A 230,686-nucleotide genomic window follows, 5' to 3' on the forward strand; every position below is an offset into this window, starting at 1 on the left:
AGCACTGGCGATTGCTGAGATCGGCAGCCTGTCTGAACGTCGTATGGCATTGCTTATCGATAGCGCATTATCAAAATTACCACCGTTCTTAGTTGATAATGGCGGTGTGAACTCTGGTTTCATGATTGCCCAAGTCACCTCCGCTGCGCTAGCAAGCGAAAACAAAACGCTCGCTCACCCAGCGTCAGTAGACAGCTTGCCAACATCAGCAAACCAAGAAGATCACGTGTCAATGGCAACCTTCGCGGCTCGCAGATTGAAAGAAATGGGAGAAAACACTCGCGGCATTCTGGCGGTCGAATACCTCTCAGCAGCACAAGGCCTAGACTTTAGAGCACCAAACAAGTCTTCTGAGCGTATCGAGATTGCCAAACAAATGTTGCGTGAAAAAGTATCGTTCTACGATAAAGATCGCTACTTTGCGCCGGACATTGAACAGGCCAATACTCTACTTAAGCTGGCTATCCACAACACGCTCATGCCAGAGAGCCTGTTACCAAGTGTTCAGTAATCCAGCATTACTAGCACTTAACCTAAAAACCGGATGATAACTTGAAGGCTCCACGTTTAGCGTGGAGCTTTTTTATCTCCTCATTAAACGTATTCCCAGCGATCTTTATGAACACTTGCATATTGTTATTGCTATACTTTTAAAAATAGCCGACGTAATAAAGTCGCTGTTTATTGCTTTCACAAATAAAAGCGTTGCTAAAGTATGCGTTTTTAACGATTTATCCGCCGAAATAGTGTCTTATTGTTAGGATACGGTGAAGTTTTCACTGGATGGACCATTGCTACGCAGATATTCGCATATAATCCCACACAGTTTTGGTTACTACGTAAAAATTATGTTTCTAACACCTTATTTTTCAAACACTAATCACCAGTTTCAGTTCACTCGCGAACAAGCAAGCCACTTTGCAAAACGTGTCGCAGGTGACTACAACCCAATCCACGATGAAGACAACAAACGCTTTTGTGTCCCTGGGGATTTACTTTTCGCTGTGCTTCTTAGTAAAGAAGGCGTCAGCCAAAAGATGCGTTTTAACTTCTCTGGCATGGTAAACGATGGTGTAGCACTTCATATTGAAAATAAGTGTGAAAAAGAAAGCGCCGTTGTTGACGAGGCAGGTAAAGAATACTTACACATGTCCCGTGAAGGTGAGACTAATCACGATCCCGCATTTATTGAGCATGTCGTAACAAATTACGTGCAATTCTCTGGCATGAACTTCCCTCACATCATGGTTCCTCTTATGGAAGAGAAGCAAATGATGATCAACTGCCAACGTCCATTAGTTATTTATGAAAGCATGGAAGTTGAATTTTCACGCTTAGACCTTACGCATCCTGAAGTGGATTTCACTGGCGCAACGTTCGACGTGGAAGGCAAACGTGGGGTAGTCACCTTAAACTTTGCGTTCAAAGAAGACGGTGAAGTCGTTGGCAAAGGCATCAAACGCATGGTTGCAAGCGGCTTGAAGCCATATGACCAAGAAGCGGTTGACGATCTTGTACGCCGTTTCAATGAACGTAAGGATGCATTCCTAGCAAAGTTCGTTAAGGCAGCCTAATCGACTGCCCTATCAGAAGCGCTCAAAAAACGTGTTTACTAAAAGAAAGCCCAACGTCGATCGTTGGGCTTTCTTTTTATGTCTCATCCAAATAAAACTAAACGCAATGCTTAGATCCAGCGGCGGACGTGGTTTTTATAATCCACATACTCTTCACCAAACAATCGCTCTAGAACACGTTCCTCTGGCTTGATTTGAAATCGATTCATATAACTGACAAATACGACGCCACAAAGCACCACACTCAAATGCTGCCACCACAAACCAATTGCAATGATTAGAAGCAGTAGCGCCATATACATCGGGTTGCGAGAAAAAGCAAATACGCCAGTTCTCACCACGGAAGAGGCCGTGTCAGGCTTTACAGGGTTAACCGTCGTTTTTACTTTATGGAATTCATACACACCAGCAATGCCCATATAACCAGAGAGCAAAGTTAGTCCGCCAACCACAACCTCGACAAAGGGCACGCTAATATTCAGGCTCGGCACCAGAACTGTCAGTCCATACATGAGTAGTATGACCAACAAAAACACCGCAACAGGTGGGACTTTGAGTTCAAGTTTTCTCAAGATTCATATCCTTTGAAATTGTTGTATGTGACTTCTAAAAAAGCCCAGTAAAACTGGGCTTAATTTGATGTGATTATATCAAAGTTAACAGCGCCTGAACGGGATGTTTGGGCTTTGTTCCTTCAAAGCGTTTCACTTGGCTGCGGCAAGAGTAGCCAGTAATCAAACATCTCTCGTTATTTAACTTATCTAGGTTTGGCTTCCAGCTTAAATTGTAAATGTCTTTCGACATCGACAACTTATCGACCTCGTGACCAAACGTACCCGCCATACCACAACAACCAACCGGTACCGTATTTAAAACCGCACCAAAGTGAGCAAAAATAGCGCCCCACTCTTTTTCCGCATTCGGCATTTTGGTTTTTTCAGTACAGTGCGCAAACAGATACCAAGGTTCCTGCGCCTTATGCTCTCCGCTTTCAAACGCTTCTAGTCTTGGGTAAAGCCATTCGTGGGCCGTTAGTACATCGAAATCACCTCGCTTACTGCCAAGTACTTCAGCGTATTCATCTCGATAACACAGCACCAATGCAGGGTCGACACCAACTAATGGAATATCCAAATCCGCTACCATCGCCAAGAACTTCGCGGTATCAGCTGCTGTATCCTTAAACTGACGTAGAAAGCCTTTAATGTGTTGTGCTTTACCATTCGGCTTAAATGGCAGAAGCACCGGATGCATGCCCAGCTTTTTCAATAATTTAACGAAGTCTTCTACAACATCGGCGTCGTAGTAGCTAGTGAATGGGTCTTGAACAATTAAAACATGCTTGCTCTTTTCAGATGAAGACAAACCGCTGAGCGCTTGCAGATCATAAGGCGTTGTCAGCGACTCTACTCGTTGTTTCAATGTAGGTACTGATAACAACGGCGCATCGACATACCCAACTGTTGAAGCCGTTAAGCTCTTGACCCACGACTGCTTCAAAACACCGTTTACGACACCTGGCGCTTTCGCCATCATCGGCAGCATAGTCTCTATGTTCGCAACCAGATAATCTTTTGCTGGACGTTGGTAACGAGAGTGATAAATGTTTAAAAAGCGTGAGCGGAAGCTCGGAACGTCGACTTTAATCGGACACTGGCTCGCACACGCTTTACACGCTAAACAACCATTCATCGCTTCATACACTTCGTGGGAGAAATCGTATTCGTGACGACGATTGATAGAATGACGTACACGGTCAATCATGGTTTTGATTGATGTTCTGTTTTCTAGCGTTTGCTTTTCTAAGTCAAGAATATCAATGCCTTGTTCAGTGAGCTGACGCAACCACTCGCGAACCAAACCCGCACGACCTTTCGGTGAATGACGACGATCGGCTGTTACTTTCATCGATGGACACATTGGCGAGCTGGTATCGTAGTTAAAACACAAACCGTTACCGTTACACTCCATCGCTTGCTTAAAGCTGTCACGTACTTGAACGTCAATCTGACGATCGAAGTAACCACGTTTGGTATCGGTAACTTTTACTAACTCTGCATCACTATCAAGCGGCGTACAGATTTTGCCCGGGTTCATTTTGTTGTGTGGATCGAATGCCGCCTTCACACGTCTCAGCTCAGTAAACAACTCGTCACCGAAAAACTCAGGGCCATATTCTGAACGGAAACCTTTGCCGTGTTCACCCCACATCAAACCGCCGTATTTCGCCACCAGCTTAACCACTTCATCAGAAACTTCGTGCATCAATGCTTCTTGGTGCGGGTCACACAAATCCAACGCAGGACGTACGTGAAGCACCCCGGCATCGACGTGACCAAACATGCCGTAATTCAGAGACTTGCTGTCTAACAGCTCTCGAAACTCTACAATGAAGTCCGCCAGATTTTCTGGTGGCACACAGGTATCTTCAGCAAATGCGACCGGTTTAGCGCGACCTTTTGCTGCACCTAACAAACCCACCGCTTTTTTACGCATGTTGTAAATACGCCCGATACTCGCTACATCGTTACAGACTTGGTAACCGATGATGCCCGCTTCTTCTGTTTCCAGCATTGTATCAAGCTTGGCGGTCAGCGCTGCAACCTGCGCAGCAACTTCTTCTTCGTCCTGACCTGCATATTCCACCATATTGATGCCAAGCATCTCTTTATTTGGAACATCGGTAAGCAAATCACTCACGGTGTGCCAGACGATATCTTGCTTCGCGAGATTAAGCACTTTCGAGTCAACGGTTTCTACAGATAGCGCTTTCGCTTCGACCATCAACGGTGCATTACGCAGCGCAGAGTCAAAGCTGTTGTATTTAACGTTAACCAAAGTACGTGCTTTCGGAATTGGCGTCAGATTTAGCTTCGCTTCGGTAATAAATGCCAATGAACCTTCCGCGCCACACAGTACTCGTGTGATATCGAAACGATCATCGTCTTCATCTAGCGCGTTCTTTAAGTCATAGCCCGTTAGGAAGCGGTTGAGAGGAGGAAATTTATCCACGATCTGCTGGCGTTTTTCACGACATACGGATTCCGTTACTCGTAGCGCCTTGGCAGCAAACTCGCCCTCTTTTGGGTAACCATGAGACAAGTCCGACTCTAAAACTGAACCATCAGCAAACACCGCTTGTAGCGACAATACATGATCGGATGTTTTTCCGTATTTCAGAGATCCTTGACCAGAAGCATCGGTGTTGACCATTCCGCCAATCGTGGCACGGTTACTGGTAGATAAGTCTGGAGAGAAGAAGTAACCGTAAGGGCGAACCGCATCATTTAACTGGTCTTTCACTACACCAGTTTGTACACGAACCCAGCCTTCTTTCTCATTAATCTCAAGCACTTTGTTCATGTGGCGAGACATATCCACCACAATACCTTTGGTTAGCGACTGACCATTGGTCCCTGTGCCGCCACCACGAGGTGAAAAGGTAATTCGTTCGTACTTTTCTTTATTGCTCAGTTTCCCGAGGAGAGAAACATCTTCTGTCGTTTTGGGATGAACGACAGACTGAGGAAGTTGCTGGTAAACACTGTTGTCAGTGGCAACCGCTAGTCGGCTTGAATATTGGCTTTCGATATCACCAGTGAATCCGGCGTGCTCAAGCTCTTTCAGAAAACTAAGAACAAGAGGATCGACATCAGTTTGCGAGTGTAATCTTGGTAACATTTGCTTCCTGCCCCTACGACGCTGAATCCGATCAGCTGCGGGTTATGTAATTATTTGCTCACTTCTCATACAAGTTGGCGTTCAGCGAAACAAAACACCACAAAAGAGTAAGTGAAGTAATATTCTTTGAATTTCGTCACTTTACAACATTTAAAAAGACGAGCAAATCAGAATCTCGATACAATAATTAAACTTATGCTTTATTTTTTCACGCTTGATGCCTTACATTGGGGAACGAATCGCGTTTCTAGATGAGTTTTCAGAATGAAAAAAAATAAAATTGTGACCACTGAAGATATCCTTCTCAAACTTTGCCAGTCTGTTTCTGGCGTCCTAACTTCGGCGACATCTTCTCAAGTAAATTACTCTGCAATGGTGCAAAAAATCCACAAGACTAGCCTCAAGCCAGATTTTGGCTGTTTTGTTCTGTTTGATGGCGGGTTTACCGGGCTAGTCGTAATTAATTTTACGGCAAAAGCCGCATTAGAGATCTACACCAACTACATGCGTAATATGGGTATGCCAGAAGAAGAACTGGCAATATCTCATACTTCTGACGAGGTGGGAGATGTTCTGGGTGAACTAATGAACCAACTGGTTGGAGATTTCACCAATAAAATTCGTAAAGAGCTGCAAACGAACATCACACAAAACCAGCCAAAAATGATGGCGCTGAATAAGCAAGTCATCTTACAAGTGGATACCAACCTTGACCGCCCTCAAGCTCGCCGAGTGACGTTCTCCACCGAAAATAACAACATTTTCTACCTAGAGTTGGCAATGGACAAAACTGAGTTCATCCAACTAGAAGAGTTTGAAATCGCAGAAGACGAAAATCCAGACGATATTTTAGAAGCAACACGTAAAAATATGGCTGAGAAAGAATCTAAATCGTCGAGTTCGAACGATGACGCCGATGATTTACTCAACCAGCTCGGGTTGTAATTCCAACTAATCTTAATGAAGAATGGCTTCTTAGACACAAGTACGACTTCATACTGATTATGACGAACTAAAACGCCTAGCCTCGCCTTCCGCGGGGCTTCTTTTTATGTCCATAAACCACCTTCACTCCCACCTTGTATTTCGTTTTTATGTCAAAAAAGGTAATATGTCTGACTTCATAAATTTTCTGCTTTCGTTACTGGTTGTCGATGGATAAACAAAAAGCTCTGAAAAAAATCGCCAAGTGCTTAGAACTGGGCAATTCCGCTAATGTTAATGAGGCTGCCAATGCTATCAAAATGGCACATCGCCTCATGCTCAAATATGGTCTGGATAAAGACGATATTGAGTTTATCAGAATGGGGAAAACACAATCTTCCCACCTACTACCAGCGAATATCAGTTCTACCATATTGCGAGTGATTCGCGGCATTAACACTAAATTCGGTGTTGAAGCGGTGTTGTTGAATCACAAAGGGCTCAAACGTGTCGAGTTTATCGGTGAAGCAGATCGCGCGATTTTTGCTGCATTTGCTTTCGATATTATTTATCGCGAGATGAACGAAAGTACCGGACAATTCCGAAACAGCTTCGCAGGTACGGGCACCTCTTCTCAAGAGGTGACTCGCCGCGTGAACTCATTTGTATCTGGTTGGGTAGAGGGCGCGATAGAGAAACTTCCAGTCATTTCCCCAGACGAAGAGTCGGCCAACAAAATCAATGATTATATTGATAAAGAATTCCAAAACATTGACCGCGAAACCTTCAAGAAGCAACTGAAAGAAGCGATGAAAAACCTAACCGAAGACTACGAAGTGGGCTTGAAAAAAGGTAGAAGAGTCTCCGTTAACCGTGGTGTTGGCGGCGAGCAAGCGCGTAAAATGTTGGGCAATCCATCGAAATAACCAGAGCAGCAATTGATTGACGTAGGTTCCAATATTCCAATGTTATTGGGACCTACTTTTTGAAGTTGTGATAGTAACGATAAGAATTTTCTTACAGAAACTCTTATCAATCTTACTTTCTCATAACAAATATCAATGCTTACTTATTCATAATTCGCATCCCATTATGAGGCATGGTTTCGCCTCAGTTTTATACGGAGATTTTCCCTTGAAAAAGATGCCTATTGCACTAGCTCTAGTGCTAGCTCTTACTGGCTGTCAAGCCACTCAACGCCAAAATGCAACAACGGGTGAATACGAAACTAACTCAACCACGCAAGGCGCGCTTATTGGTGCTATCGCTGGTGCAGCAATCGGTCTAGCAACGGGCGATGACGCTAAAGAACGTCGTCAGCATGCGCTCATTGGTGCGGCCGCAGGCGGTGCGACTGGCGCTGGCGTTGGTTACTACTTTGACCAACAAGAAGCAGAATTGCGTCGCGCTTTGCTAAACTCTGGTGTACAGGTTCAGCGTGTTGGTGAGAACCAGCTTTTACTGCGTATGGAAAATGGTATCGGCTTCTCTTCAAGCTCTTACCAGCTTGATGCTAGCATTCATAATACTCTACGCGGTGTTGCTCGCATCTTGGTTGAATACCCAGATACCAGCCTTGTTATCGACGGTTACACTGATAGCACAGGCAGTGAGTCATACAACCAAACGTTGTCTGAGCGTCGTGCAGAGTCCGTACGTCAATTCCTAGTATCTCAAAACGTTGCACCTGGTCGTGCAATTGCACGTGGCTACGGCGAACGTAACCCAATTTGCTCAAACCAAACTTCTGAAGGTCGTGCGTGCAACCGTCGTGTTGAAATCCAGATCTTGCCACTGAAGTAATTTGGTTGCACCATAGCGGTAATAATAAAAAATTACCGGAGCAGGCCTAACCATAATCGTTAGGCCTGACATATCAATGTCTGTCAAAACGTCTACCCTACTCTGCTTATTTAGCCTCAGCTTTTCTGGTTACTCGCTTGCCTCTCAAGCTCCAAATGACCCCATAGAACAATATGAGTATGCACAGCAATTATTGGCATCAAACAAAGCGGAAGCCTCAACAGAAACACGCTACTGGCTAGAGCAATCCGCCAACAAAGGTTACCTCCCTGCGCAAAAACAGCTCGCGAACGACTTTGCTGAGGGGATATATGGCGAAAAAAATGAAACACAAGCGTTATATTGGCTAACCTCTATCGCACTCAATGACCCAACCGATCGTGGCTTTCTTCTCGCTAACTTTATTCAGCACAATCAAGACAAGGTCACAGCTTCTCAATTGACTGAAGCTTTGTATCAAATGGCTTCTCAGCATAATCCAGCAGCAGAACAGGCTTATAATCAACTGTTAGAGCAGCGCTTCAATCAACTACGAGCTAAACAAGTCTCACAAATAAAATCGCTCGATAAAAAGGCGGAGCAAACACAAGAAGAGAAAAGCACAACAATTGCAAAACCCAACGTAGAATACTCGCAGTTTTTATGGCTGATCTGGCTAGCGGCGATACTCATCATCAGCGGCTTAAGTTTTCTCGTAATCAAGAAACTTAAGCAGAATAGAAAAGCGCTTGAAGCCAAAGAGGAAAGCCAAAATCAGAGAATGGCGGAAAAAATAAAAGAGCTAGAGTTTACGAACAAGCAACTGAAACGCCAGCTAGAGAAAGTATTCAAAGAATTTAAGAAATCCAAAACCCAAGCAGAGAACCATAAGCTAAGCGTCGCATGCGCCATGTTTGGCTACACACCACAACACATCCCTGATTTACAAGCAATAAAGCTACGCTATAGACAGCTATCAAAGCTTTATCATCCGGACACAAGAGGCAGTGAAGAAGAAATGAAGCGACTCAATCATGCCTTTAAGCTTGTCTCACAAAATGTTACAAAACAGTAAAAACAGGTCAGGAAACTTTGGCTAGCATGCTTTTAGAGCCATATAATCAAGCGCCGCAATCGATCTCCCTCTCAAACAAATTAACAGACATTTAACTTAAGTCTCGCTTTTATGCCATAATGCTCAGCGCAAAATAACACCTAACGACTCAAATTAATCTAGGTGGGGAGAAAATCAATGTTCACTGAAGAAGGCACCTGTGATTGGTGTAAAAAACCTAGTCTTGTAACTCGTCACGATTATTTAGATGGCAAGCACCATTACTCATGTAAAGCTTGTTACGACATGGCAAAAATCGACGTGCGCCTATTTAACCAAGGCGAATTGCAAATGCGCGAACGATTGCAACGAGCAAGCTAAGCAAGACGGAATCAACGGAACTGATTTTCAAGGGCGCCTTTTAAGGCGCTTTTTTGATCGGCCAAGCCCTATTTCCAATCTCTATCTCGCATTCCCTCCTATCCTACATAGCATGTCGCATCGGCTATCAGCCACTCTCCTACTGGATACAAACCACTGTCCGTGAAAAAACACCTGTATATACAGTAGTGACCCCCTGTATGTATCTCGTCCAACTTTCTACTCACCTCACATTTTTAAATTGATGTTAGACATATCAAAAATGAAAAACAACCAAATAAATTCAACCACTTAGGATAAAATTATTTTATTTCCTTCTCAAAAAACCGCAAATAACTTTTGAGAAACGGGTTGATCAGGTCGTTAAAACAAACTACTGTATACACATACAGCATGTATAAAGGAACAGTAAGATGCAGTTACAAAGTCAATCTCATACATACTCTCGTTACAACGTATTGGCACAAGCAACTCAGCCCATGGCCGTTTCGGATCAGCTTCTATCTAAGCTGGCTGTTTTATCGCAGCAGAAACAATGGATTTTGTTTACAGCAGACTGCCCTCGCCCAGACTTTGAACAACTCACTGCTTCTAATATTTGCTGTAGAAACGTGATTCAAATGAAGCCTTCTCAACAGCTTTCAGAAGTCGAGATCGTGATCAAAGCCATCCGATCAGGTAATGCCAGTGCTGTTGTCGCATCAAATAAAATTGCACTTATGAATCAATCGATGTTGCACGACATGGCGCAGCGCTATCAGTGTGAAGTCTTTTTCGTCGAAGGCAGAGTTAATAAGTACCACTAATAAGTTCGACGTTATCCATCCTGCATCTCGCCTCCTTTTTAAGGGGGCTTTTTTTTGTATTAAAGAAAACAGGCAAACGTTTGCTTTTTCTCTGGCGAGTTAAAATAGTTCTGGTATGATGCCCACATTCGATTTATTCAGCGCCCACATTTTGCTGAATATCTTCTCTTTCTGACGTTTGATTAAGATGATAGGAATGTCGCAATGAGCCTTGCTAATCAAGTACTTGCCGTCAATGACGACCTGCCAATTCGCACCCATAAACCCGTTCATAGCGGAAAAGTTCGTTCAGTTTACTGGTTAACTGAAGAAGACAGCGCCCGACTGATCAAAGAAAAAGGATACGATGTCGCTCCAGATGCGCCTTTGGCTATCATGGTGATTAGCGACCGAATCTCTGCATTCGACTGTATTTGGCATGCTGAAGGTGGTCTTAATGGTGTCCCAGGTAAAGGGGCTGCGCTTAATGCGATTTCTAATCACTGGTTCAAACTATTCAAAGAAAATGGCTTAGCAGATAGCCATATTCTAGACATTCCTCACCCTTTTGTTTGGATTGTACAAAAAGCCAAACCGGTAAAAATCGAAGCCATCTGCCGCAAATACATCACGGGTTCGATGTGGCGCGCTTACGCAAATGGCGAGCGCGAGTTTTGTGGAATCCAACTTCCTGAAGGGTTAGGAAAAGACAAAGCACTGCCAGAGTTGCTAATGACCCCATCCACAAAAGGCATTCTAAAAGGTATTCCCAGTGTGCCAGAAGCGGATGACGTGAATATTACTCGTCAAAACATCGTAGACAACTACGAAGCATTTAACTTCTCAAGTGCCGACGATATCGCACTCTACGAAAAACTGCTGAAAGAAGGCTTTAACGTTATCAGCCAAGCGTTAGAAGAAATCGACCAAATCTTTGTCGATACCAAATTCGAATTTGGTTATGTTCATGATGCTGCTGGCAATGAAAAGCTGATTTACATGGATGAAGTGGGTACACCAGACTCGTCTCGTATATGGGATGCTAAAGAGTACCAAGCAGGTCACATCGTAGAGAACTCAAAAGAAGGTTTCCGCCAGTTCCTACTTAACCACTTCCCTGACCCAGATATCTTGCTAAACAAAGAACGTATGCCAGAGCGCGAAGCACTCGCTCGTGATAATGCTTTACCCGTCGAATCTTTGATGGCGATTTCGAGCACCTACATTGGTATTGCCGAGAAGATTACAGGCAAGCCGATTCATTTGAGTGAGAATCCGAAAGCGGAAATCATCGAAGTACTGAGCAAAGAATACGGATTGATTGACTAGAACTGTCGCTAGATTAGCTAAACGCTTTCCAATAAAAAGTCCGCAATAGCCTGCGGACTTTTTTCGTATTAGGCTCAGTTTAGCCGATATTTAACGTAGTGCCATCTGTTGTGGAGGCTGACTTGGTCGTCACGTGATATGTTTTGTCTTTAATCGTTGATACGAAATACCAGGTCGACTCTGCCTTGTCGGGTGTAAAAGTAACGCGCATAAAGCCACGCTGTTTGATATCTGCCCACTGTAATTCTGACACTAAGTGCGGCAACGTGTATTCCATTTGAGCGATCGCAACAGGATCTAACGCTAGGTAGGCCTCTAGCCTAGGGGAACTCACCGAGCTAGTTGCAAACTCTATCCCGATAGGATGCTTAGATACGTCTTTAAGCTCACTTGCCCATGCGTTGTGCGTATCTCCTGCCAAGCAGACAAAGTTACCACTGTTGGCTTTGGCCAGTTGATAAACTTTCTCTCGCTCAACGTAGTAACCATCCCATGCATCTAGGTTATATGGCAAAGCAATGGTATCTGAACTTGGGTCAGAGAGGTAACCCGTAATCGCAGAGTTTACTGCTAATAACGCCTCTGTTTTTTGTTCTTCAGTGGCAGTAAACAATTGAAACATCGCGGCCATAACCGAACTTGGCAACTCCATACGAGACATTAACACTTGTTGCCCTAGCACATTCCAAGTTGCGTCGTGCGTACTGAACGCATCCATCAGCCAAGCGAGTTGGTCAGCGCCTAACAGCTCTCGGTCTTCGCTGCGCGACTGAGCAACTAAACCGCCAATCGCTTCCATCGTTGGAGAGCTGAGCGAGAAGTAATCCAACGGTTTATCACGCCCCACAAGTCGCGTATCGAGCATCATCAAATTGACTAAGCTTCCAAACGAAAACTGACGGTAAATCAGCATGTTTGAGAAAGTGTTTTCACGAACGGGCAACCATTCTGTCCACGCGGCAGCCGCAGCTGCACGACGATCATTAAAACTGCCTTCCTCTTCTTGATGGTTTTCCGCACCATTTTTCCAAGTATCATTTGCAAGCTCATGGTCATCCCAGACAGCAATCATTGGTAGGCTCGCATGTAACGCTTGCAGATCAGCATCTTGGCGATATTGCGCATACCGTTTTCGGTAATCATCTAAGGTAATACATTCAGTGCCTTTGCTTGGCTCTCGCCCTAGTGCCTCAGCATCTTCACTAGCGTAGCCACCAGCACCATACTCATAAATGTAATCACCGAGATGAAGCACCACATCAAACGGGTCTTGTTCATGTTGATTTAAGATCTCTCGATACACATGGAAATAGCCTGCAGGATAGTTTGCACAAGAAACAACCGCCATGGATGCCTTTTCTACACCATCCTTTGGTAATGTTTGAGTTTGCCCGACTTCGCTAGTGACATCTCCAACCATGAATCGATAGTAGTAGCGAGAATTTGCGTTGAGATTTTGAACATCGACTTTTACCGTGAAATCTCGGCTCGTGTCTGTGGCAAAAGTGCCACTTTGCACGATATCAGTAAAATTTTCGTTAGATGAAACTTGCCAGCTTACATCTGCGTAGCTCGCTGAGGTTGTAACACGAGTCCAAATGATTACTTGTGTTTGAGTAGGATCTCCACTCGCCACTCCGTGCTCAAAGGTAACCGCAACAGACTCACTAGCATCGCTACCACAGCCCACCAGCCCGGTAACAATAGCCGTTGAAGAGGCAGCTTTCATAAAGTCTCGACGAGACAAAGACATATTGACTTCCTTTCTTATTGTGTTTGTTTTTATGCCCAAATGACGTGGTGACTCAATCATCCTTGTGTGCCAATAAGGGACGTTAATTCGAACTTACAGTACCAACCACTTAGTCGGTAATTTGTCCTAAAAACACAAAGTTAGAAGCTAGTTATGACAATTGCATTTCCAAACGTTACATTTTTGTTAATTTAAGTGCAAATACTCTATATTCATCACACTTCCAAGACCTGTGACAAAAACCTCAAAATAAAAAAGCGACCTACTTTGAGGTCGCTTTTCATTGCACTATTGTTAAGTAGTACATCGATGAAGTGGAAATACTCTGCCTAAAACTTGATGTTAAGAATATCTTGTTCTGACGTGTCCACTTTCAACTGACTGCGAGATTCTATGTACTCGATTTGCTGAACATCGAGCGAATATGGCATAACGACTCGCAATTCATTGATCCCTTCATGTTTAGCTAACTGGGTTAAGCGGACCAAATTGGATTCATCACTTTTACGAGAAGACATCGATTTTAATGCGGCATCCCACAACCGATCTTCAGGCTTGCTCAATTCCGCAATGTTCTGTTTCCACATCAAACCGAAAATAGGCGCGATGGTGGCAAATGCCTCTAAAAAGGTCCATTTTTTACTACCTGTCGCCCCTAAAAAGCTAGTGTAGTCGAATTCAATGCACGTCTTTCCTTGTTGATCCATTCTATGCCCCCGACACTCGAAAATGAGATATACCAAATATCGTTCAACTGTTTTGATATAGCAATGGGATATAAAACATTCGTCTTTTATGCACTAATTTACATGCAAAAGGAAATATTAAAACCAGCTTTGTAACAACTGATGTACAGCTTCGCCATATATAAACATTCAATTGATTAATATTTCAATTAAGAAACTAAAAACAACACGTAAGTAACGCTATCAATATGAAATCATTATAGATTCACCAAAAAAATATCAATTCTTGTCACAACGTCATCCGCCTACCTACTTCACATCAATCACTCGACTGGCCTTTTTATACTGTATCTTCCAACCAGCCCAGCGTGGCAGCTCCCAACGCTTTGGATCCCCCTTACGGTTTCCCTCTCGATAAATGACCTGTACCAGCTTGCGAGACGCGTAATACTCAACATCCAGTTGGAGTTCTGGCAGCGAAAGTTCTAAAGGGTACTGCTCCGTGAAATCGTCGTATTCCCATTCTGGAACACCGTTAAATGTTAAGTCTTCCGGTTCAAACAACGCCATATCATCGACATTTTCAACGCCTAATGTTTCCAACTGATCCTTTAACCAGCTAGAAAATGTCAAGGAGGCCAAGTCGTTAACCTCTTCTCCTTCGACATTAAGGCCCAATGCGTTGTAGAGTTTCCAGTGTTGGATTTGTTGTTTTCTTTGAGAAGCAAAACCTGGTAACAGTGTCTCGTCTTCTATCATTTCGACAATAGACTGAACAGCAACATCACCTTGTAACGCTTGGTGTTCAGTACAGATTATTCGTCCGGCGTAGATCAAATGCATCGTTGCTCTTGGCGTCTCTTCTTCATAATTAGTCTCACCTTGTTGCCACTCCCCAAATTCAAGTTCGCGTAACAAAGTCAGCGGGATAGGCATCATGACCGATGCGAGGTTCAGTGTTTGCTTAACGCCTCGTCCTGGCACGCTATGGCTATCTAGCACAATGGCCGCTTCTTCTTTATCAGGAAAGCGGCTGTTACGCCCAACCAGCATCTCGACTACTCCATTTCCTAGAGCATCTCTTCGACGAGCTCGTCGGACAAACACAAGCTCAGGGTGTAATGAGGCGAGGGAGAAAAAGAGCGCTTCACGGTTATATCGAGAGGCAACGTCAAGTTCCGGTAATTCAAATACTTCTCGCATTTGTTTCGCTAAACCTTGTGCCTCTTCGAGTGCGCTGGCATCAATGACAATGCCCGGAAGTCGCTCCCCCCGAACCAAACGGATAAGCAAAGAGGCATCACATCCGTATGGCTCCTCTTGAGATAGAAGCTCAGCGACTTCGCCACTTTGTCGCTGATAGAGCTGCGCAGGCACAGATAAGGCGGCAGCCAAATCAATCATTGCTTCCTTCTCTGGCTTCGCTTGAATTCTGGTAACAAGATCGGCAAACAGTGCATCAATGGGTAGTGGATATACTTTTCTCCCGTGCTGCGTGACATTGCCGCCTTCATCAATCGCTTCCATAGATAACAACGTCGAATGAGATGCCTCTAGCGACTTTGGAGGAATTGAGTCGAGAAAATCGAGTGTTGAAAGACGGTATCCACAACAAGCCGCTGCCAGCATGGGCTCGACGAGCTCTTCTCTGTGCAATTCTGGAGGCGTCACTAATTCTAAAGGCGCGTGTTCACCATATAGACGAATACAAGCTCCTTCAGCAACACGGCCCGCCCGCCCCATTCGCTGCGCGGCGCTGGCCTTAGAAATGTGGGTCAGCGTTAACGCTGTGCGACCGTTACGTTGAATGGTTCGACGCTCTAAGCCGCTATCAATGACAACTCGGATGTTAGGTATCGTTATGGAGGTTTCCGCAACATTGGTTGCCAATACGACTTTTCGTTGTTTTTGCGTAGTTAACGCGCGGTGCCGTTCTTCATCACTAACCGAGGCATGAAGTTTGACCACCATGACATCGCCGCAACTTTGTAACATCTGAGCACATTGGGTGATCTCTTTGCGTCCAGGCAGGAAAACAAGAATATCGCCATCTTCATCTTCCAATGCTTCTTTTACCGCTCTGACAACCTCTTGTTCACATCCCTTCTTATTCGGTAAATAACGGCTGTCTAAAGAACGATGTGTCACCGTGACTGGAAAGCAACGCCCTTCAGATCGCAGACGCTTCGCATTCAGGTAACGCGCTAGTTTTTCGCCCTCCAGCGTAGCGGAAGTGACGATCAACCGATGTTGATTTTCTTGCTTCAAAATTGCGGTTAATAGATCAATATCCCAGCGTCGCTCGTGAAATTCGTCCACTATCACGATATCGAAGCCTGCTAGCTTGTTTTCCGCAAACCAACGCAGTGCGACTCCCGGAGTCACAAATACAACTTCGGTTTTTTCATCAAAGTAGGCATGAAGCTTGATCGCGTAACCAACTTTGCGACCTATTGGCTCACCAGATTGCTCCGCAAGATATTCAGCCAACGAGGTACAAGCAATTCGACGTGGTTCAATAACCAGCACGCGTCCGTGTTTTGCCGCCCACATAGGCAAACGGGTAGATTTACCTGACCCGGTTTCGGCTTCCACCACGAGATGGTTTTGGTTCACATGTTGGTCAAACTCAGCTTGCAGGCTGTCGATAGGTAGTTGAAACATAGAAATTGGATTTGATTTGATGATGCAGAACATTATACCCAAGTAAAAAAATCCTGCTTTAGGTATCTCTAAACAACCAATATTGCCGATATTTTCGGCGGTATCTGAGTTTTTTTGCGACATTACATTGATGTGCATCAACGCATGTTTACAACTAAATGGTGAACCCGTTAAAATTTGGTGCGCATCCTTCAACCCTACATAAGGCACCCAATGAACAACGATAAACGCCCACTATATATTCCATATGCGGGTCCGGCTCTTTTAGCAACCCCTCTTTTGAACAAAGGCAGTGCATTCTCTGCTGAAGAACGTAGTTCATTCAACTTAGAAGGCTTGCTTCCAGAGTCTACCGAAACAATCCAAGAGCAGGTGGAACGTGCCTACCAGCAATACAAGAGTTTCGAAAGCGATATGGATAAGCACATTTATCTGCGTAATATCCAAGACACCAACGAAACACTGTATTACCGCCTAGTGCAAAACCACATTTCAGAGATGATGCCTATCATCTACACGCCAACTGTCGGCGCAGCATGTGAAAACTTCTCTAACATTTACCGCCGTGGTCGTGGTCTATTCATTTCATATCCGAACCGTGACCGTATTGACGACTTGCTGAATAATGCAGCAAACCACAACGTTAAAGTGATTGTTGTGACAGATGGTGAACGTATCCTTGGCTTGGGTGACCAAGGTATCGGCGGCATGGGCATTCCTATTGGTAAACTGTCACTTTATACCGCGTGTGGTGGTATCAGCCCTGCTTACACGCTACCAATCGTGCTTGATGTGGGTACGAATAACCCACAACGTTTAGCTGATCCGATGTACATGGGTTGGCGTCACCCTCGTATTACGGGTGCAGAATACGATGCATTTGTAGAAGAGTTTATCCAAGCAGTACAGCGCCGTTGGCCTGATGCCTTGATCCAGTTCGAAGACTTTGCTCAGAAAAATGCGATGCCTCTTCTTGAGCGTTACAAAGATCGCGTGTGCTGCTTCAATGATGATATTCAAGGCACGGCGGCCGTTACTGTTGGCTCTCTACTTGCCGCCTGTAAAGCAGCAGGCACTCAGCTGTCTAAACAGCGTATCACCTTCTTGGGCGCTGGCTCTGCTGGTTGCGGTATCGCAGAAGCGATCATCGCACAAATGGTATCGGAAGGGATTTCTGACGAGCAAGCTCGCTCACAAGTTTACATGGTTGACCGTTGGGGTCTGTTACAAGAAGGCATGCCTAACCTTCTTGATTTCCAACAACGCCTGGTGCAGAAACATACCAATACGAAAGAGTGGGAAAATGAAGGAAATGGCTTCTCACTACTCGATGTTATGCGTAACGCCAAGCCAACGGTACTAATTGGTGTTTCTGGTGCTCCTGGCCTATTTAGCCAAGAAGTCATCGAAGAAATGCATAAACACTGTAAGCGTCCGATTGTCTTCCCACTGTCGAACCCAACAAGCCGCGTAGAAGCAACACCGAACGACATCATTCGTTGGACAAATGGTGAAGCACTGGTTGCAACAGGTAGCCCATTTGAGCCTGTGGTTCATGAAGGTCGCACTTACCCTATTGCACAATGTAACAACAGCTACATCTTCCCTGGCATTGGCCTTGGTGTACTTGCTGTAAACGCAAAACGTGTCACCGACGAAATGCTAATGGAATCGAGCCGTGCGCTCGCAACATGCTCTCCTCTAGCAATCAACGGTCGTGGTGCACTACTTCCACCGTTGGAAGAGATTCACTCGGTATCGAAAAAGATCGCGTTTGCTGTTGGTAAGAAGGCAATCGAACAAGGTGTCGCATTAGAAATCACTGATGAAGCATTAAACGTGGCGATTGAACAATCGTTCTGGCAACCGGTTTACCGTCGCTACAAACGCACTGCGTTTTAAGCTTGAGACATTTCGTTTAATAATTAGCCCCTACCATGTAGGGGCTTTTATTTTTTTATCATCCTAACCAGATTTTGGCATAAATGGGCTTCTCTCTTTTTGTTTCTATCAGATATGATGAGAACTACATTTTTAGTTAAGGATATAAAACGTTTTGTTGTTTTCTCGCATAAGATCAAAGTGGAAGCTGAAATTTTTCTGGAAGCGACTTGCTTTGATTTTGTCGATCTCTGTACTTAGTCTGCTTGTTTCTGTTATTGCCATCGACCGGTGGGTGGTTTTACAAGCCAAAGAAAGCATTTTCACTGAATACGAACAAATACCTCAACATGAGGTTGCTGTAGTTCTCGGTACCAGTAAATACATCGGTAAGATCCTCAACACTTACTACACTCATCGTATTAATGCGGCGATTGAGCTTTACAACCAAGGCAAAGTAAAACAGTTTTTATTGAGTGGCGATAACGCCCATCGCTCCTACAACGAACCGTGGACGATGAAACGCGACTTACTTAAAGCCGGCGTGCCTGAGGAAGTGATTCACCTTGATTATGCTGGCTTTCGTACTCTAGATTCGATTGTGAGGGCGAAAAAGATTTTTGCTTCGGAGCGCTTTCTGATTGTGACTCAGCGCTTTCATTGTGAGCGAGCGCTGTTTATTGCCGATGCTTACAACATTGATGCGCAGTGTCTTGCGGTAGCAGGACCTACGACAAACAAACAAAAAACATCAATGCGTATTCGAGAGTTGCTCGCCCGTGTGAAAGCCTTTTTAGACCTCTACATTATTAATACGCAGCCCAAGTTTCTTGGTCCTCAAGAGCCTATCGTTGCAGTAAAAGAGCCTGAAAAAATCTCTAATGAGCCTCTGCAAGTTCCCGTCGAATAGAGGAATCACGCAGCTCACAAGGCTAATAACATTTCTATAAAACAAATGGGTAGTTTTCTACCCATTTCCAATTCTCAACATCACATTTTCTAATTTGCTCTACGATTCAGGCAAAACTCTTTTTTGCATTCCAAGTAACATTTAATCAATAAATAACTACAAGTCAGTTACTTTGCCATAAAAAAACCGACAAAAGGCAATGCAAAAGGAGCACTACCCATGACCGCACTCGCTGTGACATTGAAGAACTGGTTCTTCACTCGCAACAGCATGATTTTGAACGCGAATATCGTATTGTTCATTATCTTGTTTAATACCCTACCCTTTGAGCCACAAGTAGTAATCGGCCTGAGCATCTTAGTTTTTGTTGCTATTCTTTGGCTAACCGAAGCGATTCACGTCAGCATAACCGCGCTACTCATACCATTACTTGCGGTATTTTTAGGCGTGTTTAACACTCAGACCGCACTGAACAACTTCTCCAACTCCATCATCTTTCTATTCTTAGGTGGTTTTGCACTTGCTGCAGCTTTGCATAAACAGAAGTTAGACCAAGCTATTGCTGATAAAGTGCTGTTACTCGCACGAGGCAAAATGTCTGTCGCTGTATTCATGCTATTTGGTGTGAGTGCTGGCCTGTCAATGTGGATTTCAAACACCGCCACTGCCGCTATGATGCTGCCCCTTGTACTGGGTGTGATGACAAAGCTAGACGCGAAGAAAAATCACAATACCTTTTTGTTTGTTCTGCTCGGCATCGCTTACAGTGCTTCGATTGGTGGTATTGCAACGCTGGTTGGTAGCCCACCAAACGCCATTGCAGCAGCTGAAGTCAGCCTAAGTTTTACTGAGTGGATGAAGCTCGGTGTGCCTATCTCATTAGTACTAATGCCAATCGCTATTCTCGTTTTGTACACCATGACTAAGCCTGACCTTAGCCACAAGTTTGACCTTGACCATCAACCAGTCGAGTGGACAAACGGCAAAATGATTACGCTGGCGATTTTCTTACTGACCGTGACTTTGTGGATATTCAGTAAGCCAATTAACGCTATGCTAGGTGGCTTCGCTAAGTTCGATACCCTTGTCGCAATAGGTGCGATCCTTCTGCTTGGGGCTTCTCGCGCCGTCGAGTGGAAAGATATTGAGAAAACAACCGACTGGGGTGTGTTAATCCTATTTGGTGGTGGTATCTGTTTGAGCAACGTTCTAAAAGCAACCGGAACAAGCGTATTTTTGGCTCATAGCTTGTCAGGCTTCCTTGAGCAAGCCGGTATTCTCCTAACGATTCTTGCAGTGGTTGCTTTTGTTGTCTTCTTGACTGAGTTTGCAAGTAACACCGCTAGTGCTGCACTACTGGTCCCTGTATTTGCAACCATCGCAGAGGCCTTAGGCATGTCTCCGGTCATTCTCTCTGCATTGATTGCCGTCGCCGCTTCTTGTGCATTTATGTTACCAGTTGCGACGCCTCCAAATGCGATTGTGTTCGGTACGGGTCATATCAAGCAAAAAGAAATGATGCGAATTGGCTTCGTCTTAAACATTGCCTGTATTGCTGCACTAACGCTTTTCGCTTGGTTGTTCTGGTAAAAAATAGCAAGTTCGATTAGCACTACACTGCTGCTCACGGTAATCATATCGATGACCTAAACTTCCCCCTAAGTGGTGTTCAGCAGTTTCCCTCTTGGTGGCCAGTTGGCCACCTTTTTTAATTCCTTTGAGTGACGAATCGTTAGGCTTGCTTCTTTTCGCAGGCAAGCAAACCATAATGAACCTCGACCCGGTTACGACCATTGCGCTTCGCTTGGTAAAGAACTTCGTCTGCTCTCGCCATGGTTTCTGAGACGCGTTCATTTTGCATTTGGGCAACGCCAATGCTGCATGTTAATGATTCACCGTGTACCCACAAATGACTCTCCACATTTTTGCGAATCATTTCAGACTTCTTCACAGCTTGCTCAATATTGGTGTCAGGGCAAAATACAACAAATTCTTCTCCCCCCCAACGAACAAGTCGGTCATCTGGGTAGATGGAACTTGCCACCACCATGACAAATTCGCGCAATATGTCATCCCCCATTTGGTGCCCAAATTTGTCATTCACCTTCTTAAATTTATCCAAATCCATATAAAGGATACTGAATGTACTATGCCCCCAGCGAACTTGCCGTGATTGCTGCTCAAGCCAGTGCTGCACTGCGTGACGGTTCATCGCTCCCGTCAACGCATCGCGATGCGCCAACTCTGCAAACTCATAGTTTTGAGCTCGCAACGTACCATTCACCTTCTCTAAATGACGATGACGTTTTTTCGCTTTTTCATAAGCGACTCGATTTTTTCGTAATTCGTGCAGCGAAAATGCCAGTCCAAGCGCCATCCAAGAGAGTAAGAGCGCATACAGTAACGTTTCTTGTGCAAGGTAAGCGCCTTCAAACTCAATTTTATCAATCACAATTTTGTGCTCGCCAAGTGCCGCACCAGATCCGGTCGCGATATCAATACGTGTAATGTTTGAAAATTCAGGTGCAGAATGTTCAATCGCGACTTTGTTGTCTACTAACCACCACGTCATCACCTGTAAATTTTTAATCGGAATTTCGATGATGTCGTTTGAACCGGACGGAGAAAACTGCATGCCATTGTATTTAATAGTGTACTCGTCGTCTGGTTTGGAATACTCAGGGTTATAGTTGCGCAGATATAAACGCAAATCATGGCTCGGATTGGGCCCCACCCCCGCCTCTTCATATCTCACTTTCAATCGAATCGTATGGTAATTGGAAAGGTCAATCCCCTGTGTTGGCGTTGTGGAATCGGTATAAACAGAGATTCCGCAATAAGGCCAAGCATACGAGCTTTGCTTTAAGTCACAGCTGAGAACTAGGCTTTGCTTATCGTAAATAATATCAGCCTCACTCAAGCCACCTTCGCTGGCGTCTTTAGTCGCATAGATATTGAAATGTTCTGGTGTAATGGTCAGCTTTCGTGTATCGCCAAGAACACTATAAAGCGCAACCAAACTAATAGTGCAAATAGAGAGGGCAAAGATAAATTTATGGATCCACTTCATGGGCGAGTGACCTGCTCAGCTTATATACAACACAATGTACTCAATGATTTTTCGAACTTCAAACAAAGTCATTTATCAAGAAACAAAATTACTTTTAGTCTTCGTTCTTACTTTCGATACATGGTAACGTGTTTTGAACCGTTATCACGTTTTTAAATCTCTCAAAAATGCGGTTCACTTGTTATTTGCGAAGCATTTCACAGCCGTATTTCCTAACCCATGAAGGCCAGTGCATAACATTTCAGAACGATACATTTCGCTTTAATGTGTCTGTCAACCCTGCATCTCATCACCACTTCGGATATACTGTGCAAAAACACAATAATGAGTAATGTCATGTCATTAATTGCAACTGGTACGCTAAATAAAATGCGTGCATCTCTGGACGGTGCTGTTAGTTACCGTCTACCTGTTGGTGAGGAAGAGATTGATCTATCGCCGTTTCTGGGTAAAACGCTCACACTGACTCACACGGGCAATATTTTTTGTTGCTCATGTGATAAGAAAACGAAAAAGAGTTATTCGCAAGGCCATTGTTTTGTCTGTATGAAAAAGCTAGCAAGCTGCGATATGTGCATCATGAAACCAGAGACTTGTCACTACGACCAAGGGACTTGTCGCGAGCCACAATGGGGCGAAGAGAACTGCATGGTGGATCACTTTGTCTACCTATCCAATACATCCAGCTTAAAAGTTGGTATCACTCGTCATACGCAAATCCCAACTCGTTGGATTGATCAAGGTGCGACTCAGGGTTTGCCAATTTTTAAGGTAAAAACTCGCCATATCTCCGGTTTAATTGAAGTTGAACTGGCGAAACACATCGCAGATAAAACCAATTGGCGCACACTGCTGAAAGGCGATGGTGAACCAATGGCACTGCAAGATCGTTTTGCTGAGCTATTGCCTTTAGTCAAAGACAAGATTGCTGAGATAAAAGAGCAATTCGGTGAAGATGCAATTGAAGTATTAAGCGAAAGCATTACCGACCTTAGCTATCCGGTGCAACAGCACCCAACTAAGATCACCTCGCATAATTTCGATAAAAACCCGGTTGTTACTGGTACTTTGCAAGGCATCAAAGGTCAATACCTCATTTTTGACACTGGCGTGATCAACGTAAGAAAATTCACTTCCTATGAAGTGGAAGTAAGCGCCTAGTTTTATATGTAGCTGGTTTATTGAAATAAAAACGAAAAAGCTCGAGTTTGACTCGAGCTTTTGTTTTTCTATCAGGAAGATATGATCAGTTACGCATCAAGGATGTTTTCTAGTACATCGAACAACATATCGACTTCTTCTATTGTGTTGTAATGCATGCAACCAATTCGTACTACACCACCCGACTCTTCTAGACCAAGTTGACGAACTAAGCCCAGCGCATAAAAGTGGCCGTTCCAAACACAGATGTTGTGTTCACCCAGCGTTTTCGCGATAAATTCTGGAGAATATCGGTCGAATGTTAGCGCAAAAGTGGGCGTGCGGAGTTGGCTATCTTCTTTCGCAATGCCAAATAGATTGACACCATCTAGTGCATTCAGACGCTGTAAGAAACGCTCACTCAAGCGTTGCTCATGTTGTTCATACAATTGGTAACTTTGCTCCAATCGTTGACGAAGAGGTAGACCGGCTTCACCAAATTGAGCCAGATACTCAACCGCAGCAACGACACCAGCAAGACCTTCAAAACTTTGCGTTCCCGTTTCAAATCGGCCTGGGCCAATATTGGTAGCAGGCTCGACTTTGTACGGACGAATACTGTGCAGCCACTGATCGGCAATGTAAGCAACACCAACGTGCGGGCCGAAAAACTTGTAAGCAGAGCACGCTAAAAAGTCACAACCCAACGCTTGAACATCAACCAAGTGATGCGGCGCGTAATGAACGGCATCCACATAAACTTGTGCCCCGACGTTGTGCGCCATGCTTACTACTCGCTGCACATCCACGATAGAACCAGTCGTATTCGATGCATAGGTCACCGCTACAAGGCGCGTTTTATCAGAAAGAAGACTGCTTAAATGCTCCAAGTCCAACGTACAATCATCTTCGTTGATACGAACCTGATGAACCGTAACGCCTTGATCTTCTGCCGCTTGTTGCCAGCTGGACACATTCGAATAGTGGTCCAAAGCAGAAACAATGATCTCATCTCCCTCTTGCCAATCTCGGCTAATCGCACGACTAAGCTGAAAGGTTAACGATGTCATGTTCGCGCCGAAGACGATATTGCCAGATGACGGCGCGTTTAGCAGAGCTTGCGCTGACTCGCGTGCATTTTGCATCACGTCAACCGTCTTTTGGCTAGAAAAATAATGCCCACCTAAGTTGGCGTTGAAACGACCTAAATACCCCACCATGCTGTCTAGCACTGATTGAGGCACTTGCGATCCGCCTGGACCATCAAAAAACGTCACAGGTTTGTCGTTATGGTATTGAGCGAGTGCCGGAAACTGCTCTCTGATCAGATTAAGATTGAAGTTCATTGCGCTTATCCGTAGCCGTGAGTACAAACACATCCATATGACCCGCTTCATCATCAATGACAGAACGGATTGGGCACGCGTTGTGCCACAGTTTACTGTCTGCCAATATTGCAACCTCACCCGTTTCTAACACCTTACGGAAAAATGGGGCTTGGTTATGACTGCTGTACAGCATGATGTCGCCACCAATGATGTTATGACGTCCCACGCCAACCATTGCAATGTGATCAAAACCGTCTTGGTGTACACCTTCAGGTGCCACTTGAGTTTCTTCTTCTAGCGCTGTGATTCGGATTTGGTGAATTTCTATTTCCTGGCCGTTAGGCAGATGATTCGCATTGACAAACAATTCGCACATTTCTCGGAAACCATCACTGGTGAGAATATCCTTCTCAATCGGCTCAAATTGTCTTACAACATCACCTTGGAATCGGTTGATATCAGACGATTGAACAAAGCTGTTTTTGTTTAAGTCAATGACTTTGCCATTATCAAAACCAACCACAGAATAACGTCTTAGTCGATACTGACCATCTGCATGCTCGGTACGAGGCAGTTCTTCAAACGATGGGGAAAGCTGCTCAATTGCTGCCATGCTGAGCTGTGTTAAATGCAGAGTATTCTCACGTGAATGTAACATCATTGTCTCCTTTAATGAGGCACATTAATTAACATTTAATTTACACACTAGGTTACGCAAATATTCTGCAATTGCCAGCTTTTAACGTTGATAGCTTCAACAAAATAACAAAAACAACATAACAAACCAACCCAAAGCAAAAACACAGAGTCATGTTTCAGTTTTGCGCTTTGGCGATATTTGAAACTAGACTTCTCTACTACGAATAGAATTTTATGCTAGAAGTCAACGTTCTTTATCAATCTTTAGTGGGTTCTAATCTATAACCAATTATTCGATCACAATCGTTGTTTATGCTTTTAAAGCACTAAGAATTTCCATACAATCGAGGGAAATGTTCAGCCCTTTTTGGAGCCATAATGAGCGACGTAAAACATTGTAAACTATTAATTCTTGGTTCTGGTCCAGCAGGATACACAGCTGCCGTCTACGCAGCGCGTGCCAACCTAAACCCTGTGCTTGTGACGGGAATGCAACAAGGTGGTCAGCTAACCACCACTACTGAAGTTGAAAACTGGCCCGGCGACGCTGAAGGTCTGACAGGTCCTGCATTGATGGATCGCATGAAAGAGCACGCCGAGCGTTTCGAAACTGAGATCGTGTTTGATCACATCAACGAAGTAGAACTATCACAACGCCCATTTCGTTTAAAAGGCGATTCTGCCGAGTACACATGTGACGCATTGATTATTTCTACAGGTGCATCAGCAAAATACCTTGGCCTTGAGTCTGAAGAAGCATTTAAAGGTCGCGGCGTTTCTGCTTGTGCAACCTGTGACGGTTTCTTCTACCGTAATCAGAAAGTTGCAGTTGTGGGCGGTGGTAACACTGCTGTTGAGGAAGCACTTTACCTATCTAACATTGCGTCAGAAGTTCACCTGATCCACCGCCGCGATTCATTCCGTGCAGAGAAGATCCTTGTGAAACGTCTGATGGATAAAGTTGAAAGCGGTAATATCGTTCTTCATACCGATCGAACTCTCGATGAAGTACTTGGCGACGACATGGGCGTAACTGGCGTTCGTATTAAAGACGTCAACACAGGTGCGACTGAAGACCTTGAAGTGATGGGCGCGTTTATTGCGATCGGCCACCAGCCAAACACACAAATCTTTGAAGGCCAAGTAGACATGAAAGATGGCTACATCATCGTTAAGTCTGGCCTAGAAGGCAACGCGACACAAACTAGCATTGAAGGTGTATTTGCAGCAGGCGACGTTATGGACCATAACTACCGTCAAGCTATCACATCAGCAGGTACAGGTTGTATGGCGGCATTAGATGCTGAGCGTTTCTTAGACTCACTTGGTGACAAATAACTTTTCACATTTGTGTCATATCCTTAAAGCCCAGCGGTATTCCCGCTGGGTTTTCTTTTGTATACTACCGCCTCATTAAAACAATTATCATTAAGCCTTCACGATGGATAAGAAAAAGCAAAGCAGCTTGAATAAGTGGCTTAAGCAACAAAGTAAGTTAGCCAAGCGCTGGCTTATGATTGCGATAGGCCTAGGCGTACTTTCAAGCGTGTTTTTATTGGCTCAAGCAGCCCTGCTCGCCTCCATTCTGCACCAGTTAATCATTGACCAAGTCGACAAAGCCGACCTCATTTGGCATTTTGTTGGGCTTGGTGGCACGGTTATCGGTCGAGCTGCTTGTACCTGGGGTCGAGAGCTTGCCGGTTACCGTTGCGGTGAGCAAATTCGAGTTTATATTCGCCAACTCATTTTAGATAAAGTTCATAAACTTGGGCCAGCTTACATCAAAGGCAAACCTGCCGGCAGCTGGGCGACGCTCATCTTAGAGCAGGTAGAAGATATGCAAGATTTCTTCTCTCGCTACTTGCCTCAGATGTCATTATCGGTACTAGTGCCTTTCATTATTTTGGTTGTCGTATTCCCAGTAAACTGGGCGGCAGGCTTGATCTTCCTCGTCACCGCACCACTAGTGCCTATTTTCATGGCACTGGTTGGGATGAAAGCCGCAGAAGCAAACCGTAAAAACTTTAAAGCGATGCAGCGTTTGTCCGGTCACTTTTATGACCGCTTGCAAGCAATGACGACCATTCGCTTATTCGATAGAACAAAATCTGAAACTGAAACTCTTAAGGGTGCTTCGGAAGTCTTTCGTACTCGTACCATGGACGTTCTGAAAATCGCGTTTCTATCTTCTGCGGTTTTAGAGTTTTTCACTTCCATTTCTATCGCAATTACCGCCGTCTACTTTGGCTTTAGTTATATCGGAGAGCTCGATTTCGGCTACTATGGCACAGGTGTTACGCTGTTTGCTGGTTTGTTCATTCTGATTCTTGCGCCAGAGTTTTATCAGCCATTACGTGATTTGGGCACGTTCTACCATGCGAAACAGCAAGCGGTTGGCGCAGCAGAAAGTATTGTCGAGTTTCTGGATTTGGAAGTCGATCAAATCAAAGATGGTACCCAAGCGTTAGATAAAAACAGCCCTATCCATATTGAAGCGGACGAGTTAACCATTTTTAGTCCGGAAGGTAAGCAGCTCGCAGGTCCCCTATCCTTCTCTCTTGAAGCCAACAAAAGTACGGCTTTAGTTGGACCAAGTGGCGCAGGTAAAACAAGCTTGGTCAACACCATCCTCGGTTTCATGCCTTATCAAGGTAGCTTGAAGATTAATGGTTGTGAATTGTCACAACTGGATCTAGCCACATGGCGAGAGGCCGTAAGCTGGATTGGTCAAAACCCGATGCTATTACATGGCAGCATTCGAGATAACGTCACGTTAGGCAAACACAACATTCAAGATGCCGACGTTCATTCTGTTTTGAATGACTCTCATGCTGCTGAATTTGTTGAAATGCATGGGTTGGATTACCCGATATCTGACCGCTCTGGTGGTTTATCTGTCGGCCAAGCCCAGCGTTTAGCGTTGGCTCGCGCTATGCTACAAAATGGTCGTTTTTGGTTATTAGATGAACCGACCGCAAGCTTAGATGCTCGTAGTGAAAAACTCGTCATGGAAGGCATTAACAAGTACGCACATGCCACAACGAATTTGATGATTACTCACCAGTTGGCACCTTTACAAAGCGTATCGCAAATTCTTGTTATGCAGGACGGCCAGATTGTTCAACGTGGTGATTACGACACACTGTCGACAGAAGATGGCTTATTTAAAGACATGTTGGAAGCGAACCTCGCACAACGTGAAACAGACAAGGGGAACTTAGATGCGTGATTTACTCCCTTATCTAAAACTCTATAAGAAACATTGGTTTGGTCTTTCGCTAGGTATGCTATTGGCATTTCTGACCTTAGCTGCATCTATTGGCTTATTAACGCTATCGGGTTGGTTTATTTCAGCCGCAGCGGTGGCAGGCTTGACGGTTGCTCGTGAGACCTTCAACTACATGTTACCAGGTGCCGGGGTACGCGGCGCTGCAATGGCTCGAACCGCAGGTCGATGGGGAGAACGTGTCGTTAGCCACAATGCAACGTTCAAGCTGCTTACCGATTTACGTATCTTCTTCTTTAAGAAACTTGCACCACTGATTCCAGGTCGTGTTTCTACGATGCGTGATGCCGATCTGCTCAACCGCCTAGTGGCGGACGTAGATGCGATGGATCACGTTTACCTTCGACTTATCAGCCCTGTCGTGATTGGTATTTTTGGCATATTGAGTTTAACGGCTGTCCTGGCGTTCTTTGATTGGCATCTCGCCCTACTGCTTGGCTCGATTCTTACCGTCATGTTGTTTGTATGGCCGGTACTGTTCTATAAACTGGGTAAAAACAATGGCGAGAATCTCACTCATCATAAAGCGCAATTACGAGTGGCGACACTGGACTGGCTTCAAGGCTACAGCGAACTGAGTATCTTTGGAGCAGAAGAGCGTTATCGCAATCTCATTCTAGAGAAGCAAAAGCAGCTGTTGTCTAATCAGTTTGTGAACGCGAATTTAACGGGCATGGCTTCAGGCCTGCTTATGCTTGTGAACGGTCTTACACTGGTTGTGATGCTTTGGTTTGCTGCAGACGGCGTAGGAGGTCGTACTCCTGATCCTTGGATTGCGTTGTTTGCATTTGCAACGATGGCAAGTTTTGAAATTTTGATGCCTATTGCGGGCGCGTTCCAGTACCTGGGTCAAACGTTGACTTCTGCTCGTCGTTTAAATGAAGTAATTTTGGCTGAACCTGACGTTGTCTTCCCTGAGCAATCGAAACATAAAGGCACAACGTTAGACATTGAATTCGACAACATTGACTTCACTTACCCTGACGGTCAGCAAAAGGTGCTGAAAGACTTGTCACTCTCACTACCGTTGGGCACTAAAACAGCGATTGTAGGTCAAACAGGTTCAGGTAAATCAACACTGATTCAGCTTCTTTGTCGCTACTGGGATGTAAACCAAGGTGAAGTTCGAATCGGTGGTACAAAACTGCAAGATTGGAGCGAGTCTGACCTGCGAGAAGCAATGACAGTGGTCAGTCAACGCGTTGATGTACTGAATGGAACACTGCGTGACAACTTACTTATGGCCGCTCCAGAAGCAAGTGATGAGCGACTGTCTGAGATTCTTCAAAAAGTCGAACTTGGTGGCCTTCTTGAGGCTCCAGGGTTAGATGCTTGGTTAGGCGACGGTGGTCGTCAGTTATCTGGTGGTGAGAAACGCCGAATCGGTATTGCTCGAGCATTGCTACGTGATGCCCCAATCCTACTCTTAGATGAACCGACTGAAGGCCTCGATAAGCGTACGGAACAAAAAGTGATGGCGCTTTTCAATGAACACTTTGCTAATAAGACAGTAGTATTCATTACACACCGACTGATAGAGCTAGAAAGTATGGATAGCATCTGTTTGATGGAACAAGGTGAGATCATCGAGCAAGGCGATCATCCAACGCTACTCGCTCAGAAAGGTCGTTACTACCAGCTATTACAGTCTCTATAATTCGATATTCAGTGACGAGAAGGGCTCATCAAACGATGAGCCCTTTTGTTATTCCTGTATTGTTAATTGCCTAGTTAAGTACGTATACAGAGCTGATTTACCTACCTGATTTTTTGAGATAAGCCGCCATTTCATCTTCCGGAACCATGCCTCCACCTGTTGCCCAAACAAGATGCGTGGCGTTTCTGAGTTTTTCTTCGTCAAATTGCATTCGAGACTGATAAGCATGATTATTCGAGACGTGCACTACCCCAACCATACCGACTAATGCAGAAGGCTCTAGATTAATGCCTTCTAGTTCACTTAACTCACCCAAGTGGTGATACATACGAGCATCATCAATGGTGTAAAAGCCATCAATTAGCCTTTCCATCGCTCTACCGACAAATCCCGACGCACGCCCTACTGCCAAACCATCAGCGGCAGTTATGTTGTCGATACCCAAATCTTGTACCGCAATCTCGTCATGCAAGCCGGTATGCACGCCCAACAACATGCACGGAGAGTGTGTTGGCTCTGCGAAAATACAATGAACATGATCACCAAACGCGACTTTCAAACCAAATGCCACGCCACCAGGCCCACCGCCAACACCACAGGGTAGATAAACAAACAGCGGATGATGCTCATCAACCACGATTCCCAAGTCATCAAACTGCTGCTTAAGACGCTCACCCGCAACAGAGTAACCTAGAAATAACGTCTGCGAGTTTTCATCATCAATAAAGAAGCAGCTAGGATCTTGCTCAGCTTCTTTACGACCTTGCTCAACGGCAACACCATAGTCTTGCTGGTACTCCACCACTTTGACGCCATGTGATCGGAGCTTATTTTTCTTCCACTCCCGCGCATCAGAAGACATGTGAACCGAGACTGAAAAACCAAACTTTGCACTCATGATGCCAATGGACATACCGAGGTTACCCGTTGAACCAACAGCAATACTGTACTGCTTAAAAAACTGCCGAAACTCATTGCTGAACAATTTGCTGTAATCATCGGTTTCGCAGAGTAAGCCAGCTTCAAACGCCAACTTTTCTGCATGGGTGAGCACTTCATAAATGCCACCTCTCGCTTTGATAGAACCAGAAATTGGCAGATGGCTGTCCTTTTTAAGCATTAAACGACCCAATATTGGCGTGTCGTATTGCTGCTCCAAACGCACTTTCATCTTGGGAACATCCACCACAGAAGACTCAATGATGCCATACGAAGCTTCCGTTTCGGGAAACGCTTTCATCAAATAAGGCGCAAATCGTGCTAGCCGTTCACTCGCAGCTTGAATATCTTTCTCATCTAGCCTCACATAGGGCAAACCTTCTGCTAAAGAGGTTATGTTTGGGTTAAACCAGCAAACCTCCTTAAGATCGATAAGTGGCGCCAAGAGTGGGAACTGCTTGATCAGCGCTTCAATATTCGCCTTGGTCATATTACCTTCCTGGAGTGATGTGAGTTGAGATAAACAAAAGCGCCGCAATTGCGACGCTTTCATGAATAACAGTGAATTTGATTTTATGCGTAGTTTTTCTCAAACTCTTGCATAAAATCGACTAACGCTTGTACACCTTCTAGCGGCATGGCGTTATAAATGGAAGCTCGCATACCACCAACGGCTCGGTGTCCTTTTAGTGATTTCAGCCCTTTGGCATCGGCTAGTTCAAGGAACGTCGCATCCAGTTCAGGTTTCGCAAGTTGGAATGGCACATTCATCAAAGAACGGTTTGCTGAGTGCACGCCATTACGGTAGAAATCAGACTGATCGATGTAATCATACAGTAGTGCGGCTTTAGCGCGGTTCACTTGCTCGATCGCTTTTACCCCACCCTGCGCCTTCAACCATTTGAAAACAAGACCAGACAGGTACCATGCAAAGGTTGGTGGCGTGTTGAACATTGATTCTTTCTCAGCCAGAACAGTATAATCCAAGATACTTGGCAGTACCTGCTTCGCCATACCTAACAAGTCGTCGCGCACGATAGCGATAGCAATGCCTGAAGGACCAATGTTTTTCTGAGCGCCCGCATAAATCACACCGTATTTCGATACATCAATCTCACGAGAAAGAATCGTCGAAGACATGTCAGCAACGATTGGTTTGTCGGTGACTGGAAGATCGTTAATCTCGATACCGTCAATGGTTTCATTTGGACAGAAATGCACGTAAGCCGCTTCTGGAGCAATTTTCCATTCGTTTGCAGGTAGAACGGCTACTTTTCCGTCGATTTCTGTTTTTGCATCAAATACGTCTGGCTCGCAGTATTTCTTCGCTTCAGCTACCGCACTTTCAGCCCAATAACCGCCGTCGATGTAAGTTGCCGTCTCGGCATCACCAAGTAAGTTTAGAGGAACAGCAGCAAACTGAGCACGAGCACCACCTTGGCAGAACAGCACTTTATAGTTGTCCGGAATATTCAGAAGATCACGTAAATCCTGCTCGGCTTCTTCTGCAACTTTGATGAACTCTTTGCTTCGATGGCTGATTTCCATGACCGAAGTACCAAGGCCTTGCCAATCGATTAGTTCCTGTTGTGCTTGCTGCATAACTGCTTTAGGCAGACCTGCTGGCCCTGCACTGAAGTTAAATACGTTGTCCGTATTTTGTTCCATGATGCTCATTGCTCCTGCTATGTAAATATTACGAAATTAATATCACGTTTTCGCAGCGATAAAAACAAGAAAAGAGGTCTTACGACCTCTTTTTAAAGACTAAGCGTTAAATTGGATTAATTCCGCAACAATACTTGGCTACTGTTGTTGCATCAAGGCGGGCATAAGTAGCGCCACTAATGGGAACTCATGTCCATTTTCGAACTTCAATTTACCTTCACCGATTTCTGCTTTGAGTTGATAACCGCCCTCGACTTTCTCGATCAACTCCATGATGAGCAGCTCATCGATTCCTTCTTGAATAAATGGGTAGTGCGTCACTAATTCGTCAGAGAAGTAAGTACTGAGCTCACCAGTAGTCGCCGTCATCAACTTCATTGGGTCTTGAGTAATGTGGTCAGTACCTTCAGGAATGGATAATTGCCACTCGTTATGGAACTTACCGTCACCAAACGCAAGTGAAAGCTCATTCACGGATAAATCAAAACCTTTGCTAAACAGCGTGTCAACATGCGGCAATAAGCTCGCAATTTCCTGCTCGTCTAACATTGGAGAGCTTTGATAGATAGACATAATTTGGTCAAATGACTGGCTATCCACATCTGCAATTGAGAAATCCAACTTAAAGTTATCGACATCCGTACCATCAGTTAAACGCAGTTTCTTAGCATCTAGGTTCAGCTGACTGTTCAGCTTATCACCAGACTCATTCATCGTAGTGTTGCCGCGGTAACTCGCATTCTCAATCAAAAAGACAGGTGTTAAGTTCGAATCAACCACATCCAGCTTCTCTAGAGAAAAAGATTGCTCACCCAGCCAATAGCCTTTTGCTTGCTTACCTTTACCCTGACCTGTCAATGCATTCAGATGAAGCTCTTCACCGTTTTCAAAATCCACTTGAACAGAAGGAACAGAAACTTGGTAATTGAGATCACCCAATACCGTCACATCCCCTGTCACTTTTGCAGGGCTTGTAGAAACAGAAACACCTTGCGCTTCGTTACGATAATGCCAACTGTCTAGGTCAAGGGTGAATGCCGTATTGCCATTTAGTTGGGTCTGACTATGCATCGTGAGAGGCAAAAAGTCATTGTCCACCAATTTTGAATCTGCTGTTAGGCTTGTTAGACCATGGCTAACATCACTGGTTACATCAAACGTCGTTGGCATGCCATCACGCTCTAGCTGCGTTTTAAGCTCAGGGTCAACAACTGAATAACGAGTCAGCACGACTGAAGACAAATAGCCACGCTGATACTCGACCACCTCGCCTTTAATCATTTCATCATTCATATTGGTAATACCATCTTCAATGATGGACTGACCAATTTGTCCGACAGCCAATGGCCAACACAGCGCTAATGAGATAGCACCACCAATGGCGCCGATTTTTTTAAGATTTTGCATAACGTCACTTATTAGGTATTTTCGGTCAGTCTACCCCAAACCTTCTGCGGAGAAAACATTGAGACAAATCAGACTATTGATGCTTATTCTAGTCCATTAATCAGGAATCATACTTGGCTCCCACTCATCATGTCCTTTTATTGTTAAAGTTTGCGTGGCGAAGTTTTAACCGGAGCTAAAACATCTGTGAATCGTTATGCTGTGTTGTGTCTCGACAACAACCCAATCAGTGCTGAACAGTTTCGATTGGAGCTGTCTGCCTTCTCAAGTAAGTTTGATATTTTTTCTGTCGAATCGATAGAAGAGGCTCAAAGCGCTTTAGAGTATCTAGAAGAAAGAGAACAGACTGTTGCTTTAGTCATAGCGAGCCATCACGCTCATTTTAATGGCGTGGATTTTCTTATTGGTTTAGACCGGATGCCGCATACCGAGCAAGCAAGAAAAATTCTTATTAGCTGCTCGTCTGATATAGAGGCAATTCTCACTGCCGTTAATGAGGGCAGGCTCGACCACTGCCTCACTAAACCTTTGCCAGATCACGTCTTATTTAACACAGTGCAAAAAGAGCTGACCCAATTTATATTGCGAAATGGCAAAGAAGACCTGCTAAGTTACAGCCAGATATTGGATCATCACAGGTTGTTGCAAGCGCACATCAATAATCAGATGAGCCATTATCAAGCCGGATTCTTACACGACTACCACTCGATGTCTGATGCCGAGTTAGCCGAGCAAGTGATCTCCGCTCTCCAGCAGTTTTTCAAAGACAATGACGAAACAAGAGCCTGCCGCACCTATTCAACTGAACACTTATTAACCATAGAAGGCGAGCCAAATAGCTTCTTATGGTTTATCACCGATGGTGAAGTGGCTCTGTACAAGCGCGATGAGCAAGGCATGCAGCGAGAGGTTGTACGCCATAACAAAGGTAATATTGTCGGAGGCATGTCGTTTGTTACTGGAGAATGTTCTTTCTCGACAGCCCTAACGCTGACAAAGACAGAGGTCATCAAACTCGATCGCAACGTATTCAATAAAGTGATGCAAAGCGACTCAAACTTGCTGCCTCTTTTTACAAACTTGCTCTTACGCCACTTCAACCGTCGATTACAAAGAAGCATCAACACCAAGTTGCAACTTCAAAAAACGCTCGAATCGCTGGAGTCTGCCCACCAGCAACTCATTGAAAGAGAAAAAATGGCGATGCTCGGCCAGTTGGTTGCGGGCGTGGCGCATGAACTAAATAATCCGATAGCAGCGATATTGAGGGGCGTAGAAAATTTAACGCATACGCTGGAACGATTACTTAACGAAATACCCAGTTCCGATATACAAACCAAAGGCATTGAGTTGTTGAGCAAAGCTCAAACCGCAAAACCCGCTTCAACCGCTGAGCTCAGATCACGCGTTAAAGCACTTAATCATGCCCTTCCAGACCGAACATTGGCAAAGAAAGTGGTGAACCTTGGTCTAGAGTCAGATCACGAGTTACTCACTCAACTAACGAAAAAACAGCAAGTATCTTCTCATGTTCTCGATACTCTTGAGCAATACCACAAAGCAGGTTCTACTCTTCGCTCAATTAACGTCTGTGCTGCGCGAATTGCAGATATGGTGAAAAGCCTTAAAGGTTACGCACGCTCAGATGATGAGACCCTGCAATATGCTGATATTCATGAAGGTATTGAAGACACCTTGGTGATCTTCGAAAACAAACTAAAAATGCATCAGGTTTCCACTAATTACGCGGATTTACCTCCTATCCTTTGTCAACCAATCGCACTCCAACAGGTATGGACGAATTTGGTCTCTAACGCCATTGATGCATTTCCGGAAAAAGGCGTTTTAAAAATACAAACACGTCTTGCAGAAAAAGATCATACACATTACGCCGTTATCTCGTTTGAAGATAATGGGTGTGGCATTCCTGAATCGCAAAGAGATGCCATTTTCGAGCTCAACTTCACGACGAAAAAAGAAGGCAACTTTGGTTTAGGCATTGGGCTGTCCATCTGCCAGCAAATCGTGACAGCACATAAGGGATGGATTGACGTCGAATCAGAACTCGACAAGTTCACACGAATGACAGTCTGGTTACCAGTCATCGAAAAAGGAGATGAAATATGACCAAGTATTTAATTTTATGTGTCGATGACGAACGAGAAGTCTTGGATAGCGTGCTCCAGGATCTCGCTCCCTTTGAGGAACATTTTATTGTCGAAGGAGCGGAATCAGTCACTGAAGCAAGGCAAGTGATCGAGGAGATGGCGGAAGAGGAAGTTCAGCTTGCGCTCATTTTATGCGACCACATTATGCCGGAGCAAACTGGGATTAGCTTCTTAATCGAACTCAGTCAAAATGGTGACACAAAAGCGGCCCGCAAAGTCTTACTTACAGGACAAGCCGGCTTAGAAGACACCGTTGAGGCCGTCAATAACGCAAGTCTGGACTATTACATAGCCAAACCATGGAGAGGTGAAGAGTTGAGAAAAGCAATCGTGTCTCAGCTTACTGCTTTTATGATTGCAAATGATGATAACTTATTATCTTGGACTCAAGTCCTTGATTCTGAGGCGATCCTCAATGCCATGGCTGAACGCAGAGCAAGCTTCGGCGAGTAATATGCGTGGCTCTAGCTTGAATATCACCAAAGCCAGCTGATCCACGTTATTTCGCGCAATAGCGCGAGTATGGAAAAGCATCACTATTTATCCGATTGATGCTCTTAGACGTTATGTATATGGCGTAGTTTTTGCTTAAACCAACTAACTATTAAGTTAATTGACAAAACATCGACACATTTTTGTTGGTCGTGGACCTTCCTTTTTATTATGATGTCGGACAAATCAGATTACGGTTCAAGTGGTTGCTTGAATCCATGGAAATAATGAACAAGGTTTATCGTTAGTTATGCGTAAAACACTATTAGCCGCTGCCTTACTAGTGGCATCAAGCCATGCCCTAGCCGCAAACGACCGCAATGCGCCAGCAACTATGAGCAACTTTAGCTACGACTATTTCGAAGCACGTATTGGCGCAAGTCCTGTGACATTTGGTGCTGGATTCAGCAAATCAATTCACCCTAACGCACATGTTATTGCTCGTATCGACTCTGAGTTTGAAAGTGATTTTGACTCAGCCGCTGGTTTTGGCTTTCATTCGCCACTAAACAACTGGGCTGACCTTACAGGTGAAATGCTAATGCGCGTTGTACAACCTTCAAGCGATAGCAGCACTGACGTAGGTATGGAACTGAACTTAGGTGTTCGTCAATGGTTAGGTCCTCAATTAGAAGTAGGCGGCAAAGTCGGCTACGTTTCTATTGATAACGATGACGACTGGACCGGTGCAGCATACGCTCGTTTCCACTCAACTGAGCTTTTCTCTCTAGGCGCTGAAGCGCGTATCAACGACTTTTATGGTGATCAGGTAATGTTCACCACGCGTTTTAAGTTTTAAGATTTGTGCTTTAAGAAAATTGCAAATTAAAAAACAAAAGCCGAGGCCCATGCCTCGGCTTTTTGTCTAATCTAATGACTAACTCAATGAAGTGGTCAAAAACTTCAATGTCCTTTTTCCGCTTTCAACACTTGCCTTTACGACCCGCTAACTCCATCAAAACGAGTCAATCATCGTGCGTTCAGCTTGCTTACTCACACAGCGCCAGTAACTGCTTTTTACGCGGCTCTTGAATCAGTTTCCAATGAACACCGTCAGTTGCACCAGCGAATTTCCAAAGCAACTTAACATCAACGTTATTGCCATAAGCCACTTTAACTTTGTTGAAGACTTTTACAGGTCCAAGTTCTAAAAAGGTTTCTACGTCATCAACACCTGCTTTCTTGACCATTCGCTCAAGAGTTAACTGCATATTTGGCAGATCTCTCAAACGTCTACTGGCAGAAGACTTTTGATATTTTCGTTCCTTAATTGAGTATTCAATTGATTTTTGTACCAGTTCATCGAGTCCTGCATATCCGGATTCAAACAAATCTGTTACGTCATAATAATTTACGGTTGCCGTCGTCTGTTTTTTGACGTGCTTATATTTTTCGCAATTCAGTTGAGTAAATACTTCGTCCAATCCATTACCACCACGTAAGTAGCAGCAATCATTGCTAACAAGCGCAAACATAGCGTCATCGGTGAATAAACCGATACCACCGAACATAGAACGTTTTTGATACTCACTAAAGTTGCGTACATATTTAAAAAAAGCTTGGTCTGTCATGTCCATTGACCTCTTTAATCTGAATAAATTACCCCGATTAGCGATGTCACCAGATAAACAGCAGCTTATAGCGAATTATAAATGTCGATTTGTTGGCGATATTTTTGTGAGTTGTGCTCACCAACTTGCTTAATCATACTTAACGTTGAAAAATAAGTTAGGACATAGGTCACATATAAAAAAGTATATATTCTGCATACGTGATTAGTTTCACACTTATTATTCATGTGGTGATATTTTTTTGACGCACGGCATGCCCAAAACACGCCATCATTATGATCTCGCTGGCAATTACGAGCACGTGATACGCATTTAATTGATAAAGAATACGCTGTAAGGGTACACTGTACGAAAGATCTCAAGTACAGCGTCACAATGGAACATTTATCATTTTTTTGGCTGCCAAATAATAAAGATAAGCTTATAAACGCACTGGAATCCGAGTTTGCTCAGCTGGTAGAACAGTCCATCTCAACGGGTAAGATTTCATTACCCCCTATTCCTGATGTCGTGCTTAAAATTCAGCAGTTATGTGTCGAAGAACACACCACTATTTCAGATGTTGCTAACTGTTTGTTAGAAGATCCCGGCTTGGCGGCGGTCGTTCTGCGAGTAGCAAACTCTGTAATTTTCAATCGTAGAAACATTACCTGCAACGACTTAACTACCGCGGTATCTCGCCTTGGTATACTGCGCGTGCGTGATATTGTTACCGCACAAGCGATTGAACAACTTAAACATTCAGTAAATTTAACCAAAGAATGTAATGCCATCTTGGTGAAAAGTGCAGCGGTATCCCGAGAACTCGGTGCCGTCATGGTGATATTGGTTCAATCGTTTCGTAAACACGAGCCAGGTACTTATGGGCACTTGGAGCAAGAAAAAGCATTGCTGGTTGGTCTGCTAGCCGATATCGGTTTGTTTTGTCTAATTAACGAGTACCACCTGTACTTAGATAGAGGCAATTACCTAGATCCTGAAATTGCGTTGCAAATCTTCCAAACTCGTTGTTCAGCAACAAGCAAACTGGTGCTCGAGCGCTGGGGATTTGACAATGACTTTAGAGAGGTCTCCTCAAACGAGAAGTACGAGCAAACGCGACCGGAAGTAAGTTATTTAGACATTGCAAGAATCGCGCATCACCTATTGATGTTCCGCAATCATGATGAACGCATTGATGAACACGAAGTTGAATTCAACTTAACAGGTGCAGAGGTCTTGTATGAACTCAGCAATATGAGTGATACTGACTTTAATGACCAAATACGTGCAGTGCTAAGTGCTAGCGGCTTGTAATTTATCGTTTTCTCACACCTAATTCGCGATAAACGATTCGCTCAAGGCTGAGCAGCGTTTGGTATTTGGTGAAATATCTCTCTAATTTCAACCGATAAATAATTTGATTTATGTGTGTTGGTATTATCTCAAAAAAGGAATCATAGAGCTTTATGTTCTCAGGGATGCTATTTATTTTCGCTCCACTTGTTGTGGGGTATCTAATTCCTATATCTCGAGCCTCGTTACTGGAGAAGATCAATCAATCAACGTCCTACCTTATTTACGTCATTTTGTCGTTGATGGGACTTAGCCTAGCAGCGCTCGATAACTTAAGTAGCAACTTACAGAGTATTCTTCTCTATGCGAGTACTTTCTTTTTATGTTTAAGTACCTGTAATCTGTTGGCGCTGCCTATTATCGATAGGATTATTCCTCTCCAGACCAATCAGAATCAAAAGAAGCTGCCACTATCCTCGATGGCTTTAGAATCAGTAAAGCTGATTGTTGTCGTTGGTGGCGGGCTAGTAGTTGGTCTGCTGTTACCCATCGATTTAAGTTGGGTGGATACAGCGAGCGAATGGATACTCTTCCTGCTCTTATTTTTTATTGGTATTCAGCTTCGCAATAGTGGGCTTACTCTTCGCCAAATTCTATTAAATAAACAGGGTATGGCCATTGCGGCAGTTGTGATCGCAACATGTATGCTTGGTGGCGTTATTGCAGCGATACTTTTGGACCTTCCTCTCTATCAAGCCCTCGCGATGGCTTCAGGCTTTGGCTGGTATTCACTCGCAGGAATTTTGATGGGAGACGCTTTTGGCCCCGTGTTTGGGGGAGCATCTTTCCTGATCGAATTGATGAGAGAGCTGGTCGCGCTGGTAGCCATTCCTCTCTTTATTCGCAGCTATCCGTGCACAGCAATTGGTTATGCAGGGGCAACAGCAATGGACTTTACCCTACCTGTTATTCAGACTACAGGCGGTGTGCGTTGTGTCCCAGTCGCCATCGTTAGTGGGTTTATTTTGAGTTTACTGGTACCAGTTATGATGCTTTTCTTTGTATCACTTGCTAGCTAGATCTCAGGTTTTCGCTTTAACATCCATTACAATACGGCAAAAATTCAAATACCCAGTTAACGTCAAAGTGATCAAGATTTTGGCAATAATCCGCTTTCTTTTTGTCAATTAGCCCAATGATTTATCACGACTAAAGAGAAAGAAGGGTGAAACATCAACTTATGTGCCTTGCGTTAATAAAGGGATAACAACCAGAAGGAAGAAGAATGAAACGCTTTGTCGTTGCAGCGCTCCTCGCTACAAGCTCAACTTTTACGTTTGCCGCAGATCAACAATGTCTTGCAAGCAAATACGACGGCTATGTTGATGCCTCACTACAGTGGTATCAAGATCTTGTCGATTTGACGGTTACCCAGTATCCAGATCTAAAAGAAGTTAGCCAGTGGTTCTTGGACGGCCGTAAACATCACTTTGAATTAAACCGTGAAGCAGTGCACTATTTTCTAGAGAACGATCCTAGCCGTGTTGCAACAGAACAGCCAATCGAAGCATGGCTAAAATTAGAACAACACGACGTTAAGCAGCTAGCAAGCCGAAGTGATAAGTTAGGTGAAGTCGCAAAACAAACGTTTAGTGACCGTCAATCGACTAACCATCCAAAAAACTACGAACTCCGTTCAGCATTCGCCGACCTGCTTAGCCATCCACAACAAATTGATACCGCGCTTAATAAGTACAATCAGTCAATAGAGAAGATTGAAAAGCAGAAGTGTGATTAATTAATCGTTGAGGATGCTCGAAAACGCCGAGTGTTTTAACACATTAAAATCAACGATTTTTTAATGTGAAGATTGTAGCCCTCACCTAAAATTTTCATTTCAGCAACATGGGTTTCAACAATTAAAACGGGACTTTGCGCCCGTTTTAGTTTAGATTGTGCCGCTCGCATTACCAAAATAACTACAAAGATTCTTTGCTATGGTTAAGGAACAAAAAACCGCTGACGTTAGCTTTGAGAGCTTGCTAAAGATCTTCACTGTCCCAGAAGGTCCTGACTCAACGTTAACCAAAATTGACGAGAGCCTCTCGCGAAATCTAAATCAATTTCTTCGTGAACACATCGTGGCAGAAGAAAAGCCTTTACGCGAAATCGAAAAAGACTTTTCTTCTGCTCAGATTCCTGAGCAGCCAGAGTTCGTGTCAGATCATACAGAACACTTACTCGACACTTTGGTGTCGCACTCCGTTCACACTTCTTCACCAAGCTTCATTGGTCATATGACATCAGCACTGCCTTATTTCTTGATGCCACTGTCAAAGATCATGATCGCCTTAAACCAAAACCTGGTAAAGATAGAGACTTCTAAAGCCTTTACCCCGCTTGAACGTCAAGTTTTGGGCATGCTACATCGCTTGATCTATGGTCAGAGCGATACGTTTTACGATCAGTGGATGCATAGCGCAAACCACTCATTGGGCGCATTTTGCTCCGGCGGTACCATTGCCAATATCACTGCACTTTGGGTAGCGCGTAACAAAGCGTTAAGAGCCAATGGTTCATTTAAAGGCGTTGAGAAAGAAGGCCTATTTAAAGCCATGAAGCATTATGGCTACGATGGCTTAGCGGTATTGGTGTCTGAGCGTGGTCACTACTCCCTTAAGAAAGCAGCCGATGTACTAGGTTTAGGTCAAGAAGGCTTGGTTGCGGTTAAAACGGATGCCAACAACCGTATTATTGTCGACGACCTTAAAGCGAAAATTGTTGAACTAGAGACACAAAACATCAAGCCTATTGCTGTTATTGGTGTAGCTGGTACAACAGAGACAGGTAATGTCGACCCGCTACCTGAAATCGCAGAAGTCTGCCAAGCTCACGGTTGTTATTTCCATGTGGATGCCGCATGGGGTGGCGCAACACTTATGTCTAATCACCATCGTCACCTTCTTAGCGGTGTGGAAATGGCAGACTCAGTAACCATTGATGCGCACAAACAACTCTACATCCCGATGGGCGCTGGTATGGTTCTGTTCAAAGACCCTGACGCAATGAAATCCATAGAGCATCACGCTCAATATATCTTGCGTAAAGGCTCAAAAGACCTAGGCAGCCATACATTAGAAGGCTCTCGTTCGGGCATGGCAATGTTAGTCTATGCCGCAATGCACATCATCAGCCGCCCTGGCTATGAGCTGCTGATAGACCAAAGCATTGAAAAAGCTCGCTACTTTGCAGATTTAATCAAGCAGCAAGATGATTTCGAATTGGTTTCTGAACCAGAGCTTTGTCTGCTCACATACCGCTACTTGCCGCCATTCATCCGTGAGGCATTAGCAAAAGCGGAAGGTTCACAAAAAGAACAACTGAATGAACTGATTAATGAATTAACACAGTTTATTCAAAAGCGTCAGCGTGAAACGGGCAAATCGTTTGTTTCACGTACAAGGCTGAACCCAGACCAATGGCAGCGCATGAACACGATTGTGTTCCGAGTGGTTTTGGCAAATCCGCTGACGACCAAAGAAATTTTGAGTTCGGTGCTTGATGAACAGCGTGAAATCGCCAAGCAAGCACCAAATTTGATGGAAAGAATTCAGCAGGTGGTCACTAATATCCAATCGTCTTAATGGCCCGAAAGAGTTACATCAATTTGAAATTTTTTTTCGTTTTGATGTAACTCAAACATCATTCTCGTGCGACTGGCGCAACAAAACATCGATTACACATCCAATTCTGTAGTTTTTACAACATTTTGTTTGAGGCCTGTCAAATTCTCACTAAATAGTATCCGTTATTGGTTTAGACTGATTGAAGATCAGGTTTATACTGATTCTATGGCGCTGGTTGTTTTCGTTAACGCCCCACTCTACTCTGGAATCTTCGTGTTTCCTTTCGTTAACAGAGCCAGCGAGTTGTTCTCTATACCCTCGTGAACACTATGAATACATTAGAAAAAATTCAAAAAAACCTGGAGAATTTCAGTAAGTCAGAGCGCAAAGTTGCAGAAGTAATTATGGCGTCTCCACAAACTGCAATTCATTCAAGCATTGCAACGTTGGCTAAAATGGCTGATGTTAGTGAGCCCACTGTAAACCGCTTCTGTCGTCGTCTGGACACCAAGGGCTTTCCAGATTTTAAGCTTCACTTGGCACAGAGCCTAGCCAACGGTACCCCTTACGTTAACCGTAACGTGGAAGAAGACGACGGCCCAGACGCGTACACCCATAAGATTTTCGAATCGACCATGGCGTGTTTAGATGTCGCGAAAAACAGCCTAGATCCAATGCAAGTGAACCGTGCGGTCGATTTGCTAACGCAAGCGAAGCGCATTTCATTCTTTGGCCTTGGTGCATCATCTTCTGTAGCCCGAGACGCACAAAACAAGTTTATTCGCTTTAACATTCCAATTACTTGTTTTGAAGACATTGTCATGCAGCGCATGAGTTGTATTAACTGCAGTGATAATGATGTTGTGGTTCTTATTTCTCACACAGGTCGAACGAAGAGTCAGGTCGAAATAGCAAACCTTGCTCGTGAAAACGGCGCGACGGTCATTGCGATTACAGCAAAGGACTCACCGCTAGAAAAGGCAAGTTCACTCGCTATTACGCTTGATATTCCTGAAGATACCGACGTTTATATGCCAATGGCGAGTCGAGTTGTACAGATGACGGTGATTGATGTACTGGCAACTGGCTTCACACTCCGCCGTGGTACAGGTTTCCGTGAGAACCTAAAACGCGTAAAAGATGCGTTGAAAGACAGTCGCTATGACAAACTAAGTCAGTACTAACTACTGGTGTTTAGTGAAAGATTTAATAAAGGGGAGCTCAACGCTCCCTTTTTTTCAATGTGCTTTAGAGCAATACATCAACCCAAGTCATTCACACTCGATAAGTCTGTCCTTGATTCAAGTACTTCTACAGAGCTCACGTGTTGTGTGCTCTCTGCCACACACTCTCCACTGCAATCACAGACTTGCTGCAATATGTATATCAAACGTTCCTGATTAAGGGGTAACGGGTTGCCTTTGATCGCCATCGACTTAAGCGCATCGTTCGCCACTTGTTCAAAAGAAGTTTGGCATACTCCGAATTGGCCAAGTAACGGCAACGCTAACTTATCTAACACCATATTTACCCAAAGAACCCCATCGTGCTCATTCGCGTTCGCACGATCGGTAACCAGTTGGGCAAGTTTACGATAACGATGAATCACATCATTCCTGCCAGCGAGCTTCGCGGCGTTAATATTTTCCTGCATCACGTGCGGTGCAAGACGCGCCGTGATCACGCTGTGGGGAGCATCTAACTTACCTCCTAACGCCGACGCAAGCCCATGCGCAGCACCTAATTTGGCATTAGTAATGGCCATGCCACCGAGCAACGCAGCGAATGATAAATCCGAGCGAGCCTTATGATTATCTTGCTTACAAGCAGCAATCACTGAACGGCTTAAACGACGAAGTCCCTCTTCGCACACCATATCTGTAAGAGGGTTTGGCTCACCACACACATACGCTTCCATCAAATGAGTGAACGCATCCATCGCGCCACGCCCGGATGTGTATTGATCGGTTCCATAAGTGAGCGTCGGATCCACAATGGCAACGTCTGCCAGCATATCAGGGCTTCGAAGACTCACTTTCACTTTATCTTGTCCAGACTTCAACACCGCATTTCGAGTCACCTCTGAGCCCGTGCTTGCTGTCGTAGGAATTGCAATAAAATGAAGAGGTTTTGCCTTTAATGGTACGTTTCTTCCTACCACTTCGACGTAATCGTAAACATTGCCTTGATTAGGAATAATAGCGGCTAGGGCTTTACCCATATCGATGACACTGCCACCGCCAATAGCAATCACCATATCAGGCTGGAATTTTCTACCGAGTACCGCGGTCTCTTCTACCATTGTGATATAAGGTTCGCCATTGATTGCTACGTGTTGGTAACGCATATTTTGAGCTTTAAGGTAGTTAATGATGGGCGTGGCTCGTTGGGTGTCCTTCCCAGTTACCAGCAAAACACTGTAGCCAAATTGGTTGATAACGGATAATGAAGACTGAAGTGCACCTTCACCAAATATAATCCTTGTTGCAGTCATAAACTGAAACATACACATCCTCCCAAAATAATATACCCAAATAACCTCTTGCCCTCTGATTTAACACTTATGTAAGAGTTGAAGTCATTTGCGTATAGCCAGATTAGATTGCTATGTTTTTGAATAAAAAAAATTGACCAATTCCACCTTGCCATCATTAACCCCTTAAAATGTATGTTTTTTATGCGTCACTTCACATACTTTAGAGCCATAGAATAAGGGAGCGCGTTTAGTTTTTATTCGATAGATTTCACCTATAGAACCAAGAGGTAATTGCCGCTTTATTTCCGTATCTGGATCGGGCATAGTTACTGCAACAAAAGAGAGCGCACTCAGCCGCTATGTTTTGTACGCTTTCAAAAAAGAATAGATTTAGGAGAAATAAGATTATGTTCGTTGTTATCTTTGGTCGCCCTGCATGTCCTTTCTGTGTTCGTGCAAAAGAACACGCAGAAACGCTAAAAGCGAAGCGTGACGACTTCAACTACCGTTACGTTGATATCCATGCTGAAGGCATTTCTAAAGCAGATCTTGAGAAAACAGTTGGTAAACCAGTTGAAACTGTTCCTCAAATCTTTATCGACCAAGAGCACATCGGTGGCTGCGACGAGTTCGAAGCATACGCGAAAGAGCACCTAGGTCTATTTGACGAGTAATCAAGACAGTTTTTAAGAAAGCCGCTTCATGCGGCTTTTTTATTATTTTTCAGTTGGTTATTACCTTACGTCAACTAATGGTAAAACCTAAAAAAATTCACTTATCTTTTTGCTATATTTAGTTACAATTCGCAATTCTTAATCTTTTTGGCACACACTTTACCGAGCCACACAGTGAACATAGACGTCGTATACCTTCTTGAGCAAAACCCTATCCTTCTAATCTTCGTCGTATTAGCCATTGGCCTTGCCATCGGAAAAATCCGATTTGGCAAATTACAACTAGGCAACTCCATAGGCGTTCTAATTACCTCGTTGGTAATGGGTCACCTTGGCTTCTCATTCAATGCAGAAGCATTAACCATTGGCTTTATGCTGTTTATTTATTGCGTTGGCATTGAAGCTGGACCAAACTTTTTTGGCATATTCTTCAGAGATGGTAAGCATTACTTTATCTTAAGTATGACCGTTCTCGTGTCCGCAGTCAGCTTAACGTATGGCTTGAGCCACTATTTCGGCCTCGATTTTGGCTTGTCAGCCGGTATGATGGCTGGCGCGTTGACAGCAACACCTGTACTGGTTGGTGCACAAGACGCTCTTAACTCTGGCCTTGCGACTATACCGCGCAATATGGATTTTTCTTTGGTATTAGAAAATCTATCCGTGGGTTACGCGATGGCTTATCTGGTCGGCTTAATTAGCATGATCATGTTCGCGAAGCTATTGCCAAAACTACAGAAGCAGAACCTGTCTGATTCTGCGCAGCAAATTGCTCAAGAACGTGGCCTTGGAAATTCAAGCCAAAGAAAAGTGTACTTACCGATTATTCGTGCTTACCGAGTCGGTCCAGAATTGATTGACTGGACTGACGGCAAGAACTTGCGTGAACTAGGCATTTATCGTCAAACTGGCTGTTACATTGAGCGAATCCGCCGTAACGGTATTCTCGCCCATCCAGATGGTGATGCTATTTTGCAAGAAGGTGATGAAATTGCACTGGTTGGCTTCCCTGATAGCCATGCTCGCTTGGATCCTAGCTTCCGCAACGGTAAAGAAGTATTTGATCGTAACTTGCTTGATTTGCGCATCGTTGAAGAAGAAATTGTCGTAAAAAGTGACGCTATCGCAGGCAAGCGTTTATCTGATTTAAACTTATCTGAGTTTGGCTGTTTCTTAAACCGCGTGGTACGTGCGCAAATAGAAATGCCGATGGATTTAGACATTGTTCTCGCTAAAGGTGACGTCCTTCAGGTAAGCGGCGAGAAAAGCCGAGTACATGGACTCGCGGAAAAAATCGGTTTCATCTCGATCCACAGTCAAATGGCCGATTTACTCGCTTTTTGCAGCTTCTTTATTTTGGGTATTCTGTTTGGCCTCATCACGATGACATTCGGCCAGGTTTCGTTCAGCTTGGGTAACGCGGTAGGTCTTTTGTTATCTGGTATTACACTTGGTTTCTTACGAGCAAATCACCCTACTTTCGGCTATGTCCCGCAGGGGGCGCTGAATATGGTCAAAGATTTGGGTTTGATGTTCTTTATGGTGGGAATAGGTCTAAGTGCAGGCGGAAAGATGTTCGAGCACTTGACCCAAGTTGGTCCAAAGGTGATTGGTTTAGCATTCATTGTTAGTGTTGTGCCTGTAGTACTGGCCTATTTAGTGGGCGCACACATACTCAAGATGAACCGTGCCCTGCTCTTCGGTGCCATTATTGGTGCCCGAACTTGTGCCCCAGCTATGGATGTCGTCAACGACTACGCTAAATCCACCATCCCTGCTCTTGGCTATGCGGGTACCTATGCGATTGCTAATATTCTGATGACGTTAGCCGGTACGATCCTGATAATATTAAGTTAATAACTTTGACTGATGAAAGCAAAAAAGGCGCTCAATGAGCGCCTTTTGTATATCGGTTGTCTAATCAGTCATTCGATTAGATTTGGATAAAATCAGCTTCAACCGCTGGATTTACATCCGCTTCGTAATCTACGCCTTCAACACCGAAACCAAATAGTTTCAAGAACTCTTCTTTGTACTCTACGTAGTCAGTCAGTTCTTTTAGGTTCTCAGTCGTAATTTGAGGCCATAGCTCACGACAGTGCTGCTGAATGTCGTCACGAAGTTCCCAGTCATCCAGGCGTAGACGATTCATCTCATCCACTTCTGCTGCGCTACCATCTTCTTTGTACAGACGTTGGCTGAACATACGGTAGATTTGTTCCATACAGCCTTCGTGTACGCCTTCTTCGCGCATTTTCTTGAATACCATTGCAATGTACAGTGGCATAACAGGAATTGCGGAACTTGCCTGAGTTACAACAGATTTAAGTACAGCAACATTTGCACTGCCGCCTGTCGCTGTTAACTTGTCGTTTAGCGCTTTCGCCGCACGATCTAGGTCCATTTTCGCTTTACCTAGTGCGCCATCCCAGTAGATTGGCCAAGTTAGCTCAGTACCAATGTAGCTGTACGCGACTGTCTTACAGCCTTCAGCAAGAACACCAGCATCAGACAGTGCATTGATCCAAAGTTCCCAGTCTTCACCGCCCATAACGGTTACTGTGTCTTTGATTTCTTCTTCTGTTGCAGGCTCAACACTTGCTTCGATGATCACATCTTTGTTGGTATCAACGGCAGTTGATGTGTAAGTTTCACCGATAGGCTTAAGCGCTGAACGAACTAACTCGCCAGTTTCTGGCATTTTACGTACTGGGGAAGCCAGTGAGTAAACCACCATATCGATCTGACCTAAATCTTCTTTGATCAGTTCGATAGTTTTCTGTTTCGCTTCATTTGAGAAAGCGTCGCCGTTTAGGCTTTTTGCGTACAGGCCTTCTTCACGCGCTAGCTTTTCAAAAGCAGCTGCATTGTAGAAACCTGCCGTACCTGGTTTCTTCTCAGTGCCTTCTTTTTCGAAGAAAACACCGATAGTTGATGCACCGCCACCAAATGCCGCAGCGATACGAGAAGATAGACCGTAGCCACTTGATGCACCGACAACAAGAACGCGCTTAGGTGCGTTTTTGATTGGGCCTTGCGCTTTAGTGTACGCAATTTGTTCTTTTACGTTAGCTTCACAACCAACAGGGTGCGTTGTAGTACAGATAAATCCACGAATTCTAGGTTTGATGATCATATTCAACTTCCTTTAAAAAACCTTGTTAGGATAAAAGTTTCGTCGGGATTTCGCATCTAATTTCTGTAAAAATGCTCTGAAAAGGCAAGTGGTTGGAGCACTATCCCAACATCCACTCTGCAAGAACACAAAAAAGCACCTCATTGAGGTGCTTTTCTTAGTATTAACGGTTTACTATGCCGCCGGGTTCAAATGCGACTTTTTTGGGCAATCAGTTCGCACTTCAGAAAAGTCATGACTAAAGTGGTCAACTTGAATCGCCTTGTAACGCAATTTGTCTGCCGCCATGATTTGGTCAATTTCTTGCTCAGTTAACACGCCAGCTTCAAATGCTTGCTGCAAACGGTCGTGTAAAAGACCTTTACGAGCCACTTTCCCATCCTTCGCCGCCTTCATAAGCTTACGCTCTAAAGGTTTGATTTCGTACATTGCGAGGAAGGCTTTCTCCATTAAGCCTACGCTGTCGTCGTCGGATTTTCCGATGTAGCAAAGATGCGTGAGTCGATCGCGTTGTGTTCCTGGCGTCATCATCGCTTCCGCCAGATTCACACACAGTTCATCGCTTGGCTTATTAAAATGATTACCAAGTGGGAACAATAACCCTTTCAGCACACCGCCAACGTATTTCACAGGGAAGTTGGTATAAGCCTCATTTAATGACTTAGATGCGTTATACAAGCAGTGTTGAACGGCGTAGTGGACAAAATCTAGATCGCCTTGTTGACGTCCTTCATCTTCATACTTTTTCAGTGCGGCAGACGCCATATATAGATAGCTTAAGCCATCACCCAGACGTGCGGAAATCATTTCTTTACGCTTCAAATCACCGCCTAGTGTTAACATCGCGAAGTCAGCACTAACGGCAAGCGCTCGGCTTAATCTTGTGATTTCTTTATAGTACTGCTGTGTTGGGCCACTCATGTGCGCTTTTACAAACCGAGAACCAGTTAGCGCCGCGCCAAATGCACCAAATGTATTGCCTACCGCATGTTTGATGTGTTTAAAGAGCAAGTTGTCAAATTCTTTCGCCCCTTGTTCAGAATCTGGATTCGCAGCAGCTTCCATTTCTTTTAGTACATATGGGTGACAACGAGTCGCACCTTGACCAAAAATCATCAGGTTACGAGTCAGAATATTCGCGCCTTCAACAGTGATAGCAACTGGAATACCGAGATAGTGTTTAGCAAGATAGTTCATTGGGCCATCTTGAATCGCACGACCTGCATGAATATCAAACGAATCATTTAGAATAGTACGCGCAATTTCCGTCATGTGGTACTTGGCAATCGCGGTTACGATCCCAGGTTTTTCTTTCATATCGAGAGAAGTCGTCGTCAGCGTACGTGTCGCTTCTAGTAGGTAAGTAAGACCACCAATGCGCCCCATTGCTTCTGCGACACCTTCAAACTTACCGATCGACATACCAAACTGTTTACGCACGTAAGCATAAGCACCAGTTGTACGTGTAGTAAGATGACCAATCGCTGTGCCAAGCGCTGGGAGAGAGATACCACGACCAGCAGAAAGACACTCAACCAGCATACGCCAACCTTTACCTGCGTAATCAGCGCCACCGATCAACCAGTCCATAGGGATGAAGACATCTTCACCACGAGTCGGACCATTCATAAATGCAGACCCCAGAGGATCATGGCGCTCGCCTATCTCGACACCTTCATGGTCAGCGGGGATCAGCGCACATGTGATTCCAACCTCTTTCTTATCACCAAGTAGCCCTTCTGGATCCTGTAGCTTAAATGCTAATCCGAGCACTGTCGCCACTGGCGCAAGTGTGATGTAGCGTTTATTCCAGCTAACTCGCACGCCAAGCACTTCTTTGCCTTCGTGAGTGCCATAACAAACTACGCCTTGATCTGGTATACCACCGGCGTCAGATCCCGCTTCGGGCCCTGTTAATGCAAAACAAGGAATGTCGGTACCATCAGCTAAACGAGGCAACCAGTAATCTTTTTGCTCTTGCGTGCCATAGTGCGATAAAAGCTCACCTGGACCAAGAGAGTTCGGTACCATTACCGATACCGCGGTACTGATACTTCGAGTCGCAATACGAGAAACAATGGTTGAGTTCGCTAAAGCGGAAAATTCACGACCACCATACGCTTTTGAAATGATCAGTGAGAAAAATCGCTCTTTACGTAAGTACTCCCATACTTCAGGCGGTAAATCCCTGTCTTCTTTGACAATCTTCTGGTCATCAAGCATTTCTAGCAGGGTTTCAAGCTCATTATCCATAAATGACTGCTCTTCTGCTGTCAGTGTCGGCGTTGGATAATGGTGCAATGTAGTGAAGTTAGGCTTGCCTGAAAATAGTTCGGCATCCCACCACACACTACCCGCTTCCATCGCCTCTTTCTCGGTGCTAGAGAGAGGTGGCAATACTTTTTTGAACACTTTAAAAGCTGGGTCACTAATCCATTTTCTTCGTAGAGAGCTCATAGTTCAGATCCTTTTGTTCACGTAACCGCTCTGGGCATAATTTTATTATTGGTTTAACTTTCTTATTTGTCTTGTGCCAACTGCTTCGCTGACATTCCTGCTGACAAATAAGGAATCAGTAAATCGACGACAGATTTCACATCGACTTCCTTTTCAAATTTACTTTCAGCAAGCTCCGAAAGAGCCTGGCTTGAAGCCATCGTAAATACGCAGGTACCTAGCGTGAAGTGCAGTCGCCAAAACAGCTGCTCCTCACATAGTTCCGGGTTTGCCTTCATTATCGAGAAGGTGAAGAGGTTAAGTACCTCTTCATATCGAGTGGTGATGAACCAACGCAGATGACCTTGTACGTCTGTGTAACCACGGCCAATTAACAACATGAATAATGCAGTACCATTGGGGCGCACATCATTTAATGTACGCAAAGGTAAACGCAATGACTCAAAGACGTCGTCCATGTCGTAGCTATCACGCGTATTTAACTCAATTAGTGAGGTTTTAATGCTCGGCATGAGCGCTTCTAGGTATCTATCTAAAACCGCTCTAACTAGCGTTTTTTTATCGCCAAAGTGATAGTTTACCGATGCTAAGTTGACGTTCGCTTTACCTGTTATCGTTCTTAGCGAAGTATCATTAAAACCATGTTCAGCAAAGAGTCCTTCTGCGACATCGAGTATTTTTTCTTTTGTTGATGTTCTCGGGGCCATTTTAATCACTCGTATTAAACAACTGTTTGAAAATATACTCCTGAAACTTTAGATTAACAAATGATTAACATCACACTTTCACCAATTGGTCTGACCAGAACTTAGAAGGTGTGATCTAATCTTTTGAATTTAAGTCTAATAAGCAAATGATGCTCGCCTGAAGAAAATGACCAAGTTTCGCAAACCATCGTATTTGAAACGCTAGCAATGTCGTTGGGCGGTCGGAGCAGGAGGTGCGGGTTTGAAATGCAATTTAAGTTTATAGCTACTATAGAAAAGAGGGCTATCGAGTTTCAAACCGCCATTAAGTTGGTTACGCTGTTCGCCTCTTCTCTTACTTCTTTACGATACAAGCAGGCAGAAAGAATTAAATCGAATTTTTTTTGAAAAAAAATGGAACTGTTTGGAAAAGGCTCGGTCTGAATAAATGTAACAACTAGGGCATTTTAAGTTTCACTGGCCGTCAAACTTGTTTCCATCTAATTGTTACGTTGCTGCTTTTTTCTTATTAACTCCTATGTTTGTATCCGCCCAGTCAAATTTTCGGCTGGGCTTTTTTTCGCCCGCAGATCTACCACCTACTTTTCGATGATTCCGTTCATCTCCATGGTCTAGACATCCGCTCAATACGAAAGTGTCGCTATTAAGTCGCTGATGTACTGAACTATGGGTATAAAAAAGCCTCCCGATTGGGAGGCTTTACAAAATAGCGCATTTTTATCTTACGCTTGCGCTTTCTTAGGCAAAGAAAAGTGCAGTAAGGCATAGCCAAGTAATGCTGCTGTCGTCGAACCCATTAAGATGCCTAGTCGAGCATAGGTATCAAATTCAGGACTTACATTTCCGAACGCTAAAGAGGAAATGAAGATAGACATTGTAAAGCCAATACCACACAACACAGATACCGCAAAGATATGCTTGAAGTTAACCCCTTCAGGTAACTTAGCAACGCCCATTTTTACCGCTGCCCAGCTAAAGGTAAAGATACCTAGAGGCTTACCAACCAGTAGACCCAAAGCAATACCGAGTGGCAGCATTGAAGTCAGACCTGACATCGATACACCTTCTAACGAAATCCCCGCATTGGCAAATGCGAATAGAGGCAGAATACCAAATGCCACGTATGGGTGAAGCGCGTGCTCCATATGTTTAAGTGGAGAATGTTCGCCCTGCTTTCCCTTTAGTGGGATAGCAAAGCCAATCACTACACCTGCCAATGTTGCGTGAACACCGGATTTAAGCACCGCGAACCATAAGATCGCACCGACGATCATGTATGGCGTAAGTTTTGTTACTTCCTTCGCATTCAACATGAATAGGACACCAGTCATGATGAAGCCAACAAGCAACGCCATGGTCGACAGGTCACCGGTGTAAAATAGCGCGATAATAACAACCACTCCTAAATCATCGATGATAGCAAGCGCCAGCAAGAACACTTTTAGGCTTACTGGTACACGCTTACCTAATAACGCCATGATACCTAAAGCAAAAGCGATATCTGTCGCCGCTGGAATTGCCCAACCAGAAATCGCCTCAGGATCGTTGGCATTAAAGGCTACGTAAATAAGAGCAGGAGCTAACATACCGCCAACCGCTGCAATCGCAGGGAAAATTGCGGTTTCTTTTGATTTTAACGCACCTTCAAGTAGCTCTCGCTTAACTTCAAGGCCAATGAGTAAGAAGAAAACAGCCATTAGGCCGTCATTAATCCAGTGAGAAACTGACATACCAAATACATAAGTATGCAGTACAGATTGATAAGTTTCGCCCAGCGGTGAGTTAGCAATGGTCATCGCAATTGCCGCGGCAATCACGAGAAGAATACCACCAGCTGATTCCATTTTGAAAAAGTCACGAATGACATCGTTCATGGTTTCGTCCTTATATTTATTATCTTAATAAACGATTAACAAAGAATGATAAGAGTGTATAGCGGTCGAAAACTTTAGAATAATCGCTTCTTCAGAGTATAAACTTCGATTTTTCCGATATGAAGTTTACTATACATCGTATTTTCCAACATAACACTCAATTTTGATCACAGCGCGTACTTGTTGTTATCGCGCCAAATGTTTATCAAGATTATGAGAAAATCAGCATAACATGGCATGTACTGTCATGATAACCCCATACTTTTGAGAAAAATTCAGGAAGTTTCATCCACTAAAAAACCACCCATTGGGGTGGTTTTTATCAGAATTTAATAACCGGTGAGCTGCATAAAGCCCCAAGCCTCGTTGGAGCCTGAAGCTAAGGTAGGACCTTCCCAATACGGTATAACAAAAGGAAGCCACATATCTGATTTGATAATACGAGTGGTCAAGTTAATTTGATGCTTTGGAATATTAATAATCCACTGCAAAGGCAGCCTTCTTCCATTTGATAAACTGGTCACTTGCATTGGTTTAATACTGATATCATCTGAGAGATTGATGACTTTACCTGAGCGTGTGGACAAGGTGCCAAACACGTGCGGTGTTTGTCCATGGTGGCGATAGCGGCTGACTGTCAGTGCTCGACCATCATCTAAATTGAATACAAACCAATCCCAACCCTGTTGCCCTTCACCAATTAAGCCACTGCCCCACTCTTTCTGAGCCCAAGCAGAGCCAGCAACAGAGAAGCGTTTACCATTAATGTTCAAACTCCCTTTCACCTTTAAAAATGGCGCACTAAAACTGAAAGAGGCAACAGATTGCAACGCGTGTTTAACCTGAAAACCTTTGTCTCCATTCACAACAAAGGGGCCATTTGTCATAGTATTGAGATCTAAACCAAACGTATCGGTAGTCACATTCAAGTTTCCGGGGAAAGGCGTTGCACCAAGTGAACGCCACGTCCAATTATCAATCCATAACCTGAAAGGACGATTAGTCATGCCTGCTTGGCCTATCCCGCCTCTCGCTACACGTTGCTCTTTCCAGACGTGCGAACCATGGCTAACGACAACATGTGAAATGTACAGTTGAGGGTTTTGCCATCCGCTGGTTTCTCGCTCGTCCGTCGCGACCCTGAAGTAACTCCATTGAACATTGTATATTTTCCCTTGTTCATCTTTCAGTTTCGCAAAGTAGTTCCACCATTCATGTTGGTACTCGGGATGAAAGCGAAAATCTGACGGTAAAGAGACATGTTCGTCAGGTAATACAGGTTCGAAAATCGTTTGATTTTCACGCGTTAGAATAGAATTAAGCTCGCTTTCTTGTGTTGCTGTCGCTTCCAACCAAAAAGTTGAGTAAAAAGCAGCCCCGGTCAAAAAGGCAAACGTAATAACAATGATCGTTGAAACTAACAAGCGTTTTTTAGAGCCCACTTTTTTCATTACAACGCATCCCTTAATGACTTCATTGGCGTACTCTTAATCATTCTAATAACTGGCAATGCGCCAGCAATCATGATGGCAAGCATCGCCCAAGCAATAGTTTGAGCGTATTCCCAAGGGATCGTTTGAAGCTCCAGAGACCAGCCGAATGATTGCTTAATGATAATATCAACGATCAAGTGTGCAAGTGCCAGACCAAGTGGCACCGCAATAATCGCGGAAATGGCCCCGAAGACAAACAACTGCAAACCACCCAATGCGACAAGTTCCTTTCCGGATACACCCATACATCTCAGCAAAGAGAAGTGCCGCTGCCGCGACAACTCGCCCGCCAATGTCGCGAAGAATAAACCAAACACAGCAATAATCAGTGTGATGTTGCCCAAGGTTCCTGCAATAGCGAAGGTATGATCAAATACCCTCATTGCCTGACTATAAATATTACCATTATCAAACACACGGTCTTGCGGGAGGCGGAATACATTTTCTAAGCGATTTTTCAGACCCTCCCCATTAACGCTATCTTTTAACACTACACCAAGGCCAACATTGCCCGTCCCTGCAAATGCATACAGCCAATTCCGGTGCGACATCATCACCTGGCTATACGGGTTTCCATAATCGTAATAAACACCAACGACTTGCCAGTCTCCACCTAGTGGTTCCTGCAAGTTAATGAAGTCCCCTGGGCGAATATCCAGTTTTAAGGCCATCGATTCACTCACCATCAAGCTCTTGGTCGCGTGCAGTTGATACCAGTAATTCGGGACACCTAGTTTTACCGTCAGTGCATCTAGCTCACCTTCAGAAGAGCCTGTACTCACCACTTGCAAAGCACCATGTTCGGTTGGCATATCTTTTTCCCAACGCCACCAAACCGAGTTGACTTCTGGTTGGTTTTGCAGCCACGCACTCATCCGAGCTGCTGAGTTATTTGTCGGATAGATATAAATATCCGCTGCTAATCGCTGGTTGAGCCATTTATCGGTTGTATCCCTAAAACTGCCTACCATCGTTTCTACGCCGATATTTGCCGCCAGTGCCAACATAAACGCCATTGTTGCCACACCGCGATAACTCATGCTTGCAGCCGCATCGGCAAAAAACCAACGTACACGTACCCAACGCATGGTGTAAGAAAAGCTCTGGAACATATGCCACATAATAAATGGCATGAACAAGGCCACACTAACCAACATCAGCGCAATAATGGCAAAGCCAGTTTCTTGTGTTTTCGGTGCTTGATACACTGCGATTGCCGCGACACAAAACGCACACGCAGCAAGAGCCTGCCAAGAGAACTCACGCCCTGCAAATCGCATTAATGACAGTCGAGAAGATAGACGAATTGGCTGTGACTTCAACAAACGAATCAATGGCCACAAACACGATATTAATGCGCCCATCGCTGCCATGATCAGACTATATAAACTGGACTGCCAAGACCATCCTATTGTTAAGCCTACGTTGGCATCATACAAATCGCTCAGGCTCGATGAGACTGCAGGGATTAGCTCATTTGCCAAGGTCAAACCAAAAAAGTTACCACACGCCCACGCAATAAAGACGAGCAACGATAACTCTAACAACAATGCTTGAGCCAACTGCGTTCCGTTGACCCCCGTCTGTCTCAAAATACCCACCAAACGTTGTCGCTGAATAAATGACAAAGACATCGCTTGATAAAAAATAAACAACCCGACCAAAAATGACAGCATCCCCATCGCAGTGAGATTCATGTGGAATGCGTTAGTTAACGACTCAAGCTCCGTACGCGTATTCCTAACGAGCGTCATGCCATTGGGAAGCATGTTTTTCAGTGCTATTAGTTTTTCCTCTGGCATTTCACCACAAGAAATCGCAGACAAACCTGAGCTCCGCTTGAGCATACGCAGTAATGAGATGTCGGTAACCAGCCGAGTCCCAGAGAGCATTTTGTTTTTATCGACTTGAATTGGTCCGAGACGACTTCCGTCATTCATCTCAATAAAGTCCCCATCCTGCCAACTCATGTAAGCGGCCAAATCTTGACTAACTAGAATGGGATAAGGAGGTTTCATTAATGATAGAACGGGCATCTCACCCAAAGATTTGCCTTGCTGCAATGGAATCATCGCGACAGGATCAATCCCCACCAGCATCAAGCTCATGTCGGTTTTAGCATCTAGATGCAGCACGTCAAACGGCGCACATTGGTTAAACCCAGCTCGGCGCAACTGGATATAGAAACCTTGAGGAATTTTATTGGCAGAGTGTTTAGTTCGGATTCGGTATGGCAAAGGATTGGAGAAAAGCTTTTCTCCTGTCGCATAACTTTGTTTTGCATGCTGATTGATAGAAGTAACACCAACAAGAAGGGACACGCCTAAGGTTAACCCTAGCCAGACAAGAATAATTTGTAGTGGGTAACGACGGTAATGACCGAGTAGTGCCTTAACTACGGGCCATAACATGCAGTTGCCCTCCTTGAAGTCGAATCTTACCTTCCATATGGGCCGCCACTTTTTCACTGTGCGTCACTAACAGCAAAGTACACTCCAGTTGGCGAGCGAGACTCGTCAATAAGCGCATTACCGCTTCTGCGTTTCGCTCGTCTAGGCTACCAGTTGGCTCATCAGCGAGTAGGATTTTAGGTTCCATATAGAGTGCGCGAGCAATAGCAGCACGTTGTTGCTGACCACCAGATGCTTCTTCCGGGTAACGGCCTAGCAGAGGCATTAAATCCAGAGCAGAAAGAATTTGACGCCACAACTCTTTATCTTCTGGCAAACCTTTTAACTGACGACAAAAACGAATATTGTCGGCAATATTGAGCGTAGGAAGCAGGTTGAACTGTTGGAAGATATTACCAATATTGTTGCGGCGATAAAGGGTTCTCAAATGCTCTGGCGCATCATGCATGGCAAAATTTGGAAACTGAACTTCACCAGAGTCTGCAGTATCCAGTCCGGCAATTAAGTTCAGCAAAGTACTTTTACCCGAACCACTTTCTCCCATCAGAGCGACTTGGTCACCTTGCTGTAATGTTAATTCTGCCCCTTGTAATACAGGGTGAAATTCTCCCCCGTCTACATAGCCTTTACATAGGTCTGACAGTTTTAACATTGATTATGCCGCTCGGATGGTATTTAAAAATTGGGATCAGAATCTACACTAAAATCCTGTTAGTAGAAAGTATTTTGAATGCTTGATCACACTATGAGAGTACAAATGCAACTCGATTCACTTTCTGTTCCTAATTTTGTTGACGTATTGAGCAGATTTTTGCAGCTGCAGAAAGCTCTGTTTACCTCTATTGACCGATAAGGTTTTTCATCCATTTTCGGCTCACCATTCTTGGCAGACAAATCGTCCACTTCACAACTTCCTCGGTCAAAAAGAGTAAGTAAACCCATTGCGGCTCCCAACCGAGCTGAATCGCTGCAAATGCCGCGAGTGGAATCCCAATCACCCACTGCGCAAGAATGTCTTGATACAAACAAAACTTAACGTCGCCACCCGCACGTAATACCCCAACAATGACCATCATCGGCACCGAGCGTAATACGACACCTAAAGCAAGAATCACCATAAACTGTTCAGCTAACTGGCGAGTATCCGCTGTCAGTGCACTAAACGCATTAAGGATCCATTGATTGGACACTATCAATACAACTGCGACCACAAATGCGATAAACACATTCAAAATGACCGTAGCCCAAGCTTGGTAATACACAGGTTCAAAGTTTTTCGCGCCGAGTTGGTTACCCACTAAAACCGCAGCTGCATTCGATAGGCCAATCATCATAGCGAGAGCGATTGACTCAACAGGCGTCATCACCGACAACGCTGCCAAACCTTGCACACCCGCTTGTCCCATGATGGCATGGTAAGCGAACAATCCACCAGCCCATGCCAAAAAGTTAAATGTGGTCGGTAAGGAAAGGCTCAAGAAACGCGTTATTTTGTCTAAAACCAAACCTGCGCGTATATCATCCCAACCAAATGCAATTATGTGTTTCTTCAGCCATAAATAGCCAAATAGACAACCGACTTCGATAGCGCCACTGATAACCGTTGCAATGGCTGCCCCTGTAATCCCTAAAGCAGGAAAACCTAAGTGACCAAAAATTAACACCCAGTTGAGGAAAACATTAGACAGAATGCCTATACCACTAAAAAATGTGCTCAGCCCCGGTTGGTGCATCGCTCTCAAGCCCACCGACATACTAGCGACACACGCAACAGCAAACATGCTAACGGATGAAATAATTAGATAGCTGGCCCCTAACTCAATCACTTCTTGTGAGTCTGTAGTCAGTTTCATAACTGGCTGTGGGAAAATAACAAACAAAGCAACGGCAATGGCGGCAAACACCATGGCTATCATCCATGTTAAAGCGGTACTGCGACGTACCCCGACTTTATCGCCTGCCCCCCAATATTGTGCGGTCAGTAATGCACCACCCGTCGTCACCCCAACTAACATGATGGTAGTAACAAACGTCGCGCGCGCCGCTACCCCAACAGCGGCTATTTCAGCTTCACCAAGTTGGCCGAGCATAAGCACATCGACGAGGCTTCGGCTAGAAAACATCATGCTTTGCAGTGTAATTGGTAGCGCGATCGCGAATAAGCGACGTAAGAATGCTTTATCTGCATGTATTGAGAGTTGAGAGAGAAAAGTCACAAGCGCTCCAACGACAACTTATTGATAGAATGGGGAAAGTGTCTCATGATTATACTCTGTGGTGTTTATTCCACCAACGATTAAAAGGATAGATAATGAAAAAGGTGTTGGTGCTAGGCGCCTCGGGTTACATTGGTTCTCAACTTCTTCCGTTACTCTTAGACAAAGGTTACGCCGTCACGGCTGCGGCGCGACATATCGATTATTTGGAGTCAAGGACTCGGCCCCATCCTAATTTAAGGTTGCGGTATCTAGACCTAGCCGACGCAGAAGCCACGCTCGCTGTGGTGAACGATTTTGACTTGGTATTTTTCCTAGTGCACGGAATGGCACAAGGCGATGACTTTGTTGAATACGAACTAAACCTTGCTTTGAACTTTAAATACGCATTGGAGCAAAGCCGTGTCAAACATGTCATTTATTTAAGTGCCATCCAACCGCAAACCGGAAACTCGCGCCATTTAGCCGCTCGCAAAGCAACGGGCAAAATTATCCGACAGTCTGGCGTTCCAGTAACTGAATTGCGTGCTGGCGTCATCATTGGCCCCGGCTCCGCGGCTTTCGAGATCATGCGAGATTTTGTCTACAACTTACCTATTTTGATCGCGCCTAAATGGGTCGACTCAAAAGCCAACCCTATTGCCCTACCCAACCTCAATCACTATTTATTGCAGTTGGCCGAAGCATCACCCCCAGAAGAAAGCCAAATTTATGAAGTTGGTGGGCCAGATACACTCAGCTACCGCGAGCAGTTTAAAGTCATTTGCCGAATCACCAACAAGCCTTATCGGCTGTGGTCGACACCGTTGCTTACCCCCAAAATGGCATCGTACTGGCTCGGCTTGGTCACCTCTGTACCAGCAAACATCGGCAAAGCATTACTCGCGGGGTTAGAGCATGACTACATTGCCGATTCCAAAGCGATTGAAGCACGATTTCCGCAAACGCTGATCAGCTACGAGCAAGCGGTATCCGATACCATCCAAGATGAAGGCACGTTTGTGCGCAGTAATGTTTGGGGCTTTGAGCCAGCGGCACTTCGTCGATGGCAACCGGGGTATGGCTACTACCCTAAACAAGCCGGTGCGAGCATAAAAACTCAAGCCTCCGCTGCGGCATTATGGAAAGTGGCTCAAAAAATCGGGAGTCGTGAAAAAGGCTATTACTTTGCCAACATTTTGTGGCGCACACGCGAATGGCTCGACATCTTTTTTGGTGGCGGGAAACCGATTCGCGTTTCTCCTCTGGGGCCGGAACTCAAAGTCGGCGATTATATTGACTCTTGGAAAGTGATTCGCTGCGAGGAAGATCAGTTCCTCTCACTGTTTTTTGGGATGAAAGGCCCAGGGCTTGGACGTTTAGAGATTACCATCAAAGACCATGGTGATGAACGAGAACTGGATATCACCGCTTGGTGGCACCCACAGGGATTTCTCGGGCTACTTTACTGGTTTGCCATGATGCCAGCCCATCTATTCATATTCAAAGGCATGGTCAAAGCCATCGCGAAAGAAGCCGAAAGTATCAGTATTACTCCTCAGGAGGAACAGTCTCTGGAGAATATAGAGAAATAGGCAGGTGATGAGCAATCCCCGCATGGCAATCAATGCACGATTGCTCTCGACTTTCCATCATCTGATGTCGACGCGCAACGGTTCGTCCTTGCGCTTCGAAATCCATCTTGTCAACAGAATGGCAATATCGACACTGTTTTGATTTATTCTCGATAAACTGCTGTGTGACTTCAGCAGCCAACCTCGGACGATGCTCCGCCTCGAAGTTCTCTAACGTAATTTCTCCAGTCAGTTTGTGATAGATGTCGGCTGTAGCGCCGATTTTCAATGCGATTTTAGCAAAAAACTCCCTAGGGACATGGCAATCACTGCACGTAGCGGCAACCACACCCTGAGCATTTTTGAAGTGTGGAGATGCTTGGTACTCCTCAACTATCGTATCCATCCCAATATGGCAACTGTAACAAAACTCGTTGCGATTGGTGTAATCCATACCAACGTGAAAAACACTGAGGGCCGCCCCACCAAGGATAAACGCCAATAAGCCACCAATTGGTATGCCGAGCATCCATTTTCTGTTTGGTTTACGCCATAAACTCATTGGTGTTCATCCCAAAGCAGCGCTAGCGATAACTCGCATAGTATTCTACGAGCGCGTTTAAATCATCGGCACTAAGCCCTTTGAACGCCTCATCCATTTTTTTATCAACGGAGCGTTTGCCTTGCTTAAACTGTTGCAACGTAGTGGCGAGATAGCCCTTCTGCTGACCAGCTAAAATCGAAGCTTCATCCAGAGCGTTACTGCCACCATCCGAATGACAGTTCTCGCAACTTTTCGCGTGGATAGCCTTACCTTTCATCGCTAACGCTTGATCAAAAGACTGCTTAGCTGGCACAAACTCGAGCCCAGCATAATGTTTTGCTAACTCTTCAATCTGCGCCTCAGATAAAGATTTAACTATCGACACCATGTCGCCTTTTTTGCTCGTGTCTCCGTAAGCGTGACTAACAGAATTTGCAGGCCTACCTTCTAGGTAACGTAGCATCTGGTCAAAAAAATTGAATTCGGGAATCCCTGCGATGGTAGGAATATTCGTGTCGGAACTAACACCGTCTGGCCCATGACAGGCTTCACATTCGTATTGTGAAATTAGCTCACTTGGTGATGCTAAACTGTGGGAAACCAAAGCAGAACTGATGGCTAACACTGAGGAAATTTTTAGTGAGAGTTTAATTATCTGGTGCATATTAGACTGACTCCGTAGTAATTATCTTTATTAATCAAAACCAGACAGCGAATAAACGATAAGAAAATCAATTTATAAACGCGACTTAAAACCAACGATATCCAAGATAAAAATATTAAGCCGCAACTATTTAAAGTAGCGTAGTTCAATACCCTTACTTTTTCTGCGCCGACCTCTTAAATCGCAGAAAATCCAACCCAAACAATTGATTTAAAATGATAATAAATTCAACCCCCAAATTCACACACAAAAATAGCGGTTTATTTTAATAATATTTCATATTGCGTCTATACTCTTACAAGCCATGTATTTCGATTTATTCAAGCGATGTAAATATGGATATTTTTCTTTTGTCTTGAATATAAAATTAATATTTCAATCAATCGTTTATTGGAATATTCAACCATTCCCATGCATTCCCACTTACTTTAGGACGAATCGAGAGGGACTATGAACGGTTTAAAGTCGATCGCTACATTAATATTGTTTATTTTACTGCTCACCGGATGTGGTCCAGACAGCAAAAACGATCAGAATACACCACCACCTGCACTTGGTGATTTCGAGATCAGTGTTTCCAAGCCATCATTGGTCACTCAAGAAACCGGAGAAACCAAACTGGTGGTCAATTTTACCGTCAAAGACGCCAGTGGCAGACCTCATGAGCTAGACGAAACGAGAGATTTTCGCATCGCACTTCTTAAAGCAATGCCCTCTCGTGTCGATACACAAAACTCGAGCGATCCAGCCTTTGCCTTCAATGGGCGTCATGGAAACACTTATTGGAAGAGTTTCCATCACTCAAGCAACACCGTAAATAACCGTGCAAGCATGGAGAGTGTTTGGGATGGAACATTAGTAAAAACAGACGAGGGATATCGCTACACGTTTGCCATTCCTGACGTTTTGAAAGTGTCCGATCCTTATACTGCCGACTCTTCTAGCAACAATGGTTTTATCGCTTGGGATGCGAATAAACTCCACCGAATCGTCATGGCGTATGGCGAGCAAGGCAACGGTTTCACCCACGTGTTTGAATGGGTGCCGCAAGAAAGTTCAGATGCAGTAGTCTCCCGCAACGTGATTGAAACAGGCACCTGTGAAAACTGTCATATGGGCGAACCGCTTCATCATGGACCGGGCTATCGCTCAATTAATAACAACATTGCCGTTTGTACCGCTTGCCACAATGACAGTAACCCAGGCGCCGCGCCAGCCAGACGCCCTCTCGCAGCCGTTGTTCATCAATACCACGGTAATGTTTTCAAATTAGGTAGCGACAGAAATAACACCGACACCTACAAACAGCCTGTCGACGAGAATGACGCGCTCGTTACCGACATCAATGGTTTAGTCATTGAAGGCAACCCTTTCCCGCAAGATGCCCGCAACTGTACAACCTGCCATTCAACCGATGTTGCGAAAGCATCAGACGCCAACAATTGGTTTGAAAACCCAAGTCAAGTTGCCTGTGAGACCTGTCACTTGTACCGAGACAGAGGCGCGCATGATAACCAAATCGGTACGGCTTGGGTAAGAAACGGCGAACCACAAAACTCCTGCTCTGGCTGTCACCGACCTTATGACCGAGACGACAATGGCGCTCCAATCATCGGCCAAGACGCGAGCCGAAGTGCTAAAACGGTTCACGTAATGCGTTTAGAGAATCTTGCAAAAGCGCGTGATTCGCTTGAAATCAACGTTGAAAGCGCGCGATTTATTGATGACCAGTTTGAGGTTGAACTAAGAGTGTCGCAAGCAGGCACAGGTATTGGATCCATCAAAGAACTGACCCCTTTCATTAATGAACATGGGCACCTCAATTTGTTGCTGAACTGGGATAACGGCCAAGGCCCGATGGTTGCAAACAACAGTCTCTACGTCGCCGATGATGGCGCACTTGGTGACGGCTGTGAGGCTCAAGGAGAAGGCCTATTCTTGTGTCATAAAGACTTCACTGACGCTGCGATTAAGCCAATCGCCAACTCTACGTTGACGGTTAACATCGCCGACATGCCACTTTGCGCTAACCGTAGAGATGGCGAGCTCGCCGAATGCGTCACGTTTGAAGGCATCGATCTTATCAAATCGCCTTTCGTCATTGCCGCCAATAACGCATCCGGCTCGTTTGATGTGTCTGGTATCAACAAGCAACACAAACTGCCAGTGGGCGCGGACATTTCATCGTGTAACGATTGTCACAAAGAGCTGACTATCCATAAGCTTGGTGAGCATCCACATGCCGCCACCGACTTCCAACAATGTAAAAATTGCCATAACTCTGAACGTTCTGCGTTTTATCCTGGGATGGCAGCTGATCTAAAGTACCACGTGCACTCATTCCACGCCTTTGGCTCCGCTCATAGCGGTGAAGCGCCTTTCCCTGGCGCAGTCAACAACTGTGAGGCCTGCCATACCAATGCTCAATACAACTTACCTAGCCAACAAAATACGCGCCCTTCTCTTGCGAGTGGTAAGTACTTTAGTCCTGCATTAGTCGCCTGTGGCGCGTGTCACTTAGAGTCATCTTTAGCTAATGCTGACCCGGATAGTGTGGCAGGAGATGCGACTCTAAACCATATGCTGAATCACGGCGCGGTATTTGGAGCAGACACAGCAGCACAAGCCATGGGCTCCGAGCAATGTGCAACTTGCCATGCCATTGGTCAGTCACAAGGGGTAGATAAGGTTCACAAGGTATACGACTACCGTTGAATTCGTCATTGAACACAATGCTTTGACAACTAAGGATAAGAAAAGGAAGAGCTATGAAAGCAATGTTTCTGCGGTGGTTGGTAGCTGGGATACTTGGGTTAGGCGTCATCTTCACCGTCAGTTCGGAAGATGTCGCCAAGCCAGAACCCGAAGCGGCGACGTTAACTCAAGAAGAAATTGAAACCATATTAGACACCAAGTTTTCCGAGGGGAAATATTCACGCCGCGGGCCAGATGGCTGCCTTCGTTGCCATGACGATACATCAGATAAACCTGCAACGGGTATTTTCGACAACATTCATGGCAAGTCCGCAAACCTGCATGGGCCAATGAATGATAAACAGTGTGAAGCATGCCATGGCCCAGCGAACAATCACGAGCGCAATCCGCGAAAAGGACAAGTTCGCGAGCCAATGATCACTTTTGGACCAAACTCCCCTGTTCCAGCCGAAAAGCAAAACAGCGTGTGTTTATCTTGTCACCAAGATGCGAAACGCTCGACTTGGCATAGTAGCGAGCACGCTTTTGAAGGGCTTTCTTGTGCAAGCTGTCACCAACTGCATCAAAAAGACGATCCGATGATGGTTGCCGAAATGCAAGCAGACAAATGCACCGATTGTCACTCCCGCACCAAATCGGATATCCACAAACGCAGTCGTCATCCTATTATCGACGGCGTCATGACTTGTTCTAGCTGCCACAATCCACATCAGACATTAAATGAAGCAAGCCTGAACTGGTCAACCGTCAATAACGCTTGTTACGAGTGTCATGCGGAAAAACGCGGCCCATTTTTATGGGAGCATGAGCCAGTAACTGAAGATTGCACATCCTGCCACACACCTCATGGTTCAGTGAACAAAGCCCTGCTCAATAAACGGCTGCCAATGCTTTGTCAGGAATGTCACCGTGTGCCACATGCAAACGTAGCCATTCCTGAAAACGACTTGAGAGTGCGCGGCGGAAGTTGTTTGAACTGCCACAATCAAGTGCATGGCTCTAACCACCCACGTGGTCAAACATTAAGTTATTAGGAGGGAGGCATGAAACTATCTCAACTGTGCATCGCTATTTCCCTTGCTTTTGCTGTGCAAGCGCACGCCAACGATTATTCGTTACAACGTTCTCAACCAGCCGACACTAGCCGCTGGCAGTGCAGTGAATGCAGCAGCGACGGCACATGGAGTGGAGAAGTCAGCGCGGGCGTAGGTTACCTTAACAACGACGGTTCCTCTCGATTCTATAATTGGAATCCGCCCGTTTACGGTACAAACTCTGACAACAAACACTTTAACGCGAGCCTAAAAGCCGATATCGAACAATATGAAGACGACGGGTTCTACAATCGAATCGTCGTCGAAGATCTTGGTTTGCAACGCTTCTTACTGCAGTGGGAAATGGGCCAGTACGACGGATTACGTATCCTCGGCAGTTACAGTGAAACTCCGTATTTCTGGAATCAGTCCTCACTCAGTGCGTATCATCCAAGAGAAGATGCACTCGTTAGTGGTGACCTATCGAAATATGAAAACTCAGTGACGCGAGAGACGTTTAAGTTAGAACTCAAGTACACACCACATACGCCATGGAAGCCATATGCATCCATGAAGCACGAACGTAAAGAAGACACAACTTCGCTCTATTCATCGACCATTCCGGGTTACGCCAACGCGCCGGGATTCATACCCAAAGCCGTCGATCATGAAACCTTAAATACTCAAGTAGGAGTGAGCTACATTGAAGATTTGTGGCTGGTGGATATTGCGTATCGCGGCTCATTTTTCCGCAATGAAAAGTCCGCACTCTATTACGGCGGTGTTACTAACCCTTACGCCAACCACCTTGCGTATGAGCCTGACAACGACTTTCACCAATTTGCTGTCACGGGGAATTATCGGTTGAATCAACAAACGTTCAGTGGCCGCTTACTTTGGTCACAGACGTCTTCTGAAGGCGGGTTAAATCCATTCCCGCAGTCCCCCGTTAACTCCAATACATTCCATGGCGAAACTAACACTTGGCAAATGAGCGCGGATTACCACAACAAACTTTCGCGAGACACTGCTTTCGCCATTTCTGCGGACTATTCAGATAAAGACGATAACTCCGATAGAAACACCATCATCGGATCGACGAGAGAAAAATACGACCACACCAAAACCAAACTGGAAGCAACACTCAAGCATCGTGTTACTTCTGATGTAAAAGTGAATACGGGTTACCATTTTAGACAAGATGAGCGAAGCTATGCCGACCGAAAACGTACCGATGAACAACGCGTTTTTGTTGGGGCCCAGTACCGACCAAATAGACCGTGGCAATTAGGCGGTAAAGTCTCCTACTCTTTTCGCGATGGCTCTGATTGGCAGGACGACAGCAGCGACTCGCCTAATTTGCGCCAATACTATTTAGCCGATAAAGAGAGGATTGAGCTCCGTGGCGACGGCGGCTATGACGTAACAAACGATGTCCAGTTACTTGCTGAGCTTTGGTACGGAAACGACGACTATGTTAAACCCGATATAGGTTTAAGCGAAGGAGAAGATTACGGCTACGATATCAGCGTCAACTTCAATTTACTCGACGGACTAAACGGGCATGTTTTTTACAATCAACAGGTCATCCGCTCCGAGCAACAACAAGCAAACTCTGACGTTGTCGGTTGGAATCGCTACACCACCAAACTCAAAGATGACATCACAACCATTGGCTTTGGTGTGAGTAAGGAGCAGCTACTAGACGACAAACTTTCTATCTCGTTTGATTACAGCTACAGCCAAGCTGATGGAAAATCTTCAACCACATCTGGTGGCTACCAATATCCCGATAACGAGGCGAACTCGTACCGATTTGAGGTCATCGCTGACTATGAAGTATCTGAAAATCAAAACGTGCAGCTTAACCTCCGTTATGAAGACTACTCAGAAGAGGATTACTTGTTTAACAACGAAACCGGAACGATGGGCGACGTTTTGCAAAGCTATGAAGGTCTGTATGGCGGCGTCTATTGGAAATATCGCTTTTAAGCACAGTGTGACGTAACAAAAAAGCATCAGACGTTTAAGCGCCTGATGCTTTCGTATTTCAATTCTACTGCTGTGAGAAGTTGATTAAGCTTGGAAGCTCAAAGGAATCTCAGCCAATTGGTTACCTTCGTTTGCAGGGAAGATAAGGTACTCGCCGTGGTATTTCACCATCGATTTGTAGTCCGTCACTTTATGCACCATAAAGCCCGCTTGCGCTGCTTTCTCAACAAACTCAGCATGGTTGCCACGCACAAACCAGCTCATTGGTTTAACGAGCAACTCGCCGTCGAAGCAGCTTTCGCATTGGTCTGCACATAGTGCCAAAGAATTTTGACCTTCCGTGAAGATTTGGATTTTGCCACAACCAACAAGTTGCTCAGACGTTGATACTTCCCAGCCAGCTTGCTCCATCAAATCAAGAAATGATTCAATATCGGAGTCTTTTATCACTTTGGACTCTTCACCTTCAGGAAAAAACTGAGCGTAAAAAGCGGAAATACGCTTGAAGATAAACAACAAACCAGCGTCATTACCCTTTGAACGACCCGCTTTTTGCCAACGTGTTAAGTCATCGCCTACGGCTCGACCGAAACGCTGAGATTTAAGTGCTTTGGTAACCCAGCGCACTAAATAATGGTTATTCGCAACAGGGGCATTGGCTAACTTACCTGAGCGATGCTCTTGATCTAACTCTTCAAGTGCTGAGTTAACTAAGTTTTGAATTTCTTTGGTGTAATTCGACATTACGCCTTTCTTCCTAAAGTCCAATAAAACAGTGCTGAAAGCACAGAACAAGCAAACATCACAATGATCATCGGCCACGCCACATTACCTGGTAGTGATGCCACCAGCGCGCCAACCAATGAGCCGATACCGAATCTTAACGTCCCCGCCAGAGACGAAGCTGTACCCGCCATTGATGGGTAGCCACTTAAAAGCAGCGCCATCGCGTTACTACCTATCGTCGACAATGTACCGATAAACAGCACAACAAAAGGTACGATACCCCATAATCCGAAGTCCATTAACCAACTTACGAATAAACCAATCCCCGCCAAAAGTTGCACGAACAACCCAAAACGAAGCATGGCATGAGAGCCAACTTTCTTCACCAAGCGACCATTAATACTGGTCATGATGATCATCGCAACAATGTTCAAACCAAATAAATAACCAAAGTGGTCTGGTCGAACACCATATAAATCAATATAAACAAACGAACCCGCGGTCAGAAATGCAAACATTCCGGAAAATGAAAACGCTCCAGAAAGCATCAAACCTATCGCTTCAGGGTTGGAGCATAATCTGGCGTAGTTTCTCATCGTAGTGCGAAAACGAAGCGGCTGACGATTTTCTGGTTTCAACGTCTCTGGGATTTTCCAAAGTACCAGTAGAATTACCACCACAGCGAAAATGGCTAACACCCAAAAGATCGAACGCCAACCAAACCAGATAGCTAGGTGACCACCTATCATAGGCGCGACCAAGGGTGCCATGGTGATAACTAAAGTGACGAAGGACATTGCACGGGCAAAGTCTTCACGGTCAAACATGTCACGCACGACGGCTTGGATAATGACCGCCGCTGCCGCGCCAGCAAAACCTTGTGCTGTTCGCACATAAGTCAATGCATCGATGCCGTTTGTGGTCGCACTCACTACCGCCGCTAATCCAAAGAAAAGCACACCCAAAATCAGTACAGGTCTACGGCCAAAACTATCGGCAAGCGGCCCATGAATTAACTGGCCAATCGCAAAACCTGCCGTATAAGCCGTCAACGTAATCTGAACCGCGCCAGGCGCGACCCCCAAATCTTTCGCAATTGTCGGCATTGCAGGCAGATACATGTCGATCGCCAAAGGCGTCAAAGCACCAATCGCTCCTAATACAAGAAACAATAGAAAACTGATTTGGGATTGCGGAGCGCTTTGAGCTTTTTCTGTCATTCTTTTACCTCTTGTTGGAGCCCTTTCGTCAATACTTGCAGAACAAAGTGAAAATAACGGACGGTTCTCATATCGCTGATACCTAGAAGCCAAAGGCCTGTTCTATCAACGTTCGAGAATCATAAGGGCAAATATGTACCAAGGTGTGACCTTGACGAACTCGACATAGAAAAGCGTGTGAAAGCGAAGTGTGTTTATGGGAAATAAACACAATGCAGTAAAAATGATGGAATTGATTCCACCATTTATTCACCACAGCCGAATGCTTTGCAATAAGAGTATGCATGGCTCAGCTAAATGCAAAGGCATATCACTCAGATGAGTAAGCACACCGGAATTGTCTAGGCACTAATTTTGGTAGGAAAATTAATTTTGAGCCAATTCCTACCAAAAAACTAGTTCCAATTGGGAACTAAAGAATTTCCCATGCCGATAATTAATTCCAAATAGAATCAATTTCTTCCTGCGTGAGGTAGCGATAATCACCAGGTTCTAGTGCCTCATCGAGTTCAATCGAACCAATACGCTCACGATGTAAGTACTCAACTTTATTTCCTAACGCCGCAAACATGCGTTTCACTTGGTGATACTTACCTTCCACAATAGTTAACAATACTTCATTCTCTGCCTCGTTCACGATCTCCAAACGAGCAGGTAATGTTGCTTCTGATTCATTGCGCAAAATGATGCCTTGTTCGAGCTTTTCCGCGTAATCAGGCTGAATCGCATCGACAAGCCAAACACGGTACGTTTTCTCACACTTATGCTTCGGTGAGGTAATGCGGTGAGACCACTTACCATCATCCGTAATCAACACCAAACCGGTTGTGTCGACGTCTAATCGGCCCGCAAAGTGAAGGTTTTCAATTTTAGGCTCATCGAGCAATGCGAATGCAGTTTGGTTGTAGCCATCTTCATGTGAACAAACAAAGTCAGCAGGCTTGTACAACATAATGTAACGAGGGCCAGGAGCACCAATAACACGGTCTTCCCACATTACTTCCGCACCTTCAGGTACTTTAAATGCACCACTTTTTTGAACCTCACCGTCAACGGTGATGTCACCACTTTTGATGATCTTTGTTGCCTGTTTGCGTGTTGCACCCAGAGCGTCACACAAATATTTATCTAAACGCATGAATACCTCATTGAATTATACCCAAGTAACCTCCAAATCTCGGTTTAAAGGTCACTTGGGTATAAAAGTCAGGTATTATAGCGTTCCTCGTTCGAATAGTTGAGCAATTTCACATATTTTCATGTACACACTTCGCCCTTATCAAGCTGACTCGGTTAAAGCAGTCATTCATTATTTTCGTAAACACTCGACACCAGCAGTGATCGTACTGCCTACTGGTGCCGGAAAAAGCTTGGTGATCGCAGAGCTTGCTCGCCTTGCGAAAGGGAGAGTGTTAGTCCTCGCTCACGTTAAAGAGCTAGTCGAGCAAAACCACGCGAAGTATGAAGGTTATGGTTTAAAAGGTTCCATCTTCTCAGCAGGATTGGGGCGAAAAGAAACTGACCAGCAAGTCGTGTTTGCTTCGGTTCAATCGGTGGTGCGTAACTTAGATTCGTTCAAAAATCAGTTTTCTCTGCTCGTTATTGATGAGTGCCATCGTGTGCCGGATGACAAAAACAGCAGCTACCAAAAAGTTATTACTCACTTACGAGAACTGAACCCAGGCATTAAGGTGCTGGGACTAACTGCAACGCCCTATCGTTTAGGAATGGGCTGGATTTATCAGTATCACACCCGAGGTCAAGTACGCACCGAAGAGCCTCGATTCTTCCGCGATTGTATTTTCGAACTGCCGATCCGTTACTTGCTCGACGAAAACTTCCTCACTCCGGCACGAATGATGGACGCGCCTGTTTTGTCTTACGACTTCTCGCAACTGAAACCCGCAAACACCGGACGCTACAAAGAAGCAGAAATGGACATGGTGATCGATAAAGCCAAACGTGCGACTCCGCAAATTGTTGAGCAAATCATGCAATATGCGAGAGAACGTCAAGGTGTCATGATCTTCGCCGCGACTGTCCGACACGCACAAGAGATCCACAGTTTACTGCCTGAAGGCGAAACTGAAATCGTCATTGGTGATACACCTACGCCGGAGCGCGATGCGATCATCCAAGCGTTCAAGAATCGTCAAATAAAATATTTGGTCAATGTTTCGGTACTGACTACCGGGTTTGATGCGCCGCATGTCGATTTAATCGCGATTTTGCGACCAACAGAGTCAGTCAGTCTATACCAGCAGATTGTAGGGCGAGGATTACGCTTATCAGACGGAAAATCAGAATGTTTAGTGCTTGATTACGCAGGCAACAGCTACGATTTATACCAACCTGAAGTCGGTGATCCCAAACCAAACTCTGACAGTGAAATTATCACGATTCCCTGCCCGGCTTGCGGATTCAATAACAACTTCTGGGGTAAGTTGGATAATAACGGTTTCTTGGTTGAACACTTTGGCAGACGTTGCCAAGGTTACTTTGAAGATGAAGACACAGGCGAGCGTGAACACTGTGGATACCGTTTTCGTGCCAAATACTGTGGTGAGTGTGGTGCCGACAACGATATCGCTGCGCGCATTTGTCATGAGTGTGACGCAACGCTTGTTGATCCAGATAAAAAATTAAAAGAAGCCCTTAATCTGAAAGATGCATTGATATTTGAATGCACAGAAATGGACCTGTCAGTATTCAAGTCCAGTGATGGTAAATCTCAACTCAAGGTGACGTATTCTGGTGAACCATACCAAGGAGAAGGCAATGCGTTAGTTCATGAGTTTTGGTCATTGAGTACCAAAAAACAAAAACAAACGTTTAAAGACCAATTTGTGCGCCCTCACTTGGCAGACAAGCATCGCCCTTTTGAAGAGGCTTCACCGACACGTGTTGTTGCCAATCAACATCGTTTCCGTTTGCCTCAGTTTGTTATTGCAAGGAAATCCGGTCGCTTTTGGAAATTGCGAGACAAAATTTTTGAAGACGAGTTGAAATAACGTCTGCAACATTTAGTAAAACTGAACTCGATGATTCACTCTCTGTTCATCTATATCCGATATACTGCGGCTAACGTTCTAGAAAAGGTTTGACTATGTATAAAGCAACGACTTCTCAACATTCTGCGTTACTTTTCGGCCTTATCACGACATTGATGTGTGCACCAAGTTTCGCCAAGCATGACGACTACTATGCATCACAAAATGGTCACGCCATCGTGCAAGATGTCGAAAAGCCTGGAACACGTATTGAATTCGATGAAGATCAAGATGAGGTCTATCGCGCGGTTCAACAAGGATATATACGACCATTTTCGGACCTTTACGCCGCAGTAGAAAACGACCTATACGGCCGCATCATCAAGGTCGAACTTGAAGAAGATGATGATGCTTGGGTTTATGAATTGAAAATCCTGTACAACAATAGCGTCTTGAAAGTTGAGTATGACGCCGCCACGCTGGAAATGCTTGAGATCAAAGGTCGCAGCTTTAACAAAGCGTTAAAGCCACAAAACAACTAAACTGGTCTAATGCGTAATCCCGACACAATGCGTAGCTTACTTCGATAACACTCCAAACATAATAAGAATCACCAATATGAAAATACTTGTCGTTGAAGATGACCCTCGTTTAGGCGAGCAAATCATCGAAACATTAGAAAGTACCGGCTGGGTACCAGAATTATCTCAAGATGGCATAGACGCTCTGTATCGCGCGACATCGGAAGAATGGGACGCTATTGTTCTTGATCTAGGACTGCCGAAATTGGATGGCCTTACCGTGCTAAAAGGCATTCGAGATGAAAACATCAATACCCCTGTCGTTATCCTGAGTGCTCGCGATACCCTAACGCAGCGAGTTGAAGGTCTAAACGCAGGTGCAGACGATTACCTAACTAAGCCGTTTGAAATGGTTGAGCTTATCGCTCGTATTCGCGCGCAACTGCGAAGAGCATCAGGTAACGCCTCTCCTGTGATGCAAATTGGCGACTTGAGCTTGGATACGCGCACTTCTAAAGTAATGTGGCAAGGGCAAGCAGTAAGCTTAACGGCGCTGGAGTATAAAGTGGTCGCTTACTTTATGCATAACCCAGAAAAAGTAATTTCTCGCACCGAACTCGTCGAGCACATTTACAAACAAGACTTTGATCGTGACTCCAACACAATCGAAGTTTTTATCGGCCGAATTCGCAAAAAAATCGCGCCAAAGATCATCAAAACTGTCCGAGGGTTGGGATACCAATTAAATGCCGAATAAGAACAGGCTACCGTTGAACGCAATAAAACGACTGAGTATCAAAAGTCGCCTCGTTTTAGCGGCGATCGTTTGGTTGACGGCAATGATCCTCGCAGCTGGTGTGACGATACCGACCCAAGTGTACAACTATATGGTTGACGACACTCGCTCACAGCTGAGCATTTTTATGGATGAAATCGCCGCTCAGTTAGAAGTCGATGAGACTGGGCACCTCTCACTCGCTGCTCTGCTCTCAGATCCTCGATTTAACCGACCTTACAGTGGTTTATATTGGAGTGCCTCTACTGAGACGAGTCTCGAGCGTTCTCGTTCTTTGTGGGACAAAAAAATCGAATACAAAGGTCTGGATAACGATGCTTACGGCGCGAGAGGCGAAAAGCTGATTACCATAGAAAAAGCTCTGTACTTACCAGATTACGATGGGCCTATCCATATCATTATTGGTATTGACGAAGAGCCTATCAAAAGCACCCTGCAAACGCTAATCGGGCAACTCTGGCTTATTTTAGGCTTATTATTCGCAGGGGTTCTTGCCGTCATTTTGCTGCAAATTGCATGGTCATTGAGTCCGCTTACGAAGTTACAAAAAGAGTTGGCCGAGCTGAAGTCTGGTAACAAAAAGAGTCTAGAAGAAACCTATCCGAAAGAGATTTCTCCTCTTATCTTCGACCTCAACGCTCTGCTTTTCCATTACCAGGAGTTGTTAGAACGAGCTAGGAATCATGCAGGCAATCTCTCACATGCGCTAAAAACCCCACTTTCTGTCCTAAAAAATGAAGTACAGACGTTAGAACCTGATACGCAATCCCGTCTGCGTACTCCGATCAATCAAATACAAGATCATATCGATTACCATCTGGGCCGTGCTCGCATGGCGGGGTCTATGAATATTTTATCAGTGAAATCGAACCCAGCAGAGCGTGTAGATGCTATATCAATGGCGTTTGATAAAGTGTATGCGAGCCGAGATATCTCCTTAATTAATGAACTTGATTCAGAGCTGAATGTAGCGGTAGAGCAGACCGATCTCGACGAAATGCTGGGTAACTTGCTTGAAAATGCCTATAAGTGGGCCAACAACATGATTCGTGTGCACTCCTCTCAGGATAAAGACAATATACACATCATCATTGAAGATGACGGACCAGGTATCCCTAAAGAGAAACTGAGTCAAGTAATCAAGAGAGGCGTTAGATTGGATGAAGCGACCCCTGGGTCAGGTCTTGGTCTAAATATAGTCAGTGAAATGGCACACAGTTACCGAGGTCAATTAACACTGGAAGCGAGCGCTTTAGGTGGCTTAAAAGCATCTTTAGTCTTGCATCTCAGCCGAACATAAAGCATATAACGCATAAACTTTGTTCTTCGGACCATGATTAGTAAACCGATGAAAATGAAGCCGATGTGAACAAAATCCAAGCAAAGCGTTAAAAGGGATAGCCTTACACCCAGATAAATCATACCTTTTTGTTGATTTGGGGACGATTTGGGTTGCCCATTTATAAGTGGAATGATAGTATCCGCGCTCGCTTGAACAGTTCCTGTTTCAAGCTTTACCACGAACAACAAGGTCGCATTGTTGATTGTGAACATTTGATTTTTACTAATTTGAGAGTAAATACTATGAAATTCGAAGCAGTAGTACGTACTGAACTAGGTAAAGGTGCGAGCCGCCGCCTACGTCACGCTGGCAAATTCCCTGCAGTTGTATACGGCGGTGAAGAAGCAGCAGTAGCTATCGTTCTTAACCACGACGAGATCGTAAACCAAATGGACAAGCCTGAATTCTACGAAGGCCTAGTTCTAGTTATCGATGGCAAAGAAGTTAAAGTTAAGCCACAAGACGTTCAACGTCACGCGTTCAAGCCAAAAGTTGAACACATGGACTTCATCCGTATCTAATTCCCTACCAAGGAATTAATCGGATTAAATCCAAACCTTTTGCATTAAAGATAATCGGACTTACCAACCGAGACATCTAAAAAATTTCAAAACCCCGGAGTCTTACCACCTCCGGGGTTTTACTATATGTGGCATATAACAATTGATTTATGAACGGGCAACGTACTTCACTAAAGTGAGATCCGTCAGCGTCATACAGTCTATGATTTCCGTCTCTTCCTCTCCAGTACGTACAAAACCACACTTCTTGTAAAAGTTAAGCCCCTGTTTATTGGTATCCAGTGCTTTCAGGCTTATCTGCATAACGGGCGTAGAGAGTAGACGCGTTTCTAGTTCATCTAACAATGCACTCCCTGCCCCTTGCCCATAATGCAAAGGAGAGACATAGCAACATGTTACCCACGCCGTTTTATCTTCACAGGTGTGGTTAGGTAGTTCGTAACTTAAAAAGCCGACGATTTCCCCTTGTCTCTCAACGACGATCAATTGGGCCAGTTGCTCAGTCATGACTCGCGTCCACATCCTTTCTCGGCGCTCAATCGTAAACTGATCGATGTAGCTCTGTGGCATTAACCCTTTGTATGCTACCTGCCACGAATCAACATGTATCTTGGCGATTTGAGTTGCTTCCTCTCTGACTGCGTTCCTTACTGTGTATCTCATTACTATCCTTTCTTAAAATTCACCACTTACAAATTCTTTCAACCCTACTCTTTAAATCGAAGCTCAAAGCGAGCAGCCACAGATGCAACGCTTTACATTACTCCATTTCATTTTCATTAATTCAATGATAGTGCACATCGTAATATCCGAAGAAAACGCCTCGTTATTTACGTTTCACTTTCGCTCATTAGATTGAATCTATTTGTTTTAACATCCGGGTATCGAAAGCGGGATAAACACGGTAAGGTATCGAATAAGAATAAATAAACGATATCTAAGGCATAAGATTTCTAAACGGTCGCAATTATAGTACAGAGAGAAATACCCTTTCTGGTTGTATTAAACAGAGTAAGCCAAGATCAAACGAGTTTGGGTTTTACAGTGATCATTTTATATACAAAACATTTCCCTCATCATCAGAGCGAAAATTTATAACGATTTGTGTCATAGCTGCTAAGAAAAACATGAACTTGGCAAAATAATCACCAAAATCAGCGCTATACTTCGCAAAAATGCGCATTGATTCACACAAACCACATTCATTCAATTGGCCACTTCACAAAATAGCCCCCTCCCTCTAATTTCAATATACTAAAAACTATTTCTGTTTAATTGGAGACGTAGTTTGCAGGCTTATTAATTCATGTCTCCGATAGAAGTATAAATAAGAGATAGATCACTAAAGTTTCACATTAATTCCGTATATTTCACGCCGTAACAATAACAAAATCACAAAGAAAGGATCCCTTATGAAGTTTTCCAAATCTCTTTTGGTAATGGCAGTGGGCGCTGCGCTAGCAGGATGCGGCTCAGACAGCGATAATTCTCCAGTAACCTGCGAGACTGAAGATTCTTGTACTAAGTTCACCGTTCTCCACACTAACGATAACCACGGTCGCTTTTGGCATAACAGCGACGGCGAATATGGCATGGCTGCGCGTCACACTTTAATCGAATCTATTCGCGCAGAAGTCGAAGCAAAAGGCGGTGAAACCATTCTGCTATCTGGCGGTGATATTAATACCGGCGTACCAGAATCAGACATGCAAGATGCGGTTCCAGACTTCGTAGGGATGAACCTACTTGGTTACGATGCAATGGCTGTCGGTAACCACGAGTTTGATAACTCACTAGATATTCTCGATATGCAAGCTGAGCTAGCTGACTTCCCTATGCTGGCTGCGAATATCTATAAGAAAGATACCAATGAGCGTTACTTCGACCCTTACAAAGTATTTACTATCAACGGCCTTAAGATCGCTGTTATTGGTCTAACCACCCAGGACACGGCGAAGCTAGTTAATCCAGACAACGTATCAAACATCCACTTCGAAGACCCTCAAGTTGAAATCAAAAAAGTACTTAAGGAAATCGAAGAAAACGAAAAAGTAGACCTAGTATTTGCAACGACGCACATGGGTCACTACCAAGATGGTAATAATGGTAGTGAAGCACCAGGGGACGTGAAGCTCGCTCGCTCTCTCGAAGAGGGACAACTAGACGCTATCATCGGTGGTCACTCACAAAACCCAGTGTGTATGGAGCCAGGTACCAATGAGTATGCTGATTTCAAACCTGGTGATGATTGCGCGCCAGACCAACAAAAAGGCACTTGGATTATGCAAGCGCATGAGTGGGGTAAATATGTGGGTCGTGCGGACTTCGAATATTACGACGGCAAGCTTCACTTAGCGAACTACGCACTGATTCCTGTAAACCTTCTGGACGACAACGATGAAGTGATCGGTGAACGCATTCAACAAGATGCGACGGTAAAAGCGTTACTACTGCCATACCAACAGCAAGGTCAAGAGTTATTAGATGAGAAGATTTCTAATACAACGGGTAAGTTAGAAGGTGATCGTAACGTAGTTCGCTCTCAACAAACTAACCTAGGTCATCTACTGGGCGAGGCATACCGTACTTACAAAACGGTAGGTGCTGACTTTGGTGTGATGAACTCTGGCGGTGTGCGTGATTCAATCCAAGATGGTGACATCACTTACCGTGATGTACTTACAGTCCAGCCGTTCGGTAACTTCGTGACTAAAGCGACAATGACAGGTCAAGAAGTAAAAGAGTACCTTGATGTCGTAGCAACGAAATCTGCAGGCTCTGGTGCTTACGCTCAACTGGATAACATCACTTTAGATGTAGATTGTGATGCTGGCTCAGTAACCATTACCGACATTAACGATAAAGGCTTCGATCTAGACGCAACGTACACATTCTCTGTAATCAGCTTCAGTGCTGCTGGTGGCGATAACTATCCAATCATCGATGTTCAATCCACCCAGCTAACCGATGCATACGTTTTACGTGAGTTCTTCGTAAATAACCCACAGATCTCTGCGGATAGCTACAACAAGAACTTAGAAAACATCAAGTACTTCAGTAACGGTCAAGCTGTGAAAGGTTGCCCAGCAACTAATAGCTAAAACACCTTACACTCTGACGCGAAGAGCTTTTAGAAGTTGTTCCGTCAGAGCCTCCCTAAAAACCGAAGCGTGACGCTTCGGTTTTTTTATTTTCGTTAAAGTGCTGAAAATTATCGCCCTTCATAAAGTGTTCAAAAATTATTCATTTGTGTTGTTGACGCCCATGTGCTGGGCTTCTATGTTTGATAAGGTCTTTCGAAAATACAGATTCATCAACTAACTTTTCGCTATGAAGTTTCGTAGCTTAGTGGATGATTCTAGGAAAGATGTGAATGGCGTTACAAACACTGCTCTCAAACAATTTGTCTTTTTGACCTAAAACGAAGGTGATTCGCCGCCAAGCGTTCACCAATGAGCAGCGATCTGGACGTCAATATGTTCAAACTGCTGCCATCGAGTTCAGGAGGTCAAAAATGAAACGAGCCAGCAATAGCTACAGACTTCAAATGATCAAAGAAGTGGTTACCCGTAGAGAGCGCGAAGCTTGCACGGATCCTATGGCGAGATACATTCATCAGCTGATGGATGAACGCCCGACAAGTAAATTAGATGTTGAATTCAATCATCGATTTTCAGGAAGCCACTTTGACGAACATGCTGGGGGATGGGTCAGTGACCGTTGGTCAATGAAGTAGCGCGAATTTAGCGAACTTGCCTTACACGCACCGCATAGTAAGAGCTAATACGGTCCCGGCTCATCATTGATTATTGCCGAGCCGGGATAATTCGAAATTTAAAAGAGATCTTGCTGTGGTGATAATTCTTCTTGAGACTCTTCTGCCTTTCCCTTCCCTGCCAATACCTTTCTTCTATAGCGCTGACGGCATAGCTTAATTACATGCAACTGTTGAGCAGGGGTATAAGTGAGCCAGTTAAATCGCTCTTCTCTTTTACGCATACATCCTTTGCAATACCCTTTCTCGTCAACACTACAAATACCAACGCAAGGGTTTGGGACGGTAAAAAACTCTAGTTGCTCCATGCTCTAACCGTTTTTTGCTCGCTGTGCTGTAATGATATTATAACGACTTCAATATACGCTCCCAACCGTGCTATACATCTTGCACCTCGAAGCCGTGTGAGTATATAAACTGGACTCTGTCACAGTAATACGAAACTATTACCTTATGCTGACAAAAACAGTGTTTTATTACCTATACTTACCACGTTTTCTAAAAACGGAGTCTATAAAATGAAGCTTAGCCTAAAAACGTTAGTTACAGCAATCTCTCTTCCTGTTCTTATGACTGCATGTGCTAGCAACGGTGACAATGTGAAAGAAATTACGGCTCAAGATTTACAGCACCATAATTGGGAGCTGGTTCAGATTGATGGTAAAAACATCGAATTAAAAGAACGTCAGCAAGCGCCTCGCTTAGAAATCGGAGAAAATCTGACTGCAAATGGTAACGCGGGGTGTAACAACTTCTTTGGTCAAGCTGAACTAAAAAACAATCAACTACGCATCGAAAAAATGGGAATGACCATGAAGATGTGTATGGATGACCAAATGAAAATTGAGCAAGCGATGTCTGAAACTCTTACTGAATGGAGTGATATAACGCTAACCAAAGAAGGGCTAATGCTTAAAAATGACGATCACGAACTAACGTTTCAGTTGCGTGATTGGGTAAACTAAGTCCCATTTCATATTCTAAGAGCAGCCATAAAATGGCTGCTTTTTTTATGCCTCCTAATCCATATCAAAGCAGGCAGGATGTCTGTTTCGCACGTTTCGGTTAGCAAAATCGTTTAAAACGACAAACTCTTTCCCTCTTTACGCCCTCAACGCCACGTCTACGACGCGGGTTCAGTCTTCCAAATCAACATATCGAAGTTGCTTGAGGACAATAATTTTCAATTACTTGAAAGAATATCGTCAAACAAGCGGTCCGCTCTTGTATACCTAAAACGACATCAGAATTGTCCTTTCTTCGTTTTGCTTCACATTGAGAATAATTCTTTGAATCAATGAGTGATTCCGTTTGGGATTGGCATTGATAATAGAGAGAGATGGATTACTATCCTTGTAACAAAGCGGAGCGACTTGTTTAGACGTCAATAACGTCGGAAACGAGAATAAAAAGACATAACACGGAATAGATATGAAAAAGCTACTCAGTACCGTTGGCATTTTAGCCACCACTTTCGCGACATCTTCTTTTGCCAACTCACCGGTTGCTAGTGAATGGCAAAAAATCGAACAACAAGCCGACGGACAATCCGTCTACTTTCATGCTTGGGGCGGAAGCCAAGAAATTAATCGCTACATCCAGTGGGCGAGTAGAGAGCTAAAATCGCGTTATAACGTGACGCTAAACCACGTTAAAGTCACCGATATTTCTGAGACCACCACTCGACTTATCGCAGAAAAAGCCGCAGGTAAAAACAGCGGTGGCAGTGTTGATATGGTTTGGATCAATGGCGAAAACTTCAAATCAATGAAGGATAACCAATTGCTGTTTGGTCCTTTTGTTGAAGGTTTGCCAAGCTGGCAATACGTCGATAAATCATTGCCAATTGATGTGGATTTTTCAGAGCCGACTGAAGGTTTGGAAGCACCTTGGGGTGTGGGGCAATTAGTGTTTATCCATGATGAGCAAACCCTGCATAACCCTCCTCGATCATTTGCTGAAATGCTGAGTTACGCAAAGGCGTTTCCAAATCGCCTAACTTACCCTCGCCCACCAGAGTTTCATGGCACAAGCTTTATTAAAGCATTACTCATTGAACTGTCTAACAACGCCCCTGCTCTGCAACAACCAGTTACCGATGACACGTTTGAACAAGTTACTCAACCGCTATGGGCTTACCTAGATGAGTTCCATAAAGTCGCTTGGCGCGGTGGTAAACAGTTTCCAGGCGGTACAGCAGAAACCCTTCAACTACTGGATGATGGTCAGACTGACCTGGCAATTACCTTTAACCCGAACGCGGTTTTCTCTGCGCAGTCGAGCGGTAACCTTGCAGAAACCACCAAAGCGTATGCGATGGACGCTGGTGCACTCTCAAACATCCACTTTTTAGCGATTCCTTGGAACGCAAATGCCAGTGCTGGTGCGCAAGTTGCGATAAACTTTTTATTGAGCCCTGAAGCACAATCTCGCAAAGGTAACCTTAACATCTGGGGCGATCCTTCAGTGCTAAGCAGCCAATACCTAACTGGTTCGGCCAAAAACACGCAACAATTCAAATCTATCGCTGAGCCACATCCAAGCTGGCAATCTGCCTTAGAAAAAGAATGGTTGAAACGCTACGGAAATTAATAAGAGCCCATGTTAAGAGCGCTATATTTAGTCATTATCGCAGTTTGTATTTTGCCTACCATTCCGGGACTACTCGGAGTGGTGGTCTCTGCGCTCGGTTATGTGCCTCCTATCGGCTTGCACCACTTTTCTTTAGATGGCTTTAACGCTGTTTTTGATTGGGAGGGTGTTTGGACATCCATCGGGCTGACTTTCTACTCTGCCATTTTCAGTAGCTACTTGGCTTGCTTGATCACATTTGCGATTTTGCAAGCATCGTGGGGCAGCAAGTTTTGGCGAAAAATTGAAGTAAGCCTCTCACCACTTCTTGCCATGCCGCACGTAGCGTTTGCGATTGGCTTTGCGTTCTTGTTTGCCCCAACTGGTATGGGCGTTAGGGTTCTCAACCAACTGTTTGGTTACGATCCCAATGCGCAAACGGTGAATGACTTAGCATTGCTGATTAAAGATCCGCATGCACTCGGTTTGATCATCATGCTTGCGATTAAAGAAGTGCCGTTTTTATTGTTGATGAGTATTCCAATTCTTCAGCAATTGAAAGTCGATAAGATTGAAAAAGTCAGTCACTCAATGGGCTACAGTTCGGCGCAAGCGTGGTTGAAATGCGTGTTCCCACAGTGGATAGCAAAACTGCGCTTTCCAATGCTGGCGGTATTGGCTTACAGCTTGTCGGTTGTCGATGTTGCATTGATTATTGGCCCTACCAACCCACCAACATTTGCGGTTTTAGTGTGGCAGTGGTTTAACGACCCTGATTTATCGCTACTACCAAGAGCTGCCGCAGGCGCGGTAGTGTTGTTTGCGATCGCTAGCCTTTTGATTGGATTTGCACGCTTGATAGAATGGTGTATTACCAAAGGCTTCAAACGCTGGCAGTACTCTGGTCGAAACGGGTTTCGTTTACCCGGTAAGACCCTGTTTTCACTGATTGCGCTACTCGCTCTTCTAATGATTCCACTCATGGTGGTATGGAGCTTTGCTCAACGCTGGCGCTTTCCAGATTTACTACCGAGCCGCTATAGCCTGCGATTTTGGGAATATGAGTGGCACAGCATTCTTGGCACACTGGAGCAGAGCATGCTGATTGCCGTTATCAGCGCGACCGTCGCTCTAGCCCTTGCCTTGATCGCACATGAGTATCGACTTCGTTATCGCTGGCAGGTGCCCGGTTACATCATCGCCATCCCAATGCTGATTCCTCAGCTATCGGTGCTATTCGGTATGCAAATAGTGACGCTGTATTTAAACAGTAACGCGTATTTCTTTTGGGTATGCTGGGCGCATGTGTTCTTCGCATTCCCATTTATTTACCTCTCGCTAGACGGACCGTGGCGCAGCTTCGATAACGGCTTAACTCACGTCGCACTCAGCTTGGGTAAAACACCGATGCAAGCTTGGTTAAAAGTGAAACTGCCAATCCTCCTACCTGCGATTGCATTCGCATGGGCGGTCGGTATTAGCGTAAGTCTGGCGCAATACCTACCGACATTGGTGCTAGGAGCTGGGCGCATTAGCACCATCACAACCGAAGCCGTTGCTCTATCCAGTGGTTTTGACCGACGTGTTACCGCGATTTACGCCATTTGGCAAGCTCTGCTGCCATTCTTGTTCTTCTCTTTTGCGATACTACTAAGCCGCTTACACGTGAAGTATCGCCGCTTGTCTATAAAAGGTTTACTACTGAATGAGTCTTTGTCTCGAAAACCTCGCCATCCGTAAAACCAATGGCGACACGCTTTTCTCAGCGTTCAACATGACCGTAGAGAAAGGTGAAATTGTTACTCTGATGGGACCAAGCGGTTGTGGTAAATCCACTTTGTTGGATGCCATTGCTGGACACCTCTCCGCCGAGTTCAACTACTCTGGCTCCATTACGCTTGATAACGAAAAGTTGGATGCCCTCCCTGCACATAAGCGGCAGGTTGGTATTCTGTTCCAAGAAGATTTGCTCTTCCCTCACTTAACGGTGTGGGAGAACCTTGCATTCGCGCTACCAAACTCAATCAAAGGTGAGGAGCGTAAAGCACACGCCATGCAAGCACTGAAGAACATTGCATTGACCAAACTTGCCGAATCCTTCCCAGATCAAATCTCCGGAGGACAACGCGCCCGTATCTCATTGACTCGTATGCTGCTGGCAAAGCCGAAAGTTGCGCTACTTGATGAACCCTATAGCAAGTTGGATAAAGACCTGCGTGTACAATTTCGCAATTGGGTGGTCGAACAATTACAGCAAGCGAACATCCCTACTTTGATGGTAACGCACGATGAGGATGATATTCCTAATGGCAGCCGCTGCCTAAATTGGCCGTGGGAGACAAACCATGCTTGATAGCCTGAGTATAAAGCTCATCCGCAAACCGCTGGCCATCAGTGCGACATACCTCGATAAATGTGGCATCACCGCAAATCAGACGACAGTATTTGGTTTTGTGCTTGGCTGTTTTGCCCTACCAGCTTTGATCGCCGAACAGTACTTGTTGGCGTTGCTGTTTATTTTGCTGAACAGAATTTGTGATGGATTAGACGGCGCACTGGCGAGAATTCAAGGCATTACCGATGCGGGTGGTTTTCTCGATATCAGCTTGGATTTTCTGTTCTATTCCCTGATTCCTTTTGGTTTTGTGTTGGCAAACCCAGAACAAAATGCCATTGCAGGGGCATTTTTGATTTTTTCCTTTGTCGGGACGGGAAGCAGCTTTTTGGCTTTTGCCATCATGGCAGGCAAACAAGGCATCGATAATCCAGTGTATAAACACAAATCTCTCTACTACATGAGCGGTTTAACCGAAGGTACTGAAACCATTGGTTGTTTGGTGCTATTTTGTTTGTTACCGCAACACTTTGCCGTCATTGCTTATATCTTTGGTGCAGCATGTTGGTTTACCACATTCACACGTATTTACTCTGGGTTTCATACGCTTAAAGGCCATTAAACCACTTAGAAGTTCACGTTTTCTTGAGAGAACAGCCGCTAAGTACCTGTTTTATATAACACTAAAGCATATATTAAATTGGGGTATATACTCTTTGGATGGAGAGAAATCATTCGGAGGCTATATGAAAAAATACGTCAAGCTAGGTATGCTGCTCATCATGTCTTGTATTGTTATGCTTAGCGGCTGTACCTCACCTAACCCGTACGGAGATGCATACGGCTCTTCAGACACACGCAAAGTTCAGCAGGTTTACTACGGAACGATTGAAAAAGTTGAACCAGTAACCATTGATGCCTCTACCCAATCCAACGCCATAGGTACAATCGCTGGTGCCGCCGTGGGTGGTATATTAGGCTCAAAAGTCGGGGGCGGCTCTGGCTCGGATATCGCAGCTATTGGTGGTGGTCTGTTGGGTGGTTATGCCGGCAGTAAAGCCGCTGAAGCAACCGCGAAACGAAATGGTGTGAATCTGACCATTCGCTTAGAGGATGGAAAAATAATCTCTGTCGTTCAAGAAGCAAACCCAAACATGATTTTTCAGCCAGGCCAAGCGGTTCAAATCAACATGTCTGGTAATGACGCAAGGGTTGTACCTCGCTAATTTGAACACGATGACTCCGTTCCATTGGTCTGCTGTTTTGTTTCAAAGAGCTTAATCCGCGCAAGCGTACGTTGCTTACTCATCGGCTTGCGCGATTCTATTTGTATCAAGTTTGATCGTCGTCAATGGAACATCAATCTCCCACACCTTTCGATGTTCAAATGACATCAAGTTGCTAGCATGAGCCCATTCCAGATAACTTTGGGCTTGTTATGACTCCGACTGTTGACCATGTACTCCTTAATATCGCGCTAAACCTCAGCTCTAATCGCTCTCACGAACAGCAATATCAAAACCTCATTGATGGGGTCGCGCAAGTATTCCCATGTGATGCTAGTTGCCTGTTTATCTTCGATGAGGATGGGTTTCTGACTCCTGTCGCGGTAAAAGGCTTATCCAGCTCGGTCTTAGGTCGTCGCTATTTCCCCAAAGCACATCCACGCTTAGATGCCATTATTCATAGCCGCGCACCTGTGCGTTTCGATGCCGATTGTTCACTGCCGGATCCTTTTGACGGCACACTATTAACCGAAGACCAGTGCATTGATGTTCACGATTGCATGGGCTTTAGCTTGCATGTGGAAGGCCAACTTGTTGGCGCACTAACTATGGATGCCCTAACGGTGGGCGCGTTTGATGACATTGACCCTGTCGCTATCGAAACCTTTGCGGCTTTGACCGCTGCAACATTGCGTAACATTGCGCAATTAAAAGCGCTCAAAGCACAAAACCAAAAGCAGAAAAGCGTCACTCAAACCCTTATCCAGCAAGCCCGTTCCCAACATGGCGAAATGGTGGGCTTGAGCCCGCAGATCAATCAGTTACGAAACAACATTGCGACCGTTGCTCAATCGGATTACGCGGTACTTATCACAGGAGAGACCGGTACTGGTAAAGAACTGGTCGCGCACTCGGTACACGCGCAATCTCATCGTAGCGATAAGCCGATGATTTACGTCAACTGTGCGGCTTTACCAGAAGGTCTGGCAGAGAGTGAACTGTTTGGCCATGTCAAAGGCGCATTCACTGGAGCCAATAGCCACCGCGCCGGTAAGTTTGAGCTGGCAGACGGTGGAACGATTTTCCTTGATGAAGTGGGCGAACTGCCTTTGATTTTACAGGCAAAATTGCTACGTGTGATCCAACAAGGCGAGCTACAACGTGTAGGTAGCGATCAGCATTTGATGGTCAATGTGCGCATCATCGCCGCGACCAATCGACAATTAGAAAAAGAGGTCGAAGCTGGCACGTTTCGAGCAGACCTTTTCCACCGTTTGAACGTGTTCCCAATCCAAGTCCCCTCACTGCGTGCCCGTGACGGTGATATTCCCGTTTTAGCAGGATACCTGTTAGAAAAAGTACGCCAACAATTTAATGCGCCCAATCTGCACGTTCATCCTAAAGTGTTGACTCAGTTGGAGTCTTTACCTTGGTACGGAAACGTACGCGAGCTCGAACACACTTTAACTCGCGCGGCTTTACACGCCATTCAACAAGGCGCAAGTACGATCATGCTTAACCATTTCGACACCTCACTGGCTCTCGATGATGTAAAAAACACATCGCATTATCTGCCTAAAGAAAGCCAGCCAATGCGAGAGCTAATAGAAAGCTATCAGCGTGATTTAATTGAACATGCTTTGAGCCAAACTGGTGGCGTTTGGGCAAAAGCAGCGGAGTTTTTGCAAATGGATCGCGGGAACTTATATCGGATGGGTAAAAAGCTCGGGATCAATAAATAACCAACCACAAGAAGCCGATGTAATTAAGACATCATATGCGTTGTCTTAATTACATCAACCACTCATCTAAAAACGATAAAATTAAATATAAATCAATAAGATAAAAATTGGCACGCTTTCTGCTCTCTAGTGGTCAACATCACGACTATTAAAACCATCACTGGAGAACCCAATATGTTCTGTATTCAATGTGAACAGACAATTCAAACCCCTGCTGTTAAAGGTTGTTCTTTTGCACAAGGCATGTGTGGCAAAACTTCTGAAGTATCAGACCTACAAGACGTGTTGGTTTACACACTGCAAGGGGTTTCTTTTTGGGCATCAAAAGCACTTGAATTCAACATCATTAACGATGAAATCAACCAATGGGCACCCAAGGCATTTTTCTCTACATTGACGAACGTTAACTTCGACCCTGAACGCATCCTAGAGTTAACTTCTCAAGCCGAAACGTACAAAGCATTGTTAAAAGAGCAAGTGATGTCTGCAACAACGCTTGCCGATACCGAAGTCGCTGACATTCCTGCGGTTGCTCACTTCGAGCTACCAAACAGCGCAGAAGCGATCTTAGCTTTTGCTCCTCAAGTCGCGGTTAACCGTGGTAAGGACCAAGTACATGAAGATGTTATTGGCCTACGCCTACTTTGCCTATACGGACTTAAAGGTGCAGCCGCGTACATGGAGCACGCACGTGTTCTTGAGCAAACCAACAACGATATCTATGCCGAATACCATGAAATCATGGCGTGGTTGGGCACAGATCCTGAAGATCTTGGCGAACTACTTGATTGCTCAATGCGCATTGGCCTGATGAACTACAAAGTGATGGAAATGCTCGACCAAGGCGAAACAACGACCTTCGGCCATCCAGAACCAACCACGGTGAACGTCAAACCAGTAAAAGGCAAATGTATTCTTGTCTCTGGCCATGATTTGCATGACCTAGAAAAAATCCTGCAACAGACCGAAGGCAAAGGCATTAACGTGTACACCAATGGTGAAATGCTGCCTGCACACGGCTACCCTGAGCTGAAGAAATACTCTCATCTTGTCGGTAACTACGGCAGCGCATGGCAAAACCAGCAGAAAGAATTCGCCAACTTCCCAGGCGCAATCGTAATGACGTCAAACTGTTTGTTGAATCCAAATGTGGGTCAATACGCAGACCGTCTATTCACCCGTAGTATTGTTGGCTGGCCTGGAGTGGCTCACATCGAAGGCGATGATTTTAGCCAAGTGATTGAATGTGCTCTAGCGCAAGACGGTTTCCAACACGATGAAATCGAACACCACATCACGGTTGGTTTTGGTCGCAATGCACTGATGAACGCCGCCCCTGCGGTTATCGATCAAGTGAAGCAAGGCAACATCAAACACTTCTTCCTAGTCGGCGGTTGTGATGGTGATAAAGCGGAACGCAGCTACTACACCGATTTTACGGCTGAAGCGCCAGAAGATACGCTAATCCTGACCTTGGCGTGTGGTAAGTTCCGTTTCAACAAGAATACGTTTGGCGATATCAACGGCATTCCTCGCCTATTGGATGTGGGCCAATGTAACGATGCTTACTCTGCAATCCAGCTTGCACTTGCACTAGCGAAAGAGTTTGACTGTGACATCAATGAACTGCCACTCACGCTTGTGCTTTCTTGGTTCGAGCAAAAAGCGATCGTTATCTTGCTAACGCTATTTGCATTGGGCGTGAAAGGCATTTACACAGGCCCTACTGCACCAGCATTCCTAACGCCAAACCTAATCGCCATCATCCAAGAGAAGTTCGATATGCGCAGTATTGGCAATGTTCAGGATGATCTAAAAGCCATCCTAGCAGCCTAATAAACTTGCTTGTTACGCGCCTCCTTACGCGGAGGCGCTATCTATTTCGAACCAAAAATAGCCACAACCAAAGAGATTGTTATGTTTTTTGAATGGCAAGGTAACCAACCCGTCACACTCCGTTGCATCGACAAATACTTCGAAACACACGACACCGTCAGCATAAAATTGGCCGAACTAACCGAATCACTTCTGTTTCAGTTTAAGCCTGGCCAGTTTATTAACTTGGGCGTCGAAATTGATGGAAAAATGGAGTTTCGTGCCTATTCAATCAGCTCTATCAATGAAGACGATCACCTTCAACTCACCATCAAACGAGTATCTGGCGGTAAAGTATCGAACTACATCGTTGACTCGCTGCTGCTCGGTGATACCGTTCAAGCATTACCACCAGCGGGCGAATTTAACTGCATTGACCACCCACCCGTGTTACGTGATGGCGAAACAAAAGCCTTGCTTATCAGTGCAGGTTGCGGCGTCACGCCCGTATTTTCGATGGCAAAACACTGGCTGAGTAATCACTATGAAAACGACAACGATGTGGACATCGCATTTCTTCATATCGCACGCAGCCCAGAAGAGACGATTTACTACGATCAACTAGAAACGTTCGACGCTGTGTATCCCAACTTCCATTTAAAGCTGTTGCTAAAAAACCGCGAAGGAACGTCACATCCACAAGGTCGTTTGAATGCCGACTGGCTTAAAGAGCTTGTTCCTGATTTCAAGCAACGCACCGTTTACCTGTGTGGTCCAAGCCAGTTTATGCAAGATGTTCACGGTTATTTGAATGACCTTGGTTTTGACATGACGAACTTCTACCAAGAGAGTTTTACGCCAGCGACTGGCGCAGAAACATCGATCTCCGATGAAGTTGTTCGTGTTTCTGTTCCTGACTTTGCTCAAACCATCGATGCGCAAAAAGGTCAGGTACTGGCCGATGTGCTTGAAGGCGCAGGCTTACCATTAATCGTCGCTTGTCGTAGCGGCATTTGTGGCTCATGCAAATGCAAGGTTCGTCAAGGCAACGTCTCTTCCACCAGCCTAGAAACATTAACGCCAGAAGAAATTGAACAAGGCTATGTGCTCGCCTGCTCATCAACCATCGAAGCGGATCTTGAAGTGCAGATCGGTTAGTTTTCCAAATACAAAAAAGCGCCGCGATACGTCTGTCTAGTTGTTTCGCGGCGCTTTTTTTGATGTTACTTCTGTTGCAACAAAAGTCTTTTAACTAAATAACAACACTTTCAATGCTGCTTCGCTGTCTACGTCCATAAACTCTGGTGGGTTATCCAGACGCTCACGGAATGTCAACTCTGGCGCTTCTTCTTTCATGCTTTCAATCAAGAAGTCGCTTGTCACAGATGGCGAGTTCACACATGCCATCACTTGACCGCCTTCTGCCAACAAATCCGGCAATCGACGTAGAATCTTTTTGTAATCTTTCGTCAGCGCAAAGCTGCCTTTCTGGAATGAAGGCGGATCGATGATAATCAAGTCATACTGACCAGATTTTTTAATCTTACCCCACGATTTAAAGATATCGTGCCCCATAAAGCTTACCTGGTTGATGTTATGACCATTTAGCTTGTGGTTCTCACGACCTTTAGACAGCGACGCTTTTGCCATGTCGACGTTAACCACTTTATCTGCGCCACCCGCAATGGCAGCGACAGAAAAGCCACACGTGTAAGCAAACAAGTTAAGCACGTTTTTATGCTTCGCATTTTCCCGTACCCAATCACGACCGTAGCGCATGTCCAAAAACAGACCGAAGTTTTGATTGCGGCCAATATCCAATTGGTATTTCAAACCGCTTTCTTCAACGACAGGGCGAGCGTCTAATTCACCGACAAGCACTTCTGAAGGCGCACCATCGGCATAACGGTGCTGAAGAACCATAGTGCGACCTTGCTTATCTGCCCACAGTTGTGATTGTGCCAACGCATTGAGGCCGTCTTTCAGCTCAGCGAGAAACGCGTCGTCGACTTCTTTAAACAAGTTGATGATCAACTGACCTTGTAACCAGTCACAGGTAATTTGCTCTAGGCCCTCAAAACGACGGCCACGACCATGAAACAGTCGACGAATTTCATTCGGAGCTTGCGCGAGCTCGGTTTCTAGATGCTGAAAAAACAGCTGAAGTTGTGATGCTTGCATCGAGTTCTCTTATTAGTTTTCTTTGTGACGGTTATTTGATCGTAGGCCAGTTCAGTTCCCAAGGGGAAAGCCAAGTATCCAAACCCTGAGAGACGATTTCACTGTGCCATTTGTTACCAAGTATTTTGTGTTCTCGTGGGTCGCAAACAAAGCGATATTGCTCATCTCGGTATTGGAAGCAAAGTGAAAATGCATGCAGATAACCGCGATCAGCCTCATTGCCTGCATTGTAAATCGGGTCACCAACAATACCTGAGCCAACCGATTTTAATGCCACGCGGATTTGATGCGTTTTACCAGTGTGTGGCTTACATAAAAATAGGCGCTCTCCGGGCTCTGCCGCAAGAGAGAAAAACTGGGTAACGGCTGGGTTATTTTTGCTGTTGACCAGCTTCCATGATGAACGGCGCGAACGCTCCATATCACCAACGACCAAACCTTGTTTCTTTTTCGGCTTTTTAGAGCCAATCGCCAGATAGAACTTTTCCACTTGGCGGTCAGCGAAGGCTTGCGATAACGCACTGGCCGCTTTGGCGTTGCGTCCGAGGAGCAGAATACCCGATGTCATTTTATCCAAGCGATGGATAAGATAAAGCTGCTCATCACCACTCTGCTTAGCCACTTCTTGCAGCAGCATTGTGTCGCCATCGTCTTTATGAACAGAGACGTTGGGATGCTTATTGATGATCAGAAAATCGGGATGGGTATGTAGAATATCGAACATAAAAAACTGGCTCCACGTTTGGAGCCAGCAGTATACATAAGTTATAGGACAAAGCTATCGAGGCTTGCCCCAAGGCCTGAGCTAGAGCTTTCTAGAGAAAATACCAGCAAGACCAATGATCGCGATACCCAGCAGCATGATTTCACCTTTGCCACTGTCAAAGCCCGACTTAATCCCCATGAAGGCAACAATAGCAATCGCAACAGGAATCAGGTATTTAACTAGGTTGTACCACAATCCAAATAGCGGGAAGGATACTTCGCCGTCATTAGTGATCTCTTTTTCTAGCTCAGCACGGCTTAGGCGCCATCCAGCAAAGATACAAACCAACATACCACCAACCGCTAGGAAGATTTTGTCCGTTAGCAAGTCGAAGATATCAAAGGCACCTGTACCAAACAGCGTTGGCCCCATTCCACCTAACGATAGTGACGCAAAAATACATAATGCCGCCATAACTGCACTTGCAGACAGAACTGCGTTAGAGCGCTTCATGCCTTTCTCGTCGATTAGGTAAGACACGACAACTTCCAATAGTGATACTGAAGAAGTTAATGCCGCCACCGTCAAACCGATGAAAAATAGCAACGCGAATAGCAACCCAATCACACCACCCATTTCAGCAAATAGCTGAGGAACGACAACGAATACAAGACCAGGGCCTGCCGCAGGCTCCATGCCAAAGGCAAACATAGCAGGGAACATAGCAACACCAGCAAGAATCGCTACACCTGTATCCATCGCAGTAACCATACCGGTTGTTTGAACTAGGTTCTCTTTCTTCTTCAGGTAAGAACCGTACGTCATCATACAACCCATACCTAAGCTAAGTGAGAAGAACGCCTGCCCTAGTGCAGCAAGAACCACATTGCTGTCGACTTTAGAAAAGTCCGGCATGAATAAGAACTCAAGGCCAGCCATTGCACCTGGCAGCATCAAGCCTTTAACAGAAACAACGATTAGGATTAAGAACAGAAGCGGCATCAGAACCTTACCGGCTTTCTCAATACCACCCGAAATACCTTTCATCACAATCATGACGTTAAGGAACAGGTAAACACCCATCCACATTAAAGGTTGAATCGGATCTGAGATGAAACCGCCAAAGCTGTCGCCAATTGCTTCTGGCGCGCTGAGTAGACCACCGCCCACTTTAAAGATGTAGGCCAATGCCCAACCACCAACCACTGGGTAGAAGCCCATGATCAAAAGACCACTGAAGACTCCCATAACGCCAGTGAACGTCCAGCGTCGGTCAGTTGTTTTGAATGCACCTACGGCAGAAAGACCTGTCTTACGACCAATAGCGAACTCTGTCAGCATCACGCTAAAGCCGATAAAAATAACAAAGATAAGGTAGATAGCAACGAATGCACCGCCGCCACTCTCACCCGCTGTGTAAGGGAATTTCCATATATTGCCTAAACCGACAGCGGACCCCGCTGCTGCCATTACGAAGCCTAGTTTAGACCCCCACGTATCACGTGGTGCTGCTGTATTAGTTGTAGCCACGCTTTTTCTCCAAAATTAGTTTGTTGTGTATGCATAGAGATAGGCGTCTAAAAAGTTTATGTAAAAATTATTGTACACTTATAAAATAAGCGTTCGACGCACTATGTCTAGAAAGTAAAGCAGCTCCCCTTTAAAATTGGAACCCCAAAAAAGTACATTTATCGCACAAGTGTCGAGTTACGCAGGTTAAATGCTGCTTTTTTGTTCAAAAGTTAAAGAATGACCTTATTTTTCACATTAAAATAACAGAATCAGCTGTTATGAGATTTGTTCCTCATATAAGGTCAATCCCACGTCTAAATGGGAAATCTATTCCCCCAACCCACTTTTATGCTTAATATCCTAGAAGGGCATATTACTCTGAGCGTATATGGACAAGTTTTATCACTTTCTTACTTTAGCTGGCATCGGGCTATATTGGTTACTGGTCGCAGGTGTGACCATTCGTGTCGTTTTAAAGCGCCGTGCAGTGAGCGTGTCTTTAGCTTGGCTAATGATCATTTATATCCTTCCCGTTCTGGGTGTCGCGTGTTATTTCCTCTTCGGTGAACTGAACTTAGGCAGAAAACGGGCCGAACGCGCAAAAGAGATGTTTACACCATTCGAGAAGTGGTTCAGTCAGCTTAACGACTGTAACGCGCACAACCCAGAAACGATGGGAAGGCACATCTACCGAATTGATGAACTTTGTAACAACCGCCTTGGTCTTCCCGCATTGAGCGGTAATACATTGTCGCTGCAACAGTCACCTAATGAGATTTTGCATTCCATTATTGAAGACATCGAAAACGCGCAGAGCAGTATTCGAATGGTATTCTACATTTGGCATCCAGGTGGTTTGGCTGACTCTGTCGCTTCTGCACTTATCCAAGCGGCTAAACGCGGCGTAGATGTCAAACTATTGCTCGATTCAGCAGGTAGTCCACGTTTTTTCAGAAGTCCTTGGTATCGAATGATGCAGGATGCTGGAATTGAGGTTATTCAAGCGCTAGAAGTGAAGATGTGGCGTATTTTCTTACGTCGTCTTGATCTTCGCCAACATCGCAAGATCATCGTAATTGATGATGAAATTGCTTATACAGGTTCAATGAACTTGGTTGACCCGGCTTACTTCAAGCAAAACAGTGGCGTCGGGCATTGGGTGGACATCATGGTTCGCATTACGGGACCAACGGTAAACGTATTGAGTGCTATCCACTGTTGGGATTGGGAAGTCGAAACTGGCGAACGTCATTTACCGAGACTACCTGAATGCAAGATCGATGAGAGTGAATTCCAACACCCTATTCAGGTTGTGCCTTCTGGCCCTGGTATGCCGGAATATCTGATCTATCAAGTATTAACATTAGCAATCAACCAAGCCAATCGCTCAGTACGAATCACAACGCCATATTTCGTGCCCAATGCTGATTTACTCGAAACGTTAAAGATGACAGCACAACGAGGCATTGATGTTGAACTGATCATTCCACATAAAAATGACTCAATGATGGTGCAATGGGCGTCACGCGCTTTTTATAGTGAGCTTTTGTGTGCAGGAGTCAACATCTATGAGTTTTACGGTGGTTTGCTGCATACGAAATCCGTCGTAATTGACGACCAATTCTGTTTAGTTGGCACCGTAAACATGGATATGCGCAGCTTGTGGCTGAACTTCGAAGTTACCCTCGCCGTTGACGACGAAGAGTTCACGAAGCAAATGTCTTGGTTACAAGATAGCTATATTAAGCAATCTCACACTGTTGTATTGGAAGAATGGGAGAAAAGAAGCCTATTTTCTCGATTCTTAGAGCGAGTGTTCTATCTCTTCAATCCACTCCTCTAATACCTCAAATACACCGACTAAAAAAACCTCCAGCGCTTCAAACATCTTGCTGGAGGTTTGTTCTACTTACGTTTTCCACCTTAGCGATACACTCTAAGCCTACAACTCAACCTTTCAGCTTTGACGCCTTCACTCGATAATCTCGGCTATTATTGGGTGATAGTTGACTTTTCCCTTGCAAACGTTATGTCGTCCATGTTTTAAATAATCAAAATCGTAATATTTAAGACAGGGAACTTTTATGTCAGAGGGAAAAAAAACCAAACTCATTACCGCTGGCCGCGATAAAAAGTGGACAAATGGTGTTGTAAACCCACCCGTTCAACGCGCTTCAACTGTGATATTCAATACCGTTGCAGAAAAGAACCAAGCCACCATTAATCGTGCAAACAAAACGTTGTTTTATGGTCGCCGAGGCACCAACACGCACTTCGCTTTTCAAGATGCAATGGTTGAGATTGAAGGTGGCTCAGGTTGTGCTCTCTACCCTTGTGGCACGGCAGCAATTTCAAATGCGATTCTTTCTTTCGTCGAAACTGGCGATCACATTCTGATGGTGGACACTTGTTACGAACCAACTCGTGATTTTTGTAATACCATCATGAAGAAAATGGGCATCGAAACTACCTATTATGATCCGATGATTGGAGAAGGTATTCGTGATTTGATTCAACCAAATACCAAAGTCCTTTTCCTAGAATCTCCGGGGTCAGTCACAATGGAGGTGCAGGATGTACCAACATTGGCGCGCATTGCTCACGAGCACGATATTATTGTGATGCTTGATAACACATGGGGAGCTGGCGTGAACTTCTCACCATTTGAACATGGTGTCGATATTTCCATTCAAGCCGCCACCAAATACATAGTTGGTCACTCTGATGTAATGTTAGGTACAGCCGTAGCTTCCGAAAAATACTGGCCCCAACTGCGTGAACAAAGCTACTTGATGGGTCAGTGCGTTTCTCCTGACGACGCATACCTAGGCCTTCGTGGTATTCGCACGCTGGATGTTCGCCTAAGACAACACGCAGAAAGTAGCTTGAAAGTCGCCAAGTGGCTAGCTTCTCGTCCGGAAGTTGATCATGTCCGCCACCCAGCATTGGAATCGTGCCCTGGCCATGAGTTTTTCAAACGTGACTTCACTGGTGGAAACGGCTTGTTTTCATTTGTTCTCAAAACGTCTTATCCAAAAGCGACGACGGCTCTGCTTGACGGTATGAAACACTTCAGTATGGGTTATTCTTGGGGCGGGTATGAAAGCCTCATTCTAGCTAACGAACCAAAGAGCTTTAACAGCTTGAGAACCGTAGCGCACCCACACTTTGAGGGCACTTTAGTTCGTATTCATATTGGCTTAGAAGACGTGGATGACTTGATCGCCGATCTAGAGGCTGGTTTTGCACGCTATAACGCGTTAATTTTAGAAAAAGAAGTCTCTCTAAAATAGTAATTGAATCGCCCTGCTTCGCGGGGCGTCTTTATAACTCGCTGACTTAATTAGAATTACCTAACATTCCCACCACCCATTCGTTAATGTTAATCATTTGTGTTGTTTTTCAATTGAGCAGTCACAGAATGAAATAATGTGCCACAAATAGGCTTTCCAAATTTAGAGTTTCTCTCCTACTTTTTATCATTCATAAGAGGTCATACCACAAGGAGATAGTTTTGAAACTCAAATTCATAGCGCTAATGCTTTTTACCTTAATTACCGTCCCAATAACCACCGTACACGCCGCAACGGGTTATACCCAAACCAAGTATCCGATTGTTCTGGTTCATGGATTATTTGGTTTTGATACCCTCGCAGGCGTAGATTACTTTTTCGGAATACCACATTCCTTAACGAAAGACGGCGCTAAAGTTTATGTAGCGCAGGTATCCGCGACCAACAGCAGCGAAGTTAGAGGGGAGCAACTGCTTGCTCAAGTAGAAACCTTACTAGCAGCAACAGGCGCAGAGAAAGTCAATCTCATTGGTCACAGTCATGGTGGTCCAACAACGCGCTACGTCGCCTCTGTCCGTCCTGACCTAGTCGCATCAGTTACGAGTATCGGTGGCGTTAATAAAGGGTCTAAAGTAGCAGATTTAGTTCGTGGCACCGTATCTGAGGGTTCTGGTAGCGAGCAGGTCGCGGTAAAACTGGCGCAAGGCTTAACCACTCTTATTAATCTTCTATCAGGCGGTTCTGATCTCGACCAAGACCCTTTGGCCTCATTAGCAGCATTAACCACGGAAGGATCATTGGCGTTTAACCAACACTACCCAGAGGGAGTCCCTACCAGTGAATGTGGTAATGGTGACTTGCTGGCTTCAAATGGCGTTTATTACTACTCATGGACTGGATCATCCACTTTTACAAACGTTTTCGATCCGACCGACGCTGCCATGATGGTACTTGGCTTAGCTTTTGATGGGCCGAATGATGGCTTAGTTGGTGCGTGCAGCACACATTTAGGCAAAGTCATACGTGATGATTATCAAATGAACCATTTGGATGAAATTAACGGCCTACTCGGTATTCATCATCTTTTTGAAACCGATCCAGTCACACTTTATCGCCAACATGCAAATCGTCTCAAACTTCAAGGTTTATAAGAGGTCATCACAATGAAGAAAGTCGCTCTCACCACTTTTATCCTGCTCTCGATGTTTGGCATGGGAGCGCTTTCTCTGTTGCAAAGCGACAAACAACAAGAGACAACCTCTAACCATTCGCAATCTCAGCAAGATATAGCCGCCGATGTCTCTTCCCCAAAAGACTTCTTCGAATATTCTCTTAGCCGACTGGGCGAAGAAGATCTCGATACGATCAAAGCGGAAGTCAATGATGACACTTTAGCAAAACAAACACTGAATATTGATGCCAAACTCTTCCAGACCTACCTTTCCTACAAGCAAGCGCTCTCTGCATTGGAGCCTTTTGAGCATAACCAACTAACGCTTGAACAGTTAACCATGCTGAATGAAGCGATACTGAATTTACAACTTCAATACTTTAGCGAGGTCCAGATAGCTCAATTGTTTGACGAAGAAAACCGACTTCGCCAACTTGCATTGGAAAAGCTGACGATTAAAAAACAGGCATCGGATATCGAGAGTCAAACACACCTTCTCAATCAAGCGTTATCAGAACAACCGGATTACATCCGAGAGAGTGAACGCAATAACGCATTAACGGAGCAACTCGAGCAAGCTTCTCAGCTTGATTCACAAGATAAGTACATCGCCCGTGTTGCATTGGTGGGAGACGCTGGAGCGCAAAGGCTGCAAAAGCTTGATGAGCAAAGAGCATCATTTGAGACTCAACTCGCCACTTACTTAAAACAGCGTCAAGATATTCTGAATAGGGATTCTCTAGGGCAAGATGAAAAACAGGCAGAAATCATTGCTTTAAGAAAACAAAGCTTCGATGCAGCTCAATGGCGTCGAATCGAAGCTTTGGAACGTATTCATGATAACCAGAACTAACAACATAAACTTAATAAGCCAAACGTTACTTATTCTGCTTTTTAGGACATCCAACGATATGGTCATCCACCATGCCGACGGCTTGCATGAAAGCATAACAGATGGTTTCACCGACAAACTTGAAGCCTTTCTTTTTTAGGAACTTACTCATGGCTTTGGATTGCTCTGTCGAAGCTGGTACGTCACTCATATGCTGCCATTGATTGACGATTGGTTCGCCGTCCACGAACTGCCACAACGCGTCTGATAAACTCCCGTATTCAGCAATTAACGCTTTGGCCGCTTTGGCATTACTGAATACCGAGTTAATCTTTCCGCGATGTCTCACAACATCGAAGTTTTCCACGATGTATTCAGCGCGTTCTTCATTTCTTTGTTCCAACGCATCTAGATCGTAATTCTCGAACGCTTCTCTGTAACCTTCGCGCTTTTTAAGGATGGTGATCCAACTAAGGCCAGCTTGCGCACCTTCCAACGTAATAAATTCAAACAGGACTTGGTCGTCATATACTGGCACGCCCCATTCGGAATCATGATATTCGCGCTCTAATGGGTGATTCATCGCCCACGCACACGTTTTTTGTTCTGTCATTATTCTTCCTTAAAAAGCGCCTCTAACTGATGAGCTAGAGGCGCGATACTTTTCATCGTTATATCAGTAGCACTAAGCCTGTTTCGGTACTGCCACTTTATGAAACAAACGATACAACACTGGCACGACAATCAGTGTCAGGACTGTCGCAAAGCCCAAACCAAACATAATCGTAACCGCCATTGGTTTGAAGAAAATATCTGGTAATAGTGGGATCATACCAAGGATCGTCGTGATTGCAGCCATACACACAGGACGAACACGGCTTACCGCAGCATCAACGACCGCATCATAAGCCTCTTTACCCGATTTCATTTCTATTTCAATTTGGTCCAGTAATACGATGCCATTTTTGAGCACCATTCCCGATAAGCTTAAGAAGCCGAGCAATGCCATAAAACCAAACGGCGTGTTGAGTGCCAACAAACCGGTGGTGACACCAATTAACGCCAGCGGCACGGTAAGCCAAACAATGAGTGGCTCTTTGATAGAGTTAAATAGGAATACGGTGATCAAGAACATGAACAAGTACCCCATTGGCATGGTAGTAAACAGCGACTCTTGAGCATCACCAGAAGATTCGTATTCACCACCCCACTCTAGTGAATAGCCAGGAGGCATTTGAATCGCTTCGATTTGGGGCTGTAAACGTTTTTGCAACGTCGATGCGGTTTCTTCACCTAGAATATCAGGGTCTGCCATCACAGTTAGCATACGCTTACGGTTCTTACGTACGATGATAGGATCCTCCCAACGCATGTCGTAACCCATTGTGACTTGTTGAAGTGGGATAAACTCACTCTGTGCTGGACTCCATATTTTCATGCCTTCAATGTTACGAATATCAATGCGTTCATCTTCAGGTAAACGAGCCACGATAGGCATGAGCGTCGTGCCGTCTCGGTAGAGGCCTATTGTCATTCCAGAGAATGACATGGACAAGAAGTCATCGACGTCCGATTTGGTAATGCCATAGCGACGTGCCTGACTCTCGTTAAACTGAGGTTCAAGAACTTGGGTTCGTTCACGCCAATCATGCCTGATATTTGTTGCCTGAGGATCGGCGTACATGATGTCCTTGACCTGAGCGGCTATCGTACGAAGGACGGTTGGATCAGAACCAATAATGCGCGCTTCAATTTTTGCACCACCACCAGGGCCTAACTCAATCTGTTTGAGCTTGTAATTGATTTCTGGGTAATTGGCTTTTAAATACTCTCGAAACTTCGCCATTAATGGTTTTAACGCTTCGTAATTTTCCATACGAGTGGTTATCTCACCATAAGCCGCATAACTTTTCTCTGGCGCGTACGTTAACATGAAGCGCTGTAAGCCTTTACCCGCGGTCGTCGTGATATGGTCGACATGCTCTTGCTTGGCTAACCAACTTTCTAGCTCTTTAAGCGTTGTGTTGGTGGCACGAATATCAGTTCCTTCCGGCATCCATACATCTAACTGAAAAATAGGCGTTGTCGACGATGGGAAAAACGCTTGCTTCACAAAAGTAAATCCATAAACACTTGCCGCTAATCCCGCAATCAGCACCACAACGGTAAACCAAGCACGGCGCATACAGAACTGGAGAAACTTTTTATAAATAACGAAAATAACCCCGTTATATGGATCATTTTCTTCCCCTTCACCTTGTTTAATCTTCTGGCCTTTAAAGAAGATGTCAGCAAAGAATGGTGTCAACGAGATAGCGGTAAACCAACTCAACATCAATGAGATCAGCAGAACCGTAAACAAAGTGCCACAGTATTCACCCGTCGAGTCTTCAGACAGTCCAATGGGCGCAAATGCAGTTACCGCAATCACAGTTGCCCCAAGTAATGGCCACTTGGTTTGGGTAACGATATCAGTCGCCGCTTGGAGTCGAGTTCGCCCTTTTTGGGTACCAATCAAAATCCCCTCCACCACGACGATTGCATTGTCCACCAGCATACCTAACGCGATAACCAAAGCACCTAATGAAATCCGCTGCAAATCTATCGCGAGATACTTCATGAAAATGAACGTACCCAACACCGTCAGCAGTAAAATTAAACCGATAAGCAGACCTGAACGTAGCCCCATAAAGAACAGAAGTACGATAATGACGATACCGACAGCTTGAGCCAAGCTGACAACAAAACCGCTAACCGATTTATCCACCTCTTTAGGCTGACTGTAAATTTCGGAAATTTCGATACCGACAGGTTGTTGGTACTTTAGCTCTGCAAGGCGATGATCAAACGCTTTTCCGACTTCAACGACATTGACGCCTTCAGCAAAAGAAACACCCACGTTTAGTGCGAGGCTGCCGTTAAAATTAATAATATTATTCGGGACTTCTACATAACCACGTTTTATTTCCGCTACATCTTTCAAGAAGATGAGCCCCTGAGCTCCCGACTCAGTAATCAACAAATCGCCTAGCTCATCCACACTCTGGAATTCGCCAGTCGGCTGAATTCTGATGTACTCGTCACCAATTCTGATCGCCCCTGCGTCAGAAACCACGTTTTGCGTCGAGAGAAGATTAAAGACCGTATCGGGGGAAAGTCCTATACTGCTCAGCTTTTTCATCGATACTTCGATGAAAACTTGCTCTTGCTGTTGCCCGGATACCGAAACTTTACTCACGCCATCAACCAGTTCGAGCTCTCGGCGTAAGTAATCGACGTAATCCAGTAGCTCTTTGTAGCTATAACCGTCGCCAGTCACCGCTAACAAAATCCCGTAAACATCACCAAAATCATCGATCACTTGAGGTTCATTCACACCCGGAGGCAACGTCCCTTTAAGGTCATTCACTTTACGGCGTAACTCATCCCAGATTTGTGGCAGATCATCAGGGCCATAATTGTTCTTCATTGTGACTGTGATTTGCGATAATCCTCGGCTAGAAATCGAATTCACTTCATCAACATAAGTAAGCTGCTGAATCGCTTTTTCGATCGGATAAGTCACTTCTTCTTCGACTTGTTGCGGCGTCGCACCAGGATAAGAGGTCACCACCATGGCATCTTTGATGGTAAAAGCAGGGTCTTCAAGACGCCCTAACCCAAAGAATGCAGCGATACCACCAATCAAAAAGATCAGTGCGACCATCCAGCTGATGACACGATTTCGGATGAAGTACGCAGCAATACCGGTCACATCATCATCACTTTGAGGCACTGATTTATTAAGATCGCTCATAGACCGGCCTCCTGCGTAGCCATTTCCTGTATCACTTCCACTTTCATGCCATCCCTTAACCGAGAAACACCGGCAATCACAACTTTGTCTTTCAGCATGAGACCATCAAGGATTTGAATGGATGTTTTAGATGCTTTACCTGCTCGAACCTGTCTGCGCGATACCGTATTGTCATCATTCAGTACCCAAACAAATTTGTTTTCCCGCCCCAGCTCGTCACCGTCCGCATTGAAAATGGCTTCAATAGGAACATTAATTCCTAAATTGAGATCCAAGCCAACGTTCTTATCTTTGGAGGTCACCTCAACTGCCATCCCATCTAGGATGTATTCTTCTTCCGGCATAGGAAGCGATAATGTGACGGTAAACGTGCCTGTGGTTGGGTCTGGCTCAGTCGTAAATTCTTTCACGGTCGCGTTGTACTCGTTACCACTAGGGACGCGCACCAATGCTTTTATCGCGGTAAGTCTTTCTTCCGTTGGCGGTTGGTTAACATAGAGCCGGTCTGGAAGTTGAATCAGCACCTCTACTCGCTCCAAACTATGAATATTGACGATATGCTGTCCGACTTGGACACTTTCGAATTGCTCGATATTAACTCGAGAAATGATCCCATCCACAGGCGCTTTTAAGGTAGTAAATGATAAACGGAGTTTCGCTAACTTAAGCTCAGCCAGAGCGATTTGTCGTTGTGCTGCAATTTCATCAAACTGAGACTTAGCTAATAGGCCTTTATCAACCAAAGGACGTGAACGGCGATACTGACTGTCAACAACAGAAAAACGCGCACTCGCATTATCTACATCCAACTCATAGTCCGTAGGGTCCAACGTTGCGATAACATCACCCTTCGTGACTTTATCGCCCTCTTTTACCATGATGCGGCTGACTTCTCCTGCCACTCGGAAACTCAAATGAGAGCGATCCGCTGCATTCGCAACCGCAGGGAAATATAAGTTGTCATCCACCCGATTTCCCGCTAATGAGGTAACTCTTACACGCGGTGTCTCAAGAGCTTTTTCTGGTGCCTTATCGCCACAACCAACAAGAAGAAACGTTGAAAATAATGCCGCTAGAGAGATGGTTCCTTTCATATTACAACCCTCTTTCCTTAATCCAGGCTCTTACCTTAATTCCGGGTTCAATTACACTAACACCAGAGATAATGATTTGATCGCCATCGTTAAGCCCAGCTAACACTTGGTTTTTGTCATTCATCTCAATAGCGGCTTTGGACACAATGCCTTGCTCATCAACACGCCAAACGTATGTTTTGCCGTTCTCTTCTAGCAGCGCGGAATTAGGAATTTTTGTTGCACCAGCATTTTTAGATAGGAGGTAAGCATTGCCAGACATGCCCGGTAAAAGGCCTATTTCTGATGGTCGCTCCATAACCATAGTGACTTTGTAACTACCGGTTTTAGGATCGGCTTCTGTATCGATTTCTTGAAAGGTCAAGTCAAATGACTGCTCGGGGAAAGCGTCAAAGACCATTCTGGCAGAGACATCGCTCCCCTGCGTGTAACGGTTTAGCAGATAGTCAGGGACTTGGAATATCACCTTAAGCAGTTGGTTGGATTGGATATTCATCACGCCTTCTTTTGCGGCAACATACTCATGGTTTTCTGCTGGAATATACGAAATCGTACCATCATATGGCGCGACAAGTTTGGTATACCTTAAATTTGCCTTTGCTTGATTCCACTGAGCTTTGGCTGAGTTGTGATTCGCTTTTGCCTCATCAAAGTCTTGTTCGGATACCACTTGGTCTTTACGTAGCTTTTGGTATCGCTTGTACTGCACGTCTGCGAGCGCGAAATTTGCCCGAGCTTGCTGTTCAAGCAGAGAATATTCATCAGGGTTTAATGAAGCCAATACATCGCCTTTGCTGACGACTTGACCCTCATTCACCTCAATCGTTTGAAGAAGTCCAGGAACTCGAAACGTCAGTACCGCTTTATCACCAGCTTCCGTCGTGGCAGGAAAGTGTCGTTCAAATTGGGCATTGCCAACAGATACTGTAAATAGCTTTGCGGGGCGGGATTCAGGTTCTGGAACAGGGGGAAGTTCTTTACCACACCCCGACAACACAGCCGAGATGGCGACAGGAATGAGCAATCTTCTCATTACATTCATCCATAAAAAATTAAGGGATTATTTTTAAAGTAGATGAATTCTGGGCGAACTTCCAGAGTTGAAAAGATTAATAGTGCTTTAAAATTAGTAATTTGTGACAAAAAAGCAGGCTTTGCACCTGCTTCGTTTAAATCTTCTTTGGATGCGGAGTGTTTAGAGCTTACTGAACTCCCGATTCACCCTATATGTATCAGACGTAACATACGCTTCCATGTTACGGATTTTGCCATCAAGACGGTCAAAATCGCGTTCCAACACACTGAGCAATTGGTCCGGACTTTGTCCTTTCTGCCAAGGCTTACTTTTAAGTGTGTGCTCTTGTTGCGCTCGGATATTTTCAGAATACGTCACTGGTTGCTTTTCTAACATAAACGCCATCGCGACGTATGCTAACAACACCAAAAACGTACCGCCCAACAGAGCTGCAGAAATCACTACAATACGAATCAACCAAACCTCTGCACCAAAGTAGTTGGCAATTCCGGCGCAAACACCGGAGATTTTACCATTTACTGGGTCACGATACAGCTCTCGATTAGTCATACTTGCGTCTCCATGTTGGTGACTCAGCATCCAAGATGCGCTCCAATGTATCAACTCGGGACTGCATCGCTTCCGCTTTTTCAGATAGTACCTGAAGGCGCTCTAAATCTTGGCTCGACAGTGCACTATCCGTTTTGCGTTTACTGCGATAGTGTAAGAAGAGCCATAGAGGAGCGACAAAGATCAGAAAGACAATTGCTGGTCCTGCAAATAAAAATGTCGACATAAATGGCTCCTTTATTATTTATCTTTCGATGACATCTGTTCTTTCAGTTTTGCCAACTCTTTTTCGATTTCGTCTTGAGCTTGAAGCTCTGCAAACTCTTGCTCTAGCGATTTTGCATTACCAGTTTGTGCGTACAAATCTGCTTCTGCTTCCATTTCATCCACTTTACGCGAGTACTGCTCAAACTTCGCCATCGCTTCATTAGTACGGCTAGTGTGCAGGTGTTTTTGCACATCACGACGGTTAGAGGCGGTTTGGTTACGAATTGCTAGTGCTTGCTGTTTTGCACGCGTTTCTGCAATTTTGCTTTCTAACTTACCGATCTCGCCTGTAAGCTTGTCGATCGTTTCTTCTACTAACGTCTGCTCAGTGTGAAGGCCTTTAATCACTTGCTCAAGCTTTTGCTTTTCAATTAATGCTGCACGAGCCAAATCTTCACGCTGTTTTACCAACGCTAGGCTCGCTTTTTGGCTCCATTCGCCAATTTGCTCTTCTAACGTTTCAACTTTACGAGCCAACTCTTTTTTGTCTGCAATCGCTTTAGCCGAGTTAGTACGAACTTCAACAAGTGTGTCTTCCATTTCTTGAATGATAAGACGGATCATTTTTTCAGGATCTTCCGCCTTGTCCAGCAATGCACTGATGTTTGAGTTAACGATATCTGCAAATCGAGAAAAAATACCCATAACGGAACTCCTCTTTTTTCCTATTAAAACTCGACAAGGTGGTGATTGACCTTGCGTCTCCCTGAATACATTACAAGTAGCATGCCAACTTAAAATTACATTTAAAATCAGCAATTTATGCATTTTGTTGTCGTTATGCACTATTATGCTATGATGTTTTTCACCAACTGTTGGTGAAATTCACCAACTCCATATGTAAATCATGGCTCGGCTGTTAAATAAGAAGGACTTTATGAAGCAAAACCTGATTGGTGAATCACCTGCTTTTCTCGCCGTACTAGATAAAGTATCACAACTTGCGCCTATTGAGCGTCCAGTCCTCATTATCGGTGAACGAGGAACGGGTAAAGAACTCATCGCTCAGCGTTTGCATTATTTATCAAGACGTTGGGATAAGCCACTACTATCACTCAACTGTGCGACCTTAAGCGAAGGACTAATAGATTCAGAGCTATTTGGTCATGAGTCCGGTTCTTTTACAGGCTCTAAGGGCAAGCATAAAGGACGTTTCGAACGCGCCGAGGGCGGCACTTTGTTTCTTGACGAACTGGCCACCGCACCACTTTTAGTTCAAGAAAAGCTGTTGCGTGTCATCGAATATGGTGAATATGAACGAGTTGGCGGTCATACCGCTCTCAATGCGGATGTTCGACTTGTTTGTGCAACCAATGCGGACTTACCAAAATTGGCGGAGCAAGGGGATTTCCGTGCGGACTTACTCGATCGTTTAGCGTTTGACGTCATCATGCTGCCTCCTCTTCGTGAACGAAAGGAAGACATCCTGTCTTTAGCAGAGCACTACGCGATGAAGATGTGCCGTGAACTTCAGCTCGAATATTTTGTCGGTTTTACCTCAAAAGCACAGCATTCGCTTCTTGAATATGAATGGCCAGGTAATGTCCGTGAACTAAAAAACGTGATTGAACGTGCTATTTACCAACATGGTCTCAGTGCCGATCCAATTGATGAACTGATTTTCAATCCTTTTGAAACAGTTTGGAATAACACGCTTGGTCATAATGCCGAGCAAGCCGAACAGCAGCAAGAGGAGGAAGCACCAAGCAGCGCAGTTCAATTCCCTCTAGACTATAAACAGTGGCAAGAAGAGCAAGACATCCACTTACTCAATCGCGCATTGGAAGAGGCCAAGTTTAATCAACGACAAGCAGCCGAGCTACTTGGTTTGAGCTACCACCAATTACGAGGGATGGTTAGAAAATATGGTTTAGTCGGGCAAAGCTAGCTGGGTCGAAGGTGCTTGATCGGTTAGCGAGCGAGAGACAGCGCTCTAATTTGTATGTCTTTCAAGCATAACACCTTACAGTGTATGGATTTTATGTTTGGAGCGAGTTCACAAAGGTGATAAATTAGCGAGATCATTTTCGCTTGTTAGCTCTGAAAGAGTAAGATCAAATGAAACAAGCAAGATCCAATGAACATTTCATATTATGAATGCTTTTATAAGATTATCGCTGAGCCTTATTGGGATTAGCCTACTGACCGCTTGTGGTGATGAAATTGACCACAATGACATTCGCAAAGCTGGCTTTGTGTTTTGCGGACAAGGTAAGCCAACCACGTTTAACCCTCAGCTTATTGATAGCGGTATTACCGCAGAGGCACTGAGCCCGCAGTTGTACGATACGCTGCTCACGCTCGATCCTAAATCACATCAGCCAGTAGCAAATATCGCTGAGAGTTGGTCTGTGAATGAGTCAGGAACGGAATACACATTTAAGCTTAAACGTAATGTTCAATTCCAAACCACGTCCTGGTTCACTCCCACTCGCCCATTGAATGCAAAGGATGTGGTATTTAGCTTCAAGCGAATCATTGATGTAGACCATCCTTTTCACCAAGTAGGTGGTGGTTTTTATCCATGGTTTGCAGGGTTAGATTTTCAAAACCTGCTGCAAGACGTGACTGCGATTGACGAGCATACGGTAAGGTTTACCTTATCTCAGCCAAATTTTTCCTTCTTGGCAAATATTGCCACCAGCCATGCTGTCATATTGTCTGCGGAGTACGGACAGCAACTGGCAGCAAAAGATCATAAAGAAGAAATCGACCAACTTCCTATCGGTACCGGCCCATATCAACTAAAAGAGTACCAAGTGAACGACTTGATTCGTTTGGAACGTCACTCTAACTACTGGAAGTCACCCGCGAAAATGGAACAAGTGGTGTTCGATATCTCTCATCGAGGCACTGGTACCTTGGCGAAACTTTTAAGAAACGAGTGCGATGTGCTCTCTTCGCCTATTTCGAGCCAAATACCCGTTATTCAAGAAAATGACAATCTTGAGCTAACTGCTACGCCAGCCAACAACGTATCCTTTATTGCGATCAACACTGAAACGACGGCACTGAGTGATGCTCGCGTCCGCCAAGCACTTAACTTAGCGATTAACCGTCAGAATATTTTAGATTCGGTTTACTACGGAACTGGCTCGCAAGCTTATACATTGCTACCGCCTAATTCATGGGCCTATCAAAAGGACAGCGTAAAAATTCGTTATGACCGTAACTATGCATTAGCACTACTCCGTGATGCTGGCTATGAAGACGGTCTAGAGCTGACCATGTGGGTACCACTTGAACCACGCGCCTTTAACCCAAGTCCTCGCAAGACCGCGGAGCTAATCCAAGCGAATTTTGCCGATATTGGGGTTGAGTTAACGTTGCTAACCGATGATAGATTCGAACGTGTGGATTTAGAGAACATCAATGACATCGATTTACTTTTAACTGGCTGGATTGGCGATACCGGGGACCCTGACAACTTTTTCCGCCCGTTATTATCTTGTGAGTCTGATCGCGTTGGCCTCAACGTATCGATGTGGTGTAACGATGATTTCGATTTCTTGCTCGATTTGGCATTGGAAACCCAAGAACCGCGTTACCGTCTGAACCTATATCGCCAAGCGCAGAACATTTTAAATCAAGAATTCCCGGTAATTCCTCTGGCACATGGTGTGCAATTCCGTGTTCACGACAAATCACTGACAGGCTTCAAATCAAGCCCTTTCAATGCCCAACCGTTTGATAGAGTTGAGAGAATTCACTGATGTTTTGGTATACCGTTCGACGCTTTAACCTATTTTTCATCACTTTGATGATCCTCACGTTAGTGGGCTTTTCTCTGCTGCGCCTTGACCCTCTCTCGCACTGGGCAAACGTTGATTTTTGGTCTGGTTGGCAAACTTACTTAATCAACCTTTCTCAGCTTGATTTTGGCATAAGTAAAAACGGCAACGCGATTTATGACGAGCTCGCCGTCGTATTCCCTGCCACTTTGGAACTGTGCTTTTTTGCCTTTTTGGTGTCCCTTTTGATCGGCATTCCACTTGGAACCGTGGCTGGGATGAAGCAAGGTAAATGGCTCGACACCAGCATTTCATTCATGTCGATGTCTGGTTATTCCGCCCCAATTTTTTGGGTGGCTTTGTTACTTATCATGGTTTTTTCATTGGAATACCAACTCTTTCCCGTGGCAGGACGATATGACCTGCTTTACGAAATTGATCATGTAACCGGATTTGCCATTATCGACGCATTCATGGCGAAAGGTGAATACCGCGCTCACGCACTGCAAAGCGTCATTGAGCATATGGTGCTGCCATGTTTGGTGCTTGCTTTGGCTCCAACCACGCAGGTTGTCGGACTAATGCGTTCTTCGGTGGCGGAAGTGATGAGCCAAAACTACATTCGTGCAGCGAGAATCAAAGGTCTCTCTAACCGCGAGATCGTAACTCAACATGTCTTGCGTAATGCGATACCGCCTATCATCCCCAAAGTCGGTGTTCAGCTTTCCAGTATGATTACCTTGGCTATCATCACTGAATCTATTTTTAACTGGCCAGGTATTGGTCGTTGGTTGTTAGATGCATTGGCAAACCAAGATTATGCATCAATCCAAGCTGGCGTGATGGTACTTGCGACTTTGGTTCTCACCGCTAATATTCTCTCTGATTTGATTGGCGCGATGATTAACCCTCTAGTTCGAAAGGAATGGTATGCTAACAAATAACGTTTATCAGGAAGAACGCATTCCAACTCAGTTTGAGCGATTTTGGCGAAGTTACCGCGCCAACGGGCTAGCCATGTTTGGCCTATGGTGCTTGGTATTTATCGTCCTAATTACCATTTTTGCGCCACTGCTTGCGCCGTTTGATGCCCAAGCACAGTCAGGCGAATTGCTTGTGCCGCCATCATGGGCCCCAGCTGGAACAGTTGATTACTTTTTGGGAACCGATGACTTAGGCCGAGACATTCTGTCACGCTTGATCATGGGCTCTCAACTTACATTTGGTGCAGCCGTTGCCATCACTGCGATTGCCGCGGTCGTAGGTTGTTTGATTGGCGTATTAGCAGGTATGACGAAAGGCTTACTCTCAAGTACCCTCAATCACTTGCTCGATACTGTAATGTCGATTCCCTCGTTGTTATTAGCGATCATTTTTGTGGCATTTCTAGGTTTTGGTGGGTTCAACATTTTACTCGCGATCTGCTTGGCATTGATTCCGCGTTTTATTCGTTCTGTTTATATCGCAGTCCACACCGAAGTTGAAAAAGACTACATCATGGCAGCACGTCTTGATGGCGCGAACGATTTCTACTTGTTGTGGAGTTCAATTCTTCCCAACATATTGACGGTTATTGCTGCTGAAATCACGCTCGCGCTCTCTGCTGCGATTTTAGATATTACTGCGCTGGGTTTTCTTGGCTTAGGCGCACAAGCACCAAGTACTGAGTGGGGAGCGATATTAGGTGACTCTGTCGAGTTGATTTATATTGCACCTTGGACCGTAACCCTACCCGGCCTAACCATCATGTTTACCGTTATTACCCTAAACTTAGTAGGTGAAGGTGTACGTCAAGCGCTTAATGCGGGGATCGAATAATGCCGTTGTTAGATATTCGACATTTGACTATTGAGATTGAAACCCCTCAAGGGTTGGTCAAAGCCGTGGACCGAATGAGCCTAACTTTGAATGAAGGCGAAATTCGTGGTCTTGTAGGTGAGTCTGGTTCAGGGAAAAGCTTAGTTGCAAAAGCGATTGTCGGGGTAAGTAAAGATAACTGGCGCATTACCGCGGACCGTATGCGCCTTGGCAATATTGACTTGCTTCAGCTTACGCCAAAAGAGCGTCGGCGCGTCATTGCTCGTGATATTGCGATGATTTTCCAAGAGCCTTCAACTTGTCTTGACCCTTCAGAAGAAGTGGGACGTCAATTGATCGAGTCCATTCCATCTCGTGCGTTTGAAGGGAAATGGTGGGAGCGATTTAAATGGCGTAAAAAACAGGCCATCGCGCTTCTGCATAAAGTAGGCATTAAAGATCACAAGCGTTTAATGGGTAGCTATCCTTATGAACTGACCGATGGTGAGTGTCAAAAAGTCATGATTGCCATGGCGATAGCGACCAAACCAAAGTTGCTGATCGCAGATGAACCAACCAACGACTTAGACCCGATTACCCAATCGCAAATATTGCGTTTATTGAGCCGTATGAACCAGCTCAATAACACGACCATTCTGCTTATCGGTCACGACTTAGCGACCATCACACAATGGGCGGGCCGCATTACGGTAATGTATTGTGGTCAGTCGGTAGAGTCTGCCGATACCAGTAAAATCATTGCGGCACCCAAGCACCCGTATACAGATGCCTTGCTTAAAGCGATGCCAGACTTTAATGATTGGGTACCACACAAGCAAAAACTCCAATCCCTACCGGGATCGATTCCGCCATTGCAGCATCTGCCCATCGGTTGTCGACTCGGTCCACGTTGCCCGTATGCGCAGAAACAATGTGTTGAAATTCCACACACCAGACGAATTAAGAATCATAAATTTAACTGCCACTTTCCATTGAACACGGAGAAAAAGTCATGAGTGCGTTACTTGAAGTCGATAATTTATCGAAGCAGTTTGTTACGCGCTCCCGACTATTCAAACGTCAGGTTAATGAGGCTGTCAAACCGGTGAGCTTTACGTTGGAGCCTGGGCAAACTATCGGTTTTATTGGCCAAAACGGTTCAGGAAAATCCACTCTTGCCCGTATGCTTGCTGGTGTTGTAGAGCCAAGCTCCGGAGAGATCCGTGTGAATGGCGAACGGTTGGAGCACAAAGATTACGCGACACGCTGCAAGCTCATTCGCATGATTTTCCAAGATCCAAACACATCGCTCAACCCGCGTATCCAGATTGGCCGTATTTTGGAAGGTCCGTTAAAGCGAAATACCGACATGCCGCCAGATGCACGCATGCAGCGTGTGAAGAACACCCTACTCCGCGTCGGATTGTTGCCTGAACACGCCTATTTTTATCCACAAATGCTAGCGGCAGGTCAAAAACAGCGCGTGTGTTTAGCTCGTGCGCTTATTCTTCAACCTTCCATCATTGTCGCTGACGAGGCGTTAAACGGTTTGGATATGGCAATGCGCTCACAGATCATTAACTTATTCCTCGAGTTACAAGAAGAGATGGGATTGTCATTTGTGTATGTATCTCAACACATTGGCATTGTTAAGCACATTACTGACAAAGTGATGGTGATGCATGAAGGTGAAGTGGTCGAGTTTGGCGAAACTAACCAGGTACTCACTAGCCCAGAACATCCGATTACTCAACGCCTAGTCGAAAGCCACTTCTATAAGGCGCCAAGCCACCAAACAAAATAGCCTATTAAAGATGTCATCGTTCAAATGTAAAGAAGCCTGCGTTAAAGCAGGCTTCTTTATTGTATGGGTACTAATCAAAAAACTAACGGCGGCTCGCTTGTTTGCGCAGTTCAAAATCAAACTCATCAGGAAACAAAACCACCCCTTCTTCATTTTGATTTGGGAATACAACAACAGATAATTCGTCATCTTCTAGACCAGATGTCCAACGACTGTGCCACTTATTTAGAGAGATCGCTTCTGGATCGCAATCTTCCCAATCACCATTAGCCCATTGCAAAGCAAACTCTTCGTTTGGCCATACTGGTACACAATCATCATCTTCTGTATTTAACATGACACAGCCATGTTCATCTTTCAGAATCCAAACTTTACGATTCGCCACAATCTCTTTTACGCAGTACTTTAAACGTTGCTCTTCGTTGTAACGATTGATGGTATCCATCTGCTCTTGGGTCAGTTGCTCAGACATATTCGTCTCCTATTTCCCATAGAAAAATGCCCGCAGCTAGGCGGGCATTTAAAGTATATGCTAGAAAGTTAAGCTAGCTCAGTTTGAAGCCAAGGCCAACCTTGCTTCTTACGGCTTAGCGTGTTTTCCATCATTAGCATGCCGTCTTTTTCGTGCTTAACAAGCTTCTCAGCCCACTCACCTTTGTATAGAAGACGAGTTTGAGCAGTCGTGATGTCTGTTAGCATTACAGCAGCAAATGCAAGGTTATCTTTTTCGCAACGCGCTTCTAGATCCGCTTCTAGTGCTTCGATCATACCGTCAACTTGCTCTAGTGTTGCAAGCTCAACCTGACCTACAACTACGTCACGACCGTTGAATGGGTAACCTTTAAGGTCTTTCTCAACAAGCTCAGCCGCAGATAGACCTTCGATGTTTGTCTTAGCAATTAGAAGATCTTTAGTGAATGCGTCAACATCTTGTACGTCTGCGATTACCGCTAGCTCAGCAACAGCATCTTTGTCTTTTTGTGTACAAGTTGGAGAAGCGAAACCTACTGTGTCAGATAGAATTGCTGACATCATTAGCTTAGCGATTTGTGGAGTAATCGCGTGACCTTCAATCTTGAACATGTTGAATAGAACAGTGTTGGTACAACCAACAGGCCAGATCCATGCTTCCATTGGGTTTACTGTCATCACATCACCTAGGCGGTGGTGGTCAACAATACCCGCAATTTCAGCTTCTGCGATATCGTCTGGTGCTTGTGCTAGATCTGAGTAATCTACTAGCCAAACGGTCTCACCCGCAACTGATGTACGAAGCTCAGGAACTTCAGCGCCAGCAACTTCTAGGATGTGCTGAGTTTCACGGTTGATTTCGCCTTGGCGAATTGGCATAGCTTCAACGCCACGCGCTTTTAGAAGTTCAGTTGCAACGAGTGCACTACAAATACTGTCACTGTCTGGGTTCTTATGACCTACAACTAGAATCATGTTTCTTCCTATTCAAGTCAATTTTATACGCCACCTAATACAGTTAATTAGGGCGTGTTTGCTCACAAAGGCCGATACTTTACCTGATTTCAGAGAGTTTGACACGAAGAAAAGTTCACAATGCTATTGCGAATAAATCTCATTTACATATAATGATAATTATTCCTATTTGCATTTGAGTAAACGATGAACGCGACCCAATTTTTACACTCTGCACAACAGTTGTTTCAGCCTACTCAGTTTCGTTTAGCTTATAAGCGATTGCTGCTCCCTATCGTCATGCTCATTTTGCTAGGCAATGAAAATACACGTGACGTTGCCGTACAGACGCTATCCGACTCATTCTGGGCGGTGTCATGCTATGTTGCCGCCACCTTGGCAATTTATCATTATCTTTCAAACTTTATATCGAAAACCAATCGAATTACTGAGCTATACCATCGCTCGCGTAATCATCAGGTTTTCTTTGCTTCTTTATTGGGTGCTTTGCCTGGCTGTGGTGGCGCTATTGTTGTGACAACGCAATTTATTAGTGGTCGAGTAGGATTTGGTGCGATTGTCGCGGTACTTACTTCAACAATGGGTGACGCTGCCTTTTTACTTCTTGCCGCCAAGCCAAGTGTTGGATTAGGCGTGGTTGGATTAGGCATAATCGTGGGTACTCTTTCAGGGCTGGTCGTTAATGCTTTTCATGCTGATAACTTTCTGCGCCCAGAGCCAAAAGAAGCACCTCAGACACATGCTTGTTGCCAACACCAGACAGACCGACACACGCCTCTTGAACAACGTGCAATCAATCTGCAAGGCGCGTTTTGGAAATGGCTTATTGTACCTGCCAGCGTCGTTGCTGTGTTAATGTCTTTCCAAATCGATATTAATCAGCTGTTGTCTTTGCAGGACAATACCATTGAATGGCTGGGCGCTATCTTCGCGGTGATCACAATGTCGTTGTGGGCTATGACAAAAGAGCTCGGCGATTATCAGTCAACGGTCTCTGAAGATGAAAAAATTGTGGACTCGCACCCAATTCAAAAAGCGGCTCAAGACACAAACTTCGTCAGTGCTTGGGTGATCGTGGCGTTTCTGGCGTTTGAACTGACGACCTATTTTTCTGGAATCAATCTCGTAGAAACCTTTTCTCATTGGGGGATATGGATGCCATTAGCTGGCCTAGCCATTGGTATGCTGCCTGGTTGCGGACCGCAAATTTTAGTCACCAGCCTGTACATCTCTGGTGCAGCGCCACTTTCGGCGCAGCTGGCAAATGCGATTTCCAATGATGGTGACGCCCTATTCCCCGCCATTGCTATGGCACCGAAAGCCGCTTTGGTCGCGACTATTTATTCGTCCATTCCTGCTTTTATCGTTGGATACGGGTATTACTTTTTATTCGAGTTCTAACGCTCAGGACGTCAAAACAAGAAAGGAGCCACAGTAGGCTCCTTTCTTGTTTTTATAATCGAACGATTTGCTTCACGTTATGCCGTGACGATCGCTTTCGCATTTAGCCCTTTATCCACGCTCACCATTAATAACTGACAAGGTTCTTGGTTTAGCTTTTCTCCTGTCCAGTAATCATACCAATCCATCGGTTGATCAGACGTCAGCGTAAATTCCATCGCCCCGTAGCTGGCATAGTTAAACAAGCAGTGAAGGTCATTCTTCGTCGTTAGTTTTAAAAACGCATGATTTAAACTCAAAGCGGTGAACTTTGCTGACTCTTGGTTACGTTGTTGACGTAGCATGAGCTTAGCCAATGTCTTCTTTGCAAATGGCGTAATCTCAGGGAGCGGATCGCCAGACAGCAGCAAACCACCACACGCCAATAACACCGTGCGATGAAATTCATACTCTTCTCTGGATGCGGCTTGATTAGCTAATGACGTGAATGTCGCGCAATCCGGATCAATTTGCCACAGTTTTCGATGCTGCCAACTACGGTAAAAGGTTTCTTTGGCTATCTGCTCGAAACGACGACTATGGCGCTCTACGTCATCAGAAACACGCATTGCATCCACAAGCCCTAGAGATGGCCACATTGGCGCGTTGCAACCTAAAAGCCACGCATCACCAGCGCCTTTAGCAATCGCTTCCATTCCTAAGCGATACGCCTCAACGCCTGTAATACCAGATTGTTTACGCACACCTTTCAAGGTGCCCCAATAGTTCGCGTCTAGCTTGAACAATTCAACGCCCCACTCTTGTCTCATGACAGAGACCACATTCGTCAGATGGTCTTGCACTTCTGGATTTGAGGTATCGAGTATGTACCAAGGCGTGCAGCGCCAACCACCGTATGTGACATCTTCTGCTTTAAGTAAGCTTCCACCTTTGTGACGAACAAACCACTCTGGGTGTTGTTTGAAGATCTCCGACTCAGGTTGAGCAATAAAGGGCGCCATCCAAATCGCCGGCTTTTTGCCTTTTGCACGGATACTATGAATGAGCTCTTTCACACCACCAGAAAACTTATCCGATGGGATTAACCAATCGCCCATAAAGGCTTGATAGCCATCATCCAGAAGTACCCACTCTAGGTCTTCAAGCTTATCTTGCATGCAATCAACGTTCTGCATGATGTTTTGCTCTGTCACGTCTGCGTAGTAGGCATACCACGAACACCAACCGACAGGCGCACCTTGTGTCACACCTTGGCGAACAGGATGATGCTCTGCAATCATCTCTCCATAGATTTGATAAAGTTCAGACAGAGATTGGCCGCAGAGTACCGCCACGGATTCAAGTTGATTACTTTCCCAATCCGCCACTTGAGTAAACTCACCATCAATCGCGGCCGATAAAACCCAATGTCCATCACGCAGGACAACATCAAAATAGCCCGCAAAACGGTGACATGAAGTAAAGCCAAACAAGGTATAGCCAGCCGAGCCTTCCACCACTAAATAGTTGTAGTAACGCTTAGGCGCATCTTTGGGATAGATTCGATAAGAAGGGTTGTTGTCTGGACAGCGACCAATATCAACGGGATGGCTAACCGTTCCCGCTGTTTGCGCCAACATTTGGAAGCCATCGCCAATCACATTGGCCTCGTGCTCGTATAAAAACGGCATCTCGAACAACACTTCACGGTCGGTAAACGTTTTATTGTGAAGCCCAGCAAAAGAAAAATGTAATTGATTACCCTCAACTTCAACTTGGAGGTCGTTGTTATTCACAGTGATCTCAATGTGATTTGCCAATTGAATGCTCTGAGCCATAAAGAGTCTACTCACTTAATTATTATTGTTTAGCTTGGTTCATTATCCCCTGCTTGTCCCACCCAATTCGTTATCGACGTCACGAATCCTACTGTCGTTTAGCGTCACAAATTTATTATTGAGATAACGCTCACTGAAATTTTGGTTAAAAAAATACCAGCCCGAAGGCTGGTATTTCGATTGATGTGAATTGCATTAATTAAGCAACTTCGATTGGACCACCGAATGAAGTCACTGGCGGTACTTTGCCGGTGAACTTCTCGAAGTCTACGATACATGTGTTCGCAGAAGTCGCCTGCGCAAGTTCAGAAGAGCCAATGTCTTGCGTTAGCGTGTTAGGGTCACCGTAAGTACAGATTGCGCCCTCTTTCTCGTTTAGAGGACCGTACCATGCACCTTCTTCGATACGAATAACGCCACGTGGGTAGCTGTCAGTAAGAACAGCACCAGCTAATAGCTGACCACGACCGTTGAATACGCGCACTAAGTCACCGTCTTTGATGCCTTTCGCTTTCGCATCCGCTGGGTTGATGTAAACAGGCTCACGACCTTGCACCGCGTAAGTTGCACGGAACTCTTCAGATTCACACATTTGAGAGTGCAGACGCTTGTCTGGGTGACAAGACTGCAACCAGAATGGGTATTTATCTGAACCAGGGCCACCGTGTGAACGCTCTGATTTTTCGAACCACATTGGGTGTTCTTGACAGTGTTCGTAGCCGTAACGGCCGATCTTACGAGACGTGATCTCAATGAAACCAGACGGCGTACCTAGTGGGTTAAGCTCAGGGTCTTTACGGAAGTCCGCATGACGAACCCAAGGTTTACCTTCACCGAAGTCTAGTACGCTCTTCTCCCAGAACTCGTTGAATTCTGGCATTTCAAACTTACCTTCGTTCGCTTTCTTACAATCGTTGTATAGGCTTTCGATCCATTCCATCTCGCTCATACCACGAGTGTATTCTTCGCGGCGACCAAAACGCTGAGTTAGTTCACTCATGATTTGGAAGTCAGGCTTAGATTGGAACAATGGATCGACGAGACGATGCATTGCAATCAGACCTTTGTTCGAGTATGAACCGTATACGTCGATGTCGTTACGTTCCCATTGCGTACACGCAGGTAGAACGATATCCGAGAAACGACATGTTGCAGTCCAAGCAAACTCGATCGTTACAACCGTTTGAAGTTTGCGGAACGCTTTCTTCATGCGGTTACGATCTTGGTGGTGGTGCCATGGGTTACAACCCGAGATCACCATCATCTTGAAGTCTGGCAGTTTCACTTTACCGCCGTTGTAGTTGATCTCTTTGCCTGGTTCTAGCAGACAGTCGATCCAACGTGCAACTGGGATAGTACGGCTGTAACCGTTAAAGTCGTTGTTGTCCCACTTCGGCTTCATACCTTGGTCAAGGTTACGAGGGAAACCACCAGGACCCGCGAAACCAGTAGAAGGCACACCGATACTTGAGTAGTGGTGACCATAAGAGATGCCACCGCCAGGTAGACCGATTTGACCAACCATTGCAGCAACCACAGCCGCTGCCCAGTATGGCTGCTCACCATGCTCTTGACGCTGGATACACCAACCCATCAGGATCTGTGTACGGCCACTGACTAGCATACGCGCGAATTCGCGAATCTTGTCCGCTTTCACGCCACAGATAGCCGCAGCCCACTCTGGTGTTTTCTCTACTTTATCTTTTGTCTTACCTTGAACGTATTGAATAAACTCTTCAAAGCCTAGACAGTAAGTATCAATGAACTTCTTATCGTACAAATCTTCGTTGTACAGCACGTGCGCCACAGCAAGCATGAACGCTACGTCTGTCAGCGGGTTAATGTACAAGTGATCGTTCTCTAAGTAGCGCTGAGTCTTGTTCTTCACTGGATCTACAGATAGAACGTTTATCTCACCTTTCGCTACTTTTTCTTTTAGTTGTGCTAGGTACTTGAACGACTCATGCGTTTCACAGTTCCAACCTACTTGAAGGTTTTTCACTGGGTCGTTAGCCCAAAGAACGATGTTGTCAGAGTTCTCTAGGATTTCAGACCAAGACGTACCTTGTGCGTAAACTTCGGTTGAACCAAGTACGTAAGGCATGATGGTTTGACCTGCACCCGTCGAGTAGTCACCTACTTTCGTGATGAAGTTGCCGTGCATACCCACTGCACGTTGCATGTGCGCGGTACAGTTGTTGAATGAACCTGTTTGGTTCCAACCCGTTTGACCTGCGTGTAGCGCCCATGGACCGTAGTCTTTTTGAATACGTTCTAGTTCGCGGTAGAACAAATCTAGCGCTTCATCCCAAGTTACGCGGATGAAACGGTTGTTACCGCGAGTATCCGCGCTGTATTTGTGTTTCTTCAACCAATCTAGACGAACCATTGGGTAACGCACACGTGAAGGGCTGTAAATAATGCCCTTGATGCCGTTTAGCATTTCAGTTGGGTTTTTGTCTAGCTCTAGCGGTTTGATCTCTTGAACTTTACCCGCGTAGATGTGGGCGCGGAACGCGCCCCAGTGAGAACCTGTTACTTTCCAAGTACCTGTCGTCTCAACAGCATTGGCAGAGGCTGACGCCAATAAGCTAGGACCAATAACTGACGCTGCACTTGTGGTTGCTACACCTTTAAGAAAACTTCTTCGTGTAATAGCCATTTAAATTACTCCAATCCGACGCTTATTAGTGGTGACCTTCAGCATAATCTGAAGAGTGTTTCTGTAGATACTTCAAGATCAGGGATTCACTGTCTGTATCTAGGTTAACGAACGCCAACATACCGTCGAACATACCTGGCCAGGTGTTCGCGTCGAAGTGCGCTTCCGCAGGTTGCGTGTGACATACTGAACAGTTGGTTTTGTACGCTTCACGAGATTTTTCCCAAACAGGATTGATGTCGTTCAGCATAGACTCTTTCTTAAGCCATACTTTCGCTGCCACTTTTTCCCATGGAAGACCCGTTAGCTCATCCACTTTTTTCTCACCAGTCGTCACAATGTTGCTATCTGTCGCTGCTTCTTTCATCAGAGACGCAGTCGCAATGTTCTTACCGAAGTCTTCTTGAATTACGCGACCAAAACCTTTCGCTTTACGCCAGCCATCGATTTCGATTTCAACAAACTCGCCTTTGTCTTCAAGAACTTTAACGGTCGATGCTGGGTTAAGAAGACCGGCTTCTTTAGTGCCTTGTGCATCAAAGTAAATAGGTAGGTGACGAACACTCACTAGTTGCTGACCTACAGAGTAATCTGTATTTGAAGTCATACCTTCTAGGTCACCCACGATACCGCCGATGCTGTCCATACCTGCTGGCAGGTTATGCGCGATACCTTTATGACAGTCAACACAGCTTTGATCTTTCTCTGCTGCTTGCTTCATTTGGATACGAGCGGTTGGAGACATTTGCTCGAAATCCATCGATTCGTAGTTGTGACAGTTCTTACACTCTAAAGATTTGTTTGCCGAGAAACGATCCCATTCGTGTTTCGCAAGTTCGATACGACGCTCTTCGAACACACCAGGTTCATCGTAGTTGCCAAATACCTGTGCAAATACCTCTTTAGATGCCTGCATTTTACGAGCAATTTTGTCTGTCCAGTTATGAGGAACGTGACAGTCAGGGCAAGTAGCACGAACGCCTGAATGGTTTTTCCAGTGAACCGTTTCTTGCAGCTCAACGTACACGTTGTCACGCATTGTGTGACAACTAATACAGAATTCTTCTGTGTTGGTTGCTTCTAGAGCGGTGTTAAAGCCACCCCAAAAGATAACACCAGCAATGAAGCCGCCCATAGTCAGCACACCTAGGCTGATATGTACAGCTGGGCGCGTCATGGTACGCCACAGTTTAATGATTAATGATTTCATTATTTGCTCTCTTAAAATCTTTTCAAAAGTGTGGTTATGAGCTCACAGGCTTACATGCCGTGCGCGCCTGGAGGTCCAAAGAAGAACACTTGCAACATCCAAACGATGAACCCGTAACCGCCGACAAAAGCCACACTCAGAATTGGGAAGAGAACAACTGCAATGAAGAGGAACGACTTCCACTCCAGGGAGCGTTTTTCACCACTCTCAATTTTATTAACATCACTCATACATTTGCCTATTTTGTATCTAGTGTTATTGAAAAGCCCGCGTAACCAAGCTTAAGTTTTTTACAATCTCTAATGGAAAATGTTAGACCATACTAATAGTAAGGTTCAATCAAATAAGAGCTCTCAGGCCTTGTAATTCAACACTTTTTTGAGCTCATCCAGAGATGTGATTGATTGATGTTATTTATTAAAAAACATGAACAGATGTGACAAAATAAGTCTTTTAACTAATTGTTAAAATAACAACATTTACCAAACATAAGTTACATTTGGATAGTAATTAACGGGTCATAAATTGGCTTAAAAACCCGTCAAAAGATAATCAATTGTGAATAAAATGATGCGAAATAATGACAAGAATAGCGCTAAAGGTTTACGTTGAGAACATCAAAAAATGCACATTGATGTTCATATAAAGGAGGAGCTTAGTTACAATTATTCGCGGATTTTCGAGGAGCGATTATGGATAGCGTGGTGGATATAAGTTGGACCAAACTGGCATTGTTTGGTCTGATTTTGTTGGTTCCCTTCTTTATTAATGCCCGCTACAAATTAGGGATTGCGAAAGACACAATAATTAGTGTTATTCGTATGACACTTCAGCTCATATTGATTGGCGTGTATTTAGAATATCTTTTTCAATTAAACAGCTTACTTGTCAATATACTTTGGCTTGCCATCATGTTACTGATTGGCGCAAGCTCAATTGCAGGAAAAGCTCGCCTGCCTAAAAAGCCACTTATGCTTCCTCTTCTTACAGGCTTAACCTGTGGTCTAATTCCACTTCTTATAGCGATTACCGCAGGCCTAGTGCAGCCATCCCCTATTTACAACGCCCAGTACATGATCCCACTTGCGGGCATGCTATTGGGTAACAGCTTAAGTAGTAACATCATCGCACTGCAGAATTTATTTACGGCTTTTGAACAGAGACAATCAGAATACGAGGCTGCTATCTCACTTGGTGCCTCTCCTCGTTATGCATCATTCCCCTTCATTCAAGAGGCCCTTAGAAAGTCACTTGCTCCAACTTTAGCCTCTATGGCCACTACAGGGCTGGTTACCTTGCCAGGCATGATGACTGGTCAAATTCTAGGTGGCGCAAGCCCGATGGTTGCAATTAAATATCAGTTGGTGATTATGCTGGCTATTTTCGTCATGTTGAGTACCTCCGTCGCTATTACGCTGGAGATGACACTGAGCTGGGTACAAACGAAAGAAGGCCGGATCAAAATAAAAATCCAACAACCAGAACCTACCAAAACTCATAGATAGTTTAAGCGTGTGAACAAAGCCAGTGGAAGGGCTTGTATTATCAAGTCAAACGCACTTTTAACTGAATAACTCATCCATTCTTTAAACATTCATCAAGACGCTTTCTGGAGAAAAGTCAGACAGAATTCTCTCGAGTATAAGCCTCTAATTTTATGAAATTTTCTTTGCAAGTTTAGATACGCACGGCCTTTGAGACAGGTTATCCACAGAAAATGTGGATAAACACCCTAAACCCATACGCAACCAGAAACATAGCAGCATAAGTGATCAATCTAATCGTCATGCTTTGATCACTTGCCTGACATATTCTAATTTTAGAGTAAAGATAGTGACCACAAACTTGGAGAGACGTACATGGATGTCTTAATGATCAAAGAAAATTACGATGAACTCCTATCCGATGCACCTCTGGACTGGCTCGTTCAAGAACCAAAGGAAGTGACTTCTCATTGGCTCCCAACCGATTTTGGCATCAATGAAGAGCTGATTTAACTCACTCGATTTGTGTGAAACTTATCGACACGAATAAAAGAAAGGCGAACCATTTGGCTCGCCTTTCTTTTATTCTTTTAGATTTATCGTAAATGCTTGTCTTCATCACGTAGATAAATCATCCAATACCACATACCAACGAATACACCGCCACCAATGATGTTCCCTATCGTTACAGGGATAAGGTTATTTACGATGAAACCCATCATGTTTAAGTCCGCATAGTTTGCAATATCCGCCCCTGTCATTTGCCAAAATGCTTCCGGTGCAAAATATTTGATTCCAATCGCCATGGGTACTTGGAACATGTTCGCAATACAGTGCTCGAAACCTGCCGACACGAACATAGCCACTGGCAGAATCATGACCACTATTTTGTCAGTTAATGTACGTCCACTAAACGTCATCCAAACAGCAATACACACCAGCACGTTACACATGATACCAAGCGCAACTGCAGCAAAGAAACCATGGTGCAATTTATGTTGAGAGATAGCCATCGCGTTGAGGCCAACTTGGCCGTGATCAAACATATACTGCTTGGTGACCAACATGCATGCTACCAACAAAAGAGCACCAACCATGTTGCCGAAATAAACTACAAACCAGTTTTTGATTAGCGCTTGCCACGAGATCTTTCCACTCGCTCGCGCTACCAATGTTAATACTGAGCTAGTGAAAAGCTCACCACCTGTAACGACAACAAGAATCAAACCAAGACTGAAGGCTAGGCCACCGATTAGCCTAGTAATACCCCATGGAAGGTCGCCTGCGCCTGTTGTCACCGTGGTGTAAAAGATGAACGCAATACCAATATGAAGTCCGGCAGAAATTGCCAATAAAAAAGATTTGATCGGTGCTTTAGTTGCTTTACCTACCCCCACTTCAGCCGCGCGTTCCGCAGCCTGAGGCGGTAATAGTGAGTCAAACTGATTGAAGTTCATTGTGGTGTAACATTTAGAAACAATTAAAGAGGCGCGGATAATCGCTCCATTTCCCTACTTTTTCAAGCGCTATTTAACATGTTTACTAAAAATGTTGTTATCGAGAGATCAACCAATAAAGGTCAACTATCATTAGCAATCGTAACTATCATTGATACTTAACAAGTATTCTGCCTTTCGAACAAAGATCCTGCGTTATATCAGCCTGATAGCGCCATACTTAACACTTCTTATCGTTTAATGTTGCTCAACTCTTCTTTTCAGACTAGCTTGGTAAAAAAAGCGTAAAGGAATCATTTATGAAATATTCAGCTGAACATATCGCCGAATTGAACCTACTTCTTCAGTTCGACTTAAGTAGTGCTGCAACTGGTATTAAAGTTCATACAGACGCGTCAGAAGAAATGCAGGCAGCCGTTGCTCGTCTATACGAGAAGCAACTTTGTACACAGCCTGATGGTGGTTATTTAACAGATGAAGGTATTGAAGTCGCAGAGCATGCAGATAAGATTTTAAGAGTCCTTTCTGTGTAATTTGAACAAAAACGCCACCGAATTCGGTGGCGTTTTTTATTGGTCCCTGCATTTTGTTCCTGCCGAAACCTGCGGTGCTAATCGTTTTTTCATTTCGCTAAATGGCTGAACCTTGTCGTACAACCAATTAAAGCCTGTGGCATAAAATAGGAAGAACACTAGGAAGCCAGCTTCCAACACCAGAGCTTGGAGAAGCGTAATTTCTAAGAACCAAGCAATGACGGGTATAGAGATAAAGATCAACCCTCCCTCGAATCCAATTGTATGCCCAAAACGCATCGCTAAACTTCGTTCAGTTCGATTGCTGCCAAACCACTTATCAAAGTACAAGTTGTAGATGTAATTCCACACAACGGTATACATGCTCAACCCAATCCCAACCAACGCGAGATCACTCGATCCCTTTCCGGTGATCAATGAAGCCGCTGGCACAATGATCGCGAGTGCGATTAACTCAAAAAGTACTGCATGAAAAATTCGTTCGTTACGAGTCATATTTCTCTGTCCAAATAGTTCTACTCAATGCTTAGAATTTTATCTATTATTCAGATAACAAAAAGTTAGATACCATCGGTAAAAGCGATATGTTTACCATCGAACAACTGCAAGCTTTCATTGCTACATCAGAAACCGGATCGTTTTCAGGCGCGGCAAGAAAACTGGGGCGAGCTCAATCCGTAGTCAGCCAACACATCATAAATATGGAGGTCGACTGTGGTGTTGATCTATTTGATCGCTCTGGTCGATATCCGAAATTAACCGAGAGTGGCCTCGCGCTCATACCTTATGCACAAGCGGCAATCAGCCAACTCGACCGATTGAACAACAGAGCATCACAGCTTTTTTCAACACCAACTAATAAATTAGTTTTAGCCATTGATGAAGGGATTCCTCTGACTCGCTTGCCCGACGTGCTAAAAAATTTAGAGCAACGCTTTCCACACTTGCAAGTTGAATGCTTAACAGCTTCAAGTCCGGATATCATTGAATTGGTCAAATCGGAGCGCGCCACTACTGGGATTATTTTGAGTGACTTGCAAATGCCAAGACATATCGATTTCACTAATCTTGGTAACATTGCGTTCGATGTCTATGTCTCTTCAACACACGCTCTGGCACAACAACGCGTCACTCACATTGATCAACTCAAACAACATCGTCAACTGGTCATACGCTCCAAAAACGCAGAGCCATGTGGTCTCAATCAAGCATTCAGCCCGGATATCTGGTACGCTGATAACTACTATATTTTGTTGGAATTAGCGAATAAAGGGTTTGGTTGGTGCTTTCTTCCGGAGCATTTAGTCGCGTATTCACCGAACACACTGACAAGAGTTGGGGATGATTTCACAAAGCTGGCTTGGCAAGTCAATGTTGACCTTATTCAACATCAGAAATGGCATTCAGATCCCCTCCATCAACAAGCCAAAGCAGAGCTGCTCAATCTATTCGAGCAGACATAAATAAGTAAGTAGGAAGACCCAAATGGCAAATACATTGATCGTAGGTGCAGGCTGGCTCGGAACTCCGCTAGCAGAAACTTTGATGAAAGACGGACACCACGTTGTCGTTACTCGTCGTAACCAAGCTCGGTTAAACGAGTTACCCGCTTCATTAACTCACTCCGCATTATTCGATTTTAATCAACTTAACGCGGCGAAACGGCTAGATGAGTTGCTTAAGCAACATCAAATTACTCACGTTGTCGGTGCTTTTCCCCCTGGTTTTCGTAAAGGACGCGGACAAGAATACGCCCAACAATGGCAAATGCTCGCCAACGCAGCAAAGCAAAACAACGTTGAAAAGCTCGTTATGATTAGCTCTACAACGGTGTATCCCAACCTAGCTTCAGATATGGAAGAAGCAGATGCGTCACTCTCTTTAGCAGCCGACAGCCCTTATTTCTCTGACAATGCACGTATTATGCTACAAGCCGAGCAGCATGTTATCGACTCTAATATTAGCTTCGTCATTATGCGTTGTAGCGGGCTAATTGGGCCAGATAGGCACCCTTCTCGCTTTGCTATGAGACTAAAACAAGTCAGTCGTAAAGCGCCTGCTAATATGCTTCATCAAGATGATGCGGTATCGGCGGTCAAATTTGCTTTAGATAATTTAAGCAACCAAGTTATTAACGTGACCACACCACATACCGTCAGCAAGGCGGAGTTCTACCAAGCCGCTATAAATAAGAGCGAAAGTGAGATACCTCTTCCACCAGTCACAGAACAAACAGATAAGCGCATTCTCGCAGACAAACTACTCTCACTTGGCTATCAATTTCATTTCAACTCAACTTTGGACGCGCTATGAAACTCTATCGACACATAGAAACACTTTGGGATTACATGCAACTCAAACATGAGCTGAAACCCGCAGACTGTTTATTTGTGATGTGCAGTAACGATGTGCGTGTAGCAGAGCATGCAGCAAATCTGTACCACCAAAAGTTAGCGCCTTTGATTGTATTTTCAGGGGGAGAAGGTCGTTTTACCGATGGACTGTTTGAAAAAAGCGAAGCGGAAACTTTTGCCGAGATTGCCAAGATGTCAGGTGTGCCAAGTGAAGCAATTTTGCTCGAAACTGAATCCACCAACAGTGGCGAAAACGTTCGCTTTACTGAGCAACGATTGAAAGAAGAAGGAAAACATTGCTCATCATTTATTCTGGTACAAAAACCATTTATGGAACGCAGAGCTATAGCGACATTTGAAAAACAGTGGCAGTCACCCTACTCCCAGATCCAAGTAAGCTCTACGGCTCATCCGTTTTTTGAATATATTAATGAAGACATGCCATTAATGATGGTGCTAGAAGCACTAATGGAAGATTTCTCTCGCGTAAAAAGCTATCCAGAGAAAGGATTTCAAACCGAGCAGAACATCCCTCCGCAGGTAGAATCATCTTATCAGGTTTTGCTAGAGAAATTTGGTTTTGACTTAGTCTAAGCCCTTTCTAGCAGACAACAAAAAGCCACCGATTACGGTGGCTTTTCTGTATTAATACGGATTATTTACCGAGTGCTTCTTTGTAATGCTGACGGCACACGGAGACATATTTGTCGTTACCGCCGATCGCAACTTGATCGCCCTCTTTAATCGCCACGCCATGTTCATCGGTACGAATAACCATATTCGCTTTGCGACCGCAGTGGCAGATCGTTTTGAGCTCAACCAACTTGTCTGCCCAAGATAACAGGTACTTACTGCCTTCAAAAAGTTCGCCTAGAAAATCGGTGCGAAGGCCGTAACACAATACTGGAATATGCAGTTTATCAACAACTTCAGTAAGTTGGTAAACCTGCTCTTTCGACAAGAACTGACACTCATCAACAAGAATACAGTGACGTTTCTCAACCTCATTCAGAGCTGCGATCTCTTGATATAAATTGGTATCCTGACGAAACAAATGTGCGTCAGATTGAAGACCAATACGAGAGCTCACTTTACCGACACCAAAGCGATCATCTAGTGCAGCCGTAAAAATAACTGGCGTCATGCCGCGTTCTTGATAGTTGAAAGAGGATTGAAGAAGCGTTGTTGATTTACCCGCATTCATTGCTGAGTAATAGAAATACATCTGAGCCACAGAGCATTACCTAAAGTTAAAGTTTTAATTTATGGAAATGGAAAATAAAAGGGCTGAATTATCAGCCCTTTAAAATTGAAAATTCAATTACTTACGACGCCACGTTGTGCCTTCTGGACCATCTTCCAGAACAATGCCCATTTCGGTTAGCTTGTCACGAGCCATATCTGCATTCGCCCAATCTTTCGCAGCGCGAGAGTCGTTACGCAGCTTGATAAGAGCTTCGATTTCAGCCACTTCATCATCGTTACCTGCATCACCTTTTAGGAAGGCTTCTGGATCTTGGTGAAGAATACCGATCACATCTGCTAGTTCACGCATTAGCGCACCTAGCTCGCTCGCTTTCTCTAGGTTTTCTGTTTTCAGACGGTTAACTTCGCGCGCCATGTCGAACAGAACTGAGTACGCTTCTGGCGTATTGAAGTCATCGTTCATCGCTGCTGTAAAGCGAGATACGTACTCTTCACCACCAGCAGGAGCAGCATTTAGGTCCAAACCACGTAGAGAAGTGTATAGACGCTCAAGCGAAGCGCGTGCTTGGTTTAGGTTCTCTTCGCTGTAGTTTAACTGGCTACGGTAGTGACCAGACATAAGGAAGTAACGAACCGTTTCTGCATCGTAGTGACCAAGTACGTCACGGATAGTAAAGAAGTTGCCTAGGGACTTAGACATCTTCTCGCGATCTACCATCACCATGCCACTGTGCATCCAAGTATTTACATACTTAGTGTCGTGTGCACAGCATGATTGCGCGATTTCGTTTTCGTGGTGTGGGAACTGAAGATCAGAACCGCCACCGTGAATATCAAAGTGATCGCCTAGGATTGAAGAGTTCATAGCAGAACACTCAATGTGCCAGCCTGGACGACCAGGGCCCCATGGTGATTCCCACGTAGGTTCACCTGGTTTAGACATCTTCCAAAGTACAAAGTCTAGTGGGCTGCGTTTGGCTGTTTCGACATCAACGCGCGCGCCCGCTTGCAACTGATCCAAATCTTGTTTAGACAGTTTGCCGTATTCGTCAAACTTGCGAACCTCAAACATTACATCGCCATTATCCGCAACGTAAGCAAAACCACGTTCAATCAGTTTTTGAACAAGTTCGATGATTTCTGGAATAAACTGGGTTGCACGAGGCTCAATATCAGGACGCTTCATGTTTAATGCGTCGAAGTCTGCGTGCATTTCACCGATCAAGCGCTCGGTCAATGAGTCACAAGACTCGCCATTTTCAGCCGCACGTTTAATGATCTTATCATCAATGTCTGTGATGTTGCGTACAAACGTTAGATCGTAACCTAGGTAACGAAGGTAACGTGATACCACGTCAAAGGAGACAAAAGTGCGACCGTGACCGATGTGACAGAGATCGTAGATGGTAACTCCACAGACATACATGCCGACTTTGCCAGCTGTAATTGGTTTGAATTCCTCTTTCTGTCTTGTGAGTGTGTTATATATCTTTAACATGATCTCTATCTATGATTGTGAATGAATAAAAGAAAGTCGAGTATATCAACTCCGACCTGGTTAGGTAATAGCAATTAACCGATAAAACGATAATCGGCTAAACTTCAAGCACAAAACGAAGAATTTCCTCTTCCTGAGTTTTTAAAGCACTAGAACTTAGGCTAGAATCTCGGGCTCAACACAACACAGTAAAGGAAAGTAGCATGATCACCCTTCACACTAATTTTGGTGACATCAAGATTCAACTAAACGAAGAGAAAGCGCCAGAGACTAGCGCAAACTTCCTTCAGTACTGCCGCGATGGCTTTTACGACAACACTCTTTTCCACCGTGTTATTGACGGTTTCATGATCCAAGGTGGTGGCATGGAACCTGGTCTACGTGAAAAAGCATCACGTGCACCTATCAAGAACGAAGCAAACAACGGCCTAAGCAACAAAGTGGGTACACTTGCTATGGCACGTACTATGGAACCGCATTCAGCAAGCTCTCAGTTCTTTATCAACGTAAACAACAACACATTCCTAGATTTCCGTAGCGAAAGCCTAGATGGTTGGGGTTACTGTGTATTCGGTGAAGTTGTAGAAGGCATGGACATCGTAAATAAGATCAAAGGCGTTAGCACTGGTTCTTACGGCATGCACCAAGACGTACCTCTAGAGGACGTAGTAATCACTGGTACAACAATTGAAGAATAATTCGTAAGAATTATTTCTAAGAGATAAGTTAATGGGGAGGCATCGCTTCCCCTTATTTCTATGACAACATTATTTATTTCCGATCTTCACCTCACCCCATCGCGTCCGGATATTACGGAATGTTTTGTGACGTTCATGCGAACAGAAGCAACGAAATCCGATGCACTTTATGTATTAGGCGATCTGTTCGAGTTTTGGGTTGGAGACGATGACAAAACTCCTTTTGCCAATCAAATCCGTACAGAGTTCCAGCAACTAACAAAGGCTGGCGTTCCTGTTTATTTCATTCAGGGCAATCGCGACTTCCTATTGGGAAAACGCTTCTGTAAAGAGACAGGCATTACATTATTAGATGAAGTTAGCCTCATAGACCTTTATGGTACTAAAGCAGTTATTCTCCACGGTGACACCCTGTGTACTGACGACATTGATTATCAAAAATTCCGTAAGACTGTTCATCAACCTTGGTTGCAATGGCTGTTTAATCACATTCCTTGGTTTATTAAGAAGAAAATTGTCTCAAAAGTTCAATCCGATATTCGTGATGATAAAATGAGCAAGCCTTTAGACATCATGGACGTCAATCAAAATGAAGTCGAGAAAGTGATGTCTCAGAATTGCGTCAACTTAATGATTCATGGTCACACTCATCGCCCGAATACACATTTTTTTGACGTCGATGGCGTTAAAAAGACCCGGATAGTTTTAGGGGATTGGTATACGCAAGGCTCAGTTTTACAAGTAAATTCTGATGGCTTTGACCTACAAACGAGACCATTCATACAGAATTTGCGTTAAGCATGTAGAGCGTGTAGAAGATTCACGCTCAAGTCGTAGATATTTTGTAAAAAATCGCTATTATCATAATACTAAGTTAAACAGAACGAAGTACCTAATTGAAGTATTCTTACGTAGCTCGCCAACCGATTCTGGATAGAGAAAAACGAACCATTGGTTACGAACTTCTCTTTCGAGACGGTCCTAAAAATACCTTCCCTGAAGTAGAACCAGAGCTGGCTACTAGTCGACTGCTATCCGATCATTTTTTGTCGACGCATTACAACACATTAGGGAACAAACTTGGCTTTGTTAACTTTCCGCATCAAAGCTTGGTGAATCTAGTCCCAACTCTGTTTCCCAAAGAGTCTCTCGTCATTGAAGTCCTTGAAGATTGTGAACCGACAGAAGAGCTGCTAGAAGCCATCAAGCACCTTCATGAGTGCGGATACAAAATTGCTTTAGATGATTTTGTGCCGACGAAGGCTTGGAAACGTTTTCTTCCATACGTTTCCATGATCAAGTTTGACATTCGACTCGTACCGATCAAGAAAGCCGCTATTTTTATTCAGGCATTAAGCCCATTTAAAATCGACTTTCTTGCTGAAAAAGTTGAGACCTATGAAGAATTTGAGCAAGCTTTAGAAGCCGGCTTTAACTATTTTCAAGGATATTTTTTCAGCAAGCCTGAGATGATCCAGAAAAAACGGTTGAACCCCGCGTTTCTTACCGTCATACAGCTGTGTAAAGAGATTGCAGATAAGCCCATCGACTTCAATGAGGTTGAACGTCTGTTTTCGATTGATGTGACGCTGTCATACAAGTTGCTTACTTACGTAAATTCAGGATATACATTAACGACTAAGATCAAATCGTTCAGACAGGCACTTATTTATCTGGGTGAAGAGCGACTACGACGCTTTATTTCCTTAGTTGCAATTGCATCCGTTCAAGAGGATAAACCTGACTCTCTTTACTCTTTAGCGATTCAGCGTGCAAGAATGTGTGAACTGTTACTTAGTCAAATGAACACTAGGTATGACCCTGGGCAGGCTTTTTTGACAGGAATGTTTTCTCTACTCGGATCTTTGCTCGATCAACCGCTCTCGGATGTCATTGAAGATATCCCCGTTGACGAAGATATAAAACTCGCATTAACCAGTCGAAAAGGCGTACTTGGCCACTTACTTTCAATGACGATCGCCTACGAAAAAGCAGACTGGGAATTAGCTGAGCGGTATTGCACCGTTCTTAAATTAACCGAGCCTCAATTAGCAGACGCTTTTAATCAATCTACCGAGTGGGCTCAAGAACTGCTGTCTCAAACGCCCTAAACCGCTATAATGCCTCACCTCCAGCCTCGCAATTGTGAGGTTGTTTGTTTTTACCGCTTAATTAATCGAGATTTCATTTTATGGCTTCTTCTTGTCCTTGCGGCTCTAACCGCACCTACCAACAGTGTTGTGAAATTGCCCACAATAACCATGCTGACGTTACCACTCCGGAGCAGTTAATGCGGTCTCGTTACAGTGCGCATGTGTTAGGTCTAGTAGATTACGTGGTGAACACGTACCACCCAAGCTGTAATGCAGAAGAACAACGAGAAGGCATTGCCCAATCTATCGACAGCGATTGGTGCAAGCTTGAAGTATTAAAAACAGAAGCTGGCAGTAATGACAATGAAGGCTTTGTCGAGTTTAGCGCTTATTTTGATGAAGACGGCAAACGCTACTGTATGACAGAACGTTCTCGCTTCGTAAAAGAAAATGGGCCTTGGTACTACATTGACGGCACATTTCCTGAAGAAGAGCCAGAAGAAGAACCAGAACAGGATCCACGCTTGAGCCAGCCAGTGAATAGCCTAAAGCTAGGTCGTAACGATCCGTGTATCTGCGGAAGCGGTAAGAAGTTTAAGAAGTGTTGTGGGTAAAGGCATCCACGCTTAGCTTATTGAGCTCGCTTTAATGAGATTCCTGATCTCACCTAAGCTCGTCGGAATAACGTGAATATGTACTTTCGTTTGAAATAGATAACGCGACTTCAAATACCATTAGAAAATATACCGTCATTCTGAACAGCGAGGGACGAGCGTGATTCAGAATCTAATCGCCACCAGCACTGTTGCCGGTTTTTACCCCCGAATCAAGAACACTAAATTAAAAAAAGCCCCTAGACTCGAGAGCATAGGGGCTTTCACTTATCTATAAGCAAGTTTACTTATGACGTTCTTTCAACTTGTTCACTACGTCATTCATCGATAAGCCTTGGTCTTGAAGCAATACCATTAAGTGGTAAATCAAGTCTGCTGATTCACACACTAACTCCGCCTTATCGCCCGACGTCGCCGCAAGCGCGACTTCAACGCCTTCTTCGCCCACTTTTTGCGAAATACGCTTGGTGCCACGGGCATAAAGACTGGCAGTATAAGAGGAATCTGGGTCGGCACTCTTGCGGGCAGCCAATAGCTGCTCAAGTTGATGAAGCCACACCATTTGTGACTCCTCTTGCGGATCTCCATCCCAACAAGTTGTTGTTCCAGTATGGCAAGTCGGACCAATAGGATTCACTTTAACTAGCAGTGTGTCATTGTCGCAATCGAGCTGCATGTTCACCAATTGTAATACATTGCCTGAGGTTTCCCCTTTGGTCCAAAGACGCTCTTTGGTACGAGAGAAAAACGTCACTTGACCCGTTTCGCCCGTTTTTGCCAACGCATCTTGGTTCATGTAACCCATCATCAGCACTTGGCTTGATTGAAAATCTTGTACGATGGCAGGTACCAGACCATCCACCTTTTCCCAGTTGATTCGCTCAGCTAGCGAACTTACTTCGGCGGCTTTCACACTCATAGTCGTACCTCAATGCCTTGTTGTTTCAAATACTGCTTTAGTTCACCAATATTGATGACTTGCTTGTGGAATACCGACGCGGCAAGCGCGCCATCCACATTTGCTTTTTGGTAGGCTTCTGCGAAGTGCTCCATGGCACCTGCACCACCCGATGCAATCAATGGCACGTTACACACTTCACGCACCATATTAAGTTGTTCAATATCGTAGCCGTTACGCACGCCGTCTTGGTTCATCATGTTCAGTACGATTTCACCAGCACCGCGTTTTTGTACTTCTTGCACCCAATCACGCGTTTCCCATTGGGTCGCTTTGGTGCGTTCTTCATCACCAGTAAACTGGTAAACCTGATACTTGCCCGTCTCTTTGTCATAGTATGAATCGATACCAACGACGATACATTGCACACCAAACTTATCAGCAAGGTCAGTAATCAACTGAGGGTTCGCCAAGGCAGGAGAGTTAATAGATACCTTATCTGCACCAAACTCAAGAATGCGCGCCGCGTCCTCTGCTGATTTAATGCCACCAGCCACACAGAACGGAATATCAATCACTTCTGCAACGCGAGCGACCCAACTTTTATCAACGACACGCCCATCACTTGAAGCGGTAATATCGTAGAACACAAGCTCGTCAGCGCCTTCTTCAGCATAACGCTGCGCCAGAGGAACGATGTCACCAATGATTTCGTGGTTGCGGAACTGGACGCCCTTCACCACTTGTCCATCACGAACATCAAGACATGGAATTATTCGCTTTGCCAGCATGCAAACGCCTCCTCTGCTGTGAACTTACCATCTAACAATGCGCGACCAACAATCACACCAGCAACACCGCTGCCTTTTAGTGCTTCGATATCCGCTAATGAGCCAATGCCGCCTGAAGATTGAAACTGCACTTGTGGGTACTGTTTACATAAGTCGACGTAAAGCTCAACGTTTGAGCCTTCTAGCGTACCATCACGAGAAATGTCCGTGCAAAGCACATGCTGTAGACCTACCGTCAGATAATCGTTGATCAAAGCTTCGATAGTCACACCTGAATCTTCTTGCCAACCAGAGATCGCCACTTTACGCGTGCCGTCTTGGTCGATGTTGATATCTAGAGCGAGAACGATTTTCTCCGCGCCATACTTTTCCATCCAACCTTTCACAAGCTCTGGTTGTTTTACTGCTGTAGAACCAACCACAACACGTTGAGCACCGGCTTCTAACAGATCAATCACGTCTTGCTCTGTACGCACTCCACCACCGATTTGGATGTTCGCTGGCGTGCTTGCGAGTAGCTTTGCAATCAAATCAAGTTGACGTGCTGTCGTGTCTTTCGCGCCAGTTAAATCCACCAAGTGCAGCCAGTTGGCACCTGCTTGGTGGTACAAGTTGAACTGCTCTGCTGGGTCGACTTTGTACTCGGTTACTTGGCCGTAATCACCTTGATAAAGGCGAACCACCTGTCCTTCAATTAAATCAAGAGCTGGAATAATCACACTAAATCCCTTTTATAATTCTAAGAAGTTTTGAATAAGCTTCGCGCCCGCTTTTGAAGAACGCTCTGGGTGGAATTGCACACCATAATAGTTACCGCTTTGAACCGCAGCAGTGAATGGATTTCCGTAATCACATTCAGCAATGGTGTAGTCTCCAACTGGCATCGCAAAGCTGTGCACAAAATAGAAGTACTCACCCTCTTCAATGCCTTTGAACAACGGATTGCCTGCTTTTGCAGAAACGGTATTCCAACCCATATGCGGCAGCGGTAAGTCGCCAGTTTGTAGCAGCTTCACTTCGCCATCACAAAGTCCAAGACACTCAACTAACTCGTCTGCTTTCTGGCCTTTTTCTTGAGACACTTTGCCCAACAGCTGCATGCCTAAACAGATACCTAATAGCGGCTTTTCTACCTGTTTTACCAAGCTGATAAGGTCACGCTCTTCTAGGTTTTTCATCGCTTCGCTGGCGGTTCCCACTCCCGGTAGGAATAACTTATCTGCCGACAATACGACTTGCGGATCTTTTGAAATAGTCACGTCATAGCCTAGGCGTTCAATAGCAAACTTCACCGAAGAGACGTTGGCACAGCCAGTATCGATAATGACAACTTTCTGTTCTGTCACTGTTTTTCTCCTTGCTAAGATTCGCCTTAAAGCACGCCTTTACTACTTGGTAGCTCAGTGCCTTCTACTTTGATTGCTTGGCGTAACGTACGGCCAAACGCTTTAAATAGACTTTCAATGATGTGGTGATCATTGTTGCCCGCAGAAGAAAGGTGCAACGTACATGCTAATGTGTCAGTCAAAGAGCGGAAGAAGTGAACCACCATCTCTGTTGAAAGGTCCCCCACTTGCTCACGACTAAACTGCGCGTCGAACTTAAGGTAAGGACGACCAGATAGATCTAGTGCACATTGTGCTAAACACTCATCCATTGGCAGGCTGAAACCAAAGCGACCAATACCACGCTTGTCACCCAGCGCTTCTTTCAACGCCTGACCCAAGGCCAGCGCGGTATCTTCTACTGTGTGGTGATCATCAATGTGTAGATCACCTTCTACTTTGCACACCATTTGGAATCCACCGTGCGTCGCAATTTGATCCAACATGTGATCGAAGAAACCAAGACCCGTTGAGATGTCATTACCGCCTTGCTCATCAAGATTAACCGCAACTTTGATGTCCGTTTCTTTCGTGGTACGAATCACTTCAGCAATACGAGCTTTCACCGTGAGGTCTTTCAGGATCTGTTTCCAGCCCATGGTTTCTGGGTTGTATTGAATACCACGAATTGCCATGTTTTCTGCAAGTTGAAGATCGGTTTGACGATCGCCAATCACGACAGAGTTTTGGAAATCAACTTTGCCACCTTGAAGGTACTCTTTCACCATGCCTAGCTTAGGCTTACGGCAAGAGCAGTTATCTTCTTCAAAGTGAGGACAAATCAACACGTCATCGAACTTCACACCTTGAGACTCGAAGATCTCCATCATCATGTTGTGCGGTGCATCAAAATCAGCTTGTGGGTAGCAGTCAGTACCCAAACCATCTTGGTTAGTGACCATCACTAGACGGTATCCAGCATCCTGCAACGACAACAGGCTTGGGATAACAAATGGCTCTAGTTTTAACTTATCCAAGCGGTCAACTTGGAAATCAATCGGTGGCTCAACAATCAGCGTGCCATCTCGGTCGATAAATAGGATTTTTTGTTGCTTGCTCACTCGAACTTCCTTATTAATAATCTTGTTTCGTTCTCGGCATAAACCGAGAACGTTGAGAATTCTATTTATGAATAGTAGTTTCTAATGAAACCCAGTGTCTTTTCACACTCGTCGCGGTTACCAACACTGATACGCACGCAGTTCTCAATTGGCGAGTTACGCAGGATAATGCCCGTATCCCAAGCGGCTTTGAAAAGAGCATCGCCATCTGGGAATTTCACCAATAAGTAGTTACCCCACCCTTCAAAAACCTCCAGACCCGGAATCATCGACAAACCAACTTGTAAGTAAGCTCGGTTCGCGTTCAAATCGAGAACTTGGAACTTCGCTCGCGCTAATCCTGCTTCTGAGAGCGCTTGAGTAGCAATTTCTGCAACTGGCACCGGTACTGGATATGGTGCGATCACTTTAAGAAGGACGTTAATCAGTTCTTCGTTTGCTAGCGTAAATCCACAACGAAGACCAGCAAGCGCGAAAGCTTTCGACAGAGTACGCAGAATCGCTAGATTTGGATATTCTGCCAATAAATCTACTGTTGACGCTTCTGGACAAAAATCGATGTACGCTTCGTCCATGACCACGATTGCGCGGTCTTTTGTCATCTCAAGCAGAGAGACAATATCGTCACGCTTAACTAAGTTACCCGTTGGGTTGTTTGGCGAGCATACGAAAACCAGTTTTACGTTATCTAGATTCGCTTCGATGCCTGCAAGGTCTAGTTGCCAATCTGACATTAGCGGCACCGTTTTGCGCTCTACACCGATGGTTTCTGCACTGATGGCGTACATACCGTAAGTCGGTGGGCAGTATAAAATCGCGTCTTCACCCGGTTCACAGAAAGCACGAATCAATAACTCAATACCTTCATCTGCACCGCGAGAAGTCAGCGTTTGTTCTGGCTTCACTCCAGCATACGCGGCGTAAGCAGAAATCAGTTCTTTCGGCTGGCATTCGCTGTAACGATTAAGACGAGCAAAGTCTGTTTTGTATTCATTGTTGAATGGCGATTCGTTGGCGTTCAGCCATACGTCACCTGTACCACCAATTCGGCGAGCCGAAAGATAAGGTGTTAGTTGTTGGACTTGTTTACGCGCTAGCTTTTCCATCTCTTTACTCTCTTATTCTTACTTACTTACTAATTTTTCTACACGGATAGTAACAGCACGTTTGTGGGCGTCCAGACCTTCTGCTTCAGCCATGGTGACAACCGTTGGCGCAAGATTTTTAAGACCGTCAGCTGAAAGCTCTTGAACCGTCATTCGTTTAGAAAAATCAGCCAAACCTAAGCTTGAATATGTCCGTGTGTAACCGTAAGTAGGAAGAACGTGGTTAGTGCCCGATGCGTAATCACCTGCAGATTCAGGCGACCAATCACCAAGGAAGATCGAACCTGCGTTGTCTAATAGAGGCAGAAGCTCGCGTGGGTTCTTAGTCTGAACAATTAAGTGCTCAGGGCCATAATAATTAGAAATAGAGATCGCTTGGGTAATCGATTCAGCAATAATGATTAAACTCGATGCGAGCGCTTTTTCTGCAATCTCTGAACGAGACAACTCTTTCAATTGACGACGAACGGCATCTGTCACCTGATCTGCAATAATGGCTGATGGCGTCACAAGTACAACTTGAGAGTCAGGTCCATGCTCTGCCTGACTTAGAAGGTCCGCCGCAATAAAATCTGGGTCCGCTGTTTCATCCGCAATCACAAGAACTTCCGAAGGACCCGCTGGCATATCAATCGCTGCGCCACGGAAATCATTGCTCACCTGACGCTTTGCTTCCGTCACGTAAGCGTTACCCGGGCCAAAAATCTTATCAACTTTTGATACGGTCTCTGTACCATATGCCATTGCAGCAACAGCTTGACCACCACCGACGTTGTACACTTCATCAATGCCACACAATTTTGCTACGTAAAGGATCTCGTCAGCGATTGGAGGCGGAGAACAAAGCACAACTTTACGACAGCCAGCAATTTTCGCAGGCACGCCCAGCATCAAAACCGTCGATGGCAATGGCGCGCTACCACCAGGAATGTACAAACCCACTTTTTGAATTGGACGTGTTACCTGTTCACAAAGCACACCCGGTTGAGTTTCGACTTTAATTGGCTGTGGCTTTTGCGCTTTGTGGAATTTAGAAATATTGGCATAAGCTTGCTCTAATGCGTTTTTCATTGATTCAGACAAGCGCTCTGAAGCGGCTTTTATTTCCTGAGAAGAAACACGAATGGACTCAGGTTTAACGCGATCAAACTTTTCTGTCAGCTCGTTGAGAGCAGAGTCGCCTTCATTTCTAACTTTAGCGATAACCTCAGACACTGCTGCAGTGATATTTGCACCTTCTGCAATAGCAGGACGTTCTAAGATCGAATCTTGCTGCTCTTCACTTAAAGATTGCCAAACGACTGTTCTCATGATGTTTACTCCATCATTTTTTCAATTGGTAGCACTAGGATTGAGCTAGCACCTAACTCTTTTAGCTGTTCCATGGTTTCCCAGAACAGGTTCTCAGAACTCACTAAGTGAACAGCCATTTTCTGCTTATCTGCAGAAAGAGGAAGAACAGTAGGATCCTCAGCACCAGGAAGTAGTGCTTTGATTTGATCGAGCTTTTCAGCTGGCGCGTGAAGCATGATGTACTTAGACTCTTTCGCTTGTTGTACGCCTTGCATGCGAGTCAGTAGTTTTTCAATCAGTGCGGTTTTGTCTGCATCAAACTCACCGATACGTTGAATCAGCGTCGCTTTAGATTTAAAGATCACTTCCGCTTCTTTTAAGCCATTCGCTTCTAACGTTGCGCCAGTCGATACCAAATCAGCAATAGCGTCAGCTAGACCTGCGCGAGGTGCAACTTCTACAGAGCCAGTTAGCATACATGTGGAGAATGGAACGCCTGCTTCATCCATGTAAGCTTTTAGGAGTTGAGGGTAAGTTGTGGCAATACGCTTACCAGCTAAGTCTTGTGGACCGTTGTACTCTTCATCCTTGTTGATAGCGATAGACAATCGACAACCGCCAAAGTCAAGTCGACGAAGTGGTACAAACTCACATGGTTCACCCAGGGCTTTACGATCTAGACGAACTTCTTCCAGTTCATTTTCACCAATGAAACCTAAGTCAACAACACCATCCATAATCAGACCAGGGATGTCATCGTCACGAACCAAAAGCAAATCAATTGGCATGTTCTCCGAGTGAACCACTAAACGCTCACCCATTACATTAAATTTTACGCCGCACTGTTTTAGCAGAGCTTGGCTCTCTTTGCTAAGGCGACCTTTTTTCTGAATTGCGATTCTTAAGCGTTGTGTCTGCATTGCTTTTTCCCTGTGCAAGATTTTGATATCTAAGTAATTTTTGAATTAATAAAACTAAAAAACCCTCGAGAGATTGGAGTCTCCCGAGGGTTTAAAATCTGCTTTTACTTTGATTTCACCTCCGGGAGTTTCCTGCCTCCCGGGTATGCGTGCATCGCCCGAAAGACTAGATTGGGTGATGATGGTGATGAATGTTCATTACAAAATTACGCATACTTATTTAAGGCTCTATTGAGTTGCTTCGTTAGTAACCACACTAACCAAGGATTCTATATTTTTCAATACTGAATTTAGCATTTTCTAACTATTTTTTATAATTACTTGATTTTAAAGGATTTAAATTTAATTTCAGTTGAGTATATGGGTAGAAATTAGGTTTCTATTCAACCCTATTCTTAAAGAAAAAGAAGAATAGTATGAATTTTCATCAAAACAACTATTTAGATCTCACCGCCCTTAGTAATTGACATCATTCTCAATAAAGAGACATCCACTCACGTTTGAGACGACTCATTCAAAACTATTATTTGAGTGGGGCAAAAAATAGTGATTAACCATGAAACTGCGTAACGGTAGTAACAAACAAGCTGTGGATTTCAGCGATACAACACTATACCCATTAATCGGCAATAGTGCATGTATCCAAGAACTTCGCACGGCAATCCAAAAGTACGCTCAATGTGATGCTGAAGTACTCATTCAGGGTGAAACAGGGGTGGGCAAAGGTCTCTGTGCTCGTCTTATTCATCAGTTGTCGAACAGACACTCGGCACCTTTTGTTGAAGTTAACTGCGGCGCAATTCCAAGTGGTCTTATTGCGTCCGAACTTTTCGGTCACGAAAAAGGAGCATTTACAGGAGCGATTTCAGATCGTATCGGTTTTATTCAAAAAGCGCATAAAGGTACCCTATTCCTAGATGAGATTGGTGATATGCCGCCGGATCTACAAATCCACCTTCTGCACTTTTTAGAGAGTAAGCAAATCCATAAAGTCGGCGCTGATAAATTCATTGATGTGGACTGTAGAGTCATTGCTGCGAGCCACGTGGATTTGAAAAATGAGGTTGTACAAGGCGGATTCCGTGAAGATTTATTCTATCGGCTTAATATCTTGCCATTAACTATTCCTCCACTGAGAAAGCGTGGGAAAGATATCCTTATGTTATCAGAACACTTCTTAACAGATTTGTCTCATGGTCAGGTACAAAAAATGTCGGATAAAGTGAAAGCCAAGCTCCTCAAGCATCGTTGGCCAGGTAACGTAAGAGAACTGCGAAATGTAATCCAACGAGCGATTGTCATGTGTGAAGATCACACGCTTCTCGTCGCTGACTTGGGCCTTGATAATAATGAAAGGCAATTACTCCCTTCAGTGGACCAAATTGATCTTGACTACCTACTGCAAGCTATCGAAGAAAATAAGCACAATATGAGTGCGGCCGCACGTCATCTTGGTATTTCAAGAACAACGCTTTATCGTCTAATAAAGAAATACAACTTAAATGTTTAGTTGCTGTACAGGTGTAACGTGACACTGTGTAACAGACAACTCATCATATATCATTTACTTAGCCCCTCATCATAAATCTCTTGATATTACCGCCTTTAAAATCAACAACTTAAACTAGGCATAGTCTTTGCTTTCTTTGCTTAGAGCTAAGAAGAAGTCGGTTGATAGATTTTCTATCACAGCACAGAAAGGAGTGCTCAGAACACAAATAGCTCGCTTTTAACACGAAACGATTATCCCCAAAAACGCGATTGCCCCCCTCACCTAAATCGCGTTAAAAAAAAGCTCCGCTAAATTTAGCGGAGCTTCCTCTTTATTAAAAATACTGAGCTGTACTAGACATTTTGGCACGATGCCATTTTAGACTTCGACAACCAAGAAAGTGCTCCACATACAATAATAAATGTGATTGATGCAGCAATGAATGAGAATGCAATTGACGCAGTCATCCCCAAAGTAATGAAGCCAACACAGGAAACTAGCGCCACGGACAATGCATAAGGCAACTGGGTCGATACGTGATCAATATGATTACAACGTGCACCAGTCGACGACAGAATAGTGGTATCGGAGATAGGTGAACAATGGTCACCAAAAACGGCACCGGCTAAAACTGCACTTAGCATTGGGAGCATTAGCGCAAGATCGGTTGCACCAGCCATATCACCCGCAATTGGAAGCATAATGCCGAACGTACCCCAAGAAGTACCTGTTGAAAATGCCATTAGACCAGACAACAAGAATAGGATAACTGGTAGCCAATGTGGATTGATATTGCCCTGCGCCATTGTAGAAAGGTAAGAACCCGTCTTCATGTCACCGATAACCGAACCGATAGTCCAGGCAAATACCAGGATTAGAATCGCGCCAAACATAGACTTCGCACCAATCCAAAGTGTGCGTGCAATTTCACCCATTGGAAGACCTTGCTTCACAACAGTAAACAGTGCAACTGCTAAGCCAAGCAAGCTACCGTAGATTAGTGATGTACCTACATCTGTATTTTCAAACGCACCTAGAAGCGCAAACTCTTTGCCGTCAGCAACCAATGCTTGGCCACCCGTGTAAAGCATAGAAGCGATAGTCGCAATAATCAGCGTCACGATAGGAAGTACCAAGTCTGACACTTTACCCTTTTCGCTTTCACGGATATCTAGCTCTTCGTTTAGATCATGCGCTTCTTGCGAGTCGTTTTCTTTGTCTTTATCAAAGCCGCGGCCTTGAGATGCAGAGATTTCATGCTCACGCATCTTACCGATATCGAGGCCAAACCACGCCACAGCAAACACCATAAGCAGTGCAAAAACTGCGTAGAAGTTCATTGGAATAAGACGAACGTACGCGCCAAGAGCCGAATACTCAGTGATCCCATGTGAGACTAAGATACCGCCGATAATCGTAATAATGTAAGCACCCCAGCTAGAAGCAGGCATGATCACACACATTGGTGCAGCAGTTGAGTCTAGAATGTATGCAAGCTTCGCGCGAGACACATAAAAACGATCGGTTACTGGACGAGAAATGGCACCAACAGCAAGACTGTTAAAGTAATCGTCGACAAAAATGAATACGCCTAAAAAGGCAGCAAGAAGTTTGGAGCCGCGTTTACTCTTCACTCGAGATTGTGCCCATTCGGCAAATGCACGAGTACCACCAGATAGCGTTAATAATGCAGTTGTCATACCTAATAAGATTAGGAAACCAACAATGCTCATGTTCCAAGTGTTAATTCCGCCATCTTCAATAAAGACAGAAGAAACTTGAGAACTCACGTAACTAACGGTATCACCGATAGACCAGCTATTAAGTAGAACCGCACCCAGCACGATACCTACACCCAAGGAAACTAATACACGTCGAGTCAAAATCGCCAAAGTCAAAGCGACAATAGGTGGCAATAATGAAACAGGAGAACTAGAAAAATCTATTAAATTCATGATCTTCAAAAACCAAAGTTTGGCTAGAGATCTACTGCAGACAAGTCACGTAGCATACGATACGTGCTCATGTTGAACTTAGCGACAGGGAAGCGAACACTCCACCCAACCCTACAGTAGCGCTCCATAGTTTAATGTGAATATATACTATGGCAGTGTTGTTCCTTTCAGATACAACCCCAGCAAGTAACTTTGATGAGTTACTTACTTCGGCAATCTTCGCCTTCCACTATTATTCATTGGCATCACCCCAATAATAGCTACTCTTCGAGACCGCGCCTCTACGGCAACAACAAACAATTAACCACTAACTGTACAAATTAACAACAAATTGTCTGCAATATTGCATCAGGTAGCAGCCATTGTACTTATGATGAGAGTCAATGCAACACATCAAACTAAATTAAACAAATAAATAATGACTGAGATAATTTATAAACCTTGTCTACTTCAAGTTAGTTTTGTGCAACTGAAATCACATCAATTTTGTTATTTATGAAACATTATTACTACCTTAAAAATATCATGGTTTATCTTGTATCAATAAATTAAGGATATATGACACTCCATCAAAGATGGACGCTTCATATTTTTAAGTAATAACTCAACTTTTTTTATAAAAACCAAGCTGGCTCTATCTCTATACAATAACGAGTGTTGATTTCAATTCTCATCTAATAAGATTTATTTCGAGTGTAATAATATTTATTGCTTTAAAAAAATAGCTAAATTTAAACAAAATCTTGATTTAGTATTTGCACATAAGGAAAAGATAAAGTTAAATATAAGGACTCTTTGTTTATTTATAGATTGGCATTATTTAATCGTAACGATAAAAAGTGCCCAACACATTAACCTTTTAATAGGAATCGTTATGTCAGAGCTGACTAAAACCCTTCTAAATATCCGTAGCCTTCGTGCATTTTCTCGTGAGCTGACTCTAGAACAATTGGAAGAAGCTCTAGATAAACTAACTACTGTTGTAGAAGAGCGTCGTGAAGCAGAAGAAGCAGAACGTGCAGCACAAGCTGAGCAAGAAGCTAAGCTAGCAGAGATCGCAGAGAAAATTGCTCAAGACGGTATTGACGTAGAAGCGCTTATTACTGCGCTATCTGGCGAAACTAAGACGAAAGGCAAAGCGAAGCGTGCACCTCGTCCAGCTAAATACAAATACACAGACTCAAACGGTAATGAGAAGACTTGGACTGGCCAAGGTCGTACACCTTCTGCAATTCAAGAGCAACTTGATGCAGGTAAATCTCTGGATGATTTCCTGATCTAAATCCGCGCTATTTTTAAAAGGCTCCCAATGGGAGCCTTTTTTATTTGGTTCATTACAAATAAAAAAGGCGCATTTTTTAATGCGCCTTTTACTTTAGTTATAGAATGGTTAATTAAACTACTGTGTATTAACGTTCCCAGTATGCTTCTTCTAGGCTATCTTCTCGCTCAGGAAGCCCACGTGACAAACGTGGAGAATGTTGCACGAGAACTTCGTAGCTCGCACGGTTTGCGTATTTACATACTTGAGAAAAAGAAGAGTAAGTTAAATATTCGTTACTGTGCTTGCTTGAATTAGGCACATTTTCTTTATGGTATTTATTTGCCGCCATATCATGAAGAACAGCAGATAACGCAGCATCACCTGCACCATTGGTATTCTTGATTTTTTCTGGACCACCCATATATGGCGAGATATGTGAGTACACTTTTATTGGTGTTTCACATGTGTCTTTTTTCGCCGGACGACTAAATTCATAGCGATTAAATTCAGCGATTGACCCCGGAAGTAATGGCAAAGAAGTTTCGCGCTTCGCGCTGTCTTCCGTATAACCCGCCATAAATAGGCCTACAGGCCCCGCGGTGCACAATACTAGATCTGCCCACTCCAGTGTTTTATCAGATGCAGCAAGTGGGTCTGACTCACCCGTCAGAGCTTCTGCTTCATCTTCATTCATCGCAACGACTGAAACGTTATCTCGAATGAATTCTTGCCAATATTTCGGGTCATCTTGAATAACGAACTTCGTCCCAAGAGTCAGAACAACGGGCACATCATTCTTTTTCGCGTACTCAATCGCTTTCATTGTTGCTTCAGGCATTGGGTCGCCTTCTTTACAACGTACTAAATATGACGTTAGTACAAGCGCCGATGCATTTTTAAAGATTTTTTCTGGAATGCTATCAGGATGCAGTTGGTTCATTTGCCCTTCACTGATCGCAAAAGTACGTTCACCATCTTCTGTAATAAGAGCGAAACAACGACCGATAGCGCCATCAACACCTTGTAGGTAGTTCAAGTCCATGCGGCTTGATGTATTACAAAGGTAACGGTAGCCATAGCTGCCAATTTTGATATCCTGGCTCATCACTCCAAGCAGCGTAGAGCGATCATCTGCTAGCACAGAGTAGTTGTGTAGCGTGTTACCAATTGTGCCACCCGCATACTCATTGGTAATTAAGTTCTCTTCTTTAAGTTGCTGGTACAACTCTTCTGCTCTTTCGTCATCAATAACCAAAGAGTGACCTTTACTCAGACCGTACTTTTCAATCACATCCGTTGTAACTTTAGCTTCAATATCAACCAAAGTTTGGTCAATACCAATGATGTGAGTGCGCGTCATCTTCTTGCTTTCTTGTGCTTGGCTCACCAGCGGGTCACGAGCATGAACAGGAAAATAGTGCTTCGATTTGCGTTGTCCAGGAAATTTCATATTGTCAGTCTGAGTAAGGGGATGAAAAGGAGAACGGATTCTATACTGCTAATAATAAAGCGGCAATAAAAGCAATTATAGCAAACGTTTGCTAGCCGCTTTTTTCTTCTAGACTCCTTATTCACCTTCCATAAAACTTAGATCTGGCAGTTGCTCAAGGTGCTCGCAGTAACGCTTTAGGTTGAACTCACCTTCATTTTTCATCACATCGAAAATTTCAATCGACATGGCACATGCCATCATTGCAACCGCTTCTTCTCTAGGTGTCCCTGTCATCATTAAGCGCATTAGCGTCTCTTTAACTTTTAATGGATTGCCGTCCTCAAGTTGGTTTTCAACAATTTCAATCAACTCGGCTTCTTGCATAAACTGGTTTTCTTCGGTCATTTGGACTTTCCTCTTGGATTTTTGCCAACTATGCCATATATACCTCTTCTATACTTGCGAAATTGCCCGTTCGAATTTCTGTTGAAGAAAAATGCAGCGAAACGAATTGTGATTTCGATCTCGGATCTGTCACCGGTCTGTGGATTCTGATAGAATCTGCATCCCGTTTATTTAAGTGGTGTTTAGTAATGTCTGATAACAGCCAAAAGAAAGTCATCGTCGGTATGTCCGGCGGCGTTGATTCATCTGTTTCTGCGTATCTTCTCAAGCAACAAGGCTACCAAGTAGAAGGCCTGTTCATGAAGAACTGGGAAGAAGATGACAACGAAGAATATTGTACAGCAGCAGAAGATCTTGCTGATGCTCAGGCAGTATGTGACAAGCTAGGCATTCATCTACACACCATCAACTTTGCTGCCGAATACTGGGATAACGTATTTGAGTACTTCCTTGCTGAATACAAAGCGGGTCGTACACCGAACCCTGACATTCTTTGTAACAAAGAAATCAAGTTCAAAGCATTCCTAGAATTCGCTGATGAAGTGCTTGATGCTGACTACATTGCAATGGGTCACTACGTACGTCGCTCTTTCCCGGATAACGGTGAGAAACCAGCGATGTTGCGTGGCCTAGATGGCAACAAAGACCAGAGCTACTTTCTATATACACTAAGCCACGAACAAATTGGCCGTAGCCTCTTCCCTGTTGGTGATTTAGAGAAACCTGAAGTACGCCGTATTGCGGAAGAGCAAGGTTTAGTAACAGCGAAGAAGAAAGACTCGACAGGTATTTGTTTCATCGGTGAGCGTAAATTTACCGACTTTCTAGGTCGTTACCTTCCTGCTCAGCCTGGTAATATCGAAACGCCAGAAGGCGAAGTGATCGGTCAACACCAAGGTTTGATGTACCACACACTAGGTCAGCGTAAAGGTCTACACATCGGTGGCCGTAAAGGCGGCGGTGGTAATGAAGAGCCGTGGTTTGTTGGTGAAAAAGACCTAGAGCGTAACGTGCTAATCGCAGTCCAAGGTAAAGACCACCCGATGCTAAAATCAGAAGGTCTACTTGCGTCACAACTTCACTGGGTAGATCGTGAGCCAATTCGCGATGTTATGAAGTGCACAGTGAAAACTCGTTACCGTCAGGAAGATATTCCTTGTACAATCATCCCGATCGATGATGAAAACATTAAAGTGATCTTTGATGAACCACAAATTGCAGTGACGCCTGGTCAATCAGCAGTGTTTTATAAAGATGACGTATGTCTAGGTGGCGGCATCATCGAGCAACGCATTAAATATTCTCAAGCTTAGGAGTCGTTACGTGGCGAATACACTTTATGACCGTACTATCGCTTTCGCTGGTATTTGCCAAGCTGTCGCTTTGGTTCAACAAGTTGCGAGAAACGGGCATTGTGATCAAGATGCTTTTGAAACATCAATTAACGCTATTTTGAACACAAACCCTGCTAACACCGTTGGCGTATTCGGTCGCGAAGCCGATCTAAAGCTCGGTCTGGAGTGTCTGGTTAAAGGGATTGATAGCACCCCATCAGGCAGTGAGATCACTCGTTACATCATTAGCTTAATGGCGCTAGAGCGTAAGTTAAGCGCTCGCAACGATGCCATGTCCCAGCTTGGTGACCGTATCCAAATGGCCAAACGTCAGTCAGAGCATTTTGAGCTGCTAGATGATCAAATGATCAGCAATTTAGCAAGCATCTACTTGGATGTTGTTAGCCCTATTGGACCACGCATTCAAGTAACAGGCACGCCTTCTGTACTGCAACAAACGGCAAGCCAACACAAAGTCCGTGCTCTACTGCTATCTGGTATTCGTAGTGCCGTTCTGTGGCGCCAAGTAGGCGGTAAACGTCGTCATCTAATTTTTGGCCGAAAGAAAATGGTCGAACAGGCTCAAATCCTGTTAGCCAGAATATAGAATACTCTGCTAGCTCGCGTTTATCGCGAGCTACTTTTTTTCGAATAAAACAAATCCCGCGCAAACGTTTGCGCAATATTCGTGACAATTGCCACAGTTATTGGTATAACGCTCACGAAATTTAGAAACCCAATTCAGGAGAACATCATGGAACTGTCAGCATTGACTGCTGTTTCACCAGTAGACGGCCGTTACGGAAGTAAGACGATTGCGTTACGCGAAATTTTCAGCGAGTACGGTCTACTAAAATACCGTACTATCGTAGAAATTCGTTGGCTACAGAAGCTAGCGGCTACTGCTGAAATTGCAGAAGTGCCAGCATTCAGCGCAGAAGCTAACCAATTCCTAGACGACCTTGCTGCTAACTTCTCTGAAGAAGATGCACGCCGTATTAAAGAAATCGAGCGTACAACTAACCACGACGTTAAAGCGGTTGAGTACTTCTTAAAAGAGAAAGTAGCAGACGTTCCTGAACTGCACGCTGTTAATGAGTTCTTCCACTTTGCATGTACTTCTGAAGACATCAATAACACCTCTCATGCGTTAATGCTAAAAGAAGCACGTGAGCAAGTGATTCTTCCAGAAATCCGTAACCTAATTGACGCTATCAAAGCACTCGCAGTTGAATACCGCGACATTCCTCTTCTATCTCGTACACACGGCCAGCCTGCTTCTCCATCTACAATGGGTAAAGAAATGGCAAACGTGGCGTACCGTATGGAGCGTCAATTCAAGCAAATCGAAAACGTTGAGATCCTAGCGAAAATCAACGGTGCAGTAGGTAACTACAACGCACACCTTTCTGCTTACCCAGAGCTAGATTGGCACAAGTTCTCTGAAGAATTCATTACAGAGTCTCTAGGCGTAACTTGGAACCCTTACACAACACAAATCGAGCCGCATGATTACATCGCTGAGCTGTTCGACGCTATCGCTCGTTTCAACACTATCCTGATTGACTTCGATCGTGACGTTTGGGGTTACATTGCATTAGGCCACTTTAAGCAAAAAACCATTGCTGGTGAGATCGGTTCTTCAACAATGCCGCACAAAGTTAACCCAATCGACTTTGAAAACTCTGAAGGTAACCTAGGTCTTGCGAACGCAGTATTCGGCCACCTAGCACAAAAGCTGCCTATCTCTCGTTGGCAACGTGACCTAACTGACTCAACGGTTCTACGTAACCTTGGTGTTGGTGTTGGCTACGCAATCATCGCTTACACTTCTACGCTAAAAGGTATCAGCAAGCTAGAAGTAAACCGTGAAGCACTTCTTGCTGAACTAGACAAGAACTGGGAAGTACTAGCTGAGCCAGTACAAACAGTTATGCGTCGTTACGGCATCGAGAAGCCATACGAGAAACTAAAAGAGCTAACTCGTGGTAAGCGTGTAGATGGCGAAGCAATGCGCAACTTCATCGACGGTCTTGAGCTCCCTGAGCACGAGAAAGCACGTCTGAAAGAGATGACGCCAGCGAACTACATTGGTCAAGCGGTTGAGCTGACAGATAAGCTGTAATCACACCTTGATGATCTGCAATTGAAAAGGTTGACGTGAAAGCGTCAACCTTTTTAGTTAGGAAGAAATAATTTCGGTTATTTGGTAGTAATGCAAGAGGATAAATCCCTCAACTATTATGGCTGTTTTTGGAAGAATAAGGTTATTGTCCCGACCTCTATACCAAACTTTTTAATTTTGGTGAGATTGAAAACATGCTTCTCGTCCTGACGATAAAGCCAATCATCAAAAGCGACCGCTACTGTTGAGTCATCCATTTGCAACTCAAACTCATACTGCCACTGCAACGCATTGCCTTGCTCAATCCCTGTGGCTACACCAATAATATCCTCTGCTTTACCTTCATAGCGTCCATCTTCTAATTTGGTAATAACCCAAATTCGCTGGTCAACCTCTCCATCATCAAACACAAAGTCTTCCACCAGCGTCAACGTGTTACCTTCCACAGTACCCACGATGTCGACTTCAAAACGACGAGTTTGTTGTTCAGTGTAATCTTGGACCATCCCCCACGCCTTTGTATCGCCTTCAAAATAGCCGAATAAATCAAAAGTCGGTGTAGAAGATTGATAATGATCGATATCCGCTGAGCATGCTGAAAGTAAGGCCGCAGCGACCAAGGCGATTGATTTTAAAATTCGTTTAAGCACTATCTAACCTGCCCTATTAATTGTTTTCGAAGTTTCGGGAACTCTGTATTAGGTGACAACCATATAGACAAAAACGCATCGTTCATTCGCTCATCTTGAACGAAGCCGACTGTCTTAATTTGTGCAATGCCAGCTTGTCGGTAAAGAAGCTGACCAGTTTTACCATCGGTTAAGTAAGTAAGCTCATCCCCCTTTTTTATATCAGGGAACATACGGTTTAGTTCACTGATCCAACTTTTTCGATATGATTCAGCAAAACCAAGCTTTGCCCATTGCTCATCAGTTACATCAAGCAACTGCTGCTTGCTGATGTCTCTTTGATAGTTAATCTCCAATGCCAGAGGGTGTGGTGATACATCGCCATTTACAATGAACTTTCCATCAGGTGCGCTTAGTCGAGACTGATATATATCGAAGATGAACCATGTGAGTTGTGCCTCACCGACGGTTTTCCAACCCTTCCAACTCGACATCTTATCTGCGTTTTCACTGTTTCCAACTGGCTGAGCTTGTAGAGCAAAGGAGCCCATAACTACTAGAGAAGCAACTACCTTAATCAGCCTCTGGGTTAAATCTCTCTTCAAGCTTTTCATATCCGTATACCTTGAGTATCAAAAGTGTCATGGCAAACCATTCAGCAAATAGAATGACCAACGTGACGCTGGTATTAAATCCATATTCAACGACTTGGAGCTTGTAACCGGCGTAGTAACTGACGGTTCCTCCAACGCCACCTACAATTGATACGTAGATTTTTGGGAAACGGTACAAAACAGGCTTGAGCTGATAGGCATACCAAGAGAACAAAACCCAAAGGCACAACAACCAAATGGGTAACCATTGTGTTGGAAAGACAAAAACAGAAAACTGTTGATTGAGCGTATCGAGCACTACACCCGCCAAAACGATACTCGCGATGTGCTTCAAGGCAGAAGCGTCCATCCTCCAACAATAGACAAGAGTAAGAAATGTTAAGATCAGTGTTAGCCACTGCCATTGATAGGTCCCAAGCACTGCAGAGAACCAACAGAGCTGGAACCATGTAGAGGCAATCAGCAACTTCATAACGGTTTAAGGTCGCTGGAATGTCATGTGAACGGCACTGATACTTCGAGCTAAAAAGCCGCCTTCACAATAGCTCAGGTAATAGCGCCACATGCGGACAAAGCGGTCGTCATAACCGAGAGAGCGTACGTGCTCTTCAGCTTGATTAAATCTAGAGTGCCACTCGCTCAAGGTTTTCGCATAGTCCAAGCCAATATCAAATAAGTCTCTCACCACCAAGTCACTGTATTTGGTCGCAGCTTGAGTTAAAGATGTAACCGAAGGTAAAAAACCACCTGGAAAGATATATTTCTGGATAAAGTCAACGTTGTTACTGTAGTAATCATAACGCTGGTCAGCGATAGTGATGGCTTGAATTGCCATTAAACCACCCGGCTTGAGTAATGATTGGCATTGCTTGATGTAGGAAGGCAAAAATTGTTTTCCAACCGCTTCGATCATTTCTATCGAGACTAACTTATCGTAGTGACCCGAAAGGTCTCGATAGTCTTGTTTTAATAGAGTGATCTTGTCACCCAAATTTCGCTCTCTAATTTCTTGTTCAGCGTAAGCATGCTGCTCTTCAGAAATCGTCGTTGTCGTTACATGACAACCATATTGCTCTGCCATGTAAATGGCCATAGCACCCCAACCTGTACCGATCTCAATCACTCGATCGGATGGTTGAAGCTCAAGTTGCTGGCACAAACGATCCATTTTGTTGATTTGCGCTTGTTCCAAAGTATCGTTGTCTTGCACATATAAGGCCGATGAGTACAGCATGTTGTCGTCTAAAAATGACTCGTACAAATTGTTGCCCAAGTCGTAATGCGCATGAATGTTTTTACGAGAGTTCTCTTGAGAATTGCGGTTGGTCCAATGACTGAACTTGTACAGTATTTTAGTCAGCCAACTTCCTTTCTCTTCAAGTTTATCTAGCGCGCGCATATTGAGAGCCATAAGTTTCATTAACGAGGTTAGATCCGGGCTGTCCCACCAACCATCCATATAAGCCTCACCCGCTGCAATGCTGCCACCTTGCAAGATTCGCGAGTAAAAGCCAGGATGCTTTACCTCAATCGTCGCCACAACAGGCTGACCGCTGTATTCACCGTTGGGCGCATTAAAGCGCTCGCTTCTTTCTGTCGTTTCCGTCTTAAAGCTTTCAATAACAGTTAAGCAGCCGATTTCCATTTTTTGCAGACATTGAAAAATAACTCCGCGAGCCGCCTTTTGTGTTGTCGTCAATTTGCGCGGCAATGTCATAGAACTGGTATTTAACATGCAGAATTCTCCTTGTGCTTTTTATTTTTTTTGTCTGTTTTTTTAGTGTCGGCTTCTATTTCGTCGTGTGTTGAATATTTAGGATGAGAATAAAAAGGCGCGCCTTTCACCCAAAGTTTTAATGCGTGCCAATAAATACCAACCATTACTTTTACCGTCTGTATTGGCATAACGATCAAACACTTCAATAAGCTTTTGCTCGAAAACACTTGAGCTTTCATTGTCATCGTCGCATCAAAGTGCTTTTCGCTTTTGTGGCATTCAAGATGAATCCTTAACTTGTCCGTCAGTGGTTTAATCTTCCAGTGATACTGTTGGTCAATCGGATTAAACGGAGAAACATGAAAGGCTTTCTCTTGTTCCCATCCAAAGTTTTCATCGTTTTGCTCAGCAGCGACTGCGTAGTAATGACGCTCGTTCCAAGGTGTATTGCTGACTTCAGCTAAGAGGTATTTCCATTCCCCTTCTTTGTTATAAACGTAGTAGAAATTCACCGGACTAAAATAAAGTCCTAAATAGCGCAAATGACAAACAGCGATGACCTTGCCGATACAACGAACACCTGTTAACTCTTCAATTTTGTCGTGTACGGCCACCTTTAAGCAGCCCTTACCAACATAGTCACTGCGTTTAAAGCGTGCCCAATGCCACCAACGAGAGCCAAAACCCCAAACTTTTTCCTCTAGTTTTTTTAGCTCATCAACGTCAATAGCTGGCATAAACAATGAGTAGTTTAATTCATGTTTTATCGGCGTGAACCTGCGATGCCGAACGTTGCCAACAAACAACTGGCTGTTCATTTGGCTATCCATATCACGCTGCACCTTTTTCTAAGTTGACAGCAGTATGAACGCGATATTTCTCTTCAAGCCCTTTCACTACGTCCAACGCGCTGCGAACGCCATCCTCATGGAAACCGTTGTACCAATAAGCGCCGCAAAACCAAGTATTGTTCAGCCCTTGCACCTCTTCTTTACGTTGCTGTGCAGCGATAGAGTCGGTGGAGAACACTGGATGGTGATAGGTAAACGTCCGTAATACTTTGCTCGGTTCGATCTGCTCAGTGCTATTTAGCGTGACACAGAATGTGTGCTCAGATTGAACATGTTGGAGAATATTCATGTTGTAAGTGAGCGAAGGGAGACGTTGCTGTTCGTCTTCACTGCCCTCCAGTAGGTAGTTCCACGAAGCCCACGCCGCTTTACGCTTTGGAAGTAAACTCGTATCAGTGTGAAGCACCACTTCATTCGCTTGATAAGCCATATTACCCAGCACCTCTTGCTCGACTGGGCTAATGTCACCTAACATGTTCATCGCTTGATCACTGTGACAAGCAAAGATGACATCATCAAACCAGTGCATTTCACCGTTAACTTTTAAACCCACACCATTCTCACTACGGAGCACTTTTTCTACCGGACTATTGAGTCGAATTTTATCGATAAAACCTTGAGTCAAAGGTGGAATGTACTCACGAGAGCCACCTTTAATTACATACCATTGCGGTCTGTTAGTGACATCAAGCAATCCGTGATTTAAGAAAAAGCGAAGGAAAAACATCAGCGGAAATGCGCGCATGTCCGCTAAAGTCGAAGACCAAATTGCAGCGCCCATCGGCAAAATGTAGTTATCTGAAAAGAAAGTACTGAAGTTGTGCTCATCAAGAAACTCACCTAGCGTCTGAGAATGACTCGATTGTTTGCTAGCGACGCTTTTGGCAAGTTTGTTGAAACGAAGGATCTCGAAGATAAAACGATAGAACTTAGGATTTACCCAATTGCGCTTTTGAGCAAATAATGTCGACACGGTATGACCGTTATATTCCAAGCCATTGCCGTCGTTTCTTACGCTGAAGCTCATCTGGGTTGGCAATCCTTCGACACCAATCTCGTTCATCATTTTGATGAAATTAGGATAAGTGCGATCGTTGTAAACGATAAAGCCCGTATCAATCGCATATTCTTTACCATCGAGTTTTACATCCACCGTCGCGGTGTGCCCGCCAATGTAATCGTTAGCTTCAAATACGGTGACATCGTGCTCTTTATGTAGATAGTAACCACACGTAAGGCCAGCAATTCCAGTCCCCACAATCGCTATATTCTTTCTTCCTGCTGTTTTCATTTTTATTCCTTCTTATGACACGAGTTTAGCAGTTAGGCGAGCTTGCCAACTGTATGGAAGTAACGAGATAAAACGTAAAATACTGGTAAACCTCGCGGGGAAATAGATGTGAGTCTTGTTGGCAGCCAACTGTTTTCTGATAGAGTTCGAGGCTTGCCGCGTAGAAATAATCATCGGCATTTCGAAGTCATTTTTGTCAGTTAACGGGGTTTCCACAAAGCCTGGGAACACGGTCACTACTTGAATGCCCTTCTTCTTCAAATCAACAGCTAATGTGCGAGCAAAGTAGCTCACAGCGGCCTTAGAAGCGCCGTAGGCTTCAGCCCTTGGTAACGCGACTTCTGAAGCGATAGAACCCACGATAACGATGCGATGCCCTTTATCTAAGTGTGGTTGGCAACCTTCTACGCAGTTGGCAACACCAACGACGTTTACATTCATCACACGCGCCATGAGTTTCGCGTCAACCACACCGTTGTCCATATACTCACAATCCCCTGCATTAAAAACCCAGGTACTCGGCGTGAAAGGCAAACTGGACAGCGCCTGCTGAGTTTGTTCATGGTTTGTCACGTCAAACTGCAATGTATGGATATTAGAAGAAGCAGCCCCCAATTCAGCAAGAACGTCTTTGTTTCGCCCACAAGCAATAACGCTCCAATCAGAGTTCGCGTAATCTAAAGCCAGTTGCTTCCCTATTCCGGAGGTAGCGCCAGTGATTAAGATAGTATTGTTCATTGTCCTAACCTCTGCTTGATGGTTTTTACGACTGAGCCAAGTAAAGGTAAGTTTTCGTAAAGCATTTCTCCGAGATCAAAGTAATCTCGGTGATAAATAACTTGGCCTTCGCTGAATTTAAGATGCGACACACCATTAACGAGAATAGGTGCACCTTTTTGAAGTTTGGGATGCTGAAGATCCATGGTCCACGTTAGGAAGCCAGTATCTCCGACTTGTTGATGTTCGTGGATAACAAAGTCACAGCTTATGACGTTGGCATATAATGATGTGAAGTAATCTGAAAGTGCAGGCCACCCCTCTAAACGATGGGCAGCATCTTCAAAGACGACATCTTGGTGATATACGTCTTTAAGCAGATGTAAGTTCGCTTTATTCAGCTTTTGATAGATATTGCCAACAGACTGTATGTCCATGTGTTTACTCCTACATGCCCATCAAGTTGTACAAAATTATTATATGTACAAGATAGTTCATTCTTTAAAAGTTGTACAAAAATTATTTTGTATAACTTTATTTCTGTAGGTAGATACGTGATGAATCTCGCAAGCGATCAATCGATCAAAAAAAAGGCTTGGTCAAAACCAAGCCTTTTCAGGAAATTAACGATTACTTTCGTGTGCGCTGTCAGTTTTTTACAACTAGTATTGCTGACTACGTAACGCTGCAATACGTTTATCTAGCGGAGGGTGGCTCATCAGAAGCTCAGTCAATGACTGCTTGCCATTGATACCGAATGCCATCATTGTGCCATCAAGTTGAGATTCGTGACTCATCTTCAAACGTTCCAATGCCGCGATCATTTTCTCTTTACCAACTAAGTGAGCAGCACCTGCGTCGGCATGGAATTCGCGATGACGGCTGTACCACATGGTAATAAAGCTTGCTAAGAAACCAAACACTAGCTCAAGCACCATAGATACACCGAAGTAAACCATCATGTTTGTACCTTGACCTTCTTCATCATCGTTCGATGCCACAATATTGGCGATAAAACGGGATAGGAAGATAACAAACGTGTTCACAACGCCTTGCATCAATGTCATCGTGACCATGTCACCATTTGCAATATGGCTCACTTCGTGGGCCAGTACCGCTTCTGCTTCATCACGAGTCATATTGTGTAAAAGGCCAGTGGAAACCGCGACAAGAGAGTCATCTCGCTTTGCCCCCGTCGCGAATGCATTGATATCTGGTGAGTCATAAATAGCCACCGTTGGCATACCAATACCCGCTTGCTGAGCTTGACGACCCACAGTTTCGACTAACCAATGCTCAGTTTCGTTACGCGGACTTTCAATGACCATACCGCCAACCGAGCGCAGTGCCATGCCCTTTGACATCATCAACGAAATAAGTGCACCACCAAAACCAAATATGGCGGCCATAACTAGCAAACCAGAAAGACTGCCAGGTTGCATTCCAGTGGTAGCGTAAACAATATTCAGAACAACACTAAGCACTAGCACGACAGCTAGGTTAGTTGCTAGGAATAACATAATTCGCTTCATTACTTTTCTCCGAGGAAGCTTATCGTTTTTTTAAAACGGATTGTTATAAGGAACAGGTGGTAATCGCTGTAAAAGCCAATTCCGCTAAGTTTCATGCTCCGTGCGTTATAGATATAGTCTATCCGCGATAAAAACAAGGTTAAGCAATAAATTGCAACATTTGTTTTCGAGACTGAAAGATTATGTTCAAGCGATTTCTAGGCACGTTCTGATAAAAGCCATTACCTCCATTCATATTCATTCCTTTCCGTAATGAAAAGTACTTTGAATCGCACCTCATCTATCAATGGATGACCTTGATGTTAAATCAATCACCTCTGGGCAACTTAGCTAGAAATATTTTACTAGACCAAAAACAGTATGTTAGCCCCGCTATAGACTTTGGTCTTATTGTGCGGCGACATGGACATGCTAGATTCAAGTGAGATGAACAAAACAGAGCCACTCTAAGTACATTAAAAAGGTACATTAGGTGAGCTCAAAACTTCCATGTATTGAGGGAAAAACCATGGTAGAAACTAACGATTATCAAATGGCTATTGATTTACTACGTTGTCATCTAGGCATCTCAGAGGATGAGGCGAAGCAACAACTTGGTATTTCAACCGATCATCATATGTCTCAGCGTGTTGCAGAAACTCAGCAAGCATTGATGGGGCTTAGCCAAGATAAGTAATCTGATGTTATAGACTACACCAATAAAAAAAGGGCTGCATTACGCAGCCCTTTGGTTTTTAGTATTTTAAACACAATCAGTCAGTATTTAGCAAAGGCTCGACATTAATGTACTTGCCTAGCTCTTTGCGCTTAGCACTTGGAATGTATGGGATTTCGCCAAGCTTAGGCGCACCAATACGCGCTTCAAGCATCTCGATAATATCAGCATAGTGCTCGGTGCCAGGGTTCACTCGGTTTGCCACCCAACCAACAAGATTCAAGCCATCTGCTTTAATACTTTCTGCCGTGAGTAAAGCATGGCTCAAACAACCTAATTTAATACCAACCACCAAGACCACGGGTAACTGCTCTGCTTGTACCCAAGTAGATAAACAGTCGGTATCTGACACAGGCACACGCCAACCACCAGCGCCCTCAACGAGAACGACATCAGCTTGCTGCTTGTGTTGAGCCAGCTTTTCACTGAGGAGTTCGTATTTTATTTCGACATGTTCATGTTTTGCCGCTATGTGAGGAGAAGCAGGCAATTCTAAAGCGTATGGATTCACATCATCATAAGCGACATCAAGTGTCGCGGCCGCTTGTAAATGTAAGGCGTCAGAGTTACGCCATCCAGCTTCAGTCTTATCACTCCCTGCTGCCACTGGTTTATAACCAATAGTGTTTAGTCCTTTTGCTGCCAACGCTTGCAAAATGGCTTTAGACGCTACCGTTTTTCCTACATCAGTATCCGTACCAGCAATAAAAAAAGCATCAATCATAGATGTATTACTCCAAAACAAACCTGATAACTTGCAGGTAGAAGACCTTGATCATTTTTAAACGCTTGGTACTCATGCTCAACTTGCAACAAAGTCTCTCGACTGGTTAAACCATGTGAGCGCCCGCTTACGTGATTTGCACCTATACCTTTGAGGTCACGCATAACTGAAAATGCTGAGTCGTACCAAACTGTGATGGTGGTCAAGTCTAGTTGATGGTTGTCACATCGAGATTGCGCTAACGCAATTTTTACCTGATTGAGCGATAGAAAGTTATTGACGTGTTGATATGCATCAATTTTTTTCCATGATGCACGCAACTCGCACAGTGACCCTTCAGCTAGTGTAGAAAAAGCCGCCTTCCCATTAGCTTTTAGTACACGACGAACTTCTCTCAGGGGATAACTTAAATCGGCACACCATTGCAAAGCCAAGCTAGAGAATACGTAGTCGAAGCTTGTATCGTCGAAAGGTAAGTTTTCTGCGTCGGCTAGCACATAATTCATTCGTTCATGGCCACAGCGCACCATAGCTTTGCTTAACATCTCTTGAGAGATGTCCACACAAAACACTTCAGCGCCACGCTCTTGAAGAAGTTGAGAAAAATAGCCCGTACCACATCCTAAATCCAAAACACGTTGATGAGTTAAGTCATTCGGAAGTTTGTCTAGTAAGCGATGGCCGACATCACGCTGGAAAGCGGCATGTTTGTCGTATGTGTCAGCCGCCTTACTAAAGGAAGCGGCGATCGCTTGTTTATTAGGCAGTAAGCAATCCAACTTCATTTGCTCTGCATTATCCATTACTGCGTTCCTAATGCTTGCTTCAATGCCATTGAAAGCGTTTTAACTTGTTCGTTAGTGTGATTAGCAGTGAGTGTGATTCGCAGACGAGACGTCCCTTTCGGAACTGTTGGAGGACGAATAGCAGTAACCCAAATACCGTTTTGGCGACAAGCACCTGCTACTCGCAAAGCCAAATCAGATTCACCAATCACAAACGGCTTAATCGAAGTTTGAGTCTCAACAAAGCCCTCAACGTCGCTGAGGCTATCTCGATACACTTCACTTAACTCTGTGAGCTTTTCACGTCGCCAAGACTGCTCTTGAACCATCGAGACAGCATGCGTGAGCGCATAGGCTTGTGCCGGAGGCATCGCCGTGGAATACACATGGTGACGAGCAAACTGAGTTAAAAAGTCCCCCGTTGCGTGGTCACATAAAATAGCCGCGCCAGACATACCAAACGCTTTGCCGAAAGTAACGATCAGTATCTCGGGTTTAACCGCTGCCAACTCGCAAGAACCACCACCAGATTGGCCAAGAACGCCGATACCGTGTGCATCATCGACGGCGAACCAAGCATCATGACTGCGAACGACTTCAGCTATATCAGCAAGTGGGGCACAATCACCGTCCATGCTGAATACCCCTTCAGTCACAACTAGATGGTTGTCTTCGCTATTAATCAGCGACTTCAGGTGTTCGATGTCATTGTGCTTGAAACGCTTCATCTTAGCTGGTGACAACATCCCCGCTTCCATTAGTGAGGCATGGTTCAAACGGTCTTGGATCAATACGTCTGATTTTTCTAACAAGGTGAATAACAAAGCTTGGTTAGCACTGAATCCAGAGCCAAACAGGACTGCCCTTTCGTAACCCAGCCATTCGGTTAGTGCCGCTTCTAAATTGCTGTGCGCGGCACTAAAACCAGTCACCATCGGTGATGCTCCACTGCCACTACCATATACGCTTAAACCTTGCTGCCAAGCACGAACAAGCGCTTGGTCATTAGCCAAGCCTAAATAATCATTACTTGAGAAGTTGATGTAGCGTCTGCCTTCGTGTTCCAAAACGGACTGGTTACCGGCAAACACCACATTCATAGAACGATTCAACCCTTGCGTCTTACGCTCAGCAAGGGCGGACTCGATACGAGATTTAAACGCTGGCATCGTAGAAAAGGTCGTCTTTTGTCGGACGAGCAGCAACGCGCTCTACGACGCGATCGAGTAACTCGTTTTCTTCGATTTCATCAGGTTTTTGAGACACCTCTTGGCTGTTAATGCCGAGCTTGTCGAACAGCATCATGTCTTTGTCTTCAGAAGGGTTTGGCGTGGTCAGAAGTTTGCAACCATAGAAGACGGAGTTTGCACCCGCCATAAAACACAGCGCTTGCATTTGTTCGTTCATGTTTTCACGACCAGCCGATAAACGGACTGCGGATTGGGGCATCATAATTCGTGCTATTGCAATCAGACGAATAAAGTCGAACGGCTCAACGTCGTCCACTTCTTCCAATGGTGTGCCCTTTACCTTCACGAGCATGTTGATTGGAACGCTTTCAGGGTGTACCGGTAAGTTCGCCAATTCAACCAACAAACCTGCTCGGTCATTAGCACTTTCACCCATGCCGATGATGCCACCGGAACAGATCTTCATGCCAGCATCACGCACGTGAGACAAAGTATCTAAACGGTCTTGGTAAGTACGGGTGGTAATGATATTGCCGTAGAACTCAGGCGAGGTATCTAGGTTGTGGTTGTAGTAATCCAGACCAGCGGTTGCCAATTGCTTTGCTTGATCTGGCGTCAACATGCCCAATGTCATACACGTTTCTAAACCCATGCCCTTCACGCCTTTGATCATGTCGGTCAAATGCGGCATGTCACGCTCTTTCGGGTTTTTCCATGCTGCACCCATACAGAATCGAGTAGAACCAGCGTTTTTCGCTTTTTGTGCGGCGTCGAGTACACGCTCTACTTCCATCAGACGCTCTTTTTCAATGTCTGTGGTGTAGCGAGCACTCTGAGGACAGTACTTACAATCTTCTGGACAAGCACCTGTCTTAATCGACAAAAGCGTGCTTACTTGAACATGGTTGGTTTGTTGGTATTGACGATGAACAAGCTGCGCTTCGAATAGGAGATCCATGAATGGTTTTTCCATGAGATCGCGCACTTCAGCATGCGTCCAGTTATGACGAACTTCCACGTGTATTCCTTTAATCACTTTTGTTGTTGTGTTGACAGTCTACTGAGTCTCGATAAACTGTCAACACAACACAAAAGAACAAAGTTTACATCTGTTTATCTTTTAATCTCAATTATTATTGGAATCGCACATGGATCTCGCCTTCGACCGCCAGCATATCTGGCATCCTTACACTTCAACATTGACACCTCTGACCTGCTACCCAGTGGCATCGGCAAATGGTGTTCACATTAAATTGGAAGACGGTACTGAGCTGGTCGATGGCATGTCTTCTTGGTGGTCGACGATCCACGGCTACAACCATCCGCATTTAAATCAAGCCGCTCACCAGCAAATCGATCAAGTCTCTCACGTGATGTTTGGCGGGATTACCCACCTGCCAGCAATCAGTTTGTGTAAGAAGTTGCTATCCCTAGCACCAAGTAATCTTGAACATGTTTTCCTTGCCGATTCAGGCTCCGTTGCCGTAGAAGTCAGCTTAAAAATGGCACTGCAATATTGGCATGCAAAAGGTGAACGTCGACCGAAGTTTCTTACTTTGCGACACGGTTATCACGGCGACACCTTTGCGGCCATGTCGGTTACCGACCCTGACAACTCAATGCACTCTCTCTACAAGGGTTTTTTACCTGAACATATTTTTGCGGAGTCACCAACTTGTGGTTATTGGGATGAATGGAAGCCAGAAGACCTTACCGACTTCAAGCACCAGATTGAAACGCACCATCAAGAACTCGCTGCGGTAATCCTTGAGCCTATCGTTCAAGGCGCAGGCGGCATGCGTATCTACCATCCAGAATTTCTCAAAGGCGTGCGTAGACTTTGCGACAAATACGGCTTGTTATTGATTGCAGATGAAATCGCAACCGGATTTGGGCGTACCGGTAAACTGTTTGCTTGCGAACACGCAGATATCCAGCCAGACATTTTGTGTGTCGGGAAAGCACTCACTGGCGGCTACATGACGCTCTCTGCGACCCTAGCGAGCAAACACGTCGCGGATACTGTTTGTGGTGGTGATGCTGGTTGTTTCATGCATGGTCCAACCTTTATGGGTAACCCGCTCGCTTGTGCTGTAGCTACTGCAAGTTTGGAATTGATCGAGCAAGGTGATTGGAAGCAACAAACCCAACAAATTGAAACGCTGTTTTCTGAACTACTGCCAAAACTTGAAAAATACGACTTGGTGAAGAACACCCGTTGGTTGGGTGCCATTGGCGTTGTGGAAACGCATCGCCCAGTGAATATGGAAACCATCCAAGCCTTGTTTGTTGAATACGGAGTTTGGATTCGTCCATTTGGCAAACTGATTTATATGATGCCGCCGTTCATCAGCAAACCAGACGAAATTGAAAAGTTAGTGAATGCGATTGATGCTGCGTTACAACGCAAAGACTGCTTCGCTTCATAGTTCAATTCAACATGAAAACGGTTTGAGTATGAGACTCAAACCGTCTCGTTATTTATTAGAGCAGTAAAGCTATCGAAGTTGACTGTCTTTACTCGCTCGTCGATTAAATAATACTTGGCGTTGAGAGACCAATTCGATAGTTGACTGACATTCGATACACAAACGAACGCCTTTCATTGCAAGACGACGCGCTTCCGGAATCTCATCACCACACTCATCGCAGTAATAGGCGCTCTCACCCTTTGTGATACTGCCACGAACACGGGAAATCTCGTCGTCTATTGTGTTTTGAATTTGTTGGCTGACGCTATCGTCGTTTGCCCACCCTACGGCCATAAGCCCTCCTCGTTACTTGAATGAGAAAATCTACTTACCGTGGTAAGGTGGATGATTATATCGATTACAAATAATAAGATAATTAGGGTAAATTCGAAAACACTATTACGCTTTGGTAATAATTACTCTGCAATCGATTATTCGGCACTCTCATGGAAAAGCAATGCAAGGTTACTCATACTCCCTTCCTCACATTCAAAGTACTGCGTTTGCTCAGGCTCTCGCAAAGTAACACTGAGTATCTTCTCTACCTCACCAAACTCCTCGCTAAAGTACTCACTGACTAATATGACGCGCTCACCAATACTATATTCCAAAGACTTCTCATCTACCAACGCTCGATGATAATGTTCAACACGATAATCTTGAGGTTTTATCCGTTGTAAAACAGAGCTTTGATTCTCAATGGACTCATTAAAGATAATCCCACCTTTGCCTTGCTCTATAAAAATACTAAAGTTCATAGTTTGGTTCACTGAGCATTCAAAGACTTTTCTGGGCGAGGTGTTAGCAACAGCAAACGTGCTCATCATCGCAACACTTAAACCCAAAGTGACTGCCAATCGTTTCATTACCATTCAGCCAACACTGTAAATAGCGCTTGTTCAGACATACGGGTTAATACATATCCGTGTGAAGATGAATACGAGCCACTGAGTACACTATTCTCTTTCTCAATAACGATATCCTCGATGCCGTCAGCGTTGTAATCACCTTTTGCGGTAACGGTAATAACCTGAAAGCCATCAGTCGAATCGTAATACTCTGCTCTGACTTCACTGATGACCTGAGTTCTTTGGATATGGTCTGCTTCATCCCACGTTGATAGTGTCGTTGCTTTCTCTGCACTTTCGTCAGAAATAACAAAAGCAAGTGCACTTGGAGCGAAATTAGGAAAGGTATCGTCTAACTTAAAGTCTGATATAAATGAGCGCTTAGAGGCAGCTAACTTTGCCATCTCACTCCATGTTTGGCACTGAGTTAAATATGCTTTAAACGCGCCGTATTCATAGGCTTTTGCCGCAGTAAAGCCCGTAGAGTTTGCCGTAGCTAAGTCTTGGCAATTAGATACTAGTTTTTCTTCATCAGATGCACGTTTCAATTCAAGTTCATAGCCCCAATCGAGTGAGTTACGAAGTTGCATATTTTCTTTGGAAGGTTGCGCTATTTCGCGCGCGAAAAAGCGATCGGTTCGCTCACTATCTAAGTATTGAGGCTGAATAAGTTCACTTGCGATAACACTCTTACTAACGAGCAAAGTAAGCGCAAAAATAACAAGCAATGAAAGATGATTTACTGGCATAACGTTTAACAACAAGGGCAAATGATGCCATTAGCTTGTCACGTGAAAAACCGTTTAGAAAAATATCATTTGTCTCGTACTGCCAGATTCTGGGCGAGCTCTTCACTATTGCGTGTGCTAATTACATAACAACGTATTTTCACTCGACGCAAATAACAAAAAACCCAGCACTATGGCTGGGTTTTGGTGTTCTAGTGGCTAATGCACTAACCGATGTGCGTTGCGCCGCCCATGTACTTCTGAAGTACTGTAGGGATTGCAATGCGACCGTCTGCTTCTTGGTTGTTTTCTAGGATAGCAACCATGGTACGACCTACAGCTAGACCAGAACCGTTTAGCGTGTGTACAAGCTCAGGTTTCTTCTCGCCTTTACGACGGAAACGCGCTTGCATACGACGAGCTTGGAAGTCCCACATGTTAGAACATGAAGAGATCTCACGGTAAGTTTCTTGAGCAGGAACCCAAACTTCTAGGTCGTAAGTCTTACGAGCGCCGAAGCCCATGTCACCTGTACATAGAACCACTTTACGGTAAGGAAGCTCTAGAAGTTGTAGAACTTTCTCGGCGTGACCAGTTAGCTCTTCTAGCGCGTTCATTGAATCTTCTGGCTTAGTGATTTGTACTAGCTCAACTTTGTCGAACTGGTGCATACGAATCAGACCACGAGTATCACGACCGTAAGAACCTGCTTCTGAGCGGAAACATGGCGTGTGAGCTGTCATCTTAATTGGTAGATCCGCTTCGTCAGAAATCGTGTCACGAACTAGGTTCGTTACAGGTACTTCTGCCGTAGGAATTAGCGACAGTTTACGTGGTTCTTCGTCGTTTACTTTTTCCGCTAGAGGCTCTGTGTGGAAAAGGTCTTTACCGAACTTAGGAAGCTGACCAGTACCGAATAGGCTGTCAGAGTTTACTAGGTAAGGTACGTACATTTCTGTGTAGCCGTGTTCTTCTGTGTGAAGATCTAGCATGAACTGAGCGATTGCACGGTGTAGACGAGCAAATTGGCCTTTCATCACGATGAAACGTGCACCAGTGATCTTAACTGCACTTGCGAAGTCTAGACCGCCACCCATTTCACCTAGGTCAACGTGATCTTTCAGTTCGAAGTCGTAAGCCTTTGGTTCACCCCAACGAGAGATTTCAACGTTGTCGTTCTCGTCTTTGCCATCTGGCACTTCATCTGCCGGGATGTTTGGTACAGAAAGCGTGAATTCGTCTAGTTGAGCCATTACTTGCTCAAGTTCAACTTTCTTCGCATCAAGATCGCTACCTAGAGTACCGATTTGTTTCTTGATCTCTTCTGCGCCTTCTTTGTCGCCAGCCGCCATTTTTTGGCCGATTTGTTTGGAGATGGAGTTACGCGTGGATTGTAAATTTTCTACTTCTACTTGAATGGACTTACGTTGTTCTTCAAGTTTACGAATAGTCTCTACGTCTAGCTTAAAGCCACGACGCGCCAGTTTAGCAGCTGTTTCATCCAGCTCTGTACGAAGTAATTTAGAATCCAGCATTGTTAATCCTATGCTTTTTGTTGTGAAATCACGCGCACTTTCCAAGCGTACGCGTTAAAAAAATTTACTGAACAAATGTATCCAAAAACGCCTACTTTTCATAGCGCTTTTGTTGGCTATTTGCGTCTAATTTAGCCAAGTAATCTAACTTTTCGCCGATTTTGGTTTCTAGACCGCGATTTGTTGGCTGATAGTACTTACGATCCGCCATTTCTGGTGGCAAATATTGCTCACCGGCTGCATAGGCACCCGGCTCATCGTGAGCATAACGATACTCTGCTCCATAACCCATGTCTTTCATCAAACTGGTAGGTGCATTTCGAAGGTGATGCGGCACTTCATATTCAGGTAAGTTATGAGCATCTGTGAGCGCTTGTTTCCAAGCAACGTAAACCGCATTACTCTTTGGAGCGCACGCGAGATAAACAATAGCTTGAGCAATCGCACGCTCACCTTCTGCTGGACCAACGCGTGTAAAACAGTCCCACGCGGAGAGTGCAACTTGCATGGCTCTAGGGTCCGCATTGCCAACATCTTCCGATGCTATCGCAAGTAATCGGCGAGCGATGTAGAGCGGATCACAACCTGCGGCGATCATACGTGCAGCCCAATACAAAGCGGCGTCTGGATTTGAACCACGAATGGATTTGTGAACTGCAGAGATTAAGTCGTACCAGATATCACCTTTGTTATCGAAGCGAGAGACCTTTTCTCCAGCCACTTCCGCAAGCAACTTAAGCGTGATTTCTTTTTCACCCTGCGCGTTGTCTTCTGCCATATCGTATAGCAGCTCAAGGTAGTTGAGAGACATGCGAGCATCACCGTTCACTAGCTCTGCTAGGCGATCTAGAACGTTGTCGGCGAAATTTGCTGGTGTATTACCCAAGCCGCGCTCTTTGTCGTTAATCGCTTGATCAAGCGCCAGCGATATTTCGCTCTGGTCAAGAGAAGTCAACTTGTAAACGCGAGCACGCGAGAGTAATGCGTTGTTTAACTCAAACGAAGGGTTCTCTGTGGTCGCACCGATAAACGTAACCGTACCGTCTTCAATATGCGGTAAAAACGCATCTTGCTGCGATTTGTTAAAGCGATGCACCTCATCCACGAATAAGATAGTGCGGCGACCTGCCATTTTGTTTTCACGCGCTTTGTCGATCGCAGCCCGGATCTCTTTAACGCCAGACGTCACCGCAGATACACGCTCAACTTCGGCGTTGGCATAGTTTGCTGCCACTTCCGCTAATGTAGTTTTGCCTGTGCCTGGTGGTCCCCATAAAATCATCGAGTGAATGTGTCCCGCCTCTAGCGCTCGGCGTAGGGGTTTACCCGGACCTAAAATATGCTGCTGCCCAATATACTGTTCGATTGTTTGTGGTCTCATACGAGCAGCAAGGGGACGAAAATCTTCGTCCCCTGAGAAATCTAACGTGTAATTACTCACTACCAATTAATTCCTTTGGTCATCCACTTCCACACCATCTGGAATTGTGAATGTAAACCTGTCTACCTTTGGTTTACCAAGCTTAACATTACTAAAAGTAAACAGCCCTTTCTGACCATCTTGCTCAATAACGTTAAAGCCTTTCACTACGCCTTTTGTATCAATATTAATCTGGAATTGGCCTTGAGTAGAGTCAATTGCCGTTGGAATGAGCGTAAACTCATTACCTTTCTGAGAAATCTTATAGTTATCCCAGTCGCTTGCTCTATTGCGAGTTAACAGCACAAATGGTGTTTGCTCGGTCGCTTGCTCTTGCCAGTAAATGCTTACTTGCTCAATGAATGGGCTGTAATACCACAACGTCTTGCCATCAGATACTAAAAGGTTTTCATCAGGAAAAGTCGTACTCCAACGGAACAAGCTTGGACGAGCGATTTCAACCGTGCCCTCACCTTCCATTACCGTTTCACCTTCAGGGCTGATCACTTGCTGGGAGAAATCGGCACTGAAACCTTCGTTCATTGCGAGACGTTTATTGAGTTCATCTTTTGGAGATGCTGCATTCGCAGCTGAGAAGAAAGAAACGCTTAAAACTAGCGCTGAGAAAAGTTTCGCTGAAAATCGTTTTTTCATTCAGATACCTATCAGAGGGTCAAAGACCTAAAGTTACTCACCTCAGTTGGACTGAAGTGAGTAAAACAAGTTCATTAATCTTTTGGTGGCGCAGGAGCTAAAACTTCGCGGTTACCGTTGTGACCCGGTGCACTCACGATACCTTGCGCTTCGAGTTGCTCAACAATACGGGCGGCACGGTTGTAACCGATCTTAAATCGACGCTGTACGCCAGAAACAGAGCCTCGACGTGACTGAACTACGTGCTCAACGACTTGATCGAAGAGTGGATCCACATCTTCATCCGCTTCCATTTGCTCACCTGGCAATAAGCTTTCTGGACTTTGATCTCCGCTGATGATCTCTTCAATGTAGTTAGGTTTACCACGCGCTTTCCAGTTGTTTACAACAGCATGAACATCATCATCTGATGCAAATGCACCGTGGACACGAGTCGTATGGCTTGAGCCTGGTGGTAAGTACAACATATCACCCATACCAAGCAGTGATTCTGCACCACCTTGGTCTAGAATCGTACGGGAGTCTGTTTTAGTCGATACCGTAAACGCAACACGAGTTGGAATATTCGCTTTAATCAGACCAGTGATAACATCCACCGATGGACGCTGAGTCGCAAGAATTAAATGAATACCTGCCGCACGCGCCTTTTGTGCCAAGCGTGCAATCAGTTCTTCTACCTTCTTACCCACCACCATCATCAGGTCAGCAAATTCATCGACAACAACAACGATATACGGCAGTTTTTCTAACAATGGCGGTTCCGTATCCATACTGTCGCCTTCTTGCCAGAATGGATCATGAATTGGGTGACCCGCTTCTGCCGCCATCTTCAACTTCTCGTTAAAGCCTTTCACATTGCGAACGCCCAATGCCGACATCAATTTATACCGACGTTCCATCTCACCCACACACCAACGTAGAGCGTTTGATGCGTCTTTCATATCAGTCACAACTTCAGAAAGAAGATGAGGGATACCTTCGTAAATAGAAAGCTCTAGCATTTTCGGGTCAATCATGATGAAGCGTACATCTTCTGGGCCAGCTTTATACAGCATGCTCAAAATCATCACGTTCACACCCACCGACTTACCAGAACCTGTTGTACCTGCTACTAGCACGTGAGGCATCTTCGCGAGATCAGCCACAACAGCTTCGCCCGCAATGTCTTGACCTAACACAACCGTTGTTGGTGACGTTGCTTGCTCAAACTGAGGACTACTGATTACATCAGATAAATAGACCGTCTGACGACTCATGTTTGGCAGTTCCAAACCGATGTAAGGCTTGCCTGGGATTACTTCTACAACACGTACAGCCATTGCAGACAATGCACGAGCTAAGTCAGTTGAAAGACCAGAAATACGGCTTACTTTTACCCCCGGCGCCAAATCAAGCTCGAAGCGAGTGATCACTGGACCAGGATAAATCCCCACCACGTCGGCTTTGATTTTGTAGTCCGCTAGCTTGCTCTCAACCAATCGAGCGACCTGCTCTAGCGCATCACGGTCGATAAAGTTTTCGCGTTTTTCTGGATGGTAAAGCAACTCGAGCGTTGGAAGTGGTTCTTCTGGAACAGGCAAGTTTTCTTCTTTCTGTACCAAAAATGGGTTCTGTGTCGCTGCTACTTTGGCTTGTGCACTAGAAACCATGTCTTGGAATGCCGCTACATCTTCGTCGCCGTCTTGAACCTCTTCAACCTCCGCTTTTTGAAGTGCAGGTTCAAATGTTGTTGAAGGTGTTGCCACTTGCTGATGAGGTGTTGTTGGAGCTGGCTGTACTTGTTGTACAGACTGTGACTCCACTTCGTCTTCATCGTCTAACACGTCAAAATCAGAGATCGTAGGTTCAATGTGTTGACTCGATTCTGTTTGCTCCGTGATGCTATCTAGCGCAGCGGAATCAATTACAGGCTCTTCATGCACAGGATGCTCAATACTTGGCTGCTGTACTTGCTCTGCTTCAAATTGTTCGTACTCCGCATAATCTGGTTCAACACTGATCGGTTCTTCTGTAGCTGTATGTTGCTTTACATAGGAAGAGTAAGTGTCTGCAAATGATGGGGCTGCCTGTTCTTCAGTTCCCCAGTCATCTGCTTGTTGCGCTGCAGCTTCAAGCTCTTCTATCGTGACATTCAGCTGTTTGGTACGCTCCAGAAGCGGATCAACGTTATCAGTATTCACCGCATGGACAGGTTGCGTTTGGTGCTCAGGTTGAGCATAAACTGGCGCAGCATTAACCGTAGCCTTGTGTTGTGGCGGCGTCGGTTCCACCATCATTTGTTCCGCTGGCTTCTCAGGTTTAGCTTGAGGCATATAAATAGGATATTCATGCGCAGGCGCCGATTCTTTCGGCTCATCGACATCGAACGCCGTTAAATGAGGAAGCGGCTCATCATCAATGTCATGGTCTACGTTATGTCTAGGCGTAGAGACTTTATCTTCCACGAACTCATCTAGCTGAGGTTCTAAAACTTCTTGCTCAGAGCCTCTTATCTTATTTGCAAGCGCCGCAATTAGCGCTAATGCACGATCTCCAAGCCACTCAACGATGTTAAGCCATGAGATGCCAGTAAAGAGAGTAAAACCCGCTCCCCATAAGAACAGCAGTACCAATGTCGTGCCAAGTACATTCAATGTAGGTAAAGCTAGGCTAGACAACACATCTCCGACGACACCACCGGACGAGAAATACCAAATATCATCAAAATTAATATCGGCTAGACCACAGCTAGTCATTATAAGGACGACAAGGCCGAGTAACCTCGTACCCCATAACATGAAATCAATTGGCTCATCTTCTCCTCGTTTACGGCAAATCACCCATGCAGCCGCAGCTAGCAAGAAAGGGATTGGATAAGCGAGAGAGCCAAATGTGAAGAATAGTGTGTCCGCAAGCCAAGCGCCGAAAAGGCCACCAGCATTGTCGATCTCCCCTCCCCATGCGGTTTGGGACCAAGAAGGATCGGCCGGACTGAAGGTAAATAGTGCAACCGCAAGCAATACCGAGCTAAGAACGCCAACGATAAAGCAGCACTCTTTTAAGCGTTGGAAGCCATTTAAGCGTGAAGACTGGGGCTCTTCACTGGTTTTGATAATGGTTTCGACTTTCTTTGCGTTCTCTTTGAACATAAATCAACTTGAATATGGAAATGAAATAGGAAATTGCAAAACATTCCGAGCGGCATCAAGCCGCTCGGTAAATTGATTTAACCATATCAAAGAGAAAAACCCAATTACTCTCTGGCGAAAGCGGAAGCATATACCGCTTTCTTTGCAAGAAATTAACGAGTTTTGATCACAAGCTGGTTAGATTGTTTCACTTCTTCCATTACAACGTATGTGCGAGTGTCATTTACGCCAGGTAGACGTAGTAACGTATCGCCCAATAGTCGGCGGTAAGCACCCATATCTGATACACGGGTTTTAAGAAGATAGTCAAAGTCACCTGATACAAGATGACACTCTTGTATGTCGTCTAGCTTTTGAACAGCTGAGTTAAACTGCTCAAATACATCCGGCGCACCACGGTTTAATGTAATCTCAACGAATACTAATAGTGACGCATCCAGGAACTGCGGATTCAATAATGCAGTGTATCCTGTGATGTAACCCTGACGCTCTAAGCGACGTACACGCTCCAAACATGGCGTTGGAGAAAGTCCCACACGTTTTGAAAGCTCAACGTTTGAAATACGACCGTCTTTCTGCAGTTCATTAAGAATGTTGCGGTCGATACGGTCTAGTTCCTTGGACGGCTTTTTATAGTTGTCTGCCATTTTTTATTCCACCTTATTACTTCCTTGCAAAAAAATATACTACAACTTTTTAATATTTGGTGCCAAATTTTACAAATCTATAACTATACTAGTTATTAATTCGACAATAACACCCTACAAACAGTTAATACAACCATTATAGAAAGAGGATACAGGATGATCATTGGCGTACCTAAGGAAATCAAGAACCACGAATATCGTGTTGGTATGATCCCAGCAAGCGTGAGAGAACTCATCTCACATGGTCACCAAGTTTTAGTTGAGACCAATGCAGGTGCCGGCATTGGTTTTTCAGACGATGATTACATCGCTGTCGGCGCATCCATTCTCCCTCATGCTGCAGACGTATTCGCGCAAGCAGACATGATTGTAAAAGTAAAAGAACCCCAAGCAGTAGAGAGAGCAATGCTCCGCGAAGGGCAAATTTTATTTACTTATTTACACCTAGCACCAGATTTTCCACAAACTGATGAGCTAATCAAGAGCAAAGCTGTCTGTATAGCCTATGAGACTGTAACAGATAATATGGGTCGTTTGCCACTGTTAGCACCAATGTCAGAAGTGGCAGGTCGGATGTCTATCCAAGCTGGCGCGCAAACATTGGAAAAATCACACGGCGGTCGTGGTCTGCTACTAGGTGGCGTACCTGGTGTTGAGCCAGCGAAAGTCGTCATCGTTGGTGGTGGTGTTGTTGGTGCAAACGCAGCTCGTATGGCTGTTGGTCTTCGCGCTGACGTAACCATTCTAGACCGTAACGTAGATACACTTCGTAAGCTTGACGAAGAATTCCAAGGTCGCGCTAAAGTGGTTTATTCTACTGAAGACGCTATCGAGAAGCATGTTCTAGAAGCTGACCTTGTTATCGGTGCCGTTCTAATTCCTGGAGCAGCAGCGCCTAAGCTGGTAACAAAAGAGCACATTGCTAAGATGAAACCTGGTGCGGCAGTGGTTGACGTGGCTATTGACCAAGGTGGCTGTTTCGAGACATCTCACGCAACAACCCACGCAGATCCAACTTACATCGTTGATGAAGTGGTTCACTACTGCGTAGCAAATATGCCTGGTGCGGTTGCACGTACTTCAACTTTCGCATTGAACAATGCAACACTCCCTTACATTGTGAAACTCGCAAACAAAGGCTACCGTGAGGCACTTCTAGAAGACAAAGGCTTCCTTGAAGGTCTAAACGTTATTCACGGGAAAGTAACATGTAAAGAAGTAGCAGAAAGCTTTGACTTGGAATACGTTGAACCAACTCAAGCTATCGCTATGTTCAATTAATGACAAAATAAAACACAATTTGTCACGTTTTGTTTACAAAAGCCCACGCATAAGTGGGCTTTTTCATATAGAGCGTTTAGCTATAAAAAATAACTAATTCTTATATGCGCAAATTAAAATATTTCTAGGTGTAACTGATTTAGGGCAAAACTCTGACAATCTAACACGATAACCACGTTCTTCAAGATAAAGTGCTTTGTCCAATGCGAGCCAGATCTCCAATGGACGTTGAAAAACCAGTTGCACTAAGCTCATTCTCTCCATTTGCCAGAAGCGTTGTTCGCTTAACTTTTCAAAATGATCGAAATCGATTTCTTGAGAAAGAACGATACCTTTCTGCTCCGCCGCCCAGCGACACAAAGATTCAAAGCCTTCACTTAATTGCGACTTACGAATACTGGGGACAGGTTGATATTCTGCCATGCCTAACGCTCGTCGAGTAATCAAATCGAAGCCAAGACGAAACACCATTTCCTGCTGACGATGGCGACGTACACGCTCCCCCCCTGTCACCGTTTGCTGTAACGGGATACGCAGTTCTTGCTTAGACAATGAGAGAGAAGAAACCCTCCCCGGTTTCGACATCGGCTGGTATTGTTCCGACTGAATCAAGTGATAACAACAAGGTGAGATGGTCATCGCAGCAATCCCATTCTCACTGCCGTACTGCATTAGACGAACATGGAGGTCACCACACGCATGCAGTGCCACCGCGTGTTGCGTTGGCTTGAATACCGCTTTTGCTTTGCTATCAAACGCGTCACCTTGAATAAACGTCATTTTCCAATGGTGTTCATTCGCAGCTTGTTGCCCTGAATCACACAGTGCTTGTTGATATTCGAAACTGGTCACAGGCTGATCGGTTTGTGTTGCCAGGATTCGTCCTAAATAACCTTTCCCTGAACACCACTCTAACCATTCTTCGCCACAGTGTTGTTGAATTGCAGCTTCACCCATCGAGCTGATTTGCTCCAGCTTACGTCCGGGAATGCCGTTGTCTAAACCACGAGCGAGTGCCAAACCATTTAAGGTTAAAGACTCTAAACGCGTGTGATAAGCGAGTTGTTCGAGTTGAGGCACGAACGCGCTTATCGCTTTTAAGGCGAGTTCAGGTTCCGCTTTATACTCTTCGATTTGAGAGGGAGAAAGAGACACTAACCACTGGCACAACTGAGGGTGTTGCTCTTGCCAAGGTAATGAGGTGTGAATGCTACTTTTAAATGGTTCAAACCGCCATAGCGATTCGTTTTCCAATAAGCAGTCATTAATAAATTGAAATTGCGTTTTCATAACTCCCCCTACAACGAGCGCATTGTAGAGGGAATCGAAACATCAATGAAGTGTTATCTCACCGGGAGCTCGATGTCTTTAAACATCTCTTCGATTTCTGCATTAGATTTCAACGAAATCGCCTGCTCTACCACTGGGCGAGTTAAATGAGGAGCAAAGCGTTCCATAAAATCGAACATGTATGAGCGCAGGAATGTGCCGCGACGGAAGCCAATACTTGTCGTACTAGCCCCGAATAAATGGCTCGCATCTATTGCGACTAAATCGCTGTCCTGCTCTTCATCCACAGCCATGCTCGCAATCACACCAACACCAATACCCATGCGAACATACGTTTTAATAACGTCCGCATCAGTTGCAGTGAACACCACTCTCGGGGTTAAACCCTCACGATTAAATGCGGTATCTAACTCTGAACGGCCCGTAAAACCAAACACATAAGTGACCAATGGATAAGCGGCAAGATCGCTGATCGTTACCTTATCTTTCTTCGCTAATGGATGATCTTTAGGCACGACAATTGAACGGTTCCAGTGATAACAAGGCAGCATGATGGCATCTTGATATAAGTGAAGCGCTTCTGTCGCAATCGCAAAGTTCGCCGTACCTTTGGCAATCGCCTCAGACATTTGTGACGGCGTGCCTTGATGCATGTGTAATGACACTTTTGGGTAGCGAGAAGTAAAACCTTTGATGACATCCGGCAAAGCATAACGCGCTTGCGTGTGTGTCGTGGTGATATTCAGCGTCCCCATTTCTGGGTGGGTGTGCTCCCCTGCTACAGCTTTGATACTTTCTACGCGAGCCAGAATCTCTTGGGAAATACGTACAATTTCTTCACCAGCAGGTGTCACCTGTGTTAAGTGCTTACCGCTACGTTCAAAAATCTGAATGCCTAACTCATCTTCCAGCAACCGAACCTGTTTACTGATACCTGGCTGAGAGGTATACAAGCTTTCTGCCGTCGCGGATACATTCAGATTATGGTTTACAACCTCAACAATATACTTCAGCTGCTGCAGTTTCATCGTAATCCCTTACTTGTTCATGAGAGAATTTATTGGCCACTCGGACGAGCGATATAATAATTAGTTATAACGCGTTCAAATCGAAATGAACAGTAATTTCTAACTTATACCTCAATCACATACTGATAATCCTCAACATAGAAACAATATGCACAAAGTTGAGCCAATAAATGACTGAATTTCTATGATGTGACTTCTATCAGTAGCTAAAACGTGGGAGAGACAAAATAATCAAACAAATAGGGTGCCGAGTAAGATAAGATTCATGTATTCTTTAACGCTAGCCGTAGAAAAGTAAAGCAGACGCAAAGATATGAATATTGGTTTAATAATCGCTTTGGTAGCCATCCTACTGGTGTTGATCCTAGGCTATAACATTATGTTGCAGTATAAGGTCAAGGTAGAGACTGCGAAAAGACAGGAGTCCGCACGCTATGTTGCCTTGATTGATGGCACTGAAGAGTTGATTGGTCATGCGCACCATATCCCTTTTAGCAAGGAGCTGTTGCTATGTCTAAACAATCGTATTCTTGACGCGCTAGAAAGCATGCATGAGCTTGACCCGAAGAATAAGCAGCTTGCTCAACGTATCGAAAACATGAAGCAACAGATTGAGCAACTGAAAGAGAATGGTCCCACTGGCGAGAGTACCACGTTCAAAATGCCGAGCAGTGATAAACAAGCCATCGTCATGCTTAAGTTGGTGAAGCGCCTTCGCGATACTATCCGTAACGAACACAATAAAGGCCGTATCGACACCCAGACTTATGTCGCTGAAAATGCGCGTTTAGAAACGATGCAGATTCGTATCAACATCGAAAACGTCATTAAAAGAGCAAACGACTCAATCGCTCGAGGTCAACCTGGTACAGCACTTCAACTGCTACGCAAAGGTATCGATGCATTGAGTACAAAGAGCGACCCCTACTCGATTCAAGCGAAACAGAAGCTTGAAGACATGTTGGGCGACCTAGATAAAAAACGCCAAGATAAAAGTGATGCCGAAATGCAGCAGATCGCCGATAAAGAGCGCGACAATGACATGGAAGCACTCTTCGGCGAGAAGAAAAAGTGGTAACATTCACTTAAGGTCAATAAAGGCTGCAATCGCAGCCTTTTTTCTATCCGTAAGATAGCGGATATGCCCAATTAGAATGTGAAGTACTAAAACTAAAATGATGAATCTAGACGCCTATCAAGATCTTCTTGCTCCCATTAACCAATTTCTGCAATGCAGCACACCTGATGAATGGGTAGAGGAAGCAAAGAAACCAGAAAATCTTCAAACCATTTTATTAGACCACCTACTGTGTGAGCTAAAAGCTGGCCAATCTGCGATGTTTTTAATTCGTAAATATGCCGTTGACCAATCCAGTTCACATGCTCTGCTTGACTGGTTTAAACCCTATGAAGATTTTGCTTATCGCAATGTAGGCTCACTAGAAACATTAAAAGGTAAGAGCAATATTTCCAAAGCGATCATGGCTAAGTCCAACTCACCGTACAGCCAAGATTTGATCGATAAAATGGTGCTTTTGATTAAAGAGGAGTTACACCACTTTTATCAAGTTTTAGAGATCATGGAAAGTCGTGGAATTGAGTATAAAAATATTCCAGCAAGTCGCTATGCTAAAGGACTGATTTCGCATATGAAGACTCATGAGCCGGAAACGCTGATCGATAAACTCATCATTGGTGCGTACATCGAAGCCCGATCTTGTGAGCGTTTTGCCAAACTAGCACCACATATGGATGACGATATCGCAAAATTCTACGTTTCTTTACTGCGCTCAGAAGCACGTCACTATCAAGATTATCTTGTATTGGCAGAGCAAATCGCGGGCAAAGACATCAGCGAACGCATAGCCTATTTTGGCCGAGTTGAGGCGGATTTAATTTCTACGCCAGATACAGATTTTAAGTTCCATAGTGGTATTCCAGCCTAGCGAGCATATTCTCCAAGATTGCGCATGCTCTGAACTTATTTATATAGACAGAGAATAAATAAGCCGGACATTTCGTCCGGCTTATTTTTTGTAGCAATGAGGTTAGGAATAAAGCTGAAACAAAATAACTAGAGCTGGAATGAACCCATTCGAGTTTTCAAGTTGTGCGCTAGGCTACTGATCTGCTGGCAAGCTACAGCCGTTTGCGAAGCTCCCTCAGCCATCTCTGTTGAAGCACTATTAATATGCTCCACACTTCGATTCAGCTCTTCGGATACAGAATTCTGCTCACTACAAGCCGTTGCGATTTGTGTGCTCATTTGCGCTATGTTATCGACAGAATGTTCAATTTCTTTTATCTGGCTATCAGCGTCATTGACTTGCTCAACACACTGAGAAATGCCCTCCTGACAATCACGGCTTGAATGCCCTATTTTGCTGCTGCTCTCTTGTAGTTGATTAACAATTTCCACAATTTGTGAAGTGGAGTCTTGAGTGCGTTGCGCCAGAGAACGAACCTCATCTGCCACAACAGCAAACCCACGTCCTTGTTCACCGGCCCGAGCGGCTTCTATTGCGGCGTTCAGTGCTAACAAGTTTGTTTGCTCCGCAATCCCGCGGATCACATCTACGACCACATTGATATTGTTTGAGCTAGATTCAAGCTCACGTGCCAGTTCATCTGACTCTTGGATCGTATGTGATACACGCTCAATTACTGCGATAGTTTGTTGTAACGTCGCTGTTCCTTGTTTAGCCACTTCCGTTGCCGAGTAAGCAGAGGTCGCGCCAACTTCGGTATTTTGTGCCACTTCACTTACAGCAGCTTGCATTTCTGTCATCGCAGAAGCCACCGAACTAAGTTCAATTTGTTGATTTTGCATACCAGAAGCGGTCTGAGAAGAAATAGCACTCACTTCCTCTACTGCTGCCGTTAGCTGAATCGTTGAGTCATTAATCTCAGAAACCAGCGAATGTAAGTTTGTTTGCATACCGACAAGCTCTTTGAGCAACGTTCCTAACTCGTCTTTGCTCAATTCACTTTCGTCGATTTGATTATTCAATTGACCCTTGGCGATTTTAGAAGCGAATTCCAATGCTCGATCAACAGGCCCGCAAATGACTCGAGAAAGCAACATGGCAGACATTACCATGACCAATGCGACGACAAGCGCACCAACAGCAGCGCTGTATTGTGTAAATGCCGCTTCATTTTGTACTTCTTCGCCAATCAAATTCACCAACTCATCGTTCAACGCGAGGGTATCATCCAAGCTGCTCAACGCTTTTGAGTAGGTATCGAAACTCGATAAAATCACATCATTTGCACTTTCAGCATCACCTTGGCTTAGCAGTGCGTTGTAAGTCTTCGTTTCTTTGATGTATTGATTCCAGGTTTCTTTAAAAACGTTAAAAGACTGCGTTTCACGCTGATTAAGGTCGAGCTTTTCGTATTCTGCAATACCAGCCTGCACATCAGAACGCCATTGGTCGAGGTCTTTTAACCACTCACCAATTTGGGGGTGATTTGCGTTTGGCAATAAAGAGAACTCATCTTTGCGCACTTTAGTAATATCAACTTGGATACCTTTCAAAATCGCAACAGAAGGTAAGCTTTTATCTGTTAGCACTGAGATGTCTTTATTCAGTGTTAACAAACCTTGTACCAACATCACTGACACTAAACCAAACACGGCAAAAACGGTTAAATAACTAACCGATATTTTCTTTACGACACTTAAGTCTTTAATACGCATGCACTTTCTCCCTGCAGCCTTTCCAAACCTCTCACTTAAGTGAAAGCTTAACCTCTAAAACACACTGTTTTTTGCGCTCGATATCATTGAGCGCTCTTATATACATCGGCCTGAGAGATCAAATCTTGACCAGTAATTGATATTTTTATCACGTGCTATTTTAGAGATAGGCTCGCATGCTCCGTATTGTGTCTACATTTTTTTATGAGCGCTTCCCGGCGCAACTCTAAGATCTCATCGATGAGTTTTTCTTTAGCGTTGATGCCAAAGTGCTGGGCATAATTTTTGACTTTTTCAATCTCATTAGGCTGTAAGCGGTATACCTCTTTCTTTAAACGAGCTTCTGCTTCGCTTCTAATCAAACCTTGGTCTTGTAGTAATTTAATTATGGTTTCATCGATTGGATTTACTGCTCTAGCCATGGTGCTCCATCTATCAATTTAAGTTCTAGCCATGTGGCTGGATGAATGACGCCGCACAACTTATAGAGCGAAGATGACAACTTGATTGCAGTGAGTACGATTCGTTAACCATCGCTATTATTTACAACCGCTTAAGCAACCATTAACTCTCTACCCCGACTCCTCACCATCGAATAAAGATCACATTCTGATAACAATTTTTAGTACTGGCTTCGATGTCATCCATATTTAACGTGCAAGTAATATTTATAAACAAGAATGATTGCTCTAGTTCAAATGATGGAAAAATAAGATGAAATTATCGCAGTGGGGTCTTTTATTAAGTGGCTTGGTGGCATTGCCAAGCATTGCAGATACAGATGTTTATCTAACCAATAACTCTGATCAGCCTTTAACTATTCAAGTAAAGCACGAAGGCAGTGATTTACTTCAATACGGAGAAGAGTGGCAGCAACATGTGCAAGTACTTGGTCCGTGGGAAACCAAACCTGTATTGAGCTTCAATCGTTGGGAAGGCGTGAAATCAAACCAAACTTACCGTTTTGAAACTGTGGTTTCTAGCCCTAAAGGTGAAAGCATAACACTCAATCAGGTCATGGAAGGTCATTGGTATAATTCAACCATTGAATATGGCTTATCGGCGGCCGATGTCGATTTATCTCTTAAAGATGATCGTAATATTCATCGTGCCAACACTAACGCTTTTGGCATCCGAGAAACCGAACTGGCATTTAAGTCAGACAGTACCGCTCGATACGACGATGTTTATTACACCATCACACCAAGCAAAGTAAATGAATCTGTCGATAACGAAGAACAAAACCTTAAGTTGATGACATACAACATCTGGGCTCTTACGGCTATTGCATCGCACATCGGTGATCGTTACGAACTGATTCCTCAATACGTCAAAGGTTATGATGTATTAGCGCTGCAAGAAGTGTTTGCAAGCGGTCGTGAAGCATTCCTACGTGAGTTAGCTAAGGAATATCCGTACCAAACTAAAATGTTAGATAAAGAAGGCGTTAATATTCATGATGGTGGGGTGATCATTGTCAGTCGCTATCCTATCGTGAATGAAGCGCAATATGTCTTCCCCGACTGCTCTGGCACAGACTGCTTTGCCGACAAAGGCGTGAATTATGCGGAAATTATTAAAGGTGGTCAGGCTTACCATGTATTTGCTACCCATACCGCATCTTTCGATACAGACACCGCTCGCGAGTATCGTCAGCGCCAGTTCAAACAAATCCGCGCACTCGCTAAATCTCTCAACATTCCTTCAAGCGAAACTGTGGTATACAGCGGCGACTTTAACGTAAACAAAAGAAAGTTCCCTGGTGACTACCAACAAATGATCGCCAACTTAAGCGCCATCGAACCTCAGTATTCAGGTTACACGGAGTCAACCTTTGATCCCCGTATCAATAACTTCGCAGGTGAAGCGTTATCAGGCGGCAAAAACGTGGAATACCTTGACTATGTCATGGTGAGTAGCGAATACGGTGTGAAATCATTCAATGACAACCGTGTGGACGTGCCGCGCACAACCGCAGAAAGTTTATGGAAACACTACAACCTTTCTGACCATTTCCCAGTTAGCGCAACAATCAAGCCATGAAGAAAATCGCGTTGATAATCATGTCCGCCATTATGGCGGGCATGATGTTTTTAACTTTCAGTCAAGATGGGCAGCAAGAAGCGGCCGTGTCCGCTTCTGCTCCAAAGACAAAAAATAAGAACGTCCCCAGTACATCACCACAAACAAGCAGCATCGTGCCCGATACAGATACTTCACCACAAACCGCTAAGCTCCCTTCCACAGTTCAAATAACGACTGAGCGATTAACTCAACTCAAAGGCAGGAAACTTGTCGCAGAGCTTGAGTCATTTTGGCATGAGTGCATGTCGAACCGCGACTGTGAGGAACAGTTAGCCTTGCTCGAGCCTTATTTATCTTCAGCACGATTTCAACTTTTGGCGAGCTACCATCAACTCAACAGTCAATGGCAAGAAAGTGTGGGTAATTTGTTGTTTGATGAGCAACAACCACTAGCCTCACGTATTGCACAACTAAAAGCCGAGGCAAGAGGCATTTGGGGCGAGTTGGCTGATGTTATTTTCGCGGATGAGTTCGCCCTATACGATTTCAATTTAGAGGCCCAACAGCTCAACACGCAAAGTCCAGAAAGCTTTTTGCAAGCTTTCGAGCAACTCATCATAGACTGGCAAGAAAATGCAGAGGCTATCGGGCTTACAAACGACCAAGCAAAATATGAGCGTGCAGTCGCCCTGATACCCAATAGCATGAGCTTTCCAGATCGCCAAACTATCATCGCAGAGCTGGAAAAAACTTACTTAACGAAGGACGAAAGCGAAGAGATTCACGCTCGTCAGCAACAAATTGCCGAGCAAAAAGAGCAAGTCAGAGATTACCAACAAGCATTACAACAACTTGAGTCCAGACTCAGAAAAGAGAGAGCCACAAGCCATTCGAATTTGTCAGAACCGGAATGGCAAAGCTATTACCAACAAGAAGTAGCGGATTTTCGTCGTGAATTTTTTTCTTCTTAACAATCAGCTTTGACTGACTGGGAGCTAAAAAAGGCACGTTGCTAATAAGCCATCGTGCCTTATGTTCAACTCTCTACTTTTAATTCAGAACAAATTCAAACCAAATACATCTTTCACATCAAATAGCACTTGTTCAGTTTTCTCACGAGAACGCTCACTACCTTGTTTTAAAATATCAATCAGCTGCGCTTTATCATTCAAATACATAGCGCGCTTTTCTCGAATAGGGCGAAGCATCTCTTGTAAGCATTCTTCTAACACTTTCTTGGTCAAACCATCACCTAACCCACCTCGTCGATAATGGTCTTTTAGCTGTTCGACGTAATCTTTATCAGGGTGAAAGGCATCGAGGTAGATGAATACAATATTCCCTTCGACTTGGCCAGGGTCCTCAATTTTCAGATGATTGGGATCGGTATACATAGATTTCACTGCCGCGGAAATCTCCTTTTCGGAGGCCCCTAAGTTGATTGCGTTCCCCATGCTTTTAGACATCTTATTTTTACCGTCAGTACTCGGCAAACGAGGTGCATCGCTAAGTAATGGACGGCATTCTCTAAGAACCTCTTTTCCACCCAGATGGTTTATTTTTCTCACGATTTCATTAGTTTGCTCTAACATCGGCAGTTGGTCATCACCCACTGGTACTAGCGTCGCATGAAACCCCGTAATATCAGCAGCTTGAGAAATTGGATACGTTAAAAAGCCAGCAGGAATAGAGCGTTCAAAGCCTTTACTCTGTATCTCATTTTTAACCGTGGGATTACGCTCTAAACGCGCAATAGAGACAAGATTGCTGTAATACATCGTTAACTCAGCTAACGCTGGTATTTGAGACTGCAACGTGATCGTAGTTTGAGCGGGGTTGATACCAACAGCCAAATAATCTGCAACGACATTGAGAATATTAGAGGATACCTTTGATGGGTTATGCGCGTTATCCGTCAAACCTTGCATATCTGCGACTAAGATCGTTTGCTCATGCTCCGTTTGCAATTTGACTCGTTGTTGCAATGATCCGACATAGTGCCCGAGGTGTAACGGACCTGTCGCTCGATCGCCGGTCAGGATAATTTCACGCTGTGATGTACTTTGAATGGTGTTCATATTTATCTCCAAGTATTTAATAGATCGCTACTGGAGATAAAAAGATCAAACACTCTTAGCTACCATCCAGCAGCTTAAGAATGTGAATATTCCGTGCCGCTCTATTTAGAGCGCCACCAAAAGAAGACTGTTGATGAAGGGCTAACGTGTATTTTCATGTTTTCAAACTAACAGTACATCAAGCTGAACTCAATCTGTTTTTGTATTGAATTAGCGTAAGTATTCAAAGAGCCTACAGAAACGATTACATTGGTAAAGACATCGCAATGACTAAAGCTGCACCAAACACCGAACCTGAGACAAATGCACAAAGTACGGTTTTGTTGTGTTTCCTTTTCATCGATGAACTCCTATCCATAACCACAATGACCAACCCTTTTATTTAATACGCATGTGGATGCATCACGATAAGTAGTAAACCAACATATCGCGCATAGAACCAGTGCAGCTTTGTTAAACTGGGACCTCGTCCATAACTTGGAATGCAAATGGTTCTGGAACCAACAAAAGAGGAAAATTTCATCACTTTTCTGTCCTGTCTCCCAGAGTTTATGGCTTAATAGACAGCAGGAATATTTTTCTTTTGCTGCGGGTACTTACATGGAAGCTGTTCTACATCAGTTGCAATTCTCTTTGTCGATAACCGGCCCTATCTGCTTGATGTTAATACTTGGCGTGGTGTTCAAACGCATTGGACTGATCAACGATAATTTTATCGAAGTGGGCTCTAAACTGGTGTTTCAAGTTACGCTACCTGCGATGTTATTTGTCAGTATTGTGGCTTCAGAACACGATTTTTCCGCGGCGAGTGGCTTTGTCAATTTCGGCGTCATCGCTAGCATTTCGTTTTTCATTTTCACCTACCTTTCGGTCAAGCTTCTGTTCAAAGCATCGCCTGACCAAGGTGTTCTTATCCAAGGTGGGTTTCGAGCAAACACAGGTATTATTGGCATCGCTTACGTTGCCAATGCGTATGGTTCTCAAGGTGTGGCGTTAGCAGCGCTTTATGTCGCGGTCACCACGTTTCTTTATAACGTCCAAGCGGTTATTTGCTTATCTCCCAAGGGCGCAACTTCTGTCCCACAAGCCGCAAAAATGATGGGCCGAACACTGACGAGGAATCCACTGATAATCTCAATCGTCCTAGGGATGGCTTTCTATTTGCTCTCTATTCCAGTACCGAATGTTGTTATTGATGCAGGGGACTACTTGTCCAAAATGACATTACCTTTAGCGCTGTTGTGTACGGGCGGCTCACTCGATTTTAGCTTGATGAGAAAAGAGAAAGGTCCATCTTGGTTTGCAAGCAGTTACAAGCTGATCGTGGCACCCATAATGATCACTATTGGTGCTTACTTAGTAGGTTTTCGAGGAATTGAGTTAGGTATTCTTTTCTTTATGAACGCTTCCCCAGTGGCAGCAGCCAGTTATGTCATGGCACGTTCTATGGGAGGCAATGCCACATTAGCCGCAAATATCATCGCACTCACTACGGTACTTTCTACCATCACGTGTACGTTGGGCATTCTATTTCTTAAGTTTTACGACTTAATATAATTGATCACCGATAAAGTAAAGGCGCGTTAGATAGCATTAAGATAAGCTACTGGTCGTGATTTGCAAAAGTGAGCTTTCTTACCAAACGAAAAAACTCACTCGCTTCTGATTCAGACAAACAAGCAAAAAATTCTTTCTGTAAGTTCGTCATGATTTGATGCACTTGCTTTAAAGCGTTTGCCCCCTCTTTTGTCATGCTGAGCATTTTGAGACGCTGATTCGATTTACTTTTAGAAACTTGAACAAACCCTCGCTTTTCCAAATTATCCACCATTCGCTTTGCTACACTTCGCTCTGTTCGAACCGCGTCAGCCAACGCTTGCTGACTCATGGGTTGAAACTCTTCCAAAGCGGCCAGTGCACTTGCCATCTCGAGTGTCATTAAATTTTGCCGAGAGAGCTCAGCTTGAGCACGGTTGCGATACATTCGCTGCATCACACCGCAGACAAACATAGGGCTTTGATCCAAAACGGAAATTGGGGAGATTTTCTGATCTTTCATCGTCGTTTGTTCTTCTTTAGGCTTTCATTCGGTCGGAGGAGTAAGCAGATTCTGCATAAGGCAAAACGCTCCCCCTTCAAGTTTGCGTCAAAGACGGTAACCACCAAGTGAAAACATAAAATAAAGAGCGCCGAAGCGCCCTTTTATCGTGTTTATTATCACCAGTATAACTCAGTTACAGCAACCAAGTCTTACTCGCTTTGCTGAGCTGGTTTAGGATTAGTCTCAGACAACTCTGCCTCCGATTCTTTTCTCGCACGTCGATCAAACAATCGCTCAACCACCACAAAGAAGATTGGCACAAAGAATATACCTAAGATCGTCGCACTGATCATGCCACCAAGTACACCAGTACCTACCGCATTTTGACCTGCTGAGCCCACACCTGAACTGATAGCAAGCGGTACTACACCCAGACCAAAGGCTAGCGATGTCATAATAATTGGGCGCAGACGAACACGAACGGCATGCAGGGTAGCTTCGATAAGGCCTGCGCCTTTCTCGTAGTAATCTTTCGCAAACTCAACAATCAGAATGGCGTTTTTAGTTGCCAAGCCGACCGTCGTTAATAAGCTCACCTGGAAGAATACATCGTTGTCCATACTTCGCGTCATTACCGCGAGCACAGCGCCAAGCACACCAAGTGGCACAACTAACACTACGGCGAAAGGTACTGACCAACTTTCATACAAAGCGGCGAGAACTAAGAATACGACGAGGATAGACAGCGCATATAACATTGGCGCTTGGTTTCCAGACAGACGCTCCTCATAAGAGATGCCATTCCAGTTCACCGTAAAGCCTTCTGGTAGCTTTTCTACCATTGCTTCAATTTCTGCCATGGCTTCACCAGTACTGACGCCAGGAGCTGCGCCGCCTTGGATATTCATCGCTGGCAAACCATCAAAACGCTGCAAAAGAGGTGAACCATACGTCCACTCTCCGCTCGCAAAGGCAGAGAAAGGCACCATCTCACCTTTTGAGTTGCGCACGTACCACGAATCGAAGTCTTTTGGCTGCATACGGTATTCCGCATCACTTTGCATCATGACTTTTTTCACTCGACCGCGATCAATATAGTCGTTAATGTACGCCCCGCCCCATGCCGCTGACAGGATTTGGTTGACGTCATTAATGCTAACATCCAGCGCACGCAGTTTAACGTGGTCAATGTTCACTTTGTACATTGGCGCATCTGCTTGGCCGTTCGGACGAACACCGACAAGTTTCGGGTTTTGTGCAGCCATGCCAAGCAGTTGACCTTGCGCAGCGACTAATGCGTCGTGACCTTTGTTCAACGAATCTTGAAGATAGAAATCAAAGCCTGTCGAGTTACCCAATTCTTGAATCGCAGGAGGTGCAAATGCAAAGACCAGTGCTTCTTTGATGGTTGAGAAGTACCCCATCGCTCGACCAGTAATGGAAGCTGCATCAGCACCCGGTGCTTCACGCTCTGACCAATCTTTCAGACCGATAAATGCCATCCCCATGTTTTGGCCTTGGCCTGCAAAACTAAAGCCCGCAACGGAGAAGACGGATTTCACGTTGTCTTTCTCATCCACAAGGTAAAAGTCGCGCATTTTCTCAAGTGTTTTTTCCGTCTGCTCTTGCGTTGAGTTAGGCGGCAAAATGGCCATTGAGAATACCGTGCCTTGGTCTTCATCCGGCAAGAATGACGTCGGAAGGTTCATAAACAGCCAGCCCGCACCTGCACTCATTGCCAAGAATACAACCAACATACGACCTGTGCGCTTGAGGAGTTTAGCAACGCCGGTTTCATAGCCAGCTGTCATCGCATCAAACTTGCGGTTAAACCAGCCAAAGAAGCCTTTCTTTTCTAGAAGCTCAGCATCGCCTTTTTTCAGTAATGTTGCACATAATGCTGGAGTCAGAATTATCGCTACCAAAACTGAAAGTGTCATCGCCGCCACAATCGTTATCGAGAACTGACGGTAAATAACCCCTGTAGAACCAGACATAAACGCCATAGGGACGAATACCGCAGAAAGCGTCAGACCCACACCAATCAGGGCACCAGTAATCTGTCCCATAGATTTTTTGGTCGCTTCTTTGGGCTCCAACCCATCTTCATGCATCACACGCTCGACGTTTTCCACCACAACGATGGCATCATCCACCAGCAAACCGATAGCCAGAACCATCGCAAACATGGTTAACGTGTTTACGCTAAATCCAGTCGCGTACAAAATAGCGAAGGTTCCGAGCAATACGACAGGCACAGCGATCGTTGGAATGATCGTCGCACGGAAGTTCTGCAAGAACAGGTACATGATTAAGAACACAAGAAGAATGGCTTCTAACAGCGTTTTAACCACTTCTTGAATCGAGGCTTTGACGAATGGCGTTGTTTCAAATGGGTAAGCAATCTGCAACCCTTCTGGGAACGTTGCACTCAGTTGTTCTAAGCGCTCTTTTACCGCATTGGCTGTCTCAAGCGCGTTTGCGCCAGTCCCTAATGAAATACCTAACCCCGATGCTGGGAAGCCATTATATTGGCCTCGAATATCATAACTTTCTGCACCACGTTCAACGCGAGCTACATCTTTCAAATAAACATTCGAACCACTGGCGTCAGACTTAAGAATGATGTCTTGGAACTCTTCTACACTGCTCAAACGACTTGCAGAAGAAATCGTAGCATTCAACAACTGACCCTCCTGCGCAGGTGCCGCACCAAGTTGACCTGAAGAAACTTGCGCGTTCTGTTCACTGATTGCATTTGCTACGTCGATCGCGGTCAAGTTGAACTGCGTAAGCTTAAAAGGGTCCAGCCAAACTCGCATTGCATACTGCGCACCAAACGCCTGCACTTGTCCTACACCAGTAACACGACTTATCGGGTCTTGAATATTCGTTACAACAAAGTCGCCGATATCGTTTTCTGTAAAGTCAGGATCTTCAGAATAAACTGCGACGACCATGAGAAATGCCGTATTAGATTTATTGACGACAATACCTTGGTTTTGTACCTCCATCGGCAATGAAGTCAATACCAATTGCAGTTTGTTCTGCACCTGTACTTGCGCGATATCAGGATCAGCTTCGCTATCAAACGTCAGGGTAATTGTCGCATTACCAAATGCATCACTGCTCGATGATAGGTAGCGAAGGTAATCTAATCCCGTCATATTTTGCTCGATAACCTGCGTTACCGAGTCTTCAACGGTTTTTGCTGATGCACCTGGATAACGAGCACTGATGGTGATCGTCGTCGGTGAAATCGTTGGGTATTGCGAGACGGGTAAATTGAATAATGACATTACCCCCGCCAACATCGTTAGAATCGCGAGAACCCAAGCAAATACCGGACGATCGATAAAAAATCGTGCCATGATTACTCCTGTTCACCGTTTTGGATAGTTACCGAACTACCTGGCCCTACCTTTTGTAAACCGGCGGTAATGACTTTATCACCCGCGTTCAAACCATCAATAATGCGCCATTGGCTATTGATCGCTTCAGCTGTCTTCACTGGTTTCGCTTCCACTTTGTTCTCGCCATTAACCGTCATCACTGTCGCTTTACCTGTCGCATCACGAGATACCGTATTTTGTGGTATTAGAATCGCATCAGGGTCGACACCAGTAATGACCGTCGCACGAACAAACATTCCAGGTAGCAACAAACCGTCAGGGTTTGGGAATTCGGCACGAAGCGTCACGCTGCCCGTACTTTCGTTCACATTGACCTCAGTAAATTTCATTGTGCCTTTGTGTTCGTAAGTGCTGCCATCTTCAAGCATCAATGTAACTTGCGCAGAGTCATCTTCTTGCATATGGCCTTGGGAGAGTGATGCTTTCAAACGCAGCAGTTGCGCGGATGATTGCACAATATCAACATTGATAGGGTCAAGCTGCTGAATGGTCGCTAATTTGGCAGCTTGGTTAGCCGTAACCAACGCACCCGCTGTCACACTCGATTTACCGATCACCCCGCTAATCGGAGCTTTGACTTGCGTATAATCTAAGTTGATTTTTGCTGTGTTGATCTTGGCTTTTGCGACTAGGACCTGCGCTTTCGCTTCTTTGTATGCCGCTTCTGCTTCATCCAAGTCTTGTTGGCTGATGGATTTTTTGGTGATCAAGGTTCTGTAACGCTTCACCGTGGCATAGGTCGACTCTGCCGCAGCTTGCGCACGGATTAATTCCGCTTCAGCGCTCAGCAAATCCGCCTGAAATGATGAATCATCAATTTGATATAGGGACTGTCCTTGTTCAACAAGGCCGCCTTCAACAAAATTTCGCTCCGAAATAATGCCAGTGACTTGCGGACGAACTTCTGCTTCTTTGAATGCTCTGCTACGACCCGGCAACTCTACTGTCAATGCTTGGCGCGTTGGCTGCACTGTTAACACTTCTACTTCGGTTGCGGGCGCAGGCCCCCCACCTTGGCTCGATCCTTCTTCGCTAGGTTGACATCCAACCACAAAAAGGCTCGACGCAATCAGCAGAGATAGCGTGGTTTTACGTCTCATGAATTTTTCTCTCTTATCTACCGACAAGCCTTCAAGATTCCTTATTAAAAGCTTCTAGAATGACTTAATAATGACTAATGGATGTATATCCAGAACAAATTAATTAGGATGATAAATACCCAGTGTTGTACATACAACAAAATTTACAGTTCTATACGCTTACGAAAAACGTTTATGGTAAAGGTGTTATGAAGTTCTCAAATTTGAAGATTTTGGGTTGGAAATCACATTTTCCTGTGTGCAATTGCAATGGTTAAAAAGCAGCAAAAGTGATGATAAAAGCATCATCACGCTGTACAGAGTTTGTTACCGCTGTCTAGGGTTATTTGCCCACTCTGGTATACGAACTAAAGTGAGAAAGGAATGTAAATATAGTCGAAATTTCACAAGTCAGGTTCGCCACTTATCTAAAAAATAACCCGCTAAGAAGCGGGTTATTTCGTCAGTGAGATTGCTGTTCTCAAGCTTATACTTTGAACTGACTGACCTGATGATCTAAACGTTGAGTTTGCTCTGACAACATGGCTAAAGAAGCTTGCGCTTGGTTTACGATTTCCACAATTGAAGTGCTACTGTCTGCAATGCCTTGTACGTTGCTATTTACTTCGTCACTTACTGTACTTTGCTGGCTCGCAGCCGTTGCAATGTGTGTATTCATCTCGTTCATACGTGAAATCGCGTTCAAGATTTCAGAAAGGGATTCACTCGCTCGGCCAGCGGACTTGATCGTTTCATCACTGCTATTTTGGCTACCGCGCATCACTTCTACAGCTTGTCCTGCACCAGATTGTAGCTTTTCAATCATGGTTTGGATTTCTCCCGTACTCTGTTGCGTACGACTGGCTAAAGAACGAACCTCGTCCGCTACCACAGCAAAGCCTCGCCCTTGCTCTCCAGCGCGAGCCGCTTCAATGGCTGCGTTAAGCGCTAATAAGTTTGTTTGCTCGGCAATACCACGAATTACATCCAGTACGGACGCAATGTTACTCACATCATGATCCAATGTGTTAATGACGTGGCTTGCGCTTTCGATTTCACTTGCGAGGCTACGAATTGAGCTAACCGTTTGATCCAAAATAACATTGGTATTGGTAAGTTCATCATTCGCTGTTTGGCTCGCAACCGCAGCTTCGTTAGCGCTATCGCTTACATTTCTGCTGGTGACTTGCATTTCATGCACTGCCGCCGCTACCGCCTCGCTATCTTTTTGCTGAGAAACGGTCGAATTCGCGATGGTCGTGGTCAACGAGCTAAGATTTGCCATTTCGTTACGTAAGGTATTTGAGCTTTCAATTACCTGAGCGACTGTCATTTGAATTTTGGACACAAACTGGTTAAATGCGTCTGCTAAATTGCCAATTTCGTCTTGTGTTTTTACATCGATTCGCTGACTTAGATCACCTTCACCGGACGCAATTTCTGTCATCGCATTTTTAATATCATTGATAGGCTTCACAACCGTTTGTAACAACAAAAAAGCCATCGCGATAGCGGCAAAAATAACAATCACAATGCCAGCCTCAAGAATGAGTTCTGCTCTTGTTGCAGCCGCTGATATTTCGTCCTTCAATTGGCTTTGCTTTTCTTCTATCGCATCTTTCACAACATTAAGTTGCGCTCTTACCTCGATAAACTGATTTTCAAAGGTGTGTTTGTGTTCGTTGTAGTAACCAAGCCATTGTGATTGAGGTAAACGCAACATCGCTTCATAACTCGCCAACCATTTTTCACCTAGGGAGACAAGCTTTCTCACTTCATTACCGTGTGAAGAAGACATCACGCCAGCTTGCGATAGCTCAATCATTTTCTCCATACGTGGCAGCGCTTTGTATGCGTTGTCTTTGTATTCACCGATGTGGTGGTCAATATCGGTTTGAGTATCAGAAAGAGCAACACCTTGGATTGCAGATGTAGCTTGGTAAAGATCGCGGTAAGCATCCTCAATCGTTAATAAGTTCGGCACTATCTGTTCGTTAAGTGTTTCACTCAACTCAGATTGTTTCCAACTTGTCATAACGTTTAATACAGAGCTCACAATAAACAATCCAATAATCAGTGACAGCGGAATCACTATCTTCTGCTTGATCGTTAAGTTCTGGAACATGAATAGACTCTCTTTAATTATGGTATACAAACTGCCAGAAATTATATCAAACAAATAGAGTATCCCATTAGGTAAAAGACTCTATTAAACATGATATCTGATGACTTTTTGACAAGCGTTCTAATTTCAACAATTAATTGATTTTATGGAAAATTTAATAAGGAACGCTCATCACAACATGCGAATAAAAACGCACTACCTGTACGGAAAATGTGTAACAAAAGATGAATAAAAAAGGAGGCTTTTTGAAGGGCTTGCCGACTCAATGAGTAATTGAGAACCAATACGATATACAGCTCTGGGATTGAACTTGTCGCGTAATACGAAAAAGCCCCAGCATTTCTGCTAGGGCTCAAATGTGGCGGTGAGTGAGGAAGTCGCTCAATCCACATAATACATTGAAAATTAGTGAGTTATTTCAAGTCGACTTTCAATAATATACACTCTGTCATACATCTCAATTTCGTGACGTGAGTCACGTTAAATTATACTGCAGTAAGCGTATCTCCCCCATGTTTAGTCACCCTAGGTCTACAGTTAATCTTCAGTGCGTCTGCAATGAACACATTATCGCTTGCTTTACTTGACCACACATAAGCTTCACCTGGATTCAAGGCACCCAGTTTTTCAGGCGTTAATGACTTCAACCCAATACATGCTTTTTGAATGTGTTTTAGCCAATCAGGAGCATTAAATTTATGAAGTATTATCTGAGACGAGAGCTGAATAAGCTCCACAGGTACAGACGGAGGATCTTGGCTAGCAATCATCACACTGGTACCTTTATGGCGCATTTCACGCACGGTTTCTACAAGACCTTTTACTAGATCAGGACTATCGATGTACTTATGACACTCATCAAAAACAATAAGTTTGTTAAACGATTGCCCTTGGTACTTAGCTTCTGAGAATATTTGCAGAAGTACCACAAATAAACCCAATGCCTCATCTTTTTCAATGAACTCATCACGTACGTCAACAACGATCATTCTGCCAGGGCGAATCAGTGAACCAACATTTAATTGGTCATCAATGTACTGTTCGGCAAAATCCAAACGCATATCTGCTAGGTCTTTAAGAGAGTCAGAGAGACTAGAGTTTTGTATTCCATCTCTAATTGCCTTAATAGACAGGTTATTTCGATTTTTCCGCATAATATTGCCCAACTGGCGAATATACGCTGCTTGGTTTCCGATAGCCCCCATTAGAAATTTCCAATGTCCCGCAGTTAGTTCTGATGAACAAAACTTCAGTGGATGAACTTCAATACCTGGGTACTCGATGCGCCTTTCATCTAATTTGTCTTCCGGTGCAAGTAGCACTACATCATCCAACGATGCTGGCTCTGCTCCATAAACTGCCTTTAGCTTAGCCAATTGTGATTTATCATCATTTGGGGCGATCATCGACGTAAACTCTGGTTTGTAATCCTGAGTAGCACTGTAATGGAATATAACACTCGCCAATTCTTTATGTAGCGTATTGATCGATGGGATTGATTTAGTTGCCATTTCAACAACTGAACCCAAAGTATAGCTTTTGCCCCCACCTTGAACACCAAATAGACTTAACGTGTGAGTATGGTTTAAATCTAAAGCGACTTTTCGACCATGAACTTCTCCAAGTAGGCCAAACTGAGCTGACTCACCATTTACACCCAACACAATATCATGTGGAACGATTTCAACCTTTGAGCGAGCTGATATCTTCGGCTGCTCTATTTGCTCTTGCTCTTGCTCTTGCTCTTGCTCTTGCTCTTGCTCTTGCTCTTGCTCTTCAGCATGTCCATTATCAATATTTTGATTAGGTGCAAGAGTTTCTTCATTAACTGAGTTTTCATTAATTGATGCTAATGATGAATTATCATATTCAAGCGTTGATCTATTTTTTTCAGATTCTTTATCTGCACAACGATTAGATCTCTGAGGTAATTCAATAGCGGTCTGAGATACCAACTCAGCCCAAGATACGGTTCTATCTCGCTCTTTATGTAAGAATTCGGCCGAAGTTAACTTAGGCAGCGTTAGTTCAAGTGAATCCAACGTTCCTTCACTTTGTTCATTATCCTCAGGCACTTTAGCGGAGAGCAATTCGTCAATATGGTTTCGCCCAACACGATGAAACTCGATACCGACTTCTTTTTCAACGCCGGAGCTATTCTGACCAAAATCGAAAATAACAGCACTTCGGGTAATTGAAAGCTTGTACCCTTGCTCCAAAGTTCGAAGCAAAAATTTTGCTTCCTCGACAATCTCAGAACTCAATAAACCAAAACGCTCAGATCGTTTAAGGTAATGTTCAAGAAGGACACAAAGCTTTTGTGTTTTAACCAAGCGATCAGGTCTATCCGGTGTTGTACGCGTCAAATCAAAATGACGCTGAATAACCCGTTCAGATTCTGAAATTTGCTCAGCGATTCTCTTTTTTAAGCTTTCGTACTTCGTCAGATCGCCGACTTCTGAATAACACTTAACTTCGACTAAATTACAACGAATTATGCGTGATGAAGCATCTAAATCGAACAATGCCAAATCTGTTCTTTTAAAGCTAACGTCTGCACCTAGTTCACCATCAGCCTTTTGTAGTTCAGAATAGAGCTCAAGATGAGCATCTAAAGGAACTATTATCTGGTCCTTAAACACTCCTTGGTACTCAAGATAAAGTTTGGATAGAGCCAACCCTAAGGCTTCCGACTTTGAAGAACTATTTGAGGCTAGTTTTAGCGCTAATCGACCTGACAACGCTCTGAGCGAATCTAAAACCCGCGTCGCCTTATCTACATCAGGAACAATTTGATGCTGTTCTAACGTCCCTCTCAATAAGGCTTCTATTTCTGTAGTAGAACGTGAAGTAATAACAAAGTTGTGCGTATTTGAAGAAACCATTTCAGGGCTGTGATCAATCAGATAATCTGGACGACCATCTTTACCACCGTGATCAAAAAATTCAATGCCCAGGTTTCTATCTACAGTGAATACCCAATCACTGACTTCGTGTAATTGATTTAACAACGCTCTTTCAGCGCTATCAAGTGCCAACCTCACTACCGGCACCTGCTCTAGAGAAAAGTCCCCCGTCGCGAGTGATGCTGTTATTGCCGACATTATTTTAGGCAGTTTGGCGACAGTCTCTGATATCTGGCCGCCGAATAGCATTTTCGCAGCTCCATGCCGCGTGTGACGATCCCACGCAACAATCCCATTCTCATCAAAGTAATCAATACAATAATCCTGATATAACCCATGTATTGGCGCAACTTGTTCGTCTGCCTTAGGTTTTTCCACGGATAACTCTTGTGCAGGGAAGACATCAAATAACATGCTTAAATGAGACTGAAACTCATCAGGAGACTGTTCAAATTCAGAGTTAGCTCTGAGCGAAATACTCAGCCTTGGCAGCAAATGATTCTCTGCCATATGAAATAGCTGGTTTTCAGCCTCTGTGTCATCACCACTGTTGATTAATTTAAATAACTCAGCACCTACTTCTGTCGCATAGGGATCAGCAGCAAATAGTCGAATATCAAAACTAATATGCTTTAGCTCCGGTTTCTTTTTCAAAGCCAACAACATACCCGCTACGGCTCCTGCAGACCCCGCGTTAAACACATTGATCGATAAACAGTTCACATAGGGATGTTGTATCAGATATCTTTCGACTTTTGTGGCGAGAAAGGCACTACTTTGCTTACCAACTTGCTGGTAATCATTTTTAATACCAAATGCAGTTTTAATTTTATCAATAAGTGCTTGTGGCTCTTTTTCTTGTGCAGACGACAGAATACTCCAAAATGGATGAATACTATCAAGTGCGACCATCAACTGGCCCTGAGAGTCTGGCAGTACGTAAGGAAAATTGGTTAACGCGAGCTCTTCTAATAAACTGTTTTTAGTCCCTACCGCGATTTCCTTACCAACCTTCTCACTCTGTCTTGCCCAGGCTTCCGCAAGAGAAGCCCATCCACCTAGCCATAAAGCCCTTAGTGGATGTGTAGGCCCCAGTAACATGGCCTTTTTATAGCTGCCGTCATAATTCCATATCACGATTGAAAGTGAATCCAAGCGAAGTAACGCGGCTAATTCAGTCGAATAGTCATGTCCATTTTCAGTTTCCTGAAATACCGCTGCTAGGTACTCTAGATAGCTGCTGGAATACAGGTAGGCTTCATGTGATGAAGACACATGATCATGAGCGACAGAAACCAGCTCTTTCTCATCTTGATGTATAATTTGAAAATACGTTTCACGCGCCGCTTTAAATTTTTCAAACTGGCTTTCTACACCCTTTATTGGCCAATCTACAGCATCGGCACCAGACTCACTTGCTTCTTGATTGCGAATTTCAACACGCCAAGTTAAAGCCGCCATTGGGTTTGCTAGAATTTTTTGCTCAAAGTTTTTTAAGTAAGTGGTAACGGGAATTTGAATACCACTTCCTTTCTTGAATTTCACATTGATAATCGACTCAGCCTTACTCTTACTATCCTGCCAAGTCGTTTCCATTACTTCGGCATTGCTAAATTTCTCAGTTTCGATAACGTTGGTAAATTCAACTTTAATCTTTGCATGCGCCAATGAAGCCTCTCTGACTTTTCGCCCTTCAATCGGCTCAACCTCAGCATCTGCCGCTGGCAATACATAAAACAGATCGCTTTCATTAATTCGTGAGCCAGCTTCTTCGGCGCTGGACGTCCCCCACGGTATTGGACACTGCCTGTCATCAACCAACGGTAATAGTTCATCATTTTCATCAAATGCTTGAATTCGAACGTAATGCCAACCTTCTTCCCATTCGATGCCAGTCAGCTTGTTAAACGTGATTGTGACTGTAGATTTTGAAGTAGCTTTACCTACCTTAATTAACCCAACAAAATCACCTTGTTGAGTAAACACCTGAGCTTTATATTTCGCTAAGCCATTAACTTCACTAGGTTTTGGTGAAACAGAGAAAGTCACAGAAAACTTTTTCAAACCACCTTGGCCGGTAGTTAATACTTGTTGGCCAATCAGCTGTTGTAAGTTTGGGTCTGTTTCATCATCAGAAATAAGCGGCAAGCCAACCTCAGTCACCGTTAAACAAACCGCATCAGTGGCATCTTCCTCATACTGAAAGCGCCATTTATCAAAAGTGAGTGCCCAGTTGCTGCTATCCACCACTAGTTGCTTGCGCCAACTGCTATCGAGTAGATTTTCCTGATCATTTAAAAAAAGCGCTAATCTCTTATTAAAATCTTCACCTTCTAGCTGCAGGTCATAAACGGTCGCAATCGCTGATTTCTCAGAGCGGTTTATAATTTGTACGCACTCGCGATTTTTAACTAATTTGCGTACCAACATGGAATGATCTTTATGCAACTCAAGATCAGGAATCAGGCCCAGTTCATATAGAGCAGCACCAGCAATACTTGGATCAAAGCCATTAACTTTAATTGTTAGTGCGTACCTTAGCCATTGATATGCAGTGAGTTTAAGCGCTGCCTTTTCTTGAAGAATGAAGTAAATTTCATCTAGTAATCGCTTAATAGGATCCGGAGATTCAGCCTTAACGTGATTAAACGCCAGCCAATAAGCATCTGAAATATCAACTTGTTCAAAGGTCGCTGCACCAAAAGAATCTTCAGAAGACGTTTTTAATTCATTTGGTATAAAAATCAGTAATGGTTGGCGAAGCTGGCCATGCTCATCTGGATTTCGTAGCTCAACAAGCTTGGTGCTGGTAACTGAAAAATTACGCGTCGCTTTCATTGCCAAGACGGCAACCTGGGCATACTCAACAGCACCGGATAACACTTCACTCAGCTGATACATAAGCTCAGTTTCTAAATCAGACACCTTCATGCAGTGGCCCGCACCGCGCGTTTCTAGCAACATCTTAAACTTAGGTACAAGGACACTGATTAAGCTGCCGTCAATATCTGACTTAACAACGGTTTGAATTCCCTTAATCATGCGCTATGTCCTTCTATACTCTCATTTTGTTTAATATTTATCTGGTATCTTGGGGTAACTGTTTGTGTTACATAAGCATCGGAGAGATCTCGATAAAAACCAATCTCCCGTAACCGGCGCTTAAAACCAGATAAGTTGTCTCTAAGCGCTTTATTCACATCAATTGATGACTCACAGAAAGCATCTGTGTCGGGTAATGAATCAATAAAAATGCCATATCGTTCTTTTAAGAAAGTTAACAGCTCATCGACTCTTAACTCCTTAGTGTGAAAGCCCAAATCACCGCCTTTGGTGAGCACCGCCAGCTGTAACAGCACCTCTAACAGTCGCCCATCTACACTAAACCGACGGCCACCATTGCTACCACTTTGTTGTTCTAGCAATGCCCCTGGCTTATTCTTGAGCATAAGACTATCTAGGTTTTTGACTAACCCAGAACGGATCGCATTACCTTGTACAAACAATAGAATTTCAATGTAGGTCTCATATTCAGGCAAGCCAAGTTGAGTAATGGCATGAATTTCCGGTGGAATGTCTTCTGATTCATGAGCAGAAGACACAGACGTATCTAAAATCCCAGCATTACGCTGACCAAAAAATTGATCACGCTCTAGCTCTAAAGGTGACTCCAGCAGAGTAAACAAATCAGGCACTGTCATTTGTTTTATCGACTTAGAGCCAGATAACTTACCTTTTTTCGATAGGTATTCTGCAAACTCATCGAGTTTTTTAGCGCCAAAATACGCTTTAATAAAAGCAGGGATACGCTTGTAATGTAACGTCGCACTTTGCTCAGCCATCGATTCACTTAAGCTATTAACACCATTTGTCATATCCACATAAATGGCTGTCTTTTGCTTATTGCTCTCTTGAAGATTACGGCCTTTACTTTTAGCTAAAGCCGGTAGCAACTTGAACAGCTTTAATTGATATAACGCCAAGTGAAAGGCTAATAATATCTTTATGTACTCAACCATCACTGATCTAGGAATATACTGCCGATATGTCAGTAACTTGATGATATCTTCAGCCAAAATATCCGCAGCCTGTTGGTTAAGCGGCGCAAAACGCTCTTGTAAATCAGCATGATCAGGCGCATCCGATGTCACTTGATCTGATAGCCTTAAAATTGCCTGAGTTTCAACATCTACTTGCGACGAGCTATCATAATGGCCTGTCGTAGAGTCTACGCCCGCAAAGAAAAACTGTTTAAGTCGATTAATCGCGGTCTGACCATTGTTGGCATGGTATAGCAACTCATACACTTGTTTAGAAGCACCATAATCCCGACAGTTTTTAGGATTTCGAAACAAATAAGTATTGCCGTGAAGCGGCCTAGGAGCGGCAACCGCTTCGTTAGCCTTCCCCCGATTGATTAAGTCAACTAAATGGGTTTCAATCCACTTTTCAATAGTTATTGGGGCTTGAGAAAAATTTTTAAAATGCTTGCCATTACGTGATTCCAGAAACTCGTCTTTAAACATCTCAACCGTCATGCCTTTCGCACTCAGTCTACTGGAAGCGCCATTGTGCTTTAGCCGTGCAAAAAGATGAGTTAATACCCTATCCATTTCAACAATTTTGTAATCGAGATAACTCACCTTATTAGTGCGAAAAGCCTTATCTTTTTTCGCCAATTTCATGACTGCGCCTCCGCTACCAATCGCTCTAACTGCAAAACACCACCTTCGTCGCGCGTGATTTTTTCATACTGTTGGCCGTTGGTGGTTAGCAAAACCTCTTGATACGGCGCTGAAGCAAGTACGTTCTTGAAAACAGTCAAACTTAAATAAAAACTTTGCTCCGCCTGCGCCGAAGGCACATAGCCCTGGTTAAGACGATGCAGCATTTCAAACAAATCCAAATCCAATTCCAACTCTGCGGTAAGACCAGTTGCATCTCGGTATTTAAGCAACAGTGACTGCGGGCTATGTTCCACAAATGACGAGTTCATCGCTGAGTCTTTCACTTCAATGGAAAACACATCCGACGGGAATAAGCGGTAACTTCTAATAGTGCCTAAATGCACCTTACGAACTTGCATCGCCAATTGACCGTTAAAGAACATTGGGTTATACAGACCTTCACCACGATTAATGGCATTAATGGCGAGCGTTTTCGCTTCATCAAGTGACGCACTGTCTTCTAGGTAGCGTACTAATAACTTCGCTGAACGATAAGGCAGTAATGTCTGCCAGTTTTCTCCACGCCGCTCAAAGTAGGCCTTTCTGCGTAACATCCCCACCACATTGCGATGAGATAGATAGCGTACCTTACTCTCACTTAAGGCGGTACCATTAGGTAAGCTTTGATGAGCATTGGCCAGAAGTTGGTTTTCGTGCTCACTACGCTGCTCAAACTGCAACCAATCAACTGCATCTAAGCCTAAAAAGTCCAGGCCGCGATCTAAACGCACGTCAGAACCCTGCGCAATGTCGGTTTCTCTTAGCAGCTTTAACAATCTATCTTGGGTGTTGTCGTTCCCGCACCAAGCGTTGAAGTAATAACCATGAAGAATTTTGTCGGCTTCGCCATTGGCGTACATTTCTTTAATTTCGTTACAGGAGTGTTCACCAACTAGCGTATAACTCAGTGCCGAACGTAAATCACGCATAGTGATGTGTAATTGATTTCGTAAACTGGTCAGTTTGTAAATATACTTCAAGCGCTCGATGACTTTAGGGCCAGTCTGTGCGTCCTGAAAGGTGGCAATATTGTGTTTAACGTAGCATTTGTCTTTTAGCGCGCAATAATCACACCCTTGCCAAACTTTGGCCGACGTCATTTTGCCGATGATGCGCTCAAAAATGGACTCAGGTTGACTTTGCGTCGATGCCAGAACATCACGCATATTCAGGTTTACCACCGCCACGTCATTTTGCACTGAGCCATCTTTTAAACTTTGTTCAACTATCGCTTTCAGGGCAGAAAAGCTTTCTGAATGCTGGCTTAAAAAGTCGACTAGCCGACCTTCGTTAATGGCAATTAATCGGGTCTCATGGTGCGGCCATGTATTCGAATCGTCACCTTGATAAACGCTAAAGAATTCGTCGAGAACCGCATCATTATCTTTACTGCCTTCGTCTTGGCTACCATCGTAGTTAGTCACGTATTTGTGGCCGTTAATTTCAAACCAACTGCCATTACCTTGTGGGTTTAAGTGAACGCGCGTACCTTGCGCCGCAACTTGAGATTCCAATTGCTGTAAAAAAGCAGTTTTACCATCACCGGCATTACCAGTAATTAACACTAAGCGCAGTTGCCCAGCCAGAATTGCCGGCGCAAGCTCAGTATCCAACGAGGTTTCTACATAAATTAACTTTGCGTAATCATCTAAGCCACGGGTGCCCGAATTTGAGTGCCGACTTTGGCTATACAGCGTCAGCATAAAATCATGAAACGCGGATTTACTTGGATTAGAGCCATCAGCGAGGGGCGGTAAATGAAATTGCGACGTACTTTCTTCCGGTAAAGTTTGCGCTTTTTTCAGTTGTTGAACTTTATTCAGAGCTTTTAGTAACTGCTCGGCTGATTCAAAACGATCAACCCGTTTAGGGGCGATCAGTTTTAGCAGTACCGCCGAAACGTCATCGGTTAAATTAAAGCTCTGGGTGAACTCACTGGGGTGACGTGCTAACTCATCCATAGGTGGACACTGCACGTTGGCCCACGGGTATTCGCCGGTCATCGCGCGATACAAGGTAATGCCTAAGGCGTATAAGTCCCGGTCAACCAAATCAGAGGCTTGCGGTGTTTCGGTAACACTTAAATCTGGTGGTAAATACTTTCGTGAACCGCCCCCTAAGGTGAGATCTTCTGCATCTACCGATACGTTAAAATCGATGATACGAACTTGGCCATCTTTCCACATAAGATTTTGCGGCTTAATGTCACAGTGGAAAATATGGTGGTCATGTAAATGCTGCAAGCCTTCTGCCACTTGCTTGGCCATGGTCCACACTTCATATGCCGTTAATGAGCGCTGCTGAATTAGCTCACTGACATCTAACCCTTCTAGGTATTCAAACACAATATAGGGCGGGCCTTGATTAGGTAGTACGTCAGCATCGAACACTTTTACCACATAAGGGTGTTCTGGCAGTTTAACCAAGGTGCGGTATTCCTGCTTTAAGCGCTCTAATACCGATTCTCTGTCATTTAGAATCAGCTTAACCGCACGCGAAACATCACCAAAGGTATCCGTTACCTTATACACAATACCAAAACCACCAGGTTTACCTAGCGGTTGCTGCACAACGTATTTATTAGTTAGCTGGTAGCCACTCGGTAAACGCTTGTAATTGACTGACGACTCAAGCGTATTTGGCGTTTTAACGCTGAGTTGAGCGGGTTTATTAGACTCAGTAATTTCTACTGACTTGGGTTGCCACAAAGCATTAAATTGCTCTAATGCCTCTTCCGGACTAGGCCGCTGCTGCGCCTCTTTATGGCACAAGGTTTGTAGCCAACTATCCAATTCTGCAGGTAGCTGTTTATGTTGTTCACTCAACTTTGTACTGAGTAGACACGATTTCTCAATAGCCTGGGTGACCGACTCAAAAGCCGCATCACCACTAAACAGCTCATAAATAACCAATCCTAAACTATAGATATCCGAGACGCAGCTAGCGGCATGGCTATCAGCCCATAGCTCTGGCGCTTTATAACGGTTAGAGATCCGCTGCTGAACTTCGTCGGCAATCGTGGTGGTATTTTCTGGACCTATGCGAGCGTAGTCAAAATCAATCAGCCTTGGCTGGCCGTCGGCCCCCATTAAAATATGTTCAGGGGTAATATTGCGATGAACCACACTATTACGGCACAAGTGAGCTAAAGCCAACAACAGGTCATTAACGATGCGCTTTTTCTGATCCAGTGTGAGCAGTGATCTAGAGTCTTTAAACTTTTTACTAAGGATTTCGCCAGGAATATCGTCGGTTAGTAACAAGTATTTATCTTGCGCTTCAGTAACAAAAAAGTCTTTCACACCAATAATGGCAGAGTGCGAGGGCATTTTTGCAATCGCACGATAAGCGTTTTCAATCAGTCGTTTTTGTTTGCTGCGTTCTTCTTCAGGCAGGTAAGGATCTGCTTTATAGGCTTTGGCTAGTACAGTGCCACCTTTGGCGCCTGCGGTAATATTAAATACACGGTATTCCGTAAAGTACTGGTTGTCCGCTAAGGTTTCAGCGACTTCCCAGTTGCCAAAGCGTTCACCATGGTTGCGTTTTTTTGCCGACTTTCCTAAGGCTTCTGCAATGATCTGAATGTACTTAGTAACATTGCGTTCAAAGCGCTCAGGGATACGGGTGCTATCGGTGAAAAAGCGAGTACTGTTTTTTAGTGCTACTACGTGACCTCTTTCTCGGTCTTCTGGGTCTTTAAACTCGCAATGATCTATGGTTAGCACCACCGCAGTATCCACATAGATATTTTTTAAAGCCCTACTTGTGCGGTTTTGCTTACAGATGAGGCCCGACAGCGACTTAGCATTGCCGCGTAACTTCGGTAACGGTGAGCGATAACTGGTGTGGGAGGTATGCCAAGTGGTGCCATCTACCTCTACTTGGCCGTGGATGCCTTTGGCATCCACTAAGTAAATGGCATGGGGCGCGACAACACAGATATCCACTTCAAACAGCTGGTCGTACTGCTCAACTTCAAAGCTATGAATAATAAAGTAATCGTCGGGTAATTTTTCTTTTAACCAAGCGATGGCTTTGCGCTCTTCGTCGTTAACTGCATTACCTATTGGAACTACCTGTGCCATAAATACTCCATTATTCAATTATTTGCTTTTTTAGAAATTATCGATTCGATTTTATTTATAGCAATCTCTTCTGAACTCCTTGCAATATCCTGTAAATCCCAAGCAGTGCTGACCAAATCAACAATTTTATTGAATAAAGCAACTGGTAACCAAGGTATTAAGATTTGCCCAATGTGTTTTGGATCTAATTGAGGTATAGAGGAACCAAAAGCATTCCTGACTATAGATGTATAACCAGTCTCACTTGACAATACAGCGAAAAGATATGCTCCAATTTCCTTAGAGTTGGGATTAATACGCATTAGATGGTTTGAAACCACGCTTCTATCCAAGACATCTGAAACCCTCATAACTTGACCAATCAATCCACCTAATTGCCCCGCATCTTGGATAAGCAGCCAATTTTTCCGTACAACATAATTCTCAATATTAGGAGCTTTTTTATTTAGATAACCTCTAGGAGTAGGAGTGGTTAAGAAGACTTCAGTCCCAGAGTAATATGGATAGCCGTACTTGGCTCCCTCAACATAAGGTCTTTTAAAAATCCCAGGTGTAAAAACTTCACTAACTTCAGAAAGCTTACGACTTTCAAACTGTTGACTTATAATTTCGGCTCTTTTAGCTGACTCAGCGTAATATTGAGCATCCAGTCTAACTAACGCTTTAGAGTTAACAATTCCAGTTGAAAAGCTTGTTACCTTTTCCCCATTAACGGTTCCAACTTCGGCTTCATAAATACTTATTGCTTGTGAAATTAATTCATTAGCTTCAGCACGAGAATTTGCTGCTTTTTCTACATCTTCATGTATTTCTATTTCAACTTTTTCATTTAATCTTGGGACTGAAATATTACCAAGTTGCTTTCCGTCCAAATGTTGTACTATTGATCCATAAGTACCTTGTAATACCAGTGGGACACCAAATCTCGAATTAAAAAATGCATACAAATAACCAGGTGGGATATCTTTGGCAGTGATTTTTAATATATCGCCGCATGCAAAGTCTCCCTCCATGTCTTTTCTAACATAAGCCAAGTTACCAATGGTGCCAGCAGCACTAATAAGAGTCATACCAGGCTTCACAAAGCAGCCTTTATCCATTTCTGCTATTGAATTTGCTAATAATGGCACATGCTTACTATCCAACCTCTGCATCCCAGTCGTTGTTAAAAACTTTGTTCCAAACCTTCTATCGCGGACAAAAGTTCTTTTTAACATTTTACCTTTATAAATAGATGAAGTTATGTCTTTAACTAGCGACATCTTTAAGCCACATGATTTCAACATATCTTTGGATTCAATAGCACCAGTCATATATGGACTTGAGTCTAATCGATGACCATGCTCATAGAGCCATGAACTCTTTAGTGTACTAATTTTCATGCATAAACCCTCGGATACCAAACCTGAATCTGTTCCAATAAGCCATTAAACGATTCATCTTCACAACCACGAAAAGACACCTCTTTCGCAATGCGCTTAAATAGCTGAGAGTGGGTCTTTCTTCGCCCCCAGTTTTGGCCTCTTACAGCATCAATCGCGGCTTTTGGATCGGCTGGTTTGAGAGCATCAACATCCCAAAGATTTCTTTCTTGCAGCCAAGCTCTTAAGGTGCCTGCACCTCTACCTCTTGGGTAATCAAAAATATGCTCGATGCGGCTAGTATCAGCTTGCCACATCAGTACTTCCAACTCAGGATTAATCGCCATGACAAAAAAGCGATCATCTGGCCAACCGGCAGCACGCATATTGGTTGTAATGGTGTCACAGAACCGCTGGTAATCCATTGTTTGCAAATTGTCATTAAACGCAAAGTCGACCATAACAACCGCGTGCTTATGAGTTTCAACGAAGCTTTTAAGCAGGTTGTGCCCATCCTGATAAACACCCGGATCTTTTCTTGGGTGTTTGATTAAATCTTGCTTGGTATCGAATTCAAATCTGGCGCATTGTAATCGTGCATCAAACGCCGGATTTTCAAAAAAGCCTTCTACGGTCGCTTGCATTTCACCGTCGGCCACTAAAAAAACAATATCTCTCATAGTTATTCCAACACTCCGGCCGCAAATAGGGTTCCTAAATCCACTTCTCCCTTCCATGTTTTTAGGCGGGGGTGTTCATGACCTTTTAATACTCCTGTTGCGCCGTCTTGGTTAAAGCGCAAGGTGATGATTTGCTCTATATCGGTATTGGCGAGCACCACAGGCGAGTGCGTTGATAGCCACAATTGGGTATCAGAGGTGAGTTTTAACGCTTCTAACACCGCATCGATTGCCTTAGGGTGAATACCGTTTTCAGGCTCTTCTAAGGTGATAATCTTGGGTGCGTTTTGCAAATACGGAATAATAGTCAACGCTAAGATATGCAGAGTACCGTGCGACAAGCCGCTCGAAGGCACAGCCATGCCGTTGCTATAGGTCACTTCTAAGTAACAAAAGCTATCATCAATACGCTGCTTGGCTTCAATTTTGGCAATAGAGGGCAGCGCCATTTTCACCAACTCTAGCCATTCGTTTAAGCCTTCGGGATCGCGCTGCTGCAAGGCATCTACTTGCCAAGGCAAACTGCTACCATCTGCTTTAAAAGTATTTTTATCTCTTGGCGAAGCCGCCAAACGCATTGCAGGCCACTGTGGTTCGTAACAATGTGAGCCTTGGATAAGAAACTCTTGTAGCCATAGCGCTGCGGGGTATAAATCATGGTCAGCAGGTAGAGCGGCTAAAGCCAATTGGTTATCTCTTAAGCCAAATTCAAGGATTGATGATTTACCAGCCTGATACTCTGCCTGGTACTTAACCTTGGTACCTAAACTGCGTGATAACACCTTAAACCAAGGTGCACTACGCTTGAAGTCGTTTACACCAACAAGCCCAACGCCATGCTCTGGACGCAATTTATTGTCAGGAAAGAGGATTAAGTGCTCTTCTGTAACTTGAAATTTATCCTGGTTAATTCTGAACGATATTTCGTATCGCGCGGTATCGGGTCTTAATTCAATCTTCTGGAATTTTTTCAGCCAAGCATCGCTAGCGTCCCTTAACAACTCTTCAATAATTGAAGGCGGTAAGCGTACTTCCAGTGCCAAAATAAAGTACTCGCCTCGTAGCTGATGAACGACTTCTTTGGCTGCTTCTGCGCGTGCTCGCTCTCTACCATTGGTAGGTTTAAAGAACGCATCGTTTATATCCGACACATTCAGTAAATCACCAAATAAAGCTGGGATATCAAGTAGCGTTGTTTTACCTGAACCATTAGAGCCTGCAAATACGTGCTGCTGCTCAAGTGCGAGATCCAAGGTGTTAAAGCAGCGGTATTTGTAGGCCTCTATTCTTGAGATCATACCGATGGCTCCGGGTTGTTAGCGCGAAATTCTTTCCAGGCTTTGGCAATTTTTGGCAGATCATCATCTAAAATTTTGCTGCGACGCTTAAGCTTGCGCACCACATTCTGGCCGTTGATACGAATACGCTCTTCGACTTCTTCTTCAATGACTTTTTCTTCACCGTCTGGGTGACGTTCGTACAGCGTATTACCACGACGGTCGAAGCCTACCTTCTCTGCTACCGCCATAAATACTGGGTATTCTGGTTCACCACCGATGGCAATAGCATCTTTTTCAGTATCGGTTTTCTTTTTCAAGAACAGCAGGCTAGTTAAGATGTTTACGTTAGCTTCAACAATAAATGACTCTACCGGTAAGTCGACGCAACCAAGCACCCAGCACTCTTGCATCAGCCACCAGCGAATGTATTCGTCACCTGGATTACCCAAAATACCGTCTGGTAATACGATACCCATACGGCCGCCTTGCTTAAGCCACTGCACGCAACGCTCAATAAACAAAATTTCAGGAGATACAGCATCTTTACGACGCTCTGTTTTTCTAAAGCCGCCGTTTTCCGTGCGCTCCCAAACATAGGCAAGGTCGTATTGCTCTAGAATCTGCTTGTCGGTAACGGGGATGTCGGAACCAAACGGTGGGTTGGTCAAGATCACATCAACACTACCGTCTTTACCACTGGAATCACCAACAGGAATCATTTTCTTGGCAGGATCTACACCTTTTAAATGTCCGTGAGGGTATTCCAATGAGTTCATGTGGTAGATGTTAGCCATGGCATTACTTGCCATCACTACATTCATTTGCGAGGCACGACACAAGAAGGGGTCAAAGTCACAGCCAAACAAATTATTTTCGGCAAACTCTTTAATTTGTTGCTGAATAGAAATGAATTCTTCTGTGGTTTCAGCGGCTAAACTAATGGCTTCTTTTTCTCTTAATTGCTTGTTAATAAAGCTTAAAGTTTGTTCGAGGAAACCACCCGTGCCGCATGATGGGTCCAACACTTTTTCATCTGGTTGCGGTGCCATCATTTCAACAATCAGTTTGATCGCGCCACGAGGTGTGAAGTACTGACCTCGATCACCACGTAGGTTATCACCAACCACTTCTTGATAGGCGGCTCCTTTAGCATCCATCTCTGTGCGAGTAAAATCGTACTTAGCCAGTTCAGACACCATGAATGCCAAAGCACGGTCTGACAAAGTAATTTCTTCATTACCTGCAAAGATTTCTGGATAGGCTTTTTTAACCTTTTCAAATAGAGGGTTAATACGCGCTCTGATCTTCTTGCGACCTTCGTCGTCGAACTGCTCAGTCGGTGATGCCCAAAACTCGCGATCTCGATTGCCGATACGCTCATCGTACATTTTTGAGAAGATGAGATATAAGAACTGCCAGAATGCCGCATCTTTAGGCATCCCTTCGTTACCATGAATAAAGTTGTGACAGCGACGGAACGCAGTGAGTAGCATCTCACGGTCAGCGGTTCTAAGCTGTGCGTTGGACGCAACATCTCGGCTGCCCAAAGTTTCATCTGCTAATGGCCAATCGCCAACTGCGTTGAATTTGGTATCGAAGCGAGATTCTTCTTTTTCCACAAAGAAAAATTCGATGCCGTTGGTCCACAACCCCCACTGGCAATTTTCTAGAAGATATTTATCACCAACCTGTTCGCGCATCATGTCTTCCATCAACTGAAGATCTTTATGAGCTTGGTCGTGATCACGCATTTTTACTGTGGATTTTTTGCCTTTTTTCGGCTCTTTATCACAGATAACAATACGGCGAATATTTTTAGGTAAATGCTCAGCACCGTGCTCAAAGATGGCGATATCAATTTTTTTGCGCTTACTACCTACCTTTATCGGCACATCAAGCTCCATATCTTCAGCACTGATGCCGTATTCGTGGAACAAGGCCCGTAAGGTTTTTTGACGAACTAATTCTTTAGGCGTTTCTTTGATTGGATTATTCGTTAAGTAATCCAGCATCATGCCGTCTTCGATGGCGAGTACGTCTTGTTGGTTCGAATCTTGAGTAGTTATCATTGTCTTCTCGGTATCTGTGTTCATTGGCCAGCTTCTAACACTAGCTAATCTTAGTCTTCAATATTCAAACTTTGCTATGCATTCTGATAACGTGATCTTGAAGCTGTTTGATAGTTTTTAACTACGCAGAAATTTGAAATATACGGCTTGCATCTTTCAAAATATGCCCACATTAAAAACTCTTTATATTGGCTTAGGAAAAAGTATTAACCTTCCTTTTGCTCTTCAATCCATTTATCGAGATCATCTCTTTTGAATCTCCATGAACCACCAACTTTAAATCCTGGAAGCTTGCCTTCACTTGCAAGTCTATATGCTGTTTTCTCAGCAAGCTTCAGGTAAGCAGCAACCTCTTTCAAGGTCAAAATTTGATCTGTCATTTCAGTACAATAGCTCTCGGTAGTTCTTGCAGGCAAATCTGATAATGAGAGAATAAGCGAAAATTGGGGAGTCAACAATGTCTGACTTGGCTTTATGCGATTGGACGCTTAATCTATGTCCAAATCACTATATTTTTAAGGTCATCAGCCTATGCCAACGCAGTTCAATCGCCGACGCTAAATCAATGTTACTTGTCAAAATAACCGCTAAGAATTTTCTGAGTCTCACTACTAACAAATCGCTCGTTGATAATAGTAATATAATGCTCAGCCACAGTGCGTTCCTCACGGTATGCCATCTCGAGGATCATGCACACTTGTTTATTGTTCTAGAGAGGTAAGAAGTTCTTATCGTTTAATAACGAGTTCCTTTGTCATAGCACAAATCAGAAATCGTCTTTTGTATCCTCTTTGAAGGCGACCATGACGAAATGGTATACGCGGGTTTCACGCAACAGTCATTCCACTGTTAAACATAAATTGCGTTGAAATACAGGGACAGAATAAAGTGGTCTAGCTCTCTAATACCTAGACTTTATAGAAAGCAGTCAAAGGCTCTAATGTAGGTAACTTGTAAGGTAGCCCGAGGCTCAATACTTGTTCAGATAAAAAATCCTTAGCCACTTCAAGAATAGACAACAAATCATTAGGCTCTCTTAGCACATCTGCTGGTGCATTGTTTTTAATCATCTCATTTAACAAATGAATTAACTCTTCGTCTTTTACAACATTACAATGCATATCCAAATCAACAGCTATACCAACTATGCTGCTTTTAACTGACGCGTCTGTCCCCGTAATTTGATCCTGAATTTTAAACACAATCATATCGCTAGATATATTTTCGACGTAGGCAAAGCTTCCCGTAATCTGTTCACCTTGATTGATTGCTTTCGACAACATAGGATGACCGAAGCCCATAATATCGACTTGGGAGTCTACTTGCTTAGCTTTACGGTCAAAATAGATACGTTCATATGCTCGTTTCGTTCTAAATTCACCAAGCCAGCTAACTGGCGTCAGAAATGACATTCCCCCAGATTCGTCAAACTTGTAACGCCTTTGATTCAAGGCCAACATTTGAGTAAAGAAAGGTTTCAAGTCAGCAAGATCCAAGCGTGGAACATCATCTAAATCCTGATAATCAAATCTTTCAGCGCGACCCGTCAAATCCTGCACTTTTTGTACGATAGACTCTCCACCAAACGTTTTTGTTTTATAGTCGAACCAGGAAGAAAGCGAGTCTTCCTTGTCTCGCATTAATGCTTCTGCAAACAGCTCATTAAAGAGAGAGGTGTCAGCCATACCTAAGATAAGCTCCATTAGGTTTTCTGGCTCATCCATGGCTCCAACTACAGAACGCATGATAAGATCAATCTTCGAGTTGAGTAAATCCCATATGCGGGACTCTACAGTGTCCGGGTTTCGCAACGTGATTACTTCTACGGGCATTTGCTGTCCATAACGGTTCAAACGTCCTACACGTTGATGGAGCCTCATGGGGTTCCAAGGAAGATCTACGTGAATCATAGAGAAGCAGTTCTTTTGAAGATCAATACCCTCTCCACCAGCTTCAGTAGATATAATGAAACGTACTTTACCTTCGTTAAACATTTTGGCCGCGGTATAACGGTCTGTGTTGTAATCGGCATATTCTCCTAGCTGACTTGCCACGTTATACAACTTGTTTTCGCCGTTTATAAAGGTAACACAACCATCCCCATATTTTTTATTCAGTGCACCCATTAAGAGAGCCTGTGTTGCTTTGTATTCAGTAAAGAACACTACCGTTCTATCTTTGAACTCTGTCTCTAGAATATCCATGATGGTCGTGATTCGAGTTTCAAATTTGACATTTTGACATGCTTCCAGCAATTCTTTGATACGCGGAAGCTCATCATTCATCAACTGCACACGGGTCGATGTTTCAACAAACTCAACTTCCAACCGAGCAAGCTCATCAGCAAAACTAGGATTGGCTGCCCCCAAATCATCCACCTCGAGCTGTTCAAGCAATTCACTTTGTAACAGCTCGATATCTTCCAGTCGCTTCTGCCCTTGTTTTTGCTTCTCTATTCGCCCTTTCAATGCACGCTCGATAGCTGCAACTGAGCTCGAAGCCAACTTTTGCATTGCAGTCAGTACTAGCTTTACCGCCCTTTGATCTCGTGAGTTCAATGATGATGCATATGCCTGACCAGAGATAATGAATTTAGTAAGGAGATCGTAGAACCTCTGCTCTTGCTCACTGTAGGCATAAGTTCGCGATGAAACACTAAGAGGCTTGAATAGTCGCTCGCCATTCATATCCGTGACTGACTGCTTGTTATTGCGGATTAATACATCTGTAACGAATGGTCGCATTTCTTTCTCAGACATTTTCTTAACGTTGAAAAGATCTGGTCTTAGCAATTGAAGGAGAGAGAAAAAACCATATTCCTTACCTCTGTGGGGGGTAGCGGTAAAGAACAGCTTTGATTCAAACTTGCCATTATCAACAAGGCTCTGGAGCAACCTAAAACCCTGTGTTCCGCCTTTGTCTTCAGTAGAATTAAGATGATGCGCTTCATCCACGATGAGCATATCCCAAGGTTCTGCATTTAGCATGCGCTCTAACCGACCATTCTTGTTATTTCTCAATGTTGGTAGAGAGGCCACAACCATATTGTTAGCCCCCCAATAATCCACTCGATCAGTGTCATTTTCCGGTGAGTACATACTGAGCCTAATATCAAACATTTCTAGCATCCGTTGATGCCACTGCTCAACCAAGGGGGCCGGGGTCACTATGAGTAAACGCTTGACTCTTTTTCTTTCAATCAGAGGCCATAAGATTAATCCAGCTTCTACCGTTTTTCCCAATCCAACATCATCTGCAATTAGCTGATTGGTTGGCCACTGTCTTAACACTCGATGACATACCCAAAGCTGGTGAGGCAACAAATTAATGTTTGATTTCGAGAATACACTCCAACTTTCATTGATACTCTTCAATGAACTCGCTAATGACTTCAAAGCCAATTCCGTGGCCTTCACTGCGTTTCCAGACTGAATGTCTGACCTTAGATCAGCAACTGGCTCAAGCTCACTGTTTAGGCATTCTTCAAACCCGTGTTCAAATCTAACAAGTGACGTCTCTGGTTTTACAAATTCAACCGTACCTAATCCAAACTTGGGATGATTAACGCGAACAACATTATCCATGTTCTACCTCAGCTAAATCTAACGGTTCAAAGTCAAAACAGCGTCTAAACGCTTGTCGGTCTTCTAACAGTACCCTAAATGGAATATCAAAACTCATTCCAAAGTGGCAGTCACCTTCATTGAGTATTTCTGAGAAAAAACTATGGGCACGTTCTGAGTTAACAGGATTGGCTTGTATATCCAAGTTAGCTCCAATTTTGTTAAGCAAACTTCTAAGCCTCAATGGTAAAACAAACGCAAACTTGTGAATCGCAGCGCTGAGTTCAGGCTCAATAACATGGTGTCTGGTGAGCTCTCTCAATATAAAGTTAATCCCAATTCCTAGAGTTCCCTTGAGCTCTGTGATATCAATACCAGACCCAGATAACAAGTTTGAACTATTCGGTTGCAGTAGGTCATTTAGATTATTGATGAACGTTGCATTCCTAAACAGATCAACATAGTCAGCTAGCTTTGTAGCAAAACGGTACAAAGGCAGAATCTGTATCCATACTCTATAGCGTTCATTTACCTTTGCGGTTTGAAGATACTCTTCCATCAATTGAGTCCAACACTCTGGTTTGGGCCCACCATTTTCAGCAAGTCGATCCCACCAACCATTATTTTCAAACCATTCAACGACATTTCTATTTGCTGCGTCGTGGGAATAAGCCAAGGTTTGGCAACAGCCTAAGTAGAATAGTTTTAGCCAACCTTTTCGAGTTTCGGTCTGTTCTAAACCAAAGTCCTCCGCCATTAATGTCCAAGGCATAGGTTGGGCGTAAAGCAATTTATCGTGGTCGGTTAAATGATCGTCCTTTGTTTCGTTCCACCATTCCACAATGTTCTCTAAGATGGTGTCACTATCACTGACATTAGGAATAAATTCTTTCTGAGCATTTCTGACATGTCGCGCCTTATCTTCTTCAGAGTCGATCCAGAGTCGAATAAACCGAGATTGCTTATCTATGTCCCATTGCCACTGGTCGAGCATCTTCGGGTCAAAAATACCTTCTCGCAAAAAAGTTGGATGGTTCTGTCTAAGCTTACCGAGTAAAGTAGTTATATTCGACCCATCAACCATATAAGAACACAAACCATCTTGCTTCCCACCTTTCGTTTTGTCATCACTTTCAATCTGATGGGCCCAAGTAAAGGGGTCAAAGTCGGATTCAGTGCGCACTAGGTTGACAAGGTTGACACCATCACTGTCGTACTGCTCACTCAACATTGAGGTTAATGGCGCAAAACGGCTAAGAAAACCATATTCGGTAACGCCCTTAGCAAGTAACTTGTTTGCCGATATATATACACCACTTTGATTAAGGAAACGCATTTTCGCGAGAAGTTCCTCTAATTCACGCTTTTCCATGACGGTGACATTCGATTTCGAGATGCGCTCATCAAAGTCGCCTTCAAACAAACGACTATAATAAGAGGCCTTCTGAGGTGGCACGTCGTAATTCGGGAGGTCATCTTTAATGAGTTCAATCAGATCTAATTTCTGAAGAGCTCCACTTAATGGTGAAAAATCCATTAGCTCTAGCACTTCAAAGATTTCATTTGCGACAATTCGATTTTGCTCAGATAACCTTGATAAGCGCTCATGTCCGTTTAAAGAAGAGAAAACAGCACTAAGCAATCGACCAGCTCCAATTTCGACACTTTGTAGATTGATAAGTTTGTTTTCTTCACCGACTAGTTTGGTAGGAAGAACCGGGTTGCGTTTATAGAAATCAAGAAGGCCATTTGAACAAGTAAACATACTCTTTATCAATTCAGCTTTCGAACCATCATCGCCTAATCGATTTGGCCATTGTGTGGTCATTACGTTCCAAACCGAACGCCAAAATCCGGTAAACGTCGCTTTTTGACCAAGGCCCAACTCTTCTGCAAACTCATTCCAGTACCGACTGGACCGCTGATACATTCCCTCGAACACAACCGCAAGCTCCAGGCCAAGCTGTTTAGCCAAAGCGATGTTGTCATCATTATCAACCGCTAACTGAGAACGGCCTATATCGACCGAAAATTGTGCGTTAATACAGAAACCTAGCTTAAGCTCTTCATCAATAGGGTTAAGCACCCAGAAACTACTCAGCTTCTTACGGTCTTCAAGTGACACCACGCCACTATTATCTAGCGCAAATATAAACTGACCAGAAACCGTCGTCACCGCAAGAACTTTACTGCTTCGCAGACTCACTTCATTTTCAATGGACTTATTCGTCGGCAACTTGACATCACCTACCGTTAAACTCGGCAGACTACTTAGTGTTTCCCCGGCCCATTCAAAGCGCTTACCGTTGATATTGATTTGGCGGATATGGCGAGAAAAAACCGTTAACAGACCCGCGCTACTCTCAAAGCGTCTTAGAACCGATACTAACTGTTCTGCTGGTAGTTTACAGTTTGGCAGTTGAATCAAGGTAGGAGCTTGGTTATTAATTGCTCGCCTTTCCGTGACTTCAGTCAACGAAGCCATCAATGTTTTTTCTAGTATTTTTGGTAGTACTCCAGCTTGAATTTCAGCACAAATATCACCACTGACGATACGTGGCGTGTCTGAAAGTAATAATGAACTTTTGAAACCTAAGCCAAACTTACCTGTTTTACCTTCAGCCTTGTCAGAAACATTAAGGCTCACCATCTTCTCTAAATCACGTTCAAACCTATTTTTACCAGCAGCATAACTACTCGAACAGTAGTTCACTTCCCGTCCCCAGTGACAAAAATTCAACTCGTCACCATTTTCCAGGTTAACGTCAAACCTTGGTATTATTTCTGCCGAGCCTTTCGTCATATCCGCAAGCTCACTCAACGCATCATCAGCATTTTGCAACAACTCAAAAGGAACACTATTCGATGAGTACTGGAAATGTTTGCTGATCTCTTTGCGTACCGCATTGAGCACTAAGGTTTGGACTTTAGTGTTACTTTCCATCACCTTTTGTATCTTCGCTAACACGGCTGATAGCTTGGTTCGGTCTTGCTGAGCAGATGGGTCCGCTTTCGCAAGCACTCTAGTCTCCCTGTTATACTCAAGCAACAGTTCCGACAAACCTTCTTCCCTTACTTGCAAACGTTCCAATAAAGGCACCAAGTTGTTGAGAATGATTTGACGCGCCACTTGAATGTCAGTTTGCTCTGAATGACCAAAACTCTTAAGAAACTCATTTTCAAAGCGCAACGAAGCACCAAACACTTCCTGAAATAGGTCCTCTACACCTTTCGCTAACAGACGAATCAAACGCTCTTTATCAGTATTTTTCGCATCAACTTTTCTTAGTTCAACGCGTTTAAGCTTGGAGTTAGATTTTTGATGAATTAATAGTGAGCTTGGTGTGCCAATCAGCTCTACCTCGACTCGCTGACCAAAGATAGACGTCATGAAAGTGGCGTTTTCAGCGCATATCGACAATTCAAAATCGACACTTTTATATAAGGTAGTAAAAGGTTGACCAGAATAAGGCCCCCTCCCCCGGCTAATTGGGTCCCACTTACTCTGATATATTTTTCGAATTGATTCTAAGCTGTTATTAACAAGATAGCACTTCGCTAAACTCTCAACGCTATCTTGTTTGCTGAACGGCGTCATGAATGTCGCAATAGCATCCCTTGGTACTCGCCTTTCCCACTCCTCGAAGTAGCTTTTCAGTACTTCTGCATTGTTGCCATGTTCAACAATGTTGGTGGACTTAGAGGAAGAGTCCTGCGCAAATGACTTGCTGCAATAGAATTCAATGACTTGGTATTCACCCGAATCAATAAGATATTTTGGAGCAACTTGAGGGACATCAAACACTAATTGAGTCCCGCTAACATATTCTCCTAGTTGACTTCTCAATCGCACATCTGGCAGCAACTCGACACCGCCTTCCGCTTTACATAATGCACTGAGCAATTGCACCCTTAGTTCGGTAGCAAAGTCGTTTTGAGTAAGGTCAGCAGTTTGTTCTAATGAAGCAAACAACAGCGTCGCATCGACATCAGTGCATAACATTTGTTGTTTATTGTCTACCTCAAGAAGATATTTGGAATCAAACAGCTCAGAAAGAAGCTGCCAACCCACAAAATGATCCCTCAGGTAAGGAATACAACACGCTTGTGCAACTACAGTTTCTGTTACTGACTCCAACTGGCCCAATGCATACTCGCGTTTTTTCGCTGCTTCAGAAACCAATCGTGTCCCCACTTTGACTTTACTGCTCACAATCCAACGCTCTAACTCAGCCCTAGCCTCCTTGTTCTGAAACAGTGCCCCAGACAACTGTGAAAGATGATACAGACTAGTATCAGAATCGCGGCACAATTTAGCTGCCGCAGGTAGGTCGCTCAATCCAAACTTCAATATCTGGTTTGGCGCAACACATTGACTTGAATTCTCGAGAGTTAGCCATGGTATCTCCTCTATTTTACTGCGTCGATCAACGGACAAGTCCATTTCTTCAGATCGAATAATGCACAACTGCTCGATAATAAACGACGCGAAGTTCGCAGGCTTTTCTTGCATCAATGCAATATCTAACAGTTCAACGGGCAAACCGTTATTGACCCACTTTTGCTGGCATGCCGCGACTTCACTGGACTCAGAACGCTGAATAATTGTCACGTTTAAGTCGGATGGTATGTTAGAGATCCCTTCCATGAAACAATCGGTGGTAATCGCTACTCGATCCCTCGTACTAGTGATGTGAATAGGCATCGCCTGCCACAATTCTCTTTGACCTTCTGTCCCAATATCAGCCAAGAGAGTTTCTAACTCCCAATGCTCAAATATAGAGAAGTCACAAGTTGGCATCATTGAGCTATACACTTCCATGATGCCCTGGTAAGACTGCTCTTTTACACCAATAAACTCTTCATGCTGATTTCTTAGTGCCTGTTCAAACTCAGGGTCCAGTTGGCACCAAGCAGGAAGTTCATCCATTTGGCACATTTGCCATAGTTTCATCCAGACAGCTTTTGTGGATTTGTTTCTTTTCCACAAAGGATGTTCTAGATCGTCCTCTCGACTACCATGAACCAAGTACCGTAAACCTCGCTTTTCATCCAAAGACTCAAACTCATTAGACAGTACTTTGAGTAATGCTAAACGGCCTGCTTTGGAGCCAAGAGCAGGGTACGTTGCAAGCAGATATAAACAATTAGCTTCTGTACACCCACCAACCCCTTGCAACGCTTCTGGCATGTCTACAAGCTTTGGGGTTATAAAACAAAGTTCAATATCTGGCACCGCTAACGCCAATTCTTTAGCGAACCCCATACCAAAACCACGAGGTCCTTCCTTAACGAACAACTGACGCTTACTTTTTAAGTCCAACAGTTCATTAAGAGATCGATATTTCGTTTTTTGAGTCGCGCCAATTGAATCGACCTTGAACAACTTTAAGTGACTACAGCGCTGGAAAAACGTTGAAATATCAATTTCAACGTTCGACCTAGCCGATGTAATAACAAATTCGATCATCTTATCGCAAGACGAAGACTGCTCTTTGCTGAAGTTAGATTGGTGTTGATTGATAAAGCTATCTATACAGGTCAGTAGGGATAACAACTCATCTTGCGAGAGTAATGCATATTCCCCGACACGCTCTCTGGCAATAAACTTTGGAACCAATAGATTCTGAGTGTTAAGTTGTGAGATCTGTTCCCAAAGTTCTTGATCATCTTTTTCAATCGGTACAACCACAGATTTATCGGTGCTCACATTGGCAAACAGTGTAGCTACGAGCCCTTTGTTAACCGAAAGCTCCATCAATTTTTGCTGAACCAAAGAGTTTTTGAACAAAGGCAGCAACAAATTGTTCAGCTCATCCTCTGAAATCTCAGATCTAGTTACCTCAAAAAACTGATTTAAATATTCGATGTAGATTGATTTACCAAAAACATGGCTAATATCGCCATCTAGCACCTCAGCCACCAGAGAAGGAGTCCAGTTAGTTTCGGTATTTTGCGACGTTAAAAACTCATAACCACATCTTTGATACAGAGATTTACTCCCTGATAGCTCTTTAAGTTTTGGTAAAGTAGACCAAATACGTGATTGATCATTGTTGAGTGGCTTAGGTATCGGTAAACAATATGTTGACGAGTCCAATAACTTCCATGAAGTGCGATCTTCATCCACATCGACTAGCCAATTATAGAGTTTTACCACTTCTCGCTTATACTCTTCTTTCTGTGAAAGCAGCTGATGCAATGCGCGCGTGAGTGTAGACATGGCTTTTTGGGACATACTAAATTGGCGGCAGAATGCATCTAATGCTCTTAGTACCAAATTAAACGTCCCCTCACTCGCTAGAATGACATTCCATACTTGACGAAGACGTTTTTCATCGTTTTCGACGCCATCAAGTGAGATAACCTGACCTAATTGCTCATGACCGTGTAAGCCTTTTCGACCGGCATCGACAAAGAAGTAACCATGTAGATACAGATTGTAATCATGGTCGCCTTCAATAGGTATCGACACAAGTTCATCTGTATTCGCAAGAGGAAGAAATACTGCCCAGTTTGCTCGTAAATACGCTTGTCCATTGGTTTTAAAGCGAGAGAAGGTTACCGCAGCATGCTGCTCTGCTTTATCCAGAGCCTCTATTGGCTCTTGAGCATTCTTATCAAACTGATAGCTTTTCGGCCAACCCATTTCTGCCGTTTTAAGTGTCTTTAATCGCGAATCGGAAATTATCTGCTCACATCCAGCGTATTCAAGAATACGACTACTCTCTTGTACTTTTGCGCGTATTTTTCCGCTAAATGTAGCACTAACCATGCCATTGGAAAGTCTAACATCACCATTAAATGCGCTTCGACTCGACTCAGGAGTTAAAGTAATGTGAGTCATATTTTCAAACTGGCCGTGTAAGGCTTCTTTGTAGAAAACAATATCGTTGAGATGCTTTAACTGGGGCAAGATTTCAGATGTTTTTTCTGCTAAATGCTGCTCTGAGAAAAAATCTGGCAAAGAATGACCATTACTGACATTGTTAACGATCATATTATTATTTTTAGCTTCAACAAGAGCTTGAGTTCTAAGGGGAACCCATACAATAAACCATGGTTTATCTCGCTCTCCAAGCAAAGGGGTTAAACGCTTTTCAATAAGTTGTTTGTCCGAATGTGTGAATTCGTTCCATTTAGGGCGATATTTATCCCAAGGGTTAAAGACATCAGCTGCCCAAGGCTGTTTTTGCCACGGCTCCGACATAAAGAAAAAGGCTTCACCTAAGTGAAACAAGCTTTTCATGCCTAGTCCAAATTTCCCGATCGACGTTTTTGAAGATGCTTTCGAGCTCTGTGCAATAGATAGGATAGCATCGCGATGCTCCTCTTCTAACGGTGCATCGTTAACAAAGAAAATAGCAGGTGCATTAAGCAATTCATTGTCGGCATCACCAAAGCCCTTGCTCCAGCCTATTGTGAGGGTACTGGCGCCAGCATCATCGGCATTTTGAATAATCTCTTTAAGTACTGGAAAACCATTGTCATAACGGTCAGTCAAATTATCTTTGATTTGGTTAATCACACCAATCGCATCTATTGAAGCACCTGCCATATTCAAAACTCGTTTATTTAAATCATTGAAGAACGTGCGGAGAAGCAGATAAAACCAACGAGAATTAGCTGTGTGCATATAGTCGTTCGGTAATTTACGCTAGCCTAACTTGTGGGGCAGTATTATCAATTTGCGCCACTGCACAATTGGATTATTATTTTAATTCAGAGCCTAGGCTAGAATCCCCAAAATTCCAAGGTTAAGGCTTTGAATGCGTAGAGATAACATGCTTCAGCTTCAATTTTGAAACATATACCTTACTTGGATAATCCGACATTGCGCCCGCAGGAAAAACTTTAATGAAGTATCAAGCCCGAGTTGATTTTGACCATAGCGAGTTAATAACTTCCGCCAGTTTGGCATCAGCCAAAATCAACTCGCTCTGATAGACGTTAAGCGGCGATTATTGTTGATTCCCGCACTATCCTTGTAAGCCCAAATAGACCATTGATGTCCTTTCAGGAACAGAGAGCCAATCGCTTAGCTTATTGTGCACCTGACCACGACACCAAACTCTTCACTTGCCTTATGTAACTGTTCGGTTTGCCTGGCAGTATGATGCCTGTTGGGATTACCTTGCGTCTTCACCAGTATGTGGATGACGTCGTGAGTCACTCGATCCGTTTTACTGCTTCGAGTCGCTGCAAACTTTCAGTTAACGTCTCTTCATTTATGGTTCGCTGCTCTTGTTCACTTAGTAATTGTTGGTAATCACCTTATTCCTTTTCACATGTCTTAACCGTTTGATGAACTGAGGTGTTCTAGCCGGCTAGAATTTCAACACTATCTTTGCCTTACAATCTTGCACTAAAGATCAAACAATGCGCAACAAGATGCTTATATACTGATAGAAGTATTTGCGTCTAATCTAGAGCCAAAAAATGAGAACCTACAAAGAACTAAAGCAACGCCAAAGAGCTGAACGCAATAGTTACCCTCAAAATCTTAGCCTTCGCGTTCACCGAGCTTTGAGCTGGCTGAATAAGTCGGAAGTTTGTGACGATGATGACTCTAAATTCATCTTTTTGTGGATCGCCTTCAATTCGGCTTATGCGCAAGAGTTTACTCAGCGACAACACTATGGCGAGCAAGGTCTTTATGGCAAATTCTTAGAAAAGCTCATCACTTGTGATCAGCGAGCGCAGTTACATGATTTAGTTTGGGATGAATACTCCAACACTATGCGAGTGATCTTGGATAATGAATTTATCCTCCAGGCATATTGGGATTATCATGCCGGTCGAATTACCGAAGACAGCTGGAAGAACGAACGCAGCAAAGCCAAAGCTGCCGCTAACAAAGCGCTGAGTCAAAACGATACGGCAAAAAGTGCTATCGATATTGTTTTCTCGCCTATACACTTTACGCAATCAGCTTATCCATGGCGGAGCTACTTACTTGAGCTCGGCAAATAGGCAGCAGCTCAAAGACTGCTGCGGTATTCTAGAAAAACTGGTTCCGAGTATTATTGAAATCATGATGGACTCTGCAGACCAGGTTTGGGGAGAAGCTGTTTATCCGCTTATCAACCAGAACTAGCTCTGTGGGCAGTTAAAGACCTTATTAATCACCACAGTTATATGGTGATGAAAGAGACTAACTCGTAACGGACTCATCAACCTGTGGGATAAACCCTGCGTTGATGATTTCAACCATACATTTGGGAGTTAGAACCGTAACATTCAAATCACCGCATATCTCTGTTCGAGCTCTATAACCATCTGGGCGCCATTCGTGCAGCTCACAGCTATTTTTCCCAAAAGAGCCAAGCCTTCCCTTCTAGCTCTATAAACACTCCATCAGGTAAATTCGCAAGCTTATCGGTATACGTAACTTTTTTACCTCCTCTTACAGCTCTATCTTGATGAAGGATTTTATCTATTTCATCCACTTTCAATTCACTTAGCTGAGCTGCATTCCTCGCTTGTTTAAACTCTTCAAATCTTTGCCTTCTGCACGTGGCGCAAGGTCTATGCCCTGCCGACAACCCCGTGGCCTCATCAAGAAAAAACAGTTCGGAGTAGCTATTTGGGCTAAAATCCTCACGCCTACGCTCTTTATAACTCAGTTCACAAAGCACCCAATTCTTATGCTTCCAAGGGCGTATAATTTCTTTCTTTTCATTATGAAGAATCCCTCTATTCCCAAGCCACGAACCTCGAGCATTATCAGTCAGTAGTTCACCACTTGGACTTACTCTATTTTGCAATGGCATCATCGGGCTCCTTAAATCTAAATTTGTTTAAATCGCTAGGTATTATCGATGTTACTTATCGTCTTCCGGTATAAATAGCTCATTGATAATAGAAATATAACGCTCAGCCACAGTGCCAACCTCACGGTATGCCATCTCAAGAATCATAGACACTTGCTCATTGTTCTCGAGAGGTACGTAGTTTTTCTCATCCATATAAGCTTCAATTGCCGCAATCTTGTCATCACTCCCCTCCAGGAATTCACGAAAGTCTTTGCTTGCCTTTGCGCTGTTGCATTCTTTGCAGCTCGGGACCAAGTTACCAAGCCGATGCTCTCCTAGATAAACCTTATTGATGGGGATTGCATGTTCTATAACCAGTTCCTTCACCTCACCACAATACGCACACTGATGATTAAAGTAAGCTTTGGTTGCAAACCAATCTTCTTCAGAAAACTGCTCTGTTCCAAGGTTACTAAGGATATTTCGCACTAATAGGTTTTGAGCATTGCCTATCGCATTACCGCGGTAGCGGCTATTGGCTCTGGCGGTTGGTGTTGATAGCTTTCGCGATGGTGTCGTTCTAAATTCGAGGAAGTCACTCTCTAGCTTAGATTCATCATACTCGACTCCAATGCGCTTCAGATATCTAGCAAAGTAAATGGCGTCTTTTTCATACCATTGGCTACATGCACGAACAGTTTGCCCGCGTACCAAGTAGGCTTTTGTCCAGTATCGTTTAGACAAATCCGAATGAAGATTGCTGATTGGTACCAAGAAAGGAAAGTTAATGTTAAAAGTACGCTTGGAGTAGTCGGTGTCACATAGTCGTTCGAATTCTTTGTGGCTTTGATGCTCACAATACTCCAAAACTTTTGGTAAAAGTAACTGTACTAGCTTGCCAATTTTCATAGTTGGTCCACTTCTTCTCAAACTGACGATATTAGTAAGTATATTGACAACTTACGCAGCGTCGAGAAGGAAGTTTAAGGGGAGCTGGAGCATACCTGTCCGAAACTGCCTGGTAACCTATCGAAGCGATGATTGGCTATAACACCAAGTACTCTAACAGTTCATCCAGCTCTTGTTGATTAGTCACCTTCGCCCTCATCACTGCAAGCCCTTTTTCTAAGCCTGGAGTTTGGTGCGTATTGCTATGTCGCCCTTCATCTTCTGAATACAACTTAATGTCCATCGTTGTACTCAATAGTTCTGGCTCATCCTCCGGAAGCCAGACTGATGCATATTCACCGCTAGCTGGGCTGTCTAACTGCAGAACAACACCATATTTTGTTGACATATGCCATGCCATCACTTTTTTAGTCTTGCGTGATGGCGGACCAAACTTCTCGGTTAACCCTTCAATTACTTCACTTCTCATTAAACTTCCTCATAACCGCCTATGCGATTAAATGTGTCGCGTAACTCAGAAAATGTCTGCTGGTGGCTTAGAGTTTCTCCAAACCAATAGTTGATATATCCAATGCTTCAGGCCACAAAACACGGCTCCCCTTTTCTTTTATTTCAAACGGAACAACCCAGAGTTTAAGACTCGTTGGTGCACCAGCTAAATCCGTGAAATCAAAAGGAACTTGAATTGCTTCTTCAAAATTGTCCTGCCTTGGGTATATCAAAAACATGTTGCCGGTACCATTAAGGTAGTTGTGACCATAAGCAAACATTTGATAAAAGTCAGCCTGAGACAGTCCATACTTATCTGAACCATTATCCAGCGCTTGATTCAGCAGCTTCCACTTAGTGTCTAATACTGCAATATTTTGTGTGGATTTTTGTACCATCAGGTCGGGTTTAAGTTGAAACCATTGACTTTCGCCGTGCATAACAAAATGCGTTTGTTTTGACTGAGTGCGCAACTGGTAACCGGGTAAACGTTGCTGCTCCAAAGTGATTGAAACAAAAGATTCGAATACTGCTTCCATTGGAAAGAGTAGCGATATTGCATCACTCGAACCATGCATAGATTGAGGTGATAAACCTCTTAGTATTAGCCCGGTCCAGTCAAGTGGCTCTCGATAGTAATCCATTCCCCTGTCGATCTGTAATCGTGAAAAATCAACCGAAGGGTCAGCACTTTTAGGTATATCCTGAAACACAAACAGCAGTTCTCGTGAAAGCTTTGCATTACGTGATGAACACGCAAACTTATCAACTACCTCTAACGCTGCGTGAATCAACCTGTTCGCAGGACGATCTTGCAAGAATTCGTCATACTCACAATAAAATTTATGCCTATTGATGAAGTTATGCCTAAGCTGTTTACCAGTATTCAACTTCCCCTTTAGAAAGGCCAAACTATCTTCGCATTTGACGTAATCACTGCGTAAGCCTCTTTTAACCAACCTATTCACAGACTCTAGAAACTGCCCAATAAAAACTTCCAGCAGAGGCATTCTCTGTTTTTCTATATTGGCATTGTTCGTTTGGATATGGCGAAACGTGCGAAGCGTTTTTAACATGACTAACAAGGTTCTACGAGAGTCTAGCTGTGCATCTTTCTCTGAAAGTTCAGAACTTTGGCCGACTTTAGGTAATATTTCTATTTGGGTACCATCAGGCGACATTATTACCCCTGCGTAATTTTGCACCTGAAGCACTTCCATGCCTTTGTGTCGGCGTAATCTAAGCAGTTGTCTCTCTTTAGTATCACTAAGACATAGTCTCTTAAGGTACTGATAACAACTATCCGATATATGCTCCACGCTAGATTGATTGATAGCTTCTGGAGCAGCCGATAAAAAACCATACTCAAATAAACAAACTGCTCGATTACTACTCCGCATCAGAGTTCGCTACCATTTGCTTTGAAGCCGTCAGCTTCGGGTCATATATGGCTTTGTATGTATCTGCTTCCTCCCAGAGAGAACCCTTCTCAAACGGGATAAGACTATAACGAATAGAATCTTCAGCGTAAGTATCCAAACCATGGCCGGTACCAAAAATGTCGTCATAACTTTCTCGAGACTCGCGAACTAACTTCATGCTGTCATCTTTCAGATTATCACCCAGTACCAAACGAATCTTATTCCAATCTTCGTAAAAGTATTCCTCTAGCAGAGGGATAATCTTTGTTCGAAAAGCCGCCTGGAGCAGATCAAATGCAACTTTTTCATCTGGTTCATTGTAAGCCGGGTAAAGAAATGCGTGACCAAGAGTGTGTTCACGGTCATAAAGCACCTCAATTCGCTTGTTCAGTGCATCAAGCAATTGAGTAAGGTCTATGCCTTTCACCTCATGGTTATTAAAAAGGTTGGGTTCTGGCATCATTTCGACAAAGTCGAATCTACGACGGAGCGCAGTATCCATCATCGCTAAAGAACGATCGGCGGTATTCATAGTGCCAATGATATAAAGGTTACTCGGTACCGTAAAAGGCTCATGCGAATGAGGCAATATCAGCTCTATCGACTCTTCTCCACCTGCTCTTTTAGAGGGCTCTATAAGTGTGATTAACTCACCAAATATCTTGGAAATATTGCCACGGTTGATCTCATCAATAACCAACACATGATTCTTAGCCACTTCCAATTCTTGTTTAGACTCATTTAGCAAGGCAGACAGCTTCTCTCTTGAAATGACCGAGTCCTTAAGGTTATAAAGCGTCATCTGCGATAATGCCGTTGAGAATAGCTCGTCGATTGGCCGAGGTTCATCACACGTCATCAACCATTTGACATCGCGCTTCTGAAAGTACCAATCTCGGTCATCTTTTATGCACTCATAAGCAGAGGTTATTTCTGCTATCGCCTTAAACTTGTGGTTACCATCAGATACGACGACTAAATCTCCCTCAGACATTTTGTTAACTAGCGTATTTACCGCAGTAACATTGTAATCTTGTGGTTTCAGCTCATAGCCAGCATCAAGAAACTTATCTTTTATTTTTCCTGTTGAATTACAGCCAGAAAAATCAATATTGCCACCATATCCGAGAAGAATGTAGTCATTCTCAAGACACTCGCTATAAACCATTTCCCCTTCATCTGTCTGTGTATTTCCCAAAGACATCTTCCAGATTTTTCTACCATCTAGAGAGTATGATGAGGAGCGTTCTATTTTACTCACGCGTTTGGATCGAGCACTATCTGCTAGCCGTCTGAATACTCCTGGCTCAACTTTATATTGAAGGTGCTCTCCGTCCGTTTCCGCTTTAAGCCCTTCTACAAATTCTTCATAGCCATAACTCTGATGGAATGTAACGAACCGAATACGCTTGTCATTTATCAGTTCATCATATTTGGCTTTGACTTCACTTCTAGATTCCCAAACAAAATCTGGCTCTGCGGCTTTCACCGCAGCCTCGATCGTATGATATGTTTTGCCTGTTCCAGGTGGGCCATAAAGGATCTGGTTTAGCGGACTGTGGCCATTAGATGTGCCCACCACAATTTTCTCTGTGCCGTTTTTACCTCCAACGTCATTAACGTCACTCTCTTGCCATCCAATCCCGTCAATCAACGCAAGGTGAACATTCATCGGATCACCAACAAGTCCGCTGAATAGATTAATCTCATGTAAGCGTGGAAGAAAGTCGGCCCAATATTTCTTGTAGTCATTACCAGGATTTCTAATCCCTAGTGCCTTTGATATTTTTTGAACTAGACCATCAGCCCCCGACACAAAGGTATCGGGACGAACTACCGCTAAAATTCGAGTAAAGAATACAAAAAGCTGAACAGTGCTGCCCGAATCCGAAATCCCTTGCTTATAAAGTTCAACCAAACGTTGAAATGTCTCATCATCAATCTTGCCTGTCCGAGGGATGGCTTCAAAAAACGGGTCAAGATGGACAAAACCTGAGGATAAGATCCCATTAACGTAACCACTCCCGCCGGGAGAACCAAAAAGATTCACGTCATACTCAGCATCATCTGCCATTCTCGTTCTTCGTCCAAGAATAACGCACCGCTCACCGTCTGATAGTTCGCTTAACTTACGTCGACTCCGAAATAATTGATTGGCATCTGCAAGAAGCTGCTTACGATGATGGTAGTATCGGTCATTGCTTTCTAACCACAATAAGTAGGACGACGAATCTAGTCCTGAAATTATATCTAGCTGTTCTTTCATCATTGTAACTCTATGAC

Annotated in this window: 186 protein-coding genes, 1 riboswitch and 1 other annotated feature (1 of these 188 running past the window's edge); of the genes, 82 read left to right on the plus strand and 104 right to left on the minus strand. The window is 44.3% G+C overall.

Annotation, left to right across the window (positions count from 1 at the left end; genetic code table 11):
- Both hutH and FKN16_RS04785 read left to right on the plus strand, forming a co-directional pair.
- Positions 1-511 carry the final stretch of a histidine ammonia-lyase gene (gene hutH / locus FKN16_RS04780; protein WP_012841910.1) on the plus strand. The gene continues 1,025 nt to the left of window position 1, outside the view, so the window shows 511 of its 1,536 coding nt (coding positions 1,026-1,536); its start codon lies beyond the left edge, outside the window; its stop codon occupies positions 509-511.
- 337 nt (positions 512-848) lie between these two features.
- A complete protein-coding gene (locus FKN16_RS04785) occupies positions 849-1,574 on the plus strand; it encodes a DUF3581 domain-containing protein (protein ID WP_005395883.1) in 726 nt (241 codons plus the stop codon).
- 110 nt (positions 1,575-1,684) lie between these two features.
- Here FKN16_RS04785 and FKN16_RS04790 read toward each other — a convergent pair whose 3' ends face one another.
- Positions 1,685-2,146: an isoprenylcysteine carboxylmethyltransferase family protein gene (locus tag FKN16_RS04790; protein WP_005395882.1), complete on the minus strand. Its 462-nt coding sequence runs from the start codon at positions 2,144-2,146 to the stop codon at positions 1,685-1,687.
- A gap of 73 nt (positions 2,147-2,219) precedes the next feature.
- Entirely contained in the window at positions 2,220-5,255 is a 3,036-nt protein-coding gene (locus FKN16_RS04795) for an FAD-binding and (Fe-S)-binding domain-containing protein (RefSeq protein ID WP_170902118.1), read from the minus strand.
- 264 nt (positions 5,256-5,519) lie between these two features.
- On the opposite strand from FKN16_RS04795, the gene FKN16_RS04800 reads away from it, so the two are divergent.
- The 7 genes from FKN16_RS04800 to FKN16_RS04830 all read left to right on the plus strand — a co-directional run bounded on the left by FKN16_RS04800 (position 5,520) and on the right by FKN16_RS04830 (position 11,510).
- On the plus strand, positions 5,520-6,200 hold the full coding sequence (locus FKN16_RS04800; protein WP_006742601.1) for a DUF3334 family protein: 681 nt from the start codon (positions 5,520-5,522) through the stop codon (positions 6,198-6,200).
- Positions 6,201-6,409: 209 nt separating this feature from the next.
- Positions 6,410-7,105 (plus strand): DUF2786 domain-containing protein, encoded by a 696-nt coding sequence (locus tag FKN16_RS04805; RefSeq protein WP_005395879.1) that lies wholly within the window; start codon positions 6,410-6,412, stop codon positions 7,103-7,105.
- A 217-nt stretch (positions 7,106-7,322) separates the two neighbouring features.
- Positions 7,323-7,982, plus strand: a complete 660-nt coding sequence (locus tag FKN16_RS04810; protein ID WP_005377956.1) for an OmpA family protein — start codon at positions 7,323-7,325, stop codon at positions 7,980-7,982.
- A 76-nt stretch (positions 7,983-8,058) separates the two neighbouring features.
- A complete protein-coding gene (locus tag FKN16_RS04815) occupies positions 8,059-9,036 on the plus strand; it encodes a J domain-containing protein (protein WP_170902119.1) in 978 nt (325 codons plus the stop codon).
- A gap of 177 nt (positions 9,037-9,213) precedes the next feature.
- Positions 9,214-9,396 carry a hypothetical protein gene (locus tag FKN16_RS04820; RefSeq protein ID WP_005377960.1) on the plus strand — a complete coding sequence of 61 codons (183 nt, stop codon included), beginning with the start codon at positions 9,214-9,216 and terminating at the stop codon, positions 9,394-9,396.
- A gap of 413 nt (positions 9,397-9,809) precedes the next feature.
- Entirely contained in the window at positions 9,810-10,202 is a 393-nt protein-coding gene (locus FKN16_RS04825; RefSeq protein WP_109168452.1) for a SulA-like leucine-rich domain-containing protein, read from the plus strand.
- Positions 10,203-10,406: 204 nt separating this feature from the next.
- Positions 10,407-11,510, plus strand: a complete 1,104-nt coding sequence (locus FKN16_RS04830; RefSeq protein WP_170902120.1) for a phosphoribosylaminoimidazolesuccinocarboxamide synthase — start codon at positions 10,407-10,409, stop codon at positions 11,508-11,510.
- A 79-nt stretch (positions 11,511-11,589) separates the two neighbouring features.
- Here the strand turns inward: FKN16_RS04830 and FKN16_RS04835 are convergent, their stop codons facing one another.
- The 3 genes from FKN16_RS04835 to FKN16_RS04845 form a co-directional block, all read right to left on the minus strand.
- Positions 11,590-13,263, minus strand: coding sequence for an alkaline phosphatase D family protein (locus FKN16_RS04835; protein ID WP_170902121.1), 1,674 nt, complete (start codon positions 13,261-13,263; stop codon positions 11,590-11,592).
- A 329-nt stretch (positions 13,264-13,592) separates the two neighbouring features.
- Positions 13,593-13,970, minus strand: coding sequence for a transporter (locus tag FKN16_RS04840; RefSeq protein WP_170902122.1), 378 nt, complete (start codon positions 13,968-13,970; stop codon positions 13,593-13,595).
- A gap of 288 nt (positions 13,971-14,258) precedes the next feature.
- Positions 14,259-16,613 (minus strand): helicase-related protein, encoded by a 2,355-nt coding sequence (locus tag FKN16_RS04845; protein WP_170902313.1) that lies wholly within the window; start codon positions 16,611-16,613, stop codon positions 14,259-14,261.
- A gap of 213 nt (positions 16,614-16,826) precedes the next feature.
- Here FKN16_RS04845 and FKN16_RS04850 point away from each other — a divergent pair, with 213 nt between their 5' ends.
- The 3 genes from FKN16_RS04850 (at position 16,827) to FKN16_RS04860 (ending at position 20,994) form a co-directional block, all read left to right on the plus strand.
- On the plus strand, positions 16,827-18,515 hold the full coding sequence (locus FKN16_RS04850) for an NAD-dependent malic enzyme (RefSeq protein ID WP_005395857.1): 1,689 nt from the start codon (positions 16,827-16,829) through the stop codon (positions 18,513-18,515).
- 154 nt (positions 18,516-18,669) lie between these two features.
- Positions 18,670-19,404: an ElyC/SanA/YdcF family protein gene (locus tag FKN16_RS04855; RefSeq protein WP_139060749.1), complete on the plus strand. Its 735-nt coding sequence runs from the start codon at positions 18,670-18,672 to the stop codon at positions 19,402-19,404.
- Between the two features lie 219 nt (positions 19,405-19,623).
- Positions 19,624-20,994: a DASS family sodium-coupled anion symporter gene (locus tag FKN16_RS04860; protein ID WP_170902123.1), complete on the plus strand. Its 1,371-nt coding sequence runs from the start codon at positions 19,624-19,626 to the stop codon at positions 20,992-20,994.
- A 142-nt stretch (positions 20,995-21,136) separates the two neighbouring features.
- On the opposite strand, the gene FKN16_RS04865 is transcribed toward FKN16_RS04860, so the two are convergent.
- Positions 21,137-22,474, minus strand: coding sequence for a GGDEF domain-containing protein (locus tag FKN16_RS04865; protein ID WP_048626262.1), 1,338 nt, complete (start codon positions 22,472-22,474; stop codon positions 21,137-21,139).
- Between the two features lie 336 nt (positions 22,475-22,810).
- On the opposite strand from FKN16_RS04865, the gene FKN16_RS04870 reads away from it, so the two are divergent.
- Positions 22,811-23,635 carry a DUF2797 domain-containing protein gene (locus tag FKN16_RS04870; protein ID WP_170902124.1) on the plus strand — a complete coding sequence of 275 codons (825 nt, stop codon included), beginning with the start codon at positions 22,811-22,813 and terminating at the stop codon, positions 23,633-23,635.
- Between the two features lie 89 nt (positions 23,636-23,724).
- On the opposite strand, the gene FKN16_RS04875 is transcribed toward FKN16_RS04870, so the two are convergent.
- Both FKN16_RS04875 and FKN16_RS04880 read right to left on the minus strand, forming a co-directional pair.
- A complete protein-coding gene (locus FKN16_RS04875; RefSeq protein ID WP_170902125.1) occupies positions 23,725-24,960 on the minus strand; it encodes a cysteine desulfurase-like protein in 1,236 nt (411 codons plus the stop codon).
- Positions 24,944-25,600 carry a 2OG-Fe dioxygenase family protein gene (locus FKN16_RS04880; RefSeq protein ID WP_005393193.1) on the minus strand — a complete coding sequence of 219 codons (657 nt, stop codon included), beginning with the start codon at positions 25,598-25,600 and terminating at the stop codon, positions 24,944-24,946. Before FKN16_RS04880 ends, FKN16_RS04875 begins: the two co-directional genes overlap by 17 nt.
- Before the next feature lie 359 nt (positions 25,601-25,959).
- On the opposite strand from FKN16_RS04880, the gene trxB reads away from it, so the two are divergent.
- The 3 genes from trxB to cydC all read left to right on the plus strand — a co-directional run bounded on the left by trxB (position 25,960) and on the right by cydC (position 30,524).
- Complete coding sequence (gene trxB, locus FKN16_RS04885) at positions 25,960-26,919, plus strand: thioredoxin-disulfide reductase (protein ID WP_170902126.1); 960 nt, start codon at positions 25,960-25,962, stop codon at positions 26,917-26,919.
- A 103-nt stretch (positions 26,920-27,022) separates the two neighbouring features.
- Positions 27,023-28,810, plus strand: coding sequence for a cysteine/glutathione ABC transporter permease/ATP-binding protein CydD (gene cydD, locus FKN16_RS04890; protein ID WP_170902127.1), 1,788 nt, complete (start codon positions 27,023-27,025; stop codon positions 28,808-28,810).
- Complete coding sequence (gene cydC, locus FKN16_RS04895; RefSeq protein ID WP_170902128.1) at positions 28,803-30,524, plus strand: cysteine/glutathione ABC transporter ATP-binding protein/permease CydC; 1,722 nt, start codon at positions 28,803-28,805, stop codon at positions 30,522-30,524. The genes cydD and cydC overlap by 8 nt, the downstream gene beginning before the upstream one ends.
- Positions 30,525-30,621: 97 nt before the next feature.
- On the opposite strand, the gene FKN16_RS04900 is transcribed toward cydC, so the two are convergent.
- The 3 genes from FKN16_RS04900 to FKN16_RS04910 all read right to left on the minus strand — a co-directional run bounded on the left by FKN16_RS04900 (position 30,622) and on the right by FKN16_RS04910 (position 34,538).
- Positions 30,622-31,953 (minus strand): D-serine ammonia-lyase, encoded by a 1,332-nt coding sequence (locus FKN16_RS04900; RefSeq protein ID WP_170902129.1) that lies wholly within the window; start codon positions 31,951-31,953, stop codon positions 30,622-30,624.
- Positions 31,954-32,036: 83 nt separating this feature from the next.
- Positions 32,037-33,131 carry a 3-phosphoserine/phosphohydroxythreonine transaminase gene (gene serC / locus FKN16_RS04905; RefSeq protein WP_046874819.1) on the minus strand — a complete coding sequence of 365 codons (1,095 nt, stop codon included), beginning with the start codon at positions 33,129-33,131 and terminating at the stop codon, positions 32,037-32,039.
- Between the two features lie 138 nt (positions 33,132-33,269).
- Positions 33,270-34,538 carry a DUF945 family protein gene (locus tag FKN16_RS04910; protein ID WP_005393205.1) on the minus strand — a complete coding sequence of 423 codons (1,269 nt, stop codon included), beginning with the start codon at positions 34,536-34,538 and terminating at the stop codon, positions 33,270-33,272.
- Between the two features lie 186 nt (positions 34,539-34,724).
- Between FKN16_RS04910 and FKN16_RS04915 the strand changes: the two genes are divergently transcribed.
- The 3 genes from FKN16_RS04915 (at position 34,725) to FKN16_RS04925 (ending at position 37,997) form a co-directional block, all read left to right on the plus strand.
- Positions 34,725-36,665, plus strand: a complete 1,941-nt coding sequence (locus FKN16_RS04915; protein ID WP_170902130.1) for an ATP-binding protein — start codon at positions 34,725-34,727, stop codon at positions 36,663-36,665.
- On the plus strand, positions 36,662-37,159 hold the full coding sequence (locus tag FKN16_RS04920; protein WP_012841921.1) for a response regulator: 498 nt from the start codon (positions 36,662-36,664) through the stop codon (positions 37,157-37,159). Before FKN16_RS04915 ends, FKN16_RS04920 begins: the two co-directional genes overlap by 4 nt.
- 289 nt (positions 37,160-37,448) lie before the next feature.
- Positions 37,449-37,997, plus strand: a complete 549-nt coding sequence (locus tag FKN16_RS04925) for a hypothetical protein (RefSeq protein WP_005393208.1) — start codon at positions 37,449-37,451, stop codon at positions 37,995-37,997.
- Between the two features lie 190 nt (positions 37,998-38,187).
- Here FKN16_RS04925 and FKN16_RS04930 read toward each other — a convergent pair whose 3' ends face one another.
- Positions 38,188-38,775, minus strand: a complete 588-nt coding sequence (locus FKN16_RS04930) for a TfoX/Sxy family DNA transformation protein (RefSeq protein ID WP_170902131.1) — start codon at positions 38,773-38,775, stop codon at positions 38,188-38,190.
- A 369-nt stretch (positions 38,776-39,144) separates the two neighbouring features.
- On the opposite strand from FKN16_RS04930, the gene FKN16_RS04935 reads away from it, so the two are divergent.
- The 5 genes from FKN16_RS04935 (at position 39,145) to FKN16_RS04955 (ending at position 44,854) form a co-directional block, all read left to right on the plus strand.
- Complete coding sequence (locus FKN16_RS04935; RefSeq protein WP_048626253.1) at positions 39,145-40,065, plus strand: HDOD domain-containing protein; 921 nt, start codon at positions 39,145-39,147, stop codon at positions 40,063-40,065.
- Positions 40,066-40,217: 152 nt separating this feature from the next.
- Positions 40,218-41,123 (plus strand): lysine exporter LysO family protein, encoded by a 906-nt coding sequence (locus FKN16_RS04940; RefSeq protein WP_006742620.1) that lies wholly within the window; start codon positions 40,218-40,220, stop codon positions 41,121-41,123.
- Positions 41,124-41,329: 206 nt separating this feature from the next.
- Complete coding sequence (locus FKN16_RS04945) at positions 41,330-41,842, plus strand: hypothetical protein (protein ID WP_012841922.1); 513 nt, start codon at positions 41,330-41,332, stop codon at positions 41,840-41,842.
- A 199-nt stretch (positions 41,843-42,041) separates the two neighbouring features.
- Positions 42,042-43,688 (plus strand): pyridoxal-dependent aspartate 1-decarboxylase PanP, encoded by a 1,647-nt coding sequence (panP, locus tag FKN16_RS04950; RefSeq protein WP_170902132.1) that lies wholly within the window; start codon positions 42,042-42,044, stop codon positions 43,686-43,688.
- A 311-nt stretch (positions 43,689-43,999) separates the two neighbouring features.
- Positions 44,000-44,854 (plus strand): MurR/RpiR family transcriptional regulator, encoded by an 855-nt coding sequence (locus FKN16_RS04955; protein WP_005378021.1) that lies wholly within the window; start codon positions 44,000-44,002, stop codon positions 44,852-44,854.
- Positions 44,855-44,931: 77 nt separating this feature from the next.
- On the opposite strand, the gene FKN16_RS04960 is transcribed toward FKN16_RS04955, so the two are convergent.
- Positions 44,932-46,176, minus strand: a complete 1,245-nt coding sequence (locus tag FKN16_RS04960; RefSeq protein ID WP_170902133.1) for an iron-containing alcohol dehydrogenase — start codon at positions 46,174-46,176, stop codon at positions 44,932-44,934.
- Between the two features lie 377 nt (positions 46,177-46,553).
- On the opposite strand from FKN16_RS04960, the gene FKN16_RS04965 reads away from it, so the two are divergent.
- Together FKN16_RS04965 and FKN16_RS04970 are read left to right on the plus strand one after the other, a co-directional pair.
- Positions 46,554-46,820: a GrxA family glutaredoxin gene (locus FKN16_RS04965; RefSeq protein ID WP_005378026.1), complete on the plus strand. Its 267-nt coding sequence runs from the start codon at positions 46,554-46,556 to the stop codon at positions 46,818-46,820.
- A gap of 174 nt (positions 46,821-46,994) precedes the next feature.
- Complete coding sequence (locus FKN16_RS04970; RefSeq protein WP_006742623.1) at positions 46,995-48,677, plus strand: aspartate:alanine antiporter; 1,683 nt, start codon at positions 46,995-46,997, stop codon at positions 48,675-48,677.
- 76 nt (positions 48,678-48,753) lie between these two features.
- On the opposite strand, the gene fabV is transcribed toward FKN16_RS04970, so the two are convergent.
- The 8 genes from fabV to FKN16_RS05010 all read right to left on the minus strand — a co-directional run bounded on the left by fabV (position 48,754) and on the right by FKN16_RS05010 (position 61,114).
- Positions 48,754-49,956 carry an enoyl-ACP reductase FabV gene (gene fabV, locus FKN16_RS04975; RefSeq protein ID WP_145532240.1) on the minus strand — a complete coding sequence of 401 codons (1,203 nt, stop codon included), beginning with the start codon at positions 49,954-49,956 and terminating at the stop codon, positions 48,754-48,756.
- A 174-nt stretch (positions 49,957-50,130) separates the two neighbouring features.
- Complete coding sequence (locus tag FKN16_RS04980; RefSeq protein WP_005393224.1) at positions 50,131-52,413, minus strand: acyl-CoA dehydrogenase; 2,283 nt, start codon at positions 52,411-52,413, stop codon at positions 50,131-50,133.
- Positions 52,414-52,475: 62 nt separating this feature from the next.
- Positions 52,476-53,120, minus strand: coding sequence for a TetR/AcrR family transcriptional regulator (locus FKN16_RS04985; protein WP_005393225.1), 645 nt, complete (start codon positions 53,118-53,120; stop codon positions 52,476-52,478).
- 722 nt (positions 53,121-53,842) lie between these two features.
- A complete protein-coding gene (gene nhaA, locus FKN16_RS04990) occupies positions 53,843-54,994 on the minus strand; it encodes a Na+/H+ antiporter NhaA (protein WP_006742626.1) in 1,152 nt (383 codons plus the stop codon).
- A gap of 329 nt (positions 54,995-55,323) precedes the next feature.
- Positions 55,324-56,445 (minus strand): lipocalin-like domain-containing protein, encoded by a 1,122-nt coding sequence (locus tag FKN16_RS04995; protein WP_170902134.1) that lies wholly within the window; start codon positions 56,443-56,445, stop codon positions 55,324-55,326.
- The gene (locus FKN16_RS05000; protein ID WP_170902135.1) at positions 56,445-58,898 is read right to left on the minus strand and encodes an ABC transporter permease; all 2,454 of its coding nucleotides are present in this window, start codon (positions 58,896-58,898) and stop codon (positions 56,445-56,447) included. The genes FKN16_RS04995 and FKN16_RS05000 overlap by 1 nt, the downstream gene beginning before the upstream one ends.
- Positions 58,879-59,550 (minus strand): ABC transporter ATP-binding protein, encoded by a 672-nt coding sequence (locus FKN16_RS05005; protein ID WP_005393230.1) that lies wholly within the window; start codon positions 59,548-59,550, stop codon positions 58,879-58,881. Before FKN16_RS05005 ends, FKN16_RS05000 begins: the two co-directional genes overlap by 20 nt.
- Positions 59,551-59,737: 187 nt before the next feature.
- Positions 59,738-61,114, minus strand: a complete 1,377-nt coding sequence (locus tag FKN16_RS05010; protein ID WP_170902136.1) for an MATE family efflux transporter — start codon at positions 61,112-61,114, stop codon at positions 59,738-59,740.
- Positions 61,115-61,209: 95 nt separating this feature from the next.
- Here FKN16_RS05010 and FKN16_RS05015 point away from each other — a divergent pair, with 95 nt between their 5' ends.
- Complete coding sequence (locus FKN16_RS05015; protein WP_170902137.1) at positions 61,210-62,688, plus strand: DUF2867 domain-containing protein; 1,479 nt, start codon at positions 61,210-61,212, stop codon at positions 62,686-62,688.
- On the opposite strand, the gene FKN16_RS05020 is transcribed toward FKN16_RS05015, so the two are convergent.
- Entirely contained in the window at positions 62,645-63,229 is a 585-nt protein-coding gene (locus FKN16_RS05020; protein ID WP_170902138.1) for a NapC/NirT family cytochrome c, read from the minus strand. The genes FKN16_RS05015 and FKN16_RS05020 overlap by 44 nt on opposite strands.
- A 22-nt stretch (positions 63,230-63,251) precedes the next feature.
- The gene (locus tag FKN16_RS05025) at positions 63,252-63,875 is read right to left on the minus strand and encodes a c-type cytochrome (protein WP_170902139.1); all 624 of its coding nucleotides are present in this window, start codon (positions 63,873-63,875) and stop codon (positions 63,252-63,254) included.
- Between the two features lie 450 nt (positions 63,876-64,325).
- On the opposite strand from FKN16_RS05025, the gene FKN16_RS05030 reads away from it, so the two are divergent.
- The 3 genes from FKN16_RS05030 to FKN16_RS05040 are packed head-to-tail and all read left to right on the plus strand — an operon-like array spanning position 64,326 to position 69,616.
- Positions 64,326-66,590: an OmcA/MtrC family decaheme c-type cytochrome gene (locus tag FKN16_RS05030; RefSeq protein WP_170902140.1), complete on the plus strand. Its 2,265-nt coding sequence runs from the start codon at positions 64,326-64,328 to the stop codon at positions 66,588-66,590.
- A 53-nt stretch (positions 66,591-66,643) separates the two neighbouring features.
- Positions 66,644-67,624 carry a DmsE family decaheme c-type cytochrome gene (locus FKN16_RS05035; protein ID WP_015296565.1) on the plus strand — a complete coding sequence of 327 codons (981 nt, stop codon included), beginning with the start codon at positions 66,644-66,646 and terminating at the stop codon, positions 67,622-67,624.
- 9 nt (positions 67,625-67,633) lie between these two features.
- Positions 67,634-69,616 (plus strand): MtrB/PioB family decaheme-associated outer membrane protein, encoded by a 1,983-nt coding sequence (locus FKN16_RS05040; RefSeq protein ID WP_170902141.1) that lies wholly within the window; start codon positions 67,634-67,636, stop codon positions 69,614-69,616.
- Positions 69,617-69,700: 84 nt separating this feature from the next.
- On the opposite strand, the gene FKN16_RS05045 is transcribed toward FKN16_RS05040, so the two are convergent.
- The 3 genes from FKN16_RS05045 to rsuA form a co-directional block, all read right to left on the minus strand.
- Entirely contained in the window at positions 69,701-70,360 is a 660-nt protein-coding gene (locus tag FKN16_RS05045) for a DUF2913 family protein (protein WP_046874809.1), read from the minus strand.
- Positions 70,360-71,562, minus strand: a complete 1,203-nt coding sequence (locus tag FKN16_RS05050; RefSeq protein WP_005393240.1) for a Bcr/CflA family multidrug efflux MFS transporter — start codon at positions 71,560-71,562, stop codon at positions 70,360-70,362. Before FKN16_RS05050 ends, FKN16_RS05045 begins: the two co-directional genes overlap by 1 nt.
- Before the next feature lie 436 nt (positions 71,563-71,998).
- Positions 71,999-72,700 (minus strand): 16S rRNA pseudouridine(516) synthase RsuA, encoded by a 702-nt coding sequence (gene rsuA, locus FKN16_RS05055; protein WP_033905117.1) that lies wholly within the window; start codon positions 72,698-72,700, stop codon positions 71,999-72,001.
- 121 nt (positions 72,701-72,821) lie between these two features.
- Here rsuA and FKN16_RS05060 point away from each other — a divergent pair, with 121 nt between their 5' ends.
- The 5 genes from FKN16_RS05060 to rplY all read left to right on the plus strand — a co-directional run bounded on the left by FKN16_RS05060 (position 72,822) and on the right by rplY (position 77,732).
- Positions 72,822-74,573: a DEAD/DEAH box helicase gene (locus tag FKN16_RS05060; RefSeq protein ID WP_170902142.1), complete on the plus strand. Its 1,752-nt coding sequence runs from the start codon at positions 72,822-72,824 to the stop codon at positions 74,571-74,573.
- A gap of 95 nt (positions 74,574-74,668) precedes the next feature.
- The gene (locus FKN16_RS05065; RefSeq protein ID WP_012841930.1) at positions 74,669-75,094 is read left to right on the plus strand and encodes a PepSY domain-containing protein; all 426 of its coding nucleotides are present in this window, start codon (positions 74,669-74,671) and stop codon (positions 75,092-75,094) included.
- A 76-nt stretch (positions 75,095-75,170) separates the two neighbouring features.
- A complete protein-coding gene (locus tag FKN16_RS05070; RefSeq protein WP_005378073.1) occupies positions 75,171-75,830 on the plus strand; it encodes a response regulator transcription factor in 660 nt (219 codons plus the stop codon).
- The gene (locus tag FKN16_RS05075) at positions 75,820-77,169 is read left to right on the plus strand and encodes an ATP-binding protein (RefSeq protein ID WP_041852971.1); all 1,350 of its coding nucleotides are present in this window, start codon (positions 75,820-75,822) and stop codon (positions 77,167-77,169) included. Before FKN16_RS05070 ends, FKN16_RS05075 begins: the two co-directional genes overlap by 11 nt.
- A gap of 284 nt (positions 77,170-77,453) precedes the next feature.
- Complete coding sequence (gene rplY, locus FKN16_RS05080) at positions 77,454-77,732, plus strand: 50S ribosomal protein L25 (RefSeq protein WP_047008623.1); 279 nt, start codon at positions 77,454-77,456, stop codon at positions 77,730-77,732.
- A 147-nt stretch (positions 77,733-77,879) separates the two neighbouring features.
- On the opposite strand, the gene FKN16_RS05085 is transcribed toward rplY, so the two are convergent.
- A complete protein-coding gene (locus FKN16_RS05085) occupies positions 77,880-78,395 on the minus strand; it encodes a GNAT family N-acetyltransferase (RefSeq protein ID WP_065645330.1) in 516 nt (171 codons plus the stop codon).
- 749 nt (positions 78,396-79,144) lie between these two features.
- Between FKN16_RS05085 and ushA the strand changes: the two genes are divergently transcribed.
- Both ushA and FKN16_RS05095 read left to right on the plus strand, forming a co-directional pair.
- Positions 79,145-80,833 carry a bifunctional UDP-sugar hydrolase/5'-nucleotidase UshA gene (ushA, locus tag FKN16_RS05090; RefSeq protein ID WP_170902143.1) on the plus strand — a complete coding sequence of 563 codons (1,689 nt, stop codon included), beginning with the start codon at positions 79,145-79,147 and terminating at the stop codon, positions 80,831-80,833.
- 413 nt (positions 80,834-81,246) lie between these two features.
- Entirely contained in the window at positions 81,247-81,468 is a 222-nt protein-coding gene (locus tag FKN16_RS05095) for a hypothetical protein (protein ID WP_005393249.1), read from the plus strand.
- A 98-nt stretch (positions 81,469-81,566) separates the two neighbouring features.
- Here FKN16_RS05095 and FKN16_RS05100 read toward each other — a convergent pair whose 3' ends face one another.
- Positions 81,567-81,815, minus strand: coding sequence for a DUF1289 domain-containing protein (locus tag FKN16_RS05100; protein ID WP_012841935.1), 249 nt, complete (start codon positions 81,813-81,815; stop codon positions 81,567-81,569).
- Positions 81,816-82,025: 210 nt separating this feature from the next.
- On the opposite strand from FKN16_RS05100, the gene FKN16_RS05105 reads away from it, so the two are divergent.
- The 9 genes from FKN16_RS05105 (at position 82,026) to FKN16_RS05145 (ending at position 92,354) form a co-directional block, all read left to right on the plus strand.
- Positions 82,026-82,472 carry an META domain-containing protein gene (locus FKN16_RS05105; protein WP_005393252.1) on the plus strand — a complete coding sequence of 149 codons (447 nt, stop codon included), beginning with the start codon at positions 82,026-82,028 and terminating at the stop codon, positions 82,470-82,472.
- Positions 82,473-82,938: 466 nt separating this feature from the next.
- On the plus strand, positions 82,939-84,099 hold the full coding sequence (locus FKN16_RS05110; RefSeq protein ID WP_170902144.1) for an ABC transporter substrate-binding protein: 1,161 nt from the start codon (positions 82,939-82,941) through the stop codon (positions 84,097-84,099).
- Between the two features lie 9 nt (positions 84,100-84,108).
- Complete coding sequence (locus FKN16_RS05115) at positions 84,109-85,818, plus strand: thiamine ABC transporter permease (RefSeq protein ID WP_170902145.1); 1,710 nt, start codon at positions 84,109-84,111, stop codon at positions 85,816-85,818.
- Positions 85,784-86,431, plus strand: coding sequence for an ATP-binding cassette domain-containing protein (locus FKN16_RS05120; protein WP_170902146.1), 648 nt, complete (start codon positions 85,784-85,786; stop codon positions 86,429-86,431). Before FKN16_RS05115 ends, FKN16_RS05120 begins: the two co-directional genes overlap by 35 nt.
- The gene (locus FKN16_RS05125; RefSeq protein WP_053807232.1) at positions 86,424-87,035 is read left to right on the plus strand and encodes a CDP-alcohol phosphatidyltransferase family protein; all 612 of its coding nucleotides are present in this window, start codon (positions 86,424-86,426) and stop codon (positions 87,033-87,035) included. Before FKN16_RS05120 ends, FKN16_RS05125 begins: the two co-directional genes overlap by 8 nt.
- Positions 87,036-87,159: 124 nt before the next feature.
- Positions 87,160-87,639, plus strand: coding sequence for a glycine zipper 2TM domain-containing protein (locus FKN16_RS05130; protein WP_012841939.1), 480 nt, complete (start codon positions 87,160-87,162; stop codon positions 87,637-87,639).
- A gap of 212 nt (positions 87,640-87,851) precedes the next feature.
- Positions 87,852-89,381 carry a nitric oxide reductase transcriptional regulator NorR gene (gene norR / locus FKN16_RS05135; protein ID WP_170902147.1) on the plus strand — a complete coding sequence of 510 codons (1,530 nt, stop codon included), beginning with the start codon at positions 87,852-87,854 and terminating at the stop codon, positions 89,379-89,381.
- A 174-nt stretch (positions 89,382-89,555) separates the two neighbouring features.
- Entirely contained in the window at positions 89,556-91,217 is a 1,662-nt protein-coding gene (gene hcp, locus FKN16_RS05140) for a hydroxylamine reductase (protein WP_170902148.1), read from the plus strand.
- Positions 91,218-91,298: 81 nt separating this feature from the next.
- On the plus strand, positions 91,299-92,354 hold the full coding sequence (locus FKN16_RS05145; RefSeq protein ID WP_170902149.1) for a hybrid-cluster NAD(P)-dependent oxidoreductase: 1,056 nt from the start codon (positions 91,299-91,301) through the stop codon (positions 92,352-92,354).
- 90 nt (positions 92,355-92,444) lie between these two features.
- Here FKN16_RS05145 and FKN16_RS05150 read toward each other — a convergent pair whose 3' ends face one another.
- The 3 genes from FKN16_RS05150 to FKN16_RS05160 all read right to left on the minus strand — a co-directional run bounded on the left by FKN16_RS05150 (position 92,445) and on the right by FKN16_RS05160 (position 95,553).
- Positions 92,445-93,377, minus strand: coding sequence for a class I SAM-dependent methyltransferase (locus tag FKN16_RS05150; protein ID WP_170902150.1), 933 nt, complete (start codon positions 93,375-93,377; stop codon positions 92,445-92,447).
- Positions 93,378-93,408: 31 nt separating this feature from the next.
- Entirely contained in the window at positions 93,409-94,101 is a 693-nt protein-coding gene (locus tag FKN16_RS05155) for a TIGR01621 family pseudouridine synthase (RefSeq protein ID WP_170902152.1), read from the minus strand.
- Positions 94,102-94,182: 81 nt separating this feature from the next.
- Positions 94,183-95,553, minus strand: coding sequence for a sodium-dependent transporter (locus tag FKN16_RS05160; RefSeq protein ID WP_043884644.1), 1,371 nt, complete (start codon positions 95,551-95,553; stop codon positions 94,183-94,185).
- Between the two features lie 430 nt (positions 95,554-95,983).
- Here FKN16_RS05160 and cls point away from each other — a divergent pair, with 430 nt between their 5' ends.
- The 4 genes from cls to FKN16_RS05180 all read left to right on the plus strand — a co-directional run bounded on the left by cls (position 95,984) and on the right by FKN16_RS05180 (position 100,912).
- A complete protein-coding gene (gene cls, locus FKN16_RS05165) occupies positions 95,984-97,438 on the plus strand; it encodes a cardiolipin synthase (RefSeq protein WP_170902153.1) in 1,455 nt (484 codons plus the stop codon).
- A 241-nt stretch (positions 97,439-97,679) separates the two neighbouring features.
- The gene (locus tag FKN16_RS05170) at positions 97,680-98,888 is read left to right on the plus strand and encodes a cystathionine beta-lyase (RefSeq protein WP_170902155.1); all 1,209 of its coding nucleotides are present in this window, start codon (positions 97,680-97,682) and stop codon (positions 98,886-98,888) included.
- Positions 98,889-99,133: 245 nt separating this feature from the next.
- Positions 99,134-100,039, plus strand: coding sequence for a triacylglycerol lipase (locus FKN16_RS05175; RefSeq protein ID WP_048626532.1), 906 nt, complete (start codon positions 99,134-99,136; stop codon positions 100,037-100,039).
- 12 nt (positions 100,040-100,051) lie between these two features.
- Positions 100,052-100,912 carry a lipase secretion chaperone gene (locus FKN16_RS05180; RefSeq protein WP_170902157.1) on the plus strand — a complete coding sequence of 287 codons (861 nt, stop codon included), beginning with the start codon at positions 100,052-100,054 and terminating at the stop codon, positions 100,910-100,912.
- Between the two features lie 25 nt (positions 100,913-100,937).
- Here FKN16_RS05180 and FKN16_RS05185 read toward each other — a convergent pair whose 3' ends face one another.
- The 7 genes from FKN16_RS05185 to pspA form a co-directional block, all read right to left on the minus strand.
- On the minus strand, positions 100,938-101,504 hold the full coding sequence (locus tag FKN16_RS05185; protein WP_005378109.1) for a DNA-3-methyladenine glycosylase I: 567 nt from the start codon (positions 101,502-101,504) through the stop codon (positions 100,938-100,940).
- A 72-nt stretch (positions 101,505-101,576) separates the two neighbouring features.
- Positions 101,577-104,687: an efflux RND transporter permease subunit VmeI gene (gene vmeI / locus FKN16_RS05190; RefSeq protein WP_048626231.1), complete on the minus strand. Its 3,111-nt coding sequence runs from the start codon at positions 104,685-104,687 to the stop codon at positions 101,577-101,579.
- On the minus strand, positions 104,684-105,781 hold the full coding sequence (locus FKN16_RS05195; protein ID WP_170902159.1) for an efflux RND transporter periplasmic adaptor subunit: 1,098 nt from the start codon (positions 105,779-105,781) through the stop codon (positions 104,684-104,686). Before FKN16_RS05195 ends, vmeI begins: the two co-directional genes overlap by 4 nt.
- Before the next feature lies 1 nt (position 105,782).
- Positions 105,783-106,814 (minus strand): efflux RND transporter periplasmic adaptor subunit, encoded by a 1,032-nt coding sequence (locus FKN16_RS05200; RefSeq protein WP_005393290.1) that lies wholly within the window; start codon positions 106,812-106,814, stop codon positions 105,783-105,785.
- 162 nt (positions 106,815-106,976) lie between these two features.
- The gene (pspC, locus tag FKN16_RS05205) at positions 106,977-107,366 is read right to left on the minus strand and encodes an envelope stress response membrane protein PspC (RefSeq protein WP_012841944.1); all 390 of its coding nucleotides are present in this window, start codon (positions 107,364-107,366) and stop codon (positions 106,977-106,979) included.
- On the minus strand, positions 107,359-107,592 hold the full coding sequence (pspB, locus tag FKN16_RS05210) for an envelope stress response membrane protein PspB (RefSeq protein ID WP_046874790.1): 234 nt from the start codon (positions 107,590-107,592) through the stop codon (positions 107,359-107,361). The genes pspC and pspB overlap by 8 nt, the downstream gene beginning before the upstream one ends.
- Before the next feature lie 14 nt (positions 107,593-107,606).
- The gene (gene pspA, locus FKN16_RS05215; RefSeq protein ID WP_005393294.1) at positions 107,607-108,278 is read right to left on the minus strand and encodes a phage shock protein PspA; all 672 of its coding nucleotides are present in this window, start codon (positions 108,276-108,278) and stop codon (positions 107,607-107,609) included.
- Positions 108,279-108,510: 232 nt separating this feature from the next.
- Between pspA and pspF the strand changes: the two genes are divergently transcribed.
- From pspF to FKN16_RS05245, 6 genes are all read left to right on the plus strand, one after another.
- On the plus strand, positions 108,511-109,521 hold the full coding sequence (gene pspF, locus FKN16_RS05220) for a phage shock protein operon transcriptional activator (protein ID WP_005393296.1): 1,011 nt from the start codon (positions 108,511-108,513) through the stop codon (positions 109,519-109,521).
- 205 nt (positions 109,522-109,726) lie between these two features.
- The gene (gene sapA / locus FKN16_RS05225; RefSeq protein WP_005393298.1) at positions 109,727-111,346 is read left to right on the plus strand and encodes an ABC transporter substrate-binding protein SapA; all 1,620 of its coding nucleotides are present in this window, start codon (positions 109,727-109,729) and stop codon (positions 111,344-111,346) included.
- Positions 111,346-112,308 (plus strand): ABC transporter permease subunit, encoded by a 963-nt coding sequence (locus tag FKN16_RS05230; protein WP_046874787.1) that lies wholly within the window; start codon positions 111,346-111,348, stop codon positions 112,306-112,308. The genes sapA and FKN16_RS05230 overlap by 1 nt, the downstream gene beginning before the upstream one ends.
- Entirely contained in the window at positions 112,295-113,182 is an 888-nt protein-coding gene (locus FKN16_RS05235) for an ABC transporter permease subunit (RefSeq protein WP_005378123.1), read from the plus strand. The genes FKN16_RS05230 and FKN16_RS05235 overlap by 14 nt, the downstream gene beginning before the upstream one ends.
- The gene (locus FKN16_RS05240) at positions 113,182-114,177 is read left to right on the plus strand and encodes an oligopeptide/dipeptide ABC transporter ATP-binding protein (RefSeq protein ID WP_005378126.1); all 996 of its coding nucleotides are present in this window, start codon (positions 113,182-113,184) and stop codon (positions 114,175-114,177) included. The genes FKN16_RS05235 and FKN16_RS05240 overlap by 1 nt, the downstream gene beginning before the upstream one ends.
- Complete coding sequence (locus tag FKN16_RS05245; protein ID WP_170902160.1) at positions 114,174-114,965, plus strand: ATP-binding cassette domain-containing protein; 792 nt, start codon at positions 114,174-114,176, stop codon at positions 114,963-114,965. Before FKN16_RS05240 ends, FKN16_RS05245 begins: the two co-directional genes overlap by 4 nt.
- 82 nt (positions 114,966-115,047) lie before the next feature.
- Here the strand turns inward: FKN16_RS05245 and FKN16_RS05250 are convergent, their stop codons facing one another.
- Together FKN16_RS05250 and FKN16_RS05255 are read right to left on the minus strand one after the other, a co-directional pair.
- The gene (locus FKN16_RS05250; protein WP_170902162.1) at positions 115,048-115,437 is read right to left on the minus strand and encodes a DUF2750 domain-containing protein; all 390 of its coding nucleotides are present in this window, start codon (positions 115,435-115,437) and stop codon (positions 115,048-115,050) included.
- Between the two features lie 68 nt (positions 115,438-115,505).
- Positions 115,506-116,411 carry a manganese-dependent inorganic pyrophosphatase gene (locus tag FKN16_RS05255; protein ID WP_005393312.1) on the minus strand — a complete coding sequence of 302 codons (906 nt, stop codon included), beginning with the start codon at positions 116,409-116,411 and terminating at the stop codon, positions 115,506-115,508.
- 186 nt (positions 116,412-116,597) lie between these two features.
- Between FKN16_RS05255 and FKN16_RS05260 the strand changes: the two genes are divergently transcribed.
- A complete protein-coding gene (locus FKN16_RS05260) occupies positions 116,598-117,812 on the plus strand; it encodes a putative manganese transporter (protein ID WP_170902164.1) in 1,215 nt (404 codons plus the stop codon).
- A gap of 77 nt (positions 117,813-117,889) precedes the next feature.
- On the opposite strand, the gene FKN16_RS05265 is transcribed toward FKN16_RS05260, so the two are convergent.
- From FKN16_RS05265 to torE, 4 genes are all read right to left on the minus strand, one after another.
- The gene (locus FKN16_RS05265) at positions 117,890-119,629 is read right to left on the minus strand and encodes an alpha-galactosidase (RefSeq protein ID WP_170902166.1); all 1,740 of its coding nucleotides are present in this window, start codon (positions 119,627-119,629) and stop codon (positions 117,890-117,892) included.
- A gap of 199 nt (positions 119,630-119,828) precedes the next feature.
- Positions 119,829-122,291 (minus strand): trimethylamine-N-oxide reductase TorA, encoded by a 2,463-nt coding sequence (gene torA, locus FKN16_RS05270; RefSeq protein WP_041156583.1) that lies wholly within the window; start codon positions 122,289-122,291, stop codon positions 119,829-119,831.
- A 25-nt stretch (positions 122,292-122,316) separates the two neighbouring features.
- Positions 122,317-123,501: a pentaheme c-type cytochrome TorC gene (torC, locus tag FKN16_RS05275; RefSeq protein ID WP_170902168.1), complete on the minus strand. Its 1,185-nt coding sequence runs from the start codon at positions 123,499-123,501 to the stop codon at positions 122,317-122,319.
- A gap of 50 nt (positions 123,502-123,551) precedes the next feature.
- Complete coding sequence (gene torE, locus FKN16_RS05280) at positions 123,552-123,731, minus strand: trimethylamine N-oxide reductase system protein TorE (RefSeq protein WP_005378141.1); 180 nt, start codon at positions 123,729-123,731, stop codon at positions 123,552-123,554.
- Between the two features lie 462 nt (positions 123,732-124,193).
- On the opposite strand from torE, the gene FKN16_RS05285 reads away from it, so the two are divergent.
- Together FKN16_RS05285 and FKN16_RS24780 are read left to right on the plus strand one after the other, a co-directional pair.
- Positions 124,194-125,006, plus strand: a complete 813-nt coding sequence (locus FKN16_RS05285; protein WP_065645351.1) for an ABC transporter permease — start codon at positions 124,194-124,196, stop codon at positions 125,004-125,006.
- A gap of 366 nt (positions 125,007-125,372) precedes the next feature.
- Positions 125,373-125,498, plus strand: coding sequence for a hypothetical protein (locus FKN16_RS24780; RefSeq protein ID WP_254903806.1), 126 nt, complete (start codon positions 125,373-125,375; stop codon positions 125,496-125,498).
- An 83-nt stretch (positions 125,499-125,581) separates the two neighbouring features.
- Here FKN16_RS24780 and focA read toward each other — a convergent pair whose 3' ends face one another.
- A complete protein-coding gene (focA, locus tag FKN16_RS05290) occupies positions 125,582-126,442 on the minus strand; it encodes a formate transporter FocA (protein ID WP_170902170.1) in 861 nt (286 codons plus the stop codon).
- Between the two features lie 299 nt (positions 126,443-126,741).
- Here focA and FKN16_RS05295 point away from each other — a divergent pair, with 299 nt between their 5' ends.
- Positions 126,742-126,975 carry a TIGR02647 family protein gene (locus FKN16_RS05295; protein WP_005378148.1) on the plus strand — a complete coding sequence of 78 codons (234 nt, stop codon included), beginning with the start codon at positions 126,742-126,744 and terminating at the stop codon, positions 126,973-126,975.
- Between the two features lie 36 nt (positions 126,976-127,011).
- Here FKN16_RS05295 and FKN16_RS05300 read toward each other — a convergent pair whose 3' ends face one another.
- Complete coding sequence (locus FKN16_RS05300; protein WP_170902171.1) at positions 127,012-127,470, minus strand: PACE efflux transporter; 459 nt, start codon at positions 127,468-127,470, stop codon at positions 127,012-127,014.
- An 89-nt stretch (positions 127,471-127,559) separates the two neighbouring features.
- Between FKN16_RS05300 and FKN16_RS05305 the strand changes: the two genes are divergently transcribed.
- From FKN16_RS05305 to FKN16_RS05315, 3 genes are read left to right on the plus strand one after another with little or no spacing between them, the layout of a single operon-like run.
- A complete protein-coding gene (locus FKN16_RS05305; RefSeq protein ID WP_170902173.1) occupies positions 127,560-128,438 on the plus strand; it encodes a LysR family transcriptional regulator in 879 nt (292 codons plus the stop codon).
- Positions 128,439-128,460: 22 nt separating this feature from the next.
- On the plus strand, positions 128,461-129,288 hold the full coding sequence (locus tag FKN16_RS05310) for an NAD-dependent epimerase/dehydratase family protein (protein ID WP_161445668.1): 828 nt from the start codon (positions 128,461-128,463) through the stop codon (positions 129,286-129,288).
- Positions 129,285-129,923: a YdcF family protein gene (locus FKN16_RS05315; RefSeq protein WP_170902174.1), complete on the plus strand. Its 639-nt coding sequence runs from the start codon at positions 129,285-129,287 to the stop codon at positions 129,921-129,923. Before FKN16_RS05310 ends, FKN16_RS05315 begins: the two co-directional genes overlap by 4 nt.
- 61 nt (positions 129,924-129,984) lie before the next feature.
- Here the strand turns inward: FKN16_RS05315 and FKN16_RS05320 are convergent, their stop codons facing one another.
- Entirely contained in the window at positions 129,985-130,563 is a 579-nt protein-coding gene (locus tag FKN16_RS05320; RefSeq protein WP_005378154.1) for a thymidine kinase, read from the minus strand.
- Positions 130,564-130,650: 87 nt separating this feature from the next.
- On the minus strand, positions 130,651-132,033 hold the full coding sequence (gene cysS, locus FKN16_RS05325; protein ID WP_005390902.1) for a cysteine--tRNA ligase: 1,383 nt from the start codon (positions 132,031-132,033) through the stop codon (positions 130,651-130,653).
- 203 nt (positions 132,034-132,236) lie between these two features.
- Between cysS and FKN16_RS05330 the strand changes: the two genes are divergently transcribed.
- The 4 genes from FKN16_RS05330 (at position 132,237) to FKN16_RS05345 (ending at position 135,438) form a co-directional block, all read left to right on the plus strand.
- Positions 132,237-132,731: a peptidylprolyl isomerase gene (locus FKN16_RS05330; RefSeq protein WP_005390900.1), complete on the plus strand. Its 495-nt coding sequence runs from the start codon at positions 132,237-132,239 to the stop codon at positions 132,729-132,731.
- A gap of 60 nt (positions 132,732-132,791) precedes the next feature.
- Positions 132,792-133,529, plus strand: a complete 738-nt coding sequence (gene lpxH, locus FKN16_RS05335; RefSeq protein ID WP_170902176.1) for a UDP-2,3-diacylglucosamine diphosphatase — start codon at positions 132,792-132,794, stop codon at positions 133,527-133,529.
- 98 nt (positions 133,530-133,627) lie between these two features.
- On the plus strand, positions 133,628-134,842 hold the full coding sequence (locus FKN16_RS05340; RefSeq protein WP_170902178.1) for an EAL domain-containing protein: 1,215 nt from the start codon (positions 133,628-133,630) through the stop codon (positions 134,840-134,842).
- 80 nt (positions 134,843-134,922) lie between these two features.
- The gene (locus FKN16_RS05345) at positions 134,923-135,438 is read left to right on the plus strand and encodes a YchJ family protein (protein WP_170902180.1); all 516 of its coding nucleotides are present in this window, start codon (positions 134,923-134,925) and stop codon (positions 135,436-135,438) included.
- A gap of 283 nt (positions 135,439-135,721) precedes the next feature.
- On the opposite strand, the gene hisIE is transcribed toward FKN16_RS05345, so the two are convergent.
- From hisIE to hisG, 8 genes are all read right to left on the minus strand, one after another.
- Entirely contained in the window at positions 135,722-136,357 is a 636-nt protein-coding gene (hisIE, locus tag FKN16_RS05350) for a bifunctional phosphoribosyl-AMP cyclohydrolase/phosphoribosyl-ATP diphosphatase HisIE (protein WP_104969276.1), read from the minus strand.
- A complete protein-coding gene (gene hisF / locus FKN16_RS05355) occupies positions 136,354-137,127 on the minus strand; it encodes an imidazole glycerol phosphate synthase subunit HisF (RefSeq protein WP_004749837.1) in 774 nt (257 codons plus the stop codon). The genes hisIE and hisF overlap by 4 nt, the downstream gene beginning before the upstream one ends.
- Positions 137,109-137,846: a 1-(5-phosphoribosyl)-5-[(5-phosphoribosylamino)methylideneamino]imidazole-4-carboxamide isomerase gene (hisA, locus tag FKN16_RS05360; protein ID WP_005390889.1), complete on the minus strand. Its 738-nt coding sequence runs from the start codon at positions 137,844-137,846 to the stop codon at positions 137,109-137,111. The genes hisF and hisA overlap by 19 nt, the downstream gene beginning before the upstream one ends.
- A gap of 12 nt (positions 137,847-137,858) precedes the next feature.
- A complete protein-coding gene (gene hisH / locus FKN16_RS05365; RefSeq protein ID WP_006743042.1) occupies positions 137,859-138,473 on the minus strand; it encodes an imidazole glycerol phosphate synthase subunit HisH in 615 nt (204 codons plus the stop codon).
- Positions 138,474-138,499: 26 nt separating this feature from the next.
- Positions 138,500-139,573 (minus strand): bifunctional histidinol-phosphatase/imidazoleglycerol-phosphate dehydratase HisB, encoded by a 1,074-nt coding sequence (gene hisB / locus FKN16_RS05370; RefSeq protein ID WP_170902182.1) that lies wholly within the window; start codon positions 139,571-139,573, stop codon positions 138,500-138,502.
- A 65-nt stretch (positions 139,574-139,638) separates the two neighbouring features.
- Positions 139,639-140,679, minus strand: a complete 1,041-nt coding sequence (gene hisC / locus FKN16_RS05375; protein WP_006743044.1) for a histidinol-phosphate transaminase — start codon at positions 140,677-140,679, stop codon at positions 139,639-139,641.
- Between the two features lie 18 nt (positions 140,680-140,697).
- A complete protein-coding gene (hisD, locus tag FKN16_RS05380; RefSeq protein WP_170902184.1) occupies positions 140,698-141,990 on the minus strand; it encodes a histidinol dehydrogenase in 1,293 nt (430 codons plus the stop codon).
- 5 nt (positions 141,991-141,995) lie between these two features.
- On the minus strand, positions 141,996-142,892 hold the full coding sequence (gene hisG, locus FKN16_RS05385) for an ATP phosphoribosyltransferase (protein WP_170902186.1): 897 nt from the start codon (positions 142,890-142,892) through the stop codon (positions 141,996-141,998).
- Positions 142,893-142,945: 53 nt separating this feature from the next.
- Positions 142,946-143,083, minus strand: a sequence feature (His leader region).
- Between the two features lie 365 nt (positions 143,084-143,448).
- Here hisG and FKN16_RS05390 point away from each other — a divergent pair.
- Positions 143,449-144,402, plus strand: a complete 954-nt coding sequence (locus FKN16_RS05390) for a sigma-54 dependent transcriptional regulator (protein WP_005390867.1) — start codon at positions 143,449-143,451, stop codon at positions 144,400-144,402.
- A 335-nt stretch (positions 144,403-144,737) separates the two neighbouring features.
- Here FKN16_RS05390 and tet(35) read toward each other — a convergent pair whose 3' ends face one another.
- Positions 144,738-146,339, minus strand: a complete 1,602-nt coding sequence (gene tet(35) / locus FKN16_RS05395) for a tetracycline efflux Na+/H+ antiporter family transporter Tet(35) (RefSeq protein WP_046874775.1) — start codon at positions 146,337-146,339, stop codon at positions 144,738-144,740.
- Positions 146,340-146,448: 109 nt separating this feature from the next.
- Positions 146,449-146,631: riboswitch (Lysine riboswitch) on the minus strand.
- Between the two features lie 582 nt (positions 146,632-147,213).
- Between tet(35) and FKN16_RS05400 the strand changes: the two genes are divergently transcribed.
- Positions 147,214-147,621 (plus strand): H-NS family nucleoid-associated regulatory protein, encoded by a 408-nt coding sequence (locus FKN16_RS05400; protein WP_005390863.1) that lies wholly within the window; start codon positions 147,214-147,216, stop codon positions 147,619-147,621.
- 127 nt (positions 147,622-147,748) lie between these two features.
- Here the strand turns inward: FKN16_RS05400 and FKN16_RS05405 are convergent, their stop codons facing one another.
- Positions 147,749-149,053 (minus strand): inosine/guanosine kinase, encoded by a 1,305-nt coding sequence (locus FKN16_RS05405; RefSeq protein WP_005390861.1) that lies wholly within the window; start codon positions 149,051-149,053, stop codon positions 147,749-147,751.
- A gap of 117 nt (positions 149,054-149,170) precedes the next feature.
- Complete coding sequence (locus tag FKN16_RS05410; RefSeq protein ID WP_005390859.1) at positions 149,171-149,440, minus strand: hypothetical protein; 270 nt, start codon at positions 149,438-149,440, stop codon at positions 149,171-149,173.
- 188 nt (positions 149,441-149,628) lie between these two features.
- Here FKN16_RS05410 and mnmA point away from each other — a divergent pair, with 188 nt between their 5' ends.
- The 3 genes from mnmA to purB all read left to right on the plus strand — a co-directional run bounded on the left by mnmA (position 149,629) and on the right by purB (position 152,899).
- On the plus strand, positions 149,629-150,753 hold the full coding sequence (mnmA, locus tag FKN16_RS05415) for a tRNA 2-thiouridine(34) synthase MnmA (protein ID WP_005390857.1): 1,125 nt from the start codon (positions 149,629-149,631) through the stop codon (positions 150,751-150,753).
- 10 nt (positions 150,754-150,763) lie between these two features.
- A complete protein-coding gene (gene hflD / locus FKN16_RS05420) occupies positions 150,764-151,381 on the plus strand; it encodes a high frequency lysogenization protein HflD (protein ID WP_006743048.1) in 618 nt (205 codons plus the stop codon).
- 147 nt (positions 151,382-151,528) lie between these two features.
- Positions 151,529-152,899 carry an adenylosuccinate lyase gene (purB, locus tag FKN16_RS05425; protein ID WP_005390853.1) on the plus strand — a complete coding sequence of 457 codons (1,371 nt, stop codon included), beginning with the start codon at positions 151,529-151,531 and terminating at the stop codon, positions 152,897-152,899.
- A 116-nt stretch (positions 152,900-153,015) separates the two neighbouring features.
- Here purB and FKN16_RS05430 read toward each other — a convergent pair whose 3' ends face one another.
- The 9 genes from FKN16_RS05430 to htpX form a co-directional block, all read right to left on the minus strand.
- Positions 153,016-153,537: a DUF3833 domain-containing protein gene (locus tag FKN16_RS05430; RefSeq protein WP_085343606.1), complete on the minus strand. Its 522-nt coding sequence runs from the start codon at positions 153,535-153,537 to the stop codon at positions 153,016-153,018.
- Between the two features lie 11 nt (positions 153,538-153,548).
- Positions 153,549-154,142 carry a chalcone isomerase family protein gene (locus FKN16_RS05435; protein WP_170902188.1) on the minus strand — a complete coding sequence of 198 codons (594 nt, stop codon included), beginning with the start codon at positions 154,140-154,142 and terminating at the stop codon, positions 153,549-153,551.
- Positions 154,102-154,614: a DUF2878 domain-containing protein gene (locus FKN16_RS05440; protein ID WP_170902190.1), complete on the minus strand. Its 513-nt coding sequence runs from the start codon at positions 154,612-154,614 to the stop codon at positions 154,102-154,104. Before FKN16_RS05440 ends, FKN16_RS05435 begins: the two co-directional genes overlap by 41 nt.
- 6 nt (positions 154,615-154,620) lie before the next feature.
- Positions 154,621-155,877, minus strand: a complete 1,257-nt coding sequence (locus tag FKN16_RS05445) for a cyclopropane-fatty-acyl-phospholipid synthase family protein (protein ID WP_170902191.1) — start codon at positions 155,875-155,877, stop codon at positions 154,621-154,623.
- Positions 155,871-156,689 carry a DUF1365 family protein gene (locus FKN16_RS05450; RefSeq protein ID WP_170902193.1) on the minus strand — a complete coding sequence of 273 codons (819 nt, stop codon included), beginning with the start codon at positions 156,687-156,689 and terminating at the stop codon, positions 155,871-155,873. The genes FKN16_RS05445 and FKN16_RS05450 overlap by 7 nt, the downstream gene beginning before the upstream one ends.
- A gap of 1 nt (position 156,690) precedes the next feature.
- Complete coding sequence (locus FKN16_RS05455) at positions 156,691-158,001, minus strand: NAD(P)/FAD-dependent oxidoreductase (protein ID WP_170902195.1); 1,311 nt, start codon at positions 157,999-158,001, stop codon at positions 156,691-156,693.
- A 12-nt stretch (positions 158,002-158,013) separates the two neighbouring features.
- Positions 158,014-158,739: an SDR family oxidoreductase gene (locus FKN16_RS05460; RefSeq protein ID WP_006743053.1), complete on the minus strand. Its 726-nt coding sequence runs from the start codon at positions 158,737-158,739 to the stop codon at positions 158,014-158,016.
- On the minus strand, positions 158,736-159,155 hold the full coding sequence (locus FKN16_RS05465) for a nuclear transport factor 2 family protein (protein WP_005390833.1): 420 nt from the start codon (positions 159,153-159,155) through the stop codon (positions 158,736-158,738). The genes FKN16_RS05460 and FKN16_RS05465 overlap by 4 nt, the downstream gene beginning before the upstream one ends.
- Before the next feature lie 225 nt (positions 159,156-159,380).
- Positions 159,381-160,250: a protease HtpX gene (htpX, locus tag FKN16_RS05470; protein WP_005390832.1), complete on the minus strand. Its 870-nt coding sequence runs from the start codon at positions 160,248-160,250 to the stop codon at positions 159,381-159,383.
- A 472-nt stretch (positions 160,251-160,722) separates the two neighbouring features.
- Here htpX and FKN16_RS05475 point away from each other — a divergent pair, with 472 nt between their 5' ends.
- Positions 160,723-160,926, plus strand: a complete 204-nt coding sequence (locus tag FKN16_RS05475; RefSeq protein ID WP_162860661.1) for a hypothetical protein — start codon at positions 160,723-160,725, stop codon at positions 160,924-160,926.
- Positions 160,927-161,002: 76 nt separating this feature from the next.
- Here the strand turns inward: FKN16_RS05475 and bioD are convergent, their stop codons facing one another.
- From bioD to bioB, 4 genes are read right to left on the minus strand one after another with little or no spacing between them, the layout of a single operon-like run.
- Complete coding sequence (bioD, locus tag FKN16_RS05480) at positions 161,003-161,689, minus strand: dethiobiotin synthase (protein ID WP_005390831.1); 687 nt, start codon at positions 161,687-161,689, stop codon at positions 161,003-161,005.
- Positions 161,686-162,492, minus strand: a complete 807-nt coding sequence (gene bioC / locus FKN16_RS05485) for a malonyl-ACP O-methyltransferase BioC (RefSeq protein ID WP_152812426.1) — start codon at positions 162,490-162,492, stop codon at positions 161,686-161,688. The genes bioD and bioC overlap by 4 nt, the downstream gene beginning before the upstream one ends.
- A complete protein-coding gene (gene bioF, locus FKN16_RS05490) occupies positions 162,492-163,643 on the minus strand; it encodes an 8-amino-7-oxononanoate synthase (RefSeq protein WP_170902197.1) in 1,152 nt (383 codons plus the stop codon). Before bioF ends, bioC begins: the two co-directional genes overlap by 1 nt.
- Positions 163,630-164,682, minus strand: coding sequence for a biotin synthase BioB (bioB, locus tag FKN16_RS05495; RefSeq protein ID WP_012841957.1), 1,053 nt, complete (start codon positions 164,680-164,682; stop codon positions 163,630-163,632). Before bioB ends, bioF begins: the two co-directional genes overlap by 14 nt.
- A 130-nt stretch (positions 164,683-164,812) precedes the next feature.
- On the opposite strand from bioB, the gene bioA reads away from it, so the two are divergent.
- Positions 164,813-166,093, plus strand: coding sequence for an adenosylmethionine--8-amino-7-oxononanoate transaminase (bioA, locus tag FKN16_RS05500; protein WP_170902198.1), 1,281 nt, complete (start codon positions 164,813-164,815; stop codon positions 166,091-166,093).
- Positions 166,094-166,162: 69 nt separating this feature from the next.
- Here bioA and FKN16_RS05505 read toward each other — a convergent pair whose 3' ends face one another.
- The 8 genes from FKN16_RS05505 to lrp form a co-directional block, all read right to left on the minus strand.
- Complete coding sequence (locus tag FKN16_RS05505) at positions 166,163-166,429, minus strand: DksA/TraR family C4-type zinc finger protein (RefSeq protein ID WP_104971493.1); 267 nt, start codon at positions 166,427-166,429, stop codon at positions 166,163-166,165.
- A 137-nt stretch (positions 166,430-166,566) separates the two neighbouring features.
- On the minus strand, positions 166,567-167,007 hold the full coding sequence (locus FKN16_RS05510) for a hypothetical protein (protein WP_170902200.1): 441 nt from the start codon (positions 167,005-167,007) through the stop codon (positions 166,567-166,569).
- Positions 167,001-167,732, minus strand: coding sequence for an ATPase (locus FKN16_RS05515; protein WP_085343595.1), 732 nt, complete (start codon positions 167,730-167,732; stop codon positions 167,001-167,003). The genes FKN16_RS05510 and FKN16_RS05515 overlap by 7 nt, the downstream gene beginning before the upstream one ends.
- Before the next feature lie 206 nt (positions 167,733-167,938).
- A complete protein-coding gene (serS, locus tag FKN16_RS05520) occupies positions 167,939-169,246 on the minus strand; it encodes a serine--tRNA ligase (RefSeq protein ID WP_170902202.1) in 1,308 nt (435 codons plus the stop codon).
- A gap of 91 nt (positions 169,247-169,337) precedes the next feature.
- On the minus strand, positions 169,338-170,693 hold the full coding sequence (locus tag FKN16_RS05525) for a replication-associated recombination protein A (RefSeq protein ID WP_212756466.1): 1,356 nt from the start codon (positions 170,691-170,693) through the stop codon (positions 169,338-169,340).
- Entirely contained in the window at positions 170,694-171,320 is a 627-nt protein-coding gene (lolA, locus tag FKN16_RS05530) for an outer membrane lipoprotein chaperone LolA (protein ID WP_005390816.1), read from the minus strand.
- Positions 171,321-171,394: 74 nt separating this feature from the next.
- Complete coding sequence (locus FKN16_RS05535) at positions 171,395-174,448, minus strand: DNA translocase FtsK 4TM domain-containing protein (RefSeq protein WP_170902203.1); 3,054 nt, start codon at positions 174,446-174,448, stop codon at positions 171,395-171,397.
- 152 nt (positions 174,449-174,600) lie between these two features.
- Positions 174,601-175,095 carry a leucine-responsive transcriptional regulator Lrp gene (gene lrp / locus FKN16_RS05540; RefSeq protein ID WP_005378234.1) on the minus strand — a complete coding sequence of 165 codons (495 nt, stop codon included), beginning with the start codon at positions 175,093-175,095 and terminating at the stop codon, positions 174,601-174,603.
- Positions 175,096-175,251: 156 nt separating this feature from the next.
- Between lrp and ald the strand changes: the two genes are divergently transcribed.
- Positions 175,252-176,376, plus strand: a complete 1,125-nt coding sequence (ald, locus tag FKN16_RS05545) for an alanine dehydrogenase (RefSeq protein WP_005378241.1) — start codon at positions 175,252-175,254, stop codon at positions 176,374-176,376.
- Between the two features lie 93 nt (positions 176,377-176,469).
- Here the strand turns inward: ald and FKN16_RS05550 are convergent, their stop codons facing one another.
- Both FKN16_RS05550 and cysB read right to left on the minus strand, forming a co-directional pair.
- Positions 176,470-177,666 (minus strand): methyltransferase, encoded by a 1,197-nt coding sequence (locus tag FKN16_RS05550; RefSeq protein WP_006742884.1) that lies wholly within the window; start codon positions 177,664-177,666, stop codon positions 176,470-176,472.
- Positions 177,667-177,719: 53 nt separating this feature from the next.
- A complete protein-coding gene (cysB, locus tag FKN16_RS05555; protein WP_006742885.1) occupies positions 177,720-178,694 on the minus strand; it encodes an HTH-type transcriptional regulator CysB in 975 nt (324 codons plus the stop codon).
- Between the two features lie 313 nt (positions 178,695-179,007).
- Between cysB and FKN16_RS05560 the strand changes: the two genes are divergently transcribed.
- Entirely contained in the window at positions 179,008-179,772 is a 765-nt protein-coding gene (locus tag FKN16_RS05560; protein WP_006742886.1) for a hypothetical protein, read from the plus strand.
- 97 nt (positions 179,773-179,869) lie between these two features.
- Positions 179,870-180,640 (plus strand): tRNA isopentenyl-2-thiomethyl-A-37 hydroxylase MiaE, encoded by a 771-nt coding sequence (locus tag FKN16_RS05565; RefSeq protein WP_104974277.1) that lies wholly within the window; start codon positions 179,870-179,872, stop codon positions 180,638-180,640.
- Positions 180,641-180,768: 128 nt separating this feature from the next.
- Here FKN16_RS05565 and FKN16_RS05570 read toward each other — a convergent pair whose 3' ends face one another.
- Positions 180,769-182,397, minus strand: coding sequence for a methyl-accepting chemotaxis protein (locus tag FKN16_RS05570; protein ID WP_170902205.1), 1,629 nt, complete (start codon positions 182,395-182,397; stop codon positions 180,769-180,771).
- A gap of 155 nt (positions 182,398-182,552) precedes the next feature.
- On the minus strand, positions 182,553-182,819 hold the full coding sequence (locus tag FKN16_RS05575) for a hypothetical protein (RefSeq protein ID WP_012841963.1): 267 nt from the start codon (positions 182,817-182,819) through the stop codon (positions 182,553-182,555).
- Between the two features lie 292 nt (positions 182,820-183,111).
- Between FKN16_RS05575 and FKN16_RS05580 the strand changes: the two genes are divergently transcribed.
- Positions 183,112-184,440, plus strand: a complete 1,329-nt coding sequence (locus FKN16_RS05580) for a sphingomyelin phosphodiesterase (protein ID WP_170902207.1) — start codon at positions 183,112-183,114, stop codon at positions 184,438-184,440.
- Complete coding sequence (locus FKN16_RS05585; RefSeq protein WP_170902209.1) at positions 184,437-185,393, plus strand: ATP-dependent dsDNA exonuclease; 957 nt, start codon at positions 184,437-184,439, stop codon at positions 185,391-185,393. Before FKN16_RS05580 ends, FKN16_RS05585 begins: the two co-directional genes overlap by 4 nt.
- Positions 185,394-185,477: 84 nt before the next feature.
- On the opposite strand, the gene trpS is transcribed toward FKN16_RS05585, so the two are convergent.
- Positions 185,478-186,500: a tryptophan--tRNA ligase gene (trpS, locus tag FKN16_RS05590; RefSeq protein ID WP_170902211.1), complete on the minus strand. Its 1,023-nt coding sequence runs from the start codon at positions 186,498-186,500 to the stop codon at positions 185,478-185,480.
- A 600-nt stretch (positions 186,501-187,100) separates the two neighbouring features.
- Between trpS and FKN16_RS05595 the strand changes: the two genes are divergently transcribed.
- The gene (locus tag FKN16_RS05595; RefSeq protein ID WP_170902212.1) at positions 187,101-188,057 is read left to right on the plus strand and encodes an AEC family transporter; all 957 of its coding nucleotides are present in this window, start codon (positions 187,101-187,103) and stop codon (positions 188,055-188,057) included.
- 46 nt (positions 188,058-188,103) lie between these two features.
- Here the strand turns inward: FKN16_RS05595 and FKN16_RS05600 are convergent, their stop codons facing one another.
- From FKN16_RS05600 to FKN16_RS05665, 14 genes are all read right to left on the minus strand, one after another.
- Entirely contained in the window at positions 188,104-188,559 is a 456-nt protein-coding gene (locus FKN16_RS05600; protein WP_012841967.1) for a MarR family transcriptional regulator, read from the minus strand.
- A 191-nt stretch (positions 188,560-188,750) separates the two neighbouring features.
- A complete protein-coding gene (locus FKN16_RS05605; protein WP_170902214.1) occupies positions 188,751-191,912 on the minus strand; it encodes an efflux RND transporter permease subunit in 3,162 nt (1,053 codons plus the stop codon).
- Positions 191,913-191,914: 2 nt separating this feature from the next.
- Entirely contained in the window at positions 191,915-193,054 is a 1,140-nt protein-coding gene (locus FKN16_RS05610) for an efflux RND transporter periplasmic adaptor subunit (RefSeq protein WP_042522092.1), read from the minus strand.
- Between the two features lie 466 nt (positions 193,055-193,520).
- On the minus strand, positions 193,521-195,158 hold the full coding sequence (locus tag FKN16_RS05615; protein WP_170902216.1) for a methyl-accepting chemotaxis protein: 1,638 nt from the start codon (positions 195,156-195,158) through the stop codon (positions 193,521-193,523).
- A 485-nt stretch (positions 195,159-195,643) separates the two neighbouring features.
- Positions 195,644-201,106, minus strand: a complete 5,463-nt coding sequence (locus FKN16_RS05620; RefSeq protein ID WP_170902218.1) for an ATP-binding protein — start codon at positions 201,104-201,106, stop codon at positions 195,644-195,646.
- Positions 201,103-202,749: a hypothetical protein gene (locus FKN16_RS05625; protein WP_170902220.1), complete on the minus strand. Its 1,647-nt coding sequence runs from the start codon at positions 202,747-202,749 to the stop codon at positions 201,103-201,105. Before FKN16_RS05625 ends, FKN16_RS05620 begins: the two co-directional genes overlap by 4 nt.
- Positions 202,746-206,876, minus strand: coding sequence for a protein kinase (locus tag FKN16_RS05630; protein WP_170902222.1), 4,131 nt, complete (start codon positions 206,874-206,876; stop codon positions 202,746-202,748). Before FKN16_RS05630 ends, FKN16_RS05625 begins: the two co-directional genes overlap by 4 nt.
- 14 nt (positions 206,877-206,890) lie before the next feature.
- Positions 206,891-208,258, minus strand: coding sequence for a hypothetical protein (locus tag FKN16_RS05635; protein ID WP_170902224.1), 1,368 nt, complete (start codon positions 208,256-208,258; stop codon positions 206,891-206,893).
- Positions 208,255-208,917, minus strand: coding sequence for a hypothetical protein (locus FKN16_RS05640; protein ID WP_170902226.1), 663 nt, complete (start codon positions 208,915-208,917; stop codon positions 208,255-208,257). The genes FKN16_RS05635 and FKN16_RS05640 overlap by 4 nt, the downstream gene beginning before the upstream one ends.
- 2 nt (positions 208,918-208,919) lie before the next feature.
- Positions 208,920-210,215, minus strand: a complete 1,296-nt coding sequence (locus tag FKN16_RS05645; RefSeq protein ID WP_170902228.1) for an ATP-binding protein — start codon at positions 210,213-210,215, stop codon at positions 208,920-208,922.
- Entirely contained in the window at positions 210,212-212,290 is a 2,079-nt protein-coding gene (locus FKN16_RS05650) for an N-6 DNA methylase (RefSeq protein ID WP_249370507.1), read from the minus strand. The genes FKN16_RS05645 and FKN16_RS05650 overlap by 4 nt, the downstream gene beginning before the upstream one ends.
- A gap of 182 nt (positions 212,291-212,472) precedes the next feature.
- Positions 212,473-212,646, minus strand: a complete 174-nt coding sequence (locus FKN16_RS05655) for a helix-turn-helix domain-containing protein (RefSeq protein ID WP_025441604.1) — start codon at positions 212,644-212,646, stop codon at positions 212,473-212,475.
- 528 nt (positions 212,647-213,174) lie between these two features.
- Entirely contained in the window at positions 213,175-215,850 is a 2,676-nt protein-coding gene (locus FKN16_RS05660; RefSeq protein WP_170902230.1) for a DEAD/DEAH box helicase, read from the minus strand.
- Complete coding sequence (locus FKN16_RS05665) at positions 215,843-223,387, minus strand: hypothetical protein (RefSeq protein WP_170902232.1); 7,545 nt, start codon at positions 223,385-223,387, stop codon at positions 215,843-215,845. The genes FKN16_RS05660 and FKN16_RS05665 overlap by 8 nt, the downstream gene beginning before the upstream one ends.
- Before the next feature lie 881 nt (positions 223,388-224,268).
- Here FKN16_RS05665 and FKN16_RS05670 point away from each other — a divergent pair.
- The gene (locus FKN16_RS05670; RefSeq protein ID WP_249370508.1) at positions 224,269-224,802 is read left to right on the plus strand and encodes a HEPN domain-containing protein; all 534 of its coding nucleotides are present in this window, start codon (positions 224,269-224,271) and stop codon (positions 224,800-224,802) included.
- Positions 224,786-224,926 (plus strand): hypothetical protein, encoded by a 141-nt coding sequence (locus tag FKN16_RS24490; RefSeq protein WP_249370509.1) that lies wholly within the window; start codon positions 224,786-224,788, stop codon positions 224,924-224,926. The genes FKN16_RS05670 and FKN16_RS24490 overlap by 17 nt, the downstream gene beginning before the upstream one ends.
- Before the next feature lie 208 nt (positions 224,927-225,134).
- Here FKN16_RS24490 and FKN16_RS05675 read toward each other — a convergent pair whose 3' ends face one another.
- The 5 genes from FKN16_RS05675 to FKN16_RS24495 form a co-directional block, all read right to left on the minus strand.
- Positions 225,135-225,602 (minus strand): hypothetical protein, encoded by a 468-nt coding sequence (locus FKN16_RS05675; RefSeq protein WP_249370510.1) that lies wholly within the window; start codon positions 225,600-225,602, stop codon positions 225,135-225,137.
- Between the two features lie 51 nt (positions 225,603-225,653).
- Positions 225,654-226,493 carry an HNH endonuclease signature motif containing protein gene (locus FKN16_RS05680; RefSeq protein ID WP_170902234.1) on the minus strand — a complete coding sequence of 280 codons (840 nt, stop codon included), beginning with the start codon at positions 226,491-226,493 and terminating at the stop codon, positions 225,654-225,656.
- A gap of 136 nt (positions 226,494-226,629) precedes the next feature.
- On the minus strand, positions 226,630-226,962 hold the full coding sequence (locus FKN16_RS05685; protein WP_025441597.1) for a hypothetical protein: 333 nt from the start codon (positions 226,960-226,962) through the stop codon (positions 226,630-226,632).
- A gap of 67 nt (positions 226,963-227,029) precedes the next feature.
- Positions 227,030-228,202 (minus strand): McrC family protein, encoded by a 1,173-nt coding sequence (locus tag FKN16_RS05690; RefSeq protein WP_249370511.1) that lies wholly within the window; start codon positions 228,200-228,202, stop codon positions 227,030-227,032.
- 169 nt (positions 228,203-228,371) lie between these two features.
- Complete coding sequence (locus FKN16_RS24495; protein ID WP_249370512.1) at positions 228,372-230,477, minus strand: AAA family ATPase; 2,106 nt, start codon at positions 230,475-230,477, stop codon at positions 228,372-228,374.
- Positions 230,478-230,686 lie beyond the last annotated feature (209 nt).

The organism is Vibrio sp. 11-4(1) (assembly GCF_013048625.1).
Lineage (GTDB): Bacteria > Pseudomonadota > Gammaproteobacteria > Enterobacterales > Vibrionaceae > Vibrio > Vibrio diabolicus.

Coding starts and splice junctions, on each gene's coding strand:
- FKN16_RS05075 (WP_041852971.1), top strand. CDS start 75,820: ATGCCGAATAAGAACAGGCTACCGTTGAACGCAATAAAACGACTGAGT.
- ushA (WP_170902143.1), top strand. CDS start 79,145: ATGAAGTTTTCCAAATCTCTTTTGGTAATGGCAGTGGGCGCTGCGCTA.
- FKN16_RS05635 (WP_170902224.1), bottom strand. CDS start 208,258: ATGAAAATTAGTACACTAAAGAGTTCATGGCTCTATGAGCATGGTCAT.
- FKN16_RS05065 (WP_012841930.1), top strand. CDS start 74,669: ATGTATAAAGCAACGACTTCTCAACATTCTGCGTTACTTTTCGGCCTT.
- cysB (WP_006742885.1), bottom strand. CDS start 178,694: ATGAAACTGCAGCAGCTGAAGTATATTGTTGAGGTTGTAAACCATAAT.
- FKN16_RS05155 (WP_170902152.1), bottom strand. CDS start 94,101: ATGTTCGATATTCTACATACCCATCCCGATTTTCTGATCATCAATAAG.
- FKN16_RS05665 (WP_170902232.1), bottom strand. CDS start 223,387: ATGGCAGGTGCTTCAATAGATGCGATTGGTGTGATTAACCAAATCAAA.
- trxB (WP_170902126.1), top strand. CDS start 25,960: ATGAGCGACGTAAAACATTGTAAACTATTAATTCTTGGTTCTGGTCCA.
- FKN16_RS05310 (WP_161445668.1), top strand. CDS start 128,461: ATGGCAAATACATTGATCGTAGGTGCAGGCTGGCTCGGAACTCCGCTA.
- hcp (WP_170902148.1), top strand. CDS start 89,556: ATGTTCTGTATTCAATGTGAACAGACAATTCAAACCCCTGCTGTTAAA.
- FKN16_RS05440 (WP_170902190.1), bottom strand. CDS start 154,614: ATGAAGTTGCTGATTGCCTCTACATGGTTCCAGCTCTGTTGGTTCTCT.
- FKN16_RS04875 (WP_170902125.1), bottom strand. CDS start 24,960: ATGAACTTCAATCTTAATCTGATCAGAGAGCAGTTTCCGGCACTCGCT.
- FKN16_RS04795 (WP_170902118.1), bottom strand. CDS start 5,255: ATGTTACCAAGATTACACTCGCAAACTGATGTCGATCCTCTTGTTCTT.
- FKN16_RS05095 (WP_005393249.1), top strand. CDS start 81,247: ATGAAACGAGCCAGCAATAGCTACAGACTTCAAATGATCAAAGAAGTG.
- FKN16_RS05510 (WP_170902200.1), bottom strand. CDS start 167,007: ATGGTAATGAAACGATTGGCAGTCACTTTGGGTTTAAGTGTTGCGATG.
- FKN16_RS05625 (WP_170902220.1), bottom strand. CDS start 202,749: ATGAAATTGGCGAAAAAAGATAAGGCTTTTCGCACTAATAAGGTGAGT.
- pspA (WP_005393294.1), bottom strand. CDS start 108,278: ATGGGTATTTTTTCTCGATTTGCAGATATCGTTAACTCAAACATCAGT.
- FKN16_RS04995 (WP_170902134.1), bottom strand. CDS start 56,445: ATGAAAAAAGTGGGCTCTAAAAAACGCTTGTTAGTTTCAACGATCATT.
- bioC (WP_152812426.1), bottom strand. CDS start 162,492: ATGGATAATGCAGAGCAAATGAAGTTGGATTGCTTACTGCCTAATAAA.
- FKN16_RS05445 (WP_170902191.1), bottom strand. CDS start 155,877: ATGTTAAATACCAGTTCTATGACATTGCCGCGCAAATTGACGACAACA.
- FKN16_RS05085 (WP_065645330.1), bottom strand. CDS start 78,395: ATGAGATACACAGTAAGGAACGCAGTCAGAGAGGAAGCAACTCAAATC.
- FKN16_RS05255 (WP_005393312.1), bottom strand. CDS start 116,411: ATGATTCTAGTTGTAGGTCATAAGAACCCAGACAGTGACAGTATTTGT.
- FKN16_RS04825 (WP_109168452.1), top strand. CDS start 9,810: ATGCAGTTACAAAGTCAATCTCATACATACTCTCGTTACAACGTATTG.
- FKN16_RS05045 (WP_046874809.1), bottom strand. CDS start 70,360: ATGTCGAATTACACCAAAGAAATTCAAAACTTAGTTAACTCAGCACTT.
- FKN16_RS05175 (WP_048626532.1), top strand. CDS start 99,134: ATGCTTTTTACCTTAATTACCGTCCCAATAACCACCGTACACGCCGCA.
- FKN16_RS05305 (WP_170902173.1), top strand. CDS start 127,560: ATGTTTACCATCGAACAACTGCAAGCTTTCATTGCTACATCAGAAACC.
- FKN16_RS04930 (WP_170902131.1), bottom strand. CDS start 38,775: ATGGACATGACAGACCAAGCTTTTTTTAAATATGTACGCAACTTTAGT.
- torE (WP_005378141.1), bottom strand. CDS start 123,731: ATGAGTGATGTTAATAAAATTGAGAGTGGTGAAAAACGCTCCCTGGAG.
- FKN16_RS05250 (WP_170902162.1), bottom strand. CDS start 115,437: ATGTCTGAGCAACTGACCCAAGAGCAGATGGATACCATCAATCGTTAC.
- FKN16_RS05600 (WP_012841967.1), bottom strand. CDS start 188,559: ATGAAAGATCAGAAAATCTCCCCAATTTCCGTTTTGGATCAAAGCCCT.
- FKN16_RS05390 (WP_005390867.1), top strand. CDS start 143,449: ATGAAACTGCGTAACGGTAGTAACAAACAAGCTGTGGATTTCAGCGAT.
- lolA (WP_005390816.1), bottom strand. CDS start 171,320: ATGAAAAAACGATTTTCAGCGAAACTTTTCTCAGCGCTAGTTTTAAGC.
- FKN16_RS04840 (WP_170902122.1), bottom strand. CDS start 13,970: ATGGATCAACAAGGAAAGACGTGCATTGAATTCGACTACACTAGCTTT.
- FKN16_RS05180 (WP_170902157.1), top strand. CDS start 100,052: ATGAAGAAAGTCGCTCTCACCACTTTTATCCTGCTCTCGATGTTTGGC.
- FKN16_RS05060 (WP_170902142.1), top strand. CDS start 72,822: ATGTACACACTTCGCCCTTATCAAGCTGACTCGGTTAAAGCAGTCATT.
- torA (WP_041156583.1), bottom strand. CDS start 122,291: ATGGCTATTACACGAAGAAGTTTTCTTAAAGGTGTAGCAACCACAAGT.
- FKN16_RS05575 (WP_012841963.1), bottom strand. CDS start 182,819: ATGGCTAGAGCAGTAAATCCAATCGATGAAACCATAATTAAATTACTA.
- cydC (WP_170902128.1), top strand. CDS start 28,803: ATGCGTGATTTACTCCCTTATCTAAAACTCTATAAGAAACATTGGTTT.
- FKN16_RS05035 (WP_015296565.1), top strand. CDS start 66,644: ATGAAAGCAATGTTTCTGCGGTGGTTGGTAGCTGGGATACTTGGGTTA.
- FKN16_RS05565 (WP_104974277.1), top strand. CDS start 179,870: ATGATGAATCTAGACGCCTATCAAGATCTTCTTGCTCCCATTAACCAA.
- pspC (WP_012841944.1), bottom strand. CDS start 107,366: ATGACTAATCGAGAGCTGTATCGTGACCCAGTAAATGGTAAAATCTCC.
- hisD (WP_170902184.1), bottom strand. CDS start 141,990: ATGAGAACAGTCGTTTGGCAATCTTTAAGTGAAGAGCAGCAAGATTCG.
- FKN16_RS05070 (WP_005378073.1), top strand. CDS start 75,171: ATGAAAATACTTGTCGTTGAAGATGACCCTCGTTTAGGCGAGCAAATC.
- FKN16_RS04865 (WP_048626262.1), bottom strand. CDS start 22,474: ATGAAGTGGATCCATAAATTTATCTTTGCCCTCTCTATTTGCACTATT.
- FKN16_RS04810 (WP_005377956.1), top strand. CDS start 7,323: ATGCCTATTGCACTAGCTCTAGTGCTAGCTCTTACTGGCTGTCAAGCC.
- nhaA (WP_006742626.1), bottom strand. CDS start 54,994: ATGAACGATGTCATTCGTGACTTTTTCAAAATGGAATCAGCTGGTGGT.
- FKN16_RS05615 (WP_170902216.1), bottom strand. CDS start 195,158: ATGTTCCAGAACTTAACGATCAAGCAGAAGATAGTGATTCCGCTGTCA.
- FKN16_RS05330 (WP_005390900.1), top strand. CDS start 132,237: ATGATCACCCTTCACACTAATTTTGGTGACATCAAGATTCAACTAAAC.
- FKN16_RS05675 (WP_249370510.1), bottom strand. CDS start 225,602: ATGCCATTGCAAAATAGAGTAAGTCCAAGTGGTGAACTACTGACTGAT.
- mnmA (WP_005390857.1), top strand. CDS start 149,629: ATGTCTGATAACAGCCAAAAGAAAGTCATCGTCGGTATGTCCGGCGGC.
- FKN16_RS04900 (WP_170902129.1), bottom strand. CDS start 31,953: ATGACCAAGGCGAATATTGAAGCGCTGATCAAGCAGTTCCCACTCTTG.
- FKN16_RS05640 (WP_170902226.1), bottom strand. CDS start 208,917: ATGAGAGATATTGTTTTTTTAGTGGCCGACGGTGAAATGCAAGCGACC.
- trpS (WP_170902211.1), bottom strand. CDS start 186,500: ATGAACACCATTCAAAGTACATCACAGCGTGAAATTATCCTGACCGGC.
- bioA (WP_170902198.1), top strand. CDS start 164,813: ATGGATCTCGCCTTCGACCGCCAGCATATCTGGCATCCTTACACTTCA.
- FKN16_RS05200 (WP_005393290.1), bottom strand. CDS start 106,814: ATGAGAAGATTGCTCATTCCTGTCGCCATCTCGGCTGTGTTGTCGGGG.
- FKN16_RS05645 (WP_170902228.1), bottom strand. CDS start 210,215: ATGATCTCAAGAATAGAGGCCTACAAATACCGCTGCTTTAACACCTTG.
- FKN16_RS05580 (WP_170902207.1), top strand. CDS start 183,112: ATGAAATTATCGCAGTGGGGTCTTTTATTAAGTGGCTTGGTGGCATTG.
- FKN16_RS05570 (WP_170902205.1), bottom strand. CDS start 182,397: ATGCGTATTAAAGACTTAAGTGTCGTAAAGAAAATATCGGTTAGTTAT.
- FKN16_RS05315 (WP_170902174.1), top strand. CDS start 129,285: ATGAAACTCTATCGACACATAGAAACACTTTGGGATTACATGCAACTC.
- FKN16_RS04925 (WP_005393208.1), top strand. CDS start 37,449: ATGCGTAAAACACTATTAGCCGCTGCCTTACTAGTGGCATCAAGCCAT.
- FKN16_RS04920 (WP_012841921.1), top strand. CDS start 36,662: ATGACCAAGTATTTAATTTTATGTGTCGATGACGAACGAGAAGTCTTG.
- FKN16_RS05005 (WP_005393230.1), bottom strand. CDS start 59,550: ATGTTAAAACTGTCAGACCTATGTAAAGGCTATGTAGACGGGGGAGAA.
- FKN16_RS05400 (WP_005390863.1), top strand. CDS start 147,214: ATGTCAGAGCTGACTAAAACCCTTCTAAATATCCGTAGCCTTCGTGCA.
- FKN16_RS05030 (WP_170902140.1), top strand. CDS start 64,326: ATGAACGGTTTAAAGTCGATCGCTACATTAATATTGTTTATTTTACTG.
- FKN16_RS05100 (WP_012841935.1), bottom strand. CDS start 81,815: ATGGAGCAACTAGAGTTTTTTACCGTCCCAAACCCTTGCGTTGGTATT.
- FKN16_RS05265 (WP_170902166.1), bottom strand. CDS start 119,629: ATGGCTCAGAGCATTCAATTGGCAAATCACATTGAGATCACTGTGAAT.
- FKN16_RS05185 (WP_005378109.1), bottom strand. CDS start 101,504: ATGACAGAACAAAAAACGTGTGCGTGGGCGATGAATCACCCATTAGAG.
- FKN16_RS05240 (WP_005378126.1), top strand. CDS start 113,182: ATGCCGTTGTTAGATATTCGACATTTGACTATTGAGATTGAAACCCCT.
- FKN16_RS05170 (WP_170902155.1), top strand. CDS start 97,680: ATGTCAGAGGGAAAAAAAACCAAACTCATTACCGCTGGCCGCGATAAA.
- FKN16_RS05195 (WP_170902159.1), bottom strand. CDS start 105,781: ATGAAAGGAACCATCTCTCTAGCGGCATTATTTTCAACGTTTCTTCTT.
- focA (WP_170902170.1), bottom strand. CDS start 126,442: ATGAACTTCAATCAGTTTGACTCACTATTACCGCCTCAGGCTGCGGAA.
- FKN16_RS05650 (WP_249370507.1), bottom strand. CDS start 212,290: ATGAACACAGATACCGAGAAGACAATGATAACTACTCAAGATTCGAAC.
- FKN16_RS04785 (WP_005395883.1), top strand. CDS start 849: ATGTTTCTAACACCTTATTTTTCAAACACTAATCACCAGTTTCAGTTC.
- pspF (WP_005393296.1), top strand. CDS start 108,511: ATGAAGCAAAACCTGATTGGTGAATCACCTGCTTTTCTCGCCGTACTA.
- FKN16_RS05690 (WP_249370511.1), bottom strand. CDS start 228,202: ATGGAAGTGCTTCAGGTGCAAAATTACGCAGGGGTAATAATGTCGCCT.
- pspB (WP_046874790.1), bottom strand. CDS start 107,592: ATGTCGACATTTTTATTTGCAGGACCAGCAATTGTCTTTCTGATCTTT.
- FKN16_RS04965 (WP_005378026.1), top strand. CDS start 46,554: ATGTTCGTTGTTATCTTTGGTCGCCCTGCATGTCCTTTCTGTGTTCGT.
- panP (WP_170902132.1), top strand. CDS start 42,042: ATGGTTAAGGAACAAAAAACCGCTGACGTTAGCTTTGAGAGCTTGCTA.
- FKN16_RS05505 (WP_104971493.1), bottom strand. CDS start 166,429: ATGGCCGTAGGGTGGGCAAACGACGATAGCGTCAGCCAACAAATTCAA.
- FKN16_RS05460 (WP_006743053.1), bottom strand. CDS start 158,739: ATGAACAATACTATCTTAATCACTGGCGCTACCTCCGGAATAGGGAAG.
- FKN16_RS04910 (WP_005393205.1), bottom strand. CDS start 34,538: ATGCAAAATCTTAAAAAAATCGGCGCCATTGGTGGTGCTATCTCATTA.
- FKN16_RS05260 (WP_170902164.1), top strand. CDS start 116,598: ATGAACGCGACCCAATTTTTACACTCTGCACAACAGTTGTTTCAGCCT.
- FKN16_RS05050 (WP_005393240.1), bottom strand. CDS start 71,562: ATGACAGAAAAAGCTCAAAGCGCTCCGCAATCCCAAATCAGTTTTCTA.
- bioF (WP_170902197.1), bottom strand. CDS start 163,643: ATGCCAGCGTTTAAATCTCGTATCGAGTCCGCCCTTGCTGAGCGTAAG.
- FKN16_RS05660 (WP_170902230.1), bottom strand. CDS start 215,850: ATGGATAATGTTGTTCGCGTTAATCATCCCAAGTTTGGATTAGGTACG.
- lrp (WP_005378234.1), bottom strand. CDS start 175,095: ATGGCAGACAACTATAAAAAGCCGTCCAAGGAACTAGACCGTATCGAC.
- FKN16_RS04860 (WP_170902123.1), top strand. CDS start 19,624: ATGACCGCACTCGCTGTGACATTGAAGAACTGGTTCTTCACTCGCAAC.
- FKN16_RS05145 (WP_170902149.1), top strand. CDS start 91,299: ATGTTTTTTGAATGGCAAGGTAACCAACCCGTCACACTCCGTTGCATC.
- FKN16_RS04935 (WP_048626253.1), top strand. CDS start 39,145: ATGGAACATTTATCATTTTTTTGGCTGCCAAATAATAAAGATAAGCTT.
- cydD (WP_170902127.1), top strand. CDS start 27,023: ATGGATAAGAAAAAGCAAAGCAGCTTGAATAAGTGGCTTAAGCAACAA.
- sapA (WP_005393298.1), top strand. CDS start 109,727: ATGAATGCTTTTATAAGATTATCGCTGAGCCTTATTGGGATTAGCCTA.
- ald (WP_005378241.1), top strand. CDS start 175,252: ATGATCATTGGCGTACCTAAGGAAATCAAGAACCACGAATATCGTGTT.
- FKN16_RS05285 (WP_065645351.1), top strand. CDS start 124,194: ATGGATAGCGTGGTGGATATAAGTTGGACCAAACTGGCATTGTTTGGT.
- FKN16_RS24780 (WP_254903806.1), top strand. CDS start 125,373: ATGATCAAAGAAAATTACGATGAACTCCTATCCGATGCACCTCTGGAC.
- norR (WP_170902147.1), top strand. CDS start 87,852: ATGACTCCGACTGTTGACCATGTACTCCTTAATATCGCGCTAAACCTC.
- FKN16_RS05245 (WP_170902160.1), top strand. CDS start 114,174: ATGAGTGCGTTACTTGAAGTCGATAATTTATCGAAGCAGTTTGTTACG.
- hisF (WP_004749837.1), bottom strand. CDS start 137,127: ATGCTGGCAAAGCGAATAATTCCATGTCTTGATGTTCGTGATGGACAA.
- lpxH (WP_170902176.1), top strand. CDS start 132,792: ATGACAACATTATTTATTTCCGATCTTCACCTCACCCCATCGCGTCCG.
- FKN16_RS05110 (WP_170902144.1), top strand. CDS start 82,939: ATGAAAAAGCTACTCAGTACCGTTGGCATTTTAGCCACCACTTTCGCG.
- serC (WP_046874819.1), bottom strand. CDS start 33,131: ATGGAACAAAATACGGACAACGTATTTAACTTCAGTGCAGGGCCAGCA.
- FKN16_RS05000 (WP_170902135.1), bottom strand. CDS start 58,898: ATGTTATGGCCCGTAGTTAAGGCACTACTCGGTCATTACCGTCGTTAC.
- FKN16_RS05125 (WP_053807232.1), top strand. CDS start 86,424: ATGCTTGATAGCCTGAGTATAAAGCTCATCCGCAAACCGCTGGCCATC.
- FKN16_RS05235 (WP_005378123.1), top strand. CDS start 112,295: ATGCTAACAAATAACGTTTATCAGGAAGAACGCATTCCAACTCAGTTT.
- hisG (WP_170902186.1), bottom strand. CDS start 142,892: ATGCAGACACAACGCTTAAGAATCGCAATTCAGAAAAAAGGTCGCCTT.
- FKN16_RS04805 (WP_005395879.1), top strand. CDS start 6,410: ATGGATAAACAAAAAGCTCTGAAAAAAATCGCCAAGTGCTTAGAACTG.
- FKN16_RS05630 (WP_170902222.1), bottom strand. CDS start 206,876: ATGGCACAGGTAGTTCCAATAGGTAATGCAGTTAACGACGAAGAGCGC.
- fabV (WP_145532240.1), bottom strand. CDS start 49,956: ATGATCATCAAACCTAGAATTCGTGGATTTATCTGTACTACAACGCAC.
- serS (WP_170902202.1), bottom strand. CDS start 169,246: ATGCTGGATTCTAAATTACTTCGTACAGAGCTGGATGAAACAGCTGCT.
- htpX (WP_005390832.1), bottom strand. CDS start 160,250: ATGAAGCGAATTATGTTATTCCTAGCAACTAACCTAGCTGTCGTGCTA.
- FKN16_RS04835 (WP_170902121.1), bottom strand. CDS start 13,263: ATGTCTTTGTCTCGTCGAGACTTTATGAAAGCTGCCTCTTCAACGGCT.
- FKN16_RS05115 (WP_170902145.1), top strand. CDS start 84,109: ATGTTAAGAGCGCTATATTTAGTCATTATCGCAGTTTGTATTTTGCCT.
- hisIE (WP_104969276.1), bottom strand. CDS start 136,357: ATGAGTGTGAAAGCCGCCGAAGTAAGTTCGCTAGCTGAGCGAATCAAC.
- FKN16_RS05345 (WP_170902180.1), top strand. CDS start 134,923: ATGGCTTCTTCTTGTCCTTGCGGCTCTAACCGCACCTACCAACAGTGT.
- FKN16_RS05610 (WP_042522092.1), bottom strand. CDS start 193,054: ATGAGACGTAAAACCACGCTATCTCTGCTGATTGCGTCGAGCCTTTTT.
- FKN16_RS05605 (WP_170902214.1), bottom strand. CDS start 191,912: ATGGCACGATTTTTTATCGATCGTCCGGTATTTGCTTGGGTTCTCGCG.
- FKN16_RS05685 (WP_025441597.1), bottom strand. CDS start 226,962: ATGAGAAGTGAAGTAATTGAAGGGTTAACCGAGAAGTTTGGTCCGCCA.
- FKN16_RS05040 (WP_170902141.1), top strand. CDS start 67,634: ATGAAACTATCTCAACTGTGCATCGCTATTTCCCTTGCTTTTGCTGTG.
- FKN16_RS05655 (WP_025441604.1), bottom strand. CDS start 212,646: ATGACAGATCAAATTTTGACCTTGAAAGAGGTTGCTGCTTACCTGAAG.
- FKN16_RS05465 (WP_005390833.1), bottom strand. CDS start 159,155: ATGGACATACAGTCTGTTGGCAATATCTATCAAAAGCTGAATAAAGCG.
- FKN16_RS04815 (WP_170902119.1), top strand. CDS start 8,059: ATGTCTGTCAAAACGTCTACCCTACTCTGCTTATTTAGCCTCAGCTTT.
- vmeI (WP_048626231.1), bottom strand. CDS start 104,687: ATGAGCGATCTTAATAAATCAGTGCCTCAAAGTGATGATGATGTGACC.
- FKN16_RS05550 (WP_006742884.1), bottom strand. CDS start 177,666: ATGAAAACGCAATTTCAATTTATTAATGACTGCTTATTGGAAAACGAA.
- FKN16_RS05410 (WP_005390859.1), bottom strand. CDS start 149,440: ATGACCGAAGAAAACCAGTTTATGCAAGAAGCCGAGTTGATTGAAATT.
- FKN16_RS05455 (WP_170902195.1), bottom strand. CDS start 158,001: ATGAAAACAGCAGGAAGAAAGAATATAGCGATTGTGGGGACTGGAATT.
- FKN16_RS05025 (WP_170902139.1), bottom strand. CDS start 63,875: ATGCACCAGATAATTAAACTCTCACTAAAAATTTCCTCAGTGTTAGCC.
- FKN16_RS05620 (WP_170902218.1), bottom strand. CDS start 201,106: ATGATTAAGGGAATTCAAACCGTTGTTAAGTCAGATATTGACGGCAGC.
- FKN16_RS05560 (WP_006742886.1), top strand. CDS start 179,008: ATGAATATTGGTTTAATAATCGCTTTGGTAGCCATCCTACTGGTGTTG.
- torC (WP_170902168.1), bottom strand. CDS start 123,501: ATGAAATCATTAATCATTAAACTGTGGCGTACCATGACGCGCCCAGCT.
- FKN16_RS05515 (WP_085343595.1), bottom strand. CDS start 167,732: ATGCCAGTAAATCATCTTTCATTGCTTGTTATTTTTGCGCTTACTTTG.
- cysS (WP_005390902.1), bottom strand. CDS start 132,033: ATGTTAAAGATATATAACACACTCACAAGACAGAAAGAGGAATTCAAA.
- FKN16_RS05585 (WP_170902209.1), top strand. CDS start 184,437: ATGAAGAAAATCGCGTTGATAATCATGTCCGCCATTATGGCGGGCATG.
- FKN16_RS04850 (WP_005395857.1), top strand. CDS start 16,827: ATGAACAACGATAAACGCCCACTATATATTCCATATGCGGGTCCGGCT.
- FKN16_RS05535 (WP_170902203.1), bottom strand. CDS start 174,448: ATGTTCAAAGAGAACGCAAAGAAAGTCGAAACCATTATCAAAACCAGT.
- FKN16_RS05230 (WP_046874787.1), top strand. CDS start 111,346: ATGTTTTGGTATACCGTTCGACGCTTTAACCTATTTTTCATCACTTTG.
- FKN16_RS05160 (WP_043884644.1), bottom strand. CDS start 95,553: ATGGCAGCAGCGGGGTCCGCTGTCGGTTTAGGCAATATATGGAAATTC.
- FKN16_RS04870 (WP_170902124.1), top strand. CDS start 22,811: ATGTCATTAATTGCAACTGGTACGCTAAATAAAATGCGTGCATCTCTG.
- cls (WP_170902153.1), top strand. CDS start 95,984: ATGGACAAGTTTTATCACTTTCTTACTTTAGCTGGCATCGGGCTATAT.
- FKN16_RS05015 (WP_170902137.1), top strand. CDS start 61,210: ATGAAAAAGGTGTTGGTGCTAGGCGCCTCGGGTTACATTGGTTCTCAA.
- FKN16_RS05405 (WP_005390861.1), bottom strand. CDS start 149,053: ATGAAATTTCCTGGACAACGCAAATCGAAGCACTATTTTCCTGTTCAT.
- hisC (WP_006743044.1), bottom strand. CDS start 140,679: ATGGAAAAGCTAGCGCGTAAACAAGTCCAACAACTAACACCTTATCTT.
- FKN16_RS04940 (WP_006742620.1), top strand. CDS start 40,218: ATGTTCTCAGGGATGCTATTTATTTTCGCTCCACTTGTTGTGGGGTAT.
- purB (WP_005390853.1), top strand. CDS start 151,529: ATGGAACTGTCAGCATTGACTGCTGTTTCACCAGTAGACGGCCGTTAC.
- FKN16_RS05300 (WP_170902171.1), bottom strand. CDS start 127,470: ATGACTCGTAACGAACGAATTTTTCATGCAGTACTTTTTGAGTTAATC.
- FKN16_RS05130 (WP_012841939.1), top strand. CDS start 87,160: ATGAAAAAATACGTCAAGCTAGGTATGCTGCTCATCATGTCTTGTATT.
- FKN16_RS05595 (WP_170902212.1), top strand. CDS start 187,101: ATGGAAGCTGTTCTACATCAGTTGCAATTCTCTTTGTCGATAACCGGC.
- FKN16_RS04985 (WP_005393225.1), bottom strand. CDS start 53,120: ATGGCCCCGAGAACATCAACAAAAGAAAAAATACTCGATGTCGCAGAA.
- FKN16_RS04960 (WP_170902133.1), bottom strand. CDS start 46,176: ATGTTTCAGTTTATGACTGCAACAAGGATTATATTTGGTGAAGGTGCA.
- FKN16_RS04955 (WP_005378021.1), top strand. CDS start 44,000: ATGAATACATTAGAAAAAATTCAAAAAAACCTGGAGAATTTCAGTAAG.
- bioD (WP_005390831.1), bottom strand. CDS start 161,689: ATGATTGATGCTTTTTTTATTGCTGGTACGGATACTGATGTAGGAAAA.
- FKN16_RS05435 (WP_170902188.1), bottom strand. CDS start 154,142: ATGAAAAGCTTGAAGAGAGATTTAACCCAGAGGCTGATTAAGGTAGTT.
- FKN16_RS04945 (WP_012841922.1), top strand. CDS start 41,330: ATGAAACGCTTTGTCGTTGCAGCGCTCCTCGCTACAAGCTCAACTTTT.
- FKN16_RS05680 (WP_170902234.1), bottom strand. CDS start 226,493: ATGAAAATTGGCAAGCTAGTACAGTTACTTTTACCAAAAGTTTTGGAG.
- rplY (WP_047008623.1), top strand. CDS start 77,454: ATGAAATTCGAAGCAGTAGTACGTACTGAACTAGGTAAAGGTGCGAGC.
- FKN16_RS05670 (WP_249370508.1), top strand. CDS start 224,269: ATGAGAACCTACAAAGAACTAAAGCAACGCCAAAGAGCTGAACGCAAT.
- FKN16_RS05120 (WP_170902146.1), top strand. CDS start 85,784: ATGAGTCTTTGTCTCGAAAACCTCGCCATCCGTAAAACCAATGGCGAC.
- FKN16_RS05295 (WP_005378148.1), top strand. CDS start 126,742: ATGAAATATTCAGCTGAACATATCGCCGAATTGAACCTACTTCTTCAG.
- FKN16_RS04800 (WP_006742601.1), top strand. CDS start 5,520: ATGAAAAAAAATAAAATTGTGACCACTGAAGATATCCTTCTCAAACTT.
- FKN16_RS24495 (WP_249370512.1), bottom strand. CDS start 230,477: ATGGCAGATGATGCTGAGTATGACGTGAATCTTTTTGGTTCTCCCGGC.
- FKN16_RS04845 (WP_170902313.1), bottom strand. CDS start 16,613: ATGTTTCAACTACCTATCGACAGCCTGCAAGCTGAGTTTGACCAACAT.
- FKN16_RS04880 (WP_005393193.1), bottom strand. CDS start 25,600: ATGTTACATTCACGTGAGAATACTCTGCATTTAACACAGCTCAGCATG.
- FKN16_RS04830 (WP_170902120.1), top strand. CDS start 10,407: ATGAGCCTTGCTAATCAAGTACTTGCCGTCAATGACGACCTGCCAATT.
- FKN16_RS05105 (WP_005393252.1), top strand. CDS start 82,026: ATGAAGCTTAGCCTAAAAACGTTAGTTACAGCAATCTCTCTTCCTGTT.
- FKN16_RS05450 (WP_170902193.1), bottom strand. CDS start 156,689: ATGGATAGCCAAATGAACAGCCAGTTGTTTGTTGGCAACGTTCGGCAT.
- FKN16_RS04820 (WP_005377960.1), top strand. CDS start 9,214: ATGTTCACTGAAGAAGGCACCTGTGATTGGTGTAAAAAACCTAGTCTT.
- FKN16_RS05150 (WP_170902150.1), bottom strand. CDS start 93,377: ATGCAAGCATCACAACTTCAGCTGTTTTTTCAGCATCTAGAAACCGAG.
- rsuA (WP_033905117.1), bottom strand. CDS start 72,700: ATGCGTTTAGATAAATATTTGTGTGACGCTCTGGGTGCAACACGCAAA.
- FKN16_RS05020 (WP_170902138.1), bottom strand. CDS start 63,229: ATGAGTTTATGGCGTAAACCAAACAGAAAATGGATGCTCGGCATACCA.
- FKN16_RS04980 (WP_005393224.1), bottom strand. CDS start 52,413: ATGAGCTCTCTACGAAGAAAATGGATTAGTGACCCAGCTTTTAAAGTG.